Below are 209,567 nucleotides of genomic sequence, written 5' to 3'. Positions count from 1 at the left end.
CTGTGCGAAAGCGAAGCGGCAGCAACAAATGTTTTTTCTGTGCGAAAGCGAAGCGGCAGCAACAAAGCGCCCAGTCGGAACGGAAATCAACCACATGTTTTGGTGATAATCCATAGGGATCAATAATTTACATATTTAAGGAGTGAACTAAATTGATAATTATGGAAACAGAAAGGTTAGAATTGCGAGAATTACATGATGACAATATTTCTGTCCTTTACTCCATTTTTTCTAATGCTGAAACAATGAAGTATTATCCGTCTCCATTTAATTTAGAACAAACAAAAAATTGGATTTTAAAAAATAAACAAAGATATCAAGAAGATGGATATGGCTTATGGGCAGTATATTTAAAAGAATCGAATGAATTAATTGGAGATTGTGGCCTCGTTAAACAAGTAGTAGATGGAAAAACTGAAGTTGAAGTGGGCTACCATATTCATAAAAAATATTGGTCTAAAGGATACGCAACTGAGGCAGCTAAAAGTTGTGTGGAATATGGATTTTCACAGTTAGGACAAGATAAATTAATAAGTATTATTGATCCTAAAAATGGACCATCAATTCGTGTGGCTGAAAAAAATGGTTTTATGAAGGAAAAGGAGACATTTATTTTTAATAAAATTCATCATATATATTCAGTACAACGATCAGAGATTTAACTTCCCTTCAGCAAATTTTTTTGTAACGTAAGTGAAATGACAGTTACAATTATTTTCTGTATCGAAAGCGAAGCGACAGCAACACACGAATCGCTTCTCTCCTTGGCTTTCCAAATCCCATTGTAAAGTAAATAATGCTTTTTTTATTTCCCAGTCGTCTTTTTGTCCATCATAGAGCCCCGCAAGACCTTCTTTTGCAAAAGTATATGTAATCAACTCATGCAACTCTTCAGTGTCTGTTGGTAGGGGACGTCTTACGTTAATTCTCTCCAAATAGCCTCGTCCTTTTAATAAAAGAAAAAAGTGAAATGTATTTAGCGATAAAACAAATAACCAGGTACTTTTAAAAAAACCTGGTTATTGGCATCATTCATTTACTTTTTCATTCTCCGGTTCTAGGTGAATCAGAATATTGGCTTGATGAAAGTGGGTATTAATCTTTTCTTCAATACGATCACATAAATTATGAACGGTTTCAATGCTTTCATTTGATGCTACAACTAAATGGAAATCGATGTATTCTTCCGCCCCAGAACGTCTAGTTCGAAAATCGTGATACTCAATATATTCCTCTTTAAATGATTCAATAATTTGAATAATTTGTTCTTCCTCTTCCATAGATAATCGTGCATCCATTAAAGGAGGAAATGTTTCTTTCATCAGTTTGAAAGCTTCCATCATAATATAACTTGCTAATAATATTCCGATGATCGGATCTAAAATGTACCAACCAGTTAAATGGACAATCAATAAACTCAATGCAACACCCAATGATGTATAGACATCTGTAAGTAGATGCAGTGCATTTGATTTCATGGCAACAGAGTTAGTATTCTTTGCAGTTCTATAAACAATTTTTGATACAAAAAAATTAATCAAGGCGCCAAATAACATGACCAGTATTCCTAAAACTGGGAGTTTTATTGGTGTGGGAGCGATAATTTTATGAATACACTCGTAAATAATCCAAATCCCAGCAACAAAAATTAAAAGTGTTTCAATTGTTCCTGAAATATTTTCAACCTTTCCATGTCCGTAGGGGTGTTCTTTATCGGCTGGTTTACTGGAAATCCGTACGGAGAGAAAGGCAATAAAAGAGGCGAGTAAGTCTAGAAGTGAATGGATTGCCTCCGATACAATTGCAACTGATCCTGTGAACAATCCAACGATAATTTTTAATATGACAACAGTAGAATTACTTAAAACTGATAAAAATGCAATTTTTGATGAATTCACCAGAAATCACCTCCTGATAATATGATACCAAGTAAACTTTGAGTGGGTCTATAGCAACGTTTTTTCCTAACTCCGATTAAATGACTAGTGTGAAAAAAAGTTGTATAAAGGAAAAATATATAACCATCTTTTTAATGCATCATACAACCGTGTTTGGGTTAAAATCGTATGCTAATAAAGCGAGAAAAGAATAATGACTATATTATGTGAAGATGCGATAAAGTTTACTTAAGAAATTAAAGTGATAAATTTAATTCCAAGGATTAAATATCAATATAGATAATTGTTCGTTTTTGGTCGTGAAATCCAGATAATAGATAATAAAAAAGAAAAGAAATTCCTATCCATTTTCTACCTTCGATATACTAAAATAGTAGTATCAAATTAGATTAGTAAAGAGACGGATAGTAAAGTGGATTATATTCAAATTACTAGAAACAATATTGAACAGGAACATATATGTTGCGCACTCGGTTCAAAGCAATACGAAGAAGCGGTAAAGAAAAAGAAAGAATGGTTGATGAACCGTATGGATGAGGGGCTAGTTTTTTATCGTTTAAACGCCCGGGCAAAAGTGTTTATTGAATATTTACCGGCAAATCAAGCTTGGGTTCCTATCGATGCACCGAATTATATGTATATCAATTGCCTATGGGTTTCAGGGAAATTCAAAAATCAAAACCATGCAAGACAATTGATTGAAAAGTGTAAGGAAGATGCATTAGCGCAAAGGATGGATGGCATCGTCCATATAGTAGGAGAGAAAAAGCTTCCATTTCTAAGTGATAAGCGTTTTTTTGAACATTTGGGATTTGAAATGGTAGATCAAGCAGCACCTTATTTTCAGCTAGCTGTCTATAAATTTAACGATTGTGCCGACGATCCTTCCTTTAAACTGCAGGTGAAAAATGTTTTATCTAATAACAGTGGTATTGTGATATACTTCACTGCCCAATGCCCTTTTGCAGTTGGCGTTATAGATGATTTGAAAAAATTGGCTGAGAAGAAGGGCATTCCTTTTCATGAATATCAACTAAGGACGAAAGATGAAGCACAGAATGCACCTATCATATGGACAACCTTTGGATTGTTTTACAATGGTCATTTTATAACACATGAAATACTGAGTGCAAAGAAGTTCGAAAAAATTTTAAATACTTTATGAAAAGGGGATTTATCTCCTTTTCATGAACATTAAAATTAGCGCAAATAAACAAATGCCTACAATAGAACCTAGAGTAAACGACCAGGAAAAATAATCGAAAAAGATATAGGCAATTAATAATGCCAGTACATAGCCGAGAGCAGTGCCCAGCAATTGTTTTTTGATAGTCAACGATCCCACTCCCTACTGGGTAATAGTTAAAATACTTATTTTATATTTTATAGAAATATTAGGAAAATATCCATAATAATCAAAATAAAAGGAAGGTGATATCAGTTTTGAAAATTAGCAAACAGTATGCAGAACATTACAGCTGGGGAGAACAAGGTGATGGTTGGCATTTAGTGAAGAATAATGATCTCAGTATTATTCATGAGCGTATGCCTGCTAAAACAGTAGAGGTAAATCATTATCACCATCATGCACATCAATTTTTCTTTGTACTATCTGGAACAGCAACAATGGATATCGCCGGAGAACGAATGGTGTTACAAAAGAATGAAGGAATTGAAGTGCCGCCCCTTAAACCGCATCAGATGCGTAATGATTCGGAAGAAGAGGTAGAGTTTTTAGTCATTTCACAACCAAATAGCAGAGGGGATCGTATCCAACTATAAAGTAATTTTCATTATTTTGCATGAGGTGGATATTTATTTTAGTAAGTATAGTAAATGCTAACAATTGCAAAGGAGATGTTTTACGAATGAAGATTACAAAGGTGACACTATATGTGTATGATGTACATAAAATGAAGGAATTTTACTGCAATCATTTAGGATTTTCATTAATACAGAATACGGTTAATTTTTTTGATATAGCTGTTGGTGAAAGTGTTATCACTTTTGAAAAAATACCGTATTTGGTAAAAAAACAATATCATTTTGCGTTAAATATTCCATGTAATTTATTTAAACAAGCGAAAAGCTGGGTAAAAGAATATGCAGAATTATTATTTTCAGAGGGACAGGATGAAGTATATTTTGATACATTAAAGGCTCATTCTTGTTATTTTTATGATCCGGAAGGAAATATTATTGAGCTCATTTCAAGGCAGGAAGTAAATCCAAAACAGGATGTAGAGTATTTTTCACCCGAGCATGTACTAAATATTGCCGAAATGAATTTAACGACGGATGCTATTTATTCAGTAGCTGATCGTTTAAAAGAATACGGTATAACCCCAATGAATCATAACAAAATTCGCTCAAATGCTCTCACGTTTATGGGGAATTATGAGGATGGAGCAAATTTACTTTTAGGACCAAGTGAACGTGTTTGGTATTTTTCTAACAAAAAAGCAATTGTTAGTCCTATTAAGATAGAAATCAATAAAAGCTTGCAAATATGTATGACCGAAGACGGTGATTTTACCATTTCACAGCTTTAAAACACCATCAGACCATTAAATCTCCTTATAATTGTCATTGAATAAAAAAGTATATTTATTCGAAAAGTGAGTAGGGGAATATTTAATATTCGCAATAGCTAAGAAATTAAGCGGGAGAAAAACCGCTCATAAAAGCCCGATTGCTGAAGACGAATAATCGGTGAGGATAAGGAAAACCCCTCCGGAAGGTTTCATGTTGGAGTAGTTGAAAAAAATGCTAGTAATCAATGATAAAGGAGTTAATTTTTTGAAAGCAAAAAGCATTAAATTATATGAATTTGGAAGCCCTCGGGAAGTTTTAAAGTTTGAAAATAAAACGATTCACCCCCCTCAAGAACAAGAAATTCTTGTTCGAATGCTGGCGCGACCTATTAACCCTTCAGATTTAATACCAATATGGGGGAGTTATGCTCATCGAATTTCTTTACCAACTATTCCAGGCTATGAAGGGGTTGGTATTGTAGGGGATGTAGGTCCGTATGTTTCTCAGGATCTTATTGGAAAGCGTGTATTACCTTTACGAGGAGAAGGAACTTGGCAGGAGATTGTAAAAACAAGTGCAGAATTTGCAGTGCTTATTCCATATTCTATAGATGATTTTACTGCAGCGCAAATGTATATCAATCCAATGACAGCTTGGGTAATTTGTACGGATATATTACAATTGCAGCCAAATGATGTTTTATTAGTGAATGCTTGTGGGTCCGCAATTGGACACATATTTGCCCAGCTAGCAAAATTGTTAGGTTTTCAACTAATCGCGATAACGAGAAATAATAGACATACGGACGATTTAATTCAGCTTGGCGCTTCCTATGTAATAGATACTTCAGTAGCACCGCTCTATGAGACAGTAATGGAACTAACAAATGGCAATGGGGCCAATGCCGCTATTGATTCTATTGGGGGAACAGCAGGCAACGATCTTGCCTTCTGTCTGAAAGCTGGAGGGAATTTTTTAGCGATTGGTCTTTTATCAGGTGTACAAGTGAATTGGCAAAGAATCGTTAAAGAGGCAAATATAAAGGCAAATATGTTCCATTTACGTCATTGGAACAAGCAAGTCTCGATAGAAAGATGGCAAAGTACATTTCATCACTTAATCAATCTAGTTAATAGTGGTAAGTTAAAAATGATGGCAGTGGATTCTCATTATGATTTGTTAGACATTAAAAATGCGATAACGGCCGTTGAATCGTCTAACAATACTAAAGGAAAGGTTTTTTTAACAAGTTATTGATATGAACGAAGAAGCTGGGACAAAAGTGTTTCAGCCAACAAAAATACCGAACTATCCACTAAAACGCTCATGTAGTGTTTCGGAATAGTTCGGTTTTTCTAGTTATCATGTTTTGTTATTTTAGAGATTATTCGGCTTTATGAAAGAACCTGTTAGTTATGTCTCAGCCTCTTCGCTTTGTATAGGGTGTCTAAGCTACTGCGTATTCTTCGATGCACTTGTTTCTAAAATAAATCTGTAGATAAATATCGTAGACCAGTATCGGGTAGGATAACGACAATCTGTTTCCCTTTGTTCTCTGGACGTTTTGCAAGGGCTGTGGCGGCAAATAAAGCAGCACCTGATGAAGTACCTACTAATATACCATCTGACTTCGCAACAGCACGTGCCGCCTCATAAGCTTGTGCAGTTTCCACTTCGAGTACGTCATCAATTATTTCTAAATGAACATTCGATGGCACGCGAGCCTCGTCAGCATCGGAGAAGCGGTGAACACCTGTGATTTCAATGATATCTGGATTATCAACTGTTGCAATGGAATTAACAGCAGGCTCTACACCAATAATCTGAATAGCTGGATTTTTAGATTTTAAATATGCACCAGCACCACTTATCGTACCACCTGTGCCAATTGCTGCTACAAAAATATCAATTTGTCCGTCTGTGTCCTCCCAGACTTCAGGACCAGTTGTTAACTTATGAATATTTGGGTTGGCCTCATTATCAAGCTGATTTAAAAATACAACATTTTCTTCTTGTTCAACGACTGTTTCTCGAAATACTTTAATCGTTTCAACAAAGTCACCATCTGTTTCCTCAAAGGCAGCTATCATTTCTGGGACATCTGAAAATGGTACAACCTCCGTTCCGTATGCCTTAACTACCTTTGTTCGCTCTTCACTTACACCATCCTGCATGTAAATTCGAAGCTTATAGCCTTTTGCAGCTGCAATTGCTGCTAGACCAATACCTGTATTGCCACTAGTTGTTTCAATTATTGTTTCAACACGCCACGAGCTTCAGCATCCTCAATCAGCGCTTTAGCAACACGGTCCTTCACACTATTAGCAGGATTAAAATACTCTAGCTTTACAATAATTTCGGTTTCTAGCTGTTGCTCTTTTACATACTGATTTAATGCTAAAAGTGGTGTATGACCGATTAATTCTGTAATAGATTGTTTAATCTTATTCGTTACAATTTGACCCATCCCAATCAACCCCTTAAATTTAACCTACTTAACAAACTTGTTTTGTAGGAATTGGTGGAATCATATCAATATAAATCCATATAAGCAATAAAATCACTAATAGAAGTATTAAATGTAGCAATAGAAAAAAGTAATTAATCAAATCTACAAAATCTTGGTTTAGTACTGCGAGAAATACGGATTATTCTTGACTATGCTCCTATGCGAAAGCGAGTAACCCGAAATACAAATTGATGTCTTCACAGAAAGTAATAGTGCATGATTATATGTATATTTGGAGGAATTTACTTTAAATTTGCTAATTAACGATATTTTGGAATAATAATTTGTTAAAATGTAAGCCTTGTATAAAAGTTGGTTAGAGTGGAAACCGATGACTACTTGAGACCAGCGTTAAAAATGAGTTATTAAATTAGCTTGATGTTATTTGGGAGATGAAAGTATGAAAGAGACAATTTCTTCAGTTTGTATAACAGCTGAAACAAAAATTAACATGATGAAGCAAAAGCCTGCTAATTATTTATTGTTAGCTATTTTTGGTGGACTTTTTATCGGATTTGGAATTTTGCTCATCACTACTATAGGGGGCTTATTAAGTCCGGCTGGGGTACCGAGTATGAAGATCGTACAAGGGTTATCATTTGGTGTGGCACTTAGTATGGTCATGATGGCTGGAGCCAATTTATTTACCGGTGATAATCTAGTTTTAACGGTTAGTACACTATCAAAAAAATCATCACCATTAGAGATGTTGGGCATTTGGACATTTAGTTACATAGGAAACTTCTTTGGTTCGCTGTTAGCGGCCGCATTATTTTTTTACTCGGGGCTAGCAGGCGGAGACATAGCAGCTTACATTGAAAAACTAGCTACAGCTAAGATGAGTGGTAGCTTCGTTGAACTTTTATGTCGAGGCATTTTATGTAATTTGCTAGTATGCTTGGGCGTATGGTGCACCTATAAATTAAAAACAGAGACTGGAAAATTAGTGATGATTTTCTGCTGTATTTTCCCATTTGTCACAATTGGATTTGAGCATTGTATAGCAAATATGACATTGTTTTCTCTTGCGCTCCTCATACCTCATGGTGAACTAGTATCGTTTAGTGGAGCCATGTCAAATTTATTACCTGTTACAATAGGTAATATTATTGGTGGAGCTGTTATTGGTTTTGTTTATTGGGTAAATGGCAGAGATTAATAAATCACTAGATATTGCTAATGCAGTCAGTTTCATTGGAGTAAAATACTGGTGCCATGGCAATTTGAGAAGTGATTGTAAGGACCTGTTTATATAACAGGAATATAATAGTGATTCGATTATATCAAGTGAAATTAACGGATGAATACTTGACAAATTCCATCTCTTAATACTTTGACTTTAAGATAAATCGTAGATAGAATGATAGGTAGAGTTGCTTATGTAACTCTACCTATTTTTATTGTGATTAATGCGTGAAATTAATAGATAATGTAATGAATATAAAAGAGCGGAGGAACTCAAAAATGGAACAAGAAGTCAACCAACATACGATTCTTCAAGCAATTTTAGAGCTTTCAAAGCAAATGCAAGACATGAAATCGGATCTTCAACAACAAATCGAAGCAGTTGAGAAGAGATTAGAAGAAAAAATTGATGTAGCTGAGAAACGACTGGAAGAAAAAAACGAAGCGTTGGAAAAAAGATTAGACAAAGTTGAACAAAATTTAAGTCGAAAAATTGATCTTGTAGATGCCAAATTTGATATTATATCATCGGATTTAATAACGACGAAAGCTGAAGTATCTATGCTTAAACAAGTAAAATAGTATTAATTATGCCTCAGCATAATTTCGTGACACACGCTACCGTATCCCTAAAGGTTACGGTATTTTTTTATGGTATAATGATGTCACGAAGGAGTGAAAACATTGTTAAAAACAGAGGTATTTGAACAATTAAAACAGGCAATGAGAGAAAAGAATGTATTAGCAAAAGGCGTATTATCGCTTTTGAAGTCTGCTCTAGATTTAGCTGAAAAAGAAAAGGGGGAGGTTTTATCGTCTGAAGAGGAAATGACTATTATAAATCGTGAAGTGAAGCAAACAAATCAGGCTTTAGAGGGTGCTCAAAATGCAGGGCGAGCTGACTTAATTGAAAAAGAGGAAGCAAAATTAGCACTTTTAAAATCATTTTTACCGAAGCAATTAACTGAAGAAGAAATTGCAGAAAAACTTGTGGCAGCAGGCATTGCAAAAGGAATGAACATGGGGGAAGCAATGAAAATTGCAAAACCTTTGTTAACTGGTCAGGCTGAAGGCGCTGTTATTTCAAAAGTTGTGAAGAGTTTAATTTAAAGTTGTTCAATAACAATCTCCTACTCTCAAGTGGTAAGAGATTGTTATTGAACAAAAATGAAAACAACTATATACTATTTATTAACCACTGGTCAATAAGGGGGATAATTATGTCGCCACGTAAGCCGTCAACAAAAGATTTGACGAAAGAAATGATTATAAATGAGGCTCATAAGCAATTTATCACGAAGGACTTTCATCAAGTATCAATGCGTAGTATTGCGAAAGGGCTTGGTTGTAGTCATGGGGCTATTTACTATCATTTTAAAAATAAAGCAGAAATATTTTATGCAATAGTAAGTGACTATTTTTCTGAACTAAATAATACTTTAGATGAAAATATGAACGGTCCTGAAGATCATAACATTAAACTACTGAATGTTTTTGTAGGCTATATGGCGTTTGGTTTAAATAATCAAAGTCAGTATGAATTAATGTTTATAATGAGGGATAGTGAAATTGATGGGCTTTCGCAAGAGGCAGCGAACCTTAGTTACGAAAAATTTGCACAAGCTGTACAGTCCTTATCAATGACAGAACTGCTGATTTCAGATATACATTCTACATTCATTGCTCTTCATGGATTTGTTACACATTATCGTCATTATGTAAAAAATTATGAGGAAGCGAAAGAAGCAGTGGATATACATGCAAAATTTCTTATCAAGGCTTTAATACATATTGAAAGTAGCTCTAGTAAAAAAATCTAGAGCTTCATTTAGTAGTTATTTGACCGCTGGTTAATTAATAGGGGAGGTAATTTAATTTGCAAACAGCATTGGTTATTGGGGCATCTGGTGGTATGGGATATGCACTAGTAAATGAACTAGTAAGTCGAAATATACAGGTGAAGGCATTTGCTAGAAATAAAGAAAAGTTAGTTGCACTTTTTCAGCATCACAAAAATGTAGAAATCATTTCGGGTGATGTATTTAATGAACAGGATTTGATGAAAGCTTCAAATGGTGTGGATATTATTTTTCATGCTATTAGCTTTCCATATCAAGATTGGGAAAAACTCCATATGCGATGTGTAGACATGGTGATTAACATAGCAGAAAGGAGAGGAGCGAAAATTGCACTAGTAGATAATATTTATGCCTATGGAAGACAATCAACAAACCCTGTAATAGAGCAAGCTAAAAAGGAACCACAAACGAAAAAAGGGAAAATTCGTTTAATGATGGAAAATAAATTAAAAAACAGTAATGTACCCTCGTTAATTGTACATTTCCCGGATTTATACGGACCAAATGCAGAGAATACAATACTCTATGAAACGTTAAAAAATGTAGCGCAAGGTAAAAAAGCCAATTTTGTAGGAAATATGCAGGTGAAAAGGGAATTCCTTTATACAGTTGATGGCGCAAAGGCTATGGTTGAGCTTGCTTTACGTGACGACACATATAATCAGAATTGGAACGTGCCAGCCGTTCATCCAATTACAGGGGAAGAACTAGTAAAAATTTTACGTGAAATTACAGGTTTCAAAAAAGGCATTCGTACAGTTTCTAAAGGCATGATCCAATTTATTGGAATATTTACCCCTGATATGAGGGAAGTGGTCGAAATGTTGTATTTAACCGAAGAACCAGTCATTTTAAGTGGAGAAAGATACGAAAAGGAAATAGGCGCTTTACCACGTACTTCATATCGAGTAGGGCTAGAAGAAACGCTTGCCTGGATGAACAAGAGGACATTAAAATTAGAGAAGAACTTTTAAGAGTTAATGAAAAAATCCGCATAATCTTCTAAAGGTAAAACTAAAACTTACCTTTAGAAAATATAGCGGATTTTTGTTATTAGTTATTCTTATAATTTGAATTTTTGTATGATATTACGAAGTTCCTGTGCCATCTCAGCTAAATTATTTGAAGACGCCGTAATCTCCTCAATACTAGCTGACTGCTCCTCGGAAGCAGCAGCTACATTTTGAATGTTTCCTGATGCTTGAACGGCAATTACACCAACTTCCTCTACAGAAATTGCAATGTTGCTAACCCCGTCATTAATATTGGAAATGATATTATTGACAGAATCCATTTCTTGAGTAAGAGAAGTAATATGCGAATATATTTCTTTAAAGGCTTCACCTGATTCATTAAACGTAATTGAGCTTTCTTCAAGGTTACTGTTACTAATTGCCATAGATTTTACAGCTTGCACAGACTCTTCCTTAATCGTTTCAATACGTGTTCGAATACTGTTGGTTGCCGCTAATGATTGGTCAGCAAGTTTACGTACTTCTTCAGCTACAACCGCGAAGCCTTTACCATGCTCACCAGCACGTGCTGCTTCAATAGAAGCATTTAGAGCGAGTAAATTTGTTTGATCTGTAATCTCATTAATTAAGGTTACAATGTCGCCAATCTCATTTGAGTATGTGCTTAAACGTTCCACAACTTTTGAAGCCTCTTGAATAGCATTAGATGTGACAACCATCTTTTCTGTAGCACTTTGAATCGTCGTATTGCCTTTTTCTGAAATAGAAGAGGCACTAAATGCTTTAGTAGTGACATCATTCACGCTCGATACAACTTCTGACATCTTTGTGGAGATTGTCGTAATATGACTTTCTACTTCTTCAAGAGAGGAAGTTTGTTTATCTGATCCTGCAGCTACATCTTGCATTGAAGATGTAATTTGTTGAATTGAGGCACTTGTTTGCTCAGAACCTGCCGATAATTCTTCAGACATAGCAGCTACTTGCTCAGCATTTTCAGCAATTTGTTGAATAAGTGAGCGTAAGTCTTCTGTCATATTTTCAATGCCTTCAGAAAGCTGTGCAATTTCATTAGAACCCTTTATTTGAAGAGGTTCAACAGCTAAGTCTCCTTGTGCCACCTTACCAACATAGTTAGTCATATTTTTAATTGGTTTTATAATCCCTTTACTAATGAAATAAGCCACAATAAAACCGAATATCAAAAACATCACGGTCATAATGATACAAGTCCAAAGAGTCTTCGTTTGAAGTTTAGAAATGAAGGAAGCGTCCATATCTAAACCAAAAAGAATATCCGTATCTTTAAATGGTACAAAAATGGATTTATGAATACCGTATTCATCTTTATAAATATCACTAGATTGAACGGTTCCAGTATTTAGCGCTTCATTCATGTCCTTAGTAAAAACATAGCCCTCTTGATAATCATCTTTCTTACTTAATGCCACAATATGTTCTTTGCCATTTGCACGTGAAAGAACGTAAGCATTTTGAATATCGTACTCGTTCATTGTTTCATTTAACTTATTTAATATTCCTTCATATTTATCCTTATCGCCGTTATCTGCAGCTTTAACATCTTCTTTATCTATATCATCAAAAATTGTTTGAGATATTACCTCTAATGATGTCTCAAATTGTGTAATAACAAAATTATCGATAATCTGATAAGACGAAATAAATAATACGATACTAAATATGACCGAAATAATAGCAATTGGAATAGTAAAACTAGCAATATATTTATAGAGTAAAGAGCTTTTAAATTTTTTGACTATACTCAACTTTAACATCCTCCAATACTTTCACCTTTTGTTGTAAAAAATGAATCATATCACTAATATGTTCTGTCTCTGTATAAGGAGAGATTGAAAAGAATTTTGCGGCAGCGACTGGAATTTGTTGTTTTGTATCGCTAGTGTTGACAGTGCAAACTCGTGTAGTATCACCGAAAAATACTTCGTCGCGACCTTCTCCTATAATTTCAAATAAAGAAGCGTTAAGGCCATTAATATATTCAATCTGATCTTGTGCATAGCTACCTGATTGTTCAGATTTCCAATTAAAGCCTTCAGGATACAAACGAAATGCTGTAACTGGTCCAATATTAGACTCATTGACTACTTGTAACATTGGAATTTTCTCAGCTAACTGCGCACGGAATGCTAAATTTACACGCACATAATTTGCTAATATTTGTTGGTAACCTTCTTTCCCAAACGCCTGTAATGCAGCGTAAATAGCAATTGAACTACCCATACGAGAGCACTCTAATGTATAACCTGTATGATAAGAACCATAGCCCCGATTACCAACATAAGGTGTGTCGAAGTCCTCGATATCTAATAGCTGTAAATGTTTTCCTTCTTTTATTAAGAATAAGCTTGTTAAATAAGGCGTTTGACCAAGCTTTTGGAAGTCGAAGCAAAGGCTATCTGCAATAGGTAGATATTGCATACGTTCTTTAATTTGTTCCAGTGCTTGTAAAACATTAGTCTCTAACTGAAGTGGATTTGCCTTGAAATCATAATCGTTGAAAAATGCGTAAAAACCACCTAAAGCTGAATCAGCGTGAATATGTATAGGTTTTAATGAATGTTTTTGTTCAAGGTCAGTTGTAACTTTTTTGATTGCTTGTACATCATCAATGGCAAATTGATCTGTAGCGCCTGTTGTAGCAACTACGTACACTGGAATACCACCATTTTCGATCACTTCAGTCATACGCATACGTAAATCTTCGATATCCATTGAATGGTCTTTGCCAGCTTTAATACGAATTAAATGTTTGCTACCGATGCCTACTGCTTCAATTGATTTTAATAAGCTGTAATGTGCATTTTCTGAAGCAAAGCAATATAAATTATTTGGTACGCCATCTTCTTTTGCGTTAGGGAATTGTTTAGCAATCGCAAGACGAAGTCCACTGAAAACAGCCCCTTGTCCACCCCAAGTTGTGTAACCAAAGCTTTGAGTATAGTCGTAGCCAACTAATTTCGACATCATTGCTACTACCTTTACCTCACATTCTGCGGCAGCAGGTCCGTATACATCCCATAGATTGTTACCGTTAAGTAGCGCATTTGTGAATTGTCCTAATATACCAGGAATGCTAGCCATTGGTAAAACATTTGTTACAAAGTTACGTGTATGGTAAGGATGTCCTTGCATCAATTGCGTTAAATCATTCACAACCTGATCAAGTCCGACACCTGAAGTTGGTACTTGATTTTCTTGCATTAACTCTTTATAGAAATTGTCAGAGCGCTCTTTCATTGGTCCAAGAGTTGTTGTTTTTGGGTTTTTTAACTCATCTAATGATGTAACAATTTTCTCTAATAGGGATAAAAAATTCTCCCTTTGTTCGATATTACCATCTTCGCTTTGGAATAATTGTTGGATTTTTTTCATGTTCATCATCCTTTTTAGTTCGTTTTTCCTCTATTTTTTTATTTAACAAAAATAGGTCGTTTTACTAAAATTATAATAACATATTATAACAAAGAATGAGTTTATATTTTATAGGATAATTATTTTCAGTTATTTCCAAATAATCTGATTTAACTTAGAATGAAATATATGGAAAAATATTATAATGGATTATGTTCGTAAATGTTGAATTAAAGGGGTTTTTATGACTTTTTTTAATACAAAGCTAATGATGGGAAAGTGCTAGAAGGAGGTGGGGATTTTTACAATCAATACTATTTTAAAAATAATATTGTTTTATTTAAGAGTGGTGAGTATTTTAATGCTTTATGACTATTAAGGGTAATAAATATCTATTAATTTACTTTTAGTCAAAAAAGATTCTACATAAGTTTTTCATCTGTCTAGTGATGGGAGCATATTACATAAACACGTCTTACAATACCTATAATTTTTTCAATGATAAACCATACTAATATTGAGGTGAAAAAATGTATAAATTGCTATCGCATAATGATTTAGATGGAGTTAGCTGCGGGATTTTAGCCAAGCTTGCCTTTCAAGATCAAGTAAAGGTTAAGTACAATTCAATTTCAGCGTTGGACCGCGAAATTGAGTATTTTTTAGACAATAACGAACAAGATACATTTGTATTTATTACTGATTTATCTCCAAACGAGGAAAATGAAAGGAGGTTAAATGACTATTATATCGCAACGGGCAAAGTTCAATTGCTTGATCATCATAAAACGGCTTTACATTTAAACGATTATGAATGGGGTAAAGTATCAATAGAAGATGAAAAGGGCCATTTAACATCCGCAACGTCTTTACTTTATCAGTATCTTGTTACACATGGATTTTTAGAACAAAGGAATTCCATCACAGAATTTGTAGAGTTAGTGAGACAGTACGATACGTGGGAGTGGGAAAAGAATGATAATCAGCAAGCACGTCGACTCAATGCACTCTTTTTTTTAGTATCAATCGAAGAGTTTGAAGAAAAAATGCTTGAACGTTTAAAGATTAGCGACCATTTTGACTTCGATGAATTTGAAAAGAAAATTTTAACAATGGAAGAGGAGAAGATAGAACGGTACATCCGTCGAAAAAAAAGGGAGTTAGTGCAAACATCGATAGGAGAATACTTTACAGGTGTGGTTTATGCAGAATCGTATCATTCAGAGCTTGGTAATGAATTGGGAAAAGAAAATGTACACCTTGATTTTATAGCTATATTAAATATGGGTGGCAAAAAAATTTCATTTCGTACGATTCATGATCACATAGATGTTTCGGCAATTGCAGCAGAATTCGGAGGGGGAGGGCATCAAAAAGCAGCGGGTTGCTCTTTAACGGATGAAGCTTATGAGCAGTACGTGGCGCAAATATTTCATATAGCACCAATACCAGAGGATGCGAAACGAAATCGCTATAATTTAAGGTTCTCTTCTTTTGGGACAATGTATAAAAACCTTAAGGAAGAATTTTTCCTCCTATATTCAATAAGTGATTTTGATTGGGTAATTGAAAAAAATAAACTTCCATTAGATCAAATCTTTACAAGTTTTTATGAAGCAGAATGGTTTTTAAAAAGAAATTATCAAGCATGGTTAGTGAAAGATGAGTTATTTGTAGATTATTTAATGGAAGAAGCCAAAAAGGTTCGTCATCAAGAGTAAGGATAAAGGATAAAGGATTTACGCACAGTTTTGTGTGTGAATCTTTTTTTACTCTTGGGGAGGTGGTTGTCGATAAAATTCAAAAGTTGGGTGATAAAACATGAAAGTTAGTCGATAAAATTCAAAAGTTGAGCGATAATTCCTGAAAGTGTTCGTTAACTGAAAAGGTGGATGTCGTACTAATTGTTTCAACACATAAAAGGAATTTAAATTATTTCTATAGATACATAGTGAAATCAGCCAAACCTTGACATCGTTAGAGGTTATATAATGTCCAATTGAAAACTACAATAAATAAAAAGCATTTGTGAAGACATACTTTCTTAAAATGAGGTGTATATGGTGTCCAATGATATACTTCTTGTCGAGAGTGAGCCTAAGGAAAATCGAGGGCGGAAAATATGGTTTATTGTTGTATTGCTTTTATTGGTAGCTACTTGTGTAATTGTTTATTATTTTTTGTTTAAGAAGGATTTAAATTTTGAAGCCTACAAAACAGTGATCGATAAAACTGCTGAAAATAGTCTCGGACGTTTAACGTTAAATGAAATAATTATTGATGATAATCAAATACTATTGAATGCTACCTTTAAGCCAGTAAAAGGCTTAAATTTCGACTACCGAATCTTTTTCTTTCCACAGGTTTTTGTGAATGGAAAAGAGTTCACGGTTAGAAATGGAGGACAGACTATCCAACAATCTGATAAAACCTATACAATCTATAGTAGTGTGAAATTAAGTGAACTACCAGATGATAAAATATTAAACTTAGATATTCGTTATAACGACTGGAACGGCGAAAAAAAAATTGACGTGCCGTGGGAATTTCAAGTGGAAGCTTCACAAGAGCAATTACAAGAAGATAGAAAGGTCTTCCCTGTTGAGAAAAAAGTAAAGCTTTTAGATGGTCAGGAAATAACAATAGAGGAGGTTGTTTCTACACCTATATCAACAACAATATACTTTCATTCAGAGAAAAGCTTACTCAATGAAGCGTTGCATTTTAAAATCCAATCAGCAACAGGGGAATCTTGGCCATTTAACGTAGCATATCCTTTGAATGAAGAGTATACAAAGTGGGGTGTTCGCCTCGATGCATTATATTTAACGGGGAAGAGCTATGAGCTTATTCCGGTAGCTGCAAATGGAAGTGAGCTTGGCTCTGCCGTCAAGATTGGAGATTAAGAACGAAAACATGACTCCCATATTTTTTTAAAACTTTACAATATCTTAAACCAAAAGGTTGATTACCCCTTGTACTATAAATATAGACGACATGGAAAGTAGTTGAAAATATTGCAAAGGTTATGGGAGATTTTTTTAGTTTCGCTTACATTAGGTTGTACATCTTTTGGTGGCCCCACTGCACATTTAGGGTATTTTCAAAATGAATATGTTCAGAAGCGTAAATGGTTATCTGATCATGACTACATTCAGCTTGTTGCACTCAGTCAATTTTTACCTGGGCCAGCATCGAGCCAGGTAGGGATGGGGATTGGCTTATTAAGAGGCGGTTTTTTTGGGAGTATTGTGTCATTTGTTGGTTTTACATTGCCGTCAGTTTTGCTACTTATGGCATTTGCGTATTTCTCTGTACATACAGAGATGGATATGGGGTGGATTCATGGTTTAAAATTGGTGGCCATTGCGATTGTTGCACAAGCTATTTTTGATATGTCAAAAAAATTAATCCTTAGTATTCGCCATCTTATAATCGCTTTGTTGGCACTGGTGGCAGTGCTTTTGTGGGTCCATCCACTTGCTCAAGTGACGACTATTATTGTGGCTTCTTTTCTCGGCTATCAATTTTTTAAGAAAATCAATCAACGAGAGAACCCAGAAGAAACGGTTGTACCTATTTCAAAAACGACAGGTAAATGTTTTTTAGCACTGTTTGTTATACTTCTTGTTGGTTTACCAATTGTTAGCCCACTAATACAATATGAATGGTTTACGATCCTTGAAAAGTTTTATCTATCAGGTGCATTAGTGTTTGGTGGAGGTCATGTCGTATTACCTTTACTAGAGGCACAGTTTGTCCAAAGTGGGTTAATAAGTTCTTCAGATTTTTTAGCAGGATACGGATTGACACAGGCAGTCCCAGGTCCATTATTTACCTTTGCTTCCTACATAGGTATGGTCATTGCTGGAGTACCTGGGGCCATTATCGCTACGATAGCTATTTTTTTACCGGCATTTTTGCTAATAATAGGGGCAATGCCTTTTTGGCTAGCTCTTAATCGTTTCGCCGGATTAAGAAGGGCGATGGCTGGTGCAAACGCAGCAGTTGTTGGAATATTAGCCGCAGCTTTTATTCATCCGATTGTGACACAGACAATTCAAAATGGTTTAGACATAGTACTTGCAGCCGCTTTTTTATGGTGCTTGATGAATTGGAAAGTTCAACCTTATTTGCTCGTACTAATTGGCATTTGCGTAGGAATTGTATGTTATTAAGGATACAAAAAAACCAAAACCATTATTGCATTGGTGTTGATTTTTTTTTTGTGAAATGAATTGAAAGCTTAGATAAACGCTTCTTTTCGAATCGCTAGTTTCTTCATATGATGTTATAGAGATTGGCGAGAAATATTTAATTGTTAGCAGCTGCTGAAATATTGCCGTTACACTGCTTTAGAATTTTGCGGATATATAGCTCCTCGTTTGTATGTCCAGTAGAGTTAACACTACATTTGGTTTTCCGGGAGATTACATCGTATATGAGGAAGTAAGTAGAAGTATTGGCAAAACGGATGATGAACAGAAAAAAATCTTCAGTGAAATTTTAACACCAATGTAGATGGATTCACGACTGTAACTATTGGAAGTGTTGTTATTGCGAGTATATATGTATCGATATTATAAGTATTGGATAATGACAAGATGTGGGTTATCCAAAAGAGAAAATAGTATGCTTGAGGAGCCTTCAAGCATACTATTTTTTTACTTTTAAGAAGTTTAAGGAGTCTATTTCTTTCTATTTCTTCTCGCGAAAGGACGTATAGCCAAAACCACATTCAGTATAGGAAAATCGTTTTCATGTTAGAACAATGATTATATGGATGGGTTGTAAAATTTATAATGCCTTTCGTTTGTTTGCTGCTGGTATTCCTAACTCTTTACGATATTCTCTAATTGCTGTTCATACAGAAATTGTCACAAGTTCAAGTGTTGTATATTGTAGTAATTCAAAAGATGTGTGTAATTGAGGTGTCATCATCATTTTCTGTTGCGGTTGTTGCTTTAAAATTATGTCCATCATAATTACTCCATTTCTTGTTTTTAATTAGCACAACAAAAAGGTGTGAATTTTCGGATAATAATGTTAAAGTAACATAGTTTTGATTTAGTTATTTTACTAACTTGATTCATGGCGTTCCGTGCCGCTATTGTTTATAATGAGGAAATGGAAAAGACTAACGAGAAAGAAGGGATAGTTATGGCACGAGGTGTTTACATTCATATTCCTTTTTGTCATCAAATTTGTAATTATTGCGATTTCAATAAATTTTATTTTAAAAATCAACCAGTGGATGAATATATAGAAATGCTTGGCAAGGAGATGGAGCTTGCGACAAAAAAATATCCCGAGAGTTTTAAGCAAATCGAAACGATATTTCTTGGTGGCGGTACACCAACAGCACTATCACCTAAGCAAATAGACAGACTTCTTGAGCTTATTCGTACGTATATTCCGATGGACAATGTGACAGAATTTACATCAGAGGCCAATCCGGACGAGCTTTCAGAAGCAAAAATGCAAGCATTGTTTGACGGTGGTGTAAATCGCTTAAGTATGGGTGTACAATCCTTTGATCAAGAGTTGTTAAAGAAAATTGGTCGTACTCATAGCAACAATCATGTTTATGAAACAATTGCCTTGGCGAAAAAGGTAGGCTTCAGAAATATTAGTTTGGATTTAATGTACGGTTTGCCGGGTCAGACGATGGCACAATGGAAGGACACCTTAGAAAAAGCGTTCGCTCTTAAAATACCACATTATTCTGCTTATTCACTAATAGTGGAGCCAAAAACGATTTTTTATAATCAATACACAAAAGGGAAGCTCCATTTACCAACTGAAGATCTTGAAGCGGATATGTACGATGTGCTAATGAACCAGATGGAGGCGTATGGACTTCAACAATACGAAATAAGTAACTTTGCTCAATCTGGTTTCAGTTCTAAACATAATAAAATATACTGGGAAAATGATGAATATGCAGGATTTGGTGCTGGTGCTCATGGGTATTTAGCGGGTCAGCGTTATTCAAATCATGGACCATTGAAAAAGTATATGGATGCAGTAAATGCAGGGGAACTACCAATTGTCTATGAGCATGTTGTAACAGAGAATGAGAAGCGCGAAGAGCAAATGTTTTTAGGTTTGCGTAAAACAGAAGGAATTACACACTCTATATATGAAGAAAAATTTAAAGAATCAATGTATAGGGATTACTCATATGTCATAGAAAAGTTAGTTTCAGAAGGTCTTTTGGAACAGGATACTAAAGGAATTCGACTTACGCGAAAAGGTCGCTTTGTAGGTAATGAAGTATTTCAACAATTTTTACTAGAAGATTGAGCGATATCGTTGACATAAAATGTAGGATTTGATAACTTAATAATAGTATTAGCACTCCTCTTAGTTGAGTGCTAACAGAGGTGATAATCATGCTAACAAATCGGCAATTACAAATATTGCAAGCTATCGTAGACGACTTTATTATGTTTGCACAGCCGGTAGGTTCTCGCCAAATCTCCAAAAAGCAAGAGATTACATTTAGTCCAGCCACAATTCGAAATGAAATGGCGGATTTAGAGGAATTAGGCTTCTTAGAAAAAACGCACACTTCCTCTGGTCGAGTGCCTTCGGAAAAGGGTTATAGATTTTATGTAGATCATTTGTTGAATCCCCAAGGCATTAATTCGAGGGATATTCAGCAAATCCAATCAATTTTTAACGATCGCTTAGTAGAAGTAGAGCATATTATCAGAAAGTCAGCCAATATTTTATCAGAACTGACCTCGTATACATCGATTCTTTTAGGACCAGATGTTCAAAGACATCGAGTAAAACGATTTTCAATTGTGCCACTTTCTAGCGATACAGCAGTAGCGATTATCGTAACGAATAACGGGCATGTAGAAAATCGCATGTTTAGTTTACCGCCTAATTTTACCGCTACTGATTTAGAGAAAATGGTTAATATCTTAAATGAACGACTAGTTGGTGTTTCATTAGAGGATATTCATAAAGAACTCGAAGCTGAAGTGCTAACAGTATTACACCAGCATGTTCGATCAGCGGATGATTTTATTCACGCTCTCGTGACAGCGACGATGCATAATTCAGAAAGTAAAATTTTCTATGGCGGTAAAACAAATATGTTCAACCAACCTGAATTCCACGATTTAAATAAAGTCCGTATGATTTTGGACTTAATGGAAACGACTAGCCAAGTGCAGTCACTCTTCCATCCTAATGAATCGGGCATTCACATTCGTATTGGTTCAGAAAATAAACAACTAGAAATGGAAAACTGTAGTGTCATTACGACCACTTATTCTATTGGTGAAGATCAGCAAGGGGCTATAGCAATTATTGGTCCAACACGAATGGATTATAAACGTGTTGTTGCTTTACTAGACGTAATGCGCTTGGATTTAACACAAGCCTTTACGAAGAATCGTAGTGATTGATAATGAGGAGGATAAAAGTGACGGAAAAAACTGAAAACAAAGACCTTGTACAGGATTTACAAGCTGAAAATGAGGTAGAAGAGACAGAAGTAGTAGAAGAACAAAAAGCTGAATTAACAATCGAAGAACAGTATGAAGCAAAACTAGCTGAGTTACAAGCAAAGCTAGCCGACGAGGAAAATCGTCATCTACGCTTACGTGCTGACTTCGATAATATTCGCCGCCGCAATCAACTTGATCGTGAGGCTGCTGAAAAGTATCGCGCTCAGAGCTTACTGTCTGATTTATTGCCAGTAATTGATAATTTTGAACGTGCCTTACAAGTTGAAGCGACTTCTGAAGAAACTGCTTCCATCGTGAAAGGTATTGAAATGGTGTACCGTTCTCTGATAGAAGCTGCTGAGAAGGAAGGCTTACAGATTATTAAAGCTGAAGGGGAGCAATTTGACCCTAATATTCACCAAGCTGTCATGCAAGAGCAAGATAGTGAAAAAGAGACGGGTGTTGTCTTACGCGAGCTTCAAAAAGGCTATATGTTAAAGGATCGTGTATTACGCCCAACAATGGTATCTGTAAACGAATAGACTTAGTACTATTTAATTTATTACATTTAGATAGAAAACGCATCATTTGCGTTTAAATAATAGGAGGAAATTTTTATGAGCAAAATTATCGGTATTGACTTAGGAACAACAAACTCTTGTGTTTCTGTACTTGAAGGCGGAGAACCAAAAGTAATTCCAAATCCAGAGGGGAACCGTACAACACCATCTGTTGTTGCGTTTAAAAATGGCGAACGTCAAGTTGGTGAAGTAGCGAAACGTCAATCAGTAACAAATCCTAACACAATTATTTCTATTAAATCTAAAATGGGTACATCTGAAAAAGTTAAAGTGGAAGATAAAGAATATACTCCACAAGAAGTTTCTGCAATGATTCTTCAATACTTAAAAGGCTATGCTGAAGACTACTTAGGTGAAAAAGTAACAAAAGCAGTAATTACTGTACCTGCTTACTTCAACGACGCTCAACGTCAAGCTACTAAAGATGCTGGTAAAATCGCAGGTTTAGAAGTAGAGCGTATTATCAACGAACCAACAGCTGCTGCACTTGCTTATGGTTTAGACAAACAAGATACAGATCAAAAGGTATTAGTATTTGACCTTGGTGGCGGTACGTTTGACGTATCTATTCTTGAATTAGGTGACGGTGTATTTGAAGTATTAGCAACAGCTGGTGATAACAAACTAGGTGGGGACGATTTCGACGATGCTATCATCGAGTATCTTGTAGCAGAATTCAAAAAAGAAAACGGCATTGACCTTTCTAAAGATAAAATGGCTATGCAACGTCTTAAAGATGCGGCTGAAAAAGCGAAAAAAGACTTATCAGGTGTAACATCTACTCAAATTTCTTTACCATTCATTACTGCTGGTGAAGCTGGTCCATTGCACTTAGAAATTGCTTTAACTCGTGCAAAATTTGACGAAATTACATTACCATTAGTAAACCGTACAGTAGGTCCAGTACGTCAAGCATTATCTGATGCAGGTCTTTCAACATCTGAAATTGACCAAGTAATCTTAGTTGGTGGTTCTACACGTATTCCAGCAGTACAAGAAGCTGTACGTAAAGAAACTAATAAAGAGCCACACCGCGGTGTAAACCCTGACGAAGTTGTAGCGATGGGTGCTGCTGTTCAAGGTGGCGTATTAACTGGTGATGTAAAAGACGTAGTTTTACTTGACGTAACTCCACTTTCATTAGGTATCGAGACTATGGGTGGCGTATTCACAAAATTAATCGACCGTAACACTACGATCCCAACATCTAAATCACAAGTATTCTCAACTGCAGCGGACAACCAACCAGCAGTAGATATTCACGTACTACAAGGTGAACGCTCAATGGCGGCAGACAATAAAACATTAGGCCGCTTCCAATTATCGGATATCCCACCAGCACCACGTGGTGTACCACAAATCGAAGTAACATTCGATATTGATAAAAATGGTATCGTATCTGTTAAAGCGAAAGACCTTGGTACAAACAAAGAACAAACTATTGTTATTCAATCTGATTCTGGTTTATCTGAGGAAGAAATCGAGCGTATGGTAAAAGATGCTGAAGCAAATGCTGAGGCGGATACTAAACGCAAAGAAGAAGCAGATCTTCGCAACGAAGCTGACCAATTAGTGTTCCAAGTTGACAAAACAATTGCTGACTTAGGCGAACAAATTACAGAAGATGAGAAAAAATCTGTTGAAGATGCTCGTGACGAACTGAAAAAAGCGCTTGAAGCTGGCGAATTAGAAGGCATTAAATCTGCTAAAGAAAAACTAGAAGGCGTATTACAGCCATTAGTTATGAAAGTATATGAACAAGCTGCAGCAGCTGCTCAAGCAGCTCAAGGTGGCGATGCTGGTGCAGATGCTGGCGCTGGTAAAAAAGACGATATCGTAGACGCTGATTTTGAAGAAGTAAAAGACGATAAATAATAGTAAGTAACACAGTTGAGTGAAGAAGCCAAAGACCGCTTGCGGCTTTGGCTTTTCTCTTTATCTTAGATATATCCACTCACATTTAATCGTCTAGATGCATAGGTTATGTGCGAGAAATGTGAAAAAACATATATGCAACATTTTTAATGAATATTTAATAATAAAATAGAGGCAGTTTTTTTAACTGCGTGATACAATAGATTTTATGCAAAAAGAGCGGAGTGTGAATCATGGAGAAACGCGATTACTACGAGGTGCTTGGTTTAACGAAATCGGCTTCTAAAGATGAAATTAAAAAAGCATACCGTAAATTATCAAAACAATACCATCCTGACCTTAATAAAGAGCCAGGTGCAGATGAAAAATTCAAAGAAATCGCTGAAGCTTATGAAGTTTTAAGTGACGATCAGAAAAAAGCACGCTATGATCAATTTGGCCATGAAGATCCAAATGCAGGCTTTGGTGGTGGCTTCGGGGGCGGCGGCTTTGGCGGCTTCGAGGATATTTTCAGCTCATTCTTTGGTGGTGGCGGTCGCCGTCAGGATCCGAACGCACCACGCAAAGGTGACGACCTTCAATATCGTATGAATATTACATTTGAAGAAGCAATTTTCGGGAAAGAAACAGAAATCGAAATTCCGAAAGATGAATTATGTGATACTTGCCACGGTTCGGGTGCAAAACCAGGTACTAATCCTGAAACATGTTCAACTTGTCAAGGTGCGGGTCAAGTAAATCAAGCTGTAGATACACCTTTCGGCCGTATGATGAATCGTCGAACTTGTTCTACATGTCATGGTACAGGTAAAAACATTAAAGAAAAATGTTCAACTTGTCGTGGCGAAGGTAACGTTCAGAAACGTAAGAAAATTAAAGTTAACATTCCAGCAGGTGTGGATGATGGTCAGCAAATTCGTGTGTCTGGTCAAGGAGAGCCAGGTATAAATGGCGGCCCGGCGGGGGATTTATATATTATGTTCCGCGTTCAAGGACATAAAGAGTTTGAACGTGATGGCGATGATATTTATTACGAACTAAAACTGACATTCCCACAAGCAGCTCTTGGTGATGAAATAGAAGTCCCAACGGTTCATGGAAAAGTAAAACTACGTATTCCTGTGGGAACACAGTCAGGTGCGCAATTCCGTCTAAAAGACAAAGGTGTCAAAAATGTACATGGCTATGGTACAGGAAATCAATATGTAACAGTAAAAGTTGTAACGCCAGAAAAATTAACTGAAAGACAAAAGCAACTACTACGTGAATTTGCGGAAATCAGTGGTGACATTCCTGAAGAACAAGGAAGCTCACTATTCGATAAAATTAAGAAAAAATTCCAAGGTGAATAATTAGAGGAGCTGAAGAGCTACGTGAAGTGGTCAGAATTATCCATTCATACAAAAAATGAAGCGGTAGAAGCAATTTCGAATATTTTGCATGAAGCAGGGGCAAGTGGTGTAGTTATTGAGGATTCTGCAGAATTTGCGAAGCCACGAGAGGATCAGTATGGTGAAATTTATGCGCTAAATGAAGCGGATTTTCCGAGAGATGGTGTTATTGTTAAGGCGTACTTATCGGAGTCTAGTTTTTTAAATGAAACAGTCGAAGAAATTAAGGCGGCTATAACAAATTTAACGAACTTCAACATCGATATTGGTGAAAATGTTGTATCGATTGTGGAAGTTAACGAGGAAGATTGGGCAACAGCATGGAAGCAATATTATCATCCTGTAAAAATTTCTGAACGCTTTACAATTGTACCAACATGGGAAGAATATGTACCAGTATCAACAGATGAATTAATGATTGAATTAGATCCTGGTATGGCCTTTGGTACAGGAACACACCCTACAACTGTTATGTGCTTACAAGGGCTTGAGAAGGTTGTAAAAGAGGGTGATACAGTTATCGATATCGGTACGGGTTCAGGCGTTCTATCAATTGGTGCAGCTTTACTAGGAGCTAAGAGCGTACATGCACTTGATTTAGACGAAGTAGCTGTTCGTTCAGCACAAGAAAATGTTGCATTAAACAAAGTAGATGATAAAGTATCTGTATTCCATGGAAATCTATTGGATACAGTTAAGGAACCAGCTGATGTCGTTGTGGCTAATATTTTAGCAGAAATTATTATGTCCTTTACTGACGATGCATTTTCAGTTGTTAAACCGGGTGGATTATATGTCACTTCAGGCATCATTGGCGCGAAACGTGATGATGTAAAAGCAGCACTAGAAGCTTCAGGGTTTGTAATCGAAGAAGTATTACTAATGGAAGATTGGGTAGCGATCATTGCCCGTCGACCACAATAAATTGATTGAGGAAGCGCCAAATCGTGAGCCGAGTGCTGGCGATTTGGCGTTTTCTCTTCTTGCTATAAAGGAGTATGGTAACATGCAACGCTATTTTATTGAGACGACCATTGAGGAAGCACGTATTAGTGGAGAGGATGCGCGACATATTGAACGAGTAATGCGTATGAAAGAAGGCGACAAAATCGTTGTAGTTGCACAAAATACCGCTCATATATGTGAAATTGTAGCCTTCGAAGCCGATGAGGTACACGTTCAAACTACAGGTGAAATTATTCCTTCTCCAGAGTTACCTGTTCATGTAACAGTGGCGTGTGGTTTGCCAAAGGGCGATAAACTAGAACTTATTACGCAAAAGGCAACGGAGCTTGGAATGTTTGCCCTAATGCCATTTGAAGCAGAGCGTTCCATCGTTAAATGGGATAAAAAGAAAGGTGCCAAAAAGCAAGAGCGGCTACAAAAAATTGCAAAAGAAGCAGCTGAGCAATCCCATCGTACACATATCCCAGAAATTTATGAACCAATCTCTTTTAAACAGCTACTAGAACAAGTTGGCCATTTCGACGCCGTATTTATAGCAGATGAAGAGGATGCAAAAGCACAACAACGCACAAGATTTGCGGAGAAGTTAAAAAAAGTGTATGACAAGAAGTCGAAATCCGTTCTTATTATCTTTGGTCCAGAAGGTGGCATTGCTAGAAAAGAAGCAGATGCACTGCTTCAAGCCGGTGCCCAAACGATGTCATTAGGGCCCCGAATTTTACGTGCAGAAACAGCGCCACTATATGCACTGTCTGCAATATCTTATGAATTTGAATGAAATAGGCATTTAACCTTGTCAAAAGAGCCTTTTCAAACAATGGCTGTGCATGGGTAAACGGCAATATAATGACGTGTAAGTGCAGTCATTGCAAGGTTTGAAGGAATAGGAAAAGACCACAATCAATGACTGTTTTTTATTAATAATCCTAACAAAAAGAGCCGATTCAAAAAAAATTGAATCGGCTCTTTTACATTGTAGTCCAAAACAGACTCGTTAGAATAGGTTTAATTTTTTAGTAAAATCCCCATTTAAATATTGTAGTATTCTTACTTAAATGGGGTGGATATTCTCCCTATTATCATTGACATTCATTTTAGTTTTTATTTAGGAACTTGTAAGAAATAATTATTTTTCAAAGACGTTGTTGTTTTATTGGTAGTTAGTTATTTTTTAAAGAAAGCTTTAAGAAATAATGAAGCATCTCTTAATTATTTCTATTTGTGTTTATTTCATAAATTATATTTTTCAAAACATAAGGCATTCACCTTTTTGTATAGTTTAGTTTCGTCGCGACAATCATACCCATTTTGGGGAGAAGCCCGTTTTTTATTGTTTTATATCTTAATTATTTATTTTTGTAATTGCTTCTATGATCTATTCTGCAACCTTAATTGCTACAGGACTATATACTATTTCCTTTCCTGAATGATTTAGTATTTGTTTACATGAAGTAGGTAAAATACCAATTACCGTTTCAATAGTAGTTTAGTTAGTTGGGTTGGATTCGGCATTTTTCGTATTATGGGAAAAAGTAAGTGAATATTTCAGCGATTTAACTGTGAGGACCGAGTTTAAAGAAAAGCTTTAAAACACAAGTAAGACTCAACTCAAAAATCCCATTTTTATTATAAGTAAATAAACTAGTATACAAGTCCATGTATAGTTTTAAGTTCTTCATATTCTACTATAGAGCGCTCCTAATACTAAAAAATGAAAAGAGGGAATTTTTTTGAGTGATCAATTAGATATTCAAGTTAATCAAGTCGAACCTTGTCCAGTAACATCAACAGAACAAATACCATTAACTACTGAGGTTACTCCAGTAGTTGCTACACCGTTAGTGACGCCAACTATTAAAGTTCCGGTTGTACTTGCAGAACCAACACTTCAAATTGTTGTAGAGTCGGATATTACGCTTACACCTGCAGCAACTGAAATCAAAAGAGTGAAAAAAAATGTATTCCTGAATCAAGTGAAACTAGTACCTGTTGCTTTTGCACGTATTGGCACTACTGACTTTTTTGCGGTAACAAGAGCTAAATTATTTGTAGCAGGACATATTCGCAAAAATATAGAATATGCTACAGCAGCATGTAACGCGGCACTCCAAGATAGAATTGCCGATGTTCCGTTTTCAGGTTTTACAGACCTTACTTTCCCACAAACACTTGGAGGCCCTACTCCGATTTTAGGAATTTCCGAGTTTGCCGAAGCGAACTTCCTTAATGAAACTACGCAAATGGATGCTCGATTGGATAAAGCATTCTTCCAAAATCTAGTTAAATACAATGAACAACCATTTGGCGAGTTAGTAGCTGCAAACTTCTTTGAACTTGACTTTTCACCGGTTATGGCAGCACCAGAAGGCACTTTCGACACATTACGTGAAAAAATCGTGCTAGAGCTTACTGTAAAAGTACTGCAAGTTCAACAAATTCGCCTTGGAGTTGGCACTAATGTTATAACTCCTGTTCTTACAGGGCTTACTCCTCCAGTTAGTCCGACTCCTCCGACTCCTCCGACTCCTCCTTCTAATCCTTGTTGTTAATCTAGGTTTTTAGAGGAGCATAATAGATAAGAAAGGGCATTTCGTAGGCACTGAAAAAATCTAAAATTTTTGTTGGCAGTTGAAAGTTCGGTTAAATCGAACTTTCAACTGCTTTTTGTATTAAAGGATCTATCAAATAATTGAGTTGAAAACAAAATAGTGGATAGATAAAATTTTGGGTGCGATCGTCTCTCAAACACATGGGTATCTTAATTGCTACCTGAAATTTGGAAAAGTACTCTGTGACAAAAGTAAAAATAAAGCATAAAATGGATTGTAATTAGTGCAATACCTAGATCAAAATAAAAGTAGCTCATAATCGTTTGACAATATTTTTAAAAAAGGGACATTCATTAAAAGCTTTACACATCTATAAATATATTCGAGCAAAAATAGAAGAAAAAGTGTTTAGCTGTTATCAAACATTAAAAGAAATGAAAAGGGCAGTTTTACCAATCCCTATTCATCATGGCAACGTAAGTAAATGAAAACGGGTTATTCGTGAGTTTTTCCCTGAAGAAAACGATTTTGAACATGTTTCTCTTATCGTAGGATTTTATGGATCAAATGTTTCACAATAAACATTATTTGGGAGTGAACGAATGCAAACTCCATGGATTAACTATAAAGTGATGAAAGAGATAAGTTCCGAACAAAAATATAATTGTCAAATTGAACCCATCGAAATGGATCAAGCATCGCAACAGAATTCTCCTTATTCCGATTTTATAAATGATTTCCTTGATGTGGAAAAAGAAAGTGAATTCAGCCTTGCATCACATGTAGATTCCAATTGTGAACTACTCACTCCTTTTGAAACGAATGTAGGGGATGAAATGGATAATCCTCTTGATACAGACGATGTAGAAGAAACCAAGCCCGTGGAAGAACAGAATGATGTATCTCCTCTAGATTTCAATTGTGAAAAACTTATTCCTTTTGAAACGAATGTAGGGGGTGAAATGAATAATCCTCTTGATACAGAAGAAGCAGATGAAACCATGCCTGTGGAAGAACGGGATTTTGTAGCCCAACTAGATTCCAACTATGAACTATCTATTCCTTTTGAAACGAATGTAGGGGATGAAATGAATAATCCTCTTGATACAGAAGATACAGATGAGACCAAGCCCATGGAAGAGCAGAATTTTGTAGCTTGTTTAGATTCCGTCATTCCTCCTGAAACTAATATAGAGGATAAAATGAATGATCCTCTTAATATAGAAGACGCAGAAGAAACCAAACCTTTGGAAGAACAGGATTTTGCATCTCCTCTAGATTTCGATTGTGAACTACCTAATCCTTCTGAAACGAATGTAGGGGATAAAATGAATGATTCCCTTGATTCAGACGATGCAGAAGAAACCAAGCCTGTAGAAGAACAGGATTTTACAAACCGACTAGACTCCAAACGTGAAACTTGTAGTCCTTCTGAATCCGATGTTGGGAAGAAAATAATATGTCTTATTGATTCAGAAGAGATGGAGAATAACAATTTTACAGATCGTGATCATGCATTTCCTGGGTCAGTACAAGGGGAAGTATATTCTAAAACCCAAAAAAGCCCATTCTCTACTCACGTAGAAATTGATGATTTTCTTCATGCTCCTATCTGTGGGGAGGCTGTTAAAAATACATTTGATTTTCTTGATCCAAACAATCATCTTACTCCGCAATTTGAAACCAAACTATTTAGTACTACAACGGATTATCCTGAACAACCTGATTGTCGTTTGGTTCACTCAAAAATTAATCAAATTACATTTTTAATGAAAACTGATACTTATGATAAAAATAATCAGGAGAGTAATCCGTCTAAATCAGTTGTTGTTCCCTTACATAACACACCATCAACTAAAAAAGGAGAAACCGATTATCACACTTACAGTTCCGGTGACTTTATGCACATTAGAGCGCCAGTTGTAGTAGGGGAATATAAAATAGAAATATGCCTTGAAGAGAAGATCCTATTTGAAAAAGGAATTGAGGGGGTTAAAGATATCTTGAATGAGGTAGTATTAACCAATTGTAGATTCGTTCCTAATCAATTTTCTCAATCATTAGGTAATGGGACATGTTCAGCATTGAGGGGAAATTTATTTATTGAAGGTTATATTCATCAGAGTATTGAATATACAGCATCCCGCATTGGGAAAGCAGTACCTGCACAAAATGAGTCATTAATTCATTCAAATCAAATGTGTCAAAACATAGTATTAGAAATAATCATTCATTTGCTACAAGCACAAAAAATTCGAGTGCCTAAGATCTAAAGGATACTTAAGCATATATCTCTGCTCAAAAAACTCTTTTTAAAAAAACTAGTGTAAATGTCCATATATGGATTAAATCCCTACATATTCTAGCGATATGAGTACTCTCATAAAAAAAATGAAAAGAGGGAACATTTTGAGTGATCAATTAGATAATCAAGTTAATCACGTTAGTAAAGCCGAACCTTGTCCAGTGGCATCAACTGAACAAATACCATTAACTAGTGCTATTACTCCAGTAATCGCTACACCGGTTACGGCTCCAACTATTAAAGTTCCAGTTGTACTTGCTGAACCAACAGTTCAAATCGTTGTGGAGTCGGATATTTCGCTCACTCCTGCAGCAACTGAAATCAAAAGAGTGAAAAAAAATGTATTCTTAAATCAAGTTAAATTAGTACCGGTTAGCTTTGCGCGTATTGACAACACTGACTTTTTTGCGGTAACAAGAGCTAAATTATTTGTAGCAGGACATATTCGCAAAAATATAGAATATGCTTCATCTGCATGTAATGGGGCACTTCGTGATAGAATTGCCGATGTTCAGTTTTCTGGTTTTACAGACCTTACTTTCCCACAAACACCTGGAGGCCCTACTCCGATCTTAGGAATTTCCGAGTTTGCCGAAGCGAACTTCCTTAATGAAAAAACGCAAATGGATGCTCGATTGGATAAGGCTTTCTTCCAAAACCTGGTGAAATATAATGAACAACCATTTGGCGAGTTAGTAGCTGCAAACTTCTTTGAACTTGATTTCTCACCAATTATGGCAGCACCAGAATGTACTTTCAGCACATTGCGTGAAAAAATTGTGCTAGAGCTTACTGTAAAAGTTCTGCAAGTTCAACAAGTCCGCCTTGGAGCTGGTACTAATGTAATAACTCCTGATCTTTTCGGACTTACTCCTCCTACTAGTCTATGATAATCTCTAGTTTTTAGAGGAGCAGAACAAATAAAGGTAGTTCTCTTTAAAAAATGTATCTGGAAAAACAACATTGTAATATTTAATGGGCACTAATAAAAATCCAATATTTGAGTAGGCAGTTGAATGTTAGGTTGCATCTAATTTTCAACTGCCTTTTTATAATTATATAACCAAAGGAATTGATTTCTTACATGGGTGTATTGAGGAGCTAGAGGGTTGTTAAATGATGTGGGGAATAGCAGGGCCTTAAAATAAAATGGGGCAAGAAGGATTTTGGTTTTAGTGGAACAGCCTATGAACAAGCAGGTACTCAATACTATAGTGCCTGTTTTTTTATTCAAAAAAATAAGCTTAGCCAAAAAGCTAGGCTCATTATATTTATTTGTGCTATTATAAGACACGTTAATAATTTTATTTATTGTAGTGTACTCTTGAAAGGATGATATATATTATGAGTAACGAGCGACCGAAAATCGTGAGTTTCCATACTCTAGGTTGTAAAGTGAATCATTATGAAACAGAAGCGATTTGGCAGCTATTTAAAGAAGAAGGCTATGAACGTACGGAGTTTGATCGTCAAGCAGACGTTTATGTCATTAATACATGTACAGTCACAAATACAGGGGATAAAAAATCACGTCAAGTTATCCGTCGTGCTATTCGTCAAAACCCAGACGCTGTCATTTGTGTAACAGGATGTTACGCTCAAACATCTCCAGCTGAAATTATGGCGATTCCTGGTGTTGACATAGTTGTAGGTACACAGGATCGTACAAAATTAATTGGCTACATAGACCAATATCTTACTGAACGCCAACCAATTAATGCTGTACGCAACATTATGAAAAATCGTGTTTATGAGGAATTAGATGTGCCAGCATTTACAGACCGTACACGTGCATCTTTAAAAATCCAAGAAGGCTGTAATAACTTCTGTACGTTTTGTATTATTCCATGGGCACGTGGGTTAATGCGTTCTCGAGATCCTCAAGAAGTATTGAACCAAGCTCAACAATTAGTGGATGCAGGGTATCTTGAAATTGTTCTAACTGGTATTCATACAGGTGGCTATGGACAAGACTTAAAAGATTACAATTTAGCTCAGCTATTACGTGATTTAGAGGCAAATGTGAAAGGCTTAAAACGTCTTCGAATTTCTTCGATTGAGGCAAGTCAATTAACAGATGAAGTGATTGAAGTTTTACGCGAATCAAAAATCGTAGTTAATCACTTACACATTCCAATCCAATCTGGCTCTAATACAGTTTTAAAACGTATGCGTCGTAAGTATACAATGGAGTTTTTCGGTGAACGCTTAACTAAACTACATGAAGCTTTACCAGACTTAGCTGTCACTTCTGACGTAATCGTAGGTTTCCCAGGAGAAACTGAGGAAGAGTTCATGGAAACATATAACTTTATACGTGATCATAAGTTTTCTGAATTACACGTATTCCCGTTTTCTCCACGTACAGGTACACCAGCAGCGCGTATGGAGGATCAAATTGACGAGGATATTAAAAACGAACGTGTTCACCGATTAATCGCATTAAATGACCAATTAGCAAAGGAATATGCTTCTCGCTTTGAAGATCGAGTACTAGAAGTAATTCCTGAAGAATTCGTGCATGATGGAAGTAATGAAGAAGGGCTTTTAACGGGCTACACAGATAATTACTTAAAAGTAGTCTTTGAAGGTCCTGAAAGCCTAATCGGTCAGCTTGTAAAGGTGAAAATTATTCAAGCTGGATATCCACATTCTAAAGGACAATTTGTTCGTGTTTTAGAAACTGTAAAATAAAAATAGTGTAACTATGAAGAGAAACACCGTTCGAACTTTGGACGGTGTTTTACTTTTTTGATTAAAGAGATGGCGTATTTATCTTATAGAAATCCCTTACTATAAAAGAAATTAGACGGAAACGTTAAAAAATGTTATGATGCCAAAGAGGTACGTACAACTTGTTGGTAGAGGAGAGTTTATAAAAATGGAACAAAATTTTGCGCGTATGATTGATCACACATTATTAAAGGCTGAAGCAACAAAAGAGCAAATCGAAAAATTATGTGCGGAGGCAAAACAATTTAACTTTGCTTCTGTTTGTGTAAATCCAACTTGGGTAAATTATAGCAGCGAGCTTTTACAAGGCTCAGAGGTCTTAGTTTGCACTGTAATTGGCTTCCCTTTAGGTGCTAACACGTCAGCTGTTAAAGCATTCGAGGCGAAAGATGCGATTGCTAACGGTGCTAAAGAGGTAGACATGGTTATCAATATCGGTGCGTTAAAGGATAAAAACTATGATCTTGTGCAAGCGGATATTGCTGCAGTTGTTGAAGCGGCGAAAGGCAATGCACTTGTTAAAGTAATTATTGAATCTTGCCTTTTAACTGACGAAGAAAAAGTAATAGCATGTGAGTTAGCTGTGGCAGCAGGTGCTGATTATGTGAAAACATCAACTGGTTTTTCTACTGGAGGCGCAACAGCAGAAGATATTGCATTAATGCGTAAAACAGTAGGCCCAGATTTAGGTGTAAAAGCCTCTGGCGGTGTCAGAAGCTTAGAGGATATGAAAAAGATGATTGAGGCTGGAGCAACTCGTATCGGAGCAAGCTCTGGTGTTGCTATTATGAACGGATTAATTGCAGATTCTAATTATTAATAGTAATGAAAAATACTTATTGGTAAGTTATGGGGCTGTTCGTTATGGACTAGCCCCCTATACATTTAGAATTTAAAAACCCCATTAACCCCCACGATTAAAATCCTTCAACAATTTATAACAAATATTTAATCAATCGATCTATTGTCATTATTTCATCCATATCCCCCTCTTTTTAACTTATAGTAGATGATGTATTATTGAGAGTAATTGCAAAAATGTATAGGGAGGAATATGATAAATTTTAGGTTTTACAATAAAGTTTTTATAGATAAAAAAATATTGTAATTGGACTGATAAATTTTTTCTTTATAAGAACATTGTATAGGTACAAACCGACTTCTTACATAACTTAGTAACATAAAGTATCGTAAAATGAACGGGTCAATCATTCGTTAACTACTATATTTTCGTCTGAGTTGCCTCTCAAATTTTTAACTTCTTTCAACAAATTTTTTGGTAGCGAAAGCGAAGCATCAGCTGCAAAAGTCTCCCACTTCTATAGGTGATGAGATAATGTGGAATTAAGTTACTTTTCAGCGGGTGTACAAACATCTGCTATTACGCCAAGGTATAATTAATTAATCATCCCGGTTTTTTAATAAGCAAAAATGGGGTAATATAGATATTTGATAAAAGTAACGAATTGTATTAAAAAAGGAGAAACTATCTGTGGAATTCATAAGCAGTTTTATAAGTCAATATGGATATATTGCTATATTTTTACTTTTATCTTTAGGGATAATTGGCTTACCTGTCCCAGATGAAATCTTGATGACGTTTGTGGGATTTATGTGTCAAGAGGGGCATTTAAACTATCTATTGAGTATACTTTTAAGTTTTCTAGGCTCATCTACTGGTATGATCATTAGCTATTTAATTGGTAATAAATTAGGGAAACCTATACTATTAAAATATGGGAAATGGATTGGTCTCAATAATAAACGGTTCATTAAAGTTGAACGATGGTTTCATCGTTTTGGACCATGGACAATAATTATCGGATATTATGTTCCAGGTATTAGACATGTTACAAGTTACATGTCTGGAATAACTCAGATGAACTTTAGGACTTATCTTGCTTTCGCTTGTTTTGGAGCTTTGACATGGGTCATTATTTTTATTTCTATAGGATATTTTCTTGGTATAACTATATAAAATGCATAATAGGTACAAAAAACAGCTCGCGTTTTTCGAAATGCGAGCTACTTTTGTGTCCTTTGTACGCGAGTGATTACCAATTTTGTTTTGTGATGTGACTTCCTCCAGATCAAAACTCTACTTTGAATAAAAAATTCATCTACCTCATATACTCCACTGATGTAATTGATTACAGAAGGGAGGATACAATGTTCACTCAATATAAATATTGGAAGCCTTTTATTAGCCCATTCGATCCATGTCCACCTATAAGGGTTAAAAGTTTTGCTACACCACCCCAATTGTATATGAGTTTTCAACCGCCTGGGCTACCACAATATCAAACCCCTCAAGAAGCCCTTAGATCCGGCACATTATGGCCTCAATTATTTAGCCCCTATCCAAATCCCCAAAAAGGAGGGATGAAGAATGAGTAAAGAGATGCCACCAGAATTTTATAAGCTACTTGAAGAAATACAAGCAATTGATTTTGTAATAGTGGAATTAAATCTTTATTTAGATACTCATCCTCACGATTATGATGCTATCCAGCAATTTAATGAAAACACTGAAATAAGCATGCGACTTAAGGTTGAATTTGAGCAAAAATTTGGTCCGCTTATGAATTTTGGGAGAAGTTATTCAAATTATCCTTTTAATTGGGTAGATACACCTTGGCCATGGCAAGTTTAACTTTATCAGCAAATGTTTTGGTAGCGAAAGCGAAGCGGCAGCTACAAATGTTTTGGTTACGTTCCGAATGCAATTTATGCCTAGGTATAATTGATTATGAGTAACTAGGAGGAATTTTTTTGTGGTATTACGAAAAGAAGCTCCAGTATCCAGTAAGGGTGAGTACATGTAACCCAATGCTAGCTAAGTATTTAATTGAGCAGTATGGTGGTGCGGATGGAGAATTAGCAGCGGCACTTCGATATATGAATCAGCGCTATACTATTCCTGATAAAGTGGTTGGTTTATTGACAGATATAGCTACAGAGGAATTTTCTCACTTAGAAATGATTGCCACGATGGTTTATAAACTTACGAAGGATGCCACTCCAGAGATGCTGAAAGAGGCAGGTCTTGGAGAACATTATGCCAATCATGACAGAGCATTATTTTATCAGAATGCAGCTGGATCACCGTTTACGGCAACTTATATTCAGGCTAAAGGGGATCCGATTGCTGATTTGTACGAGGATATTGCAGCTGAAGAAAAGGCACGTGCGACATATCAGTGGATTATTGATTTATCAGATGACACAGACTTGAATGATAGCTTGAAATTTTTACGCGAACGAGAAATCGTCCATTCTCTACGTTTCAGAGAGGCGGTAGAGATTTTAAAAGACGATAGGGATAGCAAGAAAGTCTTTTAATTGCCTCCATCCATTATTTTCTGTAAACGACAGCAAATCGATAGGTACAAGTGTTTTCAGCGGAAGTTCAAACCGCTGCTGACATAGGAGAACTCAGTATAAGAATGCCACGTCCTGTGGAAAAAAATCGTGCAAGGCTAAGCACAATGTCCACTCTAGACGCATTGTTTATCTAGGTGACAGCGGCAAATGTTTACTGCGCGAAAGCAAAGCGACAGCGGCAATTATGCAAAAGCATAATTGATAAAATATAGCAGGCTGTTTCAGGGGGAAATCACCTTTTGACGCAGCCTCTTTTAATTTATGCTTTTTTCTATTCAATATTTGAAAATACAGTGAGATCCTTTCTATGCCCAATCATAACTAATATATCTTTTTCCTTAATAATTTCATCTGGAGAGGGTAAAATGGTAATATTACCGTCTCGAACTATGGCGATAACACTGACATTATATTTAGCTCGAATGTCTAAATTCCGTAAATTATGGCCAGCCATTTTAGAAGGAATCATAATTTCCTCTATACTGTATTCTTTTGACAATTCAATGTAATTTAGCATATTCGGTGAAAGTAGCTGATTGGCTACACGTTCCCCCATATCTCTCTCAGGGTAAATAACCCATTCAGCACCTACCTTATCTAAAACTTGTCCATGTCTTTTTCCAAGAGCCTTTGCAATTATTTTTTTGATACCTAGCTCCTTTAATAAGGAAACAGTTAAAATACTTGATTGCATATCAATACCTATAGCAACAATGACACAATCGAAATTTCTTATCCCAATGGAGTTAAGAGCTTTTTCTTCTGTCGTATCGGCAACTAGTGCATGTGTAACATATTGTTCGGCATCTTCAACTCTTTCCTCGTTAATATCGATTCCTAAAACTTCGTGCCCAGCTTCATACAACTTGCGTGCTACGCTAACTCCAAACCTACCAAGACCTATTACAGCATATTGTTTGATAGACATTGTACACATCGCTCCTTTATCATCGTTATCCAATCATAATATTTCCTTTTGGATGACGGAAAGCCTCTTTTTTCCGTCGATTTGTAATGGCAAAAGCAATTGTTAAAGGGCCTAATCTTCCGATAAACATCGTTAATATGATAAGAAGACGGCCACCAATTGATAGCTCGGGCGTTAGCCCCATTGAAAGTCCAGCTGTTCCAAATGCTGAAGTAGCCTCAAATAAATACATCATAAAACTATGACGTTGTTCAATGATACTTAAGACAATGGTAACAAGTACGACAATCATCATCCCACACATTGTGACTGTTAAAGCTTTTAAAATTGTTTCATGAACGATCCTACGTCTAAAAAGCACAACATCTTCTTGCCCTTTTAATTGAGACCACATCGTAGCAACTAAAACAGCAAAAGTCGTTATTTTAATACCACCAGCCGTTGATCCAGAACCGCCTCCGATGAACATTAGCCAAATGATTAAAAATAATGTTGAATGTGTTAAATCACTAATAGGAAGGGTATTAGAGCCAGCTGTTCTTGGTGTAACCGCTTGGTATAATGAACCAAGAATTTTGCCCCATCCAGATAGTTGCCCAAGAGTTTTACTATTTCCGTATTCAAATAAGAAAATTAAAAGTGTCGAGCCGACTGTTAAAATAAGCGTTGTCGTTAATACAATTTTTGTGTGCACTGAAAGTCGTTTCGTTTCACGGTATTCATATAGTTCATTTATAACAATAAACCCTAAGCCTCCAATCGTAATAAGTGCACAAATAGTTATTACTACGAATGGATCGTCTACGTACTCTGTTAAGCTCTTAAACCCACCCATTAAATCAAATCCTGCATTATTAAAATTCGATATGGCATGGAAAAATCCGAAATAAATGGCCTTACCTACTGGCATATCGAACGAAAAACGAATAGATAAAATGATACCACCTATAAATTCAATCAATGCGGTAAATAACAGTATCCTTTTAACTAATTTAACTAGACCAGCAATTGAAATATTATTAAATGCTTCCTTTAACAAAAGCCTTTCTTTTAAAGAAATTTTTTTCCCCAATAGCAAAAATAATAACGTCGCGAACGTCATAAAGCCCAATCCGCCAATTTGGATAAGAAACAGAATAACTAATTCCCCAAATATCGAAAATGTATCACCGGTATCTACAACAACGAGTCCTGTTACACAGGTAGCAGAGGTCGCAGTAAATAAAGCATCTAAAAATGAAAGACCTTTACTATCGACCGTTGCAACGGGGAGCATTAACAAAAATGTTCCGATTGAAATGATGACGGCGAAGCCTAGCACAAGTATTTTTGGAGGATTTAATTTATTTTTAAATGTTTTCATGTTTATCTCCTCATTAAACCTTTCATTTAACTTCTTTCAGCAGGTGTCCAAACATCCGCTGAAATAGAACGCCACGCCCTGTGGCAATTTATCTACAAGTTGCTACCGCTGGGTTAGCACATTGCTTTCACGCAAAAACATCTGTAGCTGTCGCTTTGCTTTCGCTACAAAAAACATTTGCAGCTGTCGCTTTGCTTTCGCTACACAAAACATTTGCCGTTACGCTTTCGCGCACATCTGCAGGTCTAAGCTCAAAGCTAATTCCGGACGCAATTATGACGAGATATAATTGATCACTTTGTATGTTTATGGTGTCCAAAAGCAAGCTGAAAATTCTTAAGGTAATAAAACCAAAAATTCATCGGATTAATTCGTACACTTTCTATTGACCATTTTTAGACAATACGTTATAATTCTTTAGTACACAGCAAATGGTTATTTGCCTATTTGTGTATTGACGTGTGTTCGGAGGGAGGGAAAGAGAGATGTCAAAAACTGTCGTTCGCAAAAACGAATCGCTTGAAGATGCTCTTCGCCGCTTCAAACGTACTGTATCAAAAAGTGGTACAATTCAAGAAGTTAGAAAGCGCGAGTTCTACGAAAAACCTAGCGTAAAACGTAAAAAGAAATCAGAAGCTGCACGTAAACGTAAGTGGTAATTTAATTTCCCATTAAAAATCCCTACGTTCATAACACGCAATTGTATGATTCACTGAGCAGAAAAAGATATACCTGAAATTAATCGCATGTCGGTTAATTTCAGGTATTTTACTTTAAGCACTCAAATTTACGTACATATTGAAGAAGCCGAATGTGATCCCTGAGATTCATTCGGCTTTTATGTTATATTCTGATTGTATAAACGTAAATTAATAATTCACGGTATAATAAAATTATTAGGATTTTTGAAACTTTTCGGTTAGTCAGTCGTATATACAGAAGAGAAGCATGTTAGAAGGGAGGGAAAAAGATGCGGAGACGAAGAATCCTCAGTTATTTAATAGTTACTTGGATGACATTTTTGTTAGCGTTTCCATTAACGTCGGCTTTTGCAAGTAGTAAGGTCTACCACATACCTATTCATAATGAAGTAGAACGAGGACTTCACGCATTTTTAGAACGAGCTTTTAAAGAGGCGGAAGAAAACTATGCAGAGGCGATTATTTTAGATATTCATACGCCTGGCGGTTTCGTGAATGCAGCAGGTGATATTGCTATGCTAATGGATGCAACGGATATACGTAAGATTGCGTATATTAACAAAGACGCGCATTCTGCAGGTGCTTTTTTAGCCTTACATGCGGATGAAATCTATATGGTGCCAAATGGAACGATCGGGGCGGCTGCAGTAATTGATTCAGCAGGGAACGCAGCAGACTTAAAGGCTCATAGTGCATGGGTTGCTCAAATGGAGGCAGCTGCAGAATCGAAAGGTCGCGAATCAAAATATGCACGAGCAATGGCTGATGTATCTGTTGATTTACCAAAATTTCGAGCGGGAGAAGGGAATTTATTAACTTTATCGGCTTCTGAGGCAAAAGAAGTTGGATATTCAAATGGAACTGTTTCGAATTTCCAGGAACTTTTAAAAGAAGCGCAATTAAATGGGAGTGATATCGTTCCAGTAGAACCTACGTTTGCTGAAAAACTTGCTCGTTTTATTACGAATCCGATTATAGTTCCGATTTTATTGTCGATTGCAAGCTTGGGACTTGTAGTTGAGCTTTATTCGCCAGGTTTTGGTGTTCCAGGTATAATGGGATTGTCAGCACTTGGATTATTTTTCTTCGGTCATATGGTGGCGGGTTTGGCAGGTTATGAGACATTACTTTTGTTTATTGTAGGCTTAGCGCTTATTATAGCCGAGTTTTTTGTCCCCGGAGGTATTGTTGGTATTTTAGGTGGTGCGCTAATATTACTAAGTCTAATACTGGCAGGTGCAAACATGATGCAAATGATTATAGCGATTTTCATTGCGCTTGTTGTAGCGATAATAGGAATGGTGATCCTGATGAAATTTTTTGGTAAAAAATTGCATGTTTTAAACAAGCTAGTCTTGATGGATGCGACAACAACGGAAGAGGGCTATGTCTCTAACGTGAATCGCACAGAGCTGCTTGGAAAAGTGGGTAAAGTGATTACACCACTTCGTCCGGCGGGTACAATGTTATTTGGAAGTGAACGCATTGACGTAGTATCGGAAGGTGGCTATGTTGATGTTGAGAAACATGTAGAAGTTATTAAAGTAGAGGGCTCACGTATTGTTGTGAGACAAACAGAAAAAGAGATGGAGGAATAACAAATGGGTATTGATTTTGCTTTAATAGGTCCAATTGCGGGGCTAGTCTTATTATTCATTGTTCTCGCGGTATTCTTTACCTTTGTACCAGTGGCGCTGTGGATTTCCGCACTTGCTGCAGGTGTCCGCGTTAGTATTTTCACATTAATCGGTATGCGATTACGTCGTGTAATTCCATCACGAATTGTAAACCCATTAATTAAAGCACATAAAGCAGGTTTACCTGTGACGATTAATCAATTAGAAAGCCACTATCTAGCAGGTGGTAATGTTGACCGAGTTGTCAATGCGTTAATCGCAGCCCATCGTGCAAATATCGAGTTAACATTTGAACGTTGTGCGGCAATTGATTTAGCGGGGCGTGATGTATTAGAAGCTGTACAAATGTCTGTTAACCCGAAAGTCATTGAAACACCATTTATTGCGGGTGTTGCGATGAACGGGATCGAAGTAAAAGCGAAGGCACGTATTACAGTGCGCGCAAACATTGAACGTTTAGTCGGTGGTGCTGGTGAAGAAACGGTTATTGCCCGTGTAGGTGAGGGGATTGTTTCTACAATTGGTAGCGCCTCTAGTCATACGACAGTTCTTGAAAATCCTGATATGATTTCTCAAACTGTATTAGCAAAAGGCTTAGATTCTGGAACAGCATTTGAAATCTTATCGATCGATATTGCAGACGTTGATATCGGCAAAAATATTGGTGCTGAATTACAAATTGAACAAGCTCAGGCTGATAAAAACATCGCCCAAGCGAAAGCTGAAGAACGTCGTGCAATGGCTGTAGCGAACGAGCAAGAAATGATTGCACGCGTACAAGAAATGAAGGCAAAAGTAGTAGAAGCAGAAGCTGAAGTACCGCAGGCAATGGCCGAAGCTTTACGTTCGGGTAATCTTGGTATTATGGATTATATGAACTACCGCAACATTCAAGCAGATACAGCTATGAGAGACTCCATTTCTAAAGTAAGCTCAGATAAATCAGAAAAAAATGAACCTAACGAATAAAAACGGAAAGGAGCAGTACTAATAAGTGGAACAATTAATTATATTTGTGATCATTGCCATAGTCAGCTCTATTTTCGGTAAAGCAAAAAAGAAAGAACAAACACCAATGCCTCCTTTTAATAAGGATTCACATGTTGATCCACCTGTTAAAGCAGAGATGACACCAGAGCAACGACCTGCTTCTAAATCACAGAGCTTTGAGGATTTTGCACGTGGATTTTTAGGTGAATGGAAAAATGAACAGCCTAAAGTGGAAGAGCCGAAAAAAATTGTCGAAGAAACAGTGAAAAAGGACGTTCCAAGCTATGCGGCTCCACCGTTAATCCCGACTGACAAAGTGAGTCGTACTTCGAAGCGAGAAAGTATCGGTCGTTTAGCAGCTGGGAAAAAAGCAGTGGGAGTAGCTGAATCGCAATCTGCTTTTCCGTTACCAAAATCAAAAAAATCATTAATGCAGGCTGTTGTAATGGCAGAAGTTTTAGGTCCTCCAAAAGCAAAAAGAAAATAACTAGCATGTCCTCCTTTTTCGATGCATATATTGCCGAAGAAGGAGGCATTTTTTATGAGAAAACTATTTCAATTAACGCCACTACTTGAATTATTACAATATGATACATTAAAAATCATTGGCCCATATCGTTTTCTACATGCTGATGCTTCATCATGCTCTTTTATTTATGCAGACTATCATATTACTGTGCGTGGGAAATCAGTGGAAATTAATGCTCTTAAAGAAGAAATGCTTCATCTTTCTGTAGAGGATTTGCAGGAGCTTCATCTGAAAATGACAAAGGATATGGGTGTGAGCGATAATGTGGAATAATCGGCCGATTATCATACGTATAAAGCGCCATGAAAATGTTCATCCTTTTATTCAAGCATTGCATGCACAACATGTGCCATTAAAGCGGATTGTCTTTCGTGAGCAAGAGGTTACTTTTGAAACAACGATGCATTATCTACCAAAGATACGCCGTGTTCGTAGTCGATACCGACTTAAAGTGGCTATCTATTATGCAGATGAGCTTCAAGTTTTTCGAGCGCAGCTTTGGACTTTACTTGGTCTAACGTTGATGATGTTAATACCATTGCTATGTGCACAGGTTATTTGGCGTATTGATATTAAAGCGGCAACGCCTGAGTTAGAGGAACGTCTAGGAAAGACCTTTCAAGATACATTTCAACTAGAAACACCCATTTCTAAAAAAGACTTACCCTCAGATGCTGTCATTCGTCAGAAGCTATTAGAAGGGCATCGAGATCTTTCGTGGGTGCATATTGAAAAGCATGGTGGACGTGTAACTTTACGGCCTCAGGAATCCCCGAAACAAACTAAACAAACGAATGAGAAACTAGCGACGCATTTAGTGGCAACAAAAAGTGGTGTTATTACTAATTTTAATATTCAAAATGGTGAACGGAAAATTGCAGTTAACGATACTGCTTACGAAGGTGATGTTCTTGTAAGTGGCGTAATTGAAAGTGGCGAAGATCAAGTTTTTGTTGGGGCAAAGGGAGAGGTCTACGCTGATTATTGGCTCGAATGTTCTTTTAAAATTCCGACAAAGCTAACGATGGAAACGCTACAACAGAAGCAGTGGCGTGTATTAGTGAAAGGCATTCATCAAGAAAAAGAAAAAGTTGACTATGTGCAAAAGAAAGATATACCAAGCTGGCTCGATCAGTATGTGTCAATTGTTGAAGAGCAGTACACTAAAAAAGTGCAAGTGGAGCTTGATGAATCCAAAATAGATTCACTGCTCTTACCATTACTTCATGAAAAGGTAATACGTTCATTACCTGCGAAAACGGTTATAAAAAAAGAAAACCTTTTACAGGTAAAGTGGGGGAATGGTACAGTTGAAGGGAAAGTTCTATTTTTAGTCAATGAAAACATTGCCAGTCCAATACAAGGCCCACAAGGAGAATGATTATGTCAGAACATTTAACTGTATTACAAGTGGATAATCCAAACGAAGCGGTTATGCTACTCGGAATTTCCGATGCAAATATGAAGTTAATCGAAGAGGCACTACAAGTCCACATTATTACACGTGGTGAACAAATTCAGCTTGCTGGTGAAGAGGATGCAAAGGAACAAGCGACATTCCTTTTACATGCTCTTCTAAAGGTCATTCGTAAAGGAATTAATATTGATCAGCGTGATGTTGCAACTGCTATTGAAATGACACAAAAAGGAACGATTGAATATTTTGCAGAACTTTATGATGAAGAAATTGCACGCACGACGAAAGGAAAGCCTATTCGTGCAAAAACAATCGGTCAACGTGAATACATACAAGCAATCCGTCATAAAGACGTTGTTTTTGGTATCGGTCCTGCTGGTACTGGGAAAACGTATTTAGCGGTAGTCATGGCAACGCAGGCGCTAAAAAATGGGCACGTTAAGCGTATTATTTTAACACGCCCTGCAGTAGAAGCAGGAGAGTCTCTAGGCTTTCTTCCGGGGGATTTGAAGGAAAAGGTAGATCCTTATTTACGACCTCTTTATGACGCTTTAAACGATATTTACGGGACAGAACAAACGCAAAGACTTATTGAACGAGGTACAATTGAAATTGCACCTTTAGCATATATGCGCGGCCGTACTTTAGACGATGCCTTTGTTATTTTAGATGAAGCTCAAAATACAACACATCAGCAAATGAAGATGTTTTTAACGCGACTAGGCTTTGGCTCAAAAATGGTCATTACCGGCGACAAAACACAAATTGACCTCCCGAAAAACACGGAATCTGGGTTAATCGTAGCAGAACGTACGCTAAAGTATGTAAAATCCATACATTTCCAAATTTTAGAACAAGGCGATGTTGTACGCCACCCAATCGTAGCAAAAATCATCAAAGCCTACGAAGAACAGCAACTTTAATAGGACCGCTAGCGATCCTATTAAAGTCTGCACCGAAAGTGAAGTGAAACGGAACGACAGGTGCAACTGAGTTTTAGAAAGTCTGCACCGAAAGCGACTGATATAAAATTTAACAAACATGAAAATACTTGGAAAATGGAAAAATTTGTGACAGCTATACAAATTGTATAGCTGTTTTTTTGCTTTCTTATACATTTTTCGGGAAAAATGTTTTTTGAATTGGTATGATAGTAGATAGATAGAGGAGGTGCCGGATGGAGAAACAATTAAAAAAATTTACAGAACTTATTGGCTTCCGCTACTTTTTAATTGTCGTTCTCATCTTAACAGGAGCCCTACAATTTGCTTTTATGTATGGCAATGTTAAAGGTGTTACATATGATTTTAAACCATTACAACTAGCGCCTGAAACAGTACGATCTACTAAAACGATAGAAGATACTTATAAAACACAACAGGAACGAGAAAAAGCAGCGAATGCGGTTGCGCCAGTCTATCAATTTTCTGCGGATGTTGCTAAGCAGCGAGCTGCGATTGTAACGTCTTTATTTGACTATGTTCTCGACGTAAAGGCGGATGTTGAGAGTAGCAAAGAACCTATTCCGATTGACGACCAAGTGACAAAGCTCCGCAAAAAGTTTGAATCCATAGATTCAGAGCAAATGCCAATTATCTTTACTGATTCACAGCTAGAAGGATTGTTAGTACAAAGTGAAGCAGATTTAAAAAGAACAAGTACGCAACTTTCAAAATCTGTGCAGGAATATTTGCAAAAATCTATTCGATCAGAAAATGTATTTGCGGGTCAAAATGATTTTGAGACAAAAATTCGTGGACAACGTGGCTATCCAGATAAAATATTTAATACGGTAGTTTTAATTGGACGGACGAGTATTATCGAAAACGAGACGGTAAACGAAGAACAAACGAAAATTCGAAAGGATCAAGCGAAGGAATCGGTTGAACCAACTCGAATTCTTCAAGGGCAAATCATCGTACAGGAAGGTCAAATTATTGATAATGAGGCATTTCGTCAATTAGAACTTCTAGGTATGGTGAGTAATAAGGCATCGTTGAAACCGATTGCAGGGCTGATTATATTAATACTTTTGGAAATGACGTTCATGTTTGTTTTATTTGAACGTTGGGATACAGATGAGCACAAGAAACGTAATGCCTTGTTGGTGACAGTAATTGTTTATGGTTTATCCATCTTGCTGATGAAATTTATAAGCCTAGTTTCTGGTGGCTTCGATGTTACGGTTGCCTTCCTTTTCCCAACAGCTTTGGCAACAATGCTTGTACGGCTATTAGTGAATGATCGTGCTGCAGTACTTATTACGGTTATGACAGCGGCGTCTGCGGGTGTTATTTTTCAAGAGGGCTATTCATCTGTTATGCAGATGGAAATTACACTGTATATCATTTTTGGAGGCTTTGCGAGCTTATTCTTTTTGGGTAGTATGGAAAAGCGTTCGCATATTCTACATGCTGTAGGTGTTATAGGGCTAGTAAATATGTCGTTTATCGCATTTTATTTACTAATGACACAATCTACTTACGGTTTGTCAGAGTTATTGTATTACTTTATAGCGGCATTGATATCAGCTCTATTATCAGGTGCTCTTACAATGGGTCTTTTACCATTCTTTGAATCAGCATTTAGTTTATTGTCGTCGTTGCGTTTAATTGAATTATCGAACCCAAACCATCCGTTGCTGAAAAAATTACTAATGGAGGCTCCAGGAACATATCATCATAGTGTAATGGTGGCGAACTTAGCGGAGGCAGCATGTGAGGAAATTGGAGCAGATGGATTACTGGCTCGTGTAGGATGCTATTATCATGATATTGGCAAAACGAAGCGTCCTGCCTTTTTCATCGAGAATCAAATGTCTGGTATTAACCCACATGATTCATTGCCCCCAGAAAAAAGCGCGGAAATTATAATCGCACATACAACTGACGGAGCTCAAATGCTAAAACGTTATAAGATGCCACAGGAAATTATCGATATTGCCTTGCAGCATCACGGATCTAGTCTGTTAAAGTTCTTCTACTTTAAAGCGAAGGAAGAAGGAAAATGTTTAGCTGATGATACAAAGTACAGATATCCAGGTCCGAAGCCACAAACGAAGGAAGCGGCAGTGATTAGCGTTGCAGATAGCGTTGAGGCAGCAGTTCGATCGATGAAGGAACCGAATGCAGAGAAAATTCAAAAGTTGGTACGCGCAATTATTGATGATCGAGTACAAGACAATCAATTTGATGAATGCGATATTTCAATAAAAGAGTTAAAATGTATAGAGCGAGTACTTTGTGAAACGTTGAATGGAATTTTCCACTCACGAATTGAATATCCAAAGGCAGATAAGTAGGAGGATCTATGATTTTAACAATTGATTTTACAGATGAAACAAATGAAGTGGCTGCTGAGCATATGGAGCTTGTTGAAAAGCTTTTGCAGCATGCTGCGAAAATAGAGAATATTGAGCCGGAAACAGAAGTGTCAGTAACGTTTGTTACAAATGATGCGATTCAAGAAATCAACCGAGAATATCGTGACAAGGATCAACCGACAGATGTTATTTCTTTTGCCTTGGAGGAGTTAGGTGAGGGAGAAATAGAAGTAACATTTGAAGGGATGCCCCGTGTGTTAGGAGATATTATTATTTCAACAGATCGTACAAAAGAACAAGCAGAAGAATATGGGCATACTTTTGAGCGAGAATTAGGCTTTTTAGCGGTTCACGGTTTCTTACATCTACTTGGCTATGATCATATGGTGCCAGAAGATGAAAAAGTAATGTTCGGTAAACAGGATGAGATTTTACAATCTTTCGGCTTAGGACGAGAATAAATGAATGTCCGCAAATTCGTACGCTCTTTTGGGTATGCCTATAAAGGTATCATTACAGCCTGTACCGAGCAAAATTTCAAGTCCCACTTGCTAAGTGCAGGAATAGTTTTGATTGCTGGCTATTTTACGGATTTATCACATATAGAATGGTATATAGTGTTGCTATTAATAGCACTAATGTTAGTACTTGAAATGATTAATACTGCAATTGAACGAGTAGTGGATTTAGCTTCACCTAACATCCATCCGCTTGCTAAGCAGGCTAAAGATCTTGCAGCAGGCGCAGTACTTGTATTTGCGATATTCAGTGCTATAATCGGATTACTCATATTTATACCGAAATGGTTTTGATATTACAAAAAATTATTAATCGGTCATGAAGTAGTAACAGTTGTGCTGAAGAAATATGATTTATTCAATTACGCCAAGGCGAAATTGATTTGTAGAGGTGAACATAATGACAATTGATATGCATGCATTACTAGAAGAATCAAAAAAAGCGCGTGAAAAGGCTTATGTACCTTATTCAAAATTTAAAGTTGGCGCGGCGATTTTAACGAAAAATGGAGAGGTTATTCATGGTTGCAATATTGAAAATGCTGGCTATAGTATGACCAATTGTGCTGAACGTACAGCCTTTTTCAAAGCTGTTTCAGAAGGTATTTATGATTTTGAGGCGATCGCTATTGTAGCTGATACAGATGGGCCATGTGCGCCATGCGGGGCTTGTCGTCAAGTGATGATGGAATTTTGCAAACCATCTATGCCTGTATATTTAACAAACTTAAAAGGTGATGTCACGGTAACGTCTGTAGGCGAATTACTACCGTTTGCATTCACAACGGAGGATTTAGAGAATGCTGGAAAATAACAATGGCTATAAGTCGGGTTTTATCTCCATAATCGGTCGACCAAATGTAGGGAAATCAACATTTTTAAACCGTGTTATAGGTCAAAAAATTGCGATTATGAGTGATAAACCACAAACAACACGAAATAAAGTACAAGGTGTACTAACAACAAATGATAGCCAAATGATTTTTATAGATACACCAGGAATCCACAAGCCAAAACATAAGCTAGGGGATTTTATGTTAAAGGTTTCTAAAAATACTTTGCGTGAAGTGGATGTTATTATGTTCATGGTAAATGCAGAGCAGAAACTTGGGAAGGGTGACGAATTTATCCTTGAAATGTTGGCGGGTAATCCAACGCCTGTCTTCCTAGTAATTAATAAAATCGATCAAATTCATCCTGATGAATTAATAGGGATTATTGAAAGTTACAAAGAGCGTTATGACTTTGCTGAAATAGTTCCGATTTCTGCATTACAAGGGAATAATGTTGAAAATTTATTAGCAACATTAGCGAAGTATTTACCAGAAGGCCCACAATATTACCCAGCAGATCAAGTAACAGATCATCCTGAGCGTTTTATTATTTCAGAGTTAATTCGTGAAAAAGTGTTACATTTAACGCGTGAAGAAATACCCCACTCCATTGCTGTTGTTATTGATAAAATTCGCCGTGATGAAGAAAATGAAGATAAAATTCGTGTAGCAGCAACAATTATCGTGGAAAGGGATTCTCAAAAAGGGATTGTCATTGGTAAACGTGGAGCGCTATTAAAAGAAGTAGGTATACGTGCAAGAAAAGATATTGAAATGCTTCTTGGTTCAAAAGTATATTTAGAGCTTTGGGTAAAGGTACAAAAGGATTGGCGAAATAAATCAACACATTTACGTGACTTCGGTTTCCGTGATGATGAATATTAATAGGAAAAGCTGTTAAGTTCCAAAGCAACTTACCAACATTCCTGTTTGTCGCTGTAGTTTTAAATGGAGCTGTCCAATAATTATTGGAGAGCTCTATTTTCACTTCTTTCAGCAAGTTTTTTGTAGCGAAAGCAAAGCGTCAGCTACAGGTATTTGGACACCGCTGAAATAGAGGAACTCTGGTTAAGGACGCCACATCTTGTGGCAATTTATCTGCGCGAAAGCGAAACGACTGTGCAACACATGACTGAGTGACCAACATCGTGTTGCTGTCGCTACGTTAGCACTGCGCTAGCGCACAAAAAACATTTGTTGTCCTAAAGCCTCCGGACGCAATTATGCCGAGGCATAATTGATTGCGAAGCTTGTAGAAAGGAGGAGGATCGATGCTTCATAAATGGGAAGGAATTGTCCTAAAGGTGCGTGCCTATGGAGAATCAAATAAAATTGTAACATTACTAACAAGAGAAGCAGGAAAGGTTGCAACAATGGCTCGAGGAGCGAAGAAGCCTTCCAGTAGGTTAGCATCTGTGACACAGCCATTTACGTATGGCATGTTTATGGTACAGCATCATACCGGTATGGGGACATTGCAACAAGGAGAGCATCTAAATTCAATGCGTCATATTCGTGAGGATATAATGGCAACGGCCTATGCAAGTTATATAATGGAACTTGTCGAACGTGTAGTAGAAGAGGGGAAACCAGAGCCACTTGCATTTGATGTGCTCCTTCAAGCATTACAAGCAATTGAGGAAGGTTACGACCCGGAGGCCATTACATTGTTCGTTGAATGGAAGATGCTACCCTATACAGGTGTGCAGCCTATATTACATGCTTGTGCTACTTGTGGAGCAGTAGACGGTGAATTTGCATTTTCTTTTGTGCAGGGAGGTTTTTTGTGTCATCGTTGTTATCATCATGATCCTTATATCATTCGATTAACACCGACTCAGCTTAAGCTTATCCGAATGTTCTATACTGTACCGATTGACCAAATTGGGAAATTAGAATTAAAAAAGGAAACCAAATATTTTATTAAAAAAATAATTACAACCATTTACGAAGAACAAACAGGAATTCGTTTTAAGACTAAAAAATTTATTGAACAGCTTGAAAGAACGCCTGAATTTCAGTTAAGAACGAGTACTGATCAAGAAAAAACGCCAGAAGACCAATAATATTGATCTTCTGGCATTTTACTTTTTACATTACAATATATTAATATTCTTCTGGATCTTCCATGAACTCGTAAGAAGCAACCCATTTATTAGCGATTTTTAGAAAATCAATATATAGATAAGCAGTTTCACCATTTTTACCTGTTATATGTAAAATAGATGTACCTTCTGCTAATAGTGTAACATTTACTTTCTTATCCTTTATTGTCGCTTTCACAGCTGCTGGCTCAGAATTAAATTTTTCTAAGGCAACATGTGTTGGCTCGAACGATAGATCGCTACTTGAAAACGTTAACTCATCTGTAACTTGATACAAATCAATACTACGCACGAAATCATATGTATTGACATCAGCAGCCATTGTTTGTTGTTGAGTACCATTAGTGAAAGTAAGCAAATATTGACCATTTTTAAAGATAGAAAGTGTAGCAGAATTATTCGTTGATTTAAAATTATATAATTCAGGAGATAAAGCTTGACCATCTGCAGTTTGAATACTTACCTTAGTAGGAACAAATTTTAAATTACTTTCCATTAAGTTGAGCGGTAAGTTTTCTGCATAATCCTCTTCTTTCACTTTTTGAAGCATTGTTTGTAGCTTTCCGTTTACTTTCTTCACATTTACTAAGTAATAGACATCGATAAATTCTTCCGTATCTTCTTTAAAGCCCGTAATAACTAATTTTCCTGTACCTTCTTTTAGCGGTTTAATTGTAATGGACTCTGTCATATAATCTTCTTCATCTTCAACCCATGTAAAGATATCCTCTGCAGGATTAATGCCGCCATAAGAAGCAAAGATATAGTCTTGCTTAAATTGGCTAGCAAAAACTGTGACGTTGCCTTGAGCTTTTTCAGCACGTACAACAAAAAGTGCTAACTGGGAGCGTTTTACATTAGTTTGTGGTCCGAAGGTAGTAGGCGTTGTACCTATTGTAATGCTATTGGCAAAAAGTGTTTTTATATATGGTTCGTATTCGCTACCTTCGTTGACATCATCAAAAGGAATGTAAATGCCGTTTGTAATTGGTAATTTAAAACCTTTCACAATCATTTTTGACATTTGTCCACGTGTAATATTTTTAGTTGGGTTGAAATAGCCATTGGTTCCGCTAATAATACCTGCATTTGCTAAAGCAGCAATCGCGCCATAATTTGCGTCGCCGGGTTTTATATCCTTAAAATTTGGATTTTTTACATGAACCGTATCTAGCTTTAACATACCAGCTAAAATTTTCGCAGCTTGTGTACGAGTAATTGAATTCTCAGGTTTAAAAGTGCCATCGGGGTAGCCTGATATAATGCCACGTTGAGCTAAGTTAATAATAGCTTGACCTTCTTCAGATGACACATTTTTCACATCGGAGAATACCGATGCAGCATGTGCTGGGGGTGCAATGACAATAGCGCTTGTTGCTAGTGCTGATGCCATTGCGATGTGATAAAAACGATTGCTTTTCAAAAAAATTCCTCCAAAGTACATAAAAAATTTATAGCTAGGACCATCCTGTTAAATAGGTTGGAATCTCTATGGATTGTTAAATTATTGTTATTTAACATTTAAGATTAACTATAATACTTTATTTATATCAAAATGATGAAGATGAGAATAGAGGGAATTATATGATGTTAAAAATTAACATGGATAAAATACTTGTTCATCAACGAGTAATGGCTATTATTTCCTTATCGACTGGGACGTATTTTATTGAATGGTATATAGGATTTTTGGGTGATGAGATAGTAATGTGAGATTTTTGCTAGTAATATTAGGACAAAATGAGTGTTTTTTTGTAATTTACAGAAAATATTATTTGTGATATAAATTTAACTATAAATTATAAAAATGCGCTTTTAGTTCTATTGTATAGGATTTTATATCTTTTTTATTGTTGTTAATAGCTGTTGTTAAAAGAATAAGTTAGATATAAATTACTAATTTTGGAATGGTTTTTAACATAAACATAGTAGTAACTATTCATTTGTATACCATAAAATAGTTGAAAAGGCATTTTAATCTATGATATTGTAAATAATATAGATGATATTTAACTTCTTTCAGCGTAAGTCCAAACATCCGTTGAAAGAAGTTAAAGCCTCCAGACGCAATTATGCCGAGGCATAATTGATGAACAACGCAGTCTATCGAAGAAGGAGGGAGTCACATGATGCTTGGATATTGCATATGTGGCAGAAAATATGCTAAGAAAAGTGACGTTAAGTATTGATGAAGTTGAAGCCAATGATATTTTAGCTGAAGATATTTTTTCTGATTATCGTTTACTCGCTAAAAAAGATTTAGTTTTAACGGAACGAATTATTGCTTTACTTAAGCTTAGAAAAGTAGACAAACTATCTGTCTATTTACCAACTAATTCAGTCCGAATTGTTCATGATTTAAGTATGCAGCATACAAGGGATTGCTGGGATATATTTGCACCACTTATCGATAAAAAGGATGAGGTAGATGAGTATAAAGATAAGGTGAATAACCTTTTTATGACTACATTAGAGAATGTTGTGCATGAATTGCGCTATGGTCAAATTTTAAAAAGTATCCAAGATACTACTTATGTACAAGGTGTTTTTGAACAAATTTTAGAAAAAAAACATCGCTATGAATTACTTATGCGATTAAAGGAATGGGATGAGTATTCTTTTGTTCATTCGTTTGATGTTTTCGTTTTAGGTACTATCTTTGCACGTTATTTAGGTTTAACGGATATTGTAACGCTAGCAAGGGGCTATTTGTTCCATGATATTGGGAAGGTGTTTATCCCGCAAGAAATATTAAATTTAAAACGAAAATTATCAGAAGATGAGTTTGACATTGTTAAAACTCATACGACTAAAGGTTACGAGTTGCTCATAGAAAATGGGGAAGAGGATATTGCCTATTTAGCACGTGATCATCATGAACGCTTTGCCGGTAAAGGTTATCCGAATCAGCTTTGTGAGGATGATATGCGTGAGGGAGTTCAATTACTGCAAATAATAGATGTTTATTCAGCTATGACATCAAAGCGTGTATATCATTCGGGATATGCTGCAACAGATGCATTAGCTGTTTTATATCGTGATCGACATTTATATAACGAGAAATTTATGCACAAATTTGTAGAGTGCTTAAGGATTTATCCTGTCAACTCGGTCGTTCAATTATCTGATAATCGAAGTGCACAAGTAGAACTTGTCTATGATTTATTCCCAACGTTACCTAAAGTTAAGTTGTTGGATGAACAAAAGTCAATGATTTTACCTTTAAATTATAATGTGAAAATTGCGAAAATGATTGATTATCGTGCTAACAGCTTTGAAGAAATTTTTAATTTATTTATAGAACAATTAATTCGTTGTGACGAAAATGGCTTAAGAGTCTACTTTAATAAATTAATAGATCATTTACATCCTAAAGAAATTATTTTAAAAATATTTTTACCTGCCTTTCGAATTCTACGTTTATTAACAAGGGAGATTCAAATAGATTTGAAAAAATATAGGAACTCTATTACTATATTAAAGAAACTATTAGAAGAGCAATTACATATATTGTATATGGATTATCAGCATGAGAAAACAACAGTATTAGTTGTGGAAACTTCACTACGTGAAAATTTCTTTATAAAACTTGTGCAAAGTATTTTGTATATTGATAAAATTGTGCCGTTCTTTATTAATCCAGATGATGACCAGAGCATTACGCAATTAATGGAACATTGTAACGTAAATGTAGCTTACTTTATTGGGGAAGAGCTGACAGCTGATAAGAGAGTTCGCCCGATGCGAGAAGGAACATTCCTTTTTTATTCGCTTGTAGATATTGAGGAACTACTTATAAGCTTAGTAGGCATGAATATGAAAAAGTTTTCATTTGAGGAGAAGATGCAAGAGCGCTTGTTTTCATTATTAAAGACATAATAAGAGGGAGTCGCTTAAAATGCGACTCCCTCTTTATATACTGATGAATTTTAGAATTGAAGATGTTTTTCGATGTATGCTTTAACATCTGTAATTGGCATACGAACTTGAGCCATTGAATCGCGATGACGCACTGTAACTTGACCATCCTCTTTTGAGTCAAAATCGTAAGTGATACAGAATGGTGTACCAATTTCATCTTGACGACGGTAACGTTTACCGATTGATTGTGACTCGTCAAAGTCAACTGGGAAAGATTTACGAAGCTCTGCCCAAACATCTGTAGCTTCATCCGAAAGTTTTTTAGAAAGTGGTAGGACCGCAGCTTTAAATGGTGCTAGAGCAGGGTGGAAGCGTAAAACTGTACGCTTATCATCGCCTTCAAGCTCTTCCTCGTCATAAGCATCGCAAAGGAATGCTAATGTTACACGGTCTGCACCTAAAGAAGGCTCGATACAATATGGAACATAACGTTCGTTTGAGACTGGGTCAATGTAAGTGAAATCTTCACCAGAATGCTCCATATGCTGTTTTAAATCGAAATCTGTGCGATCCGCTACGCCCCATAGTTCGCCCCAACCGAATGGGAATTTAAATTCAATATCAGTTGTAGCATTTGAGTAGTGAGACAATTCGTCGTCTTCATGATCACGAAGACGCATAGAATCTTCCTTCATGCCTAAATTTAATAACCAATTTTTACAAAATTCTTTCCAATATGCGTGCCATTCAAGGTCCTCGCCAGGCTTACAGAAAAATTCAAGTTCCATTTGTTCAAATTCACGTGTGCGGAAAGTGAAGTTACCTGGTGTAATTTCGTTACGGAATGATTTACCGATTTGAGCAATACCGAATGGTGTACGTTTACGCATTGAACGTTGTACGTTTTTAAAGTTCACGAATATACCTTGTGCTGTTTCTGGGCGTAAATAAATTTCATTAGTAGAAGATTCTGTTACACCTTGGAATGTTTTAAACATTAAATTAAATTGACGAATATCTGTAAAATCAGCTTTACCACAATCCGGGCACACTACGTCATACTTAATCATCGTTTCTTTCATTTGATCAAATGTCATACCATCGACAATGATTTCATCGCCTTTTGCTAGCGCAGCGTCCTCGATGATTTTGTCAGCACGATGGCGCGCTTTACATGCTTTACAATCAATCATTGGGTCATTAAAGTTGCCAACGTGACCAGAAGCAACCCAAGCTTTTGGGTTCATTAAAATTGCAGCATCTATTCCAACATTGTGCTCTGATTCTTGGACAAACTTTTGCCACCACGCTTTTTTAACATTGTTTTTTAATTCAACACCTAGCGGACCGTAATCCCAAGTGTTTGCTAAGCCTCCGTAGATTTCAGAACCAGGGAAGACAAAGCCGCGATGCTTCGCTAAAGATACGATTGTTTCCATTGATTTGTTTGCCATAAAAAATAGCCTCCTTCATAGTTTTCACAGAGTGAACATTGATTTTGTTTTAGCGAATTTATACAATTCGCTAGAGATTTTTTTAATTTAGGTAGGACTAAATTAAAAATAGCACCCGTCTCCAGGCACAATGAATGCCCAGGGACGAGTGCTAAAACCCGCGGTTCCACCCTGATTGTTTTAAACGCGTTGTTTAAAACCTCTTTTCAAAAAAGTTAGCTCAAGGAGTGCCTTTTCTCTGCTACTATGTAGACTTTCACCATCTTCTACTCGCTTTAAAGTGGAACAGATACTTTTTTCCCATCATCGCCTATAAAACGCAAATCGCTCGAAAATACATTTAGAGCAAGCGTATGTGTCAATATTGTAGCATGTAGTTCTTTTCTTCGCAATAATTATTAAAATAGTATATAATAATTGAGCATAAGTATAACACTATTAGATTTGAGGCGGTGAGTCCAATCGAACTCAATAAACGTCAGGAAGACATTTTACAAATTGTGAAAGAAAACGGCCCAATCACAGGCGAACATATTGCAGAACGTCTCAATCTGACAAGAGCAACTTTAAGACCAGATTTAGCAATACTCACAATGGCGGGCTTTTTAGATGCTAGACCTCGTGTTGGCTATTTCTATTCAGGTAAAAAAACATCCGTTACATTGACGGATAGTATTAACAATTTAAAAGTGAAAGATTTCCATTCAGGACCAGTTGTTGTACCGGAAACAATGACTGTTTACGATGCGATTTGCTTCATGTTTTCAGAGGATGTTGGAACACTCTTTGTCGTAGATAAAAATGAGTTTTTGACAGGGGTACTTTCTCGAAAAGATTTACTACGAACAAGTATTGGCACGCAGGATTTAAACAAAATTCCTGTACATATAATTATGACACGAATGCCAAATATTTCGTACTGTGAGAGAGCAGATTCTTTAGTTGTTGCAGCGAATAAACTAATTGAACGAGAAGTTGATTCGCTACCAGTAGTAGAGCCACAAGAAGGTGGTTTGAAAATCGTTGGTCGTCTTACAAAAACGACGATTACACGAGCTTTCTTATCACTGGCACAGAATGACTAAATATTTGAAGGAGAGCAGCATGAAAAGACTACGGGTTTTTGTTGTATCTGATTCAGTCGGTGAAACTGGTGATCAAGTCGCGAAAGCGGTTATTAGCCAGTTTCGACCTAGTTTGGAAAACACAGTAATTCGCCGTTTTCCTCATATACAATCAGAGGAGCTCATTCGGAAAATTGTATGCCTTGCAGCGAAACAGAATGCTTTTATTGTGTACACGCTTGTTCGCCAGGAGATGCGATCGTTATTACATGAACTGTGTGAGCAAGAAAATGTCTATGCTGTCGACATCTTAGGGCCTGCTTTAAAAACAATGACAACATTTGTGGAAGAATTCCCATTAGAAGCACCAGGAATTGTTCACCAGCTAGATGATGATTATTTTAAAAAAATAGAGGCTATTGAATTTGCAGTAAAATATGATGATGGTAGAGATCCACGTGGTCTTTTACAGGCTGATATTGTGTTAGTCGGTGTTTCACGTACCTCTAAAACACCGTTATCACAATATTTAGCACATAAACGCTATAAGGTGGCGAACGTACCTTTAGTACCAGAAGTGGAGCCACCAGAAGAACTATTACAAATTGATCCGAAAAAATGTTTTGGTTTAATTATTTCTCCTGATAAATTAAACTCAATTAGAAAAGAGAGACTAATGTCTCTTGGATTGAATGATGATGCTATCTATGCGCAGCATAATCGAATATTAGAAGAAATCCAACATTTTGAAAAAATTGTCGCTAAAATCGGTTGTAAGGTTATTGATGTGACAAACAAAGCTGTTGAGGAAACAGCGAACGTCATTATTGAGCATATCTTGAACTGTAAATAAGAAACGGATGATGATAAACCACCTCATGTGAGAGGCGGTTTTTTTGAGTCCGTTTTGAAAATAGTATAGATAAAAACTAATTTTTGTTTTATAATAATAAAATTGTGGTAAAAATATTTATTAAGAGAAAAATCCTATTTTTTTGTCGAGAAATAAAGGATTTTTAAATCGGATAGCGAATTGTGTTTTAGAACGTAATTTAAAGATGGTGATGGATTTGGCAGGGAAGATTCCTGAAGAAGTGATTGAACAGATTCGCTCACAATCGGAGATTGTTGATGTCATAAGCGAATACATGCAGCTTACAAAGCGTGGGCGCAATTGGTTTGGGCTCTGTCCATTTCATGGAGAACAAACGCCATCTTTTTCTGTGTCATCAGACAAACAAATTTTCCATTGCTTTGGTTGTGGTGCAGGCGGTAATGCTATTACTTTTGTAATGGATATAGAAGGTATTTCTTTTCCTGACGCTGTCGTGAAACTTGGTGAACGTGTTGGCATACAGTTAGATATTGGGCCAAGTTTACCTGAAGTAACGAAAAAGGTATCTAAAGCGGAAGAAAGGATGAAAGAAGCTCACGCTTTTGCAGCAGATTTTTTTCATCATTTACTGTTAAATACCGAAGATGGTGAAGAACCTTTAAATTATTTGCTAGAAAGAGGATTTACAAGGGAACTTATAGAATCTAATAGCATTGGATGGTCTCTCCCAAGCTTTGATGCATTAACGATATTGCTTGAAAGAAAAGGTTATAATTTACAAGAAATCGCGGAAAGTGGTTTAGTAATCAAGCGTGAAGGGGAAGAACGCTATTTTGATCGTTTTAGAGGGCGTATTATGTTTCCCATTCGTGATGAGAACGGAAAGATTATAGCATTCTCAGGACGAATCCTTACATCTACTGGTGAAGAGGCAAAATATTTAAATAGTCCAGAATCACCAATTTTTCAAAAGAGTGAAGTGCTATATAACCTAGATAAAGCACGAACCTCGATTAGAAAAAATCGTCAAGTAGTATTGATGGAAGGATTTATGGATGTTTTAGCAGCAACCTCTGTGGGTGTAACGAATGCTGTAGCAACAATGGGCACTTCGCTTACGAATCAGCATATCACAAAGCTAAAGCGCTTAGTAGAGCAGATTACCATTTGCTATGACGGTGATAATGCTGGGTTTGATGCGGCGAAAAGAGCAGCACAGTTACTTCAAACGGAACGTATGAAAGTCAATATTGCGGTGTTACCAGATAAGCTAGATCCCGATGAATACATTCGTAGTTTAGGTGGACAAGCATTTAAAGAACAAATTTTGGAAAACCCTCATGCGTATATTGCTTTTATGATGATGCATGCTAGACGAAATAAGAACTTTCAGTTTGAAAATGATACGCTTCAATATATTCAAGAAGTTCTTGAACAACTGGTAGGTAGATCATCACCAGTTGAACGAGATTTGTATATAAGACAGCTATCGAAAGAAACAAACATCTCGGAAGAAGCGATTTATGCTCAATTCCGAAAGCTAGAGGCCAATCAGGTTCGTTCTGCAAAAGTAGAAATGCCTGTTCAAACGCCTTCGATGCCGGTCACTCAGCAACATAAGCCTATGGACGCAGCTGAACGTGCCGAACGTTTATTACTGGCTCATATGCTTCATAATATAGATGTAGTGGACAGGGTATTACGTAGTGAGCAAAAAGATCCATTTGTACGAGATGCTTATATGGCAGTTTTTGTTCGCTTAGTAGGATTTTATGAGGAATATGGTCATCCTGATTATCAACGTTTTGTTGAGATATTAGATGACGCTGAATTACGCAAGATTGTAATGGAAGCAGCTTTAGCGGAAAGAGATCCCGACCAAGCAGATGCAGAGGTCACAGACTCAATACGTCAGCTGCAAAAATATAGAATTGAGCAAGAAATTCAACAAAAGATGCATGAGTCAAAGGAAGCGGAGAAGATGCATGAGTATGCGCGTGCACTTGAAATCGCCCAACAGATTATTCATTTAAGAAAATCGTTATCGGCGATTTAACCCGATTCGGTTGTTTAGAAGGAGGAAGGTTTATGGCGGACAAGTCAGAACGTTCAAAAGAGGTAGAAGTAGAAATTACATTAGATGAAGCAAAAAAAATACTACAAGAAAAAGCAAAAACAGAAGGTGAAATTTCTATGAAAGAAATTTCAGAGAAACTAGCGCCTTATGAATTGGAGAACGAAGAGATTTTCCACTTTGCTGAGGATCTTGAAAAGGCTAAAGACATTCAAATCATTGGAAAAGAAGAGTTTGAAGAAGAAAGCTTAATGAAAGAAGAAGCAAACGAAGAGACTTTTGATTTAAATGATTTGAGTGTACCACCAGGTGTTAAAATAAATGACCCTGTACGTATGTATTTAAAAGAAATTGGTCGAGTTGATTTACTTTCTGCCGAGCAAGAAATTGCTTTAGCTGAGCGTATTGAGCAAGGTGACGAAGAAGCACGTAAACGCCTAGCTGAAGCGAACTTACGTCTTGTTGTATCGATTGCAAAGCGATATGTTGGCCGTGGAATGCTATTCCTTGATTTAATTCAAGAGGGGAATATGGGTCTTATCAAGGCAGTTGAGAAATTTGACTACCGTAAAGGTTTTAAATTTTCCACTTATGCAACATGGTGGATTCGCCAAGCGATTACACGTGCAATTGCGGACCAAGCACGTACAATTCGTATTCCAGTGCATATGGTAGAAACAATTAATAAATTAATTCGTGTACAACGCCAATTACTACAAGACTTAGGTCGCGAGCCATCTCCGGAAGAAATTGGTGAGGAGATGGATTTAACACCTGAAAAAGTACGTGAAATTTTAAAAATTGCACAAGAACCAGTATCTCTTGAAACACCAATTGGAGAAGAAGATGATTCACATTTAGGAGACTTTATTGAGGATTCAGAAGCTCAATCTCCATCTGACCATGCAGCTTATGAATTGTTAAAAGAGCAATTAGAGGATGTGCTAGATACATTAACTGACCGTGAAGAAAATGTCCTGCGCTTACGTTTCGGTTTAGATGATGGTCGCACACGTACATTAGAAGAGGTAGGGAAGGTATTTGGTGTAACACGTGAACGTATTCGCCAAATTGAAGCTAAGGCTCTTAGAAAGCTACGTCACCCTTCTCGCAGCAAACGTTTAAAAGACTTCTTAGAATAAAGATAAAAAGTTGGGCTATCTAATTAGTAATCACTAATTGGATAGCCCTTTTTTAGGCTACTATTATATTCGCATGAAATAGGAGAATACCTGTGAACGTAAAGTAAATACCCGCGCAAAATTTTCATCATTTTCCCTAGAACATACTAAACATAGTAAATATTTTTTCGATAAATGTTATAGCGAGTAATTAGAATGAGTCAATCTTGATTATTTTTGCTACTTTATACAGATGTGTTATTAAAAATTTTAAGATAAAATTGTAATAACAACCATTATTAAGCAATGTTTGGAGTATATACTATGACAAATCCTCGAAAAAAAATAATTTTGAATGAGATTTTGTTTTGGAAGCAAAATAAACTATTACCAGAGCATTACTGCGATTTTTTAGCGGCTCTATATGCAGAAGGGTCAGATATAGAGGAGTTAGAACCAGTACACCATAAACAGGCTATATTACCTTCAGAAAAGAGAAGGCTGCTACTTATAATTGCAGGTATATGTATTGCAATGATTACGTTGCTGTCTATTTATTTTACAATATCTTCTTTAATGATAATTTTAACGGTTGTCGTTGGAATAGCTGCGGTGATATTATTTTTGACGGCATTTCGAATGGCAAGAAAAAATGATCTTTTAGCCCCTGTTTTCCATTTATTGGGTGCTGTTTTATTATTTAGTATGTCTATTCGAATTTACACTACATATTTTAATGGCAATAATATTGCATTGTTTTGCTTGATTGCAGCAAACTGCGGGGTTTGGCTTTGGTCAGGTTTAAAAATGAAGCTACTTTATTTTACGGTCTCAGGTGTCCTAGGTTTACTGGCATTGATTAGCTATTATATCATAAACTTATTATAGGAACTCATTTTGTAAAATAGTTTCGCTGACAAAGACAAGAATCTGTTTGCTTTCTAATAGCTAACGGATTCTTTTTTGTTTTAAAATTGTGTCTGTAATTGAGCCTACACTCTGTTGGTGAAGACTATAATCGTATAGCTTATTTAGCTAATGGATTATTACATAAAGAAATTTTGATTTTCTTGGTATATGACTGTACAAAGAGAGGAAAGATAACAGCGTGTAAAGAAGTCGTTCAGAAGATAATGGATAGTCCAAATGTAGTCCAAATATTGGGGATTTCAAGACATATTTTATCCAATAGTTACAGAAATGTCGAAATTGTTACAAACAAAGGAAAACTTAGCGAATAGGCTTTTCGTTTCATGGTTAATGAAGTACAATATTAGATGTTGACTGATTCTATATTATCATAGAAGTAGATTTACAATGAGGAGGGGAAACATATGAAAAACAATCCAGTCGTTCCTTACATCTTAATTTTAGCATTTGGTATTGGTCTTATTTTCTTTATGTCTTTAATGGGCGCAGAGAATAAAAAGGAAATCGCTGCTGAAAAAGAGGGTGGTGGCGAAAAAACAGAAGCTACTGATGACTCTGCATTAGTACAATCTTGTGTTAGTTGTCATGGTAATGACCTAAGTGGTGGTTTTGGTCCAAACTTACATGGCAAAGATGAAGCTCGTATCGTAGATGTTTTAACAAACGGAATCCCAGGAACTCCAATGACGCCTGGTATGAAAAACGAAGCGGAAGCGAAAGCAATCGCTAAGTACATTTCAACTCTAAAATAGTCTAAAAAAAGTAGCTGTACTGAAAGCGTTTAATCGTAATCGGTACAGCTACAATTTATTTATCTTCATTTCAGTTAAATAAAAATGGAGTTGCTCAAAATTTGAGTCAACTCCATTTGTTTTTTTTCACGACATCATACATACTAAGAAAGAACACTATTTAAGACAGGCGGTAAAAATAAATGAACGCACAAAAATTATCAAAGCGATTAGAAACAGTAGCAAAATATGTACCCTCTGGTGCAGTTGTAGCCGATATTGGCAGCGACCATGCATATTTGCCATGCTACTTAATTCATAAAGGTATTGCTTCTTACGCAATAGCAGGGGAAGTTGTGAAAGGACCATTTGAATCAGCAGTTGGACAAGTGCAAAAGGAAGGTTTAACAGAAAAAATTACAGTACGACTCGCGAATGGCTTAGCGGCTGTTGAAGAAGCTGACCATGTAGATACAGTTACTATTGCTGGAATGGGTGGACCTCTTATTGTCTCCATTTTGGAGAAGCATCCTGAAAAATTGCAAGGGGTAACAAGGCTTATTTTGCAACCAAATATTCATGCTAAAGTGATTCGCGAATGGGCATTAGCAAATAATTGGGCAATCCAGGACGAAGAAATTTTAGAGGAAGACGAAAAAATTTATGAAATTCTTGTTTTGCAAAGAAGCACAATGACGTTATCGGAACCGGAAATTTTATTTGGTCCGAAATTAATGCAACGAAAATCACCATCATTTATAAAAAAATGGTCACGTGAAAAAGAAAATTGGCAGCGTGTATTAAAGTCCATTGAAGGGGCAGATCAAACACCTGAAATTGATGAAAAACGTGCAGAGTTAGTAGCTCTACTCAATTTAGTGGAAGGGGTTCTATGAGATGAAAACAGTTAACGGTCTGGAAATTATACAATTGTTCGAATCATGGTCGCCTAAAAAACTAGCATGTATGGAAAATGACCCAATTGGTCTTGCAATCGGTACATTAAATAAACCTGTCAGTAAAGTATTAGTCACATTAGATGTTAATGAAGCAGTAGCTGAGGAAGCTATTGCTCAAGGATGTGAGCTAATAATAGCGCATCATCCACCGATTTTCAGACGACTTTCGAATATTCGTACGGACAATCCTGCTGGGCGTTTATATGAAAAGCTAATAAAAAATGATATTGCCGTTTATGCTGCACATACGAATTTAGATGTAGCTGAAGGCGGTGTTAACGATTTACTAGCGGATGCTCTACAGCTTGAAAACCGTTCTATTTTAGAAGAAACATATGCGGAAAATATGTTGAAGCTAGCAGTTTTTATACCGACTACAAATGCCAATGATTTACGTGAGGCATTAGCAAAGGCAGGAGCAGGTCGTATTGGAGATTATGAAGCGTGTAGCTATACTACATTAGGAGAGGGGCGTTTCCGTGCACTAGAAGGTGCGAATCCACATGTGGGCTCTATTGGTGAATTACATGTTGAAGAAGAAGTGAAGGTAGAAGTTGTATTTCCGGAATCTATAAAAAATCGTGTATTAAAGGCAATGTTAAACGCACATCCATATGAAGAACCAGCTTATGATATCATTCGCTTAGACCAGCAAACGAATGTAATGGGCTTAGGACGAGTTGGTTATTTACCACAAGAAATGACTCTTCATGAATTTACGCAATTCGTCAAACAGCAGCTAGACGTACCCGCTGTCCGTGTTGTTGGTGATTTACAGTCGAAGGTGAAAAAAGTTGCGCTTGTCGGTGGCGACGGCAATAAATATATCTATTCTGCGAAACGTGCTGGGGCAGATGTATTTTTAACAGGAGATATGTATTTCCATACTGCACAGGACGCTCAAGCAATTGGTCTACAAATCGTAGATCCAGGACATCATGTGGAGAAAGTGATGATTGCAGGAGTAGCTAAAAAGATGGCAAGAATGTGTGAGGATAAAAAATACTCTGTTGAATTTGTACAATCTACTATTCATACAGAACCGTTTTTATTCGTGTAAGAGAGGGGAATATCTATGGCGAATGAAAGACCTGCCGGCAATAAGGCCGGCAAGTTATGGATGATGGTTGGTTTGCTGATTGCTGTGTTTGGGATAGGTTTGACATTAATGACGAATACGATGAATGCCAAAAAAATTGATACTATGACAGAGCAATGCGAAAAAGACGGTGGAGAAGCCATCGTCTCAAAGGAAAAGAATTTTCTATCAACAAACTATTCATTTAAATGTAAACAGTAATAAAAACAAGGCTGAATTATCGTACTAAATATAATTCAGTCTTTTTGTGTTGTTGAAAAACTATTGTGTCAAAGAAAATTAAGGTGTCCTATTAAATAAAGTATGATTTTCGGCAAAAATAGGGGCTGATTTCCGTTCCAGCTGGGCGCTTTGTAGCTGTCGCTTTGCTTTCGCACAGATAAGTAAGTCCTCCTTATTTACACATTCACCGAAGTTTTCTTGACTAATTTATTTTTCAACACTATACAAAGGCTATAGTTAATATAATTCATTCTTTTTGTGTATGCATAGATTAATTTGAGAGTGTTATGATAGGTGAGTATATTGGAATGAGAGGAGAGCATTGAATTGTTTATTCGTTTAACAAAAGAACAACAGGAAACAATAATCGCTGATATTCAACGATTTTTCTACAACAATCGTGATGAGGATATTACAGAATTTGAAGCAGAAAGAATATTAGACTTTATAAAGGAAAATATTGCTCCACATATTTATAATGCGGCTATCTCGGATGCAAAATATGTTGTAGAAAGACAATATGCATCGATTGAGGATGAACTTGCAGCATTAGAAAGACCGATTAAAATAAATTAATCTGAATTAAATAACTGGAAATTTTTATAAATATATGATATTTTTATCTTGGATTAAAGATAATTTAATTCGAAGTAAAAAACATGGTTTCATTAACCTTGTCCAACATGGCTAAGAGAACCGTTTTTAGTATTAAATGAATGATTCGGTCACAATTTGAGGGATGAATGAAGGAGGAACAACATGTTGAAAATAGGGGTAATTTTAGGGAGTACGCGTGAAGGTCGTTTAAGTCCACAAGTGGGCGAATGGGTAAAGGAAGTCGCTGGAAAACGTGGTGATGCGGAATATGAAATTATAGATATTGCAGATTATAAACTACCACTTCTAGGTGAGCCAGGCGGAGATGCTTCAGGAGCAGCTACATGGTCACAAAAAGTTGCTGCATGTGATGGCTTTGTGTTTATCGTTGCAGAGTATAACCATTCTATTACTGGGGCATTAAAAAATGCATTAGACTACTTACGCGTGGAATGGAATAATAAGGCGGCGGGTATTGTTTCTTACGGTTCTGTTGGTGGAGCAAGAGCTGCTGAACATTTACGTGGAATTCTTGGTGAGTTATTAGTTGCAGATGTTCGCGTCCATCCTGCTTTATCATTATTTACAGATTTCGAAAACGGCACAGTATTTAAACCAAAGGATGTGCAAGCAGATTCAGTAAATCAAATGCTAGATCAACTTATCCCTTGGTCAACGGCATTAAAAACAATTCGATAATTACCTTTAGCAGTATGCATAGTAATAAATGCATATTGCTTTTTTTATGCGCAGCACGGGCGCAATCTATAGGTGGTTATACCTGAGTCATGAAGACATAAGTAGTGGTGAGCCAATAGCAAGGGTGTGCGTAGTGACGTGGAATATTGAATCATTACTTGATCGAATGGTGTGGTTCACGAAACCAATCTAATATCGCTAACGGATAGGTCAGGAGAATATTTAGTATGTACTTATGGGAGGTTTGGAAGAAATCTAGGACAAGAATAAGAAAGCTTATTCGATAAGGATACCTTATTAAGCCTATGAATGGGAAAATACTTGCAAAGGGTATTAGTGAATACGAAAAGCTTAAATTAAGTAAAGCCCTTAACAATACTGGAATCATTAAGGGCTCAAAAGTCTACAAGCTTGATATAAACCGCCGTATACGGAACCGGACTACTAGATTCTTAGTAATTAGATATTACACCCATACCAGAACAGCTAGTTCCTGAGAAACAAGTTAGCTCTAAAGTATATTTAGCATTTTTAGTCATTGGAACTTGATAATTAGTAGAAGCTCCTGCAGCTAAACCTATAACCGGACCAATGTTCACGCCATCTTTCTTAAGAACATAACCAATACCAACTTTACCTGTATTTACAACACTAATACTACCTTGTCCATTCGCTGTTATAGCTCTAGTTTGGTTTGATGAAAGACCATCAATATTTACTACAGCATTTTCGAAAGGGGCTGCATACGCAGTATTACTACCTAAACCAAATACTCCTAATGCCAAAGTAGTTGCTAAAACCAAATGTCCTAATTTTTTCATAACTATCACCTCCTATGTATTTAATAGTTATATTACATTAATGTGGTTATAAAGTAAATATATTACTTGTAAAAATTATCTATTTATGTAAATTCATTTGTTAAAAATTAAGTATTTTATACTGCAAGGATATTATGTAGCCATAAAATGTAGATATAAAGAATAAAGTGGAATATAGTAAATTATATTGAGTAAATGGTAGTATTAAGGAGAAAAAGCAAGTCGCTAGTTGAAATAAGCCTTTATTGTACCTGGCTTCCATTAGACTTTATAAAAGGAAGGGAAAAGAAAATGAAAATGGTTACCGTCCATCATTATGATGCGTTTAGCACGATACCTAATATGGGAAATCCAGCAGGTGTCGTCGTAGAGGGAGATCAATTTAGTGAATTAGAAATGCAGGCTATTGCTAAGCAAGTGGGCTTCAATGAAACTGCCTTTGCGTTAAAATCGGATAAAGCAGATTTACGTATACGTTATTTCACGCCAGGGCATGAGATGAATTTATGTGGACATGCAACAATGGCAACGATATATGCACTAAAAACAAAAGGTTTACTAAAAGATAAGTCAAAACTGACTATTGACACGAAAGCAGGAATTCTCCCAATTGAGATAAAAGAACAAAAAGGGAAAATTCATATGACTATGCAGCATGCAGCACCTCAATTTAAAGCATTTAACGGTTCAAAAACTAAGCTTGCACAATCTATTGGACTAACAGAGGAAGCGATACATCCTGAATTACCGATAGTCTATGGAAGTACAGGAATTTGGACATTGCTAGTACCTATAATAAATTTATCATACTTTGAAAAAATGACTCCGCAAACTGCAGATTTTCCGGATGTCCTTGAAGAAATGCCAAAAGCATCCGTGCATCCTTTTTGCTTAGAGGCATTTGATAAGTATGCAGATATGCACGCACGACATTTTTCATCACCTTATTCTGGAACAATTGAAGATATAACTACAGGTACAGCCTCTGGTGTTATGGGAGCATATTTTGCAGAGTATTTGGATCGACAAGCACAATTGCCGAAGACACTAATTATTGAACAAGGGCAGGAGCTTGGGAAGGATGGGCGTGTGCATGTACATGTAAAAAATGATGAGGGCAAATTGACTATTTCTATTTCAGGAACCGCTGTATATGTGAAGGAGCTAAATGTGCAAATATAAAAAAGAGGGCCGCTAAAAAACATTTTTATTACTTAAGAAGCGGCCCCTTTTTGAAATGCCATCCATTCCATTAATGTTTTATTTCTTCAATGATTTTTTCTTTTAAATTTGCATCCATAGAGGAAAGTTTAACGTTATTAGTGAGACGTTCTTGTAACTCTCTTTCTGTCATAATACCGCGTTCCTCTAGAATTTGAACAAGTAAATCTAACGTCATTAAATTTTTAATGTCTGCTGCTTTTGTATCCATGTTAAATGCCTCCAAATGTATAGTATTTCTACCTCTTTAGTGTACTCCTTTTATAGAAGAACGGCGTAAAATGGTCAAAACAAAGCGAATTTATTTCGTGTCCCGGAAGATATTGATTGATTCTAGCAGTAGTAAAAGACATAAAAGAGCTAGCTTTTATGAGAAATCCGCGACAAGTAAGCAAAAAAACTCCTAATATATAGGAGTTTTTATTGTTCATCATCTATTTAAACCGTATGTTATGTATATAGTCACCTAATTACTCATAGAGAATAATGCCTGATACAGAGTTGCTAGCAAAGCAACAAAGAGAGTATCGTCAGAGGTAAACAGTTTAAAAGCTATACCAGTACGCACAAGCTCAGTTTCTATATTACTAGCGCTTGCTATTTTTTCATCATTACAATATAAATAGGCGGTTGAAGTAAAATCCCTTTCAAAGCGAAAAGCGAGTCCATCCATTGTAAAAGAGTAGGAAGATTCAAGTAATTGAACCGTCTTCCGTTGTATCGGTAAAATGGATCCATCTGGCATAATAAGCTGATGGCTAACACCCTTTGTTAATAGTGTAGATTGCACTTGAAAAAGTGGTGCCCCTAAAGTAGTACGTGATTCATAGTGATGTGGTAATGACTGTTGTGTAGCAACTAGCATAACAGCATTGATTACTTTTCCAACGGATGAACGTTCAACCTTTTGTAGCACACAAACCGTCTCATGTTGTTCATTCACAATAGGGATATTTGAAAAGCTTTCGAAAGCTTTTGGGTAGGTAAGGGTAAATGTAAATGTAGTCATAAAAAAGCCTCCAATCTACTTACTATACGGAGAAGCTTTACTCTAGGTTTCATCTTTAGTAAAAATTTTGATAGTTAAAGTGGTCCAACCAAAGGGTTAAAAGGTCTATCAGTGTATATCCTTGCTGCGAAATAAGTGATTGTCCTAAGCTAATTCTGATTCTATAATAATGAATGTAGAATAGTTAAATAAATGAGGTGGCTTATGAAAAAGCAATGGAACTTAATATTAGCACTAATTGTGATCTTAATTATCGCAGTTTTTTCAGTTATAAATGTTGACATGGTAACGGTTAATTATTTATTTGGAAAAACTGAATGGCCGTTGATCCTCGTCATTATTGGGTCAGTCCTATTGGGAGCCCTATTAACTGGATTAATTAGTATGATGAAAATTTATCAACTTCAAAGAGCATTGAAAAAGGCAGGTGGTGAAATAGATCAACATTCTTAAATATTGATCTATTTCGCTAAGAGTCCTATTGTAGAACAAACACTGAATTAAACTACTTTATTATTTTTAATTTAATACCTCCCTCAAATCAGGAAGGGTTATACTGGCCTAAGCATAAAGCCGATTCGAAAGTGAAACGACAGCGGCAATTATGCCGAGGTATATTTGATTCAAATAGGCAATAAAGTTGTTTCGAAATGTTGGATCGATTTTTTATGCAAGCAACAAATGGTGTACATTTGATTTTTAAAAATGGAATATGGAGTTTAACACTGAAAAAGGCTGGCCGATAATGTGAATTTCACACTACCGGACAGCCTTTCATTTTATTGTTGGGTTGTGACTTCTCCTGCAAGAGCACGTTTTTCTTGCTCTGGATCGAATTCTTTTTCCATTTTTGAAACGACAACTGTAGCTACACCATTACCAATTAAGTTTGTAACGGCGCGAGCCTCTGACATAAAGCGGTCGACCCCGATTAAAAGGGCAATCCCTTCTACTGGAATCATTGGGAATGCTGCTAATGTTGCTGCGAGTGTAATAAAGCCAGAGCCTGTTACACCGGCTGCACCTTTAGATGTTAGCATTAAAATAGCTAGTAATGTAATTTGATGCCAAACATCTAAATCAACTCCATAAGCTTGTGCGATAAAAATAGCCGCCATAGATAAGTAAATAGACGTACCATCTAAGTTAAAGGAGTACCCCGTTGGGATGACAAGCCCAACGACTTGTTTAGAGCAACCATAGTTTTCTAATTTACGCATCATCGAAGGTAGGGCAGATTCTGATGATGATGTTCCAATAACGATAAAAATTTCATCTTTAATATATTTAATAAACTTAAAGATACTGAATCCAAAGTAACGTGTAATAAGACCAATGATGACTACGATAAAGATAAACATTGTAATATAAACGGAAAGCATTAAAAATCCTAAGTTTCCTAGTGATTTAAGACCGAAGTTTCCGATTGTGTAGCTCATAGCGCCAAATGCACCAATCGGGGAAACTTTCATGACCATATTAACAATTTTAAAGAATATATCTGCTACTTGTTCGAAAAATTTAATAACTGGTTTAGCGGGTTCACCAATAGCTGCAGCAGCTATGCCGAATAAAACAGCTGAGAATAAAACAGGTAATAACTCGCCATTTGCAAGTGCTCCGACAACATTATCAGGTATAATTTGCATGATAAATGCACCAATACCATGCTCTGTAGCGGCTGCGGCCTCTGTATATTGGGAAACATCTGCACCGTTCGCAGCAGCTGTATTAAAGCCTTTACCAGGTTTTACGATATTGACAACGATTAAACCGATCGCTAATGCGAAAGTAGAGACAATTTCAAAATAAATTAATGCCTTCCCGCCAATTTTACCAACCTTTTTTACATCGCCCATACTACCAATTCCAATAACAACTGTTAAGAAAATAATAGGAGCTATTAACATCTTAATTAATTTAATAAAAAGATCTGCTAATATTTTCAACTTCGCTCCGAATTCAGGGAACGTAGCACCTACAATAATACCTAGCACAATAGCAATCAGTACTTGTACAGTTAAGTTTTTAAAATTTATACGCATAAAGTTCTCCCCTAACATTGTTTATGAATATTATGTGAACGCTTTCATGAGGTTATCTTAGCTGAAATTTTCCGACAATAGTTTTTATGACCGTAAAGTTTCTATTGTTCATTTTGTTCAATTTTAGTTGGGAGATCAATAAAACTAGTGATATCAGGGGTTTTAAGCTGTTTTATAGTAGTTTTGTAATTTCAGAACCTATTATAATACACAAGAAAAAAATCCCCACGCTAGTGAGGATTTTATCATTAATGAACAAAAGTATGAATCCCACAGTAATACTTTAAGGAGAAACAATTTTTTCAATTTCTGATAAAACATCGTTTTCTTGTACATTGTTTCTATAAAAATCATAAACAGGCGCTAGTTTGTCCTTAAAGCGTTGGCGTTCCTTATTGCTCATCGTATAGATTTCAAAGTTATCCTGCTGCTTAAGTTTTTGCAAATCTTCTTCGTTCATTTCTACTGCTTGTTCAAATTGCCAGTCTGTTGTTTCTTTCATAGCCTCGATAATCTGTTTTTGGATTTCTGAAGGTAAAGATTTCCAAAAAATGTCATTCGTTAAAACGGCGTATCCTAAAATGCCATGCTTAGTTAATGTCATATGTTTCTGCACTTTATAGAAACCTTTAGAATATATATTTGACGCTGTATTTTCCTGAGCATTAATGGTATTCGATTCTAAATCAGTAAAAACCTCGCTGAAAGAAGTCGGGATTGGTGTAGCCCCAACTACCTCGAATTGCTTTTCAAGGGTTTTACTTGGCATTGTACGGACACGTAAGCCTTTTAAATCCTCAAATGTATGAATAGGGTGATCGACAGAGGTTAAATGTTTAAAGCCATTATGCCAAAAGCCCAGTCCTTTTATATGAAAAGGCTTAAGCTCATTTAACAATTGTTCACCGATCGAACCTGTAAGTACCTCATGCACTTCATCATCCGTATTAAAAAGGTAAGGTAAATCAAGAACCTGCCAATTTGGTATATAGGATGTCATCTTTGAGAAAGTAGGGATAATCATTTCTACTTGTCCATTTTGCAAAGCCTGAAACTCGTTTTCATCATTAAACAAGGAGGAGTTTGGGTAGACGTGTACCTTCACCTTGCCATTTGTTTTTTTCTCAACAAGCTCGGCGAATTTACTTGCCGCCTGTCCTTTTGGTGTATTCTCAGCAACAACATGACTTAAATGAATCGTAATTTGCGTATTCAAACCTTTTTGCTCATCGTCATAGGGAAGAGGCTTGGCGAATAGTAAGCCTTGTTGAACACCAAACGCTATCGTTAACAATAAAACGGTTGCTATTGTTCCAATAATAAATTTTTTCATCTATTACACCTAATTTATTCGTATTTTCTGATGTTTTTGTTATTCTAACATATGGAGTAAGTTAAAATATAGTAAGAGGGAGGCGAACATCTTGAAATTTCAAAAAATATCGATGAAGAGAAAAATTATGTCTCTGACTTTTTTTATTCTCATGCTCTCCTTTAGTATAGGTGGAACATTTTTGCTAGGGTTCGTCATGACTGTGCAAAAGGATAAGCTTGGAGATCAGGCTTTACTTGTGGCAAAAACAGTATCACAGCTTCCCGAGCTGAAAACTTACATAGCAAATAAAAATTTTAACGAGGCTACGAAACACATAAATCCTGTAGTGGAGGAAATACGTGATATAAATGGCGCACAATATATTGTTGTACTAGATATGCAAAGGCGTAAGTACTCACATCCAAATACAGAGGAGATTGGGCAAATCTCGGAGTCAGGAGATCTAAACGCTGCGTTTTCTGAGCATTATTATACATCCATTGCCCATGGTGAACATGGAGATATGGTACGAGCATTCGTCCCAATCATGAGTAAAGAAGGTAAACAAATAGGCGTAGTAGTAGTAGGCTATAGTGTTTTAACTGTGGCAGAGTTGCTACAATCTATTCAAACAGAATTAATGATTACTATTTTATTATCTCTGTTCTTTAGTGCATGGGGGGCTCATACATTAGGGCTTCATATGAAAAAGCAAATGTTTGGATTAGAGCCCCACGAAATTGCTAAAATGTATGTAGAAAGAACCGAAACATTTAACGCGATGCATGAAGGGATAATTGCCATTGATAATGATTTGACAATTACAATATTTAATGAAAAAGCATGTGACATATTGGGGGTTCACAAAAAACCTTCAACATTAATAGGGAAGAAAATTTTTGACGTTTTACCTGATACACGATTACCGGAAATATTGGAGCTAGATCAACCCATTTTTAATCGTGAGCTCTATATTAATGAAAACAATATTATGAGTAATCGTATACCAATACAAGTTAATGGAAAAACGGTTGGGGCTGTAGCCATGTTTAAGGATCGTACAGAGGTGAAAAAGCTTGCAGAGGAACTAACGGGTGTTAAGGCATTTGTACAAGCATTACGCGTGCAAACACATGAGCATAAAAATAAATTGCACACAATTGCTGGTCTTTTACAACTTGGACATCATGGACAAGCACTTTCTTACTTAACACAAGTAAAAGAAGAACACGATGAAATTACAAACTTTCTAAATGAACGGATTAAAAATGAAAATATTTCCGGGCTATTGCTTAGTAAAATTTCCTATGCAAAAGAACAGGGAATTCTACTGGAGATTGACAGGGAAAGCCGTTTGACAACATTTCCTAACAATTTAGATCATCATGATTTCGTTATTTTATTTGGTAACTTAATTGAAAATGCTTTTGATGCATTAAGGGATGTACAAATTGAAGAAAAAATGATTCATGTTTCTGTTGATGAAGATGAGGATGTGCTGGCAATATTAGTAACGGATAATGGTATAGGCATGACGAATGTAGTCAAGGCACATATTTTTGATAATGGCTATTCGACAAAAGAGAAAAAAGGTCGAGGCATTGGACTTTTTTTAATACAAGAAATTGTACAAAAAGGAAAGGGAGAAATCGAAGTCATAAGTGAACCGAATAAAGGAACAAGCTTTTTAATAACTTTTTACCATACTTAATAGGCTCATTAACAAATGCTGGACGACTCATGATGTCCCTAAGAAAGCGCTTGGTTGTAATGAAGATCAATGCTATGAGTAATGTAATATGAATCGTTAAAATAGAAGCGAGAATTTCTATGGGAATAGTGTGGCGCTCTCGTAGATAGCTTCCTTAAGTAAAATTTGCACATATAGAGATAGAACAAAGTGTATGGAGGACTAACAGTGACACAAACAAAGGTTTTATTAATAGAGGACGATCCAATGGTGCGAGAGGTTAATCGCCAATTTATTGAAAAGATAGTTGGATTTGAAGTAATTGGACAAGCCTCAAATGGAGTTGAAGGAATTGCTCAAATTCAAAAACTTAAACCAGAATTAGTATTTATGGATATTTTCATGCCAGAGCAAGATGGAGTGACAAGTTTACGAAAAATTCGTGAACTCAAGTTACCGGTAGATGTAATTACGGTAACCGCGGCTAATGATATGGAAACTGTAAAACAGGTCCTACATCTTGGCGTCTTTGATTATATTATGAAACCTTTTTCATTTGAACGAGTGCAAGGAACGCTTGAAAATTATTTGCGCTTCAAAAAGCAAATGCAATCGGAGCGTGAATTAACACAAGGAGAGCTGGATCAGTTATTCCATTATCACGGAGGACATAATGAAGTTCAGCAATCAAATGTCTTACGGTCAGAAAAAAGTTTACCTAAAGGTTTTAATCGCGCAACTCTAGAGAAAGTTGTGCACTATTTGCACTCTGTAGAAGGAGCATCAGCAGAAGAAGTAGCCAGTGGTGTAGGTATTGCGCGTGTAACAGCAAGAAGATACTTGGATTATTTAGAGAAGCAAGAGGAAATTACGATGGATGTGCATTATGGTGGCATTGGTCGTCCAGTCAATTATTATTTTAGTAAATAATGAGAAATCCTGATTGTCAAAATAGACAATCAGGATTTTTTGTTGTGGATAATCAAAGTCATAGTTATCGTCTAGACTAAAGCGCTACTTCCTCGAGGCTTCGATTCCTCGTGCAAACTGGTGAGCGTTTACTTTTGCTTCGTGCTCTCCAGCGCTTGTCGGATGTAAACGAGCGCTTTAGCGCATTTGTTCTTAGTAAGGCATAATTTTATCAACAGGCTTTGGCGATTTAATTTTAGGTAAAATTTTATTTAATGTAACTGTACGCTCAATGATATGTGTTGATTCATCATTTTCATCGAAATGCTCAAGGAATGAAATAACCTCTTTTACAATGGGTGTTGGCGTAGAAGCACCTGCTGTAACAGCGACAGAATTAATTCCTTTTAACCATTCAACTTTTAGCTCAGAAACGTCTGCAATTCGATAAGATGGCGTCCCTGCTATTTCAACAGAAACTTGCGTTAAACGATTCGAGTTATTGGATTTTGGGTCACCAACAACAATAAGTAAATCTGCCTCCCCAGCTTGCTGAGCAACTGCTTCTTGGCGGACCTGGGTTGCCAAACAAATCTCCTTATGCACTTCAATATGTGGGAATTTCTCTTTTAAACTATCCATTAAATGAGCGACATCCCATTGACTCATCGTCGTTTGATTTGTTACTAGTAATTTATCATTCGTTAAATTTAATGTATCAATATCAGTGGATGATTGCACTAAATGTACATGATCTGGTGCAACCCCAATTGCTCCCTCTGGCTCGGGATGGCCTTTTTTACCGATATATATAATATCATAGCCATTTGCTGATTTTTCACGAATTAAATCGTGTGTAACCGTTACGTCAGGACATGTAGCATCAATGGATACTAAGCCTTTTCGCTTCGCAATTTCACGAATTTCAGGTGAAACACCATGTGCTGTGAAAATAACAGTGCCAGTTTCAACTTGTTCAATAATTTCTAAACGATTCTCGCCATCTAATGTGATGATGCCATCTGCTTCAAAGGCATCCGTGACATGTTTATTATGAACAATCATACCTAAAATGTAGATAGGTCTTGGTAATGTTTTATCGAGTGCGGCGTTTCGAGCGATGACCATCGCATCAACAACACCGTAGCAATAGCCACGTGGATTAATTTTTAATACTTGCATGGTTGTGACTCCTTTCAAGCTTACCTATCTACATTATAACGGACAGGGACGGCGAATACAAAGAAACCTTCATCTACATAGGCGGCTGGAATATACGGGGCTTAGATGGAAGTGGTTCAGCAGGAGTAAATGATCCATTTTGTCGAGACGCTTTTCGACTTTTAGTAGAACCTGCTCCGCTAGCCGCTGCTTCAGCTGCTACTGCTCCGGCCCCTGCGGCAGCTCCTGCAGCAGGAAGACCTTGAAATCCTTTATACAATTTTAAAAGTGACGGAATATTTTTTACCATTGGCATTGCTTGCTGAATGTAGGGTGTATATGTTTTCGCTGAGTTAAATAAGCTATTCGCCTGCTGCAAAAATGAACCGATTTTTGAAGGTTCCTGCATTGGCATTTGTCCTCCAAATGAACCTATTCCACTGGACATAGGGAAGCCACCGGGAATTCGTGGCTGATTTGGGAAGCCTCCAGGCGGGAAAAAGGACTGCGGTGGCATTTGTGGAGGTGTTGGCATTTGCATTGGCATTTGCATCGGCATTTGCATTGGCATTTGCATGGGCATTCTCATGCCACCAGGATACATCGGGAACTGTGGTCTAAATACCATAACGATCTCCTTTCGATAGTGATTTAACATTGATGACATACTTGATTATAAATATGATATGCAGATGGGTAAGCTAGCGTTCGACACGCACAAATAAATAACTAGATCCATTGTAAATGTACTCACTGTATCCTGTAATGTTTACTTATTATTTCATCTGTAGTAAATTAGTGGTGAAAAATTCTTGAAAACTACACATTTTTCCATTTTTACGGTCGATAAGAAAGGTATAATGTTTTGTTGGTAAATCATTACGTTACAAAAATGATGATTTTGAAGTTAGTTTGGTAAATGTGTTACATTAATGTAAATAAATTGTTAAAATATTTTCTATCAGACTAAACTATTAGAGGGTAAAAATAGGAGGTATTTTGTGTCAATTAAAGTAAGAAGTATAGTGTCGTTTGGCCTTATCGTAGTATTAGTTTTATTTATGGGGGTATTTCAGCAACAAAATGCTAAATCTCAACTGGAACAAGTACATTTGATGAAAGAAAAAACACTTCAAACGACGTTATTAGCAGATGAGATGAAGTTAGCAGTTGTACAGGTTCAGCAGTATTTGACTGATATTAGTGCCACAAGAGCACTCGATAATTTAGATGATGGATTTGAGCAAGCAGAAGAATATAGCAAAATCTTTTATAAAGATTTGGAACAAGTGAAAAAAATGCATCAGGAAGACCGGGAAAGATTAGATGCGATTAAAATAGCGTTTGATGAATATTATAGTACTGGTCAGAAAATGGCTCATAGTTATATTCAAGACGGGCCTGAGCAAGGGAATAAAATGATGCTTGAATTTGATACTACTTCAGTTGAGATTAATGACAAAGTAGATTTGTTTCAACAAGAAAACATTACAGACATGCAAAATTCTTTAGCACATGTTGAAAAGCTTAGTAATAATAATAAACAGTGGTTCTTATGGATGTTCTGCATTATTTTATTGATTTGTGTAGTAGTTGGGATTATATTTGTACGTTCCATCGTTGACCCTGTAAATAAGCTAACTTCTGCAGCAAGGGTAATTGCTAAAGGTGATTTATGTCAAAAGGATATCGAAGTTAGAACGAAGGATGAAATTAAAGATTTGGCTGATTCTTTTAATTTGATGAAGTCTAATTTACATTCACTAATACATAGCATGACGGCAAATGTTGAGCATTCATCATCAGCGGCTGAAGAACTAGCAGTAAGTACAGAAGAAATTTCAAATTCTTCACATGATATTGCAAACCTTGTAGAGAGAATGGCGATTAGTGATAACCAAGCAGCTGTTACAGGTCGTGAAAGTTCGATAGCAATGGATGAAACTGCTCAAGGTGTTCAACGTATTGCTGAGGCTACTCAAATGCTTCATTCTAAAGCAGTAGACACACAAGCTATTGCAAATGATGGTGAAAAAACGTTGCATATTGCAGAAAACCAAATGTCAATTATCCAACAATCTTCAAATACAACAAATGAACGTATTAAGAAGCTAAGTACGCAATCAGCTGAAATTGTTAATATTACGAAAGTAATTACTGACATTACTGAGCAAACAAATCTTTTAGCATTAAATGCTGCGATTGAGGCGGCTCGTGCAGGAGAGCATGGTAAAGGCTTCGCAGTCGTGGCAGATGAAGTGCGTAAATTAGCAGAGGAATCCAAAGCTTCTGCCAATCAAATAGTAGATGTAATAGCACTTATTCAGCAAGAAACGAAAGAAGTAGAAAATGCCGTAAATGTAACAGTATTGAATGTAGATGAAGGTGTCACATTTATTCAGAATGCCCAAAATGCCTTCGATGGGATTTTAAAAGCGATTAGTGATATGACATCTCAAATCGAGGATGTATCTGCTTCTACGCAACAAATTTCTGCGAGTACTGAAGAAGTGGCAGCATCGGTCAATGAAATGTCCTCTTCTTCCAAGCATGCTGCACAACAGTCTGAAACAATAGCATCGACAGTTGAAGAGCAAGCTGCGACTATTCAAGAAATTAACGCTGTTGCTAAGGCATTAAGTGAAGAAGCGGTGTCCGTGAAGGAAGAAATCAATAAATTTAAAATATAACGCTCATTACCAAAATGTGAAGTTTATTTTCCGCGAAAGCGGAGCGGCAGCAGCAATAACACGATGTTGGTCGCGAAGGCGTTATCACAGGATGTGATAACACCTTCGTTCCTCTATTGCTGATCCTCAAGGAGTCGCGCCCAGCCTTCACTCAGCTTATATATAGGATATACACTATAACAAATATCATCACTAACTCTTGGTGATGAAACATTTAAAGTACGTTTCTAATACTTAAGCTTTAGAAGAAAGCACTTTAAGTCTAAAAGCTCACAAAAAAGCGAGGTAGTTCCCAATGAAATTTTCCATTTGGAATTACCTCGCTATATTTCAATTTATTTAGTGGTGAAATCTTTCAGTTTGGTAGGAGGGACACAAACGTTAGAGGAACAACTCTTCTGTAATGAGCATGATGCGCATTTGCCCTTTTTCTGCTTCTTAATGCTTTTATATAAAGTAATACCAGCATAGCCAAATATAATACTACCGATTAAGATATTAATTAATAATGTCATCCTCTACACCTCACATCAATAAATTCCCAATACCATAAATCATAAGTGCAATGAGATAAGCTACAACAAATGGATATATGGTTGCAAATAAAGTCCATTTCACAGACTGTGTTTCCCTTTTTATTGCGCCTACTGTTGCTAAACAAGGCATATAAAGTAAAACAAAGGTCAAGAATGTATAAGCACTTAAAGCAGTAAAATGAGTTGTCATTGTAGCGGATAATACACCTTCACTTACGCCATAAATAATCGCCATTGTCGAAACAATTACTTCTTTTGCCAGGAATCCAGCAATAAGGGATGCACCGGCTTGCCATGTTCCAAAGCCAAGAGGGATAAACAGCACACCAAAAGCGCCCCCGATAATTGCTAAAAAGCTGTCATCCATATTGACATTAGCACCATGTGGTCCAAGATAAGAAAGAAGCCAAATAATAACGGAGCCAGCAAAGATAATAGTACCAGCTTTGCGGAAAAATCCTTTCCCTTTTTCCCAAGTGGAACGCCAAAGTGTTTTAAGTTGTGGTACATGGTAGGCTGGTAACTCAACGAAAAATACGGAAGTTTCATTTTTTAAAATCGTCATTGATAATATTTTTGTTACAATAAGCGCTATGACAATACCCATAACATATAGCGAGAATACTACTAATGATTGATGTGCAGAAAAGAATGCTGCACCGAACAAAGCATATACAGGAAGCCTTGCTGAGCAGCTCATAAACGGCGCAACAAGAATTGTTAATAGTCGTTCTCTCGGCTGTTCAATTGTTCTCGCAGCCATTACACCTGGAACATTGCATCCAAAGCTTACAATCATCGGAATAAAGGCTTTACCGTTTAAACCGAAAAATTCCATAAGGCGATCCATTACAACAGCAATTCTCGCCATATACCCTGAATCTTCTAATAGTGAAATAAAGAAAAATAGTACAAAGATTTGCGGAATGAAAACTAAAACACCGCCAACCCCTGCAATGATTCCATCACATATTAAATGAACAATAAAAGGAGCTGCACCAATAGCTTCTAAGCCCTGAGTAACAGCATCTGAAAGAGGGCCACTTACAAAGCCATCCAGGAAATCCGAAAGAGGGGTACCAATCCATGCAAACGTTGCTTGAAACATTAAAAACATAAGCGCTAGGAAAATCGGAACACCTAAAATTGGATGTGTTAGAATTTTATCAACTTTCTCTGACCATTGAGTTTCACTTTTCTCTTGTATAATTACTTCGCTATTGATGTTAGAAATATATAAATCACGTTTTTTAGCAATAGCTTTATTTAGTGGTTCTCCTATTTGCTTCTCTAAAGCATCTCGCATAGTAGCTAGCTTTTCAAAGTATTCCTTGTCTTGCAAATAAGCGTCAACAGCGTCATTTCCCATTAAAAATTGAATCGTACACCATCTTCTTTGTTCTTCAGGAACATGCTGTAACAATGCTTCAATTTTTGAGATGCCTTTTTCAATTATGTCATCATAGGCTAATGTAAAACGATGTTGAGTACGATCTGAGGCTTGAATAGCAGCATAAATACCTTCGACACCTTTCCCCGTACGAGCACTTATTGGAACAACAGGTACTCCTAAAGAATTTTGTAATTTCTCGACATCAATTGAGATGCCTTTCTTTTTCGCTACGTCTATCATATTTAAACAGATGAAAACAGGCTTTCTAAGTTCAAGTATATCTACTGTTAATTGCATATTTCGTTCGAAATTTGAGGCATCGATAATATTTAAAATTCCATCTACCTGATCTTCCAGTAAAAAGGAAGTAACAACACTTTCATCTTTTGAAATAGGGTTAAGCGTATAGACACCAGGTAAATCAATTATTTCTTTTTGTAATTTTTTTACTTGTCCTACTTTTTTTTCAACGGTTACGCCACTCCAATTGCCAACATATTCATATGAATTTGTCAACGTATTGAACAATGATGTTTTACCGATATTAGGGTTTCCTATTAAAGCTAATCTACTCATACTTGTTCAACCTTTATATCCATTAAATCTTTTTTTCTAAGCCCGATTTTCTGTCCTTGACATTCCAATATACAAGCTCCAGAAAACCATCCTTTTTGGATCATACAAACCTGACAGCCTTCTTTAATACCAAAAGCGTTTAAACGTTTACATAAAAGAGTGTCAATTTGCTGTAGATCTTTCACTTTAACTTTTTCACCCAATTGAACAGCGTGAAGGTTCATAAGATCTACCTACTTTCTTGTCGGTGATAATCATTATCAAATAAATATTATCATTTTTTATCCAGTCAATCAATAATAAGTTTGCCGTCTAAAGTAATATTGGAATAGCTAAAAAACCTTATGCTTCATCGTGGCAACGAAGCATTCTGTACCCAACGCGGACATGTGTCTGGATGAACTTTGGGTTAGCTGGATTATCCTCTATTTTCTTTCGAAGAGTAGCCATAAAAACTCTTAAACTTGGAACATCCGATTGAAGTGCGTTATGCCAAACTTCCTTTAAAATAAAATTATGCGTTAAAACTTTGCCGACATGCTTTGATAAAATAACCAAGAGCTTATATTCAATAGGCGTCAAATGTACTTCTTTGTCATGTACAAACACTGTATTTGCCGCGTAGTTTATTTGTAAATGGCCATTTACAAAGATAGAGGGTTCATTTTCTAGCTGATGCTCAAATGACATTCTTCTCAAAGCTACTCGAATTCGGGCTAATAGCTCTTCAACACTGAAAGGCTTTGTAACATAATCGTCTGCACCGGCATCTAAAGCATTGATTTTATCGTGCTCCTCGCCGCGTGCACTAACTACGATAATAGGTGTTTGAGTCCAGCTTCTTATTTTCGTTATAAGCTCTACACCGTCTATGTCTGGTAGTCCTAAATCCAAAATAATAACGTCTGGATTCATGGCAAGAGCCTTTTGTAAAGCACTATTACCATCTCTAGCAATATCAAATTCATATTGCTGGGTAGTTAATGTCATTTTAATTAAATTGCCAATGGCTATATCATCTTCTACTACTAGAATTCGTTTATTCATCGAAATTCATAACTCCTTTTTAGTTCATCACCATAAACGTGTCGTTGATTTCAATGCTGACTTGTGCTTTCCTGGGGGCACCAGCTTTAGGATATCCTCTGTGGCACTGATTCCCAAGACGTCATCCATCTTCTACTCCAATCAACTTATAGAAACGTTTAATAAATGTTATCTCTAACCTTTGGTAAAGGGCTTTTTTTCAGTGAAAAATGAAAAATTGTTCCTTTTGGTTTATTATCCGAAACTGTTATTTCACTTCCATGTAATTTTAATATAGTTTGACATAGCACTAAGCCTAAACCCAAGCCTCTTCGACTATCGCTCCGCTGTACTTTTCCGGTAGTAAATGGCTCAAAAAGGTTGTTTTTTATAGAATCGTCAATGCCAGGGCCATTATCTGCAATGTTAAAGTGGACGAAACGTTCAGATTCTTTGACCTTTATAGTAATAACACTGCCTGAAGGCGTATAGGTCAATGCATTATCAATAATATTAATTAGAACTTGAATAATCAGTCGTGCATCCATTACAGCAAATAAAAATTCTGGTTCAATTTGATAGGATATTTCATGTGTATTGTTTAGACGAACGACATGCGTTAGTGCTTCTTGAATAATATCTTCTACAAGTTCCAATTGCATCTCCATTGCAAATTGTCCATTTTCTAACTTAGACACAGCAAGTAAGTTTTCAACCATTTGTACAAGCCATTTCGAATTTTTATAAATATCCTCATATATTTTGCTTTTTTCATCCTCTCGAATTTGAGATGCACTAGATAGTAATATATCTGCATTACCGGAAATAGCAGTTAACGGTGTTCTTAAATCATGAGAAACTGCGCGCAAAAGGTTTGCTCGCATTTGCTCCATTTCAGCTTCTCTAGCTACTTCTGCATTGAGTTTTTGTAAATACCATTTATCAAGTGCGAATGAAAAATCATTCATAATGGCATGCAAAATATTACGCTCAAATGCAGGTAATGGTGATTGCTTTGACAGTGCAATACCGATAACCCCTTTAACACTCCCGTTTGAAATAACCGGTAAATAGTAGGCATTCACTTCAGGAAATATGTCAGTGGATACGCCTGCTACATGCTTATTATTGATAACCCAGCTTACTACACCATGCTCATTCGGATTCTCAAAGAGGGAAGCTATCTTCTTATTTTCAATACTAGATATGCTCTCGGTACGGAAAAAAATAGAGTTCACAATTAAGTTATTTTCTATCTCAAAAAATTGTACTGGTTTTTCTACTAATTTAACGATTTGTGACATGCCTTCAATAATAATTTCTTCTATTGACTTAGCATGTTGAAGTCTACGATTTGTATCAAGGAGCACCTCCATTCGATAAGATTTACGAACAGCGACAATGGTTTGCTCCTTTATTTTTTTCGTTAAGCTACTTGTAATCACTCCTGAAAGGAACATGATCACAAAGGTCATCGGATAGTCACGATGATAGGCGTTAAATGAAAATCGTGGTTCTGTAAAAAAATAATTAAAAAGTAGTACTGCTATGATGGAGCTAATAATGCTCATCATCCATCCTGATGACCAAATGGCAAGAATTAAAACACCTAAAATGTAGATAGTGATAATGTTCGAGTCGCTGACACCAATTGTGTAAAAATATAGCCCAACAACTGATACTATGCCAAATACTACAGCCATTTTTAATAAGTCATGCCATTCAAATGACAGCTTATTTTTTACAGTAGGGAAGTAGAATTGTTCGTTTTCCTGATCAGGGACTATATGTATGGCTAAATTCGGCACAAATTCGTTGAGTCGATCGCTAATTTTGGTGTTTGGTCGCCACCATTTTTTTCTCATGCTAGTTCTACCGATGACTAATTTAGTGACACCACTAATTTGTGCATAGTTAGCAAGGGCGACAGCTACATCATCTTCCTGAACAATTACGACATGGCCGCCAAGCTGTTCAACAAGCTTTATATGCTGCTGAAGTCGTTCAGAATTTGCGTTACTCCTGTCACGCTCCTGTACGTTTTGGACGTAAAGAGCTGTAAATTTCCCATGTAATGCCTGTGCTAATCGCGCAGTAGTTCGAATAACCTTGGCATTCGTAGGAGAGCTACTAATACCCACAAGTAAATGCTCTTCGATTTGTACAGGATGCTTTATAGATTCGTCGCTGTTTACTTGCTTATAGTTAATCGTATCTGCAGCTCTCCGTAATGCAATTTCTCGAAGTGATACTAAATTTTGTTTGCGAAAAAAAGATTGCAACGCTTTTTCAGCTTGTTGTTTTACATAAATTTTGCCTTCTTGTAGGCGTTGAATTAACTCATCTGGTTCAATATCGACAATTTTTATTTGTGCAGCTTGATCAATTAAATAATCGGGAATACGCTCTTGAACCTTTATTCCGGTTATTTCTTCTACTAAATCATGTAGGCTTTCTATATGTTGAATATTTACGGTTGTATAGACATGAATACCCTTTGCCAGTAATTCCTCAACATCCCCAAAACGTTTCTTATGACGCATCGTTAGAACATTGCTATGTGCCAATTCATCAATAATGACAATTTCCGGTTTGCGCTTTAGTACTTCATCAATATCTAATTCCTGAAAAGGTTTCCCTTTATAAATTATTTTTTTCGTAGGAATTTGCTCAAGTCCTTCGAGTAAAGCTAACGTATCTGGACGAGGATGTGGTTCTACATAGCCAACTACCACATCTTTACCAAGTTTTTTTGCTTGCTGTGCTGCATCTAGCATTGCATAAGTTTTACCTACTCCAGCAGCATAACCGAGAAAGATCTTTAACTTCCCTATAAATTGTTCCTCCTGTTGAAGTCTCGCTAAAAACGTCTCTGGAGTTGGGCGTGTATTTTCCATCCTCTTTCACCTCATTTGTATTATAGCGTTATCTTCCATTAAGAAAGTATTAAGATTTTCCCCCTTTATAGTTTCTTAATAGAAAAAGCGATTTCCTAACACTACATTAATTTGAAAGTCAGTATGATGAGAGCATCCAAATAAAGGAGGGTGCTCGATTGATGGACTTTTATATGATTGGCTTACTCATCATAAGCTTTGCGAGTCTATATGCATTAACAGCTTGGTGCTTCAAGTTAGTCGGTGAAAAGTAAGGAGGAATAAAAAATGTGGATTGTTATGGGGATTGTACTTGTAGTCCTTTTCGGTTATCTAGGGCATGCATTACTTTATCCTGAAAATTATTAATAGGCTTGTAGGAGGTATTGCGGTATGTGGCAAATCGCCATCGTATTAATTATTTCTTTACCAATCGTTATTTTAACCGGTCATTATTTATTTCGGGTGACGATGCAACAAAAAACATGGCTTGATCCAATAATGGACAGATTTGATGGATTTATTTATAAATTATGTGGCATTAAGCAAGTAGATATGACTGGTAAACAGTATGTACTTTCATTAATTTTGTCGAACGCATTTATGGTGTTTATTGGATACTTTCTTTTACGAATTCAAGCTATGTTGTTTTTAAACCCAAATGATATTGACAATATGGAAGCAACACTTTCATTTAATACCATAATTTCATTTATAACGAATACAAATCTTCAGCACTATAGTGGCGAATCAGGACTAAGTTATTTATCACAAATGCTAATCATTATTTTTATGATGTTTACATCTGCAGCTACTGGTTATGCGGCTTGTATGGCGTTCTGCCGACGTCTTGTTGCTAAAACCGACACTATTGGTAGTTTCTTTGTGGATTTTGTGCGTGTTATCACACGTGTGTTAATGCCTATAGCTATTGTTGTGGCCATTATTTTAGTCTCTCAAGGTACACCACAAACCTTGAGTGCGAATAAAACTGTACAAACAATAGAAGGTAAATTACAAGATATTGCACTTGGACCTGTAGCTTCTCTTGAATCTATCAAGCATATAGGAACAAATGGTGGTGGCTTCAATGGGGCGAATTCAACAACACCTTTTGAAAATCCAACGGTCATTTCTAATATTGTGGAGATGCTATCTATGATGCTATTACCAGGTGCTTGTGTAGTTGCCTTTAGTTTAATGGTTGCATATGGAAAAAGGAAAACGATCTTTGGAAAGCAAGGGCTCGCCATTTTTGTGGCAATGAGTGCGCTGTTCCTAGTTGGATTGATGACGGTGTATGTTGCGGAGAGAGCGGGTAATCCAATCATTAATGAGCTGGGAATTGCCCAGGACCTAGGAAGTATGGAAGGAAAAGAGATGCGCTTTGGGGTGGCACAATCTGCGTTATTTACGACAGTGACCACTGCTTTTACAACGGGGTCTGTCAACAATATGCATGATACATTAACGCCGCTTGGTGGTCTTGTACCGATGTTTAATATGATGCTAAATGTTGTGTTTGGAGGCAAGGGAGTCGGCCTGATGAACATGATGATGTATGTGTTATTAACAATTTTTATCGCCTGTTTGATGATTGGTCGAACACCTCAGTTTTTAGGTAAGAAAATTGAAGAGAAGGAAATGAAGCTAATTGCACTTTGTATTCTCATCCATCCTGCTATTATTTTGCTATTTTCAGCGCTTGCAGTACTAACACCGTCAGGAGTAGCAGCCGTAACGAATCCAGGTGCACATGGGTTATCTCAAGTTCTTTATGAATTTGCATCTGCCTCAGCAAATAATGGCTCAGGTTTTGAAGGATTAGCTGACAACTCAACATTTTGGAATGTGACGACAGGGCTTGCCATGTTCTTCGGACGTTATTTGACGATCATTATTCAACTAGCTATAGCGTCCCTACTAGCTAAAAAAATGTTTCACAGTGACTCGGTAGGAACATTAAGAACAGATAATACTATTTTTACATTTTTACTTGTTGCTATCGTTTTAATGATTGGTGCTCTTACATTTTTACCGGCATTAGCACTTGGGCCAATTACGGAGCACTTACAACTTTATCTTCATTCAGCTTAAGACTCCCGCCTCTGAATGTGGTGAGATGAATGCGGATGTGGTTCCTTTTAAATAACTACTGAAATAGAGGAACTAAGTCTAAGAACGCCACGTCCTGTGGCAATTTATCTGCGCGAAAGCGAAGCGTCAGCGGCAATTACGCCAAGGCGAAATTGATTTTTAATAAGGAGAGACACCTATGGAAACAGCAAGAAAAGGTTTGCTTACGGGCAATATGCTAAAAAGCTCGATTATAGACGCTTTAAAAAAATTTAGTCCATTATATATGCTGAAAAATCCTGTTATGTTTGTAGTAGAAGTAGGGTTTATGTTTGTGCTGCTATTAACCCTCTTCCCGAATATGTTTGGTAGCGAAGTAGTAGAACATGATCGACTGTATAATGCGATCGTCGCTAGCATTCTTTTTGTAACTATTCTATTTGCAAACTTTGCCGAGTCGATTGCTGAAGGGCGAGGAAAGGCACAAGTTCAAACGTTAAAAAACACAAAAACAGTTACACAGGCTCGTGTTTTACTTAGTGATGGCTCTGAAATACTTAAACAGGCACATGAACTAAAAAAGGGCGATATTGTTTTAGTTCAGGCAGGTGAGGTTATTCCAAATGATGGAGAAGTTTTGGAAGGCATTGCTACAGTAGATGAATCGGCGATAACAGGTGAATCTGCGCCTGTTGTAAAGGAGCGGGGTGGAGATTTTTCATCAGTTACAGGTGGTACGACGGTTACGAGTGATTGGTTGATGATCGAAATTACTTCGATGCCTGGTGAATCATTTTTAGATAAAATGATCACACTCATCGAAGGAGCCAGTCGTAAAAAAACGCCAAATGAGATAGCACTCAATACACTTTTAGTAAGTTTAACGATTATTTTCTTATTAGTTGTTGTGACGCTCTATCCAATGACAACTTATTTAAATGTACCGATTTCCATCGCAACATTAATTGCCCTTACAGTTTGTTTAATTCCTACAACCATTGGTGGATTATTGTCGGCAATCGGTATTGCAGGAATGGATAGAGTTACTCAGTTTAATGTTATTGCGATGTCTGGAAGAGCCGTAGAGGCGTGTGGAGATGTAGATACATTAATTTTAGATAAAACTGGAACTATTACTTATGGAAATCGCATGGCAGCTGAATTTCTCCCAGTAATAGGGGTGGAAAGTAAAGATTTAATGCAAGCTGCATGGCTTAGTTCTTTAACAGATGATACACCTGAAGGAAAGTCTATTTTGTCACTTGCTTGTGAATTAGGAGTGAATATAGACGGTGAAGAAGACATTATTAAGTCAAGTGAACATATTCCCTTTACCGCACAAACTCGTATGAGTGGTTTGGATAGGAAGGATGGCACAAAAATTCGAAAAGGAGCCTATGATACGATAAAAAAAGAGAGCCTAAAAGCAGGTCATAGCATTCCTACAAATTTGGAACAGCTGATTCAACAAGTATCTTCTGTTGGTGGGACACCACTCGTAGTAGCGTTAAACGATAAAATTTTAGGTGTCATTTACTTAAAGGATGTCGTAAAGGCCGGACTTAAGGAACGCTTTGAAAAGCTTCGAACGATGGGGATTAAAACGATCATGTGTACAGGAGATAATCCTTTAACGGCAGCGGCTATCGCAAAGGAAGCGGGGGTGGACAGCTTTATAGCAGAAAGTAAGCCAGAAGACAAAATTCAAGTTATTAAAGATGAGCAGGCACAAGGGAAAGTAGTGGCGATGACTGGTGACGGGACGAACGATGCCCCTGCATTAGCACAAGCAAACGTAGGTCTTGCCATGAATTCGGGAACGAACGCTGCAAAGGAAGCTGCGAACATGGTCGATTTAGATTCAAATCCAACTAAAATTATTGAAGTTGTAGAAATAGGAAAACAGTTGCTCATGACGCGAGGGGCATTAACGACTTTCAGTATTGCAAATGATATCGCAAAGTATTTTGCTATTATTCCAGCTATGCTTATGGTCGCTGTACCAGAGATGGGGACATTAAATATTATGAATCTCAATTCGCCATCTAGTGCGATCATTTCTGCTTTAATTTTTAACGCAGTGATTATACCACTATTAATACCTATTGCAATGAAGGGTGTAAAGTATGAGCCGATGAGTGCTACAAAGTTATTAAATAAAAACTTACTTGTTTATGGTGTAGGTGGAATTATTGCTCCCTTTATTGGCATTAAATTGATTGATTTACTAGTTGGACCACTATTCCAGATGTTTGGTTTATAGGAGGAAGGACATGCGGAAATTTTTTGAGAATTCAAAGCAAGCATTTTTAATCTCAATGACAATGTTCGTTTTATGTGGTTTTATATACCCATTTGCAGTAACTGCATTAGCTCAAGGGTTATTTCATCATAAAGCAAATGGTAGTTTAATAGAAGCGGATGGTGAAGCTGTTGGTTCAGCATTAATCGGTCAAGCTTTTACTGCACCGGAATATTTCTGGGGGCGTGTCTCATCTGTTAACTATAATGTCTATACGAAAGAGGATACGATACCTGATGAAAATGGCCAGGTGAACTATAGTGGTGTTAGCTCTGGAACATTTAACTATGCACCATCCAACCCAGAATTAAAGAAACGGATAGAAGCAGATATCGAGAAGTTTTTATTAGCAAATCCATCCGTAAAACGACAAGACATACCTGCTGATTTAATGACCGCTTCAGGCTCAGGTTTGGATCCGCATATTAGTGTGAAGGCTGCAGAAATACAAGTCGATCGAATTGTCCAAGCAAGTGGGCTTGCGAAGGATGAGATTGAAAAAATTATAGAAGAAAATACAGAAAAACGTACGTTAGGGGCTTTTGGAGAAAATAAGGTGAACTACCTAATGGCCAATTTAGATATTATGAAAAAAATGGAGAAAAAAGAGGGTTAACAAAATTAAAAACAGGTAGAGAAAAGTTTCTTCGTTTTCTCTACCTGTCTCTCTATATATTAAGCTTGTGAATTTACAAGGATTTTAATATGGTTTTTTTCTTTCATTAGTGCCTCGAAGCCTTCTGTTACGACTTCATCAAGAGCGATTCGTTTCGTCACAAGTTTTTCAGCAGGGAAGTAGCCTTGTTTCATTAATTCCATCACCGCTGGGAAAATATCGCGATAAGCAATAATCCCTTTTACAGAACGCTCTGTCAGTACGATATTGTTAGGTAGAATAGAAGCTGCAGTTTCCCAAATAGAAACGATAATTGTTTCACCTTCAAATGTTGTTGAATCAATAGCTTGTTGTAATACTACAGGAACACCTGTTACTTCAAATGCAACATCTACGCCACCATTTGTTAATTCATGTAGACGAGCTACTGCATCCTCATCTTTAGGATTAATAACTGCTGTAGCGCCTAGTTCTAATGCTTTAGCAGCACGCTCCGCCGAAAGTTCTACCGCATAAATTTCCGCCGCTCCAGCTGCACGTAATGCCTCGATAACTAGAAGACCGATTGGCCCAGTGCCAAAAACAGCTGCTGTATCGCCAGCCTTTAGTTTACTTTGACGAACTGCATGTAATGCTACTGCCGCTGGTTCAACAAGTGCACCTTGTTCGTAGGAAAGACCTTCTGGCATTTTATGTACCATTTTTTCATCTACCATTGTATATTCAGAGAAACCTCCGCCGCCGCCAGACAGACCGTGGAATCCTAAATGCTTACAAATATTATATTTTCCTTTTTTACAAGCGGCACATTCGCCACATGCAAGAATAGGTTCTACAACTACAGGATCCCCAACTTGTACCTTTGTAACACGTTCGCCAATTTCTACTACTTCACCAGAGAACTCATGGCCCATAACAATTGGCGCAATATCTTTACTTACATAGTGAGGTTGTTCTACTGGAATGAATATTGGGCCAGCTGTGTATTCATGTAAATCACTACCGCAAATCCCTGTCCAATGTACTTTAATTTTTACTTTTCCAGGTGAGATTACTGGTTCTTCAATGTTTTCTACTCGGATGTCTTTTGCTTTATACCATCTTGCTGCTTTCATGATAAGTCAACCTCCTCTAGTATCTTACATTTTTATCGTAACATATGGTAATTCTTCAAAGCATTAGTTAACAATAAATTGACATAAAAAATACTAATTTTTAGCTCATCATTAGTATAAGTAGCAAAATCAAAATAGTATTAAAACTATGTTTAACAAACTAAAAAGATTTAGACTAAATTATAATGGGAGCTCACCATAGAGAAAATCTCCTCACAAAATGAGAATGTAGAAGTCTTCCGATTAAATTACCATACCGCTCTTTACAATCAGGAGTAGAATTTATGTACAGTTCTGAGCGCTTTTTTTATTGCATATTCACAGTATTTCGAGTAACTTTGATAAGGGCTTCGCTACAGCTATGATAAAAATATAAAATTATGTTCATGCTTGAGATAATAGGACGTTAATATACCTGGAGTTCGAATCATGATACAATGTGAAAGATGTTAGGAGGAACGAATTATGTCAAAATATACTGATTATAATTTTCAGCCATTTTTGCAGTACGCAATTGCAAGACTTGGCTTTACAGAACCAACGCCGATTCAAAAGGAAATCATTCCGCTACTATTAAAAGGAAAGAGTGCAATCGGACAAGCGCATACAGGGACGGGAAAAACACATAGTTTTTTAATTCCGATTGTGCAACGAATTAATGCTGACAAGCAGGAAGTACAAGCTGTTATTACGTCACCTACACGTGAGCTTGCACAACAAATTTTTGATGCGTTAAATCAATTAATAGAAGGAACAACTATTCAAGCGAAACTATTTATTGGAGGTACGGACAAACAACGCTCCATTGATAAATTAAAAACGCAACCACAAATTGTTGTCGGAACACCAGGACGTATTCGTGATCTCGTTGCAGCGCAAGCGTTATTTGTGCATACGGCACAAATGTTAGTTGTCGACGAGGCAGATTTAGCCTTCGATATGGGCTTTATAGAGGAAATCGATGGTTTTGCTTCCCAAATGCCAGAAAACCTTGAAATGTTTGTATTCTCAGCAACAATTCCAGAAAAGCTTCAGCCTTTCTTAAAAAAATATATGGAAGCACCTGTTCATATCCATATGAACGATAAACGCCCGGTCGCAGAAGGAATTGACTTTGTGCTTGTACCAGTGCGTTCTAAATCACGTAACAAACGTTTGTTAGAAGTCATTGAAGGAATCAATCCATTTTTAGCGGTAATTTTCACCAACACACGTAAAACAGCAGAGCACGTTGCTGGCTACTTAAATGAAAATGGGATTCGCTGTGGTCAAATACATGGTGACTTAAGTCCACGTGATCGTAAGAAAATGATGAAACAAATTCGAGAATTGGACTATCAATATATCGTTGCAACAGATCTTGCAGCGCGTGGTATCGATATTCAAGGAATTTCACATGTCATTAACTACGAAATTCCAGAGGACTTAGAATTCTTTATTCATCGTGTGGGACGTACAGCGCGTGCAGGGAATAAAGGAACGGCTATCACTTTGTTTGAGCCATCAGATGAGGATGCAGTAGTACGCGTTGAGAAGATGGGCATTCCATTTGTTCAAAAAGACGTAAAAGATGGCGAATGGTCTGAACTAAAAGATCGCCATGCACGTAAAAATCGTGTGAAGCATGAAAATGAAATCGATGCAAAGGCTAAAGCATTAGTGCGGAAGCCGAAAAAAGTAAAACCAGGCTACAAGCGTAATATGAAATGGGAAATGGAAAAAGTTAAAAAACGTGAACGTCGTTTAAAAGCTCGCGGTAAAAAATAAGGAGGCATTCAAATGCTACTTGGATCACATGTTTCAATGAGCGGAAAAGAAATGCTGCTCGGATCAAGTAAAGAGGCCCTTTCATATGGGGCAAATACCTTTATGATTTATACAGGAGCACCTCAAAACACTCGTCGTAAGGCAATTGCTGACCTCAATATAATGAATGGTTTACTACACATGAAAGAGCATGGTATGACAAATATTGTTGTCCATGCTCCATACATTATTAATATTGCGAACACAGAAAAACCTGAAACTTTCCGTCTAGGTGTAGATTTTTTACAAACTGAAATCGAACGAACAGCAGCGTTGGAAGCAACACAAATTGTATTGCATCCGGGTGCCCATGTCGGTGCGGGAGCAGACGCAGGGATTGCCAAGATTATTGAAGGTTTAAATGAAGTACTGTCACAGGATTACCCTGTACAAATCGCATTGGAGACAATGGCGGGGAAGGGAACTGAATGTGGCCGTTCCTTTGAAGAACTTGCAAAAATTATAGATGGCGTAACGCATAATGAACGTCTTTCAGTTTGCTTTGATACATGCCATACTCATGACGCGGGCTATAACATTGTAGAAGATTTTGATGGCGTCTTAAATGAGTTTGATAAACTAATAGGTGTTGATCGTATCAAAGTCCTGCATATCAATGATTCAAAAAATGTCCGTGGTGCAGGAAAAGACCGTCACGAAAATATTGGCTTCGGTCATATTGGCTTTGATGCATTAAAAAATATTGTGCATCATCCACAATTAATGGAGATTCCTAAAATCCTAGAAACTCCATTTGTTGCTTTAAATAGTGATGCTAAATCAAAATCGGCTCCTTATAAGCATGAAATTGAAATGCTTCGTAATGGAGAGTTTAAACCAGCGTTAATCGATGCTCTAAGAGGATAGAATAAAAAGTCCGAAATCAGCGTATTTGCTGATTTTCGGGCTTTTTTTATCTCCATGGTGATGAGATGAATGCTGATGTGATCCTTTATTCAATGGGTGTCTAAACACATACTGAAATAGAGGACGCTGTCTAAGATCGCCACATCCTGTGGTACTTTATCTGTGCGACAGCTACAATTACGCCAAGGCGGAATTGATTATTTCGTAAACAATGCAATTAGTTGTCTGGAACGCTTTCTACCTAAAACAGCTTCTACCTCTACAAGAATATCTTTTGGAATACCTAAAAAGAGCCACGTAAATGAGAATTGCTCCAAATAAGGACGGAGTTTTCTTACTTCAGAAGTAGTAATTTCAAATCCTTCAGCACGTGCAATCGCAACAACTTCCTTATCACTACTTTGTGTTAATTGCTGTAAAAATTGAATACTCAAAGCTAATCCTCCTTTTAAAGTTGTTTAGTTTCTTGAAGAAAATCACTCTTGTGAGTCGTGACAGTTATGAAAACCCTTCACATTAAAAGTGTTAGAATCAATGCCTGTTAAAAAATAGCGCGGTTCAAATAACAAAATACAGTTTTATTTTTCTAATCAACACGCATGATAATCTTAATTCTGGTCATCACCAAAAGCTTGGATGACATTGTTAAAACGTATGCCTTAAGTTGATTGGAGTGGAGGCTGGGCGACTCCTTGGGGGTTAGCGATATAGATGAACGAAGGCTAAAACCATCACATCCTGTGATAACGCCTTGTCGCTACGTTACACTACGCTTTCGCACAAAAAACATCCGTTGCCCCAAGCGGCTCATCGGACGCCCCCAGGAAGCTTTTATCTGTGCGAAAGCGAAGCGTCAGCAACAAATGTTATTTTCTGTGCGAAAGCGAAGCGACAGCAACAAATGTTTTTTTCTGTGCGAAAGCGAAGCGACAGCAACAAAGCGCCCAGTCGGAACGGAAATCAACTACACGTTATGGTGATGATTTTATTTTCTTTACAAAAACTGTACTTTCATTTATACTTACAACTTGTAAATCGTAATGATTTTGAATTAGAAAGAAGAGAACATACATGAAAAAATCATTAATTGACATTGAAAACGTGTCATTTCAATATGACTATACTCAAGTATTAAAAAATATCTCTTTTCGTGTAGAAGAGGGAGATTTTTTAGCACTTCTTGGTCCGAATGGTTCAGGGAAATCTACATTATTAAAAATTATTCTAGGATTACTTAAACCAATGTCTGGAGAAATAAAGCTATTTGGTGTACCAAGTTCAACTTTTAAGCATCGTGAATGGATAGGGTATGTGTCACAAAAATCTAATGCCTTTAATTCGGGTTTTCCAGCAACTGTCCAAGAAGTAGTGAAAAGTGGATTATCGAAAAAATTAGGATTGTTTAAAAGACCTGGACGAGATGCAAAGGAAAAAGTGTTAGAAGCATTAAAAGCTGTTGGAATGGAAGCATTTATCAATCGTAATATTGGTGAGTTATCTGGTGGGCAACAGCAACGTGTCTTTATTGCAAGAGCATTAGTTAGTGAACCGAGGCTACTAATATTAGATGAACCAACTGTCGGCATTGATCATGAGAATGTGCAGTCATTTTATGATATGCTGGCGAAATTGAATCGGGAACAGGGAATTACAATGATTCTTGTTACACACGATGTTGATACAGTGTCTAATCGTATCAGTCATGTGGCATGTTTAAATCAAACTATACATTTCCACGGTTACAAAAATGAATTTGATACAATTTCTCATGATGCGCTTGATGCTTGGTATGGCCATTCTGTGAGAAAGATTCACTAGAAGGAGAAGGCATAATGATTGAAGCAATTTTTAACTATGAATTTTTACAAAATGCCTTTTTCTCTGGGCTATTAATTGGCATATTGGCACCGCTATTAGGTGTTTTTATTGTCGTTCGCAGGCTTTCACTTATTGCCGATGCCTTGTCACATGTGACACTGGCGGGAATAGCGGGAAGCTTATATATCAGTCAATCTGTTACAGCATTAGCGATGCTAAATCCGATTTACTTAGGCATACTAGCCTCTGTCAGCGGTTCAATTTTAATTGAGCGTCTTAGACGTTTATATAAGCACTATGAAGAGCTTGCTATTCCAATTATTATGTCTGGTGGCATTGGTATTAGTGCTATTTTCATCTCGCTTGCGAGTGGTTTTAGCACGGATTTAATGAGCTATTTATTTGGTTCAGTGTCAGCTGTATCACGTCAGGATTTATGGGTAGTAGTAGGAATTGCTGCCGTTGTCATTATCTTTTTATTTATATTTTTTAAGGAACTTTTTGTTTTATCTTTCGATGAGGAATATGCAAAAGCTAGCGGTCTGCCTGCACGTTGGATTCATCTCTTGTTTATGATCGTTACAGCGCTTGTTATTGCTGCAAGTATGCGCATCGTCGGTATTTTACTTGTATCATCACTTATGACGTTACCAGTGGCTGCTGCAATGCGACTTGCAAAGGGCTTTAAGCAAACAATCATTTATGCAATTGTCTTTGGCGAAACGGCTGTGTTAATCGGTTTAGTCAGTGCTTTTTATTTAGATTTAGCACCCGGTGGTACAATTGTCGTTACTTCTATCTTAATTTTGTTGCTTGTAATACTAGTGAAGAAAATGGTATTTAAAATGGCTACAAAACGGGAGGAGGTAGCGCAGTGAATGTTTCAAGAGCGTGGGAAATTTTAAAAGAAAACGGCTTTAAAAAAACAGATAAGCGTGAGTTAATATTAGATATGTTTGCAGCAACAGATAAATATTTAACTGCTCGAGATTTATTAGATGTTTTGAAAAAAGATTTTCCAGGTATGAGTTTCGATACGATTTACCGCAACCTCTCAACGTTTGTGAAGCTAGGAATACTGGAGGAAACTGAGTTATCTGGGGAACGAAATTTCCGTATGCATTGTGAATCTGAACATCATCACCATCATTTTATTTGTATGGATTGCGGCAATGTTAAGGAGTTAAATCTCTGCCCTATGGAAATGCTTGGAGAAAAGCTGCCAGACTATGAGATTGAAAATCATAAATTTGAAATATATGGTAAATGTCCAGAGTGTAAGCATGAAACATTGTGAATTCTGACTTGACAATATTTGAAGAGAGGGGTAGTTCCAAGTGAGGTTTCATTTGGAACTACCCATTTTATTGTATATATGCTGTTATACATGTAGTTTCAATTTTTTTGTACAAAGGTCTTCCCCGACTAGTATTGCGCATCACTTTAATAATCTATGATTTTTGAGTGAAAGGAGATTGGTAATATGTCCGCTAGGCATTTAAAAAGATGTATTTAAATATTGAATAAAAGGTATTTGCTGCTTCACAGGTATTTGTCTTCTTTCCATAAATAATAAAAAGACGAATGATTACGTTAAGTAAAACATTCGTCGATTTTTTATCTTTATTCAGTGAAAGGGTCCAATCTCTGAAGGTGAAGATGACTGGCGAATGTGTGGTCCCTTTTCAGTAGGTATCCAAACACTTACTGAAATAGAGGAACGAACGCCACGTCCTAGGCGAAATTGATTATTTTTGATGTTTTTGTTGGAATTCTACCATAAAGTCACGTAATGCTTCACAAGCCTCTAATGGTACAGCATTGTAAGTAGAAGCACGGCAGCCGCCTACAGAACGGTGTCCATTAAGTCCAACAAATCCTGCTGCTTTTGCTTCAGCAAGGAATTGTTTTTCAAGCTCTTCATCAGCAACACGGAAAGTGATGTTCATTAAAGAACGGCTTTCAGGTGTTGCATGACCTGTATAGAATCCATTGCTATTGTCAATAGCATCATAAATTACTTTTGCTTTTAATTCATTATGCTTGGCAATTTCAGCAACACCGCCTTTTGATTCTACCCATTTTAATACTTCACCTAACATATAGATACCAAAAGTTGGTGGTGTATTGTATAAAGAGTTGCTGTCAGCATGCGTTGAATATTTAAGCATTGTAGGAATATTTTTATTCGCTTTCTCTAGCAAATCTTTGCGAATAATAACGACTGTTACACCAGATGGACCAAGATTTTTTTGAGCCCCTGCATAAATAAGACCAAATTTACTTACATCTACTGGTTTAGAAAGAATATCACTAGACATATCCGCGATTAATGGTACATTACCTGTCTCAGGGAATTCCTTCCATTGTGTACCGTAAATCGTATTGTTTGAAGTGATATGCAAATAGGCATCCTCTTCATTGAATTGGAGGTTTGCTAAAGTTGGGATATTGCGGTATTTATTTTCTTTTGTACTAGCAGCTTCAACAGGTGTCCCAAATAATTTAGCCTCTTTGAAAGCTTTTTCAGACCATGATCCTGATAACACGTAGCTTGCTTTTTGATCTGCTTGTAGGAAGTTCATCGGTATCATAGTAAATTGAAGACTAGCTCCACCTTGTAGGAAAAGGACTTCATAGTTCTCTGGGATAGCATAAAGCTTTTTCAATAAAGCAATTGCTTCATTATGTACTTCGTCGAAAATGGCACTGCGGTGGCTCATTTCCATAATTGACATGCCTGAGTCACGGAAGTTTACTAATTGTTGTTGGGCTTTTTCTAATACTTCTAGTGGTAGGGCAGAAGGGCCTGCGTTAAAATTGTATGCTCGTTGTGTCAAAGTGGTACACTCCTTGTTTGTTTTATAAGGTCAAACCTTAATCAGTTTAGTCCTTACTAATTGGTTAATGAATCTATCGGGCTTTTACAATCAGTTCATAGTCATCTAGCTAACTTTTTTAATTTAAAGATAATAGAATAAGCGGATTACTGACCGTTAAAAGCACTTTACTGGATTATAACGCAATTTTCAAGAGAAAAAATAAAATTCTCGCTATTCGAGCAGAATAATGACAGGCTCGCAATAAAATGTACACAATTGAGTTAAAATTCATAATAGCGTTTTAGCTTTAAATACGAACAAACTGAAACGGAGTCGTACATATATGAGTTAATATTTCGTGATTTACATATTGCTAAAACGGAGTGATAATAAAATGTTCGTGTTTGTTTAAATGAAATTTCTTCTGTCAAATTAGTACTCGCTTGTACATTCCACCCCAGAAGGACGCTTTCCGTAGTATAGTCTAAGTTCTTATAGGGTAAAGATGGATACATTTACAGGTAGAAAGGAACACAAAAAAGCGGCCAACGTTGATTGCTTTTTAAGCATTAATTAAGTTTAATGGACGAAATATCTCTAACCTTGAACATAAACCAAGTAACTTTAGGTATAATGAATTGTGAATACTGCTATAAGGGGTGTTTTAAATGTTTACAATAGAAGAAGCGTGTTTAGTTGTCGTCGATGTACAAGGAAAGTTAGCGACAATTGTTGATGAAAGTGAAGCGGTGATAGAAAATGTGGCCAAGCTGGTACAAGCTATGCAAGTATTAGAGGTACCTATTTTATGGCTCGAGCAAAATCCTAGCCGTTTAGGTGGGACAGCGTTAAATATTGCTCAGCATATTCAAGGTCAACAACCTTTAGCTAAAATGGCTTTTAGTGCATGCCAGGAACAAGAGTTTGTCGATGCAATGAAGGCAAGTGGTCGTTCTCAATTTATTGTGACAGGTATCGAAACACATATTTGTGTCTATCAAACGGCCATACAGCTAAAAGAACAAGGGTTTGAGGTTGAAGTTGTTGCAGATGCAGTGTCCTCTCGTACAAAGGCCAATAAAGAGATAGGGCTTGAGAAGATGAAGGCACTTGGAATTTTACCAACAAGCATGGAAATGATTTTATACGAGTTATTACAACGTGCAGATCATCCACATTTTAAAACGGTGCTACAACTCGTTAAATAACAAAAAACTCATCATAACGATGAGTTTTTTTGTTATTAAGCAGGCATATCAGTGGGTGTTGGTTTTGCGTAGCCTTCTTTATATGTGTTATCAATTGTTTGACGAATTTCTTTTAGGCTCATACCATCTTTATGCATTTTTGCAGACTGTACAGCAATTTCTAGGCAAACGAGACAACGAGTACCATGATCATCCCAAACAATTGTGCCATCCTCACGTTTTTCCTCAATAAAGCAGTTTAAATTGCTTTTATGTCCAGCTGATTCACCACATCCACAATAGCATGGCATCCATTCTAAAATCTCAGTAGACTGACCAGCAATTTGATACACTAAGCGAATATCTTCTGATTTATTATCTAAAAACGATGGTAATAAATCAGAAGATGCAGTTTCCTCCTGAATATCTCCGGAAGCATGTCTATGGTCTTCATGTGAAACTTCTTTTTGCGCTGCATTTTTTTCAACAACCTGTTTATCTTCACCACAAGCACTTAACACTAATAACGACAAAGTAAAAATAGATAGTAGTTTTTTCAACAAAAGCGCCTCCTACATGTTTACAATACTTCCATTATAACATCGTTCGTTTTAGAATTTACAAGAAGCACTAGTGAAAATTAATGAAAAATATCTAATCCGCGTGTTTTGTTCATTAAAAGTTCCATTTTCTCACTCAGTAATTTTTTCATGAAGAAACCAAATAGAATGAAAATGAGCCAGAAGAAAGATAAAAAGGCAAGATCAATCCAAACCTTTGACCAAATAATACCACCAACTGCTTCTCGCATCATTCCAATTGCATAAGTGAACGGAAGAAATGGATTTATCATTTGGAAAAATTTTGGTAGTAATTCTACAGGATATGTGCCACCGGAACCTGCAATTTGCAATACTAACATGACAATGGCTAACGCTTTTCCAACATTTCCGAATACGGATACTAGCGTATAGACAACTGTAATGAACACTAAACTAATAAATAGCCCAAATGGAATAAAGAAGTAAGGAGCACTAATTGATCCATCTAAAATAACAATATCACCTATTGTGATAATGAGCGTTTGAATAAATGAAAAAGTTGCAAATGTTAATAAACGTCCAAAGTATATTTGGCGAATACTATATTGAGTATTGTCGTGAATATCTACAGATAATAGAGAAATTAATAATAAACAACCAACCCAAATGGAAAGCACAGTGTAAAACGGTGTCATAGCCGTTCCATAATTAGCAATTGGAAACATTCTATGTTCCTTAAGCTTAATAGGCTCCTCAAAAAAATCTCGCTCAGCGTTAACGTCGTTTTTCAATAATTGAACGATTTCAGAAATATCAGCTTCGCTTTCTAATTTTCTCAGCTTGTCTGCAAGAGCTTTAATTTTTGTACTTAATGCAGGAAAATCTGATTGTACTGTACCAATGGTCTTATTAGCTGTGGCTAACATATTTTTAGCATTTGTTAAACGATCTGTTGCTTGAGGCAGTATACTTTTTACTTTTGTTAGCATGGTTGATGCATTTGTTAAAGTATTTTTCGCAGAAGCCAAGGTCGTATGAATTTGTGGCTCTAGATGATCGTTATAATTCGTAAGGAATTGATGAAGATTGTTAGAAGCATTTTGAGCAACACTTTGAACATCAGCAAGATCTTTTTTTATCGTTTCGACATCAATATTATTTAATTGCTGTATTTTAGTTGAGGCGTCCGTTAATAAAGTATTTAGCTGATTTAATGTTGTTAAAGAACTTAAAGAATAATCAGTAAAACTAGGATTTGCCTGTAAATCTCCACGTATAGCTTCAAGTTGTTCAATAATTTTATTGTTAGTTAGCAAAGTCTTAACATCATCTGAATTGCTTTGCTGTAGCGCCGTCAGGATGTTTTGTACCTTGTTTTCAAGTTGTTTTCGAGTCGAAGCATCAGCTTGTGTTAATTTTTGAAGTGCTTCAAGTGTTTGGATGCTAGTATTTACTTTCTCACGAGATGCATCTAGTTGGTTTTTAATCGTATCCTTTATTTGTGCAAGAGCAGCTGTATCTATATTAGCATTTTGTAGCTTCCCTATAATATCTGTAAATCGTTGAGCAATATTTTGCACAGATTCTAGATCTTTCTTTACGATAGGGGACAGCTGATTGAATAATGTATCTGCTTCATTCATCAATTTTAAACCTGAGCTGATAGTTGTTAGACCATCATTTGCTAATTTTCCAACCTCAGGAACTTGCGTAATCGTATGATTCAGTAATGTCTCAGCTTCTTTTCCGCCATTAGCAGTTTTCGCTAAAAATGTTCCGATATCTGGAAGATGGTGTTCAATGGTAAAAATGTAATTTTCGAATTTTTTAAAATCTGGAATTTCCTTTTCCATTTCAACACCGACTGTATTAAAAATAGAAAAAAGTGTTCCATTAACGGTTGAGATAAACTCGCTAGATACTTGTTGCGTCAGGCCACTAGCACCTTTACTTGTAATTTTAGGTGCAATTGGATTTATTTTTTCATTTACATAATAATCGATATGCGCTTTAGTAGGCACTTTTGAAAGTATGGAGGTTAGTTTTTGAGAAAAATCACTAGGGACAACTATAACCGCAAAATAGTTACCGTTTTTTAAATTATCAAGTGCTTGTTCATGAGAGGTAAATTCCCAAGTAAAGTTTTGATTGGTACTCAAATTGTCTACTACCTCGTTACCGACATTAATATCTTCTCCTCTAACATTCGCTCCTATGTCTTCATTGACAATAGCAATCTTCATGTTGGATGTATGAGCATAAGGATCCATAGATGCATAAATATTGAGCCAAGCATAAAGAGAAGGTAAAAAAATGAGCCCACCAATAATGACAGCAACTACCCAATTTGTTAAAATATTATGGATATCACTTTTATAAATTTGAAAAATATTTCGGATAGTGTGTTTCATATTAACCACTCCATATTCGTATTGAGCATTATATATGTATGTTCCCAAATTTGGGCCAAATTATGTTTGAATTATGGAAAAACTTATTTTCAAAGACTTATTAGTTTACTAGGTTTTAAAAACACATTATAATCAATTGCGAATACACTAAAACTAGGGTTTTTTAGTGTGGAAAGGGAGGAATACATTTTCGTGAAAAAACTACTAATTATTGGCTCAGTAATTGTTTTGTTATTTGCAGTAATTATTGTGCTAACAAATGTATCGAACAAAAGTAAGGTAACAAGTGCAAATAATCCTTACGGCGACAAAGAACTGAAACAAGAAACCATTGATCAATTGGATGACAAAAATTACCAAAATATTATGTTGCCTGACGAGCTTGAAAAAAAAATAAAAGCTGGTGAAGATGTAAATGCTTATTTCTTCAGTCCAACATGTGTGCACTGTAAAGCTTTTACACCCAAGTTAATGCCTATGGCTAAGAAGCTTGGTGTTGATATTGCTCAATTAAATGTTTGGGAATATCAAGATTTATGGGATAAATATCATATTAATGCGACACCAACTTTTATTCGTTTTGAAGGTGGTAAAGAGGTTCAACGCTTTGAAGGTGCCTTATCAGATGAAGATTTACGTACATTTTTAAATAAAGAAGTATTGAAAAAATAAGTAAAGCTGAGACTGTATCAAAAGTTATTTTTGAACAGTCTTTTTTTATTGCTAGTTAAAGCCTCCGGACGCAATTATGCCATAATGGATTTTTGTAGTGTATACTAAATATACTGAAGAGTTGTACATTGGAGGAATATTGAATGACAATGGATGATTATTTTTATAATGGTGAGCTAATGAAGTGTTATGAGGCGGCTAAGCAAGTTACAGATGACAATGAGAAAGCGTTAGCTGATAAATATATTAAATTATTAGAAGAGTATGATTTTACTTGCTATCCAAAGCCTGCATTGGATGTTGAAACTCAACATGCAGAACGAGCGGATGAAAGTTATCCTGAATCGGATACCGTAGTCGAAATTCGTGCGATCAAAGATGAAACAGAGTTTTCAAAGCGTATTAAAGAACTTGAGGATGTAGTAACAACAGGTACCCCAATTGAAAAGGCACAATCATATTTTACACAAGGTGAACTATTTTTGTTTGCACATCATTATAATGAGAGTGTCCATTGTTTTAGACAAGCAGTGAAAGAAAACCCTAACAAGGCGTTATATTGGGGCATCACGGGTCAAACGATGCATCGCTTTGGGTGGATGCCATTCGATGCACTTGGTTACTTAGAGCAAGCTATTAACTTAGATTCGAAAAATGCGCGTTGGAAATGGAATAAAGCACTTGTTCTTATTCAATTAGCGAAAGATTTGCAGATGGCACCGTTTATGGCAAATGCTGCAATTATATTAGAAGAGGCAATAGCTGATTGTGGCAAACATCAGCATTCCTTAAAAGATGCTATCCAAAATACAATAGATAATATGGATAGCTATGTATTTTCGTAGTAGATAGAAGATGTCTCAAAAGCTGAGGCATCTTTTTTTCTTTATTCAGCATCTTTTTTTTTAGCGATATTTTTATCCCGAAAAAGCCCGATTAGTGAAGATTAATAATTAGTGTAGGATGAAGAACCCCTCCTACTGATTAAAGTTTCACTTTATTGTCCTGAATTTTTGTTCTTTTTTGGTTAAAAAGTCGATACTTCATAATAGTTTTATAGTATAATTATCCTAAAACCATCAATAAAGCAGTAGATGGAGGAAATTATTTAGAGCTTAAGAAGGGAGTTATGATGTGGAAATTTAATGAGGATTTTTCATTTGTGAAGCAGGGCAATCAATTCATCCTATTATCAATGATTTTATTCATCGTAATGGGTTTGGGTAGCGATAAATTTTATGGGATATTTGGAGAGAACAATTATGTAACGATTCATTTACTGATGGAAATGCTTATAACTGTAGTGACAATGTCTATTTCAATTCAGACATGGTTAATTACGCCTTATATTTTATCGAATAGAGTTCTCTATGTTGGGGCATTATTTTTAACGATTAGCTTATTAGAAATGGCTCATGCACTTTCCTATAAAGGAATGCCATTTTTTATTACAGAAAGTACGCCGTATGCATCAACATGGTTTTACATGTTTTGTCGATTACTATTATCGATTGGTTTTCTCATTATTTTTTTTATAAAGGAGAAGGAAATAAAATTAAGTTATCGTTGGTTTATTTATAGCTTGCCGTTTGTAATAATCACTGGTTGTTTTGTCGTCATCTATGCTCCATCGCCTATATTGCCACCACTTTTGATAGAAAGTGAAGGTCCTACTGTTTTAAAAAATACTTTGCAATATATAGCTGTAGCGATACATTTAGTGATTATGGTCCTGATGCTTAAAAATTTTGAAAAAGCACCTAAAATAGTACTTTTATTATTTGGTAGTTCGATTTATTTAATCATGAGCGATTTTCTTTATACAATTTATCAAGATGTTTATGATATTAAAAACTTCATTGGACATATTTTTGAGTTAGGTGCATCTTATCTTTTATTTAGAGCTATTTATTTTTCATCTATCGAAAAACCTTTTCAGCAGTTAGTTGATACACAAGAGCATTTAGAAAAATCTCGCGAAAAGATGCATCATATGGCTTACCATAATGAGATTACGAATTTACCAAATGAACGTTTTTTAATGGAATCATTAAAGAAAGATTTAGACATATCTAAATCCCAAAAGGCAATTCTTGCGATCGGTATAGAAAGAATTCCTGCTATTAAAGCGTCTTTAGGTAGTACATATGCAGACCAAATGATAAGTCTAATCGCGCAAAGATTGAAAAATGTTTTACCAGAGAAGTATTTACTTTGCTTGCTGAGAGAAGATTATTTTGTCGTTTATATTGATGAGGTGAATAATACCCATCAATTGACGCAGCTTAGTCAGCAGCTTCAATTTGTCATGGAAGAATCATTCCAAATACAACATTTTTCTCTCAATAGTCAATTAAATATTGGTATTGCTTTATTTCCAACAGATTCTTATAGGGAAGAGGAACTTATTAGATTTGCACTCTATGCTATGCATGAAGCGCAGAAATCTCCAACTCGTCTACGGTTTTATGAGTCCTCAATATCTAAAGAGACGACGGAACAACTTTTATTAGAAAATGATTTACATGATGCATTAGCGAAGCAAGAGCTTTTTTTAGAATATCAACCGCAACTAGATTTACATACGGGCCAAATTAAGTCAGTAGAGGCTTTAGTCAGATGGCAGCATCCAAAGAAGGGGTGGATTTCGCCGGGAGTCTTCATCCCTATTGCTGAGGAATCGGGATTAATTATTCCTATCGGACAATGGGTACTAGAAACGGCCTGTCAACAAGTAAAGAAATGGGAAGCAGCGGGATTGCCACCGATTAAAGTAGCGGTCAATCTGTCATTAGGTCAACTTTTTCAGCAAAATTTAGTTGAAATAATTCATCATGTTCTTGAGAAAACACAATTAGAGCCGAAATATTTGCAGCTAGAGATAACAGAGAGTATGACCATCAATATTGATCATATGACGACGATTTTACAAAAATTGAGGGCGCTTGGTGTTACGATCGCAGTAGATGATTTTGGGACAGGATATTCGTCATTATCTTATTTGAAGGATTTTCCTATAGATTGTTTAAAAATTGATCGATCTTTCGTTCAGAAAATACATTCGAACTCTACAGATAAAGCATTAGTGGACATGATTCTCTCTATGGCAAAGCATCTACAGTTAAAAGTAGTTGCAGAAGGAATAGAAGAGATAGAACAGCTAACATATCTAATAGACAGTAAATGTGATACTGTACAGGGCTTCTTATTCAGCAAACCTGTACCTCCACATATATTACAGGAGAACTATCAAACGCTTCACAAAAATGCAAAGTCTATTTTAGATTCGATTACTACATCTGAAGTATAAAATGTTCATACAACATCCTTGTTTCATCTTTTGACGAGGATGTTTTTTTGGTTAGCTTGTAAAAGTATGAGAGCCTACATGGCAGACCTAAACGCTACCCGTTTATTTCTATTCTACAATCATGGTATGATAGTGAGGAAATGATTTGTAGATATAAAGGACGGGTTTTTTCATGGCACAAGAAGTGGCAAATAAATTTATTGAAAATGTATGTAATCATTTAGTGCGCAATATGAATATTACGAAGGTTGAGGAGCACTTTAAAGAAGTAATAGAGATGCAGCGTAAATCAGCACAGTCTCAAATTGATTTTTGGGATATGTTAATGATGAATATGCTGTATTTTACTGAAAATGAGCAAATTTGGGAAAAAGAGTTTTTGAAGATGCTCGAAAAGAAAGAGTGGTTAAAGACCACTATACTTGAAGAAGAACTATTGATGCATCAAATGCGAATTCGTCAGCAAGTTGCAGAACAAATGGATGCCGCTAAAGAATTATTTCATAAGCAGTATATGACAGACAATGTGACAGAGGAAGATATTGTTTACGATTATGCTTATAGCTCTGCTGGACATTCAATGCGCGTAGATTTATTAACGGTACTTGTCTCAACTCCAGAGCAATCAAAAGTGCTATTTAACGCAGATCCACAAGAAACGATTCGTATAATTAACGGCTATATTGCTTATCACACTGACGGGATTATAAATAAGACAAAATTACTATAATTTGGCTCATTACAAAAGTTGAGATAATAGTTGTCATGTATATAGGTCGATCTCAGTACCTGAGCGAACCGATAGAAGAACAAAGGCTAAAAGTATACGTTCTATTATTACGATTTCGTACATAAAAAAACATTGTGTTCCAAGTGTCTGATCGTACATCCCAAAAACTATTTATGATAACGAAGCAATCCTGTTTTGTCTAGCTATTTTTTGCAGTATAATAAGGTGACACAAGTTCACCTGAAAGGAATTTTATTATGAATACACCATTTACATTTAAACATACACAACCAACGAATATGGATCCAAATAGAAAATATCCAGCGATTTTTTTATTGCATGGAATGGGAAGCAATGAAGATGATTTACCACAATTAGTGCAGGACTTTAAAGAGCAATGTCATATCTTTAGTTTACGAGGACCTATTACGCAAAAGCCTGGCTATGCTTTTTTCACAATCCAAGACATCGGTAAACCAGACCGTGAAATTTTCGATAAAGTATTAGTGGCTCTACAACAATTTGTGTTAGAGGCAATGGATGAATATCAAATTGATCCACATAAAGTGTACATGCTTGGATTCAGCCAAGGAGCAGTTTTGGCACAGTCACTTGCTTTTGCAATGGGTAATTTAATTACAGGAATTGTAGCATTAAGTGGCTACACGCCGAAATTCGTGACAGAGGAATATGCAATTCGCCCAATCAATCACTTACATGCATTTATTTCTCATGGGGATTATGATTATGTCATCCCATCGCAATGGGGCGCTGAAAGTAAAGAACTATTTGAGCAATTTGGAGCTACTGTGACATTTAAGCAGTATGCAGACGGTCACGGTGTTACACCAGAAAATCTACGTGACCTAATTGCATTTTTAGCACAGGAATTACAAGATAATATTCAATGAAATGAAAAGCCGAGACACGAATGATGTCTCGGTTTCGTTTTATTTTTTAGTAGATCAAGCAAGCTCTATTTTGATAAGTTTCGATCTTTGTTAGTCACTGCAGCGACTGCATCGTGAATCGTTGTTTCAAAATGATTACTTTGTAATGAGGATACACCTTGAATAGTTGTTCCTCCCGGTGAGCATACCTGATCTACAAGTGCCCAGGGATGTTCCTGAGATTGGATTATCATTTTTGCACTGCCGAGTACTGCATTTGCTGCAATATCAAGAGCCATGCTTTTTGGCATTCCTTCACGAACAGCAGCACGTGCTAACGCGTCAATATACATATAGGTGAATGCTGGTGAAGCTCCACCGATTGTTGTAAATATAGAAAATAGGTGTTCAGGGACCTCGATTATTGTACCAATTGTTTCAAACAGTGAAACGACATACTGTAGCTGCATATCTGATACTGGTTCACTTGCTGTAAAGCAGCTTGTAGAGGCACCGATAAGCGCATTAATGTTTGGCATTACACGAATAATGGGGGTAACTTCAGATAGATAACCCTGAAAATATGAAATATTTTTACCTGCAGCAATGGAAACAATGACATGGTTGTCTTGTAAATGCTTTTTCACCTCTGGTAAAACATCTGGTAACATTTGGGGTTTGACACCAAGGATAATGACGTCACAATTCGACATAATATCTTCAATAGAGCTTGCGGCTAGAATACCGTAAGAGGTTGTTAATTTTGTTGTTTTTGCTTCGGTACGATTATAGCCATAAATAAAAGTAGGATTAAAATCTCCGCTTTTACACATTCCTTTAATAATGGCCGTTGTCATATTTCCAAGGCCGATAAATCCGTATTTCACGTGATAGACACTCCTTCGTATAGTTAAAAGCATACACCTTAGTATAGAGTAGATTGTTTTACTTGAATAGTAATATGCAAAGAATCAAGCCAATTAGGTTCAAATTCACGTCAGTCGGTGGTATCATAGAAGATGTTGTGAATGAACGTGTATCTCTATTTTCATTAGGTAGAATATAAAGAGTAAGAAAATCATGTACTTTATGTGAACATTGAGACAGACTCTATCTAAAAGGGGTAGAATAATAATTTGATATGTCTAACTTATTTCAGCGAATGTTTTTGTAACTAAAGTGCATCGGCAGTTACAATTTTTTGTAGCGAGCTATAGAAGTCAACCATCTCTATAGATGGTGATGAATGCGGGTGTAAGTGCCAAAATCCGCTGAATGGATGTCAAGGAATCGGCAAGGAGTTCTTAGTGCAAGTGCAAAAGCAGATTCCGGACACAATTATGCCGACGCATAATTAACCGCATGCAAAATTTGTCGCTTTCTAATGGTAAAGCGTGTAGAAATTAAGAGAGAAAAGGAATTAAGATGAATGGAACAAAATCTAAAAACGGAGCATAAACTACAATCTTCCAAGAAGTCCTCACGCCCTTCTATTTTAGCGCAGACAGTAAAAACAGGAATCATTAAATCCAATTTAATTCCTATGTGGGCTGGTTTAACGCTAGGTATGTACAAAAATAAAATGACTTTTGTAGAGAATATACCTGAAATTATTTTCGCAACGATTGGCTCAGCGCTTGTTATTGGTGCTGCTGGAACATTTAATAATGTGTATGACCGAGACATTGATGCTATAATGCCTCGTACGCAAAGTCGACCAACTGTAACTGGTGAAATGTCAGCTAAAACAGCGTTAACTTTAGCTTTTGCCATGCTTATTCTAGGGGCAGCTGTGTTGGCACTTGCTTCTCCATTAGCTGCAGGATTTGGTCTCTTAGGGGTATTTTTATATGTAGTACCTTATACAATGTGGACAAAACGTCGCACGATTTATAATACGGAAATAGGGAGTATAGGAGGAGCGGTTCCAGCTTTAATTGGTTGGGCAGCTGTTTCTTCTGAGATTACACATCCTGCGATACTTGGCCTATTTTTAGTTATGGTTATTTGGCAGATGCCTCATTTCTATGCCATTGCCATTCGTAAGCATGCTGATTACGAAGCAGCCGGCGTTCCAATGCTTCCGGTTGTGAAAGGAATGCGTCGTACTTATTATCAATCGAACTTTTATTTAATCTTATTGATATTATCAAGCTTTTTATTTGGCACTTTAAGTGTTGGTATTATGCTTGTTGCTCTATTGCTAAGCATTGCATGGCTTGTGATGAGTATTTACGGATATCATAGTAATAAAGATCAAATAAAGTGGGCGACAAAAATGTTTGTTTTCTCACTTATCCACATGACAATTTTATTTACAACAGTTATTGTGTACTCTTTAGTAGGTGTTATTTTTAAATTGTATTAAAACTTTTATCTTCATTTTAGCACGAAAAGCCAACAGGTTATTCTACACTTGTTGGCTTTTCCTTTTCCACCGATATTATTTGATGACTTGGCCATTCTAATGCGTGTAACTGACCTCCAAAAACAGCTCCACCATCTATACCGATGATATTATTTTCGCCAAAATAGACACTGTAATCTGTTGGATTATGGTGAAGTCTATAGGTAGGTGTATGGCCAAAGATTACAGTTTTCTCGCCTTGATAACCTACATGAAATTCTTCACGAATCCATAAAAATTGCAAGGGATCTGTTTCTGCCAAAGCTATGCCAGGAACTACACCGCCATGTACAAAAATGGCATCCTCTAATTCGATATAAGTATCAAAGGTTGCGATAAGCTGTAAATGTTCTTCGAGCTTTGGTAAAGACTGAATAAAGCTAGGTAATGTCTCATTTTCAATGACTTCCTTAAAATCTTCTAACTGATAACCATAGCTTGCAAGAGTTGCCTCGCCACCGCAAAGTTCCACCCAATGATTCCACGGCTTAGGATCGCCAGAGCGACAGGCTTTTAGCATAATGGCTTCATGATTTCCTAGTAGAACACGTGCACCTTTTGCCTGTAATTCTCCGACTAAGTTTAAAACGCCACATGATGCAGGCCCACGATCAATATAATCACCAAGTAAAAATAACTGATCTTGCACAGTATCATAATTAGCTTTTAATAATAATTCTTCAAAAAGTTCTAATTCCCCATGTATATCACTAATTGCTAGTATTCGATCCATAAAAGAGCATCCTTTCCAGTATTAGAGAAGTTATTATTAAGTATAGAGAATAGTGTTAGAAATTTCGACTAATGAAACTTTTAACCAAAAGTTTGGTTGTAATGTTATTACGCCATACTATCGGTTTCTAGTTATACTTTATCATATGACGAAGTGATTTCATTTCTGTATTCATTCGTCTAGGTGTTGGAATAACGAAGAGAGAGAATTTGCTATTATATATAGTGGTGTTCTTTTCATATCTTCATTATATAGGAGCTAGAACTAGGAGAGGAGAGAGTGAGAATGCAAGAAAGTAGTACAACAAAACAGGAGATTAATAATGAAGGAAAAGAGCGCCATCACTGGCAGTATTGTGCAGCATTTACAAAGGTTCTTTCCGATCCTAGTACTTCTGCCCATAACGTAGAGGTATTTGGATGTAATGCTTCTACGTTATGTGCGGATACAGTACAATAATTATTCTTGAAAATTTTCCCATGATTGCTTAGCTATTGACTCGTCGAATGTTGATAGTAGTCGATAGTTGTTTGTATCTAAAATTCGAAAATGCTGACTAATGACGTTTTGTTGTAGACGATAACCTTTGTACTCGCTAAGATTTTTCCACCATATGTATCCACCCATCGTCTTTTCCTTAGGATATAATGTTCCGTTATTAGCAATTAAGTCGACAACCTCAAGTGGGTCCCCGCCAAGCTCATGCTGTAAAATTGAGCTTTCTCGGCATAATGCACAAACTGCAATCGTTGTAGTCCAGCCAGTATGAATACGACCTTTTTCAATTTGAACAAGTGTTTTTTTAGAGAGTCCTAGTAAATCACTCATCTGATCCTGTGTTAAATCTTTTTCGGTACGGATTAATTTCAGTTTTTCCGAAATAAGTGTGATTAATTGTTCACGATTCATCCAAACACCCTTTCTTTCAGATAATTAAATACCATTATACATGAAAGTGGTATAAGATGTTTTTTGTTTCGAGGGTGACTATGGTTAAATAACGGGGGAAGTGCTGAATATTTGAAACGTAAAAAACAGTAAAAAACAGACTATCCGCATTCTATTGATTGGACAGTCTGTTAAATATTTAAATCTCGTATTTTTTCGTGTCAGAAATAACGCGGAAATGGATACCTTTAATTTGAGCGCTTACTTTATGACGTAGTGTATCAATATCTACTAGCTTATCATTTTCATTGACACATTCTGCAATCTCTTGTAATAGCTTCGTAAATGCCTCTTTGAAGAGTAAACGCATATTATCAAAATCTAGGCTACGGAAGTTTCCGTCAATATCAAATGCCTCAACAGAATTTAATTGCTTTGAAGCACCAGCAAAACGATCATCGTATACTGTGTAGTTTTCATCTGTTACTACGATAATATATAATACTTCGCCTGTAATTGTTTTTAATTCAATGTTAGTTTTGTGTTTTTTGACGTCGGTAATGATATGAATACCGTCCGAATGATATAGTTTAAACAATTTCATATGTTTTGCCCCCTGAAAATAGAATCATATCCATATATTTATTATATATGGATATGCCTAATAATGGAATAAGAAAAAAGTATTTGGAAAAACTAGAATAGTCCCATTTGAATGATACTATGGAGTTAAAATTGTTATAAACTATTAAGAAAACCATATCAGTCAGAATACGCCTCTAATACAGTAGGCACAATATTGCGAAGGGGACGAACTTCGATGTAATGAATACGATGGCCTTGCTGCTCATAAATACTAAATATATAAGGGGCCAACTCAATATTTTTAGTTGCTTTAATGCCATTATTTACTGTTAAAAACCAACCGCCCAATGTTTCGACTTCATCTGCTTCAAGTGTTACATTTAATAGTTTTTCAACATCTTCAATGAGAATTTTTGCGTTTAAAATATAGTGATTGTCACTTACTTTTCGGATTTCTGCAATTTCATCATCATCAAACTCATCGCGAATCTCACCTACTATTTCTTCTAAAATATCCTCGACTGTTACAAGCCCTGATGTCCCGCCGTATTCATCCATTAAAATAGCCATATGAATTCGCTCTTTTTGCATACGCATAAGTAATGCTTGAATAGGAATCGTTTCAATTACTCGTATAACAGGATTAATGAAATCTTCAAGAATTAATGAATCGTCTGTAAGTTGCTCAAGCAAACAGTGTGTAAACAATTCCTTAACGTTGATAAAGCCTAAAATATTATCACGATCACCATCATAAACAGGATAACGAGTATAATTTTCAGCGGCGATAAAGTGAATCATATTTGTAAAAGATTCATTTTTTTCAATGCCAACAATCTCTGTTCGAGGAACCATAATTTCACGAGCAATACGTTCATCAAATTCAAAGACATTATTCACAAACTTTAGCTCTGTTTTATTGATTTCACCACTTTCAAAGCTTTCAGATAGCAGTAATCGTAATTCTTCCTCAGAATGTGATAACTCATGCTCTGAAGCAGGCTTCATACCAAATAGGCCAATTAATACTCGAGCTGAGCCGTTCAAAAACCAGATAAATGGATACATCACTTTATAAAACAACATAATAGGTTTGGCAAAATGGAGTGTAATCAATTCAGCCTTTTGAATCGCAGCAGTTTTTGGTGCCAACTCCCCGACGACAACATGTAAAAATGTTGCGATGGCAAAAGCACTACCAATTGTAAAAATCGTCATATACTTATCTGAAATGCCTATCAAGTTAAATAGAGGGTGTAGCATAAATTCAAATGTTTTTTCTCCGACCATCCCGATACCAAGCGCTGTTACAGTAATACCAAGTTGACAGGCAGATAAGTACTCGTCTAAATGATTGACAACATACTTTGCAGATACGGCCCTTTTATTGCCCTCCGCAATTAATTGGTCAAGCCTTGATGAACGTACTTTTACAATAGCAAACTCCGTTGCTACGAAAAAGCCAGTTAAAGCTAATAAAATTGTAAAAATTGATAAGTTGAGTATGGTCTCCAAATAGTCGTTCTGTATGAACAGAACGTCACCTCCTAATTATGAATAAGTAAAAGTAAAGATTGCATGAGTGCAATGCTTTCGGGAGAAACATTTTTTTTTATTTTTTCAATATTTTTGTTGTCTTGTTTGTTTATTTGTTCAAGTAAAGAAGTTACATCCTGCTCTAGGTCTTGCATTTTTACACGTAGCATTTGTACATCAATTTCTTCATGCGGAGTGATGTTTAGTTCATGTTGGATATCAATGAGTGAAAGACCTTGCTGTTTGCGTTGCTCGATATAATGAAGTCTTTCGATCATTGCAGAAGCATAGTAGCGATAATTGGATGCAGAACGTTCTGCTTCTAATAAGCCGATGTTTGTATAATAATCGATTGTTCTTTTTGTAATGCCGGTTTTTTCTGCAAGCTCGCCAATTTTTAATCTCTCTGTCCCAATGGAAACACCTCCAAACCATCACGTGATACTTTGATTATAACTTGTTGGTTTTGAAAGTTTCAATTAGGAGAGTCCGATATTTCAAAATTGTAAGATTTTTTTGGGCTTATTTGCTGAAGAACACCGAATAGACTTATAACAGAGATGCGCTTGTACATCTACTGCCGCTGCTCTTTCGCACAAAAAATTCTGAAGTTTCGTTTTCGCTATAAACTAAAAGTGGTTGGAGTGAGGCTGTGCGACTCCTTGGGGTTCGTCGGACTTCCCCCTTGCAAGCACCCAGCCGTAATTCTTTATTTGTTTAAGATTGTTTTCTCAAAGATTATTTTTTTCACTTGCAGGTTAGGTGAAGAAAAATTGGAACATCACACCATTCCGTTCGTCTTACTATAGATTGGATTATTAAGATTAAAAGGGGAGGATAATGTGTTGTATGAATTTAATCGTAGAGTATGAAAAGAATAACAATGTATGCAATAGTATCTATCGCATACATTGTTATTCTTTGCTCAAGTGTTTTTAAATGATTCGATTCTTTTGCACCCTCTTATTCTTCTTTTGTCATTGTACCTTATATATTTTTATTTCCTTCGCCATCTAAAGAACTGCCACCGGGCGAGATTATTTTAGGCGCAGATGTTATATTTATATTTTGGACATCAACAATACAATTTTTTATTATGTGCTTATTAACAGTCGTTTAATATTTATTCCACAGACTATTTAAGAAAAGATATGTAGTAATAGCAACGATCTTTTAGCAAAGAATAAAAAAACAAGCTCATATATTAAAATTTGCTACCGATAATTTAAATAATGTCAATCGTTACAGTGAATATGGAGGTTATTATGAAGAAAGTATTCAAGCTCATCACTATATTGCTCGCGGTAGTCCTTGTTTTTTTTCTTTGCCTACACTTACTTATCGTGTCTCAAGGCAAAAATACTGCGATAGAAAATGCAGATTACCTCATTATTTTAGGTACACGATTATCGGGGGATCAACCGTCTAGTCTGCTGTTCGAGCGCATTACGACTGCAGCTGCATACTTAAAAGAAAACGAACATACAATTGCAATCGCTTCTGGTGGTCAGGGGCAGGACGAAATTGTGTCTGAAGCTTCTGTAATCAAAGAATCATTAATGCAATTAGGTATTGATGAACAACGAATCATCACCGAATCCAATTCTACTCGCACTCTTGAAAATTTTCAGTATTCAATGGATTACATAGACAAAGATTCCACAGTTGTAGTTGTTACAAACCGATTCCATCTATATCGAGCCGAATCCATTGCTGAAGATTTAGGACTTAACGTTACCGGCTTACCAGCTGCAACACCATCAGAATTTCGTATTAAGTACTACTCCAGAGAATATTTAGCTATCGTGAAGTATTATTTAGAAAAAATACATATCCTCACCTAGCATCACAGAATAACAGTCTAGAAAAAGCTGCAACTAGACAATAACACTAACAATTAAACAAACGGGGAGCTTTAGTTAAATTTTCGATTCGCGATATATTAGAACAAAAAGACAGAATTTAATCTAGACGTTTTGTAGATTAAATCTGCCTTTTTTAAAAACAATCTTTGAGGAAACAGCCTTGTTTAAAAGCTACGGAGCTTAATTTTGTAAATATGTATCATATAGGTGATGAAGAGCATCTTCGCCAGACATTTCTAGAATCGTTTCGTCATTAAAAATAAGTGTTACATTTGTGAGAGCGCTATCAATTTTATTGTTGTTAATAGTGCATATAACCTTTACTACACCTGTTTCTGCTAGTTGTTTTTTCTTCGTATCATCCCACGGTTGCTCAGAAAATAGTGGTGCTTTCCAAGTGCCTCTCACATGAAGCTCACTTTTTTCGGCGTCATAATCCCAGCGTACGTCACGTAAAATAGTTTTAAATAGGTCATTAACCGTAAAAGATGTATCTTTATAGTTAATGGCAATTGCTCGTACAGCATGTACATCACGACTAACTGCACTGGCTGCAGTTTCTGCTGCTGAATTTATGCCTGAAACCGCGTCTTTAATTTCTGATAATCGATTACCACAGCCAGTGAGCAACGCGCAAAGACATGTTATACAAGCTACCTTTGTCATCCATCTCACAAGTAGTCCCTCCAGTTTTGTAAGTTGATACTACTATATTAACGAAAAGAAAACCATGAAGAAAGGGCATGGAGGCGGCAGATTGTGACGGTTTTGCAACTATGCGAAGTCCGTTAGAATATTCGAGAAATTGGAAGTTCAAGTATCTGAAAATTCAGTAAAAAACTAAGGGAAGGGAGCGGTTTGTGATGAAGATTAATGATGAATTACTTGAGCGATTAGGAACTTATTTTGTTTACCATGCTGTTTATGAAAATTATGGCATTACCTTTGAAAATTTTGTGGAGCGTTGGTTACGAGGGATACTGGATGTATAAAAGAAGAAGAGTCGTGTTCAATACATGAACACGACTCCATTTGTTTATTTAAAATAATTTGTGATAAAATGGTTGGCTTCTTGCCAGTTATAAACACGTACGACATTGTCTGGAACAGCAAGACGATTATACGGAGTGTCAAATAATACAACCGGTATTTTTAATTCCTCTGCAAGCATAACCGCATTATCATGCTTATCTTCAAAAAATGCATCAACACCATGTTTTTTTGCTACGGAAATTTTATCGTGACTACCGATGAGCTCGATATGATCATACGGAATAGATCGTGATTTAAACCAATTTACCGTAACATCTGATACATTCTCACCACGAGCAGAGATGTAATAAAGTTCGTAGTTTTCTTTCCACGTATTTAAAATATCTTTCGCATCTTTAGCTGCTTCCGAAACTTCATACATAAATGGTTCATTTTCTTTAAACCATGTATTAAATGCTACACGATCAACAGGGTGAGGAAATGCTGATAAAAAATCATATTCGCACACATCGTCGAGTGTAATATTTAGATTGTATTGTTTATTGATATGTGGAATGAGAGTACTAGGACATGTTACTGTTCCATCGATATCAATACCAAAGCGAGGCTTTTTCATACTAGCACCTCCTTAGGCGTTCGCTTTTTCTGCTTCTTCAGCAGCGCGTTTTTCTACCATTTCAGCTGCTAATTTATCGATTTCTTTTTTCAACTCTTCTACCATTGTTTCTTCAGGCACTTTACGAACAGTTTTGCCCTTCATAAATAGTAAACCTTCACCACGAGCACCAGCAATACCGATATCGGCTTCACGTGCTTCACCAGGACCGTTTACCGCACAACCAAGAACAGCAACTTTTAATGGTACATTAAGTTTAGAAATATATTCTTCTACTTCATTGGCAATTGAAATTAAATCAATTTCGATACGACCACAAGTTGGGCAAGAAATAAGTGTTGCCATATTTGAAGCAAGACCGAATGATTTTAATAGCTCGCGTGCTACTTTAACTTCTTCGACAGGGTCTGCAGATAGTGAAATACGTAACGTATTACCAATACCTTTTGATAGGATTGCGCCAAGGCCAGCCGCTGATTTTACTGTACCCGCAAATAATGTACCTGATTCAGTAATTCCTAAATGCAGAGGATAGTCAAAGGCTTTAGCCGCTTTCTCATAGGCCTCAATCGCTAGATTTACGTCTGATGCCTTCATTGATACGATAATATCGTGGAAGTCCAAGTCTTCCAAAATTTTAATATGGTGAAGGGCAGATTCTACCATACCGTCCGCAGTAGGGTAACCATATTTTTCTAAAATATGACGCTCTAATGAACCAGCGTTTACCCCGATACGGATTGGAATACCTTTAGCCTTAGCTGCATTAACAACAGCTTCTACTTTTTCCTTACGCCCAATATTACCTGGGTTAATACGAACTTTATCGATACCATTTTCTATTGCTTTTAATGCTAATTTATAGTCAAAGTGAATATCAGCTACTAATGGAATATTGATACGTTTTTTAATATCTGCTATCGCATCAGCTGCACGTTCATCTGGTACTGCGACGCGAACGATTTGACAGCCTGCTTCCTCAAGACGAAGAATTTCTGCTACTGTTGCTTCGACATCATGTGTTTTTGTTGTACACATACTTTGAATGAATAATTCATTACTACCACCTATTGTTAAATTACCGACACGTACGGGACGTGTATTTGTACGGTGACAAATTTCACTCATTAACTTTCTCTCCTTTTCGGGCCATACTTTCGACCGTCACTGACATTTATTTTAGCAGTGTAAGAAAATAAGGACAAGGAAGAAACGTTAACTTTTCATTTTCCGCATTTGTTTTCAAATTCAAATGACAGAGGAAGCTTAATATTTTCACCAGGAATAAGAGCCTGTAATTGTAAGTGTGGATTTAATTCATAAAATAGTTGTAAGCGTTCAGGGAAGGTCATTGGTACTTTGGTGGGATGAAGTGCAAATAAACTGTGAATGGAATCGCCTTGAATAGTCTGTACAGTAATATAATTTGGCTCTCGCTGCTTCTCACAAAGGGCTTTTTCACTATCTTTCGGATAAATGGTAGCAAGGTGTAATGAACCTTCTGTTAAATCTACTTTCACAACAAAAGCAAAAATAATAATGATAGCTGTTAACACAAAAGCACGCAAAAAATCCCCTCCTTTTCTACACTATATTTAGAAGAGAGGGAATTCATGCACATTATTTTATGTTTGGTTGTTTTGGATATTTTGTGATGGCTACGATTAGTAGAGTTACAGTTAAAAATAAAGAAAAAACAGAGATAATTGTACTGTTAATCGGTAAATAATCTGCTAGCATACTTATTAGAATTGCCCAAGTCATGGCAAATGTCGTAGTACGCCAAATGTGACGGTATTCACCGCGACGTTTCATGACTTTTAAAATCAGTAGACCTGCTAGGGCATAGAGAGCAATTTGTGCAAAAATAAGCATCGTTGTAAAAACAAAAAGCATAATGAATGTCACGGGATACAATACCCATTTAACACCTTCTATGTATTCAGTAATACCATTTAAACTATTCATATCAAATGTATCAACAGACATTCCGGCCGTAAAACGACCAAAAGAGAAAACTGTAACAACAGTAATTAGAAGAAAAGTATATTGAATGACTTTTCCGATAGGTAATAAACGATAGGCAGCAAGTTTTTTTGGATGAATTAAGCTATCGATAAATAGTTGTGAGTGTTTCATAAGCAAATCTCCTCCAATCGCTATTCTACCATGTTCAACTTTGACAAGATATGAAATAAGTAATAATAACTGAGAATACGATGATGAAATGTTAATATTGTGTAAAGAAGTTAAAGGTTTTCTTTACTTTTTCTAAACTATCATTTAAAGATTAGGAATAGGGAAGTAGAGATGTAGGAATTGGAGCGAATACAATTGACAATAGATTGGCAAAGCATACTGTTTCAATTTTTAGGCGGATTAGGAGTCTTTTTATTTTCCATTAAATTCATGGGGGATGGGCTTCAAAAATCAGCAGATGATCGACTGCGTGAATGGTTGAATCGTTTTACAACAAATCCTTTAATGGGTGTGTTAGTGGGCATAATTGTGACGATTTGTATCCAGTCGAGCTCTGCAACGACGGTGATTACGGTTGGGCTAGTGAGTGCAGGTTTTTTAACATTACGTCAAGCAATCGGTGTCATTATGGGGGCAAATATTGGAACGACCATAACCGCATTTATTATTGGTATAAATATCGGCATATATTTTTATCCGTTATTGGCGCTAGGTGCAGGGTTGTTATTTTTCTTTAAGAAAGCGACGTATCAGTATATCGGGCAAATATTGTTTGGCTTCGGGGGATTATTTTTAGGATTAGAGTTAATGAGTGCAAGCATGCAATCACTCCATCAATTAGCGGACCTAGCATCATTAACCCTTCATCTCAAGAATCTGCCCATTGTAGGGATTTTTCTAGGGGCAGTTTTTACATTGCTTGTCCAAAGCTCAACAGCAACTGTCGGTGTGTTACAGGGCTTATATGCTGAGCATTTGATTGGCTTAGATAGTGCTTTACCTATTTTATTCGGTGAGAATATAGGCACGACCATTACAGCAGTATTAGCTTCACTGGGTGCTTCTATATATGCTAAGCGTGCAGCGGCGGCACATGTACTATTTAATATTATAGGAACGATCATTTTCATGGTATTCTTTACACCGTTTATACATTTCGTTCAGTGGATTAGTGGGCTATTCCATTTAGATGCGAAAATGCAAATAGCGCTTGCGCATGGCTCATTTAACATAATTAATATGATGATTCAGCTGCCATTTATCGGAGGGTTGGCTGTACTTGTCACGAAGCTAGTTCCTGGGCATGATGGAAATATTGATGTGACAACGAAGCATTTAGATCCATCATTCATTGATTCCTCTCCGGCGATTGCACTCGGGCAAGCGAAGGAGGAAGTGTTACGTATGGGAGAGCATGCACTGCATGGTTTAGAAGAAACGTTTTTATATATGAAAACGGGTGAAACTGCTCATATTCCTACAGTTTTACAATTAGAAGTAGCGCTCAATCATTTAGACAAGGAAATCACGAATTATTTAGTGATGGTGTCTAAGCAACCACTTTCTCGAGCAGACTCAGTAAGACACCATACACTGCTAACAAATGTACGAGACATCGAACGTATTGGCGATCATTTTGAAAATATTTTAGAGCTTTTACAATATAAAGATCATCATGAGGTAAATTTAAGTAAATCAGCACGACAAGATTTAATAGGCATGTTTAGCTTGGCGATTGAAGCTGTACGAAAGAGCATAGCGGCTCTGGATACAGCCAGTTTGAGTTTGGCGCAGGAAGTTACGGAGCTCGAAAGCTTGATAGATGATATGGAAGATAAACTAAGACAAAAGCATATTGCGCGCTTAAATACGTACGAATGTAATGGAGCGGCGGGAATCGTCTATACGGATATCATTAGCAATTTAGAACGTATAGGAGACCATGCTGTAAATATAGCTGACTCTATTTTAGGAATTAGACATTAAATCAATTGTGCCTTGGCGTCATTGTAGCTGACGCTTTGCTTTCGCTACAGGAAAGATTTGTAGCTGACGTTGCACTTACGATACAAACGAAAATAACTGAAACCAATAGCTTTGTAAATCCGTAAAGTAGGCAATGCACGATAAAAGGAGAGAATTTTCATGGAAGTTGTTGGCTGGATCTTAGTGATTGCCTGCTTTATCATTTCATTTGTTGGATTGGTATACCCGATCATTCCAGGTGTGATTTTTTTAATCGGTGGTTTTTTAGTATACGGTTTATTTTTTTCATTTGCGGAGCTAAGCTGGTTGTTCTGGGCGACTGAAATTATATTTGTTGTCATTTTATTTGTTGCTGATTCTGTAGCCAATGCCTTTGGTATTAAAAAATTTGGTGGTTCAAATGCTGGTATGTGGGGGAGTACCATTGGTTTATTAATTGGTCCGTTCGTCATTCCGGTTGTAGGTATACTAATCGGTCCATTTTTAGGAGCTGTGATTGCAGAATTAGTCGTGGAGCGTCGTACATTCGGAGAAGCTGTGAAAAGCGGTGTTGGCTCTCTTGTTGGCTTCTTAACATCAACACTTGCAAAAGCAGTCATTCAAATCGTTATGATTGTCGTGTTCTTTATAGCGATATAATTTCCTCCGATAGTTAGCTATTTAAATTCTTTCAGCGGGTGTCAAAACATCCGTTGAAAGAATTTAAAAGCCTGATGCGGATGTCACTCCTTTCCAATTCCGGCCGTAATTATGTCGAGGCATAATTGCTAAAACAACAGGGTAGTATAGTAATCGTATTGGCTTTTCAGTCAAAAGGCTGAAATCTTCAATTTGAAGTATTTTTCGTTGAATGGTTTGACCAATTTTGATAATCTAAGAATGTATTAATTATTTCTTTATTTTAGGGAGGAACTTAACAATGGCTTACGAATTACCACAATTAACTTACGCTTATGACGCATTAGAACCACATATCGATGCAAAAACAATGGAAATTCACCATTCTAAACACCACAATACTTATGTAACAAACTTAAACGCAGCAGTAGAAGGCACTGAATTTGCTGAAAAAGACATTAACGATCTTATCGCAAACATTGATGCTCTTCCAGCTGACAAACAAACTGCTGTACGTAACAACGGTGGCGGACATGCTAACCACTCATTATTCTGGGAAGTAATCGCTCCAGGCGGTTCAAAAACTCCAGTTGGCGAAGTTGCAAAAGCAATCGATGCTAAATTCGGTTCTTTGGATGCATTCAAAGAAGAATTTGCAAAAGCTGCTACTACTCGCTTCGGTTCAGGCTGGGCTTGGTTAATCGTTGATGGTGACTCAGTTGCTGTTACATCTACTCCAAACCAAGACTCTCCAGTTATGGAAGGTAAAACTCCAGTCCTAGGCTTAGACGTTTGGGAGCATGCTTACTACTTAAACTACCAAAACCGTCGTCCAGATTACATCGGTGCATTCTGGAACGTAGTAAACTGGGATGTAGTGGAAGCTAAATTCCAAGCTGCAAAATAATTAATTTTTATTAAAAGGCTATGTCAAAGGTGATAAATCACCGAGGCATAGCCTTTTTTGCTGCTTTTTTAATATAAGATGGAGGTGAATGCCCCAACACGCCAGTTGGGCTGAAGGGGAGGGAACGATTGCCGGTACGTTTGGAGTGCTTCAAATTGTGGCTCACCCCACAATAAAAAACTATTTTTCTAGCAATTGTTAAAAAACAGAAACTTTTTATCTTAAAGTGCCGTCAAATAAATGATGTTTTCAATCATTAATTCTCAAGTGCATGCTTTCCTGTTACCTTCGAATGGTATACTAAATATCGTGTATTTAAATTGTAATTAGATGAGGAGGGGAATACATATGCGCAAAGCACCGGGAAAAAATCGCGCGACGAGTGTTAAAGCAAAACATCACTCTAATTTAACATTTCGTATGAATGTCCTTTTCTTTGCTATATTTCTCGTATTTTCAATGCTAATTTTTAGACTTGGCTATATGCAAATTGTAAAAGGGGAAGATTATGTACGCGATTTAGAGCGTAAAGAGGAGGTAGCTGTCAATACAAGTGTGCCAAGGGGACGAATGTATGATCGATACGGGCGTATTTTAGTGGATAACCAACCAGAAAACGCTATTACGTATACAAAAATGTCGACGACAAAAACAAAGGATATGCTAGACATAGCCGAAAAGCTGGCACAATTGATTGAGCAGCCAACGAAACGTGTTACATTACGTGACAAACAAGATTTTTGGATTATAAAAAATAAAAAAGCTGCCTATGCAAAAGTAACAGATAAAGAAAAAAAGAAAATTAGGGCACAAGAAAATGTAACGGAAAGTCAAATCAATGCACAAATAGATAAACTTGTTCGTGAACGAATCACAAACGAAGAATTATTGCAATTGACAGACAAGGACATGGAAGTATTAGCAATCTACCGAGAGATGGTATCAGGCTACAATTTATCACCGCAAATTATTAAGAGTGAAAATGTGTCTGCCGATGAATTTGCACTTGTCTCTGAGCGTTTAACTGAACTACCAGGCGTTAACACAACAACGGACTGGAAGCGTTTGAAATTATCATCACTTGCTATTTTAGGACGTACAACAGTACCAGCAAAAGGAATTCCGAAAGAAAAGCTGAATTATTATTTAGCTCGTGATTATTCACGAAATGACCGTGTTGGTGAAAGTTATATTGAAGCGCAGTATGAAGATTTACTGCAAGGACAAAAATCAGTCGTTAAAAATATTACGAATAGAAAAGGGCAGGTAGTCGATACCGTTACGACTTATGAAGGCGAGCCTGGTAAAGATTTAAAACTTACACTTGATAGTGAGTTACAATTAGAAACGGAAAAAATTGTCAAACGCGAATTACTAAACTTAAAATCAAGAGGGGGTTCATATTTACTTGATCGTGCCTTTTTAGTCATGATGGACCCAAATACAGGCGATATTTTAGCAAATGTTGGTATGAAGATTGAGAAAAATCCTGAAACAGGGAAAAATGAAGTCGTTGATTATTCGTATGGAACCTTTACAACAGCTTATGAGTCTGGCTCTGCAGTTAAGGCAGCAACTGTTCTTACCGGTTATAATCATGGGGTTATTTCAATGGGTACTTATCAGGGAGATGAACCTATCGTATTAGCTGGGACAAATCCAAAAGCGTCAATTTTTAACCGAAGTGGATATATTTCGATGAATGACTTAACAGCTCTAGAACGTTCGTCAAATGTTTATATGTTTAAAATTGCTATGCTTATGAATGGAACACCGTATAGCTATAAGATGCCACTTCGCTTAAAGGATGATACATTCCCGAAAATGCGTAATAATTTTGCGCAATTTGGCTTAGGTGTAAAAACAGGTATTGACTTGCCGAATGAATTTAGTGGTGTACAGGGGCCATCTGGTCCAACGATGGGTGGTAAAACACTCGACTTGGCAATTGGACAGTATGATACGTATACACCTTTACAATTGGTACAATATATCTCGACAATCGCAAATGGCGGTTATCGTATTCAGCCACATATTGTGAAAGAGGTACGTGAGCCATCAAATGATGGGCAACAGTTAGGTCAATTAGTGACTGAAATAGGACCAACAATTTTAAATCGTATCGATAATCCTGTAGAAGAAATTGATTATGTGAAAAAAGGGTTACGCCTAGTTTATACAGGTTCGCAAGGTACTGCGCGAGCTCAATTTGCAAATACTCCATATACTGCGGCAGGGAAAACAGGAACAGCTGAGGTAGTGTATTTCGGACCGTTAAAAGAGTATTATGGCACGGAGACACTTACTTTTACACATGTTGGTTTTGCGCCTTATGAAAATCCTGAAATTGCCTATGCTGTCGTCATTCCTTGGGCGACAACAGGGCGTGAGCATTTGCCGAATAATAACATTATCGCTCGCGATGCTTTAGACAAATATTTTGAGTTAAAAGCAAAATATAAAGCTGAAAAAGTGACTGATAGTAATGTAAAACAACCAATTTTACCAGCTATTTCAAAAGACAAAATTGGTGAAGATGAGCAAAAATAAGAGAAATCGCTAGTGCATTTACATGCCTAGCGGTTTTTTTGTATCTTTTGAAAACCCCTTGCTATGCGAGGGGTTCCAAATGGATAATAAAAGTTTAGTAAACGTGTGTCAGTTTAACAAAACTGTCGATTGGTAAAAGGGGATATTTTTGTTACATACAATGTTAACAAAAGCTAATATTTATTTAGAATGGAAACTGAAAAATGGTTATGAAAACTTCTGTATACAGATACCTAATACCTAAAGATACATAGTTAAGATTATCGTTCTTACATGTATCGTTTATGTTTTTACTATATTTTAAATAATTGATAATGGAATTAGAAACTTTTCAATTTAAAGTGCCGTCAAATAAATGATGTTTTCAATCATTAATTCTCAAGTGCATGCTTTCCTGTCGTACCTTCGAATGGTATACTAAATATCGTGTATTTAAATTGTAATTAGATGAGGAGGGGAATACATATGCGCAAAGCACCGGGAAAAAATCGCGCGACGAGTGTTAAAGCAAAACATCACTCTAATTTAACATTTCGTATGAATGTCCTTTTCTTTGCTATATTTCTCGTATTTTCAATGTTAATTTTTAGACTTGGCTATATGCAAATTGTAAAAGGGGAAGATTATGTACGCGATTTAGAGCGTAAAGAGGAGGTAGCTGTCAATACAAGTGTGCCAAGGGGACGAATGTATGATCGATACGGGCGTATTTTAGTGGATAACCAACCAGAAAACGCTATTACGTATACAAAAATGTCGACGACAAAAACAAAGGACATGGTAGACATAGCCGAAAAGCTGGCACAATTGATTGAGCAGCCAACGAAACGTGTTACATTACGTGACAAACAAGATTTTTGGATGATAAAAAATCATGACGCTGCCTATGCAAAAGTAACAGATAAAGAAAAAAAGAAAATTAGGGCACAGGAAAATGTAACGGAAAGTCAAATCAATGCACAAATAGATAAACTTGTTCGTGAACGAATTACAAACGAAGAATTATTACAATTGACAGATAAGGACTTAGAAGTACTAGCAATCTATCGAGAGATGGCATCAGGATACAATTTATCACCGCAAATTATTAAGAGTGAAAATGTATCTGCCGATGAATTTGCGCGTGTCTCTGAGCGTTTGACTCAATTACCGGGCGTTAACACAACAACTGACTGGAAGCGTTTGAAATTATCTTCACTCGCTATTTTAGGACGCACAACAGTACCAGCAAAAGGGATTCCAAAAGAAAAGCTGAATTATTATTTAGCTCGTGATTATTCACGAAATGACCGCGTTGGTGAAAGTTATATTGAAGCGCAATATGAAGATTTACTGCAAGGGCAAAAATCAGTTGTTAAAAATATTACGAATAAAAAAGGGCAGGTAGTCGATACCATTACAACTTATGAAGGCGAGCCTGGTAAAGATTTAGTCTTAACACTAGATAGCGAGTTAACGGCTGCAACTGAAAAAATTGTTGAGGAAGAGTTGCTAAAATTAAAATCACAGGGGGGTTCCCGTTTACTTGATCGTGCCTTTTTAGTAATGATGGACCCAAATACAGGTGATATTTTATCAATGGTTGGTAAGAAAATCGAAAAAAATCCTGAAACAGGGAAAAATGAAGTCGTCGATTTTTCTTATGGAACCTTCACAACAGCTTATGAGTCTGGATCAGCAGTTAAAGCAGCAACATTACTAACTGGGTATAAATTGGGAGTCATTCAGCCAAGTACTATATTTGGGGATGAACCGATTCAATTACTGAATACTAAAAAGAAATCTTCTATTTTTAACCGTAGTGGCTATATTACAATGGATGGTTTAAGAGCATTGGAGCAATCTTCTAACGTTTATATGTTTAAAACAGCTTTGCTTATTAATGGAACACCATATAGCTATGGGATGCCACTTCGATTAAAAGACGATACATTCCCTAAAATGCGTAATTCTTATGCACAATTCGGGTTAGGTGTAAATACAGGGATTGATTTACCAAATGAATTTAATGGGGTACAAGGTCCGACTGGTCCAACCTATGGGGGTAAAGCACTCGACTTAGCGATTGGGCAGTATGATACGTATACACCGTTACAATTGGCGCAATATATCTCGACAATCGCAAATGGTGGCTATCGCATTCAGCCACATGTTGTGAAAGAGGTACATGAGCCATCAAAAGATGGGCAATCGCTAGGCCAATTAGTAACAGAAATAGGACCAACAATTTTAAATCATATTGAGAATTCATCAGATGAAATTAACTATGTAAAACAAGGGCTACGACGTGTTTATACGGGCGCAAATGGTACAGCAAAAAGACAATTTGCAAATGCACCGTATACAGCAGCGGGGAAAACGGGGACAGCAGAGGTAGTTTATTATGGACCATTACGTGATTATTATGGTACAAGTACGATTAACTTAACACATGTTGGCTTTGCACCGTTTGATAATCCTGAAATTGCCTACGCAGTTGTTATTCCATGGGCAACGACCTACACGACTCAGCATTTATCAAATAATAATGAGATAGCTCGTCGTGCTGTCGATAAATATTTTGAGTTAAAAGCAAAATATAACACTGAAAAAGTGACTGATAGTAATGTAAAACAACCAATTTTACCGGCTATTTCAAAAGACAAGATTGGTGAAGATGAGCAAAAATAAGAGAAACCGCTAGTGCATTTACATGCCTAGCGGTTTTTTTACAGTTTTAGAGTATTATTGACTACCCGCGAAAAAAACACGGTATGAAAGACCACCATTTTCATACCGTGTTTTATTTATTTTTATATAAAAGGCTTATTGTACAGATAATTGTTGAATAGCTAATTCAAATTGTTGTTTCGGCTTTAATCCATAAAGCTCTATATTATTACAGAAATAAGTCTCTACCATAAAATCAACAGCTTCCTGTAGAGTATATTCACGATGTTCCATAATAAGTGTTAAATACGTTTTAAAGTAATCGGTATTTTGTACTTTTGTATGTTTAATCACAAAGTCAAACTCCTCTTAGATTATTTCCTGACACAATTGCTTATTATAGCATCTTTCCAAAAGGAAGCAAGTTTATCTGATGATTAAAGGAAAACGGCTATCTGACCTGCATCGGTAAAAACGCCATGGCGTGGGGCATTATCGAAATGGCCTAGGCACAATTCAAAATCTGGACGCATTGTTAACTTGGCAACAGCTACAATTGTAAATGCATATTTACAATCATTTACAAAGCATTACATTCCTTTACGTCTCTTTTACGAACTGTTTATACGACTTCAACATTTAGTCATTATAGTAAAGATTGTAAGACAAATAACTATAAAAATGTTAGTGACGGAGGCAAATGAGATGAAAAAGTGGAAGTACTTAACGATGACAGCGGTAATGGGGTCAGCATTAATGCTTGGGGCGTGTGGTAATGACTCTGCACAAAATGGTAACAATGCAGAAACAAACGCACCAGCGAGCTCAGGACAAGACGCTGCAGACAAAAAACTGCAAGGGGCTGTAGCTGGGGATGGTTCATCAACAGTCGCACCAATTATTGAAGCAGTTGTTGAAGAATATGCAGGGACTCAACCGAATGTCAAAGTATCGGTAGGTGTTTCTGGTACTGGTGGTGGCTTTGAAAAATTCATCGCAGGTGAGACAGACTTTTCAAATGCATCTCGTCATGTAAAGGATGAAGAGAAAGCAAAACTAGAGAAAGCAGGAATTGCTTTTACAGAGCTTCCTTTAGCATATGATGGCATATCAATTGTCGTGAATCCTGAAAATGATTGGGCGAAGGATTTAACTGTTGAGCAATTAAAGAAAATCTGGGTGGAAGATGGTAAAGCTAAAAAATGGTCTGATATAGATCCATCTTGGCCAGATGAAAAGATCGTGTACTATTCACCAGGCACTGATTCAGGAACGTACGATTACTTTGATGAAACGATTTTAGACGGTGCTGATCTAGCAAAATCAGCAACATTATCAGAGGATGATAACATGCTAGTTCAAGGTGTAGCGGGTGACAAAAACGCAATCGGCTTCTTTGGCTACGCTTATTACCTAGAAAATAAAGATAAATTAGGGCTTATAAAAGTAAATGGCGTCGAGCCAACAAATAAAACAATTGAATCTGGTGAATACGCACCGCTTTCACGACCACTATTTGTATATGTGAAAAATAGTGCTATGAAAGAAAGCGAAGCGGCATATGACTTTATCAGATATACACTTGAACACGCAGGAGATATGGCAGAAGCAGTAGGTTATGTCAGTCTACCAGAAGATAAATATAGTGAGGCTTTAAAAACTTTAGAAGGCTTAAAATAAGTAGACATGCATAGAGGGAAAGAGATGTATGCTCTTTCCCTCTCTTATTTGAAAGGAGCACCCAATGGTTTCTCAAAAAGAAAACAAGACATCATCTGTGCAGCAATTAATTGCAAATTCGCGCAATAAAAAAACAAAGAAAATAGTGGAAAAAGCAATGCCAGCCCTATTATTTTCTGCGGCACTTATCTCTATATTGACGACATTTGGCATTGTTTTCACCCTTATTTTTGAAACGTTTGAATTCTTTAAACGTGTTTCGATTACGGATTTCCTATTTGGTACACAGTGGCTACCGTTTTCAGGGAAGGAACCATTATTTGGGGTTTTACCTTTAATAGCTGGAACATTGAAAGTCACACTTATTGCAGTTGTTGTAGCAGTACCATTTGGCATTGCTTCTGCAATCTATTTAAGTGAATATGCAAGCGAAAAAGTAAGACGTACGGTTAAGCCTATTTTAGAGGTGTTAGCAGGTGTACCAACGATTGTTTATGGCTTTTTTGCATTAACATTTGTAACGCCGATGTTACAGCAAATCATTCCAGGGCTGAAACTTTTTAATGCACTTAGTCCGGGGATTGTTGTAGGCATTATGATTCTACCAATGATAACGTCACTTTCTGAGGATGCGATGTCATCTGTCCCGAACAGTATGCGTGAAGGAGCGCTAGCTCTTGGAGCAACAAAGTTTGAAGTAGCTATAAAAGTAGTATTACCAGCTGCATTATCAGGCATTATTGCTTCAGTTGTCCTCGCTATTTCCCGGGCAATTGGTGAAACGATGATCGTATCACTTGCGGGTGGATCTACACCTAAATTCGATTTAGATGTGACAGACTCGATTCAAACGATGACTGCGTATATAGTACAAGTTGCAACAGGTGATGCTGGCTATGGTACGACAATTTATTATTCGATTTATTCAGTAGGATTCACATTATTTATCTTTACTTTAGTGATGAATTTACTTGCTCAATATATTTCGAAACGTTTTAGGGAGGTTTACTAGCATGCGCTATATTGATGACACGGTCGTCATGAAACGAATGACAAAGCGTATTACATTCAATAAAGTTTGGAAGTTCTTCTTCTTCTTAGCAACGACCTTTGCATTAGTGACACTAGCTATTTTGCTTTATCGTATAGTAACACAAGGTGTCGACTATTTATCAATTGATTTTTTAACAAATTTTGCTTCGCGTTTTGCAGACAAAGCGGGCATTAAGGCAGCTTTAATTGGTTCACTTTGGCTGATGGCAGTTGTTGCGCCAGTGTCGATTATTATAGGTGTAGGAACTGCGATCTATTTAGAGGAATATGCAAAGAAAAATAGACTAAACGACTTTATTCGTATGAATATTTCCAACTTAGCAGGTGTACCGTCCATTGTTTTTGGTTTACTTGGGTTAACGATTTTTGTTCGAATGTTGGGACTAGGGAAAAGTGTGTTAGCAGCCGGTTTAACAATGAGTTTATTAATTTTACCAGTGATTATTGTTGCGGCGCAGGAGGCTATTCGTGCAGTACCGAATGAACAGCGCGAAGCTTCTTACGGTATGGGCGCGACAAAATGGCAAACGATATTGCATGTTGTGCTACCAGCAGCTATTCCTGGAATTTTAACAGGAAGTATATTAGCAATGTCTCGTGCGATTGGTGAAACAGCACCGCTTGTTGTTATTGGAATCCCTGTTATTTTACAGTTTTTACCTAATGGTTTGTTAAGCCAATTCACAGCTTTACCAATGCAAATTTACGATTGGGCAAAACGTCCGCAAGAGGCATTTCAATATGTAGCGGCAGCGGGTATTTTAGTTCTTATGACAGTGCTTTTACTGATGAACTCTATTGCCATCTTTATTCGAAATAAATTCCAAAAACGTTATTAATGAGGTGACCTTATGGTACTGGAAATAAAAGAGGAAAATTCAATTGTAAAATCGATTCATACGGCGATTAAGCCATCGACTGATGTTGCTAAAAAAGTAGTATATGATACACGGAATTTAAATTTATGGTACGGTGATCATCATGGTTTAAAAGACATCAATTTAAGCATCTACGAGAATGAAGTAACAGCTATAATTGGCCCTTCAGGCTGTGGTAAATCTACTTATTTAAAAACTCTAAATAGAATGGTAGAGCTTGTACCGAGTGTTCGAACATCAGGTGAAATAGTATATCGTGAGCGCAATATTTTAGATAAAAGCTATACTGTTGAGGAATTACGCACTCGTGTAGGTATGGTATTCCAAAAGCCAAACCCATTCCCGAAGTCAATTTACGATAATATTGCATATGGCCCACGTATCCATGGCATAAAAAACAAAAAAATTCTTGATGAAATCGTTGAAAAATCATTACGCGGTGCGGCAATATGGGATGAAGTAAAAGATCGTTTAAATCAAAATGCCTATGGTTTATCAGGTGGTCAGCAACAACGAATTTGTATGGCGCGTTGTTTAGCGATTGAACCAGATGTTATTTTAATGGATGAGCCAACATCTGCACTTGATCCGATTTCTACATTAAAAGTTGAGGAACTTGTACAAGAGCTGAAAAAAGATTATTCAATTATTATCGTGACACATAATATGCAACAAGCGGCACGAATTTCTGATCGAACAGCATTTTTCCTAAATGGAGAGGTCGTTGAGTACGATAAAACAGACGTTATCTTCCAAACACCAGCAGATCAACGTACTGAAGATTATATTTCAGGTCGTTTCGGTTAAGGAGGAGATTAGATGGTAGTACGTGAACGTTTCGAACAGGAATTAAAAGAAGTCCAAGAACAATTTATCGAGATAGCCAATAGTAGCATCAACGCTCTTAAAATAGCATTTGAAGCATTATTAAAGCAAGATTTAGAGACATCTTTGAAGATTCTTGAGGACGATTTAATCATCAATCGTCTTGAAGAAGAAATCAATGACCGTGTTATTTTAATGATTGCTAAGCAGCAGCCTGTAGCTACTGATTTACGTCGTCTCATGGTGCTAATCAAAGCAGCATCTGATATGGAGAGAGTAGGGGACTATGCAGTGAATATTGCAAAAGAGACGATTCGTATTGGCAAAGAGCCGCTTATCTTTCCTACAACAAATTTGCAAACGATGTGTAATAAGACTGTAGAAATGCTAGAAAGTATTATTAAAGCTTTTACAGAAGAAGATACTGTTCATGCCAAGGAAATTGCTGAACTAGATGATTACGTCGATGATTTATATGGAGCAACAATCACGCTATTGCTACGCGCCGGAGCTGAAAATCCAGCACATATTTCTCAAATCACACATTTAACCTTTGTTTGCCGATATTTAGAGCGCTCAGCTGATCATGCAACAAATATTGCAGAACACTTATTTTATTTAGTCAAAGGTAAACATTATGAATTAAATAATTAGTAACAGAAGAGCCAATTATAGGCTCTTTTTAGTTTGTCGACATAAGAATAAAGTGTATCAATAAACAAAGGTTGATTTTCACTCCGAGTTGGCGCTTTCCGCTGGCTTGGCCTCAATCTCCTCGTCACTTCGTTCCTGCGGGGCTTTCAGCTCAAGCTCATGCCACTCTCCGTGAAAAATCAACAGTTCCAATCGACAGTATGAGTAAATATAAAACTTTATTCATTAGGAGTAACGTTAGGAGTAACGTTTGTTTTGCAGTCTGATAAGAGCCAATTATAGGCTCGTTTTTTCATAGTGTTGAAAAACAAACGCTTAAGGATTTGTAAATATGGCATAGGGTGATTCCGTGCTACTAATTCTCCTGTGAGTCAGTGTCGAACCCTTTGTTAACACTCCACTTTTGCACATGTCTTTTGATGCTTCATTTTCGCACATAAAAAGACCCTGGAACGAGCGTAGCGAGTGAAGCGCCCCAGGAAAGCGCTTAGTCGGAACGTAAATCAACCCCTCGCCTTGCTGAAAAGCCGTATTGTAATAATACTAAGTAACAGCAACATTTTATTAAAAATAGCGTCAAAATATTGCAAGCGTTATTGTATTGTCAAAAAATTATTTTGGTTATACTATAGACATTATCCGAAAAATTGTGCTGAGGAGGTGCTGCTTGTGAAAGACGCTGTAGAATCACTCTTAGAGAAATTTGATCTGGAATTCACGTCAGAACAATGTGACTTTTTTCGTTTTCTATATGAAAACTTACATCTTGAGGAATTAAGTAACATCGAACAACATTTTTTTATAGATTTTTTTTACAAGAGTGAAACATTGCGAAATATGGCAGCATTTGCACTTGGATTGGCAGATATCATGCATGAAATTTGTGAAAATATACCAGCTGTTGAGCAAGCCGAACGATTGGCCAATGGAAAAGAGCAGCGCTTGTATTATGAGCGAAAGTGGCAGATAGCTAGGCGTCGAAAGCTTCATCGTCAAACAATAAAAAAAGGAAATATTCTATATGTTCCGTTTGATGAATATAAAAAAGAAACAGGTCCAATTATTATCTGCCTTGAGCAAACAACTGGTATGGCGGCATATTCTGAGCTTTGTAAAAGCATAATTTTACCGTTATTTATGAGCGCGCATCGTGAACGTCGAGATTTATATATCGTTCCATATGACTGTCAAGTTCATGTACATTTTCGATTTGAAGACGGGCATTTAAATTTATCCGATTTTAAGGATTTTATTGATTATAGAGCAAAGGGAGAAGCGGAGGTACTGCCTGTGCTCCATTTTGTAAAGGGCTTGCTCCAAGAAAATCAACATTGTACAGAAGCAGATATTATTATTTTTACAGAAGGTACTCCTATTGATGGGCAGCATCTTGTTGGGAAGCAAGCAAAGGCTGTACTTGAGGAAATGAAGCGTAAGTACCATGCTGAATTTTCGGTCATCGTTATGCATGAACATAATTTTAATGAGCAGCAATTTTGGTTTGCTAATAAGGCTTTTTTTGCGGATGATGCAATTCAATAAAAACGGAGCTGATCGTCATTGTTGATCGGCTCCTTTTCTGTGAATATACATAGTAGTTAGAGGAGAATGAAATTTGAATTCATTGAAATGGTTATTACCTAATATTTCAACCCCAACGTGGATGGAAATTATTATTGCCGTTGCACTTTGTGTAATTGGTTGGCTTTTTCAACAGTTTGTTATAAAGAAAATTATTAATCGTACTGTTACATTTTTGAGAAATCGTCAGCGTTACTTTCAGGGAACAGTACTCGCACAATTTAATAAAGCAATTCGCTATGCTTTTATGTCTGCCGTTATTGTACTCAGCTTATCAATTTTATTAGACATCTTTTTATTTACACATGTAGCAACTAAAAACTTTGTATGGTCTATTATGGTCTTTTTTGCGTTCAAAGGCGTATACGATGTTTTAAATTATTATACAAAGCAGCCACTACCGTTGAATAACGATGAGGAACCAAATGTTCTGTTACCTTTTTTTCTTCGTATAGGAAAAGTGCTCATTATGATATTGGCAATGTTTACGATTGCTTCTTTCTGGGATTTTAATTTGAATGGCTTTTTTACCGGGATTGGCTTAACTGGTGTCGCGATTGCTTTTGGTATTCGAGATACACTAGCACATGTTTTTGGTGGGATGTCAGTCGCATTAGATAACCCATTTCAAATTGGCGATTGGATAGCAACGGAGGACCAAAAAATTGAAGGAACTATCGAAGATATTAATCTTCGGAGTACTTTAATTCAAACGGGGGATAAAGGTCTAGTTTATGTACCTAACTCTTATTTGGTAAATCGACCAATCTATAATTTATCGAGACGAGAAAAACGAAAATGTGAGCAATTTTTATTTGTAGCTGCTGAAAATGAAGAGGAAAAACTACGAAGTGCTTTAAGTACCATTCAAATGGAAATTTATTTGCATGCTCAAACAGAAAAAGAAATGATTCATGTATTTATAGATGAGTTTTATCCAACCTCGTATCGTGTCCTTGTACGTTTCTATGTAACAACAAATGATACGGCGGAGATGCTAAACGTGCGACAAGATATTTTATTTGCTATACGTCAAATCTTTCAAGAACTAAATATTATACTAGCAAATCCAGCTGAAGATGAATGGCTTCGTAATAAAAAAATAAATTGAATTGTTAGTTTTTTTATTTTACAATGAATACATGTTATCAGCTTTGATGAAGAGTAGTAACTATTATTATTTGTTATAGAGAGCTAGTGCATGGTGGAAACTAGTACAAATAAATAGTGAATGGACTTCGGAGCTCTAATCCTGAATAAAGTATGGATTAGCGTCTGCCTACGTTACAGGGTATAGAGTGGGTCTTTTAACTCTTTCAGCGAGTATTGAAACGTCAGCTGAATATAATTATGCTGGGGCATAATTAATGAAGACCAATGAAGGTGGCACCACGGCTTTTCCGTCCTTTTGTGATGGGAAGGCCTTTTTATTTGTTTTGGCGGAATGAATAGTGTTTTACACAGTTTCAAATTCCGGACGCAATGTTTATAGAAGCGAAAGCTAACGAAGCGGTAGCGTCCATTACGCCGAAGCATAATTGATCATTTTTGGTGTAGAAGAGCAGAGCAAAGAAGAGGAGAGAAAGAGTATGACAGTTGAGCTTAGAAAGTTTGCCATGAAGGTATTACAGGGTGATATGATGACGCCAATTTCCGTTTATCAATCACTTGAAGGGGAGCATAAGATGCTTTTCGAATCGTCTGCCAAGCATGAAGAAAGTGGGCGTTACTCATTTATTGCCGTCAACCCAATTGCAGAACTGATTGGAGATAAGAATGGTTATTCTTTTTCCAAAGGTGGAGAAACAGAAAAATCGAGTGCCAATGTATTCGTAAAATTACAGCGAGTTATGCCATTTCATAAGGCGCAGTACCCGTTTGCCTTCTTCGGGGGAGCAATCGGTTTCTTTGGTTACGAAACAGCATTTTATACAGAGAAAATAGGCGAATACTTACAGGATGATTTAGAAATGCCGGATGTCCATATATTTTTCTATGATACATTCATTGTTTTTGATCATTTAAAGCAAGAGATTACACTAGCAGCAATCGATTTATTTGATGAAGGGCGTTCTCTTGAAGCGATGGAATTGGCTATTTCTATGATGAAGAAGCAGCTTTATGCTGGAACAACATTTGACGACACGACGTTTGGAAAGCTAGATTTCAGACCAATGATCGCCAAAGAAAATTTTGTAGCACTGGTTGAACGTGCAAAACAGCATATTCGTAAGGGTGATATTTTTCAGATTGTTTTATCACAACGCTTCACTTCACCATATACAGGTAATCCTTTTGCTTTATATCGTCAATTACGTACTTCTAACCCTTCACCATATATGTTCTATATGGATTTCGGTACGTATACCATTTTAGGAACATCTCCCGAAAGTCTCGTTAAGGTGAATGATCGAAAGGTAACGACCAATCCTATTGCTGGTACGAAGCCAAGGGGTAAAACAGTGGTGCAGGATAACGCGATTGCGGAAGGTCTCTTAAATGATGAAAAAGAAATCGCTGAACATCGTATGCTGGTGGATTTAGGGCGAAATGATCTTGGACGTATTGCCAAAGTGGGTTCAGTGAAGTTGATGAAATATATGAATATTGAGCGATATAAACATGTTATGCATATTGTATCAGAGGTTGTCGGAGAATTACATGATGATGTACATGTTTTGGATGTTCTTCGAGCTTGCTTACCTGCTGGTACAGTATCAGGTGCGCCGAAAATCCGCGCTATGCAACTTATCAATGAGCTCGAGCCTGTGAAGCGTGGTGTCTATGCAGGTGCAGTAGGCTATATTTCTGCTACAGGTGATATGGATTTAGCTCTAGCCATTCGAACAATGATCATAAAGGATCATCGTGCCCATGTGCAGGCAGGTGCTGGTATTGTTTACGATTCAGTGCCCTTGTCTGAATACGAAGAAACGTTAAATAAAGCTCGAGCGTTATTGGAGGTGAAAAAATGATTTTACTGATCGATAACTATGATTCATTCACATATAATTTATTTCAGCAAATACGAATGCTTGGGAAAAATGTAAAAGTAGTACGGAATGATGAAATAACAATTGAAGACATTCAGAAAATACAACCTGAAGCCATTATTTTATCGCCCGGTCCAGGTACGCCAATTGATGCAGGAATAACAGTGGATGTTATCAAAGAGCTTTATACGAAGTTTCCGATTTTGGGCATTTGTCTTGGACACCAATCGATAGGGCAGGCATTTGGAGGAAACATTGTTCAAGCTAAAACTATAATGCATGGAAAATTATCGCCTATTCAATATGAAAAAACAGGCTTATTTGCTCAGTTAGACGGTAAAATCGAAGTAATGCGTTATCATTCTCTCGTCATTGAGCAAAGCACGTTACATGAGGATTTTAATATTTTAGCAAAGTCCAGTGATGATAGTGAAATTATGGCAATTCAGCATAAGGAGTACCCACTCTTTGGGCTGCAATTTCATCCAGAATCCATTGGGACAAAAGAGGGCAGTATCATGATGCGAGCTTTCATCGAACATATTTCATAAACGAAACAAAAGAGGCTGTCATCGAAAATCAGTAGTTGTGATTTTTGATGACAGCCATCTTTACTAATGGAATCGTACTATTATTGCTTTTTCCCTGTAATTAATTTTGCAATTTCCTCTAAAGACATCGAAGAATTGACTTCGTAAGAGCCAATCTGTAAGCTTCGTGCGTATTTAGGGTTAGCAAGTAGCAGTTCCATTTCAACACTATTGTCGATAATGCCACCATCTTCAAGCTTTTGAGCCACGATATATGGTGTAATACCACTGTAAATTTGGAGTGACATAGTTGTATCTTTTGCCGGTGCATCTGCCGATTTATGATTTTCATTAGTCGTTGTTTTAGGAGTATCTGTCTTCTGATTAGTTTCCTTTGAAGCTTGCTTTGCTTGTGCCTTTAATAATGCAATTTCTTTATTTGCCTGGTCGAGCTTTTTTTGTAACTCCTCAACATTTTCTGTATTTGGGGAAGCTTTAGTTGGAAGACCGATATTGAAATCGAAACGCGCCGCTAAAGCTAGCAAAGCTCCGACAAGAAAAAGCGCAATACCAAATGCACGGATAGCGGACATTTTCATGAATTACCGACCTCCGTTTGCAATTACTTGGCGGACTTGCTCTTCAGTTAAATTTGAACGAATACTGATATCTGCTATAGAAAGACCCTGCTTATTTAGTTCAAGCACCTGACTTACAATGATTTGATGTATAGGTTTCGTTTTTGGAGCAGCCTGTTGAACAGCTTGCATAACTTGTTGAACCTTTGGGTTTGGTATCGCGTTATTTTGCACTGACGGTGATTTAACCTGGAACTCTGGCTCTAATAACAGTTCTTCCTCAACAATTTTCAGACGACGTTTTAAATTATTTGTTTCTTGAAAAATAGAGATGGATAGCTCCTCTACATCTTGTTCGACCTTTTTCGCGCTATTTTTGAAAAAGAACGAAGTAATAATTAGGAGAATCCCTACAATCATAAGTATGATGGATAAATCCAATAGTTTCACCTCATTAAGTATGTAATTATAAGGTATTTTACCATATGCAAACTTAATATGAAATGAAGCTAGATTTTTTTTTATTTTATGTTATAATAGGTTAGTCGTATAAATCATGCTCAAAATTTAAATTCTTGATATAGAGTGGGAGGGTTAATAATGCGCGTAAACATTACTTTAGCTTGCACAGATTGCGGCGAACGTAACTACATTTCTAAAAAGAACAAGCGTAACAATCCAGAGCGTCTTGAACTTAAAAAATATTGCTCTCGCGAGAAGAAATACACTCTTCACCGTGAAACTAAGTAATCGCTCATTAAGCCAAAACCACTTGTGGTTTTGGCTTTCTACATTTTAGGAGGTAGCTTAGCATGGATAAAACAACTTTGCGGAACGAGGTAAAGGAAGCACTTGCAAAAATTAGCGAAGTAGCTTACCGCGATCAATCAAATGCTGTAGTTAAAAAAGTGCTACAGGAACCATATATAATAGAAGCAACTACAATTGGCATTACTATTTCCAATAAGCCAGAAGTCGACACAATTCAATTAATTGAAGAACTATGGCAACTTGGTAAAAAAGTCGCTGTGCCTAAATGCAACTCAAAAACAAGAGAAATGTTATTTTACGCCATTGACTCGTTTGCCCAGCTAGAAACTGTGTATATGCATTTGCGTGAGCCAATTCCAGAGAAGTGTGAGTTTGTTGACGCAAATGAAATGGACGTCATACTTGTTCCAGGAGTTGTTTTTGATAAGTTCGGCTATCGTATAGGCTATGGCGGTGGTTATTATGATCGCTATGTATTAAACTATACAAAGGGTAAGCTCATGTCTTTGTTATTTAATGAGCAGCTATATGAACGTGTACCTACAGAAGCACACGATTGCCCAGTAGATATCATTGTGACACCGACAAAACGTCTTGACTGTGTAACACAACGAGGAGCGAACGAAAATGGATAAAATGTTAGATATTTATGAATTATTAAAAACATATGGTACTTATATTTACACACGAGATCCCATTGGTGATTTGATGTTAATGGAGGATGAAATTCGTGAGTTGTATAAAGCGAATGTACTAGATATTAAAGATTACCAAATGGCATTATTACTAATTCGACAAGAAACAACAAAGCTTCGCATGAAAGAAAAAAATAAGTAATGTTTTAAATATAATTCATTTGTGGTATTGTAAAGATAATGTAACATGTATGTAATATTCTTAAAAAACAGTGGTTTTCCACTGTTTTTATGATTTACGAAACTTTTTACAAACGAAAACGTATATATTACTATCCGGCCCATTTACGAACAAGGGGCACAGTTTTTCCCAAAATATATCTATTGATTATCTGTAAAAAATGGATTAAGATATATTTTGTTTCAGTAACAAATTGTTAAAAATATTATTTTTTTGTAAGAAAGTAGGGAGGATGTTAGGGATGAAATCAATAAAGTGGCCTAAACATTCATTTATGATACTAGCAATTGTAGCAACTTGGATAAAAACGGTCATTGTTTATCACACAAGCTTTGAGATGAAAATCGAAAATGCGATGCAACAATTTATTTTGTTTATTAATCCATTAAGCTTCGTGCTATTTGCTTATGGTATATCGTTATTCTTTAAATCGCCAAAAGTTAAAAGTCGTTATATAATAACTATCAGTGTTATTTTGTCGATCGTCTTATACGGGAATGTTGCGTTCTATCGCTTCTACAACGACTTTATTACGTTACCAGTATTATTCCAAACAAATAATTTTGGTGATTTAGGAACTTCAGTAGCAGCGATTGTTAGCCCTTGGGATTTATTATATTTCGTTGACGTACTTATTCTTATTTTAGCTAATAAATATTTGCCTATGATGAAAGATGCAGTAAAGGTAAACGTAGAATTCCGTCGCGCGTACTTCGTATTAGCGATTGCTGTGTCGTTCTTAAACTTAGGATTAGCTGAAACAGAGCGTCCACAATTGTTAACACGTAGCTTTGATCGTGAATTACTTGTAAAAAACATCGGTACTTATAACTACCATTTATATGACATTTATATTCAATCAAAATCTTCTGCTCAACGTGCATTAGCGGATGGCAGTGAATTAGTAGAAGTGAACAACTATATTCGTTCTAATCAAGCAGCAGTCAACCCTGAAATGTTTGGTAAATACAAGGGGCGTAATTTGATTGTTGTATCAATGGAGTCTTTACAGAACTTTGTGATTAATAACCAAATGGATGGTCATGAAATTACACCATTCTTAAACTCTTTAACAAAAGATAAAGATACGTATTATTTCAGTAATTTCTATCACCAAACTGGATTAGGGAAAACTTCTGACTCAGAGTTTATTGTAGAAAACTCATTGTTCGGCTTAGGTCGTGGTGCGGTATTCTTCACACATGGTGGAAATACGTATAACTCAATGGCTGAGCGTCTTGGTGATAATGGCTACTTTACAAATGTCATGCATCCGAATAATAAATCATTCTGGAACCGTGACATAATGTATCAATCATTACACATTAATAAATTCTATGACATAGATTCATATAAGATTGGTGAAGGGCAAGCTGTTAACTGGGGTATGAAAGATATCCCATTCGTAGAGCAATCTGCAGCATTAATGAAAGATATGCCACAGCCGTTTTATTCTCGACTAATTACTTTAACGAACCATTATCCATTCACATTGGATCCAGAAGACGTAATGATTCCTGAATACACTTCAAACTCAGGTACATTAAATCGTTATTTCCAAACAGTTCGTTATATGGATGAAGCACTTAAAGACTTCTTCCAAAGTTTAAAAGATCAAGGTGTATATGATAACTCTATTATTGTAATGTATGGTGACCATTACGGTATTTCAGAAAACCACAACAAAGCGATGGCTCAATATTTAGGAAAAGATAGCATTACACCATTTGATAATGCAATGCTACAAGAAGTACCTTTATTTATCCATATTCCTGAATCAGGTGATGGTAAAGAAATGACAGAGATTGCTGGACAAATGGATTTACGTCCAACAATTCTACACCTTCTTGGCGTTGAAACTTCAAAAGATATGCAACTTGGTGCAGACCTATTCTCACCAGAACATGAAGACTTTATTGTTTTCCGCGATGGTCGTTTTGTAACTGATAAATATTTATATGCTGGTGAAGCTTGTTATGACAAAGCAACTGGTGAAGAAATTGATGGTGAGCCATGTCAGCCATACGCTGATCGAGCTACGAAAGAACTTGAAAATTCGGATGCCATCATTAACGGTGATTTACTCCGCTTCTATGACCAAAAGACAGGTAATTTGAAGCAAGGTGCAGCCAAGTAACAACAATTGAGATCTCATTTAATGAGATCTCTTTTTTTGCTTTATATCAAATGCTGAGGTGAGGCATAATGGTCAATTTTTATTAGCAGAAGTGATGAGGTATTTACATCCATATTATAGGTGTTGCAACAAGTGGTAACCCATTACCATAGCGTGAGGTTGATTTCCGTTCCGACTGGGTGTTTTCCTGCGTCCGTTGAGACGTCTTCCTTTAGGGTCTCTGGTTATGCAAAAGCGCAGTAGCGGTAGCGACACGCTAGTGGTTACGAAGACGTTATCACAGGACTTGATGCACAATCTTTGTTGATGAGCGCAAATGGTAAAACCCTTTTTGTACATAAATAGGGGAATGTAACTATTTTTATGTATACTATCAAATTGAAATATAACGTTCAGGCAGCCGAAATAAACAACTTGGAGGAAAGTGGTTATTATCGTTTAAGGGAGGCTGAAGTAAAAACGATAGAAAAAGAGCAGCCTCGAATGGAGGCTGCTCTTTTTTCTGTCTAAATTTTAGTGTAATTTTGGTGGGTATCCGCTATTAATAAGAGTCATAATTACGAACCAACCGAATACTGCAGCACTTAATAAGTTGAAAACAACACTTAAAAGATTCTTTTCTTTAAGTGCTTGGAATGTACCAACTACAGCTAAAATAGCAACTAGACCAAAAATAACCATTAATAAGTTCATTAGAAATTGACACTCCTTTCGACATCAGAAAATGAATGTCGTAAACAATATTCCTCCTTAATTGTAAACGTTCTACCTGTTTTTGTCGAGAACTAATATAGACTAAACTATGAACATTTATCGTCAAATTGTGGCAAAGGCTGTATAATTGAAATAGAGGTGATAACAATGATAAACGTACGAAGTTATTCTCTTGGACCTGTCCAAACGAATTGTTATATCGTATCGAATAAAAATAAGGAATGCTTAATATTTGACCCAGGAGAAGAAGCAGATCGAATCATCAAGGCTATTCGCAGTAACAATCTTAAACCACTAGCCATCTTTTTAACACATGCACATTTCGACCATATCGGTGCAGTGGACGCTGTCCGCGAGGCTTTTAATGTTCCAGTATGGATTCATGAAAAAGAAGTAAACTGGTTAGGAGATCCAACAAAAAATGGTTCTAGTAAATACGCAGCATTACCAGAGTATATTGTCGGTGCCCCAGCTGAAGAAAATATTATTAAAAAAGAACAGCTATTTGAAATAAGTGATTTTTATTTTAAAGCAACTTTTACACCAGGACATTCACCAGGTAGTATTTCATATATATTTGAAAATGATGGCTTCGCTATTGTTGGTGATACACTATTTGAACAAGGTGTAGGTCGTACAGATTTACTTGGAGGCTCGACAAAAGTATTACTTACATCCATTCATGATAAGCTATTGACACTTCCTGAGGATACTATTATCTATCCTGGTCATGGGAACTATACAACGGTCGGTGCAGAAATGGAGACAAATCCTTTCTTGAATGGTTTTTAAGGTTTGGCGATAATTAAAAATGGTTCATCACCATAGCGAGGGTTGATTTCCCGTTCCGGCTGGGGCTTAGTTGCTGACGCTACGCTTTCGCACAGAGCAAAGCTTCCTAGGGGGCGTCCGATGAGCCGCTTCACTCGCGTTGCTCGATCCAGGGTCTCATCTGTTCTCAAGGAGTCGCCCAGCCTCTACTCCAATCAACTTATATATGGCATAAAACTACATCCTAAGACATTTGGTGATGGACTTAGAAAATTTATACAGTTATACTCATTTATGGTAAAATAAAAATAGGTGATGTAAATGGAATTATTATTGCTATTATCGCTTATTACTGATTTTAGTTATTTAGTACAACATAGTCCATTTATTAAAATATACATTTATACTATTTTTGATAAAATTGCTGTCATTGACGCGAATCTTGACGTATCAATTGATTTAACTGTCAATGTCAATTTCGAAAGTAGAATTTATCCTTCTCACATGTTTCTTAATAAATGGTTGAGAAAAGTAATTTACAGTAAATCAGATAATGACGAAGAATTAGTGTCCCTTTTATAAGAAAAATTATTATAAAAGGGGAGAAATTAATTAATGTTTGAATTTATAACACAACCACTGACAAATTTGCTAGATACTTTCTTTAATTTTACGGGGAGCTATGTAATTGCCTTAGTAATTTTAACAGTGCTAATACGCTTAATTTTGATGTATCCAAATTATAAATCTTTTAAATCCTAACTAACGGTTACACAAAAGTCGCTAGGTAATAAGGAAAAATTAAGAGAGCTACAATCAAACTTAAGCAAGGCTAAAACAGACGAAGAACGTAAAGAATATCAGTTGCAAATCTCTCAAATAATGATGGAAAACTTTTCAGGTATGAAAACAGGTTGTTTAACAGCGTTGATTCAATTTCCAATTTTAAGCGGACTGTATTATACCATTACAAAAAGTAATGCTATCCAGCATGAGAATTTCTTCTGGTTTAATCTAGGGTCTGCAGATATTTTTATGACAATTATCGCAGGTTTAACGATGATGATTCAAATTTATATGTCAGTTAAGCTATCTGATAATAGCCATCCGCAAATGAAAATAATGATTTTTATGATGCCGTTGATAATTGTCATTTCTTCAATTTTCATGCCATCAGCCATCCCATTTTATTGGACTATTTCATCTTTGTGGGTGATTTTACAGAGCTTTGTGTTTAATAAATTAAAGCCTAAATTAACTTTATAAATGGAAAAAATCCCCCTAGTATTTTGTAGGATAGATAGAAAAACCATAATCTATCCTATTTAATGCAAAGGGGGATTTTACTATGTTTTCATAAATGATTCATCTATAATTTCTGCATCTGATGAATAAATTTACATAAAAAAAGCATGTCTCATACTCAATGAGACACGCGTTTTTCTTTGTATTAATGACCGCCACCAGGTACGTGAATAAATGTTGTATAGTACGTGAAGCCAGCAAAGAATACAGTTAAATATGCTCCGAAAATGTACATGTACATACGTTCTGAAAGGTTTAAGAAGCCTAATAATAAGAATAAACCTGTATTACCTACGAATAATAGCGATACTTCGTTCATACCACCAAGGTAGAACATGACTGCAAAAATACCTGTCCAGAATGCCATAACTTTATACATATTATCCATGAAGATTTCCCCTCCTTTTGCCCACGACACAATAATCTCATACTCATTATAAATGATATGAAAGGTATCTGTAAACTGGAACTTCTTCTTCTTTGTGACAAACAATTGGATATTTAAAAATTAACTATCAATTTCTGTCACGTTTATTTCATACTTACATAAATCACAATTATGTATCATGCTATCAATTTGTACAAATTCATTGCTTGCATATAACGCATCAACCTGTCCCTTTAAATAGGATTCATGTAAAGAACAAACAATTTCTGAATGACTAGAAAGCTGCTCATGGAATGGACAATTAAAAATGGAGAAAGTCACACTTTTACCATGCTCTGTTTGTTGTACATGAGGAGTATAGCCAATTAATGCTGCATTGTCAGTTAATAGTTGGAGCTTTTGTTCGAAGGAAAGGGTATTATTTAATTGTAACTCAGCATTTACATAATTTTTCATTTGTTGGTAGCCGTCTTGGTAGCTTATTTCCTGGCATTTTTCTAATGCAGATGGTCCAAATTCTTGAATTAATTGGATTGTCCATTTTAATAATCGATCTTCATCACGTCTCGGGAACGTTAATGATACACCTTTATCTGAGGCCTTATAAACACGCCCGGGTCTACCACCTTTCCCAGTTTTGGCAAAATCAGCTGTAATGATATTTATTTCTGAGAGTTTTGTTAAATGTAGCCGCGCAACATTTGGATGGATGCCAAATTTATCAGCGATATTTTGGACCGTTACAGTTTTCTTCTCTTGCAGTATGTACTCATAAATAGAATATCTAGTTTCATCGGCCAATGTACTAGTAATTTTTAATGGATTGATCATTTGCTTCACCTCTATGTATTTTTTGAATTTTTAGCTGTTCTACCAAGTGTAGGAAAAAAATCATGTTAATTCTATTATATTGCATTATTGAAAAAGATACAGTTCCTTTAGTCATAAATATTAACTTTTTCATAAGATTATGTTCGTAGTTAGTGGAAATTTGTATGTTATCCACATTTTTATAGCAAAAAACATGTTTGACAGGAAAATTTATATCAAATTTTTATTTTAAGAAAAGGGCTTTTCACTTAACAGCTTCCTATCTATACTAGGGAATAACGAATAGAGCGGTCATATTCGAGTGAACCAGAAGAGGGGTGCGAATATGCAAAATTTTGAAACGGTTGTTGAGCAAAAATGTGAGCAACTTTTATTAAAGGCCTATCATTTCGGTGCATCAGATTTATTATTAGTTCCAGAACGTGAACAATATCGTATATATTTTCGAAAATATGATAAGCTGCTCCAAGCTGGTGAATTACCGAACGAGCTTGCAGAGCGAATGATTTCCTATTATAAATTTTTAGCGGCATTAGATATTAGCGAGCGACGCAAACCCCAAAGCGGCTCCTTCCAAAAAGCTATGGAACAAGATCAATATGCCTTTCGTGTTTCTACACTTCCCTCAGTATTTTTAAAAGAAAGCTTAATTGTCCGATTGTTTCTACAAAATCATGCATTCCCACTTACTTCCTTATCCTATTCCAAATATGTAGCAGAAATGTTAATGGAACTAGTGAAACATCAACAAGGACTTTTATGTTTCACAGGTGCAACGGGCTCTGGTAAATCAACATCCTTATATTCTTTAATCCATTACTGTTCGACAGAACTAAATCGACATGTCATTTCATTGGAGGACCCTGTAGAAAATAACCAAGCTAACCTTTTGCAGATTCAAGTAAACGAACGAGCTGGCGTTACATACGCTACAGGACTAAAGGCTATTTTACGCCACTCACCTGACGTCATTATGATAGGTGAAATACGTGATAAAGAGACTGCGAAAATCGCAATCGAGGCAGCTTTAACAGGTCATTTAGTGGTTTCGACAATTCATGCGAAAGATTCGATAAACTGCCTTTATCGATTTATTGACTTAGGCGTTTCAGTGGAAGAACTTCGTCAAACTGTGGTGGGTATTGTTGCTCAAACACTTTTCCAATCACCAATAGTTCAGGAAGAACGCCGTGCATTGTTTGAAATATTAAGCGATGTTCATCTTCAAATGGCTATCAAAGCAATTATGCAAAAAACTAGCTTTGAGTTACCGCATGATTTAACGCTTACAGGGCAAAAAGAACTGATGGAGAATCAAATCTATGCGAATACAAAAGTTTTTTGAAGGAATTCGATTAGATTACAAAAAGGCGACAAAATGGCGAGTAAGGGAGCAAGCTCATTTTTTTAGCCGATTAAGCGTGTTAATGCAGGAAGGTTATTTATTCCCACAAGCTATATCTATTCTATTACCCCATCATATTGAAGCGCATGAAGAAATACAAAAGCTAGTCAATGAAAAACTAAGGCAGGGTGCCGGTGTTTTAGGAGTTTTTGAAGCGTTGCAAATTCCAAAGCAGCATTTAGTAGCTATTACAGTTGCCGAAAACAATGGACATATGATTGAGACCTTAAAAGGTGTGGCAAAGCAAATGGCTTTAAGTGAATCGACGAAGAAAAAATTAATGAAGCTACTCTTATATCCAGTAGTGCTCATTATATTTTTGATGCTGTTGTTTTTAGTGTTTCGCACCATCTTCTTTCCTAATATAGAAAAAATGGTGACAAGTCGAACTACTGGTACAGAGGAGACAAGCATTGCTTTGTCAAAAGTATTATTGCATTTTCCTGATGCTTTAATTGTCGTAGGAATAGCAGTGATTTGTAGTATTTTCTTTTTTCACCTTTATCTCAAACGCCGTCCGATTGCTCACCGGCTAAATATTATCCTGAAAACGCCATTGATTCGGATATATATACGAATGTCTTTGACGAGACAATTTGCTGCTTATTTAGGAAGTCTACTCCAAAGTGGTTTTTCTTTACAGGCAAGTCTACAAATTTTAGAACAACAGCAACTTCAACCGTTTCTACAATATCTGGCACGATGTATAAAGGAGCGTGTTGTTTTTGGTGATACGCTGACACAAGCTGTTCATTTGATGACGGTTTGGCAGATGGATTTCTCAACATTTGTTGAACATGGAGAGCAAAGTGGCTATCTAGGAAAAGAGCTAGTACTGTACAGCGAATTATTGACAGAAAAGCAAGAGCAACTATTGCATAAAATCCTTGCGTTTGTGCAACCTACCTTCTTTATCATTATTGCAATGTGCATAGTTGCTGCATATGTAAGTTTATTATTACCAATATATCATATGATTGAACTAGTATAGGAGGATAATAATGAAACGGATAAAGCAGCAAGCTGGATTTACGTTGATTGAAATGCTCATCGTTTTGCTAATTATTTCGATATTAATTTTAATAACAATCCCTAATGTTACGAAACATTTTGCCACCGTCGATGAGAAGGGCTGTAAAGCGTATATCTCTATGGTGCAAGGCCAGGTAGAGGCGTATCGCGTAGATTTTATGGCTTATCCAACAATTGAAGATCTGGTAGAAAAAGGCTATTTAAAGAAGGATGAAACGACCTGTCCTAATAAAGAAGAGATAATGATCACTAATGATGGAGAGGTACGATTGGCGAAGATTTCTTCTAATAATGGCTCTGGTAACTGATGGATACTATAAAAAGTGAGCGTGGTGTTACATTTGTTGAAATGCTCATTGTATTGTTTATCGTTATGTGTTTATCGGCGATTGTCATAAAGTACTCGGTTAAAGCAGAGGAAACTAGAGAGATTGAGCGATTTTTCACACAAATTCAATTAGATATACAATATATACAAACGTATAGTATGCACAAAAGAGAATACATTTCGATAAAATTTGAGAGCTCATCAAAAAGATATATCATTAAAAAGGATTTTTATACAGAATTATTTGAACGACCTTTTCCAAAAGGGGTTGAGGTCGTACTTTCTTCAGGTTCAATTAACACGATTATATACAATTACAATGGAAACGTCATGACCCCAGGGACTGTTTATTTTAAAACGCCTCAGGGTACTAAAAAGGTTGTGATTACGTTAGGACGAGGGAGATCGAGAGTTGAATGAATCTGGCTATTCATTTGTAGAAACGATTTTATCAATAGTCATTGTTATGTTATTATGCACGACATTAATACCGATCAGCTACATGATGAAGTCGACTCTTTATAACAAGAAGTTAGAAGTTATCGCAGCTGAAACCGCCTATGAAGGCTTAAAGCGTTATCGCTATTTACAGCAAACTGAAGGCACTAATACCGTTGAAAATGTAGATTTCCAATGGTCTATGAATGGACAGGGAATTTGTGTAAGTTTTCAAAATACACGGGAATTACGTAAAAAATGTATACAACTGACAGGTGAAGTCGATGAATGAACGTGGCTATACATTATTAGAAGCCTTATTTCAATTAGTTGTTTTTGTGCTTATTGCACACCTTGTTGTGTTCATTATGCTTTGGTTTGTAGAAATGAAAACAACAGTACTATCTGATGAACAATCGAAGTGGGAGGTTTTTGTTTATGATTTGAATATGTATTTAAATGATATTTCTTCATTTACGATTCGACAAGACCAAAAGAGAATAACCTTCCAGAAAGGAGATACTATTCATAATATTGATTGTTATAGCAATTTAATTCGTGAACAAGTAAATGGTGGTCATGTACCAATGCTAATTGATATTAACAAATGTCAGTTCCAATTTGAAAAAAATATGTTAACAGTAGCTGTAGAACTTCCAAGTGGTATCAAAAAGGAGCGAACTTTCTATGTTCCAGTTATTGAAAAGTGACAGAGGGGCTATATTTTTAATCGCAATTGCATTATTATTTTTTGTAACTACTTTTGTTCTTACGTATTGTATGTCTTATGAGATTCAGTTTCGAACATATAATGACCTAGAAAAGCTGAATATTCGAGCTACGATAAATTTATTAGGACAAATTTTGTCAGACAGTGTAGAATCGTAGTTATAAGAAGGTGATTCGAATGCGAAAAATATATTTAGTTGGTTTTATGGGCTCCGGCAAAAGTGCGTTAGGAAGACGTTTAAGCTATTTGTTAAAGATGCCTTATTATGATATGGATCATGAGATCGTTCGGCAGCAGGGAATGACAATTCCACAGATATTTGAAAAATATGGAGAAGTACGTTTTCGAGAAATAGAAACAGAATTTTTGAAAAATTTCCGAGACGAAGCTTGTATTATTTCAACAGGTGGTGGAGTTGCAATCAATGCTGAAAATCGAAAAATAATGAGACGCAGTGGGCTCGTGTTTTTTTTAGATGCGACATTCGAAGATATATACAAACGAATACAGCATGATCCGAACAGACCAATTGTACAGAGTTCAACGAAAGAGGAGCTAGAGAAGCTGTATCATTACAGAAGAAGATTCTATCGTGAAACTGGACATATACAAGTGTTAACAGAGGGCAGAACACTCCGCCAAATTCTTGAGTATTTAGTATTCCAAGTTAAAAGGTTAAAAGGCGAACGTTGATTAAAATAAATGAATCAAACGTTCGTGTTTTGATATAAATTAAAAAATGATTGCCTTTTCAATGCAATTAATGTTAGGATATAGACAAATAAGTAACTAAATGTTCATTGAATACTAAATAGTACCAAGATGAATCTTGGGCGGATGATTGTGCGGGGAGAGCACGTGTAGACGTCACCGAAGGAGCAAATAACAAAATGTTATGAATCTCTCAGGTAAAAGGACTCGTACAAGACGCAACTCTGGAGAGAGCTGTAGTACTACAGCCACCAAAGGGGAAAGCCGGCTGTTTGGCATTGTAGGTATGCGAGCCAGTCTGGTGTAACTTTCAGGTTTAAGGACAGAGAATCCCGAAAAGGGGTTCGTCTGTCTTTTTTTATGTCTAAATGTTTTGCCTAATGTTGTTAGTTTCTATTCCTTAATTGAATGAACAAACAGGGGAAGCATGATTGCACTTATAAAAAGCAGACGAACTACTACCAGTAAAAAATGTAACTACCATTTAAGGGGGCAAAAATAATGACGAATGAATTAAAGCGTACACCTCTATTTGAAGAATATGCAAAGTATGGTGGTAAAACAATCGACTTTGGCGGATGGGAATTACCAGTACAATTCTCTTCTATTAAAGAAGAGCATGATGCAGTTCGTAATCGTGCTGGCTTATTTGATGTATCACATATGGGTGAAATTTTAGTAACTGGACCTAATTCACTAGATTTTTTACAAAATCTTTTGACAAATGATATTTCAAAAATTGCAGTAGGTCAAGCGCAATATAATGCAATGTGCTATGAAGATGGTGGCGTTGTTGATGATTTATTAACGTATAAATTAGCAGACAATCATTATTTATTGTGCGTAAATGCGGCAAATATTGGAAAAGATTATGATTGGATGATGGAAAACCAACATCAATATGATGTAACGATCGACAATCAATCAGATGCTTATGCACAAATTGCCCTTCAAGGTCCATTAGCAGAAGAAGTTCTTCAAACATTAACAGACACTGATTTAAAAACGATTAAATACTTCCGTTTCCAAGCAGATGTTGAAGTTGCTGGTCATAAAGCATTAGTATCCCGTAGTGGTTACACGGGGGAAGATGGTTTTGAATTATACGGCTCTCCAGAAGATATTAAAGCTTTATGGAACGAAATTTTAGAGGCTGGAAAAGACAAAGGCGTTATCCCAGCAGGTCTAGGATGCCGTGATACACTTCGTTTCGAAGCAGGTCTTCCATTATACGGTCAAGAGCTATCAGCAACAATTTCACCTCTTGAGGCTGGTATTGGTTTTGCTGTGAAGTTAAATAAAGAGGGCTTTAATGGTCATGATGCATTAGCGGCACAAAAAGAAAATGGGCTGTCACGTAAAATTGTTGGCATTGAAATGATTGATAAAGGAATTCCTCGTCATGGCTACAAAGTGTTTAAGGATGGTCAGGAAATCGGTGAAGTGACAACAGGTACACAGCTTCCTTCCTCTAAACGTAATGTTGGTCACGCATTAATTGACAGCCAATTCGCAACTATCGGAACTGAATTGGAAATCGAAATTCGTGGTAAGCACTTAAAAGTAGTAACAGTTGAAACACCGTTTTACAAGCGTTCAAAATAAAAGTTGAAAAGAGGGACCTACATTTATGAAACATCGTTATTTACCAATGACGGAGCAAGATAAACAAGAAATGTTAGACGTAATCGGTGTATCCTCAGTTGATGAGTTATTTGGGGATATTCCAGAAAAAGTACGTTTTAAAGGCCTATATGATATTAAAGAAGCGAAATCTGAATCAGCTTTATTAAAAGAATTAACGGCAATGGCTGCGAAAAATAAAGATACAAATGCTAACGTATCGTTTTTAGGTGCTGGCGTATACAACCACTACAAACCGGTTATCGTGGATCATGTTATTTCTCGTTCAGAGTTTTACACAGCGTATACTCCATATCAACCTGAAATTTCACAAGGGGAATTACAAGCAATTTTCGAATTCCAAACGATGATTGCAGAGCTTACAGGTATGGATCTTGCAAACTCTTCTATGTACGATGGAGGAACAGCATTAGCGGAAGCAGGTATGCTTGCAGCTGGACATACACGCCGTAAGAAAATTTTAGTATCGGAAACGGTTCACCCTGAGTATCGTGATGTCGTTGCTACATATGCATACGGTCAATCTATTGAAATTGTTACTGTTCCACAAAAAGATGGTGTGACAGATGTAGAAGCTTTAAAGGAATTAATGGATGACAATACGGCAGCTGTTATTGCACAATATCCAAACTTCTTTGGTCAAATAGAGGACTTACAAGTAATTGGCGATATTGCACATGAGGCAAAAAGTTTATTTGTTGTATCTTCAAACCCACTTGCACTAGGAATTTTAACACCACCTGGTAAACTAGGGGCTGATATTTGTGTAGGGGACGCACAGGTCTTCGGTATTTCTGAAGCATTCGGTGGTCCACACTGTGGTTTCTTTGCAGTAACAACGAAGCTAATGCGTAAAGTTCCAGGTCGTCTTGTTGGTGAAACAGTAGACGGTGAAGGACGTCGTGGTTATGTTTTAACATTACAAGCACGTGAACAACATATTCGTCGTGATAAAGCAACATCTAATATTTGTTCGAACCAAGCGCTTCTTGCACTTGCCGCTTCTGTAGCAATGACTGCTCTTGGCAAGCAAGGTGTTCGTGAAATGGCTATGCAAAATATTGCGAAAACTCGCTATGCTAAAAATGCCTTTGAAGCTGCAGGCTTCACAGTAGCATTCCAAGGTGCACACTTTAACGAAATCGTTGTAAAGACAAATAAATGTGTGAAAGAAATTAATAAAGGCTTAATTGAAAAAGGTATCATCGGTGGTTATCCTTTAGGTCAAACATATGACTCTCTTAAAAATCACGTGCTAATCGCTATAACAGAATTACGCACGAAAGAAGAAATTGATGCACTTGTTGCGGAAATGGGGGCTCTTAATGCATAACGAAAATCAATCACTCATTTTTGAAATTTCCAAAGAAGGTCGCGTAGGTTACAGCTTAGAAGCACTTGATGTACCAGAGGCTGATCTCGCAGATTTACTGCCAGCAAACTTAGTACGCGCAGAAGCAGCGGAATTACCAGAAGTATCTGAGCTTGATATTATGCGTCACTATACAGCACTTTCTCGTCGAAACCACGGTGTGGACTCTGGCTTCTACCCTCTTGGTTCTTGTACGATGAAATATAATCCTAAAATTAACGAGGCAGTTGCCCGAATTTCTGGTTTTGCAAATGTTCACCCATTACAGGATGAGTCAACAGTTCAAGGTGCGATGGAGCTTCTTTACGATCTACAAACCTCATTAGTTGAAATTACAGGTATGGATGAAGTGACATTACAACCAGCGGCGGGTGCACATGGTGAATGGACAGCATTAATGATGATCCGTGCCTTCCATGAAGCAAACGATGAAGGTCATCGTAATAAAGTTATCGTTCCTGACTCTGCTCACGGTACAAATCCAGCATCGGCAACTGTTGCAGGCTTTGAAACTATCACTGTTAAATCAGATGAAAATGGTTTAGTAGATATTGAAGATTTACGCAAAGTAGTTGGTTCTGATACAGCTGCATTAATGCTAACAAATCCAAATACACTTGGTCTATTTGAAGAAAACATTATCGAAATGGCAGAACTGATCCACTCTGTTGGCGGTAAAGTATACTATGACGGTGCAAACTTAAACGCAGTTATGAGTAAAGCACGTCCTGGTGATATGGGCTTCGACTGCGTACACTTAAATTTACACAAAACATTTACAGGTCCTCACGGTGGCGGTGGCCCAGGTTCAGGTCCAGTAGGTGTAAAAGCAGATTTAATTCCATTCCTTCCAAAACCAGTTTTAGTAAGAACAGCGGAAGGAACATATCACTTCGATTACGACCGTCCACAATCAATCGGTCGTGTTAAACCTTACTACGGTAACTTTGGTATCAACGTACGCGCATACACTTATATCCGTACAATGGGTCCAGATGGCTTAAAAGCTGTAACAGAATACGCTGTACTAAACGCAAACTACATGATGCGTCGCTTAGAGCCATTCTACGATCTACCATATAACCGTCATTGTAAACATGAATTTGTATTATCAGGTCGTCGTCAAAAGAAACTTGGCGTTCGTACTTTAGATATCGCAAAACGTCTGTTAGACTTTGGCTACCATCCGCCAACAACTTACTTCCCGTTAAATGTGGAAGAGGCGTTAATGATCGAGCCAACAGAAACAGAATCAAAAGAAACATTAGATGCATTCTGCGATATAATGATCCAAATTGCAAAAGAAACAGAAGAAAATCCATCGATCGTACAAGAAGCACCACATACAACAGTCGTGTCTCGCTTAGACGAAACACGCGCTGCTCGTACACCTGTGCTTCGCTACCAAAAAGCATAATTAACTGCCATAAGGCGTCCAATGAGTATTTAAGTACTTGTTGGACGTTTTTTCTATTCTTTTTTTGATAGTAAAGTGACGGGTAGGAGACAGAGCGATGGAAAGAAGTGCCGAAGAGAGGGAAAGAAAGTCGAGAGCGACGGAAAGAAGAGCCGAAGAGACGGAAAGAAAGGCCAAAGCGACGGAAAGAAATTAGAGTGACGGAAAGAAAGGCCAAAGCGACGGAAAGAAATTAGAGTGACGGAAAGAATGGTCCAAGCGACGGAAAGAAAGTCGAGAGCGACGGAAAGAAGGGCCAAAGCGACGGAAAGAAATTAGAGCAACGGAAAGAAGAGCCGAAGAGACGGAAAGAATGATCCAAGCGACGGAAAGAAAATCGAGAGTGACGGAAAGAAGAGCCAATGTGACGGAAAGAAGAGCCAATGTGACGGAAAGAAGTTAGAGCGACGGAAAGAAGGGCCAAGACGACGGAAAGAAATTAGAGTGACGGAAAGAAGGGCCGAAGAGACGGAAAGAATGGTCCAAGCGACGGAAAGAAAATCGAGAGCAACGGATAGAACCATCAAAAAGATGGATAGAACCAGCAAAGTGGCAGGAAAAAAGAACGCAACGGCTTCACATTGTGCCTACCCCCACTATTCGATGTAAATCTACTAAAAGATAACTATTTAATAAAAGGGTGTATATTGATATACTTACATTAATTTGTATTTTAGTTAAAATAACGGATTGTCATCAAACGTTGTGGATGCCTTCGTGACCAACTTCGTGCTGTTGCGCTGCTGCGTCGCAATCGCGCAGAAAAACCCTGTAGCCACAGCCGCGTCGCAATCGCACAGAAAACCCTGTAGCCACAGCCGCGTCGCAATCGCGCAGAAAAACCCTGTAGCCACTGCCGCGTCGCTATAGCGCGGATAAAACCTTTGCGGGTCGCTACGTTAGCACTACGCTTTCGTGCAAAAAACATCTGTTGGTCCGAGACCTTGCAGTGAAGCGAAGTGGTATATCGGAAGCCCCTAGTCGGAACAGAAATCAACCACACGTTATGATGATAAGGCTAAAACAATATATTTCGTATTAAAAATGTAATAAATTGTTCATAATTCAAATGTTGAAAGGGATGATTGAACGAAAATGCAAGCGACTGAAGTTGAATTGGGCTTACCGGCAAATAGCGTTTTGAACGATACATATAAAATAAAAGAAGTTATTGCTAGTAGTAAATTGTCCTTTGTTTATAGTGCAGAAAATACTTATGAAGGGAATCAGGTAATTATTAAGGAGTTCTTCCCGAATGACATTGCTTTACGGGATTTGGATAATAAAACAGTCGTTAATCGTTTGCCTTCAACAAAGGAGAAATTCGGGAGTTTAAAAGCTATTTTTCTAAATGAAGCGTTAATTATGCAGCAAATAAATCATCGTAATTTGGTCAAATATATTGACCACTTTGAAGAAAATGAATCGATTTATATCATTATGGAATATTATGAAGGAATGTTATTGGATCAATATTTAAAGGATTATCCCATTAATGATAGAGTTCATTTATACACTAATATTTTTCTCCCTCTTATTGATGCTTTAAGCTATTTACATAAAAAAGGGATACTCCATCGTGACATTAAACCAAATAATATTTTGATCGATTCTGAAGGTAATCCATATTTACTAGATTTTGGTTCAGCGACTTTTTATAAAACAGGCGACAATTATCAAATATTTACTAGTTCAGGATTTTCTCCTCTTGAGCAATATTCGACTATATCTGAGCAAGGTGTATATACAGATATTTATAGTTTAGCAGCAACATTTTACTATTCTCTGACAAATGTTATTCCACCTAATATATCGCAGCGGTTGATAGAGGATAATATTAAGAATGTAAGAAAATACAATAATAAGGTGAGTACTCTTTTATCTCAAACTATAATGTGGGGGCTGGCCGTGCAAGCGAGGAAGCGATGTTCTTCATTAAAATATATGAAGTTAGTCATTACTATTGAAGATATTGTCAATAGGATAATGAACCATTTTAAGGAAAATAATTCAAATTGACCAATGATTTGGGTGATTTGATTCTATGTTATCATTTTACAGTTAAAGGTAGGTGCTTACGAAGCAGTTTATGGAGTATAAAAAATACGCTATAAGCTGTTTTTTAGTAAAAAAAAACGAATACATACACTGTCTTCGTTAAAATATCATAAATTTCTCAATGCTTATTTTTTACCATACACCCAATTAAATACATTTATTTTACATAATATTCAAATGTAAATATTGACAATAAAATTAGATATTGTATAGTTACTTTGTGATACATAATGTCATCAGTGATGTAGAAGTCGGAGGTAAGAATACAATTCTAGTTTTACTAACTGTAAATTCTTTATCTTTAGTTACCATTTTGTGACTAAAAAGTTAATTTTTATTTGATGCTTACTGATGATTATGCTTACTCGAAATTCGTTACAAAAAGGAGGGATGGCTGTATAATCATACGGCCGACTGAATGGAGATTATTAGTCAAACAAACAGAACCATGCTCTTTGAGGAAATTAATCCTGAAAAAATGGATTTAATTACGCTTGTTGGAGATGTAAAAGGGATTGACAGCCTAAGTGATGAAAAAATCAAAGAAATGAATGAATACCTTCTTGTCAAAAGCTTCGATGAATTTTTAGACAAGTTTTCTCCAACGGTTTACTCATTCTACAATGCTGCGAACCAAAAGGTTATGTATGCATTAAAAAAACCTGAAGGAATTCAAGATGACTGTATTTCTGAAATAGCCATTGACCAAAATAATGATTTTTTAAAAATGCTATTTACACTTATCGATACGAAAAGAAGTCAGGGCATTGCGAACGTTGATTTTAAGTTTGAAAATTTGCTCGATATGATCTCTCCTAAAAAGGTTATGGACGATATTCGACAAGTCCGAAAAGAAATCCATTACCTATATGGTGAATATGACAAATTAGATGAAGACGATCCAAAAAAATTGGATACAGGGGACAAGCTAAACTTGATGTTTGAAGTGGCGAGTCGAAATTACAACAATGTCATGGCGATGCTTCCTTTAGCAATTGAAGATATTAAAACAAGGCTGTTGTTAGGTGTTAATCAAGATGAAGATGAATCTGAAAAATTACAAATTGGGACACTATCTATCGGTGATAATGGTGAATTAAAAATCATTGAGGCACCTCAAAATAATAGCTCAGAACTAATGGTTATTGAAGAAAATAGTAACTATGGTTTGAGCACAGTTTTTGAAGAGGATTATGAGGCGATTACAGAATCACCATCCTCCTATGTTAAAGATTTAGTCGTAAGAACTTTCTCTCCTTTGCCAGCTGTGAAGGCAGAATTTGATGTAGAGACAGAAGTACAAAATTACAATACATACTTAGAATTCTATAAGGATGCTAAGGATGAATTTGTAAAAACAGTGAAGCCATTAGTGGAAAAGCTATTGGGCGTAAAAATGTACTTTGATCAGTATGCAACGAAAAACAAAGGTATGCAGCCCTCGTTACTTGTAACGAACACAAAGTTAGATATGCTCGTTAAAAGTAATAACGTACCACGTTTACGCACGTATTTAAACACGGTTAACTCCAAAAATGACTTTACAGATACAGTATGGTACGGAATTGTCCCTGCACTAGAACTAGAAGCTTCCGGAAAAATGAAAGTAAGTAGAGCTAGATTTAAAGGGAACGATAAGGTTGCCAAGCAAGATGGCAATACAATGGAATCGTTATCCATCCTTCTTGATACAGTGAAAGATTATAAAATACAGATTTTCTTCAACTTCATGGCGGAGGAAGAAACGACATTCAGTGGAATTGCTACTGCAGGTATTGATCGCCTAATCGATAAATGCTCAGTGCTTGTTCGAAAAGATTATAGTGAGTTTGCGATACCATGTTTACCGAACTTCACGATTATTCCTAAAGATAAATCAGGTGTAATCATTGATACAAGAATGCAGACAACAGAAAATGGAGCACGATTATCTAAAGAGAAAGAGGATATTTTAAAGCTTTGGATAGAGGGCGTCTATGTTGGTGCTAGCTATGTAGCAGCAGGTATCGTTTCCGCTTATCAATGTCCAGAATATTTGAAAGACTCATTCAGAAATGTTCAAAGAAATTATCCTGGTGTACGCTTCGATATCGAAGCGGGTGATAACTCACTTAAAGCCGTTACAACAATGGCAAAAGAAATCTCAGGATTTACTAATAACATTAAAGATGCTATTAACAGCAGAAGCTTTGGCTTTGTATTCTCTTCGGAAAATGCGCAGCTGCAAGATAAAGATATTAAACGTATTACTGTGTATAAAGCTAGAAGTCTAGCGATGGAAGAAGATGGATTTGATTCAATCTACAAAACACAAGTGAGTACGTATATTGAGAGAATTTTACGATTCCAATCAGGCGACTTTAAGCACGAAAATATCGTTCGATTCTTTAGTAATAATCCAAGTAGCCAAAAAAGCAAATGGATTCAAGATAAAGGCTATGTAAACTCCATTATTCACGATGGAGATGATATCGGCTACATTATCGATGAAAAAACAAGCACATGTCAGATTGACTTAGTGTTTAACGGTAATGTGAAGAATCTTGAAGTCATGATTACAAAGGCAAGTAGTGCTGTTAAGGCCTAACAAGTTTACACATACACTAAAACATTTTTTAAGTCGTATGTTTAAGATTTTTTCATAAATCTTTTAACATAAATAGAATCCTCCATTAATTGTAAGGTGAAAACATTACATATTTCTCTATGCTTCAAGTATTTTGCATTAGGCATGGAGGAATGTATACAACTAGTTAGACACTTCACCTAAAACGATTTTTTGAGACGATTCAAACAAATTTTAGGAGGTACTGAGAATGGGTTTTGTATTAAAAGTAGAAGGATCAGAAGCAATTGAATTAGGGTTAGATAGCATTATGACTGTTGAGTATGAAACAGATACGCCAAATGATTCTAACGCACGTTCAACAGATGTAGGAGCAACTTTAAAAATAAAAGGTAAAATTCTTACTGCAACAGATGGTGACAATTCTGATGACACGATGAAATTAGGATTATGGTCATTAGTACCAGCTGAAAAAGCTGACTGTTACCGTAAAGTAACGTTAGAAGTTATTTCTGCTGATCAAGTAGTAAGAAAAATTAATTTCCCAAATGCATTCGTTGTTGACTATTCAGAAAAGTATGGTGACACAGAAGGTATTGGTGAATTTTACTTATTCATTAAACAAAAGAAAGACAAAACAGACTTGGCAAAAATCGAAGGCGGCTACGCTGTCTAAGATTGCAGCTTGATAGCTACTCCACATTATCTAAGGGACTTTCATAGTTCCTTAGATAATTTTGAATAATCCTAATACTGGGGATGAAAAACATGAAAACGCATTATGAAACTTTAGGTGTCAGTAGAGGTGCTACACCCGAACAAATAAAACTCGCTTATCGAAAACTATCAAAAAAACATCATCCAGACGTGAGCGGTGGAAACAAAGAATCTGAAAAGATTTTTTTAGCAGTGACAGAGGCATACAAAGTACTAAAGGATCAGGCTTCAAGAGAAGCATACGATGCTCAACTAGATGGCGCTAGTCAAAGTTGGCGTAATGGACAGACGTATGAAAAACAGTCTACACGCCAACAGTCTACTGAAAAAAAGCCAGATTTTAATATGAACAATATTGAAAAGAATTTTGAGCATTTTTTTGGTTTTAATCCTAAAACAAAGGAAACGGGAGCAACTCTTAATAAGAATGCAAAGAAGAATCCACTAGATACAACTGATTTATTTGAACGTTTTTTTAACAAGTAAAACGAAGCCATAGCTAGTATGAAGGAGTGTGATACCATGTATGGTCAAAATTCAATGGATGCATACACTGAAAAAGCAAAGAAACAAATGATTATAAAAGTTATGGATATCATTATTGTCATAATCGCCTTCTTTTTCATTCTTTACGTATTTGTCATGAATCAGGATTTTATGTTGAAAACAATTATTGGACTTATGTTGGTCATACTAGCAATTGTTTATGGCTCTGTTAAGTATGAAGCAAGAGATAAAAATGACGGTGTGACAAACAAGAAAATTCGAAAATTAGTTCTCCTCAATGATCGAGGAGCTGAAATAGATGAATGGGAGATAGATGACCAAACATCATTACTTATTGGGAAAAGTTCAGCTGACAATAAGGCAGATATCAATTTAAGCGGTACAGAATATGAATCGCTTATCAACTATGAACATGCCGTATTAAACAATGTTTCTGGCGTATGGTACATAGAGGATATTGATTCAGTAAATGGTGTTGGGATAAAAAAAGCTCATAAGCGCGTTAAAAATAGAATACAACACGAAAGCCCTTACCCAATCGGTAATGGAGACATGATATACATAGCAAATACGCGAATTTTAGTGAAATAGAGACAAGTAAATTCGTAACATAGACGGGGGATAGCGAAAATGAGTTTGATTAGATGTACGAATGGTCACATGTTTAGTTCAAGAAGACATAGAAATGTTTGTCCATATTGCAATGTAATGGTGGAACAGGAGCAAAGACCAAGCGGCCAACAAGTAGCTGTAGCTGAGGTAGATGATAAAACTATGCCATATCTCGGAGAAATGGATGGCATTGATCCGGTAACGGGATGGTTAGTTTGTATTGAAGGGCCTCAAATGGGTCGAGACTATCGGATTTTATCGGAAAAAAACTTTATTGGTAGAGCAGAGGATATGCACATTCGCATTGTTGGAGATAATTCAATCTCTCAGCGTAACCATGCAGTCATTGTTTATGATCCTAAAAAAAGAAACTTTTATCTACTTCCAGGAGATGCATCAGGCTTAGCTTATCTTAATAATGAAGCGGTTTATACGCCAACAGAACTCGCTGCGTATGATGTTATTCAGTTAGGCAGAAGTATGTTTCTTTTTATTCCCTTATGTGGTGTTCATTTTGAATGGGAAAACAACAACAGTGAGGAATGATGACAAATGGATCCGAAACTACTGCCTTACATAATTTCGCTTATTTTTATCGTTGTACTCGTTGCCTTATTAATCATCCGAAACATGCTTGCGCAACAAAATGAAAAAAATAAAATAGAAATCGGAAATGGACAAACAATTGGCAGACGTGATGAGCAAGATGATTATTTCTCTACAGCTGAAACGAATGATGGGACAATTGCTGTCCTAGCAGATGGTATCAGTGGTTTAGCCAACGGTAGGATGGCAAGCACAGTTGCCGTCAATACATTTATAGAAGAATTCAAAAAGCTTAGCGGTCTAAATACGCTAGAAAAATTTTTTAAGGAGGCTGCTTTTGCAAGTAATCATATGATTGTCGAAAATTTAAATGGCTCGAATGGTGGTACTACATTAGTGGCAGCCGTTATTGATGATAACGGATTTCTTCACTGGGGAGCCGTTGGAGATAGTGTCATAACCATTTTTCGAAATGGAGAATTTAAGGCAATCAATCAAAAGCATATTTTTGAATCAGTGTTAACTGAGCGATATATATCTGGTGAAATATCTCAGCTTGAGGTGCAGGAAAATCCTTTGAAAAAGAGACTTATCAATTATTTAGGGTATGAAGGCTTTAAAAATATGGATATAGGGAATAGTCCGATTCAGCTAAATAGAGGGGACAAGGTATGTCTATTTAGTGATGGAGTCTATGATACTTTAACAGAGGTTGAAATGGAGAAAATTCTTTCTCAGCAAGCGACTCCCTATGATATTGCTCAAGACATTATTAAAGCCGTTGAACAAAAACGCTTAAAAAATCAAGATAATGCAACCATCGTTATTCTAGAAAAAACATGGTAATCATTTTACTTGTCGTCTTTAAATGAGTCAGTAAATAAGGAGGAGTAATCATGAGAAAGGAAAATAGCAACTTTAAAACAAGCTTTTTATCCGAAGCGGGCTCATTTTTGCAAAATAAAGATTACTTTGCCTATACAGAGCTGGACGATGTAGCCTGCTGGGTAGCTATAAAAGGGTTAGATTCTGATCAGGAAATAAGTAGTGCAGAGCTTGCTGTGAAGGCAATTTTAGAAAAATTTATGGAAAAGCCATCCATGTCTAGAAGAAGCATTAAAAAATATTTGAAAAATGCGCAAGACATACTTCAAGCTCAAAGCTTAAGGGTAAGATTGAAGGCTAGTATTGTCATGGTCGTCTCAGATTACTCCAAGATGATTGTGGCAGTTGCCGGAAATTCGAGACTGTATCATTTCCGGAATGGTACTTTATCGTATAAAAGCACGGATCAAAGCTTAGCGCAAGAGATCGTGAATAATAGGAATCGTTCGCTCGATATTAGCCAGCATGAGGAAAGAACCAATTTATTAAATTATCTTGGTAAACCAAAAGATTTTCAGCCTTTTGTTTCTAAGAAAATGAAATTAATGGATGACGATGTACTAGTGCTTTGTACAACTGGCTTTTGGGAAGATGTCAATGAAATTGAAATGGCAGATGCGTTGGAAGAAGCAAAAGAGCCTGAACAATACATTGATTTATTAGAAGAGATACTGTTAAGTAGGCAAAAGAAAGTTGTCAATAATTACACAATCGCAGCTATATTTGCGAACAAGGTTTATCAGGAAACAAATAAGAAAAAAATGAAATACATCAAAATGATTGCAGCTGCATTAGTGCTAGCTTTAGTCGTAGGTGGAGGCACCATTTTTTATCAGGTGAAGCAAGCTAAAAAAATGGCTGAATTAACCGTAGAGATGAAAGATCATGAAAAGAGCGGAAACCAGTATTTTCAAGATGGAACTTATGATAAGGCACTGTTGGAATATAGTGAGGGCAGAAATGCGGCCAAAAAATTGAAGGATCCAATACATAGAAATTTACTAGCTAAAAAATTAAGAGTTACCGATTTGATTATCAATGGAGATAAAGCAGCGGAAGAAGGTAAATTTAACGATGCGCTTGAGCAATATGAAAAGGCTAAAAAAGAAGGAAAGCTTATTAAAGACTTTGGGAAAGGAGTAGTTGAACAAAGAATCGCCAATATGGATACTATTGTACAAATTGCTGAAGCTGTGAAAGATGGAGATTTCCGATTTGATGCAGAGGACTACAATGGGGCTCTTGAAACGTATCAAAAGGCAAGAAAAAAAGCCTTGACAATTGCCTATACGGGCGAACCTGAAATAAAGACAAAAATAGAAGATACAGAGGCTAAAATTGCTGAATTGAAAAAGGCCCAAAAGGAATTAAAGGCAGAAGGCTTAGAAAAAAGCGGAGATCAGAGCTATGCACGCCAAGAGTTTGGGAAAGCGATTGAATATTATACACTTGCACAGGAAATTTATCAGGAGACAGAGCTGCTGTCGAAGGTTTTAGGTCTTGAGCGAAAGGTTATGAATGCCAATGATAAATTGAATCCTCCTCCTCAACCGCAAACTGCTGATAATGCAGCGCCACCTACGAATGAAGGAACAGCTGCCAGTGAGCCATCTAATGCTGAAGTGATGAAAGAGGGAAAATAAATTGATGAAAGAGCTCATGATTGAACGGTTACGCAAAATAGAGGATTTAGAGCAACGTCAACTGCTAAAGGATATTGTCAGTGGCGTTTTTGTAAATTTAATCGATTATCAGGATGACATGAACAACAGGCTCGAGGAGCGCATATTCAACGAAATGGATGATGTTGAGGATAGGTTTGATATTTATGTGACGCTAAGTTCTAAGGAGGATGTTGACCCTATTCATGAATGCTTATTCCCGATGCGGCCAGCTGATTTAGAAAGTAAATCCATCAATATAAAAAAAATACTTGAAGCGTTTAAAAACAAGGAATCTGCAGAACTGTTCACATTATTTCTAGAATGTGATTCCATGCAAATTCAACAGTTACTTGCTGAGCAGCGACTTTTTAGTGGAAAGCTAGTAACGACAGAAGGACAAGTAGAGATAAAGGTCAGCCTTACCCAAAATAAGGACTATTTACAAGAGATGAACAAGCTATATCCGCTTTTCCAAATAAATGGCCTACCATGGAAAACGATTAATCATCCATTCATTTATAAATTTTTTAATGTCAATTTAGAAGATTGCCCACCTTTAAATGAGGATGCTGAAATTACTGAAATAATCGTTGATTTAGAAGAGTATGAGGACAAAAAACGCTTAAATATGGTTCCACTATGGAATATTGAACGTCATGAGGTCAAAAATGTCGGTTTTCCCATCCCTGCAATCGATAAGGTGAATTATGAGCATGTCCTTTCCATACGTAAAATCGGCAACGAGCATGGCTATCTTGTAGAGGCCGATGAGGATAATGTTCGTTACGTTAAACGTTCAGACAATGAATTAACAATAGTCTCACCCCGCGATAAGTCGGGGGTTTGGCAGTTAATAAAAATTGCAAAAATGGCAGATGAGAAAATCGGTAAATTACATTACGAGCTTGTATCAAATAGAAGAATTGAGCATTTTATACACAAATTTGCTAACAAGTATACGGCTACTGTTAAAACGAAGGGCGAAATTACGCGTATGATTAATTCCTTCGAGGCTGCTAACAGCTTTGAGCTTGTAGATATCGAAATAGTGGACGCCTATTCTGGAACAAGCTTTACTCATTCTGCGAACACTTTCTTAACGGAAATGATAGGAGAAAATAATCATAAAAAAACGATGCTACTAAAGTTTAAGGCGAATGAGGAGAGAAACTTTATTGCAAACGATATTTTAAGCTTCCTCGTATCAGAAGTGCAACGACATTTCTTCGAATATGAATGTGTAGGTGTTTGGCTATGAACTATATTTGGGATTTGCTTATTAAAGCTGAGGATGAAGGCCTTTCTAACAAGGATATATATTTTCATCTTGCCGAAGCCTATTCACCTTATATGGAACTTAGTCCACAACTATTAAATGCACAGTATGTTGAACAGCATGTTGAAGTAAATCCGTATTATCGTTATTACGGAATTTTTAATGGTCTCTTCCATCCAGATAATTTTTCAGATTTAGAGTTTAGAAAGTATCTTTTAGATACCGTATTGCATTTTTTAGCTGAAATTGATCGTATGCAAGGCATGAATAAAAGAGAGTTCTATATTCGTTTTATTTTAAGAGAAATCGAAGCCAATGTATTTGGAAAATTGGTACGCGACAATATGCATGCCTTTACGAAAAAGGAGCAAGAAATAGTAGCACTAAATATGCTAAGGCTTTATCAGACAGGTGAAGAAATTTACTTATTAAAGGATACGCTGAAAAGGCTCTTTAAAAATTGCATGATTTATGTGAAATCGGAGGAGCAGGATGAGCTGCTTTTATACATCCATCAAAAGCAGACAGAACAGAATGAGCAAAAGGTACGGATTGTTCAAGAAATTTTCCTGCCAATAGGCTTTCATATGGAGGTTTATTGGCAATATCACTTCGGCATTATTGATGCAGAGGAAACAATGAAGCTAGATCGAATAGCTCTTTACTAAATAGGGCAGAGGAGGTATTCCAATGACAACTAACTATTCATATAAGCTGTATGCCAATAAGCGTAATACAGAAAAGAAATATATGACCTATACACGAGTAGAATTAATGGAAATGACAACCTTCCAGCTTAGAAATATTTGCTATAAGGAAAAGCTTGTGACTGGGCTTATTAATACACTGACAAGAGATGAGTTAATCGACAAGATTTTAAGATATCGTGGCTCTGAAGAAAACCCTCTTATTAGAGAAAAAAAGGATGGTGGCTTTGAACGAGTAGAAGCGGCCATGCAAGAGTATTTAAAAACACCGATGTCTGACAATGGTGACATTAAAATTCCTGCCAAAATGAGCTTATATAGTGGGATGAAGATCGATAAACCCGATCAGTATTTCGTAGAAACAGGCGGTTTTCTTGTTGAATCCAATGTACTACTAGTCAATGAGCAGCTAGATCTTTGCGGCATTCTTCATATCCTTAAAGACGACGAAGTCCCAAATCAATATTATTTCGCAGCTGATCAAGCAATCGGTATTCGGAAGACAAATAATAAAAACTACAGCTTTATTTTTTTAAGAAAGCAAGATTCCGAGTATATCTTTAAGACTTACTATCAGGAAACCCCACTTCCGCCAACAAATCTTCATTACTATAAGGTGCCAATACCAGATTTAGAAATAAAACAGCTGGAAACAACCAATGCTATTCTTGCCATTGATTTTGGAACAACAAATACAACGGCTGGTGTCTATTTAGAGAGTGATTATGTGTCCTCTCCTTGTAGTCATGATTTATTAAATAATAGAATTCAGCTAAATAGCATTAATTTTGTACAATTTCCAGATCCACTTCATCAAAATGAATGGATTGAAGTAGTGCCGACAGTCATGACTGTTGCAGATTGCTCCAATGCAGATCAAGTAGGCTATCACTATGGTTATGAAGCGTTAAAAATGATGAAAAAAAATAGCTATACATCATTGGCTACGAAATTCCAAGGTATTAAACGCTGGGTAAGTAATTATGCCAAGCTGGAAGAGGTGATGGATGCTACCGGGAATACGGCACTTGTTCCACGGAGCCAAATTATAAGAGAGTTTATGCTTTATATTATCCGAATGGCGGAGCATCAATTTAAATGTCGCTTCAAGCATTTACATATCTCCAGTCCTGTTAAGCTGAAAACACAATTTTTAGATATGTTTCGTGCGATTTTGCCTGAATATCAAATTGAAATTGAGCATGCCCTCGATGAAGGAATGTCTGTTCTTTATAATACGATTGCCAATCAAATAGAGAATAATAGTTTTCTCGATGGCAAGGAATATAAAGCACTCGTGATCGATTGTGGTGGCGGAACAACAGACCTTTCTTCCTGTAAGTTTCGCATAGAGGACGGACATATTTCTTACAAAATTGATATTCATACTACCTATGAAAATGGAGATACGAATTTTGGAGGCAACAATATTACCTATCGTATTTTCCAATTTATGAAAATCGTCTTTGCGAATTATTATAGTCGAGGAAAAAATGATTATGATATCGATGCATTAATCGATATTCCAGGTAAGGATATTTATCGATATGTAGACGACCATGGTGTGGAAGCAGTGTACGAGCAATTCGAAAAAGCCTTTGTAGATGCCGAAAATATTATCCCTACACGTTTTAAGGAATATGAAAATCGCACACGTGATGAATACCTACGTGTCCGCAATAATTACTATTTCTTATGGGAAATGGCAGAAGAGATGAAGAAGGAATTTTTCCGTAAAACAGGTATATTAAGAAGTCGTTTTTATGCGGATAGTGATATGCAGCACGATAGTGATTTAAATGTCACAGCAGTAGATCGCTGGTGCCTGTCGTTAGTAGAAAACAATCAATTTAAAGAAGTTTATGACTTCCCAAATGTCTTTTTCAACATTAAAGAAATCAATCATCTCATAAAGGCGGATATTTATGATATCGTGCGAGAGTTTTTAGAGGAATTTTATGAGAGTGGCATACTGAGTGACTATTCCATCATTAAATTAACGGGACAATCCTGTAAAATAGACGCATTTCGCGAGGCTTTAAAGGAATTTGTACCAGGACGCAGCATTGAATTTAGACAAAAGGCTGAAAACATTGGGAAAGTTCCAGAATTAAAGCTTGCTTGTTTAAGGGGAGCACTTCGTTATTTAAATGCCAAAAAAATCGGCATGATCGAAACAGAAGTGACGAATCATGCGCCAGTTGTCCCTTATGCTGTCAGTGCCTTTACACATAATCGTCAGGAAAAATTGCTGATTAGTAGCTTAGAAAGACTGAATCAAATTCACGGTACGATTTCTCGCCCATGGGGTGTAAAAGAAGTTGAGTTTTTCCTAACGGGTAGCGACAATCACACATCGTATAAATACACGTACTTTAATCGTCAGGAGGATTATGTACCTGTTCTTTATGAGAATATCGCGATGCATTATCAAGATAAAATTCCGCAGGACGAGACGGACTCCATCACAAATGGAGAAGTGAAGTTCTTCGTCTTTGCAGGCGAAGATCATTGGGGTTTCCATGTAGTTCCTGTAGCAAGGAAAGACGAGCAGCTGTTTATCGGTAGCAAGGAATTCTTTGCCTTTGAGACCGATTTGTCTGAGCTAGATTTCTTTGATGGATTAAAGTAAAGCAGCCTCCGGCGGATGTCATGGAATTGGAAAGGCGTTTTTTGTGTAAACACAAAGCCGATTCCGGACGCATTGTTTATCTGCGTGACAACGGTAAATGTATTCTGTAGCGAAAGCAAAGCGTCAGCTACAAATGTTTTCTGCGCGAAAGCAAAGCGACAACGGCAATGACGCCGAGGCATAATTGATCAGTGAAAAACAAGAAAAGAGGTGGGTGACAGCTTGTTTGCCAATCAATATCCACATTTTCAAAAAGGCCGAATTTTAAAGCGAGAAATGCTAGAAAATTTACGAGATTACCCAAGAGAATTTTTAGATTTATATTTCCAAGATTATTCGAATGGCATTATTTCCGGTGCCAGAATTATTGTAGCAGATACAGGCCTCATCATTACAAAAGGCATTATCAAGCATAATGGAAAGCTCTATATGTTGCATAGTAGCTATGAGCTTCCTTATGAAGCAACAGGAAGTGAAACGATTTTAAAAGTACGATTTGCTGAAGAAGTGAATGAATTAGATTTTAGAAACCTTACGACAGAGATTGTGCTAGATGATTCGCTAGAGCTTGCACATAATGAGCTAGAGTTAGCGCGCTTTAAATTAAAATCGGGTGCCAAACTGCGTTCAGAGTATATTGATTTTCTTGATTTTGCGACAGAATACAATACGGTCAATTATCTTCACTGCCAGTATGCAGGTTTTCAAAAAAGCACATATCATCCAATCATTTTGCACTATTTTGCACGAGAGCTGTTAAAAAATCGGCCAGTGAATCCGTATGATATAGCCTTTGCTTTAGAGTGCTTAAATCAAGAGCGCGTTCAACGAGAAGCAATTGATTTCTATATTTGCAATCGGCTAGAGCTTGATTACCAAACATTTTCTAATAGTCAAATTCATAAATACTTGAACCGTATTTTATTAGAATCAAAACGCGGTGGTCGTATGACAGGGCACAGTCAAGGGCGACCTAAGCGCATGATTGTTGACTAGCTACTGGTCTGCTGATAAAAAACGTTCAAGAAACGGAAGGTGAATGGGTTGAAATTTTTAGATGAAAAAATTATTGCTCTTAGAAATGAAATGCGAGAGCAAGAACAACATGAATTAGCTCAAAAGCAAGCTGCTTTGAATCCTCCTGAGGAGCCTTTACAGGAGGAACAGTCTGAGCTACAAGCAATTGACCTTTACCAGGATTTTGTCAATATAGATGAGCAGGAAGTGCCGGTCATTGATCAGCGTGTGATGGATGGGAAAATTTCGTTCCGAATGCCGAAGCTCTTTTCAATCATGCCAGCTGAGTTAGCCTCATTAAAATACCCGTCAGAGCGAAGACCAAATATTATTTATACGGATGAATCATCTACTATCAATTTAGCCTTCAACAAGACATCACATTCCTTACCTGATGAAGGTGTAGCTGAGTTTCAGGAAAATATGATTGACGTTCTTGAGCAAGCTCAGCCTGCAGCACAATGGTTTGATACAGATGTGATCAAAATAGATGACAAAACAGTTGGCTTTATTGAGGTCATGACACCTGCTATTGATGGCGAGATTTTTAATTTAATGTTCTTTGTATCGATTGATGAGAAAGCACTTATTGGTACGTTCAATTGTACGGAGGAGGATACTGAGACTTGGCGTCCTATCGCTAGAGCGATGATGGAAACGATGCAATTCGCTTCTAACGGAAGGGGAGGCGTATTACGATGAGTGGATTAGTAACTGCCTATCACAATATACAAATATTGCCATTCAAGCTAGCGAGCATTCAAGAGCTAACACTCACAAAGAAAATGAATGAGCACACAACTTTACACTTCACGGGCATTGTACCTGAGGAAGTTCGAGATCAGTACGTGGAAATGACAGAGGTTTATTCATCCATCGAAGTGAATCAACTCGATCATTTAGGTGCACCTACCCCTTTATTTAACGGGGTTATATTAGGCGTCAAGATACATGCGGTTAGAGGGATATACTACATGGAAGTCGAAGCTGCCTCCAACACCTACTTCCTTGATATTCAGAAGAAAAATCGCTCCTATCAAGATAAAGAGCTAACCTATTCATCTCTATTCAAGCTCATGAGTCCTTATTATCCTGGTCTCGATGTCATCGATGAGGCTACTAAGGGAGGGAAATTAGGCAAGTTTACTCTACAGTACCGAGAAACCGATTGGGAATTTTTAAAACGTCTTGCCTCCCGCTATAACACTGGACTAGTTCCTGCTGCTACTTTTGATAAGCCAAAGTTCCATTTTGGTGTCCCTGTTGGTCATGCAAAAGGAAAGCTAGAAGACTATCATTATACGACAAGAAAAAAACTAGCAGATTATCTTCTCTATACATATAACGGTAATCAAGGTATGGGAGAGCATGACTTTTTATACTATGAAGTAGAAACCGATAAGGTACTTGCTATAGGAGACTACGTAACATTTCATGAGCAAACACTCTATGTTTGTGAGGCCTCTACGTCGATGAAGGATGGCTTACTTAAGCATTGTTATACACTTTCAACGAAGAATGGTATGAACAAGAGTGAAATATTCAACGATGAAATTTCTGGTGTCTCTATTGAAGGTAAAGTGTTGGAAGTTGCCAAGGATCATATTAAAGTCCATCTAACTATTGATGAAAAACAGGATAAAGGTAAAGCGCATTGGTTCCTTTATGCAACACCTTACACAGCTGAGGGGCATAGTGGCTGGTATTGTATGCCTGAAATGAACGACTTTGTTCATGTGTATTTCCCTTCGCATCGAGAAGAAGAGGGAATTGCTAGCAGCTCGATTCGAAAAAATTTAAACAGTACCGCGACTAATAAGCTAGATGATCCTTCGACGAAATATTATAGAACAGCCTTTGGCAAAGAAATTAAGATGAGCCCAACAGAAATTGTCATTACAGCACAGGATAACGATATTTTTATCCGTTTAAATGAAGCGAGCGGTATTGAAATTTTTAGTAAAAAGGAAATTAAGCTTATTTCCGAGGCAGACATTTCAGTCAATGCAAGCAAGAAAATTCTGTTGTCTGCAGAGGAGGAAATTTCATTAAAATGCAAAGAAAGTAAAATAACGATGGATGGCAGTGTGCAAATTTTCGGGAAAGAAGTAAAGGCCAATTAGAAAGAAGGAGACACAGATGCAAGCAGAGGGAGTTTTACAGCATTTTTATGAAACGGAAGTAGAGAAAAGACGGTTGACCCATCTCTTAGCATTAGAGGATTTTTTCCAATCCTCAAAGGATGAGCTTGCTGAAGAATTTAGGGAATCCTTCCAAATCATTTGTCAGCAGCTACAGCAGCAACAATCCCTTCAACAGAAAGGACCAATTGGACATATTACGTTTTCCATGCTGCGCACAGAACTACTGGAAGGACGCCATCACTATCTAGTAGAGGGGACAGATGAGGATTGGTTCTTTGACGTCCGACCTATTTTAACGACCTATGATGCAAGCTGGGCTCTAAGCTTTTTAGAGCAATTCGTTGAAGAATTATATGTATACAGCAAAACGTTCATGGGAGCTATTTCCCAAGCGGATATTGAGCACATCAAGCTAAAGGAAGCGACTCATTTTCATCAATATGTTATTAGCCTTGCTAGATATGCATTACCAGTCATTATTAGATGTCCAGAATATTTAGCACTTGATCGGGATGATGCTGTAGAAATTCGTATAGGCGAATTTATGGACGTCAATGAAGTTGTCTATAGTGAGGACTTCTCCTCGAAGGATATTGAAGAAATCAAAGCTTGGCTGGCTCAAAAATTAGAGGATGAATATTCGTATGAAGTATTTAGCAAATTAAATCTAGCTGGTGGCAACTATGAAAACTTAGATATTCGATATGCCTTTTTCCAGAAAACGAATTTAGCACAGAGCCAAATGCGTAATTGCTTACTCATTGGCGCCAATCTTAGGAATAGTAAACTAATGGACGTTGATTTAAGCTTCAGCACGATTCATGAGGCTGATTTTAGCAATAGTCAATTGCAAGGTGCTAACTTCCAACAAACTCAGGGAGCAAGCGGACTAACTAATCGACAGAAGTGGGAAATGCCAGGCTATCTCCCAGTGAACTTTACTGGTGCTAATTTAGAGGGTGCTGATTTTGAGCTAGCTAATTTACGAGGTGCTTGCTTTATCGGGGCTAACGTCAAGAATGCTTATTTTGAAGGAGCTAATTTAGAAAAAGCTGTGTTCTCGAAGGAAGCACGGGAGCATCTAAAGCTAGATCCATTCCAAATAGCGAGTGTCATTTGGAAATAGATGTCGTGAAAAAGGAGAAACAAGATGAACTATTTTATTCTATCTCAGGATGAGCGTATCTCGAATGCTGTAGAACCAGTTGGACTATCAAAAATTATTAAAAAAGAACTATTAACAGTGGAAAGAATGGAGGAGCTAGAGGAGCTAGATCGTCAATTTCCTGTATTAGATAAAAGTGAAAATGACTATATCGATTTTATCGAAAAGCCAATTGCTCTTTTAGCTGATCCAGTAAAGCAGCTAGTAGAAAAATATGAGCCACGCCTACCGTTTAAACCAGTTGTTCTCGTAGATATGCCGAAATTAAAACAGACGTTATATTGGCTTTCCATTCCTCCAAAAGTGGCCTGTCTTTCAGCACAAACCGAATTTCATCTAGATGGAACGCTAAAAAAGCTCGTTATTGATGAGACTTTAGCCGCACCATACACTTTCTTTCAAATTGAAGGGATAAAAGAGGATTATATCATTGTCAATATTGAGCTCGCAGAAAGTATATTGCGCCGTTCGTTTCGAGGTATTCGATTACGCAAAGTGCAAACGGAAGGTAAATGGAACGAGCTCCTTCATTCAAGGTAACTAGCGTAGCAAGAAAAACATTATTTATACAGAGTTGTTTGAAGGAGGCAATGATAAGTCGACGAAATCATTAATTAGTTTGTAATTTCGGCATTACCTATTATTTCGTTTTTGAGTATGCAAAAGTGAAGCGATGTGAATGGACGTTTCTTATAGAAAGGGTGATTTCTAATGGCGGATGAAATGCAGACAAAAGGCGATGAGCAGCGCAGTTATGTAGTTGCTGGTGCCCAATTATCTTGCTCACAGGGCGACCAAACAAGCATTTTAAAAATGCCAGTAAGCCATGGCGTTTATACAAAAAACAAGGCACAGATGAACACAATGGATTATAAACCCAATGTCAACATCCAGCCCTTTGGTTTATGTCAAACATTATCAAATCCTACAGTGGCAGCAGCAACAGCGGCTAATAATGGTGTTTTGAAACCGATGCCCTGTACTCCAGTGGTCACGATGCCATGGATTAACGGAAAGTCTGATCAGTTGATTGAGCGTTTTCCCGCACTTACCAATCAATCTACGAATATGTGCCTATATTGCGGGACGATAAAGGTAGAAGATGATGGTCAAGAATAAGCCATCATCCCATGAGGAAAGAAGGGTATTCATGTGAACACGTATGAGGAAGTTATTGGATACGGAGAGCTTGAGCTCGTATCCCCCTATGAGGTTCAAACGTTGCATGATCTCAGCTTGACCCAAACAGTGAATGACCATGCAAGGTTATCAATTACGGGATTTATCCTGGAGGAGAAGAAAGATCGCTGTATGCAGATTGCCAGCAGTTCAGATCAAATAGAGCTCTATGAAAAGCGCAATGGACAGCGTGTACGGCCGCTTTTTAAAGGGCAAGTATCCGAAGTGGCAGTTCGTATGGTGAGAGGCGTGTACCAAATTGAGCTAGAAGCGGTGTCATCTACATTTACCTTGGATTGTAAACGCAAAGCTCGCTCTTTCCAGCATGACAAGATGACGTATAATACTATGCTCAAGCAAGTACTTGCTAACTATCCAGGTGCAGATGTTATTGATACTGCATCGAAATCTACTCCTCTAAAGCAATTTATATTACAATATAGAGAGACTGACTGGCAATTTCTAAAGCGCATGGCCTCTCATTTTCGAACAGTACTCGTACCAGCAGTAGATGCCGATAGACCTAAGCTATGGTTCGGTCTGCCGGAAGGTCGATTAGAAAAACTGTCGGCTACTAGCTATACAATCACCAAGGATCGCTCCAAGTATTTACATACGCTGCAAAATGACATTGAGCGACCAATAGAGGAGCGGGATACAGTATCCTATGTAATCGAGTCCAAAAAAACATTAGCGCTCGGTGACCGTGTCCAGATCCAAAACAAGAAGCTAGTTGTGGCCAAATTCATAGCACGCATGCAACAAGGTGTCCTTACATATGAATATTATTTACTGTCTGAGTCAGGCATTCATCGAGAAAGACTAAACATTCCTTCCCTGTCAGGCATAGCAATTGAGGGTAAGGTAGTAGAGGTCAAGAAGGATCAAGTCCGCTTACACCTATCCATTGATGAGGCACAAAAAAAGGAAGAAGCCACCTGGTTCTCACTTGCTACGCCGTATACAGCAGAAGGACATAGCGGCTTTTACAGCCCACCAGAGGAAGGCGATAGCGTTCACCTTACATTCCCGACGCATCGGGAGGAAGCAGCCGTTGTTCGTCACAGTGTACGAAAGAGCGGCGACTCCAACCCAAAAACAGCCGATCCGAGAATATCCTACTGGGGCACACCAAAAGGCAAGGACATCAAGCTAGACCCACAATCGATGACGTTTACCGCACAGGAAGGCGCTGTTTTCCTAAAGCTTGATCAGGGAAGTGGAGTAGAAGTACATAGTAAGCATCCGCTTACACTAAAAGCCAATGATACAATCACCTTTGCAGGGAAAAGCATTTCCATGAGTGCTACAGAATCCATGCATTTAACCTGTGGCTCCAGCAGTCTCGTTCTTGACGGCAACACCGATATGCAAGGGCAGATTGTGACAATGGAAGGATCGAACAAAGCACCTGTGTCCATGTCCAATGCACCAGAAGACGGAGCAGACCTTGAATCTGCCCTAGACGTCATGGGCAGTATCCCTGTTGGTGGGGGTGGCGCTTAATGGCGAAGAAGGGGAAAAGTAAGAGTATAGGTTTTTTTGGAGCGATAGGCAGCCTCCTTGGCTGTATTCCCGCTGTTAGGAATGTTAAAAAAGCAATAGGAAAGGCCTTCAAAAAGAAAATCAAAAAGGCGAAAAATAAATTAAAATTAAAGAATCTCTTCAAAAAGCTTAAGAAGAAGAGAGGAAAGGTTTTTACAAAGGCCAGGAAGCTTAAAAATAAATTATCCAAGAGAAAATTGTCCAAGATATTTAAAAAGGCTGTAAAAAAAGCAGTACTTGCACAGAAAAAAGCTGATAAAAGGGCTACTACAAAGGGAGGAAAGGCGTCAAAAGCTGCTGTCAAACAAGTCAAAAAGTATGAAAAAACCCAAAATCTTAAACTAGTTTCTATGGGGTTAAATTGTATTCCTATTTTTGGGAATATTAAAGCCTTATATGAAATGGGCACGGGTAAAGACTTAATTACTGGGCAAACTAAACAAACTGGGAAAAAAATCATAGATGAAGCAGAACTGGAGAAATACTTAAAAGACCGACAGTACGTATCAAACGGAAATAGAAATTCAGTGAATGCCGGAGAGCCGATAACAACCTTAGAAGATTTACAAGCAGTAGTGGGTGGAGGGCATTATACATTACCCCAAAGCAAACCTACTATAGTAGAACGTTTTATATTCACCTTGTTGTTTGAAGATATTGCTACTCTTGTTGACCCTAAATCCACAACTGGTGAAAGGATACTAGCAGGACTATCTATGTTGCCTACATCTAAGCCATTTAAAATAGTTGATGCAGGATATGATACATATAAATATTCTAAAAAAACAACGAAAATAATAGAAGATAGTAAAAAAACGTATACAAGTAATAACAAAAAAAATGATGTTCCAAATAATAATAATAAACCAAATAGTAATTCTAAGAAAGAAGATAAGGCTCCAATAGTTGAAGTCACTGAGAAGGATGTCAAAGAACTTGGAGAATATATAAAGAATATTGATAAGGGTACGGATAATGTTGGAAATAAGCCTAAATTACCTCCTTTGGAAAATGGTCCATATATAAAAAATGGCAAACCAAATGGGAGACCAGGACCTACAGGAAAAGTAAAACAAAAATTTGAAAAGGATGTTTATAATAAACAAGTGGACCCTGATGGAGTATTGCGAGACCCTAATACAGGAGTGGTAATTGATTGGAAACCAGGTCAACCAAGAAAAGGTAAGGTGGATTTCGGACACACCACAGGAAATTCTTATAGTAAGATGTTTAACAAGTATAAGAATAGAGAAATTACTTTAGATGAATTAAAAGAATTTCAATCAAATCCGAAAAATTTTAGGTTGGAAGATCCTTCAGCAAATCGAAGTCATGAATATGAATAGGAGTGATAATGTATGACAATTACAAATATTTTTGATGCTGTAAAAGATGGAACATTTAATGATTTTTTAAAATTATATGATGGTGATATTAATCAAATAGATAAATATACACAATTAAATTTGCTGGAGACTGCTGTTGTAAATGATGAGAATCCAGATGAAAAGATAAAAATTATTGATTACTTACTAATGCATGAAATTGATATTAATTTTAAAGATAGCAAAGATAAAAGAAATGCATTACATTTAGTTTTCTTTTGTGTAACAAGAGGGAAAAAAGATTATTTAATGAATATAACAAAAAAATTAGTAGAAGCTGGCATAGATATTAATGCGACTGATAAATATAATTCTATTCCACTTAAATATGCTATTACAGTGAACAAACTTACAACTGAAGATATGAGTAAAATTTATAGATACCTTTTAGAAAAAGGTTCTAAATATGAACAAAAAGATAGTTTTAATAAGTCATGTATTGATTATGCGAATGAATATTCATGGAGGAAAGGTTTTATGGATATAGTGAAGGAGCTTAAGAATGGTAAATAATATTGCATATGGTGGTTTTATTGTATCCAAAAATGTATTAACAGGTATACCTATTAGATATAGTTATAGGGAGGAAAGCCAGATAAGACAGTTAAATGGGTGGAATATACTTTCAGCAGAAGACGATGATGACTATGTAAACAATAGTGAAAATTTTGTTATTGTTAATGCAGATACAATATCTGAAATTGCACCACAAATGATTGAAATATTTGATGCACCTTATGGAACTGATTTGTTCTGGATATACGAAGAAGATGTTAATGTAGGTTTTTATGATTTAACAGATGAACGTGAGGTAAGTATAGAGGAAATTTTATCTAAATAGATATTTATAGAAAGATTATACATTTAAAAAATATATATTAAATGGTTAACTGTAACCCGATAAATGGACATTTAAAAAAGTTGATTTATCGGGTTTTTACGTTTTTATCATAAAAGTAATGATAAGGGTACTAGATATGTTAATAACACAAAGGGATTAGCAGATGATATAGGAAGTAAACTAGGTGGTACTGTTAGCAATGCAAAAGGTAAAGGTTATAAAGTTGAAATACCCAATGGTAAAAAATCTATTACAGTAAGGATCATGGAAGCAGGCTCTGGAGGCCGAAATGAACCATATTATAGAGTTAGTATTGATGGCAAAGGTTCACTTACTCTTGAGTAAAATATCCAATGATAGAAGTCTTACACATATTGATATAACCGATGACGCATTAAAACAGATTGATATAATGATAAAAGCATATAAAGGAAAGTGATAATATGGAGGAAAGATTATCCGATTTACTCAATGAACTGTGGGCTGCAGTTATTGAAAGATATGAATTTGATATCTTGAAAAATACTATTAGTTTTGAGTTGAAAACAATAGATAATGGTTATGAAAATAAGTATAAAATGGTTTTTGAAGGAGTAACGGCATGGTATTTTGTTGAAAATACTGGTGAAGAAAGGCTTAATACAAAAGCTAATATTGAGGAAGATGACTATTTAGAATTAACGTCAATTGACTTTTATGTTGGGGGAATAGGACAAATTAAGCCCTCATCAATAGAAGAGGACTGGGTAAATCAATATTATTCTAATGCTAATTTTGCGTTGGAAATATGGAATGCTTTATTATTAGTTGAAGCAAGAAGCATTGTTATAAATGGGAATAAATATACTGTAAGTTCTTTTTTGGGGGACGGAGTGACGAACGTTCCCCTCTTTATTCATGGCATAGAGATAACCCTTATATGCCCTATATGATGTTTTAACAAATTTTATAGTACGTACAACAACTTTAAAACATATGCCCTATTTAATGTATTCTATCTTATGAAAATAATTATAAAATTATCAGATACCATCATTCTCATTCTCAAATACTTTACCTTCGCTTTCTCCCTGCCTTTTAAATTTTTCGCAACTTTGACGTACATAGAACGATTACTATAGCAAGAGGACTACTCCACCTCGATTAATTCCTGAATGTCGATGTCTAACACTTTGCATACTGTTTCTAATGTTGATAGATAAACCCTGTCCACATTGTCTGAACAAAGATGGCTTATTGTATTTGGACGTAATCCTGTCATACGTGCTAACTCACGTTGTGAAAGGTCACGTTCTTTAAGGATTTCCTTTAGTTTAATTGATATTGGCATGGTAATTCCCTTCCTCTTTTTTATGCTACTTTTACGATACACAATAAATTTGTATCGGTAAAGGGGTTGAATGTATCGCTAAAGCCGCATACAATGGGCTTATATTAAATATAGCGGCTAAGCGTTACACTAATTGAGATTAGCGTAACGGAGGGGGAAAAATCATGAAGGTAATCGGATATATTCGCGTATCGACACAAGGACAAGCAAGGGATGGATATAGCCTTGCTTACCAAGAAGATGAAATCAAAGCATATTGTCAGGCTCAAGGATACACGCTATTGCATTTGTTTAAGGACGAGGGTATTAGTGGGGCTAAAGTTGATGAAGAAGCGTTAGAAGTGGACAGATTAGGTTTTCAGGAGATGTTGGAGTATCTCTCCCACCATGAGGTGGATTATGTTATGACACTTAATACAAGCCGTTTATGGCGGTCAGACATTGTGAAAGTGTTAGTTCATCGAGAAATGAAAAAGTATGGAGTGGACATTCGGAGTATTGAACAACCGCAATACAGTATCCACAAGAAAGACCCTAGCGATTTTTTAATCAATGGCTTAATGGAGTTATTAGACCAATATCAACGGTTAGAAATCTCTTTAAAGCTAGGGAGAGGGCGAAACAAGAAAGCCCAACAGGGCGGCTATGCAGGAGGAAATGTTGCATTAGGCTATAAAGTGAAGAAAGGTCAGAAAAGACTAGTTGTTGATGTAGGACAAGCATTGACCGTTCAAAGAGTGTTTGACTTAAAGGAACAGTATCCTTCATGGTCTTTAACTCAACTAGCGGAACAACTGAATGATGACGGACATCGAACAAAACAAGGAAAGTTATTTACAAAAGTCCAGATCAAACGGATTTTAGATAGAAAAGCCTTTTATAGTGGGTTATACCGCTATGGAGACATAACAGTAATTGGCAAACATCAAGCCATTTTATAACGGTTAACAGATAGAGGATGGATAGGCTTTCGTACCCTTGCGAGTCTAAAGAGACTAACGCTCGACCTAAGGTTGCCGACATTCTCTGTCTTGCTTTTTCCGTTCAATCTAATATAGGGGTGAGGTTTTCTGATGAAACGAGATAAGCATATTTATATAGGGCTAGATTTACACAAGTTCCAACATACAGCGGTAATAGTGGATTGTTGGTTTGAAAAGCTAGGAGAAATGACCTTTCAAAATAAGCCATCCATTTTTCAAAGTTTACTAGAATATGTGAACAGGTTTCTTACAGAAGATTTGACCCCTGTATTTGGATTAGAAGATGTGGGCGGTTACGGAAGGGATTTAGCGTTATTCATAATAGAACAGGGCTATATCGTTAAGTTTGTCAATTCCTCTTTATCCAATTCAGAACGAAACAGCTATGCGATGACACAAAAGAATGATAGTTGGGATGCTCAATGTGTCGCAGATGTTTTAATTCGTAAGTTACCATATTTACCTGACGCTACACCATCGGATATTCATTGGATAATCGCTCAACTTGTAGGCAGAAGAAACGCCTTAGTAAAAGCACAAACAGCTTTGAAGAACCAATTGCATATGCAATTAAACTATTATTATCCAAGTTACAAGGAGTTCTTTTCAGAAGTAGATGGGAAAACAGCTTTAGCCTTTTGGGAAAGTTATCCTTCACCATCTCATTTGGAGGGGGAAACAGTAGAGGACTTAAGAACATTCTTACTAGAAGCGAGTAACAATGCTTGTTCCACTAGAAAGGCAGAGCAAATAATGTCACTCGTTCTAGCTGATGGAGAGGTAAAGCGTGAATACCAAACATCAAGAGACTTTATCATTCAAAGTATTGTTCGAGATATTCTCTTTAAGAAACACGAAATCAAGAAGGTAGATAAAGAGTTAAAGGTTACCATTCAGAAGTTAGGTATGCAGCTTGAAACCATGCCAGGGATTGATACGGTTACTTCATCCGCTTTTATTGCAGAAATCGGTGACATTCATCGGTTCGCAACCTCTGATAAACTCGCAAGATATGCAGGAATAGCACCTATTAAAATGGGTTCGGGCGGTAAGGAAATGATGAAGAAAACAAAACAAGGAAATCGAAAGCTATATGATATCTTTTACAACTTAGCTGTCCAACAAGTCCAAGTATGTAAAGGAAGTAAAATACCTCGTAATCCAGTGTTTTATACCTATTACAATCAGAAGTTGAAAGAAGGAAAAACAAAGTCACAAGCCCTCCTCTGCATTATGAGAAGATTAGTCAGAATTATCTATGGTATGATGAAAAATAAAACGGCATATATCATGCCAGATCAACCAGAAACAAAAGCTAGTTAATCAATATGGGTGGTGGTTGAACAAACTGCCATCCTTTTATAAAGTACATTTTTAGATGTTCCTAAGGGTACGGGTAAAGGTGGTTCAAGTGGTAGCCTTCGAGATTTTAGGGAAGCAAAAGATCAAGATAAGAAACTGATTGACGATGTGTTTAAAAAATATAATGCTGGAAAACGGAAAAATGTCGCTGTTACAAAAGGTGAAATTAACGGTGAAAAGATTGATTTGGAATCAGTAAGTGGAAAAATAGATCCAGCGAATCCTAATCATAAGGATAATTTTAGTAAACCTTCAGAAAACCATTATAAATACAGTGGTTCTGATAAGAATGGCAGGTTAAATGATACAGAGCAGAAAATGATTGAGCATCTTAGGGAAAAGTACAAAGATACTCCAAATGTTAATGGTAATATTGAAATCATCTCTCACAAGGCGATTTGTCAAAGTTGTAATGATATTATTGATCAATTTCAAAAGGATTTCCCAAACATTAATATTACGAGAGTACAAATATTAGATGAGTAAAATATGGAGGAGATTTAGTATGAACTTTTATAAAAGTAGTGATATAGAGGATTTCTTGACATCCTTAGAGAAGGACTCTTATCCAATGAAACCCTGCAGTAAGGATGATATATCAAAATTAGTAGAATTGTCTCCAACTCGAACACTTCCTAAAACTTATTTGGATTTTATGAATAAAGCTGGTAATGGAATTGAATTTTTAGTTGGTACGGATTATTCCATGAAGTACATTTTTGATTTAAAAGAGTGGGCTTTTGAACTTTTGGAGGAAAATAATTTCATAAAAAAACTCACAGATAATCAGTTTATATTTATGATGCATCAAGGATATATGTTCTGGTTTTTTAATTTAAATGATGGGGACGATCCAGCGGTATATTGTTATGATGAAAGTGTAGATTTAGATGATTTTAATAAGGTCAGTGATACTTTATCAGATTTTTTAATCTCCCTATACGATTGATAGAAGAATCTAAATAACATAATGATTTTAACTTGACAATTATTTGATAATTTCAGAAAAGCTTATTCCAACTCGAACGAAAAAAAGGAATAAACTTTTTGTATTTCTGTTATAACTGCTGCAGTTGATATGAAAACGGGAAAGAATCTATAATGGTGTCGGAACAGATTTTTCTTTTAATTTGAATTAATAACTCATGAAGGCAAGCCATCAAGAGATGCTATTTTAATACTAATGTAATAAGAGTGAGAATAGGCGAGATGACATTTTACTTACAAGGACAACTTATGGATGTCATAAGCAACAAACACACGAGAATAAACAAGCTAAAGGGTTTAAACGTTACCCCTTGCCATGTGGTAAAAAAAGATGTCATACTGTCAATACTAAACTAACTTATAAAACTTGCAAATATTAATAAACTTAGAAAATTTATAAACTTAAAGCACTTGATTGTCTGTAACAGGCGACAAGTGCTTTTTTTGCATGTTTATATACGTAAATTGAAAAGAATACGATTATTTAATTAGTGTACTAAGTGTTAAATTTTATACCAGTACTAGCATACAAGGGGAAGAACAGGCGATGGAAATAGCGGTTTCGATAGATAAGAATAGGAGGAAACATGAAAAAATAAAACTATACTTGGAACATCAGTGCTATCCAATGTGGAATTACGATGGGGCGAAAACAAAATAATTCTTTGAGAGTTTATTACCTTGACTGGCTATATGCCTTTCGAGGTTTTTTCTTAACTCAAAGAAGTTTATGGTTAAAAAATAATCTGACATTTGATTCAAGAGCTCATAAAGGCTTGGCCTTCATGGAGTACCATGTAAACAGTGGTGTGAGAATTAGGCGAGATGACATTTTACATGCAGGAGGTAGTTTTATATGGAATAGTGACTAAATAAACGATAAATGCAAAGCTCGTGGCGATAAACAATGATTAATGTGAGAGGGAATGTTTGCTTTATATAGTCAAATATTTTTAAGGTTGTATTTTTACTAGAGACGGTCGTATAATACTCGCTATTCGTTAAAAAGTGTTACGAAAATTACAATTTATGTAACGGGAGGTTGAGAAATTGAACGTTGTTGGGTATATACGAGTCTCGACTCAAGGGCAAGCAAGAGACGGATATAGCTTGAGATATCAAGAAGATGAAATTAAGGCATATTGCAAGGAACAAGGCTTAAACTTGGTACATATTTTTAGAGATGAAGGAATAAGTGGTGCCAAACTGAATGAGGAAGCACTAGAAATAGATAGGGTGGGCTTACAGGAGATGTTGGCTCACCTTTCGTCTGTCCAAATAGGTTATGTGGTTGTACTGAACACAAGCCGATTATGAAGTCAGATATTGTAAAAGTGCTGATACAACGAGAACTAAAAAAATATAGCTGTGATATTAAAAGCATTGAACAACCATTTTACAGTATCTATAAGAAAGACCCCAATGATTTTTTGGTAAACGACTTAATGGAGTTATTAGACCAATACCAACGGCTTGAAAGTGCGCTGAAACTAACGAAGGGAAGAAATAAAAAAGCAAAGGAAGGTGGGTATTTTACAACTTAGCCATAAAGCAAGTACAAGTGGCAAGAGGAAGTAATTGCTAAGGAATCCATATTCCGTGCATTATCAACGGAAACTAAAAGAAGGCAAAACAAAGGACAAGCATTAGTTGTATAATGAGACAGCTTGTAAACATTATATACGCCATGATGAAGCACAAAACAGCCTATGAATTGTTGGTAATAAAGAGGAAGAAGTAGTTTAATAAGATTTAAGATAGATTGTTTTTTATTGATTTCTTAGATGAAGTAATAAAGCGACAAGGGCTAGATAGATTACCTAGAAGATTCAAAGAAAAATGGGTTGATGGTAATTATAAATACGAGATAAGAGCTCACGAAGCTCAAAACTCAATATGGGAAATATGGAAGTATTTATAGAGCGAGGAGACAGAAGCCTAGATAATAGGAAATTTCACCATGAAAGTGCATTAAAGGAATCGCATAAAGATGGGCGGCCGAATCCTTTATTTAATGAAGAGGCTGTAAGAGATACACATATTCAGTTAAATAGATAAGGAAGTGATAATATTGAGTGAACAAAGATTTTTTATGGATGAAAATAAAGTACTTCAAGTAATAACGCGAATCAATGAATATGCTTCTCAAGAGCTATGGATGGATTTTGATGTTGCTTTATCAAACGGATGGGATTTAACAATTATAGGTCGGTTGAATAATACCACAAAGAAGGTTAATATTGAGATTAATTTTGAGCAAGTTCACTTTGTTTCTCTGCCTTTTGGTTGGAAAACAGATACATCATATCCGGTAATTGGATTAGGTACTGAGAAAGAAATAGAGAATTTAACAGATAAATTTGAAGTGAATAAAGGTAATTATATTTTTAAGTTCATTGCTGAAGGTTTCGATAGTGAAAAATATTACTTTGTTGGAGCGAAAAAAATCTCCTGTCTATTCCTTGATAAGCAAACTAATGAGTTAAAATAACATATCAAGTTTAATCTGGAAAATTCGTTGAGCAAAAAGAACAGGGATAGCGAGAAAAGAACGAAAATTGGGCGAGAGAAATTTTAAATGGCAAGGGTAGTAATAAACATGGAATAACTAACAAGAATGACAAAAATCGTGGCGATAAACAAGGATAAAATATATAATTGTTTTGAAATTGTATACAGTTAAAGATATCCTTGAATTTGAATTAATAACTTAGGCAGGCCATCAAAAGATGTTATTATAATACTAATGTAATAAGAGTGAGAATAGGCGAGATGACAATTTATTTACAAGGACTACTTATGATGTCATAACCAACAAACACACGAGATTAAACAAGCTAAAGGGTTTAAACGTTACACTTGCTAACTGATATAAAAGATGTCATACTGTCAATATTTAAATAACTTATAAAACTTGCAAATATTATTAAACTTAGAGAATTTATAAACTTAAAGCACTTGATTGTCTATAACAGGCGACAAGTGCTTTTTTGCATGTTTATATACGTAAATTGAAAAGATTACGATTATTTAATTAGTGTACTAAATGTTAAATTTTATACAAGTACTAGCATACAAGGGGAAGAACAGGCGATGGATAGGGGTTTCGATAGATAAATTTGTTATAGATTATACATTGCTGCTAATTCATCGAAAAATGCAACATTACCTACAGGGGATATCCCTAGTCCAGAAATGCTCTTAGCACATAAGAGTAAACTAGATAGAATGATTGAAAATGTTGGATGTTCGATGAACAGAAGGAAACGTTTCAAAGTTATATTAATATAATAAAAAATAAAATAAAAATTTAATGATATTTTGTGAGAGGGCTCCCCAGTACCGGACGGTAATGTAACAAAATATACACTTACGGACCTGATGGTAAAATTGTCAAAGAGGTACGTGTTACTGGAAAAGAACACGGAGATATTCCTATACCAAACGTTAAAGAGCCAAAATACAATACTAATCCGGGAGAAGTCTAAAAATGGTTATAAGTATCGACCAGCTGTTCCATCTAGAATACCTTAAAATATTCCAAACTTTAGGAGGTGTTCTTAAAATATTTTGGTCACTTAGCTTTAAGAACAGATTCCCAGATCGGGAGAAATGATATCGATAGAATACTCACTGAATTGTGGAATACAGATTCCTATGATGAAGTAGATATCATTCTTTCTATTGTAGTAAATCTCGGTCTTGAAATATGCTTTAATAAAATCAAAGAATCATTGCAGCGGTATAAGGATATAGATAAAGCGATTCTAGATGAGATAAAGGAAACAATAGATGAAGTGGGTGAGAATATCTTAAATCCGTATTATAGTTTAGGGAAATTTGAATAGTTTTTGTGAAAGAAAATGCCCATCAACCAATTAAACTGGATAAAATGGGCTTTTCTTGTTTTTTTAGAATGCCATGATTACAGCAAAGGACATAGCCTTTACAACTTACTACATTTTTACGAAAACAACTGCCGACTCCAAAACGACCTACTGGAGCACAAAAGGCAAAGACATAGCTTTACTAGCAAACCAAAGGAAGAATAGAGTTGGTATCATACGTTTTATTACTAAAAGAATATGAAGATAATGAAACGGTGGTTTACAGATTCGGGCCTAATGAACATATTATGGGGAAAATTGAGTTAAATAAATTCACTAGGAAGTTTTCCGAGTTAGAAGTTATACCAGATTTTGCATCTAAGTTCTATTTTGATAGAGCTGCTCAAAGATTGACAGTTTGCCTAGTTAAAGAAGGTGGTGTGTTCCCGGATAGAACAGCTTTTGAATCATAGCAATTAAAAATTTATTTTTGGCAAAAGCCTTTTAATAATTTTATAACTCGAGGGAAATAGGATTCAAAAATAATGGAGAGTAAAGTAAAAACTTGATATTAAGGACGTATAAGATTAGTTTAAATTTTCTTGCATACGAGAAAAAGCTCGTTACGATAAACAAGGATATAAAAAGTTTATGGAATAATCGGATTTGAATTAAAACACACGAGATTAAATAAGGATAAGGATTTATACATTACACGTGCCAAGCGTTAAAAAAATGTCAGCCTGTCATATGAAAATAATAACTTATAAAACTCGCAAATATTAATAAGCTTAGAAGATATATGAACCTAAAGCACTTGATTGCCTACAACAGGCGACAGGTGCTTTTTCGCATTTTCATATAAGATGGTGACATTTTAATTAGTGTACTAAGTTCTTATACCCCAATGATTAAAGTTCCACTTTATCCTTTTCTCACACAGTATATCTAACTACTAAATTTCAAATTTTCCCGATCTTCAGGATTATTTTTTTGTTTATTCCAAATAATAGAACTTATGGATGTTGACTTTTTATCTACGGTTTATTAGCATATTTAATGATGAAAATAACCAATTAATGGTTACATTGCCATATATGTATTTATTACTGGAATATTACTGAAAAAAATTAAATTAATAACAAAATGGCCTGGGTAATCGATGTTATTTAATAGGAAAGCGAAAAAATATAAGGTCATGAGATGGGACGAATAAAGAATCGATATGAAGGAGCGAAAATAATGAAATTTATGGATGAAGAAGTTATTGAGATGACGAAACATGCAAGGCAGAAAAAGCGAATGGAGAACATCGAAAACCAATTATTACATACTGATATCGTGCAAGCGATTAAAGATGGTCAGCTCATGATTGAAGATGAAACGATTGCGTTCAAAGAAATAAGTTTTTATGAGGGGCAAATCCGGATGTGTATGCCTGCAACATTTGACGTGATGGAGCCTGAATTAATGGATATCAAATATCCATCCAGTCGTAGACCCGATTATATTTATACAAGCGAAAGTACGTCCATCAATGTCACGCTGAAAATTATGGAACAACAGGTAAAAGAAGAGGAATTAGAAGACTTCACAGAGACTATGAGGAATATCCTTCAAAAAACGCAGCCAACTACAAAAATGTTGGATATCGGCATGAACGAAGTTAACGGTTTACAAATTGGGTACTTTGATTTCATTTCTCCAGCGCTAGATAACAAGATTTATAATTTAATGTTTTTGTTTATAGTGGGCGAGAATGTGACGATGGGCTCGGTTAATTGTTTGAAAAAAGAGATGGATATTTGGAAACCAATTGCTTATGGCATGATGGAATCTATCTTTGTTGAAAACAAATTATTAGATGGGGAAGGTGTTGTCGAATGAATAAGGAAACAGCCTTGACGTATAAAGATATCATCGTGATGCCCTATAATATTCGCGTCAATCAAATCGAAATTACGCAACAAATGAATGAGCATGCTACATTGCATTTAACAGGCGTGATTCCAGATGAATTCGAAGATTCCTATGTATATATGACCGATGCAGAAACGGCTATTGAAGTCGTGCAAATCGGTAGTGGTGGACAAACTATTCCTATTTTTAATGGGTTGGCTTTAGATGTACAAGTGAAATCGGTTTTGGGTACCTATTATTTGGAGGTTAAAGCTGTTTCGCATACGTATGTGTTAGATGTGAAGAAGATAAACCAAACCTATCAAAATGCGAGTATGCCCTATAGTGAATTAATAAATGAATGTATTGCCGATCAAAAAGGTGCAGATTTCATGGATTATGCCTCAAAGGGCGCAACTATTGGACGCTTTACGATGCAATATATAGAGACAGATTGGGAGTTTCTTAAACGAATGGCATCGCGATTCCATACAGGTCTGGTGCCAGATACGGTTCACCCAGCTGCAAAGTTTTACTTCGGCGTACCGTTTCAAGCTGGGGGCACGCAAAAAATGGAGGCTATCAATTATCGAGTTAAAAAGGCGATCGGCAATTTCCTTGTGTCCAGTAAAAATCATCTCGACGGTATTACCGATAGTGACTATATGTACTATGAAGTAGAATCGTTCCAACCATTCAAAATAGGCAATGAAGTGACATTCCAATCAAAAAAATTGTATGTCTATAAAATCTACTCAACTTTAAAAGATGGCTTGTTCAAGCACATCTACACGTTAACACCTCAGAACGGCTTCAGTGTCCACACTACTTATAATCAAGCTATTATTGGCGCCTCTATTCAAGGCAAAGTAATCGATGTTGCGGGGGATAAAATTCGTATTCATGTCGATTTCGACGAGGGTCAAGATAAAGATACAGCGTATTGGTTTCCATATTCAACAATCTATGCATCAGAAGATAATACAGGCTGGTACTTCATGCCGGAGCTTTCTGATAATGTGAGAATCTATTTCCCAGGCAATCGTGAGGATGAAGGGATTGCGATTAGTTCCGTATCAAAAGCACCACCACAATCTAGTTCGATGTTAGCAGCAACGAATCCGCCTAGTCCAGGAGGCGGTGGAAGTGCTAGTGGCGGAGGTGGCGGCGGGTCAAGACCTGCACCACCCGAGGATAGTCGCCAAGACCCAGCGCGGATGGCCGATCCAGATGTCAAAACACTCAGAACGAAGCACGGCAAACAAATTCTACTTGCACCGGATCGGATTGTCATATCTGGTGGAGGATTAATGATTTCGCTTATGGATGATAATGGAATCTCCATCATAAGTGATAAAAATATTACTTTACAAGCTACAGATAAAGTCGCCATCAATGCGAAGCAAATTATGATTAATGCGAGCGAGAAAATAGAGATGATTTGTAAAGATAGTTCAATCAAAATGGAAGACAAAATGGAGATCAAAGGAACAGAAGTACGAGCAAATTAGTGAGGATGTGGACGCATGAAACGAGAAGAAGCATTACAGCATTTTATGGATGAATGCGTGTCAGTTCATATCAGCCGATTACAAGAGAAGGTTGATCGCCAGTTTCGCCAAGAGAAGGAAATCTTATTAAAACCAATCATTAACTCACTTGAACAGCTGTTTGTAAATATTAGAGAGCAGCAAGAGCAGGGAAGGTTGGCGCCAGTTGCCTTTATTCATCTATCATTGCTGCGAACATCATTACTAGATAATAAGTGTACGTATTTGCTAGAAGCCTACGGAGAAAAATGGTACTACGACTGGGGAGAATGCACGGCACAGTATGAAGCAGAATGGCTTAGTGAGGCGATTATTGATTTACACAAAACGCTTGAAAAAGAAAGAAAGCCATATCTCGCTATCCAAGCAACTGACGTTCGAGGAATCATTCAACAGACTGTGATTCTGTTTCATCAGTATATCATTCAATTGGTACGCTATCTCTTCCGCTATCAACAAGACAGCGTACCTGAAATAGATTTCCAACGAGCTGTGTGCTTGCGATTTCGTGTTGGGGAATATAAAGGATTTAGTGAAGATGTTGGGGTCATCGATGACCGGGAACGGGTGGAAGAAAATCTTCTCTCATGGTTAGAGAAAAACGAAACGGATAAATCGTATACGTTTGAAAACTTCACGAGCCTACCATTACAGCAAAAACATTTCGATCAAATGGACTTTTCTTATGCGAATTTCAATGGCAGTGACTTAGAAGGGGCTTCATTGAAACAAAGTGTTTGCATCGGTACTAGTTTTGTAGATTGTAGCTTAGCGAATATTGATTTTTCATATGCAGCCATTCAAGATGCTGATTTTCGTAATGCCAATTTAGCAGGCGCTAATTTTACGCATGCACAGGGAAAAACACTGATGCTTCCCGATGACGAAGTTGCGTGTTACTTAGGCACTGATTTCAGTCATGCGAATTTGGAGAATGCAAAATTTGAGTTTGCGCAGATTGCAGGCGCCAATTTTACAGGTGCCAATTTAAAAGGAGCTACTTTCTTTAAACGTGATCAAGAGAAGTGTCTATTTAGCCCAGATCAGATAAAAGACATTCATTGGATTCATTAACTTTGCAATCGCATAAATGATAGTTACAGGAGGAAAAGATGGAGTATTTTATTTTACGGCAAGATCAAAGCATTACAAATCCAATCATTCCTTTCAAGACAGACCTCGATGATAACTTTGTCTGTTCATCTGTATTCGGGGAAGTAATAGAAAAAGAGAATGCGATATATCTGGATTATTTAGAGAAGCCTCGAAGAATCGTGTCGGATGATTTGAAAGGATTGCTTGTGAAATACGAGGATAACTTAGAATTTACAGCCATTGTCTTTACGGATGTGAAGAAAGGAACACAGCGCGTACATTGGCTTATGGATATTGTGAAGAAGAACTGTATTTCCGATGAGACGATTTATTATCCAGACGGACAAATAAAGGAGCTCGTAATTGACCCGAAGAAGGTGGAACTAGATTGTATTTTTCAAGTCGACGGTAAAAAGGAATCGTTCACCATCGTCAATTTAGATGTGGCAGAAAGTATGCTACGACGACCATATCTCGGAATTCAGTTGCAGCGAGTAAAACTACAAAGTCGATAGATCATTCCAAAACACTGTCGTAGTTTGAAACAGTGTTCAATCGATACGAAAGGAAGGATATCCAATGGCTCAAGTTGTAGAAAGTTTGGAAACAGAAGGTTCGGAACAGGAGCAATTTAGTTATGTCGTACATGGCGCCATCATTTCCTGTGAGCATGGTAGCCATCTCAATTATTTAAATTTGCCGCAAGATCATGGCGTTTATATTAAAGAGAAAGCCGTTATGAATGTAGGGGATCGAAACCCAGAAAACATTCCAACCTTTGGTGTTTGCCTAAAGTTAGAAAAACCGTGTACACCAACATGCTCTATTGATTGGATGGAAGGGATGGAAAATGTCAATATCGAGGGGAAGCAAGCGTTATTAAGCCGCTGCCATACCCAATGCTCAGCAGGTGGAGGCAAAATCGAAATTATTCATGACGGGCAAGAGGAAGTAGAAATACCGATACAAGGTTTTTAAAAGACGAGGTTGATGGAAAGGAGGTAAGTAATGAAATCGCTAGAAGAAAAGGAAGTACACATGATTAGTACGTATGAGGATCTTGTGCTCGAATGGAATTATCCGCTTATTCATTTAGATAAATTAACGATCAAACATAAGGGCAATGACCATGCGAGATTGTACTTTACGGGAATGATCGCTGAAGAGCAGGCGCAAAAGTATATTCAGCGGGTTAATCACACTGATGAAGTAGTTGTGAAATTTGGACGAGACAGTGCCGTATTGTTCTCAGGAAGAATAGAAAACGCAGAGTTGCAGGCAGCCCAAGGGGTGCACTATGTCTCCGTTGAGGCTGTATCATTTACAGCAAATATGGATATTGCGAAGCGCTCACGTTCTTTTCAAGATGCCAATATGACGTATGTGCAGTTAATAAATAACATCGTGAAAGCCTATCCTAATGGGGATTACATCGACCAAGCTTCTAACGGTCAAGCCATCGGTAGTATTGCGATCCAATACTTAGAAACAGATTGGGAATTCATTAAAAGAATGGCCTCCCGTTTGCACGCCGTTGTTTTCCCTGATTTAAAAGGAAAGGGTGCTCGATTTTGGCTCGGTACACCCCAAAGTAGGAAAAGCATAACGATCGACCATCTGCCTTCTATAGTACGTATGGACGTCGATGCGTATCGGCTGATTACAGAAAACGATGGGACGGATGTGAGTGAAGCCGATTATACATTTTGCGAGTTTGAAAGCACGGAACCCCATGAGTTGGGCACGTTGGTGCAATTCAAGGGAAGTTCCTATGTCGTAACGGCTAGGGAAACCCTTCTTGATGGGGGTGTGCTGAAGTTTCAATATACTGCCCAACCAGAGAAAAGTATTCGTCAGCGATTAGTACGCAATTTAGATCTCATTGGTGCAGCGTTTACAGGAAAGATCATTGATGTTACGCAAAACACCGTTAAAATTCATTTAGATATAGATAAAAGCCAGGATCAAGGAAAAGCACATTGGTTTGCCTATTCTGCAGATGCCAATGGCGTTATGTATTTAATGCCCCAAATAGGTGCACGTGCCCAATTACATTTTCCAAGTGCGGTTGAAGAAGAAGCCATCGTTATTAGCTCGGTGCGTGTTAATCCAGCCACACCAGAGGGTGGGCAAAAGCAGGCGAAGAAAATGGCGGATACAACCGTTAAATCATTGGCGACCAATGTTGGGAAAGATGTGACATTAGGCGTTGGTGATATTTCCTTTAGCGCAGTAGATGGCGTCTTGGACTTAAAGATGGATGATGGAGATGGCGTAACATTTCAAAGTAACAGTACCATCATGCTAGCAGCCGATGAAACACTCGAAATAAGTGGGATGAAAGAGTTAGCCGTAGAGGCGGAAGAATGGATCGCGATATCAGCGAAGGAACAAAGCCACGTGATTATGGCCGCTGACACCCAATTAATTAGTACGCTCATTGAGCAAGAAGGTATAGAAAAGCAGAGTCAACCACCGAAGTTAAATGAAGAAGCCATCGAAGCTATGAGTAAAGTTGACTTAATTTTCCCGCAAAAGGCAGAAGAGAAGAAAGAGAAGAAAGGCTGGTTTAGTAGTTTATTAGATGGAGTAAGTACAGCGCTAGATATCGCTGGGTTTATTCCTGTCATCGGTACATTTGCAGATATTGCGAATGCAGGAATTAGCTTGGCAAGAGGGAATTACATGGATGCAGCCATGAACTTAGTAGGTGCGGTCCCGTTAGTTGGTGATGCCGCCAAAGCTGCCTACAAGGTCAAAAAAGGGGCAAAACTCTTAGATAAAGCTGGTGATGTTGCAAAAGGAGCAGATAAGGTAATAGATGCTTCAAAAGCTGTAGCAAAAGGGATGAAGGCAGCTTATCCGAAAATATCTAAAACGTTAGATGCAGTAAAGGGACTAGCGGAACTAGCCAACAAAGGATCTAAGGCCGTGAAGACAGCAGCAGATAAAGTCATCTCATCGATGGATGAATTGCTCGCTGTGTCGAAGGCAGTAGACGGAATGAAAGCTGTGGCAAAAGCCGGGCTAACGAAATTTAATCATGGGGTCTTAAAGAAATTTAATTGTACACAAGGGTTAAGTAAAAAATTCTGTAAAAGAGGATTTGAGCCTGTTGATTTAATTACAGGGCGTATGATTTATGAAGGCATCGACTTTGAACTACCTGGACCGATCCCCCTTTCATGGGAACGCGCTTGGTACAGTGATAGTAGTCGCATTGGCTTAACAGGTCATGGTATGCACTTTACATACGATCTAGCCTTAGAGATTTTTGAAGAAGATGACCTGATTGGGATTGTAGTAACGGATGGTCGCGCAGTAGGATTTCCAATTTTACCAATAAACTTGCCGTATTTTAACAAACGAGAAAGAATGACTTTAACCAATACAGGCGAGGAGTATCATCTGTTTGAGCATGATACACGATTGATTTATGTATTTGAACAAACAACAAAGACGAAATACCGATTAAAAGAAGTAAGAAATGAGCAAGCCCATCATATTCAATTTGCGTATAACCTTAAAGGCTTCCTATCTCAAGTAACGGACAGTGTGGGAAGAGTGCTTGAGGTTACTACTAATGAAGCAGGCAGAATGACAGAAGTCGCATTACGCAACCAAATGAGTCGTGAAGTCTTAGTCCGCTATGATTACAATGATGGACAAGATTTAATCGAAATCCAAGATGCGTTAGGACAAAGTACGCATATTAAATATGTGAATCACTTAATGATGCAAAAAACAGATCGTAATAAAAATAGCTTCTTCTGGCGCTACGATGGTCCAACTACAGGTGCACGAGTCATCAAAACATGGGGAGATGGCAATGTCCTTGCAGGGGAGCTTGCATATCACGATGGCTATAATGAAATTACGGATAGCTTAGGCCATAATAGTTATTATTATTTTAATGAAGATAATCTCTGTACGAAAATTGTTCATCCAGATGGTAGTGAAGTTAGCTATGAATATAATGGGGACTTTGAATTACTGCAAGAAGTAGATGAAGATGGTCGTGTGACGGCTTATAGCTTTGATGAGTGGGCAAATCCAGTGACGATTAATCTTGCAGATGGCAGTACCTTCTCCTCTCAGTATGATGAGAGGGATAGGCTGATTCAGGCTGTTAACGCAGAGGGGGGAAGTCGTCAATGGATCTATAATGAAGACAGTACATTACAGGCAAATGTTTTAGAAGATGGCACAAAGACTGAATTTTCCTATAATGAGAAATGTTTAATCGAAACGGTGACAAATACGCAAGGCCATATGGTAAGCTTAGCTTATGATGCTGATTTGAACTTAAGTCGAGTGACATTGCCAGACGGGACGAGTTCAACCTGGACATATGACCGTCGTGGGAATTGTACAGCAACGACAAATCCCTTGGGGGCAACAGAGAAATTCCATTACGATAATTTGAATCGCCTTGTACGAGCAAATCTTTCAGATGGTAACGACGTTCAATTAAAGTACGATGCCTATGAAGATATTGTTTTTGCGAAAGATAACCATACGCAAGTAGCCTTTGATTACACCATTCTTGGCAGTTTGGTGTCTCGAGAACAAGGTGGGAAGAAAGTACAATTCACCTATGATACAGAGGAGCAGTTAACCGCTGTCATCAATGAAAAAGGCGAAGCGTATCAGTTTGAACGTGATGAAAAAGGGAATATCATCAAGGAAATCGGCTTTGATGAGATAGAAAGAACGTATGAGCGAAGTCTGGCAGGATTGGTTCAGCGAATTCAACGTCCAGGTAATCGTTGGACAGCGTACCAGCATGATGGTCTAGGGAATATTATTCGAGCTGATTATTATGATGACACTTGGGAAACGTTTGGTTATGACAAGAATGGCTTGTTAATGGAGACTGAGAATGAGCATGTGACCGTAAAGCTGGAACGAGACCCGTCAGGGCAAGTGATTAAGGAGTGGCAGAATGACCATTGGATTGCTAGTAGTTATGATGAATTAGGCAACCGTTCACAGATTACGAGTAGCTTAGGTGCCAAAATTGATGTTGCTCATAATGAAATGGGTAATGTGTCGCAAATCACGGCTTCTCGCTTAGAGCAAAAAAACTGGACAGCATCAATGCAATATAATGAACTTGGTCAAGAGATTGAAAGAATATTACCAGGGGATGTCATTAGCAAATGGCAGTATGATACGACGGGGAGACCAACACACCACCGAATAAGTAGTCAAAATCGTGACACACGAAGACGCGTTTATAATTGGGACGTCAATCATCGATTACGAAGCATGATGAACGAGTTAACGGGTGTAAAAGTTACTTATGGTTATGATGAAATCAGTAACCTAGTTTGGTCCAATCAAGGCGGTCAATTTGATTTCTTACACCGCAGTGTTGACGATGTCGGGAATTTGTATGAAACAAAAGAAAAGACAGACCGTGTCTATGGTGCCGGAAGCAGATTGCTTGAAACGAGAGAGGCAACCTTCTCTTATGATGATGAAGGTAATCTGATTCAGAAAACTGAGAAGAATGGTGATACGTGGAAATTCGAATATAATGGCAATGGCATGATGTCGAAAGTTGTATGCTATTCACAGAACCAATCAGTTTTAAAAGAAGTTACTTTTAAATACGACTCATTAGGCAGACGAATAGAAAAGCGTTCCGATGAAAAAACAACGAGATTTGTCTGGGATGGTAATACGATTCTGCATGAGTATTCTTTCCAGAATAATTCAGGTAAACTAGAGAACCTAGTTGAGAGTTCTTCACAAAGCAAATTCGAAATTCCAGATAATCTGGTCACATGGGTATTTAATGATGGGTTCATACCATCAGCTAAAATTACAAATGAAGGTAACTTTAGTATCATAACAGATTACCTAGGTACTCCAGTTGAAGCTTACAACGAAATTGGAGACAAAGTCTGGTCAGCAGAGCTTGATATTTATGGTAGAGTTAAAGAGTTTACAGGAGAAAAGGATTTTATACCGTTTAGGTTTCAAGGACAATTTGAAGATATAGAAACAGGATTATATTATAATAGATTTAGGTATTATTCACCTCAAATGGGGATTTATATACAAATAGACCCGATTGGCTTGGCTGGCGGTATGGCTCTTTACAGCTATGTGAAAGATACAAATAGCTGGATAGATGTGCTAGGTTTGCATGGGAATTCACTTACTAACACAGCTAATAGTGCTCTATATCAAATAGATATAAACGGAAAAACATTCAAATATGGAATTGGAAATGAAAATCAAAATCGGGTAACTAAAAACCCAATTAAAGTAGTATCACCAAACGGTACTACAAATGTAATCCCTAAAGGTACATCAACTCGTTTAGCAAGCCAACTAAGAAAAGCATATTCCAATTTCGATGATGTAAAGTTTAGTCAAGAACATTTTAGGAATATAACAACTGCAGAAATGCGTAGATTAGAAACTGATAAAATCACAGCACATTTAGATAAGCATGGAAAAGTTCCTGCTGGAAATTTAGGACATAAACACCTTGGTCCTGTTGATGATTATCTGAATGGTGTGAACGATTTAAAGAAGCTAAAAATGAAAAACAATACTCCATGCTCAAAAATATGAGTGAGTAACCCTATTTACAGAAAGGAAAAAAATATGACATATAAAATTAGTAGGCTTTTTAGCCATGAGCCGAATGAACTGCTCGCTAGACCAAGGGTATCGTATAAAATTAGTGAGTATGTTTTCGATTATATAAGAGAAAACATTCTCATTCCCAATAAACTTTTGAAGGATGATAAAATTGATTATAGTTTCACACTTAGTTTTGTAGTATTCGACTCAGAGTTACATAAATTTTTTTATGAAACTCCGTTTAATACAGAAGAAAATAAATTTCGACCAGATACAAAACCCAAAATAATTAATGGGGTAAAGGAAGTTTCTATTAGAGTTGTTTCTAAGAAAATATCTGCGATAATACTTCCATCAGATTATGCAGATATAGTCTATGATATGTTCGGTTCTTTTTTAGTGGCTAGTTTTTCAAAAAAAGTAACTAAGGAAAAACTGGATGAGTTGAAAAAGGGGTTAAACTATACTTATATCAATAGTATTCCCTTTCCCGCACCCTTTGAAGAACAAAAGTATAATGCCGATAGCAGTAGTTATCACAAATCAGTAGATTTTAAAGCTATTACAGAGGAAATAATAATAAAGGATGTTTACAAAAAGCACTTTGGTTTTTGATTATCTGGTATTCTCCCCATGAAGTTGACAGATGAAATAAAGTAACTAGGATATATTTTTTCAATTCCAAAGTTATCTCCTAATAAGGATTCCATGCTTGTATTTCGTCTAGTTATCAAACAAAGAGTTGATGAAGTTCCAAATGAATTAAAAAAGGAAATAATAAATGTAATGAGGAAATTTCTTGAGAAAGAAAATATAGTTGTAGCTACTCACAATCGATTTCTTGAATTTTATCGAGCAATTGAGCAATAGTACAGAAGATTTAAAACATGATTGTACAAATAAAAATGAATTGAAAAAGTAAGAAAGTAGATTAGGTTAAAATTATCTTTAAAAAACACACATAAACGAAGGCATAGAAGCCTGCTTTATGTGTGTTTTTGTTAGAAATGGAATTGTTTTATCCTTTCCATTTTATCCTTTCCATTTTGTCCTTGCTATGATGTCTAAGCAACAAAATGATGATGATGTTAGAGGTAGAATAGGTGGTAATCCTCCAAAATTGATTGAAGACCAAATACCTGATGATTACAGGTTTTATGCAACTCTAGTTCACCCAGAAAAAGAGGATATTATGCTTTCTATTATTATGCATAAGAATTTTGATACTTTATTGGAAAATAATGTTTATCCTTCAATTGAAGTAAGGGTTATAGAGCATAAATACTCCGAAATTGGAAGCAATACTGATAAAAGTATTTTAGATTTAGGTATGAACTCAATAAGCGATTATTCGGAAAATCATGGGAATAATTTTTTGTTTATTAAAGTTTTGGGAGAACCACGTCTTATTCAACCCAAAAGTTATTATTATGAAGAGTTGGAAAATGATAATTATTCCTTTTTTCTGCAAATAGAGGAAGAAGGCTATAGTGATAATATGGATTATGTGTTTATGTACGGTGCATTATATCTATATAGGCATAATGAAACAGGAGAGGTCATTGCTGGTTTCTTGCAATGCTCTTGAAAAACCTAGCTATTAGAGTGTAAAATGCGCACCTGCCGGTTACTTTATTCCAATGCGATTGTGCAAATTGAGTAAAGTAACCCTTTTTTCATTGATTGTGTGATTTTTGGCAAAGACCATTGTATTTTCTTCAGGAGAAATAGCTGAAAACATCCATTATTGAAAACCTTGTCATGGGTTTATGATGACAAGATTTTTACGCCTTCCGCTAAAATAATGGGTACAGACAACTATAGTATTGTTAGTGACTATCTAGGAACGCCTTTAGAAGCCTTTAATGAAGCTGGAGTTAAAAAATGGTCAATTGAACTCGATATTTATGAAAGAGTAAAGGAACAATCTGTATGAAACGAAAGAAAAAAAGAAAAACGAAGAGGAGCTGTCAACCCACAGCCCCTAAGTATTTTTATGTGATTTATTGAGAAGTCAGTTGATTGTCACCTAACCTTGCATTTTTAGATTCCTTTTTAATACCTAAATAAGTGAATGACCTCCAAACATATTCAAGTGGCCCGAAGCGGAATTTGGATAACCAAAGCTTACTAAAAATTACTTGGAAAATAAAAATGACAATGGCAATGATGATGGCTGTCGTTAAGTGGAGTTTTCCGTATACGCCAAATGCAAATGGTCCAAATAACAATGTACAAATGATAGATTGGCCGATATAGTTTGTGAATGCCATTTTTCCAGGGAACGCTAACCACTGTAAAGCTTTCTTTCCTTTCACCGTGTGATAAATAAAGATCAAGCTAATAGCATAAAAGATGGTTAGGAGTGGTGAGCTAATATATTGAACAGCAGAAAAGTTTTCTGAAAAGAAAGGTATGATCCAGCACAATGTTCCACCAAAAATAAATGTAAGCAACCACGTAATGAAAAAGCCTTTTCGATATTCTTCAAAACGGTGAAGCCATTTTTTCTTCGCAACAGCTGCTCCGAATAAGAACATTAGTAAGTACGGAAGATTTGTAAATAAATAAAGTATAGGGTTGCCTAGAGAAAGAACATATAATCCATTACGCATTGTATAATAAGTTCTTTCCATAAAATTAGCATTCATTAATTCTTGAATACTTCCATTTTGATGGGCATCTATCGTAAATTGCATAAGCTGACGACTTTCCTCTGACATTGTCATTGACATCATCGTAGAATCGGAGGATAGAGCTCCTAACGTAAATAATCCAAAATATAAGCTATATAAAGTTACGCTAATGATTAACATAACATTAGGTTTTAACTTATGCATGAAAAGGAGTAATAACCCTAAGATTGCATAATCTGTTAAAATATCTCCGAACCAAATGAAATAAGCATGGATACAACCAAAAATAAAGAGCGCAATAAGTCGTCTAAAATAAATTCCCCAGAAGTTTAGTTGCTTTGCGGCTGCTCTTTCCTGCATAATGACCATTCCAAAACCGAACAACATAGAGAACAGCATGACAAATTTTCCATCGACAAACATAGTAATAATAGTATGAACGGTATAATCGGCTTGATTCCAAAAAGAAGTCCATTCATTTTTAAAACTTAGATCTTCCTGCATATAGGCCGGATAAAGGAACCAAACAATATTGGCTAATATGATTCCTAATAATGCGAACCCCCTCAATACATCAAGTGTTTCAATCCGCTCTTTGGCAGAGATGGGTGAAAGCTTTTGCTTCATATAATCATCCTTTTCCTTGTTATTTTGTTCTTTCAACAAATGGCTATTGTTGAAAAAACCTTTGTTAATGAAACTATAAATAATAAATATCAAGATTTTATAAGGAAATTTAAGGTATTGTAATTTATAAATCGAAAAGTTGGGGAGAGAAATTTAGGAATTTTAGGTAATTTCCTAAAAAGCCGTTTCCCTTCACTAAAGATATTTATAAAACATTGGCATATTCCAACTTTACTATTTGAATGGTAAAAAATTTACAATAGCGTTATAACGAAGTATTGCGAAAATTAGTACATTATGTGAAAATGCTGCGTAATCTATCATTTTTCAGCAATTAATAGAAAATATTGTTGAATGTATGTAAAATAATGGTACAATGAAATTGTAGTTACATTAATAGTTATTAATTCCTTGGAAAAGAATTAGTAAGAGAAGTTTGAATATAATCAATACTTTAAATAATGTAACTGTGTGTAAAAGGTATAAAAAACTAATGAAATGAGGAGATTTTATGATTAAAATGATTCAATTTTTAGAGCAAAATCCGTCGATGGTAACTTTGTTAAAAGAAAAAAAAGCTTCTCTAGTTGGTGTTACTGAGCTTGAGCAGAAGGCAATTTTAGACTCGTTTGATGAAGAGCTGCGCCCAGAGTGGGGTCTTTGGAACTGAGTTTTTTTAAAAATAATTGGTTTTGTAGTGCTATAAGTATCTATTTAATAATAGGTGTCTATTTATTATTTATTACTTATGGCACTTCTTTTTTAGGCATAAAAATAAAACAAGAAGACGGGCATTGGATTGTTACAGATTCATATTATAAAGATTGGGCAAGGAAGCAAAAAATATCGCCTGGAGATATTGTGCTAAAAATAGATGGAAGCTCTATTAATGATATTCAGATCATACAATATGATTTTATTATTCGTTCAGCAAAGGATTTAACAATTTTGAAACCTAATGGTGATGAAGTACATGTACAAATAAAAGCATTCGATATTCCCCAACAATTTTATTATGTATTCGTTGTACCTACTGTATATTATTTCCTATCGTTAATACTTTCTATATATTTGCATATTAAACAGAAGGAAACACCGCTATTAAATCTATTAATTCTATTTATCTTAACAGTGTCATTAGCATATGTAAGTATAGGTGCGTCTGGGATATTAAATAATGTAGGGATCATTGTAAATCGTAGTAGTATGTTGCTATGTCCTGTACTTTTAATACATTTTTTAAGGCTTTATTTTGATTTTTTAAAGATAAAATGGTTGTTTATAAAAAACATAAAGATACTATATATACTCCCTCTTTCGGTAGTATTTTTAAGCATTTATGGTATTAGAAATAACGCCATTCATGTTGTCCTTTCATATGTAATCTTAGGAGCATTTTTCTTATTACTTAGTATCATCCTTTGGATTATGATTTCGGGGTATTTTAAATATAAAGTACCACAATTAAAAATATTATTGAGCAGTATAATCATTCCGTTTATACCTTTTCTTTTTCTATACGCGTTACCAGAAGTTATCTTTCATAAACAAATACTCTCTGCAGATATTTGTTCCCTCTTTTTAGTAATAATACCTTTCAGCTTTATATGTACACAGCTCACTGAACGTATATTTGACATGGAATACTTTATTACCCGTTTACGCTATTACTTTAATTTTTCATTTGTTTTTACGATTTGGTTATTAGTAGGTCTGTATGTAATTACAGATTTGTCTATTTCAAGAATGGCGGAATTATTCTTTTTTGCCTTCTTATCATTAATAGCACTTTTCTATATTAAAGAGAAAATAGATTATCATAAGCGAAAAATTCTTTTTTCAACAAAGGGGGATTATATCCATCGATTGTATACGACAGTTGATAGTATTGGTAGGGTCGTGAAGATTGAAGATTTGCTGGATAAATTTGTTCAAGAAATTGCTTTACACCTTGAGATTAAACATGTTTACGTATTAACCTATGATTTGCAAACACATCAAGTTACTTCCACAAGTACATCAAAAGAATATACTCAAAATCAAATGGACGAAATATTACTTGAGAATCTCCGCATGGGGGATGTAAAGAAAACGGAGCATTTTTATATAGCTTTTATCCACCAAGATGTAAATTATAAAAGAATACTAGTCGTAGACCATAATAAATCGATTTATTTAAAGGATGAGGAGTTATTATGGCTTGAATTATTACTTTTATATGTAAATAATTTTATTGAAAATACGAAAATGGTGGAAGATCTATTAGATCAGTTGAAGCATATGAAAGAGGCTGATAAAAGTCAGCTACCATGGCTCAATAAGCTTCTTTGGCTACGCTTTGAACAAGAAAAATATCAATTAGCGCAAGAGCTTCATGATACGGTTTTACAAGAGCAGTTACATATTGCTCGAGAAATGGATGTATGTATTCATGCGAAGAGGACAACAGATATTCAGGTGAACCTTACTAAGATTCATGATCATATGATTGCATCGTTGAATGATTTAAGAGGCTACTGTGAAAATTTGAAGCCACCATTATTAGATACACTAGGCTTAAATGCTGCGCTTGAAAAGCTTATTCAAAAAGTTCATAAACGTGCGGATTTTGATTTAGTTTACACAATAGATCGTCTCTATTTAGAAGATGAGCGTTTAAACTTAATGATTTATCGGCTTTTTCAAGAGTTGTTAAACAATGCATTAAAACATTCGTATGCCAATACTGTCGAAATTCATTTGATAGAAACAGAAGATGGCTTTGAAATTATTTATTCAGACGATGGTGTAGGATGCAAAATGGATGGCATCATTGTTTCTGATTCAATGGGAATCAGGGGGATGCAAGAGAGGGTACAGGCTTTTAATGGTCAGTTTTCTATCAATACCAATGTAGGAGAAGGAATGTCCATTCGAATTAAAATAAATGAAGGAAATCATACGCATTCCTATGACTACGATACTTATAATAGAAGGTCAACGCTTACTAGAGGATAATATATGAATAGAAAGAAAGATATGAACGATTTTAACACCTCCTAATCTTCTCGTAGAAATTACAGTACGAGTTGGATTGGGAGGTTTTTCATTGAAGTATAAAGAAATCGCAACAAAATGAAGGAAGGGTTTCTACAAAACAACTTCAAAATATGAGGATTTGGCAACTTATCAGGTAAAAAATTTAAAGTATGATTATTTATTCTAGTAAGGAGAGAAACGCACATGCTATTAGAAGAACGGTTAAATAATTGGGTAGATTCTTTTAATCGAAACGGGTATTTGAATGGTACTTTATTAATTGCATCTAATGGGAATATTCTTTTAAACAGAGGGTTTGGTATGGCGAATTGGGAGCATAGCATCCGAAATGTACCAACAACTAAATTTCGTATAGGGTCACTTACGAAAGCATTTACAGCGATGGCTATATTTCAATTGCATGAAAAGCGAAAATTGAATATAGATGATGGCGTAGGAAAATGCAAGATTATTTAAGTAGATAAATAATAATGTTCACAGTGCCTATATGTGTTGACGAAATCACAAAGGAGAAGAGTGATGATAGATATTTTAAAGCTTTTTGCTGCCTTAGCTTCGGGCTACCTTTTAGGTAGCCTAAATACTGCAGTGTTTGTAGGGAAAATATACCGAAAGGACATAAGAAGTCATGGTAGCAAAAATGCTGGGCTTACTAATACTCTAAGAGTACTAGGTAAAACTGCAGCAGGAATTGTTCTTGCGGGAGATATATTAAAAGGAATAATTGCTTGTATTATAGGCCTTTACCTTAGCGTTTACTTTTATTCGGGTGAGGCTAGAGATTGCGTTAGTCTTTTAGCGGCAGGCGCAGGAGCTGTTATAGGGCATAACTGGCCGGTATATTTTAATTTTAAAGGAGGCAAGGGAGCGCTTACGGCAGTTGCCGTGCTATTTATGGTTGACTGGATTATGGGGCTTTTTTGCCTTGTCATTTTTGTGATAATAGTAGCTTTAACACGTTATGTTTCTTTAGGAACGGTATGTGCAACATTGCTCGCAGCGATTTTTTCATTTATTCCTATTTTGGGGCATACCTTTTATTTTAATATATTTACTTCCCTAATGGCGTTTATTGTTATTTTCAAGCATATGGAAAATATACAAAGGCTACTTTCAAAAACCGAAAGTAAACTTCGTTTTTGATTCTGTATGACCTCATAATATTAAAATAGTTATCCATTTGAAACAGGAGGCCTTCTCATGAAAACAAACAAAGCACATATCCTCTCTGACAAAGGCGAAGTTTACGTTAACATTGGAGCAATATTCCGCAATCCAAGAACAAATGAAACAGCAAAATCTTGAAGGTGATGTGCTGTCGCTCTTTAAATTCATAAAAGATGGGATAGAAGGTCGGGAGTATGCAAAGTTTATATTTACCAAAAGCCTATCCGAAGCGCTTGAAATGGTCATGCAATTGGGAGTTAAGTACGGCTTTACACAAGAGGAAATGGCATTTATGGACATTTCGGCTATAGAGCGCCTGTATTCTGGCACCGAAGATGTAAAATTTTTGTTAGAAAAGTCAATAGGCGAAGGGCGTAAAAAGTACGAGCAAACTGTGACATTCGCCTTGCCTTTGCTTATCCTTAACCCAAGCGATATCTCCGATGGCGATTATGTGGCACCCTGAACGGGAAACTCAATTTAACAAAGATGAAGTATACTTTTTCACCCATTTTTTTAAAACAGAGATACTGCTAATCTTATATTTAGCGAGAATCTCCAGTAAAGTTAACCTTTCTTGAAGATAATCTTCTACCGCCGCTAACTTTAATTCTTTGGAATACCTCATCCAAGAAGTTGCTTCGGTAAGTCCCTCTACACCGTGCGCTTCGTATTTAATCTTCCAAATTTGAATAGTTCGCTTATTTACTAAGAATTTTCCACATAATTCTCTGTTAGAATAATAGCCTTCTTTTAATAATTGAAGAACGTTTAATTTCATTTCAATCGTATATTAACTTCGAGCCATAAAAAAACTCCCCTTAGATAAACGAGGGCACTGAAAAACTTACGTTTTCATAAAAGCGAACCTTTCTCAGATAAAAATAAGGCACTTCTTGTTCGATTTTGAACAGGAAGCGCCTTATTTCTGTCTCTATTCCTTATTCATTTTCATTTAGTAGCTTTAATATCCGTTTCAAATTGACAGCGAATATCGT

200 protein-coding genes, 3 pseudogenes, 1 riboswitch and 1 other annotated feature are annotated in these 209,567 nt (G+C 36.4%); of the genes and pseudogenes, 154 read left to right on the top strand and 49 right to left on the bottom strand.

What is annotated here, in order from left to right; translation table 11 throughout:
- The first annotated feature begins 152 nt into the window (after nt 1–152).
- Nucleotides 153–662, top strand: coding sequence for a GNAT family N-acetyltransferase (locus tag ACIPKN_RS12745; RefSeq protein ID WP_400936498.1), 510 nt, complete (start codon nt 153–155; stop codon nt 660–662).
- On the opposite strand, the gene ACIPKN_RS12740 is transcribed toward ACIPKN_RS12745, so the two are convergent.
- Both ACIPKN_RS12740 and ACIPKN_RS12735 read right to left on the bottom strand, forming a co-directional pair.
- Entirely contained in the window at nt 651–935 is a 285-nt protein-coding gene (locus ACIPKN_RS12740) for a hypothetical protein (protein WP_400936496.1), read from the bottom strand. The genes ACIPKN_RS12745 and ACIPKN_RS12740 overlap by 12 nt on opposite strands.
- Before the next feature lie 93 nt (nt 936–1,028).
- Complete coding sequence (locus tag ACIPKN_RS12735; protein WP_142510376.1) at nt 1,029–1,901, bottom strand: cation diffusion facilitator family transporter; 873 nt, start codon at nt 1,899–1,901, stop codon at nt 1,029–1,031.
- Nucleotides 1,902–2,310: 409 nt separating this feature from the next.
- On the opposite strand from ACIPKN_RS12735, the gene ACIPKN_RS12730 reads away from it, so the two are divergent.
- Complete coding sequence (locus tag ACIPKN_RS12730) at nt 2,311–3,063, top strand: GNAT family N-acetyltransferase (RefSeq protein ID WP_400936494.1); 753 nt, start codon at nt 2,311–2,313, stop codon at nt 3,061–3,063.
- 9 nt (nt 3,064–3,072) lie between these two features.
- On the opposite strand, the gene ACIPKN_RS12725 is transcribed toward ACIPKN_RS12730, so the two are convergent.
- Entirely contained in the window at nt 3,073–3,234 is a 162-nt protein-coding gene (locus ACIPKN_RS12725) for a hypothetical protein (protein ID WP_185903546.1), read from the bottom strand.
- A gap of 107 nt (nt 3,235–3,341) precedes the next feature.
- On the opposite strand from ACIPKN_RS12725, the gene ACIPKN_RS12720 reads away from it, so the two are divergent.
- The 3 genes from ACIPKN_RS12720 (at nt 3,342) to ACIPKN_RS12710 (ending at nt 5,690) form a co-directional block, all read left to right on the top strand.
- On the top strand, nt 3,342–3,680 hold the full coding sequence (locus ACIPKN_RS12720; RefSeq protein WP_400936491.1) for a cupin domain-containing protein: 339 nt from the start codon (nt 3,342–3,344) through the stop codon (nt 3,678–3,680).
- 86 nt (nt 3,681–3,766) lie between these two features.
- Complete coding sequence (locus ACIPKN_RS12715) at nt 3,767–4,450, top strand: VOC family protein (RefSeq protein ID WP_400936489.1); 684 nt, start codon at nt 3,767–3,769, stop codon at nt 4,448–4,450.
- 247 nt (nt 4,451–4,697) lie between these two features.
- Nucleotides 4,698–5,690 carry a zinc-dependent alcohol dehydrogenase family protein gene (locus tag ACIPKN_RS12710; RefSeq protein WP_400936487.1) on the top strand — a complete coding sequence of 331 codons (993 nt, stop codon included), beginning with the start codon at nt 4,698–4,700 and terminating at the stop codon, nt 5,688–5,690.
- A gap of 224 nt (nt 5,691–5,914) precedes the next feature.
- Here ACIPKN_RS12710 and ACIPKN_RS12705 read toward each other — a convergent pair whose 3' ends face one another.
- Both ACIPKN_RS12705 and ACIPKN_RS12700 read right to left on the bottom strand, forming a co-directional pair.
- Nucleotides 5,915–6,643 carry a PLP-dependent cysteine synthase family protein gene (locus tag ACIPKN_RS12705; protein WP_400936513.1) on the bottom strand — a complete coding sequence of 243 codons (729 nt, stop codon included), beginning with the start codon at nt 6,641–6,643 and terminating at the stop codon, nt 5,915–5,917.
- 41 nt (nt 6,644–6,684) lie between these two features.
- Nucleotides 6,685–6,900, bottom strand: a complete 216-nt coding sequence (locus ACIPKN_RS12700; protein ID WP_400936485.1) for a pyridoxal-phosphate dependent enzyme — start codon at nt 6,898–6,900, stop codon at nt 6,685–6,687.
- Between the two features lie 442 nt (nt 6,901–7,342).
- Between ACIPKN_RS12700 and ACIPKN_RS12695 the strand changes: the two genes are divergently transcribed.
- From ACIPKN_RS12695 to ACIPKN_RS12675, 5 genes are all read left to right on the top strand, one after another.
- Nucleotides 7,343–8,101: a formate/nitrite transporter family protein gene (locus ACIPKN_RS12695; protein ID WP_400936483.1), complete on the top strand. Its 759-nt coding sequence runs from the start codon at nt 7,343–7,345 to the stop codon at nt 8,099–8,101.
- Nucleotides 8,102–8,406: 305 nt separating this feature from the next.
- Nucleotides 8,407–8,709 (top strand): hypothetical protein, encoded by a 303-nt coding sequence (locus tag ACIPKN_RS12690; protein ID WP_400936481.1) that lies wholly within the window; start codon nt 8,407–8,409, stop codon nt 8,707–8,709.
- A gap of 102 nt (nt 8,710–8,811) precedes the next feature.
- Complete coding sequence (locus ACIPKN_RS12685) at nt 8,812–9,237, top strand: GatB/YqeY domain-containing protein (protein WP_400936479.1); 426 nt, start codon at nt 8,812–8,814, stop codon at nt 9,235–9,237.
- 110 nt (nt 9,238–9,347) lie between these two features.
- Nucleotides 9,348–9,947 carry a TetR/AcrR family transcriptional regulator gene (locus ACIPKN_RS12680; protein WP_400936477.1) on the top strand — a complete coding sequence of 200 codons (600 nt, stop codon included), beginning with the start codon at nt 9,348–9,350 and terminating at the stop codon, nt 9,945–9,947.
- A 56-nt stretch (nt 9,948–10,003) separates the two neighbouring features.
- On the top strand, nt 10,004–10,960 hold the full coding sequence (locus ACIPKN_RS12675) for an SDR family NAD(P)-dependent oxidoreductase (RefSeq protein WP_400936475.1): 957 nt from the start codon (nt 10,004–10,006) through the stop codon (nt 10,958–10,960).
- An 89-nt stretch (nt 10,961–11,049) separates the two neighbouring features.
- Here ACIPKN_RS12675 and ACIPKN_RS12670 read toward each other — a convergent pair whose 3' ends face one another.
- Nucleotides 11,050–12,756 carry a methyl-accepting chemotaxis protein gene (locus ACIPKN_RS12670; RefSeq protein WP_400936473.1) on the bottom strand — a complete coding sequence of 569 codons (1,707 nt, stop codon included), beginning with the start codon at nt 12,754–12,756 and terminating at the stop codon, nt 11,050–11,052.
- Nucleotides 12,725–14,374: a pyridoxal phosphate-dependent decarboxylase family protein gene (locus tag ACIPKN_RS12665; RefSeq protein ID WP_400936471.1), complete on the bottom strand. Its 1,650-nt coding sequence runs from the start codon at nt 14,372–14,374 to the stop codon at nt 12,725–12,727. Before ACIPKN_RS12665 ends, ACIPKN_RS12670 begins: the two co-directional genes overlap by 32 nt.
- 509 nt (nt 14,375–14,883) lie before the next feature.
- Here ACIPKN_RS12665 and ACIPKN_RS12660 point away from each other — a divergent pair.
- From ACIPKN_RS12660 to chrA, 3 genes are all read left to right on the top strand, one after another.
- Nucleotides 14,884–16,074 carry a DHH family phosphoesterase gene (locus ACIPKN_RS12660; protein WP_400936469.1) on the top strand — a complete coding sequence of 397 codons (1,191 nt, stop codon included), beginning with the start codon at nt 14,884–14,886 and terminating at the stop codon, nt 16,072–16,074.
- 339 nt (nt 16,075–16,413) lie between these two features.
- Nucleotides 16,414–17,259: a DUF4179 domain-containing protein gene (locus ACIPKN_RS12655; protein WP_400936467.1), complete on the top strand. Its 846-nt coding sequence runs from the start codon at nt 16,414–16,416 to the stop codon at nt 17,257–17,259.
- A 111-nt stretch (nt 17,260–17,370) separates the two neighbouring features.
- A complete protein-coding gene (chrA, locus tag ACIPKN_RS12650) occupies nt 17,371–18,531 on the top strand; it encodes a chromate efflux transporter (protein WP_400936465.1) in 1,161 nt (386 codons plus the stop codon).
- 685 nt (nt 18,532–19,216) lie between these two features.
- On the opposite strand, the gene ACIPKN_RS12645 is transcribed toward chrA, so the two are convergent.
- A complete protein-coding gene (locus tag ACIPKN_RS12645; protein ID WP_400936463.1) occupies nt 19,217–19,336 on the bottom strand; it encodes a hypothetical protein in 120 nt (39 codons plus the stop codon).
- Between the two features lie 177 nt (nt 19,337–19,513).
- On the opposite strand from ACIPKN_RS12645, the gene hemW reads away from it, so the two are divergent.
- The 17 genes from hemW (at nt 19,514) to ACIPKN_RS12560 (ending at nt 37,561) form a co-directional block, all read left to right on the top strand.
- A complete protein-coding gene (gene hemW / locus ACIPKN_RS12640; RefSeq protein WP_400936511.1) occupies nt 19,514–20,659 on the top strand; it encodes a radical SAM family heme chaperone HemW in 1,146 nt (381 codons plus the stop codon).
- Between the two features lie 89 nt (nt 20,660–20,748).
- Nucleotides 20,749–21,777: a heat-inducible transcriptional repressor HrcA gene (gene hrcA / locus ACIPKN_RS12635; protein WP_400936461.1), complete on the top strand. Its 1,029-nt coding sequence runs from the start codon at nt 20,749–20,751 to the stop codon at nt 21,775–21,777.
- A 17-nt stretch (nt 21,778–21,794) separates the two neighbouring features.
- Nucleotides 21,795–22,361 (top strand): nucleotide exchange factor GrpE, encoded by a 567-nt coding sequence (gene grpE / locus ACIPKN_RS12630; protein ID WP_400936459.1) that lies wholly within the window; start codon nt 21,795–21,797, stop codon nt 22,359–22,361.
- A gap of 75 nt (nt 22,362–22,436) precedes the next feature.
- The gene (gene dnaK / locus ACIPKN_RS12625) at nt 22,437–24,275 is read left to right on the top strand and encodes a molecular chaperone DnaK (RefSeq protein WP_400936457.1); all 1,839 of its coding nucleotides are present in this window, start codon (nt 22,437–22,439) and stop codon (nt 24,273–24,275) included.
- A gap of 233 nt (nt 24,276–24,508) precedes the next feature.
- A complete protein-coding gene (gene dnaJ / locus ACIPKN_RS12620) occupies nt 24,509–25,627 on the top strand; it encodes a molecular chaperone DnaJ (protein WP_400936455.1) in 1,119 nt (372 codons plus the stop codon).
- Nucleotides 25,628–25,648: 21 nt separating this feature from the next.
- Nucleotides 25,649–26,590, top strand: a complete 942-nt coding sequence (gene prmA, locus ACIPKN_RS12615; protein WP_400936453.1) for a 50S ribosomal protein L11 methyltransferase — start codon at nt 25,649–25,651, stop codon at nt 26,588–26,590.
- An 82-nt stretch (nt 26,591–26,672) separates the two neighbouring features.
- On the top strand, nt 26,673–27,410 hold the full coding sequence (locus ACIPKN_RS12610; protein ID WP_400936451.1) for a 16S rRNA (uracil(1498)-N(3))-methyltransferase: 738 nt from the start codon (nt 26,673–26,675) through the stop codon (nt 27,408–27,410).
- 952 nt (nt 27,411–28,362) lie between these two features.
- The gene (locus tag ACIPKN_RS12605; protein WP_400936449.1) at nt 28,363–29,181 is read left to right on the top strand and encodes a CsxC family protein; all 819 of its coding nucleotides are present in this window, start codon (nt 28,363–28,365) and stop codon (nt 29,179–29,181) included.
- A gap of 323 nt (nt 29,182–29,504) precedes the next feature.
- The gene (locus tag ACIPKN_RS12600; protein ID WP_400936447.1) at nt 29,505–29,669 is read left to right on the top strand and encodes a hypothetical protein; all 165 of its coding nucleotides are present in this window, start codon (nt 29,505–29,507) and stop codon (nt 29,667–29,669) included.
- A gap of 114 nt (nt 29,670–29,783) precedes the next feature.
- Entirely contained in the window at nt 29,784–31,454 is a 1,671-nt protein-coding gene (locus tag ACIPKN_RS12595) for a BC_2427 family protein (protein ID WP_400936445.1), read from the top strand.
- A 136-nt stretch (nt 31,455–31,590) separates the two neighbouring features.
- Nucleotides 31,591–32,376 (top strand): CsxC family protein, encoded by a 786-nt coding sequence (locus ACIPKN_RS12590; RefSeq protein ID WP_400936443.1) that lies wholly within the window; start codon nt 31,591–31,593, stop codon nt 32,374–32,376.
- Between the two features lie 454 nt (nt 32,377–32,830).
- The gene (gene mtaB / locus ACIPKN_RS12585) at nt 32,831–34,180 is read left to right on the top strand and encodes a tRNA (N(6)-L-threonylcarbamoyladenosine(37)-C(2))-methylthiotransferase MtaB (RefSeq protein ID WP_400936441.1); all 1,350 of its coding nucleotides are present in this window, start codon (nt 32,831–32,833) and stop codon (nt 34,178–34,180) included.
- Nucleotides 34,181–34,367: 187 nt separating this feature from the next.
- The gene (gene deoC / locus ACIPKN_RS12580; RefSeq protein ID WP_400936439.1) at nt 34,368–35,039 is read left to right on the top strand and encodes a deoxyribose-phosphate aldolase; all 672 of its coding nucleotides are present in this window, start codon (nt 34,368–34,370) and stop codon (nt 35,037–35,039) included.
- Between the two features lie 672 nt (nt 35,040–35,711).
- Nucleotides 35,712–36,197, top strand: a complete 486-nt coding sequence (locus tag ACIPKN_RS12575; RefSeq protein ID WP_400936437.1) for a DedA family protein — start codon at nt 35,712–35,714, stop codon at nt 36,195–36,197.
- A gap of 191 nt (nt 36,198–36,388) precedes the next feature.
- Nucleotides 36,389–36,616: a spore coat associated protein CotJA gene (locus tag ACIPKN_RS12570; RefSeq protein ID WP_142509871.1), complete on the top strand. Its 228-nt coding sequence runs from the start codon at nt 36,389–36,391 to the stop codon at nt 36,614–36,616.
- Entirely contained in the window at nt 36,609–36,872 is a 264-nt protein-coding gene (locus tag ACIPKN_RS12565) for a spore coat protein CotJB (protein ID WP_134018446.1), read from the top strand. The genes ACIPKN_RS12570 and ACIPKN_RS12565 overlap by 8 nt, the downstream gene beginning before the upstream one ends.
- 119 nt (nt 36,873–36,991) lie before the next feature.
- Complete coding sequence (locus ACIPKN_RS12560) at nt 36,992–37,561, top strand: manganese catalase family protein (RefSeq protein ID WP_053484665.1); 570 nt, start codon at nt 36,992–36,994, stop codon at nt 37,559–37,561.
- Nucleotides 37,562–37,874: 313 nt separating this feature from the next.
- Here the strand turns inward: ACIPKN_RS12560 and ACIPKN_RS12555 are convergent, their stop codons facing one another.
- Nucleotides 37,875–38,531 (bottom strand): potassium channel family protein, encoded by a 657-nt coding sequence (locus ACIPKN_RS12555; protein WP_400936435.1) that lies wholly within the window; start codon nt 38,529–38,531, stop codon nt 37,875–37,877.
- A gap of 25 nt (nt 38,532–38,556) precedes the next feature.
- Nucleotides 38,557–39,894: a TrkH family potassium uptake protein gene (locus ACIPKN_RS12550; RefSeq protein WP_400936433.1), complete on the bottom strand. Its 1,338-nt coding sequence runs from the start codon at nt 39,892–39,894 to the stop codon at nt 38,557–38,559.
- Nucleotides 39,895–40,379: 485 nt separating this feature from the next.
- Between ACIPKN_RS12550 and rpsU the strand changes: the two genes are divergently transcribed.
- The 13 genes from rpsU (at nt 40,380) to recO (ending at nt 51,907) form a co-directional block, all read left to right on the top strand.
- Nucleotides 40,380–40,553 carry a 30S ribosomal protein S21 gene (gene rpsU, locus ACIPKN_RS12545; RefSeq protein ID WP_004227078.1) on the top strand — a complete coding sequence of 58 codons (174 nt, stop codon included), beginning with the start codon at nt 40,380–40,382 and terminating at the stop codon, nt 40,551–40,553.
- A gap of 311 nt (nt 40,554–40,864) precedes the next feature.
- On the top strand, nt 40,865–42,193 hold the full coding sequence (locus ACIPKN_RS12540) for an NfeD family protein (protein ID WP_400936431.1): 1,329 nt from the start codon (nt 40,865–40,867) through the stop codon (nt 42,191–42,193).
- Between the two features lie 3 nt (nt 42,194–42,196).
- Nucleotides 42,197–43,201 carry a flotillin-like protein FloA gene (floA, locus tag ACIPKN_RS12535; RefSeq protein ID WP_142509866.1) on the top strand — a complete coding sequence of 335 codons (1,005 nt, stop codon included), beginning with the start codon at nt 42,197–42,199 and terminating at the stop codon, nt 43,199–43,201.
- Nucleotides 43,202–43,226: 25 nt separating this feature from the next.
- On the top strand, nt 43,227–43,709 hold the full coding sequence (locus ACIPKN_RS12530) for a hypothetical protein (RefSeq protein ID WP_400936429.1): 483 nt from the start codon (nt 43,227–43,229) through the stop codon (nt 43,707–43,709).
- Between the two features lie 54 nt (nt 43,710–43,763).
- Nucleotides 43,764–44,024: a hypothetical protein gene (locus tag ACIPKN_RS12525; RefSeq protein WP_049663771.1), complete on the top strand. Its 261-nt coding sequence runs from the start codon at nt 43,764–43,766 to the stop codon at nt 44,022–44,024.
- Nucleotides 44,014–45,132, top strand: coding sequence for a sporulation protein YqfD (locus ACIPKN_RS12520; RefSeq protein ID WP_142509864.1), 1,119 nt, complete (start codon nt 44,014–44,016; stop codon nt 45,130–45,132). The genes ACIPKN_RS12525 and ACIPKN_RS12520 overlap by 11 nt, the downstream gene beginning before the upstream one ends.
- A 2-nt stretch (nt 45,133–45,134) precedes the next feature.
- Entirely contained in the window at nt 45,135–46,091 is a 957-nt protein-coding gene (locus ACIPKN_RS12515) for a PhoH family protein (protein WP_142509863.1), read from the top strand.
- Nucleotides 46,092–46,345: 254 nt separating this feature from the next.
- The gene (locus ACIPKN_RS12510) at nt 46,346–48,469 is read left to right on the top strand and encodes an HD family phosphohydrolase (RefSeq protein WP_400936426.1); all 2,124 of its coding nucleotides are present in this window, start codon (nt 46,346–46,348) and stop codon (nt 48,467–48,469) included.
- Nucleotides 48,470–48,477: 8 nt separating this feature from the next.
- Nucleotides 48,478–48,951, top strand: a complete 474-nt coding sequence (gene ybeY / locus ACIPKN_RS12505) for an rRNA maturation RNase YbeY (protein ID WP_142509861.1) — start codon at nt 48,478–48,480, stop codon at nt 48,949–48,951.
- The gene (locus ACIPKN_RS12500; RefSeq protein ID WP_400936424.1) at nt 48,952–49,302 is read left to right on the top strand and encodes a diacylglycerol kinase family protein; all 351 of its coding nucleotides are present in this window, start codon (nt 48,952–48,954) and stop codon (nt 49,300–49,302) included.
- A gap of 106 nt (nt 49,303–49,408) precedes the next feature.
- Nucleotides 49,409–49,822 carry a cytidine deaminase gene (locus ACIPKN_RS12495; protein WP_142509859.1) on the top strand — a complete coding sequence of 138 codons (414 nt, stop codon included), beginning with the start codon at nt 49,409–49,411 and terminating at the stop codon, nt 49,820–49,822.
- Nucleotides 49,809–50,726, top strand: coding sequence for a GTPase Era (era, locus tag ACIPKN_RS12490; protein ID WP_400936422.1), 918 nt, complete (start codon nt 49,809–49,811; stop codon nt 50,724–50,726). The genes ACIPKN_RS12495 and era overlap by 14 nt, the downstream gene beginning before the upstream one ends.
- A 386-nt stretch (nt 50,727–51,112) precedes the next feature.
- A complete protein-coding gene (recO, locus tag ACIPKN_RS12485; protein WP_400936420.1) occupies nt 51,113–51,907 on the top strand; it encodes a DNA repair protein RecO in 795 nt (264 codons plus the stop codon).
- A 40-nt stretch (nt 51,908–51,947) separates the two neighbouring features.
- On the opposite strand, the gene ACIPKN_RS12480 is transcribed toward recO, so the two are convergent.
- Nucleotides 51,948–53,369, bottom strand: coding sequence for an S-layer homology domain-containing protein (locus ACIPKN_RS12480; RefSeq protein WP_400936418.1), 1,422 nt, complete (start codon nt 53,367–53,369; stop codon nt 51,948–51,950).
- Nucleotides 53,370–54,079: 710 nt separating this feature from the next.
- On the opposite strand from ACIPKN_RS12480, the gene ACIPKN_RS12475 reads away from it, so the two are divergent.
- On the top strand, nt 54,080–55,825 hold the full coding sequence (locus ACIPKN_RS12475) for an HD-GYP domain-containing protein (RefSeq protein WP_400936416.1): 1,746 nt from the start codon (nt 54,080–54,082) through the stop codon (nt 55,823–55,825).
- A gap of 50 nt (nt 55,826–55,875) precedes the next feature.
- Here ACIPKN_RS12475 and ACIPKN_RS12470 read toward each other — a convergent pair whose 3' ends face one another.
- Nucleotides 55,876–57,261, bottom strand: coding sequence for a glycine--tRNA ligase (locus tag ACIPKN_RS12470; protein WP_142509856.1), 1,386 nt, complete (start codon nt 57,259–57,261; stop codon nt 55,876–55,878).
- Between the two features lie 452 nt (nt 57,262–57,713).
- Between ACIPKN_RS12470 and ccpN the strand changes: the two genes are divergently transcribed.
- The 11 genes from ccpN (at nt 57,714) to ACIPKN_RS12415 (ending at nt 67,592) form a co-directional block, all read left to right on the top strand.
- Complete coding sequence (gene ccpN / locus ACIPKN_RS12465; RefSeq protein ID WP_142509855.1) at nt 57,714–58,346, top strand: transcriptional regulator CcpN; 633 nt, start codon at nt 57,714–57,716, stop codon at nt 58,344–58,346.
- A gap of 19 nt (nt 58,347–58,365) precedes the next feature.
- On the top strand, nt 58,366–59,178 hold the full coding sequence (locus ACIPKN_RS12460) for a pyruvate, water dikinase regulatory protein (protein ID WP_142509854.1): 813 nt from the start codon (nt 58,366–58,368) through the stop codon (nt 59,176–59,178).
- A gap of 205 nt (nt 59,179–59,383) precedes the next feature.
- A complete protein-coding gene (gene dnaG / locus ACIPKN_RS12455) occupies nt 59,384–61,216 on the top strand; it encodes a DNA primase (RefSeq protein ID WP_142509875.1) in 1,833 nt (610 codons plus the stop codon).
- A 32-nt stretch (nt 61,217–61,248) separates the two neighbouring features.
- The gene (gene rpoD / locus ACIPKN_RS12450; protein WP_049663796.1) at nt 61,249–62,376 is read left to right on the top strand and encodes an RNA polymerase sigma factor RpoD; all 1,128 of its coding nucleotides are present in this window, start codon (nt 61,249–61,251) and stop codon (nt 62,374–62,376) included.
- Between the two features lie 303 nt (nt 62,377–62,679).
- Nucleotides 62,680–63,243 carry a hypothetical protein gene (locus ACIPKN_RS12445; RefSeq protein WP_400936413.1) on the top strand — a complete coding sequence of 188 codons (564 nt, stop codon included), beginning with the start codon at nt 62,680–62,682 and terminating at the stop codon, nt 63,241–63,243.
- A gap of 446 nt (nt 63,244–63,689) precedes the next feature.
- Nucleotides 63,690–64,037 carry a c-type cytochrome gene (locus ACIPKN_RS12440; protein WP_400936411.1) on the top strand — a complete coding sequence of 116 codons (348 nt, stop codon included), beginning with the start codon at nt 63,690–63,692 and terminating at the stop codon, nt 64,035–64,037.
- Nucleotides 64,038–64,219: 182 nt separating this feature from the next.
- Complete coding sequence (locus ACIPKN_RS12435; RefSeq protein ID WP_400936409.1) at nt 64,220–64,912, top strand: tRNA (adenine(22)-N(1))-methyltransferase; 693 nt, start codon at nt 64,220–64,222, stop codon at nt 64,910–64,912.
- Nucleotide 64,913: 1 nt separating this feature from the next.
- Nucleotides 64,914–66,035, top strand: coding sequence for a Nif3-like dinuclear metal center hexameric protein (locus ACIPKN_RS12430; RefSeq protein ID WP_400936407.1), 1,122 nt, complete (start codon nt 64,914–64,916; stop codon nt 66,033–66,035).
- 15 nt (nt 66,036–66,050) lie between these two features.
- On the top strand, nt 66,051–66,275 hold the full coding sequence (locus ACIPKN_RS12425; RefSeq protein ID WP_323653497.1) for a hypothetical protein: 225 nt from the start codon (nt 66,051–66,053) through the stop codon (nt 66,273–66,275).
- 348 nt (nt 66,276–66,623) lie between these two features.
- Nucleotides 66,624–66,872, top strand: a complete 249-nt coding sequence (locus ACIPKN_RS12420; RefSeq protein WP_400936405.1) for a DUF2164 domain-containing protein — start codon at nt 66,624–66,626, stop codon at nt 66,870–66,872.
- A gap of 183 nt (nt 66,873–67,055) precedes the next feature.
- Entirely contained in the window at nt 67,056–67,592 is a 537-nt protein-coding gene (locus tag ACIPKN_RS12415; RefSeq protein ID WP_400936403.1) for an NADPH-dependent FMN reductase, read from the top strand.
- Between the two features lie 452 nt (nt 67,593–68,044).
- Here the strand turns inward: ACIPKN_RS12415 and ACIPKN_RS12410 are convergent, their stop codons facing one another.
- A complete protein-coding gene (locus ACIPKN_RS12410; RefSeq protein ID WP_400936401.1) occupies nt 68,045–68,413 on the bottom strand; it encodes a hypothetical protein in 369 nt (122 codons plus the stop codon).
- Between the two features lie 291 nt (nt 68,414–68,704).
- On the opposite strand from ACIPKN_RS12410, the gene ACIPKN_RS12405 reads away from it, so the two are divergent.
- The gene (locus tag ACIPKN_RS12405; RefSeq protein ID WP_400936399.1) at nt 68,705–69,595 is read left to right on the top strand and encodes a PhzF family phenazine biosynthesis isomerase; all 891 of its coding nucleotides are present in this window, start codon (nt 68,705–68,707) and stop codon (nt 69,593–69,595) included.
- 70 nt (nt 69,596–69,665) lie between these two features.
- Here ACIPKN_RS12405 and ACIPKN_RS12400 read toward each other — a convergent pair whose 3' ends face one another.
- Both ACIPKN_RS12400 and ACIPKN_RS12395 read right to left on the bottom strand, forming a co-directional pair.
- Entirely contained in the window at nt 69,666–69,845 is a 180-nt protein-coding gene (locus tag ACIPKN_RS12400; RefSeq protein WP_400936397.1) for a hypothetical protein, read from the bottom strand.
- A 255-nt stretch (nt 69,846–70,100) separates the two neighbouring features.
- Complete coding sequence (locus ACIPKN_RS12395) at nt 70,101–70,643, bottom strand: tubby C-terminal domain-like protein (protein WP_400936395.1); 543 nt, start codon at nt 70,641–70,643, stop codon at nt 70,101–70,103.
- A gap of 204 nt (nt 70,644–70,847) precedes the next feature.
- Between ACIPKN_RS12395 and ACIPKN_RS12390 the strand changes: the two genes are divergently transcribed.
- Complete coding sequence (locus ACIPKN_RS12390; protein ID WP_400936393.1) at nt 70,848–71,096, top strand: LapA family protein; 249 nt, start codon at nt 70,848–70,850, stop codon at nt 71,094–71,096.
- A 326-nt stretch (nt 71,097–71,422) separates the two neighbouring features.
- Here the strand turns inward: ACIPKN_RS12390 and ACIPKN_RS12385 are convergent, their stop codons facing one another.
- Both ACIPKN_RS12385 and ACIPKN_RS12380 read right to left on the bottom strand, forming a co-directional pair.
- A complete protein-coding gene (locus ACIPKN_RS12385) occupies nt 71,423–72,688 on the bottom strand; it encodes a dicarboxylate/amino acid:cation symporter (RefSeq protein WP_400936391.1) in 1,266 nt (421 codons plus the stop codon).
- Nucleotides 72,689–72,971: 283 nt separating this feature from the next.
- The gene (locus ACIPKN_RS12380; protein WP_400936389.1) at nt 72,972–74,021 is read right to left on the bottom strand and encodes a TRAP transporter substrate-binding protein; all 1,050 of its coding nucleotides are present in this window, start codon (nt 74,019–74,021) and stop codon (nt 72,972–72,974) included.
- Nucleotides 74,022–74,133: 112 nt separating this feature from the next.
- Between ACIPKN_RS12380 and ACIPKN_RS12375 the strand changes: the two genes are divergently transcribed.
- The gene (locus ACIPKN_RS12375) at nt 74,134–75,714 is read left to right on the top strand and encodes an ATP-binding protein (protein ID WP_427494651.1); all 1,581 of its coding nucleotides are present in this window, start codon (nt 74,134–74,136) and stop codon (nt 75,712–75,714) included.
- A 207-nt stretch (nt 75,715–75,921) separates the two neighbouring features.
- The gene (locus ACIPKN_RS12370) at nt 75,922–76,623 is read left to right on the top strand and encodes a response regulator (RefSeq protein WP_400936386.1); all 702 of its coding nucleotides are present in this window, start codon (nt 75,922–75,924) and stop codon (nt 76,621–76,623) included.
- Nucleotides 76,624–76,815: 192 nt separating this feature from the next.
- Here ACIPKN_RS12370 and ACIPKN_RS12365 read toward each other — a convergent pair whose 3' ends face one another.
- The gene (locus tag ACIPKN_RS12365; protein ID WP_400936384.1) at nt 76,816–77,784 is read right to left on the bottom strand and encodes a 4-hydroxy-3-methylbut-2-enyl diphosphate reductase; all 969 of its coding nucleotides are present in this window, start codon (nt 77,782–77,784) and stop codon (nt 76,816–76,818) included.
- Between the two features lie 73 nt (nt 77,785–77,857).
- On the bottom strand, nt 77,858–78,391 hold the full coding sequence (gene vrrA / locus ACIPKN_RS12360; RefSeq protein ID WP_142509839.1) for a VrrA/YqfQ family protein: 534 nt from the start codon (nt 78,389–78,391) through the stop codon (nt 77,858–77,860).
- A gap of 373 nt (nt 78,392–78,764) precedes the next feature.
- On the opposite strand from vrrA, the gene ACIPKN_RS12355 reads away from it, so the two are divergent.
- A complete protein-coding gene (locus tag ACIPKN_RS12355; RefSeq protein WP_400936381.1) occupies nt 78,765–80,453 on the top strand; it encodes a methyl-accepting chemotaxis protein in 1,689 nt (562 codons plus the stop codon).
- A gap of 335 nt (nt 80,454–80,788) precedes the next feature.
- Here ACIPKN_RS12355 and ACIPKN_RS12350 read toward each other — a convergent pair whose 3' ends face one another.
- From ACIPKN_RS12350 to ACIPKN_RS12330, 5 genes are all read right to left on the bottom strand, one after another.
- Nucleotides 80,789–80,968, bottom strand: a complete 180-nt coding sequence (locus ACIPKN_RS12350) for a FeoB-associated Cys-rich membrane protein (protein ID WP_142509837.1) — start codon at nt 80,966–80,968, stop codon at nt 80,789–80,791.
- Between the two features lie 10 nt (nt 80,969–80,978).
- A complete protein-coding gene (feoB, locus tag ACIPKN_RS12345) occupies nt 80,979–82,958 on the bottom strand; it encodes a ferrous iron transport protein B (protein WP_400936379.1) in 1,980 nt (659 codons plus the stop codon).
- Nucleotides 82,955–83,182, bottom strand: coding sequence for a FeoA family protein (locus tag ACIPKN_RS12340; RefSeq protein ID WP_142509835.1), 228 nt, complete (start codon nt 83,180–83,182; stop codon nt 82,955–82,957). Before ACIPKN_RS12340 ends, feoB begins: the two co-directional genes overlap by 4 nt.
- Nucleotides 83,183–83,300: 118 nt before the next feature.
- Entirely contained in the window at nt 83,301–84,005 is a 705-nt protein-coding gene (locus ACIPKN_RS12335; RefSeq protein ID WP_248716530.1) for a response regulator transcription factor, read from the bottom strand.
- Nucleotides 84,006–84,163: 158 nt separating this feature from the next.
- Nucleotides 84,164–86,881, bottom strand: coding sequence for an ATP-binding protein (locus tag ACIPKN_RS12330; RefSeq protein WP_400936376.1), 2,718 nt, complete (start codon nt 86,879–86,881; stop codon nt 84,164–84,166).
- Nucleotides 86,882–87,253: 372 nt separating this feature from the next.
- On the opposite strand from ACIPKN_RS12330, the gene kdpA reads away from it, so the two are divergent.
- The 3 genes from kdpA to kdpC all read left to right on the top strand — a co-directional run bounded on the left by kdpA (nt 87,254) and on the right by kdpC (nt 91,854).
- Nucleotides 87,254–88,957: a potassium-transporting ATPase subunit KdpA gene (kdpA, locus tag ACIPKN_RS12325; RefSeq protein WP_400936374.1), complete on the top strand. Its 1,704-nt coding sequence runs from the start codon at nt 87,254–87,256 to the stop codon at nt 88,955–88,957.
- Between the two features lie 178 nt (nt 88,958–89,135).
- On the top strand, nt 89,136–91,199 hold the full coding sequence (kdpB, locus tag ACIPKN_RS12320) for a potassium-transporting ATPase subunit KdpB (protein ID WP_400936372.1): 2,064 nt from the start codon (nt 89,136–89,138) through the stop codon (nt 91,197–91,199).
- A gap of 10 nt (nt 91,200–91,209) precedes the next feature.
- Complete coding sequence (gene kdpC, locus ACIPKN_RS12315) at nt 91,210–91,854, top strand: potassium-transporting ATPase subunit KdpC (protein ID WP_400936370.1); 645 nt, start codon at nt 91,210–91,212, stop codon at nt 91,852–91,854.
- A 59-nt stretch (nt 91,855–91,913) separates the two neighbouring features.
- On the opposite strand, the gene ACIPKN_RS12310 is transcribed toward kdpC, so the two are convergent.
- The gene (locus ACIPKN_RS12310) at nt 91,914–92,969 is read right to left on the bottom strand and encodes a 2,3-butanediol dehydrogenase (protein WP_400936368.1); all 1,056 of its coding nucleotides are present in this window, start codon (nt 92,967–92,969) and stop codon (nt 91,914–91,916) included.
- 465 nt (nt 92,970–93,434) lie between these two features.
- Here ACIPKN_RS12310 and ACIPKN_RS12305 point away from each other — a divergent pair, with 465 nt between their 5' ends.
- Together ACIPKN_RS12305 and ACIPKN_RS12300 are read left to right on the top strand one after the other, a co-directional pair.
- A complete protein-coding gene (locus ACIPKN_RS12305) occupies nt 93,435–94,736 on the top strand; it encodes a DEAD/DEAH box helicase (RefSeq protein ID WP_400936366.1) in 1,302 nt (433 codons plus the stop codon).
- A 12-nt stretch (nt 94,737–94,748) separates the two neighbouring features.
- Complete coding sequence (locus ACIPKN_RS12300; protein WP_400936364.1) at nt 94,749–95,642, top strand: deoxyribonuclease IV; 894 nt, start codon at nt 94,749–94,751, stop codon at nt 95,640–95,642.
- A gap of 197 nt (nt 95,643–95,839) precedes the next feature.
- On the opposite strand, the gene ACIPKN_RS12295 is transcribed toward ACIPKN_RS12300, so the two are convergent.
- Nucleotides 95,840–96,076: a Nif11 family protein gene (locus ACIPKN_RS12295; protein WP_053484617.1), complete on the bottom strand. Its 237-nt coding sequence runs from the start codon at nt 96,074–96,076 to the stop codon at nt 95,840–95,842.
- 637 nt (nt 96,077–96,713) lie between these two features.
- Between ACIPKN_RS12295 and ACIPKN_RS12290 the strand changes: the two genes are divergently transcribed.
- Genes ACIPKN_RS12290 through ACIPKN_RS12280 form a run of 3 tightly spaced genes read left to right on the top strand, consistent with a single transcriptional unit; the run spans nt 96,714 to nt 98,757 of the window.
- Nucleotides 96,714–97,460, top strand: coding sequence for a metal ABC transporter ATP-binding protein (locus tag ACIPKN_RS12290; protein ID WP_142509826.1), 747 nt, complete (start codon nt 96,714–96,716; stop codon nt 97,458–97,460).
- A gap of 14 nt (nt 97,461–97,474) precedes the next feature.
- Entirely contained in the window at nt 97,475–98,338 is an 864-nt protein-coding gene (locus tag ACIPKN_RS12285) for a metal ABC transporter permease (RefSeq protein ID WP_142509825.1), read from the top strand.
- Nucleotides 98,335–98,757: a Fur family transcriptional regulator gene (locus ACIPKN_RS12280; protein WP_142509824.1), complete on the top strand. Its 423-nt coding sequence runs from the start codon at nt 98,335–98,337 to the stop codon at nt 98,755–98,757. The genes ACIPKN_RS12285 and ACIPKN_RS12280 overlap by 4 nt, the downstream gene beginning before the upstream one ends.
- Before the next feature lie 451 nt (nt 98,758–99,208).
- On the opposite strand, the gene serC is transcribed toward ACIPKN_RS12280, so the two are convergent.
- The gene (gene serC / locus ACIPKN_RS12275; protein ID WP_142509823.1) at nt 99,209–100,300 is read right to left on the bottom strand and encodes a 3-phosphoserine/phosphohydroxythreonine transaminase; all 1,092 of its coding nucleotides are present in this window, start codon (nt 100,298–100,300) and stop codon (nt 99,209–99,211) included.
- 650 nt (nt 100,301–100,950) lie between these two features.
- Here serC and ACIPKN_RS12270 point away from each other — a divergent pair.
- Nucleotides 100,951–101,490 (top strand): hydrolase, encoded by a 540-nt coding sequence (locus ACIPKN_RS12270; protein ID WP_400936360.1) that lies wholly within the window; start codon nt 100,951–100,953, stop codon nt 101,488–101,490.
- Nucleotides 101,491–101,525: 35 nt separating this feature from the next.
- Here the strand turns inward: ACIPKN_RS12270 and ACIPKN_RS12265 are convergent, their stop codons facing one another.
- Both ACIPKN_RS12265 and ACIPKN_RS12260 read right to left on the bottom strand, forming a co-directional pair.
- Nucleotides 101,526–102,029, bottom strand: a complete 504-nt coding sequence (locus tag ACIPKN_RS12265; protein WP_400936358.1) for a PCYCGC motif-containing (lipo)protein — start codon at nt 102,027–102,029, stop codon at nt 101,526–101,528.
- A gap of 80 nt (nt 102,030–102,109) precedes the next feature.
- Nucleotides 102,110–104,422, bottom strand: a complete 2,313-nt coding sequence (locus tag ACIPKN_RS12260; protein ID WP_400936356.1) for a YhgE/Pip family protein — start codon at nt 104,420–104,422, stop codon at nt 102,110–102,112.
- A gap of 192 nt (nt 104,423–104,614) precedes the next feature.
- Here ACIPKN_RS12260 and ACIPKN_RS12255 point away from each other — a divergent pair, with 192 nt between their 5' ends.
- From ACIPKN_RS12255 to ACIPKN_RS12235, 5 genes are all read left to right on the top strand, one after another.
- Nucleotides 104,615–105,094, top strand: a complete 480-nt coding sequence (locus tag ACIPKN_RS12255; RefSeq protein ID WP_400936354.1) for a thioredoxin family protein — start codon at nt 104,615–104,617, stop codon at nt 105,092–105,094.
- Nucleotides 105,095–105,237: 143 nt separating this feature from the next.
- A complete protein-coding gene (locus ACIPKN_RS12250) occupies nt 105,238–105,939 on the top strand; it encodes a tetratricopeptide repeat protein (protein ID WP_400936352.1) in 702 nt (233 codons plus the stop codon).
- 284 nt (nt 105,940–106,223) lie between these two features.
- A complete protein-coding gene (locus tag ACIPKN_RS12245; protein WP_400936350.1) occupies nt 106,224–108,404 on the top strand; it encodes a bifunctional diguanylate cyclase/phosphodiesterase in 2,181 nt (726 codons plus the stop codon).
- Between the two features lie 172 nt (nt 108,405–108,576).
- A complete protein-coding gene (locus tag ACIPKN_RS12240; protein ID WP_142509816.1) occupies nt 108,577–109,134 on the top strand; it encodes a hypothetical protein in 558 nt (185 codons plus the stop codon).
- A 257-nt stretch (nt 109,135–109,391) separates the two neighbouring features.
- On the top strand, nt 109,392–110,045 hold the full coding sequence (locus tag ACIPKN_RS12235) for an alpha/beta hydrolase (protein ID WP_400936347.1): 654 nt from the start codon (nt 109,392–109,394) through the stop codon (nt 110,043–110,045).
- A 65-nt stretch (nt 110,046–110,110) separates the two neighbouring features.
- Here ACIPKN_RS12235 and proC read toward each other — a convergent pair whose 3' ends face one another.
- Complete coding sequence (gene proC, locus ACIPKN_RS12230) at nt 110,111–110,911, bottom strand: pyrroline-5-carboxylate reductase (protein ID WP_400936345.1); 801 nt, start codon at nt 110,909–110,911, stop codon at nt 110,111–110,113.
- 542 nt (nt 110,912–111,453) lie between these two features.
- Between proC and cyoE the strand changes: the two genes are divergently transcribed.
- Complete coding sequence (cyoE, locus tag ACIPKN_RS12225; RefSeq protein ID WP_400936343.1) at nt 111,454–112,392, top strand: heme o synthase; 939 nt, start codon at nt 111,454–111,456, stop codon at nt 112,390–112,392.
- Between the two features lie 37 nt (nt 112,393–112,429).
- Here the strand turns inward: cyoE and ACIPKN_RS12220 are convergent, their stop codons facing one another.
- Nucleotides 112,430–113,164 (bottom strand): metallophosphoesterase, encoded by a 735-nt coding sequence (locus ACIPKN_RS12220; RefSeq protein WP_400936341.1) that lies wholly within the window; start codon nt 113,162–113,164, stop codon nt 112,430–112,432.
- A gap of 285 nt (nt 113,165–113,449) precedes the next feature.
- Between ACIPKN_RS12220 and ACIPKN_RS12215 the strand changes: the two genes are divergently transcribed.
- Nucleotides 113,450–113,623, top strand: coding sequence for a hypothetical protein (locus ACIPKN_RS12215; RefSeq protein ID WP_400936339.1), 174 nt, complete (start codon nt 113,450–113,452; stop codon nt 113,621–113,623).
- On the opposite strand, the gene ACIPKN_RS12210 is transcribed toward ACIPKN_RS12215, so the two are convergent.
- The 4 genes from ACIPKN_RS12210 to ACIPKN_RS12195 form a co-directional block, all read right to left on the bottom strand.
- Nucleotides 113,624–114,073 (bottom strand): helix-turn-helix transcriptional regulator, encoded by a 450-nt coding sequence (locus ACIPKN_RS12210; RefSeq protein ID WP_400936337.1) that lies wholly within the window; start codon nt 114,071–114,073, stop codon nt 113,624–113,626.
- Nucleotides 114,074–114,251: 178 nt separating this feature from the next.
- Nucleotides 114,252–114,656: a hypothetical protein gene (locus tag ACIPKN_RS12205; protein ID WP_400936335.1), complete on the bottom strand. Its 405-nt coding sequence runs from the start codon at nt 114,654–114,656 to the stop codon at nt 114,252–114,254.
- A 158-nt stretch (nt 114,657–114,814) separates the two neighbouring features.
- Nucleotides 114,815–116,152, bottom strand: a complete 1,338-nt coding sequence (locus tag ACIPKN_RS12200) for a hemolysin family protein (RefSeq protein ID WP_400936333.1) — start codon at nt 116,150–116,152, stop codon at nt 114,815–114,817.
- A 32-nt stretch (nt 116,153–116,184) separates the two neighbouring features.
- On the bottom strand, nt 116,185–116,568 hold the full coding sequence (locus ACIPKN_RS12195) for a MerR family transcriptional regulator (protein WP_400936506.1): 384 nt from the start codon (nt 116,566–116,568) through the stop codon (nt 116,185–116,187).
- An 837-nt stretch (nt 116,569–117,405) separates the two neighbouring features.
- Here ACIPKN_RS12195 and ACIPKN_RS12190 point away from each other — a divergent pair.
- Complete coding sequence (locus ACIPKN_RS12190) at nt 117,406–118,017, top strand: YdcF family protein (protein WP_400936331.1); 612 nt, start codon at nt 117,406–117,408, stop codon at nt 118,015–118,017.
- Nucleotides 118,018–118,218: 201 nt separating this feature from the next.
- Here ACIPKN_RS12190 and ACIPKN_RS12185 read toward each other — a convergent pair whose 3' ends face one another.
- Nucleotides 118,219–118,704, bottom strand: a complete 486-nt coding sequence (locus tag ACIPKN_RS12185) for a hypothetical protein (protein ID WP_400936504.1) — start codon at nt 118,702–118,704, stop codon at nt 118,219–118,221.
- Between the two features lie 197 nt (nt 118,705–118,901).
- Between ACIPKN_RS12185 and ACIPKN_RS12180 the strand changes: the two genes are divergently transcribed.
- Complete coding sequence (locus ACIPKN_RS12180) at nt 118,902–119,030, top strand: hypothetical protein (protein ID WP_256469430.1); 129 nt, start codon at nt 118,902–118,904, stop codon at nt 119,028–119,030.
- Nucleotides 119,031–119,074: 44 nt separating this feature from the next.
- Here ACIPKN_RS12180 and ACIPKN_RS12175 read toward each other — a convergent pair whose 3' ends face one another.
- The 4 genes from ACIPKN_RS12175 to ACIPKN_RS12160 all read right to left on the bottom strand — a co-directional run bounded on the left by ACIPKN_RS12175 (nt 119,075) and on the right by ACIPKN_RS12160 (nt 121,786).
- Nucleotides 119,075–119,647: a 5' nucleotidase, NT5C type gene (locus ACIPKN_RS12175; protein WP_142509805.1), complete on the bottom strand. Its 573-nt coding sequence runs from the start codon at nt 119,645–119,647 to the stop codon at nt 119,075–119,077.
- 12 nt (nt 119,648–119,659) lie between these two features.
- A complete protein-coding gene (ispG, locus tag ACIPKN_RS12170) occupies nt 119,660–120,775 on the bottom strand; it encodes a flavodoxin-dependent (E)-4-hydroxy-3-methylbut-2-enyl-diphosphate synthase (protein ID WP_142509804.1) in 1,116 nt (371 codons plus the stop codon).
- A gap of 95 nt (nt 120,776–120,870) precedes the next feature.
- Nucleotides 120,871–121,215, bottom strand: coding sequence for a hypothetical protein (locus ACIPKN_RS12165; protein WP_400936328.1), 345 nt, complete (start codon nt 121,213–121,215; stop codon nt 120,871–120,873).
- Nucleotides 121,216–121,267: 52 nt separating this feature from the next.
- Nucleotides 121,268–121,786, bottom strand: a complete 519-nt coding sequence (locus tag ACIPKN_RS12160; RefSeq protein WP_142509802.1) for a DUF1189 family protein — start codon at nt 121,784–121,786, stop codon at nt 121,268–121,270.
- Between the two features lie 195 nt (nt 121,787–121,981).
- Between ACIPKN_RS12160 and ACIPKN_RS12155 the strand changes: the two genes are divergently transcribed.
- The 5 genes from ACIPKN_RS12155 to ACIPKN_RS12135 all read left to right on the top strand — a co-directional run bounded on the left by ACIPKN_RS12155 (nt 121,982) and on the right by ACIPKN_RS12135 (nt 130,358).
- Entirely contained in the window at nt 121,982–123,613 is a 1,632-nt protein-coding gene (locus ACIPKN_RS12155; RefSeq protein WP_142509801.1) for a Na/Pi cotransporter family protein, read from the top strand.
- A 159-nt stretch (nt 123,614–123,772) separates the two neighbouring features.
- The gene (locus ACIPKN_RS12150) at nt 123,773–124,252 is read left to right on the top strand and encodes a DUF456 domain-containing protein (protein WP_400936325.1); all 480 of its coding nucleotides are present in this window, start codon (nt 123,773–123,775) and stop codon (nt 124,250–124,252) included.
- 280 nt (nt 124,253–124,532) lie between these two features.
- Complete coding sequence (locus ACIPKN_RS12145) at nt 124,533–125,138, top strand: superoxide dismutase (protein WP_400936323.1); 606 nt, start codon at nt 124,533–124,535, stop codon at nt 125,136–125,138.
- Between the two features lie 348 nt (nt 125,139–125,486).
- Nucleotides 125,487–127,688 (top strand): peptidoglycan D,D-transpeptidase FtsI family protein, encoded by a 2,202-nt coding sequence (locus tag ACIPKN_RS12140; RefSeq protein ID WP_400936321.1) that lies wholly within the window; start codon nt 125,487–125,489, stop codon nt 127,686–127,688.
- Between the two features lie 465 nt (nt 127,689–128,153).
- Complete coding sequence (locus ACIPKN_RS12135) at nt 128,154–130,358, top strand: peptidoglycan D,D-transpeptidase FtsI family protein (RefSeq protein WP_400936319.1); 2,205 nt, start codon at nt 128,154–128,156, stop codon at nt 130,356–130,358.
- 135 nt (nt 130,359–130,493) lie between these two features.
- Here the strand turns inward: ACIPKN_RS12135 and ACIPKN_RS12130 are convergent, their stop codons facing one another.
- Entirely contained in the window at nt 130,494–130,691 is a 198-nt protein-coding gene (locus tag ACIPKN_RS12130; protein ID WP_248716499.1) for a hypothetical protein, read from the bottom strand.
- Between the two features lie 351 nt (nt 130,692–131,042).
- On the opposite strand from ACIPKN_RS12130, the gene ACIPKN_RS12125 reads away from it, so the two are divergent.
- From ACIPKN_RS12125 to ACIPKN_RS12085, 9 genes are all read left to right on the top strand, one after another.
- A complete protein-coding gene (locus ACIPKN_RS12125) occupies nt 131,043–132,017 on the top strand; it encodes a PstS family phosphate ABC transporter substrate-binding protein (RefSeq protein WP_400936502.1) in 975 nt (324 codons plus the stop codon).
- A 64-nt stretch (nt 132,018–132,081) separates the two neighbouring features.
- Nucleotides 132,082–133,029, top strand: coding sequence for a phosphate ABC transporter permease subunit PstC (gene pstC, locus ACIPKN_RS12120; RefSeq protein ID WP_400936317.1), 948 nt, complete (start codon nt 132,082–132,084; stop codon nt 133,027–133,029).
- Between the two features lies 1 nt (nt 133,030).
- Nucleotides 133,031–133,909, top strand: coding sequence for a phosphate ABC transporter permease PstA (pstA, locus tag ACIPKN_RS12115; RefSeq protein ID WP_142507268.1), 879 nt, complete (start codon nt 133,031–133,033; stop codon nt 133,907–133,909).
- A gap of 12 nt (nt 133,910–133,921) precedes the next feature.
- Nucleotides 133,922–134,755 carry a phosphate ABC transporter ATP-binding protein PstB gene (gene pstB, locus ACIPKN_RS12110; protein ID WP_142507267.1) on the top strand — a complete coding sequence of 278 codons (834 nt, stop codon included), beginning with the start codon at nt 133,922–133,924 and terminating at the stop codon, nt 134,753–134,755.
- Nucleotides 134,756–134,767: 12 nt separating this feature from the next.
- Entirely contained in the window at nt 134,768–135,427 is a 660-nt protein-coding gene (gene phoU / locus ACIPKN_RS12105) for a phosphate signaling complex protein PhoU (protein ID WP_142507266.1), read from the top strand.
- A gap of 669 nt (nt 135,428–136,096) precedes the next feature.
- Nucleotides 136,097–136,969, top strand: a complete 873-nt coding sequence (locus ACIPKN_RS12100; protein ID WP_400936313.1) for a vWA domain-containing protein — start codon at nt 136,097–136,099, stop codon at nt 136,967–136,969.
- 73 nt (nt 136,970–137,042) lie between these two features.
- On the top strand, nt 137,043–138,119 hold the full coding sequence (locus ACIPKN_RS12095; RefSeq protein WP_400936311.1) for a mechanosensitive ion channel family protein: 1,077 nt from the start codon (nt 137,043–137,045) through the stop codon (nt 138,117–138,119).
- 34 nt (nt 138,120–138,153) lie between these two features.
- Nucleotides 138,154–138,419 (top strand) — a binding site (T-box leader).
- Between the two features lie 178 nt (nt 138,420–138,597).
- Entirely contained in the window at nt 138,598–139,983 is a 1,386-nt protein-coding gene (trpE, locus tag ACIPKN_RS12090; RefSeq protein WP_400936309.1) for an anthranilate synthase component I, read from the top strand.
- Nucleotides 139,980–140,552 (top strand): aminodeoxychorismate/anthranilate synthase component II, encoded by a 573-nt coding sequence (locus tag ACIPKN_RS12085; protein WP_142507262.1) that lies wholly within the window; start codon nt 139,980–139,982, stop codon nt 140,550–140,552. Before trpE ends, ACIPKN_RS12085 begins: the two co-directional genes overlap by 4 nt.
- 80 nt (nt 140,553–140,632) lie before the next feature.
- On the opposite strand, the gene ACIPKN_RS12080 is transcribed toward ACIPKN_RS12085, so the two are convergent.
- Together ACIPKN_RS12080 and ACIPKN_RS12075 are read right to left on the bottom strand one after the other, a co-directional pair.
- The gene (locus ACIPKN_RS12080; protein ID WP_400936306.1) at nt 140,633–141,130 is read right to left on the bottom strand and encodes a hypothetical protein; all 498 of its coding nucleotides are present in this window, start codon (nt 141,128–141,130) and stop codon (nt 140,633–140,635) included.
- 3 nt (nt 141,131–141,133) lie between these two features.
- On the bottom strand, nt 141,134–141,559 hold the full coding sequence (locus ACIPKN_RS12075) for a hypothetical protein (RefSeq protein ID WP_400936304.1): 426 nt from the start codon (nt 141,557–141,559) through the stop codon (nt 141,134–141,136).
- 150 nt (nt 141,560–141,709) lie between these two features.
- On the opposite strand from ACIPKN_RS12075, the gene rpmG reads away from it, so the two are divergent.
- The 5 genes from rpmG (at nt 141,710) to ACIPKN_RS12050 (ending at nt 145,403) form a co-directional block, all read left to right on the top strand.
- Nucleotides 141,710–141,859 carry a 50S ribosomal protein L33 gene (gene rpmG, locus ACIPKN_RS12070; protein ID WP_008408521.1) on the top strand — a complete coding sequence of 50 codons (150 nt, stop codon included), beginning with the start codon at nt 141,710–141,712 and terminating at the stop codon, nt 141,857–141,859.
- Between the two features lie 62 nt (nt 141,860–141,921).
- Entirely contained in the window at nt 141,922–142,515 is a 594-nt protein-coding gene (locus tag ACIPKN_RS12065; RefSeq protein WP_400936302.1) for a 5-formyltetrahydrofolate cyclo-ligase, read from the top strand.
- A complete protein-coding gene (locus ACIPKN_RS12060; protein ID WP_142507258.1) occupies nt 142,508–142,717 on the top strand; it encodes a YqgQ family protein in 210 nt (69 codons plus the stop codon). Before ACIPKN_RS12065 ends, ACIPKN_RS12060 begins: the two co-directional genes overlap by 8 nt.
- A 280-nt stretch (nt 142,718–142,997) precedes the next feature.
- The gene (locus ACIPKN_RS12055) at nt 142,998–144,893 is read left to right on the top strand and encodes an LTA synthase family protein (protein WP_400936299.1); all 1,896 of its coding nucleotides are present in this window, start codon (nt 142,998–143,000) and stop codon (nt 144,891–144,893) included.
- A gap of 363 nt (nt 144,894–145,256) precedes the next feature.
- Nucleotides 145,257–145,403 (top strand): hypothetical protein, encoded by a 147-nt coding sequence (locus tag ACIPKN_RS12050; protein ID WP_400936297.1) that lies wholly within the window; start codon nt 145,257–145,259, stop codon nt 145,401–145,403.
- A 3-nt stretch (nt 145,404–145,406) separates the two neighbouring features.
- Here the strand turns inward: ACIPKN_RS12050 and ACIPKN_RS12045 are convergent, their stop codons facing one another.
- Nucleotides 145,407–145,586, bottom strand: a complete 180-nt coding sequence (locus ACIPKN_RS12045) for a DUF2759 domain-containing protein (RefSeq protein WP_142507256.1) — start codon at nt 145,584–145,586, stop codon at nt 145,407–145,409.
- A 168-nt stretch (nt 145,587–145,754) separates the two neighbouring features.
- Between ACIPKN_RS12045 and ACIPKN_RS12040 the strand changes: the two genes are divergently transcribed.
- Nucleotides 145,755–146,399 carry an MBL fold metallo-hydrolase gene (locus ACIPKN_RS12040; RefSeq protein ID WP_400936294.1) on the top strand — a complete coding sequence of 215 codons (645 nt, stop codon included), beginning with the start codon at nt 145,755–145,757 and terminating at the stop codon, nt 146,397–146,399.
- 759 nt (nt 146,400–147,158) lie between these two features.
- Nucleotides 147,159–147,644, top strand: a pseudogene (yidC, locus tag ACIPKN_RS12035) (membrane protein insertase YidC); the annotation flags it as partial.
- Between the two features lie 184 nt (nt 147,645–147,828).
- Here yidC and ACIPKN_RS12030 read toward each other — a convergent pair.
- Together ACIPKN_RS12030 and ACIPKN_RS12025 are read right to left on the bottom strand one after the other, a co-directional pair.
- Nucleotides 147,829–148,071, bottom strand: a complete 243-nt coding sequence (locus tag ACIPKN_RS12030) for a DUF2626 family protein (protein ID WP_024361272.1) — start codon at nt 148,069–148,071, stop codon at nt 147,829–147,831.
- A 120-nt stretch (nt 148,072–148,191) separates the two neighbouring features.
- On the bottom strand, nt 148,192–148,902 hold the full coding sequence (locus tag ACIPKN_RS12025; protein ID WP_400936292.1) for a helix-turn-helix transcriptional regulator: 711 nt from the start codon (nt 148,900–148,902) through the stop codon (nt 148,192–148,194).
- 325 nt (nt 148,903–149,227) lie between these two features.
- Here ACIPKN_RS12025 and comGA point away from each other — a divergent pair, with 325 nt between their 5' ends.
- From comGA to ACIPKN_RS11865, 32 genes are all read left to right on the top strand, one after another.
- Entirely contained in the window at nt 149,228–150,247 is a 1,020-nt protein-coding gene (gene comGA / locus ACIPKN_RS12020) for a competence type IV pilus ATPase ComGA (RefSeq protein ID WP_400936290.1), read from the top strand.
- Nucleotides 150,225–151,298, top strand: a complete 1,074-nt coding sequence (gene comGB, locus ACIPKN_RS12015) for a competence type IV pilus assembly protein ComGB (RefSeq protein ID WP_400936288.1) — start codon at nt 150,225–150,227, stop codon at nt 151,296–151,298. Before comGA ends, comGB begins: the two co-directional genes overlap by 23 nt.
- Before the next feature lie 10 nt (nt 151,299–151,308).
- Nucleotides 151,309–151,647, top strand: coding sequence for a competence type IV pilus major pilin ComGC (gene comGC, locus ACIPKN_RS12010; RefSeq protein ID WP_142507250.1), 339 nt, complete (start codon nt 151,309–151,311; stop codon nt 151,645–151,647).
- Nucleotides 151,647–152,087, top strand: a complete 441-nt coding sequence (gene comGD, locus ACIPKN_RS12005; RefSeq protein WP_400936286.1) for a competence type IV pilus minor pilin ComGD — start codon at nt 151,647–151,649, stop codon at nt 152,085–152,087. Before comGC ends, comGD begins: the two co-directional genes overlap by 1 nt.
- Complete coding sequence (locus tag ACIPKN_RS12000; RefSeq protein WP_142507248.1) at nt 152,080–152,397, top strand: hypothetical protein; 318 nt, start codon at nt 152,080–152,082, stop codon at nt 152,395–152,397. Before comGD ends, ACIPKN_RS12000 begins: the two co-directional genes overlap by 8 nt.
- Nucleotides 152,390–152,815 carry a competence type IV pilus minor pilin ComGF gene (comGF, locus tag ACIPKN_RS11995; RefSeq protein ID WP_400936283.1) on the top strand — a complete coding sequence of 142 codons (426 nt, stop codon included), beginning with the start codon at nt 152,390–152,392 and terminating at the stop codon, nt 152,813–152,815. Before ACIPKN_RS12000 ends, comGF begins: the two co-directional genes overlap by 8 nt.
- A 197-nt stretch (nt 152,816–153,012) precedes the next feature.
- Complete coding sequence (locus tag ACIPKN_RS11990) at nt 153,013–153,528, top strand: shikimate kinase (RefSeq protein ID WP_142507246.1); 516 nt, start codon at nt 153,013–153,015, stop codon at nt 153,526–153,528.
- Nucleotides 153,529–153,672: 144 nt separating this feature from the next.
- Nucleotides 153,673–153,765, top strand: a riboswitch (glycine riboswitch).
- Nucleotides 153,766–154,047: 282 nt separating this feature from the next.
- Nucleotides 154,048–155,151 carry a glycine cleavage system aminomethyltransferase GcvT gene (gene gcvT, locus ACIPKN_RS11985; RefSeq protein ID WP_400936281.1) on the top strand — a complete coding sequence of 368 codons (1,104 nt, stop codon included), beginning with the start codon at nt 154,048–154,050 and terminating at the stop codon, nt 155,149–155,151.
- 25 nt (nt 155,152–155,176) lie between these two features.
- The gene (gene gcvPA / locus ACIPKN_RS11980) at nt 155,177–156,523 is read left to right on the top strand and encodes an aminomethyl-transferring glycine dehydrogenase subunit GcvPA (protein WP_400936279.1); all 1,347 of its coding nucleotides are present in this window, start codon (nt 155,177–155,179) and stop codon (nt 156,521–156,523) included.
- Entirely contained in the window at nt 156,516–157,979 is a 1,464-nt protein-coding gene (gene gcvPB / locus ACIPKN_RS11975) for an aminomethyl-transferring glycine dehydrogenase subunit GcvPB (protein ID WP_400936277.1), read from the top strand. The genes gcvPA and gcvPB overlap by 8 nt, the downstream gene beginning before the upstream one ends.
- A 1,134-nt stretch (nt 157,980–159,113) precedes the next feature.
- On the top strand, nt 159,114–160,037 hold the full coding sequence (locus ACIPKN_RS11970; protein WP_400936275.1) for a serine/threonine-protein kinase: 924 nt from the start codon (nt 159,114–159,116) through the stop codon (nt 160,035–160,037).
- Nucleotides 160,038–160,494: 457 nt separating this feature from the next.
- The gene (locus tag ACIPKN_RS11965; protein ID WP_400936273.1) at nt 160,495–162,663 is read left to right on the top strand and encodes a transcriptional regulator; all 2,169 of its coding nucleotides are present in this window, start codon (nt 160,495–160,497) and stop codon (nt 162,661–162,663) included.
- 229 nt (nt 162,664–162,892) lie between these two features.
- Complete coding sequence (locus ACIPKN_RS11960) at nt 162,893–163,318, top strand: membrane-associated protease 1 (RefSeq protein WP_400936271.1); 426 nt, start codon at nt 162,893–162,895, stop codon at nt 163,316–163,318.
- A 92-nt stretch (nt 163,319–163,410) separates the two neighbouring features.
- Nucleotides 163,411–163,845 (top strand): J domain-containing protein, encoded by a 435-nt coding sequence (locus ACIPKN_RS11955; RefSeq protein WP_400936269.1) that lies wholly within the window; start codon nt 163,411–163,413, stop codon nt 163,843–163,845.
- A 36-nt stretch (nt 163,846–163,881) separates the two neighbouring features.
- On the top strand, nt 163,882–164,457 hold the full coding sequence (locus tag ACIPKN_RS11950) for an FHA domain-containing protein (protein WP_400936266.1): 576 nt from the start codon (nt 163,882–163,884) through the stop codon (nt 164,455–164,457).
- A 39-nt stretch (nt 164,458–164,496) separates the two neighbouring features.
- On the top strand, nt 164,497–165,024 hold the full coding sequence (locus tag ACIPKN_RS11945) for an FHA domain-containing protein (RefSeq protein WP_142507236.1): 528 nt from the start codon (nt 164,497–164,499) through the stop codon (nt 165,022–165,024).
- A 6-nt stretch (nt 165,025–165,030) separates the two neighbouring features.
- Nucleotides 165,031–165,870 carry a PP2C family protein-serine/threonine phosphatase gene (locus ACIPKN_RS11940; RefSeq protein ID WP_400936263.1) on the top strand — a complete coding sequence of 280 codons (840 nt, stop codon included), beginning with the start codon at nt 165,031–165,033 and terminating at the stop codon, nt 165,868–165,870.
- A 50-nt stretch (nt 165,871–165,920) separates the two neighbouring features.
- Nucleotides 165,921–167,552 carry a serine/threonine protein phosphatase gene (locus tag ACIPKN_RS11935; RefSeq protein WP_400936261.1) on the top strand — a complete coding sequence of 544 codons (1,632 nt, stop codon included), beginning with the start codon at nt 165,921–165,923 and terminating at the stop codon, nt 167,550–167,552.
- 4 nt (nt 167,553–167,556) lie between these two features.
- Nucleotides 167,557–168,831 carry a normocyte-binding protein gene (locus ACIPKN_RS11930; protein ID WP_400936500.1) on the top strand — a complete coding sequence of 425 codons (1,275 nt, stop codon included), beginning with the start codon at nt 167,557–167,559 and terminating at the stop codon, nt 168,829–168,831.
- On the top strand, nt 168,822–169,517 hold the full coding sequence (locus tag ACIPKN_RS11925; RefSeq protein WP_400936259.1) for an iron-dependent peroxidase: 696 nt from the start codon (nt 168,822–168,824) through the stop codon (nt 169,515–169,517). The genes ACIPKN_RS11930 and ACIPKN_RS11925 overlap by 10 nt, the downstream gene beginning before the upstream one ends.
- Nucleotides 169,518–169,539: 22 nt before the next feature.
- Nucleotides 169,540–172,188, top strand: coding sequence for a molecular chaperone (locus ACIPKN_RS11920; protein WP_400936257.1), 2,649 nt, complete (start codon nt 169,540–169,542; stop codon nt 172,186–172,188).
- 222 nt (nt 172,189–172,410) lie between these two features.
- A complete protein-coding gene (locus ACIPKN_RS11915; protein ID WP_400936255.1) occupies nt 172,411–173,184 on the top strand; it encodes a DNA and RNA helicase in 774 nt (257 codons plus the stop codon).
- Between the two features lie 39 nt (nt 173,185–173,223).
- A complete protein-coding gene (locus tag ACIPKN_RS11910; RefSeq protein WP_400936253.1) occupies nt 173,224–173,907 on the top strand; it encodes a hypothetical protein in 684 nt (227 codons plus the stop codon).
- A complete protein-coding gene (locus tag ACIPKN_RS11905; protein ID WP_400936251.1) occupies nt 173,904–175,328 on the top strand; it encodes a hypothetical protein in 1,425 nt (474 codons plus the stop codon). Before ACIPKN_RS11910 ends, ACIPKN_RS11905 begins: the two co-directional genes overlap by 4 nt.
- 16 nt (nt 175,329–175,344) lie before the next feature.
- Nucleotides 175,345–176,475: a pentapeptide repeat-containing protein gene (locus ACIPKN_RS11900; RefSeq protein ID WP_400936249.1), complete on the top strand. Its 1,131-nt coding sequence runs from the start codon at nt 175,345–175,347 to the stop codon at nt 176,473–176,475.
- A gap of 24 nt (nt 176,476–176,499) precedes the next feature.
- Nucleotides 176,500–177,054, top strand: coding sequence for a serine protease (locus ACIPKN_RS11895; RefSeq protein ID WP_142507229.1), 555 nt, complete (start codon nt 176,500–176,502; stop codon nt 177,052–177,054).
- A gap of 171 nt (nt 177,055–177,225) precedes the next feature.
- Nucleotides 177,226–177,633 (top strand): DUF4280 domain-containing protein, encoded by a 408-nt coding sequence (locus tag ACIPKN_RS11890; RefSeq protein ID WP_142507228.1) that lies wholly within the window; start codon nt 177,226–177,228, stop codon nt 177,631–177,633.
- Nucleotides 177,634–177,666: 33 nt separating this feature from the next.
- Nucleotides 177,667–179,199, top strand: coding sequence for a contractile injection system protein, VgrG/Pvc8 family (locus tag ACIPKN_RS11885; RefSeq protein ID WP_400936246.1), 1,533 nt, complete (start codon nt 177,667–177,669; stop codon nt 179,197–179,199).
- On the top strand, nt 179,199–180,584 hold the full coding sequence (locus ACIPKN_RS11880; protein WP_400936244.1) for a GH-E family nuclease: 1,386 nt from the start codon (nt 179,199–179,201) through the stop codon (nt 180,582–180,584). Before ACIPKN_RS11885 ends, ACIPKN_RS11880 begins: the two co-directional genes overlap by 1 nt.
- Before the next feature lie 12 nt (nt 180,585–180,596).
- A complete protein-coding gene (locus ACIPKN_RS11875; protein WP_400936242.1) occupies nt 180,597–181,136 on the top strand; it encodes an ankyrin repeat domain-containing protein in 540 nt (179 codons plus the stop codon).
- The gene (locus ACIPKN_RS11870; protein ID WP_400936241.1) at nt 181,126–181,464 is read left to right on the top strand and encodes a DUF2185 domain-containing protein; all 339 of its coding nucleotides are present in this window, start codon (nt 181,126–181,128) and stop codon (nt 181,462–181,464) included. The genes ACIPKN_RS11875 and ACIPKN_RS11870 overlap by 11 nt, the downstream gene beginning before the upstream one ends.
- Before the next feature lie 443 nt (nt 181,465–181,907).
- Nucleotides 181,908–182,396: a YxiG family protein gene (locus ACIPKN_RS11865; protein ID WP_400936239.1), complete on the top strand. Its 489-nt coding sequence runs from the start codon at nt 181,908–181,910 to the stop codon at nt 182,394–182,396.
- Between the two features lie 197 nt (nt 182,397–182,593).
- Here the strand turns inward: ACIPKN_RS11865 and ACIPKN_RS11860 are convergent, their stop codons facing one another.
- A complete protein-coding gene (locus ACIPKN_RS11860; RefSeq protein ID WP_026089141.1) occupies nt 182,594–182,794 on the bottom strand; it encodes a helix-turn-helix domain-containing protein in 201 nt (66 codons plus the stop codon).
- 164 nt (nt 182,795–182,958) lie between these two features.
- On the opposite strand from ACIPKN_RS11860, the gene ACIPKN_RS11855 reads away from it, so the two are divergent.
- The 18 genes and pseudogenes from ACIPKN_RS11855 (at nt 182,959) to ACIPKN_RS11770 (ending at nt 203,036) form a co-directional block, all read left to right on the top strand.
- Entirely contained in the window at nt 182,959–183,735 is a 777-nt protein-coding gene (locus ACIPKN_RS11855) for a recombinase family protein (RefSeq protein ID WP_400936236.1), read from the top strand.
- Between the two features lie 132 nt (nt 183,736–183,867).
- Nucleotides 183,868–185,100: an IS110 family RNA-guided transposase gene (locus ACIPKN_RS11850; RefSeq protein ID WP_400936234.1), complete on the top strand. Its 1,233-nt coding sequence runs from the start codon at nt 183,868–183,870 to the stop codon at nt 185,098–185,100.
- 147 nt (nt 185,101–185,247) lie between these two features.
- Entirely contained in the window at nt 185,248–185,625 is a 378-nt protein-coding gene (locus tag ACIPKN_RS11845) for a deaminase domain-containing protein (protein ID WP_400936232.1), read from the top strand.
- Between the two features lie 19 nt (nt 185,626–185,644).
- Nucleotides 185,645–186,088, top strand: coding sequence for an SMI1/KNR4 family protein (locus ACIPKN_RS11840; protein ID WP_400936230.1), 444 nt, complete (start codon nt 185,645–185,647; stop codon nt 186,086–186,088).
- 1,088 nt (nt 186,089–187,176) lie between these two features.
- Nucleotides 187,177–187,658: pseudogene (locus tag ACIPKN_RS11835) on the top strand (recombinase family protein); the annotation flags it as partial.
- Nucleotides 187,655–187,867: pseudogene (locus ACIPKN_RS11830) on the top strand (IS110 family RNA-guided transposase); the annotation flags it as partial. The pseudogenes ACIPKN_RS11835 and ACIPKN_RS11830, both read left to right, overlap by 4 nt.
- A 330-nt stretch (nt 187,868–188,197) precedes the next feature.
- The gene (locus tag ACIPKN_RS11825; RefSeq protein ID WP_400936228.1) at nt 188,198–188,617 is read left to right on the top strand and encodes a hypothetical protein; all 420 of its coding nucleotides are present in this window, start codon (nt 188,198–188,200) and stop codon (nt 188,615–188,617) included.
- Between the two features lie 1,147 nt (nt 188,618–189,764).
- Nucleotides 189,765–189,974, top strand: a complete 210-nt coding sequence (locus tag ACIPKN_RS11820) for a hypothetical protein (protein ID WP_400936226.1) — start codon at nt 189,765–189,767, stop codon at nt 189,972–189,974.
- A gap of 206 nt (nt 189,975–190,180) precedes the next feature.
- Complete coding sequence (locus ACIPKN_RS11815) at nt 190,181–190,426, top strand: hypothetical protein (protein ID WP_400936224.1); 246 nt, start codon at nt 190,181–190,183, stop codon at nt 190,424–190,426.
- A 769-nt stretch (nt 190,427–191,195) separates the two neighbouring features.
- On the top strand, nt 191,196–191,840 hold the full coding sequence (locus ACIPKN_RS11810) for a hypothetical protein (protein ID WP_400936222.1): 645 nt from the start codon (nt 191,196–191,198) through the stop codon (nt 191,838–191,840).
- Nucleotides 191,837–193,363, top strand: a complete 1,527-nt coding sequence (locus ACIPKN_RS11805) for a phage baseplate assembly protein V (protein ID WP_400936220.1) — start codon at nt 191,837–191,839, stop codon at nt 193,361–193,363. Before ACIPKN_RS11810 ends, ACIPKN_RS11805 begins: the two co-directional genes overlap by 4 nt.
- A 15-nt stretch (nt 193,364–193,378) precedes the next feature.
- Nucleotides 193,379–194,476, top strand: a complete 1,098-nt coding sequence (locus tag ACIPKN_RS11800; RefSeq protein ID WP_400936218.1) for a pentapeptide repeat-containing protein — start codon at nt 193,379–193,381, stop codon at nt 194,474–194,476.
- A gap of 38 nt (nt 194,477–194,514) precedes the next feature.
- The gene (locus tag ACIPKN_RS11795) at nt 194,515–195,012 is read left to right on the top strand and encodes a hypothetical protein (RefSeq protein WP_400936216.1); all 498 of its coding nucleotides are present in this window, start codon (nt 194,515–194,517) and stop codon (nt 195,010–195,012) included.
- 64 nt (nt 195,013–195,076) lie between these two features.
- On the top strand, nt 195,077–195,475 hold the full coding sequence (locus ACIPKN_RS11790; protein ID WP_400936214.1) for a DUF4280 domain-containing protein: 399 nt from the start codon (nt 195,077–195,079) through the stop codon (nt 195,473–195,475).
- Between the two features lie 30 nt (nt 195,476–195,505).
- The gene (locus ACIPKN_RS11785; RefSeq protein WP_400936212.1) at nt 195,506–201,088 is read left to right on the top strand and encodes an RHS repeat-associated core domain-containing protein; all 5,583 of its coding nucleotides are present in this window, start codon (nt 195,506–195,508) and stop codon (nt 201,086–201,088) included.
- Between the two features lie 33 nt (nt 201,089–201,121).
- Nucleotides 201,122–201,715 carry a hypothetical protein gene (locus ACIPKN_RS11780; RefSeq protein ID WP_400936210.1) on the top strand — a complete coding sequence of 198 codons (594 nt, stop codon included), beginning with the start codon at nt 201,122–201,124 and terminating at the stop codon, nt 201,713–201,715.
- Between the two features lie 373 nt (nt 201,716–202,088).
- Nucleotides 202,089–202,688, top strand: a complete 600-nt coding sequence (locus tag ACIPKN_RS11775) for a hypothetical protein (RefSeq protein ID WP_400936208.1) — start codon at nt 202,089–202,091, stop codon at nt 202,686–202,688.
- Nucleotides 202,689–202,847: 159 nt separating this feature from the next.
- Nucleotides 202,848–203,036, top strand: a complete 189-nt coding sequence (locus ACIPKN_RS11770; protein ID WP_400936206.1) for a hypothetical protein — start codon at nt 202,848–202,850, stop codon at nt 203,034–203,036.
- A gap of 67 nt (nt 203,037–203,103) precedes the next feature.
- Here ACIPKN_RS11770 and ACIPKN_RS11765 read toward each other — a convergent pair whose 3' ends face one another.
- Nucleotides 203,104–204,363, bottom strand: a complete 1,260-nt coding sequence (locus tag ACIPKN_RS11765) for a DUF418 domain-containing protein (RefSeq protein WP_400936204.1) — start codon at nt 204,361–204,363, stop codon at nt 203,104–203,106.
- A 511-nt stretch (nt 204,364–204,874) separates the two neighbouring features.
- Here ACIPKN_RS11765 and comX point away from each other — a divergent pair.
- From comX to ACIPKN_RS11740, 5 genes are all read left to right on the top strand, one after another.
- Entirely contained in the window at nt 204,875–205,033 is a 159-nt protein-coding gene (comX, locus tag ACIPKN_RS11760; RefSeq protein ID WP_323655034.1) for a competence pheromone ComX, read from the top strand.
- Nucleotides 205,024–207,360 (top strand): ATP-binding protein, encoded by a 2,337-nt coding sequence (locus ACIPKN_RS11755; protein ID WP_400936203.1) that lies wholly within the window; start codon nt 205,024–205,026, stop codon nt 207,358–207,360. The genes comX and ACIPKN_RS11755 overlap by 10 nt, the downstream gene beginning before the upstream one ends.
- A 225-nt stretch (nt 207,361–207,585) precedes the next feature.
- Nucleotides 207,586–207,858, top strand: coding sequence for a serine hydrolase (locus ACIPKN_RS11750; RefSeq protein ID WP_400936202.1), 273 nt, complete (start codon nt 207,586–207,588; stop codon nt 207,856–207,858).
- Between the two features lie 63 nt (nt 207,859–207,921).
- Complete coding sequence (gene plsY / locus ACIPKN_RS11745) at nt 207,922–208,545, top strand: glycerol-3-phosphate 1-O-acyltransferase PlsY (RefSeq protein WP_400936201.1); 624 nt, start codon at nt 207,922–207,924, stop codon at nt 208,543–208,545.
- 142 nt (nt 208,546–208,687) lie between these two features.
- Entirely contained in the window at nt 208,688–209,035 is a 348-nt protein-coding gene (locus ACIPKN_RS11740; protein WP_400936199.1) for a hypothetical protein, read from the top strand.
- Between the two features lie 9 nt (nt 209,036–209,044).
- Here ACIPKN_RS11740 and ACIPKN_RS11735 read toward each other — a convergent pair whose 3' ends face one another.
- Complete coding sequence (locus ACIPKN_RS11735) at nt 209,045–209,350, bottom strand: helix-turn-helix domain-containing protein (protein WP_400936197.1); 306 nt, start codon at nt 209,348–209,350, stop codon at nt 209,045–209,047.
- Between the last annotated feature and the right edge of the window lie 217 nt (nt 209,351–209,567).

Origin of the sequence: Lysinibacillus sp. NPDC086135, assembly GCF_044746345.1 — a bacterium.
Classification (GTDB): Bacteria; Bacillota; Bacilli; order Bacillales_A; family Planococcaceae; genus Lysinibacillus.
The sequence above is the reverse complement of the archived record's forward strand: the minus strand, read 5'-3'. Positions and strand labels throughout refer to the sequence as shown.

Excerpts from the sequence above, each read along its gene's own strand:
- ACIPKN_RS12715 (WP_400936489.1), top strand. The coding sequence starts at position 3,767 with ATGAAGATTACAAAGGTGACACTATATGTGTATGATGTACATAAAATG.
- ACIPKN_RS12700 (WP_400936485.1), bottom strand. The coding sequence starts at position 6,900 with ATGGGTCAAATTGTAACGAATAAGATTAAACAATCTATTACAGAATTA.
- ACIPKN_RS12695 (WP_400936483.1), top strand. The coding sequence starts at position 7,343 with ATGAAAGAGACAATTTCTTCAGTTTGTATAACAGCTGAAACAAAAATT.
- ACIPKN_RS12690 (WP_400936481.1), top strand. The coding sequence starts at position 8,407 with ATGGAACAAGAAGTCAACCAACATACGATTCTTCAAGCAATTTTAGAG.
- ACIPKN_RS12680 (WP_400936477.1), top strand. The coding sequence starts at position 9,348 with ATGTCGCCACGTAAGCCGTCAACAAAAGATTTGACGAAAGAAATGATT.
- ACIPKN_RS12670 (WP_400936473.1), bottom strand. The coding sequence starts at position 12,756 with ATGTTAAAGTTGAGTATAGTCAAAAAATTTAAAAGCTCTTTACTCTAT.
- ACIPKN_RS12665 (WP_400936471.1), bottom strand. The coding sequence starts at position 14,374 with ATGAAAAAAATCCAACAATTATTCCAAAGCGAAGATGGTAATATCGAA.
- ACIPKN_RS12660 (WP_400936469.1), top strand. The coding sequence starts at position 14,884 with ATGTATAAATTGCTATCGCATAATGATTTAGATGGAGTTAGCTGCGGG.
- ACIPKN_RS12655 (WP_400936467.1), top strand. The coding sequence starts at position 16,414 with ATGGTGTCCAATGATATACTTCTTGTCGAGAGTGAGCCTAAGGAAAAT.
- ACIPKN_RS12645 (WP_400936463.1), bottom strand. The coding sequence starts at position 19,336 with ATGATGGACATAATTTTAAAGCAACAACCGCAACAGAAAATGATGATG.
- hemW (WP_400936511.1), top strand. The coding sequence starts at position 19,514 with ATGGCACGAGGTGTTTACATTCATATTCCTTTTTGTCATCAAATTTGT.
- hrcA (WP_400936461.1), top strand. The coding sequence starts at position 20,749 with ATGCTAACAAATCGGCAATTACAAATATTGCAAGCTATCGTAGACGAC.
- dnaK (WP_400936457.1), top strand. The coding sequence starts at position 22,437 with ATGAGCAAAATTATCGGTATTGACTTAGGAACAACAAACTCTTGTGTT.
- dnaJ (WP_400936455.1), top strand. The coding sequence starts at position 24,509 with ATGGAGAAACGCGATTACTACGAGGTGCTTGGTTTAACGAAATCGGCT.
- ACIPKN_RS12610 (WP_400936451.1), top strand. The coding sequence starts at position 26,673 with ATGCAACGCTATTTTATTGAGACGACCATTGAGGAAGCACGTATTAGT.
- ACIPKN_RS12595 (WP_400936445.1), top strand. The coding sequence starts at position 29,784 with ATGCAAACTCCATGGATTAACTATAAAGTGATGAAAGAGATAAGTTCC.
- mtaB (WP_400936441.1), top strand. The coding sequence starts at position 32,831 with ATGAGTAACGAGCGACCGAAAATCGTGAGTTTCCATACTCTAGGTTGT.
- deoC (WP_400936439.1), top strand. The coding sequence starts at position 34,368 with ATGGAACAAAATTTTGCGCGTATGATTGATCACACATTATTAAAGGCT.
- ACIPKN_RS12570 (WP_142509871.1), top strand. The coding sequence starts at position 36,389 with ATGTTCACTCAATATAAATATTGGAAGCCTTTTATTAGCCCATTCGAT.
- ACIPKN_RS12565 (WP_134018446.1), top strand. The coding sequence starts at position 36,609 with ATGAGTAAAGAGATGCCACCAGAATTTTATAAGCTACTTGAAGAAATA.
- ACIPKN_RS12555 (WP_400936435.1), bottom strand. The coding sequence starts at position 38,531 with ATGTCTATCAAACAATATGCTGTAATAGGTCTTGGTAGGTTTGGAGTT.
- ACIPKN_RS12550 (WP_400936433.1), bottom strand. The coding sequence starts at position 39,894 with ATGAAAACATTTAAAAATAAATTAAATCCTCCAAAAATACTTGTGCTA.
- rpsU (WP_004227078.1), top strand. The coding sequence starts at position 40,380 with ATGTCAAAAACTGTCGTTCGCAAAAACGAATCGCTTGAAGATGCTCTT.
- ACIPKN_RS12540 (WP_400936431.1), top strand. The coding sequence starts at position 40,865 with ATGCGGAGACGAAGAATCCTCAGTTATTTAATAGTTACTTGGATGACA.
- floA (WP_142509866.1), top strand. The coding sequence starts at position 42,197 with ATGGGTATTGATTTTGCTTTAATAGGTCCAATTGCGGGGCTAGTCTTA.
- ACIPKN_RS12525 (WP_049663771.1), top strand. The coding sequence starts at position 43,764 with ATGAGAAAACTATTTCAATTAACGCCACTACTTGAATTATTACAATAT.
- ACIPKN_RS12520 (WP_142509864.1), top strand. The coding sequence starts at position 44,014 with ATGTGGAATAATCGGCCGATTATCATACGTATAAAGCGCCATGAAAAT.
- ACIPKN_RS12515 (WP_142509863.1), top strand. The coding sequence starts at position 45,135 with ATGTCAGAACATTTAACTGTATTACAAGTGGATAATCCAAACGAAGCG.
- ACIPKN_RS12510 (WP_400936426.1), top strand. The coding sequence starts at position 46,346 with ATGGAGAAACAATTAAAAAAATTTACAGAACTTATTGGCTTCCGCTAC.
- ybeY (WP_142509861.1), top strand. The coding sequence starts at position 48,478 with ATGATTTTAACAATTGATTTTACAGATGAAACAAATGAAGTGGCTGCT.
- ACIPKN_RS12500 (WP_400936424.1), top strand. The coding sequence starts at position 48,952 with ATGAATGTCCGCAAATTCGTACGCTCTTTTGGGTATGCCTATAAAGGT.
- ACIPKN_RS12495 (WP_142509859.1), top strand. The coding sequence starts at position 49,409 with ATGACAATTGATATGCATGCATTACTAGAAGAATCAAAAAAAGCGCGT.
- era (WP_400936422.1), top strand. The coding sequence starts at position 49,809 with ATGCTGGAAAATAACAATGGCTATAAGTCGGGTTTTATCTCCATAATC.
- recO (WP_400936420.1), top strand. The coding sequence starts at position 51,113 with ATGCTTCATAAATGGGAAGGAATTGTCCTAAAGGTGCGTGCCTATGGA.
- ACIPKN_RS12470 (WP_142509856.1), bottom strand. The coding sequence starts at position 57,261 with ATGGCAAACAAATCAATGGAAACAATCGTATCTTTAGCGAAGCATCGC.
- ACIPKN_RS12460 (WP_142509854.1), top strand. The coding sequence starts at position 58,366 with ATGAAAAGACTACGGGTTTTTGTTGTATCTGATTCAGTCGGTGAAACT.
- dnaG (WP_142509875.1), top strand. The coding sequence starts at position 59,384 with ATGGTGATGGATTTGGCAGGGAAGATTCCTGAAGAAGTGATTGAACAG.
- rpoD (WP_049663796.1), top strand. The coding sequence starts at position 61,249 with ATGGCGGACAAGTCAGAACGTTCAAAAGAGGTAGAAGTAGAAATTACA.
- ACIPKN_RS12445 (WP_400936413.1), top strand. The coding sequence starts at position 62,680 with ATGACAAATCCTCGAAAAAAAATAATTTTGAATGAGATTTTGTTTTGG.
- ACIPKN_RS12440 (WP_400936411.1), top strand. The coding sequence starts at position 63,690 with ATGAAAAACAATCCAGTCGTTCCTTACATCTTAATTTTAGCATTTGGT.
- ACIPKN_RS12435 (WP_400936409.1), top strand. The coding sequence starts at position 64,220 with ATGAACGCACAAAAATTATCAAAGCGATTAGAAACAGTAGCAAAATAT.
- ACIPKN_RS12430 (WP_400936407.1), top strand. The coding sequence starts at position 64,914 with ATGAAAACAGTTAACGGTCTGGAAATTATACAATTGTTCGAATCATGG.
- ACIPKN_RS12425 (WP_323653497.1), top strand. The coding sequence starts at position 66,051 with ATGGCGAATGAAAGACCTGCCGGCAATAAGGCCGGCAAGTTATGGATG.
- ACIPKN_RS12415 (WP_400936403.1), top strand. The coding sequence starts at position 67,056 with ATGTTGAAAATAGGGGTAATTTTAGGGAGTACGCGTGAAGGTCGTTTA.
- ACIPKN_RS12410 (WP_400936401.1), bottom strand. The coding sequence starts at position 68,413 with ATGAAAAAATTAGGACATTTGGTTTTAGCAACTACTTTGGCATTAGGA.
- ACIPKN_RS12405 (WP_400936399.1), top strand. The coding sequence starts at position 68,705 with ATGAAAATGGTTACCGTCCATCATTATGATGCGTTTAGCACGATACCT.
- ACIPKN_RS12400 (WP_400936397.1), bottom strand. The coding sequence starts at position 69,845 with ATGGATACAAAAGCAGCAGACATTAAAAATTTAATGACGTTAGATTTA.
- ACIPKN_RS12395 (WP_400936395.1), bottom strand. The coding sequence starts at position 70,643 with ATGACTACATTTACATTTACCCTTACCTACCCAAAAGCTTTCGAAAGC.
- ACIPKN_RS12390 (WP_400936393.1), top strand. The coding sequence starts at position 70,848 with ATGAAAAAGCAATGGAACTTAATATTAGCACTAATTGTGATCTTAATT.
- ACIPKN_RS12385 (WP_400936391.1), bottom strand. The coding sequence starts at position 72,688 with ATGCGTATAAATTTTAAAAACTTAACTGTACAAGTACTGATTGCTATT.
- ACIPKN_RS12380 (WP_400936389.1), bottom strand. The coding sequence starts at position 74,021 with ATGAAAAAATTTATTATTGGAACAATAGCAACCGTTTTATTGTTAACG.
- ACIPKN_RS12375 (WP_427494651.1), top strand. The coding sequence starts at position 74,134 with ATGAAGAGAAAAATTATGTCTCTGACTTTTTTTATTCTCATGCTCTCC.
- ACIPKN_RS12365 (WP_400936384.1), bottom strand. The coding sequence starts at position 77,784 with ATGCAAGTATTAAAAATTAATCCACGTGGCTATTGCTACGGTGTTGTT.
- vrrA (WP_142509839.1), bottom strand. The coding sequence starts at position 78,391 with ATGGTATTTAGACCACAGTTCCCGATGTATCCTGGTGGCATGAGAATG.
- ACIPKN_RS12350 (WP_142509837.1), bottom strand. The coding sequence starts at position 80,968 with ATGACATTATTAATTAATATCTTAATCGGTAGTATTATATTTGGCTAT.
- feoB (WP_400936379.1), bottom strand. The coding sequence starts at position 82,958 with ATGAGTAGATTAGCTTTAATAGGAAACCCTAATATCGGTAAAACATCA.
- ACIPKN_RS12340 (WP_142509835.1), bottom strand. The coding sequence starts at position 83,182 with ATGAACCTTCACGCTGTTCAATTGGGTGAAAAAGTTAAAGTGAAAGAT.
- ACIPKN_RS12335 (WP_248716530.1), bottom strand. The coding sequence starts at position 84,005 with ATGAATAAACGAATTCTAGTAGTAGAAGATGATATAGCCATTGGCAAT.
- ACIPKN_RS12330 (WP_400936376.1), bottom strand. The coding sequence starts at position 86,881 with ATGGAAAATACACGCCCAACTCCAGAGACGTTTTTAGCGAGACTTCAA.
- kdpA (WP_400936374.1), top strand. The coding sequence starts at position 87,254 with ATGTGGCAAATCGCCATCGTATTAATTATTTCTTTACCAATCGTTATT.
- kdpB (WP_400936372.1), top strand. The coding sequence starts at position 89,136 with ATGGAAACAGCAAGAAAAGGTTTGCTTACGGGCAATATGCTAAAAAGC.
- kdpC (WP_400936370.1), top strand. The coding sequence starts at position 91,210 with ATGCGGAAATTTTTTGAGAATTCAAAGCAAGCATTTTTAATCTCAATG.
- ACIPKN_RS12310 (WP_400936368.1), bottom strand. The coding sequence starts at position 92,969 with ATGAAAGCAGCAAGATGGTATAAAGCAAAAGACATCCGAGTAGAAAAC.
- ACIPKN_RS12305 (WP_400936366.1), top strand. The coding sequence starts at position 93,435 with ATGTCAAAATATACTGATTATAATTTTCAGCCATTTTTGCAGTACGCA.
- ACIPKN_RS12300 (WP_400936364.1), top strand. The coding sequence starts at position 94,749 with ATGCTACTTGGATCACATGTTTCAATGAGCGGAAAAGAAATGCTGCTC.
- ACIPKN_RS12290 (WP_142509826.1), top strand. The coding sequence starts at position 96,714 with ATGAAAAAATCATTAATTGACATTGAAAACGTGTCATTTCAATATGAC.
- ACIPKN_RS12285 (WP_142509825.1), top strand. The coding sequence starts at position 97,475 with ATGATTGAAGCAATTTTTAACTATGAATTTTTACAAAATGCCTTTTTC.
- ACIPKN_RS12270 (WP_400936360.1), top strand. The coding sequence starts at position 100,951 with ATGTTTACAATAGAAGAAGCGTGTTTAGTTGTCGTCGATGTACAAGGA.
- ACIPKN_RS12260 (WP_400936356.1), bottom strand. The coding sequence starts at position 104,422 with ATGAAACACACTATCCGAAATATTTTTCAAATTTATAAAAGTGATATC.
- ACIPKN_RS12250 (WP_400936352.1), top strand. The coding sequence starts at position 105,238 with ATGACAATGGATGATTATTTTTATAATGGTGAGCTAATGAAGTGTTAT.
- ACIPKN_RS12245 (WP_400936350.1), top strand. The coding sequence starts at position 106,224 with ATGATGTGGAAATTTAATGAGGATTTTTCATTTGTGAAGCAGGGCAAT.
- ACIPKN_RS12240 (WP_142509816.1), top strand. The coding sequence starts at position 108,577 with ATGGCACAAGAAGTGGCAAATAAATTTATTGAAAATGTATGTAATCAT.
- ACIPKN_RS12235 (WP_400936347.1), top strand. The coding sequence starts at position 109,392 with ATGAATACACCATTTACATTTAAACATACACAACCAACGAATATGGAT.
- cyoE (WP_400936343.1), top strand. The coding sequence starts at position 111,454 with ATGGAACAAAATCTAAAAACGGAGCATAAACTACAATCTTCCAAGAAG.
- ACIPKN_RS12220 (WP_400936341.1), bottom strand. The coding sequence starts at position 113,164 with ATGGATCGAATACTAGCAATTAGTGATATACATGGGGAATTAGAACTT.
- ACIPKN_RS12215 (WP_400936339.1), top strand. The coding sequence starts at position 113,450 with ATGCAAGAAAGTAGTACAACAAAACAGGAGATTAATAATGAAGGAAAA.
- ACIPKN_RS12210 (WP_400936337.1), bottom strand. The coding sequence starts at position 114,073 with ATGAATCGTGAACAATTAATCACACTTATTTCGGAAAAACTGAAATTA.
- ACIPKN_RS12205 (WP_400936335.1), bottom strand. The coding sequence starts at position 114,656 with ATGAAATTGTTTAAACTATATCATTCGGACGGTATTCATATCATTACC.
- ACIPKN_RS12190 (WP_400936331.1), top strand. The coding sequence starts at position 117,406 with ATGTCAATCGTTACAGTGAATATGGAGGTTATTATGAAGAAAGTATTC.
- ACIPKN_RS12185 (WP_400936504.1), bottom strand. The coding sequence starts at position 118,704 with ATGACAAAGGTAGCTTGTATAACATGTCTTTGCGCGTTGCTCACTGGC.
- ACIPKN_RS12180 (WP_256469430.1), top strand. The coding sequence starts at position 118,902 with ATGAAGATTAATGATGAATTACTTGAGCGATTAGGAACTTATTTTGTT.
- ACIPKN_RS12175 (WP_142509805.1), bottom strand. The coding sequence starts at position 119,647 with ATGAAAAAGCCTCGCTTTGGTATTGATATCGATGGAACAGTAACATGT.
- ispG (WP_142509804.1), bottom strand. The coding sequence starts at position 120,775 with ATGAGTGAAATTTGTCACCGTACAAATACACGTCCCGTACGTGTCGGT.
- ACIPKN_RS12160 (WP_142509802.1), bottom strand. The coding sequence starts at position 121,786 with ATGAAACACTCACAACTATTTATCGATAGCTTAATTCATCCAAAAAAA.
- ACIPKN_RS12150 (WP_400936325.1), top strand. The coding sequence starts at position 123,773 with ATGGAAGTTGTTGGCTGGATCTTAGTGATTGCCTGCTTTATCATTTCA.
- ACIPKN_RS12145 (WP_400936323.1), top strand. The coding sequence starts at position 124,533 with ATGGCTTACGAATTACCACAATTAACTTACGCTTATGACGCATTAGAA.
- ACIPKN_RS12140 (WP_400936321.1), top strand. The coding sequence starts at position 125,487 with ATGCGCAAAGCACCGGGAAAAAATCGCGCGACGAGTGTTAAAGCAAAA.
- ACIPKN_RS12135 (WP_400936319.1), top strand. The coding sequence starts at position 128,154 with ATGCGCAAAGCACCGGGAAAAAATCGCGCGACGAGTGTTAAAGCAAAA.
- ACIPKN_RS12125 (WP_400936502.1), top strand. The coding sequence starts at position 131,043 with ATGAAAAAGTGGAAGTACTTAACGATGACAGCGGTAATGGGGTCAGCA.
- pstC (WP_400936317.1), top strand. The coding sequence starts at position 132,082 with ATGGTTTCTCAAAAAGAAAACAAGACATCATCTGTGCAGCAATTAATT.
- pstA (WP_142507268.1), top strand. The coding sequence starts at position 133,031 with ATGCGCTATATTGATGACACGGTCGTCATGAAACGAATGACAAAGCGT.
- pstB (WP_142507267.1), top strand. The coding sequence starts at position 133,922 with ATGGTACTGGAAATAAAAGAGGAAAATTCAATTGTAAAATCGATTCAT.
- phoU (WP_142507266.1), top strand. The coding sequence starts at position 134,768 with ATGGTAGTACGTGAACGTTTCGAACAGGAATTAAAAGAAGTCCAAGAA.
- trpE (WP_400936309.1), top strand. The coding sequence starts at position 138,598 with ATGACAGTTGAGCTTAGAAAGTTTGCCATGAAGGTATTACAGGGTGAT.
- ACIPKN_RS12085 (WP_142507262.1), top strand. The coding sequence starts at position 139,980 with ATGATTTTACTGATCGATAACTATGATTCATTCACATATAATTTATTT.
- ACIPKN_RS12080 (WP_400936306.1), bottom strand. The coding sequence starts at position 141,130 with ATGAAAATGTCCGCTATCCGTGCATTTGGTATTGCGCTTTTTCTTGTC.
- rpmG (WP_008408521.1), top strand. The coding sequence starts at position 141,710 with ATGCGCGTAAACATTACTTTAGCTTGCACAGATTGCGGCGAACGTAAC.
- ACIPKN_RS12065 (WP_400936302.1), top strand. The coding sequence starts at position 141,922 with ATGGATAAAACAACTTTGCGGAACGAGGTAAAGGAAGCACTTGCAAAA.
- ACIPKN_RS12060 (WP_142507258.1), top strand. The coding sequence starts at position 142,508 with ATGGATAAAATGTTAGATATTTATGAATTATTAAAAACATATGGTACT.
- ACIPKN_RS12055 (WP_400936299.1), top strand. The coding sequence starts at position 142,998 with ATGAAATCAATAAAGTGGCCTAAACATTCATTTATGATACTAGCAATT.
- ACIPKN_RS12050 (WP_400936297.1), top strand. The coding sequence starts at position 145,257 with ATGTATACTATCAAATTGAAATATAACGTTCAGGCAGCCGAAATAAAC.
- ACIPKN_RS12045 (WP_142507256.1), bottom strand. The coding sequence starts at position 145,586 with ATGAACTTATTAATGGTTATTTTTGGTCTAGTTGCTATTTTAGCTGTA.
- ACIPKN_RS12040 (WP_400936294.1), top strand. The coding sequence starts at position 145,755 with ATGATAAACGTACGAAGTTATTCTCTTGGACCTGTCCAAACGAATTGT.
- ACIPKN_RS12030 (WP_024361272.1), bottom strand. The coding sequence starts at position 148,071 with ATGGATAATATGTATAAAGTTATGGCATTCTGGACAGGTATTTTTGCA.
- ACIPKN_RS12025 (WP_400936292.1), bottom strand. The coding sequence starts at position 148,902 with ATGATCAATCCATTAAAAATTACTAGTACATTGGCCGATGAAACTAGA.
- comGA (WP_400936290.1), top strand. The coding sequence starts at position 149,228 with ATGCAAAATTTTGAAACGGTTGTTGAGCAAAAATGTGAGCAACTTTTA.
- comGB (WP_400936288.1), top strand. The coding sequence starts at position 150,225 with ATGCGAATACAAAAGTTTTTTGAAGGAATTCGATTAGATTACAAAAAG.
- comGC (WP_142507250.1), top strand. The coding sequence starts at position 151,309 with ATGAAACGGATAAAGCAGCAAGCTGGATTTACGTTGATTGAAATGCTC.
- comGD (WP_400936286.1), top strand. The coding sequence starts at position 151,647 with ATGGATACTATAAAAAGTGAGCGTGGTGTTACATTTGTTGAAATGCTC.
- comGF (WP_400936283.1), top strand. The coding sequence starts at position 152,390 with ATGAATGAACGTGGCTATACATTATTAGAAGCCTTATTTCAATTAGTT.
- ACIPKN_RS11990 (WP_142507246.1), top strand. The coding sequence starts at position 153,013 with ATGCGAAAAATATATTTAGTTGGTTTTATGGGCTCCGGCAAAAGTGCG.
- gcvT (WP_400936281.1), top strand. The coding sequence starts at position 154,048 with ATGACGAATGAATTAAAGCGTACACCTCTATTTGAAGAATATGCAAAG.
- gcvPA (WP_400936279.1), top strand. The coding sequence starts at position 155,177 with ATGAAACATCGTTATTTACCAATGACGGAGCAAGATAAACAAGAAATG.
- gcvPB (WP_400936277.1), top strand. The coding sequence starts at position 156,516 with ATGCATAACGAAAATCAATCACTCATTTTTGAAATTTCCAAAGAAGGT.
- ACIPKN_RS11970 (WP_400936275.1), top strand. The coding sequence starts at position 159,114 with ATGCAAGCGACTGAAGTTGAATTGGGCTTACCGGCAAATAGCGTTTTG.
- ACIPKN_RS11965 (WP_400936273.1), top strand. The coding sequence starts at position 160,495 with ATGGAGATTATTAGTCAAACAAACAGAACCATGCTCTTTGAGGAAATT.
- ACIPKN_RS11960 (WP_400936271.1), top strand. The coding sequence starts at position 162,893 with ATGGGTTTTGTATTAAAAGTAGAAGGATCAGAAGCAATTGAATTAGGG.
- ACIPKN_RS11955 (WP_400936269.1), top strand. The coding sequence starts at position 163,411 with ATGAAAACGCATTATGAAACTTTAGGTGTCAGTAGAGGTGCTACACCC.
- ACIPKN_RS11950 (WP_400936266.1), top strand. The coding sequence starts at position 163,882 with ATGTATGGTCAAAATTCAATGGATGCATACACTGAAAAAGCAAAGAAA.
- ACIPKN_RS11945 (WP_142507236.1), top strand. The coding sequence starts at position 164,497 with ATGAGTTTGATTAGATGTACGAATGGTCACATGTTTAGTTCAAGAAGA.
- ACIPKN_RS11940 (WP_400936263.1), top strand. The coding sequence starts at position 165,031 with ATGGATCCGAAACTACTGCCTTACATAATTTCGCTTATTTTTATCGTT.
- ACIPKN_RS11935 (WP_400936261.1), top strand. The coding sequence starts at position 165,921 with ATGAGAAAGGAAAATAGCAACTTTAAAACAAGCTTTTTATCCGAAGCG.
- ACIPKN_RS11930 (WP_400936500.1), top strand. The coding sequence starts at position 167,557 with ATGAAAGAGCTCATGATTGAACGGTTACGCAAAATAGAGGATTTAGAG.
- ACIPKN_RS11920 (WP_400936257.1), top strand. The coding sequence starts at position 169,540 with ATGACAACTAACTATTCATATAAGCTGTATGCCAATAAGCGTAATACA.
- ACIPKN_RS11905 (WP_400936251.1), top strand. The coding sequence starts at position 173,904 with ATGAGTGGATTAGTAACTGCCTATCACAATATACAAATATTGCCATTC.
- ACIPKN_RS11900 (WP_400936249.1), top strand. The coding sequence starts at position 175,345 with ATGCAAGCAGAGGGAGTTTTACAGCATTTTTATGAAACGGAAGTAGAG.
- ACIPKN_RS11895 (WP_142507229.1), top strand. The coding sequence starts at position 176,500 with ATGAACTATTTTATTCTATCTCAGGATGAGCGTATCTCGAATGCTGTA.
- ACIPKN_RS11890 (WP_142507228.1), top strand. The coding sequence starts at position 177,226 with ATGGCGGATGAAATGCAGACAAAAGGCGATGAGCAGCGCAGTTATGTA.
- ACIPKN_RS11880 (WP_400936244.1), top strand. The coding sequence starts at position 179,199 with ATGGCGAAGAAGGGGAAAAGTAAGAGTATAGGTTTTTTTGGAGCGATA.
- ACIPKN_RS11875 (WP_400936242.1), top strand. The coding sequence starts at position 180,597 with ATGACAATTACAAATATTTTTGATGCTGTAAAAGATGGAACATTTAAT.
- ACIPKN_RS11870 (WP_400936241.1), top strand. The coding sequence starts at position 181,126 with ATGGTAAATAATATTGCATATGGTGGTTTTATTGTATCCAAAAATGTA.
- ACIPKN_RS11865 (WP_400936239.1), top strand. The coding sequence starts at position 181,908 with ATGGAGGAAAGATTATCCGATTTACTCAATGAACTGTGGGCTGCAGTT.
- ACIPKN_RS11860 (WP_026089141.1), bottom strand. The coding sequence starts at position 182,794 with ATGCCAATATCAATTAAACTAAAGGAAATCCTTAAAGAACGTGACCTT.
- ACIPKN_RS11855 (WP_400936236.1), top strand. The coding sequence starts at position 182,959 with ATGAAGGTAATCGGATATATTCGCGTATCGACACAAGGACAAGCAAGG.
- ACIPKN_RS11850 (WP_400936234.1), top strand. The coding sequence starts at position 183,868 with ATGAAACGAGATAAGCATATTTATATAGGGCTAGATTTACACAAGTTC.
- ACIPKN_RS11840 (WP_400936230.1), top strand. The coding sequence starts at position 185,645 with ATGAACTTTTATAAAAGTAGTGATATAGAGGATTTCTTGACATCCTTA.
- ACIPKN_RS11810 (WP_400936222.1), top strand. The coding sequence starts at position 191,196 with ATGAAATTTATGGATGAAGAAGTTATTGAGATGACGAAACATGCAAGG.
- ACIPKN_RS11805 (WP_400936220.1), top strand. The coding sequence starts at position 191,837 with ATGAATAAGGAAACAGCCTTGACGTATAAAGATATCATCGTGATGCCC.
- ACIPKN_RS11800 (WP_400936218.1), top strand. The coding sequence starts at position 193,379 with ATGAAACGAGAAGAAGCATTACAGCATTTTATGGATGAATGCGTGTCA.
- ACIPKN_RS11795 (WP_400936216.1), top strand. The coding sequence starts at position 194,515 with ATGGAGTATTTTATTTTACGGCAAGATCAAAGCATTACAAATCCAATC.
- ACIPKN_RS11790 (WP_400936214.1), top strand. The coding sequence starts at position 195,077 with ATGGCTCAAGTTGTAGAAAGTTTGGAAACAGAAGGTTCGGAACAGGAG.
- ACIPKN_RS11785 (WP_400936212.1), top strand. The coding sequence starts at position 195,506 with ATGAAATCGCTAGAAGAAAAGGAAGTACACATGATTAGTACGTATGAG.
- ACIPKN_RS11780 (WP_400936210.1), top strand. The coding sequence starts at position 201,122 with ATGACATATAAAATTAGTAGGCTTTTTAGCCATGAGCCGAATGAACTG.
- ACIPKN_RS11775 (WP_400936208.1), top strand. The coding sequence starts at position 202,089 with ATGTGTGTTTTTGTTAGAAATGGAATTGTTTTATCCTTTCCATTTTAT.
- ACIPKN_RS11765 (WP_400936204.1), bottom strand. The coding sequence starts at position 204,363 with ATGAAGCAAAAGCTTTCACCCATCTCTGCCAAAGAGCGGATTGAAACA.
- comX (WP_323655034.1), top strand. The coding sequence starts at position 204,875 with ATGATTAAAATGATTCAATTTTTAGAGCAAAATCCGTCGATGGTAACT.
- ACIPKN_RS11750 (WP_400936202.1), top strand. The coding sequence starts at position 207,586 with ATGCTATTAGAAGAACGGTTAAATAATTGGGTAGATTCTTTTAATCGA.
- plsY (WP_400936201.1), top strand. The coding sequence starts at position 207,922 with ATGATAGATATTTTAAAGCTTTTTGCTGCCTTAGCTTCGGGCTACCTT.
- ACIPKN_RS11740 (WP_400936199.1), top strand. The coding sequence starts at position 208,688 with ATGAAACAGCAAAATCTTGAAGGTGATGTGCTGTCGCTCTTTAAATTC.
- ACIPKN_RS11735 (WP_400936197.1), bottom strand. The coding sequence starts at position 209,350 with ATGAAATTAAACGTTCTTCAATTATTAAAAGAAGGCTATTATTCTAAC.